196 protein-coding genes, 1 tRNA gene, 3 pseudogenes, 1 CRISPR repeat array and 1 riboswitch (2 of these 202 cut by a window edge) are annotated in these 226,081 nt (G+C 69.5%); of the genes and pseudogenes, 104 read left to right on the forward strand and 96 right to left on the reverse strand.

Annotated features, from left to right (window positions below; translation table 11 throughout):
- Both KGA65_RS04565 and KGA65_RS04570 read right to left on the reverse strand, forming a co-directional pair.
- A protein-coding gene (locus KGA65_RS04565; protein WP_225861954.1) for an HD-GYP domain-containing protein crosses the window boundary here: on the reverse strand, positions 1–313 show its beginning. Its footprint begins 542 nt before the window's first position; only the first 313 of its 855 coding nucleotides appear in the window; the start codon lies at positions 311–313; its stop codon lies off the left edge, out of view.
- A gap of 2 nt (positions 314–315) precedes the next feature.
- Positions 316–690 (reverse strand): response regulator transcription factor, encoded by a 375-nt coding sequence (locus tag KGA65_RS04570; RefSeq protein WP_225861955.1) that lies wholly within the window; start codon positions 688–690, stop codon positions 316–318.
- Positions 691–800: 110 nt separating this feature from the next.
- On the opposite strand from KGA65_RS04570, the gene KGA65_RS04575 reads away from it, so the two are divergent.
- Both KGA65_RS04575 and KGA65_RS04580 read left to right on the forward strand, forming a co-directional pair.
- A complete protein-coding gene (locus KGA65_RS04575) occupies positions 801–1,433 on the forward strand; it encodes a helix-turn-helix domain-containing protein (RefSeq protein WP_225861956.1) in 633 nt (210 codons plus the stop codon).
- The gene (locus tag KGA65_RS04580) at positions 1,430–2,194 is read left to right on the forward strand and encodes a response regulator (protein WP_225861957.1); all 765 of its coding nucleotides are present in this window, start codon (positions 1,430–1,432) and stop codon (positions 2,192–2,194) included. Before KGA65_RS04575 ends, KGA65_RS04580 begins: the two co-directional genes overlap by 4 nt.
- Positions 2,195–2,201: 7 nt before the next feature.
- Here the strand turns inward: KGA65_RS04580 and KGA65_RS04585 are convergent, their stop codons facing one another.
- From KGA65_RS04585 to KGA65_RS04610, 6 genes are all read right to left on the reverse strand, one after another.
- Positions 2,202–2,966 carry a polyprenyl synthetase family protein gene (locus KGA65_RS04585; protein ID WP_225861958.1) on the reverse strand — a complete coding sequence of 255 codons (765 nt, stop codon included), beginning with the start codon at positions 2,964–2,966 and terminating at the stop codon, positions 2,202–2,204.
- A gap of 114 nt (positions 2,967–3,080) precedes the next feature.
- A complete protein-coding gene (gene mepK / locus KGA65_RS04590; RefSeq protein WP_225861959.1) occupies positions 3,081–3,641 on the reverse strand; it encodes a peptidoglycan L,D-endopeptidase MepK in 561 nt (186 codons plus the stop codon).
- A gap of 44 nt (positions 3,642–3,685) precedes the next feature.
- Entirely contained in the window at positions 3,686–5,272 is a 1,587-nt protein-coding gene (locus tag KGA65_RS04595; RefSeq protein WP_255650429.1) for a L,D-transpeptidase family protein, read from the reverse strand.
- A gap of 55 nt (positions 5,273–5,327) precedes the next feature.
- On the reverse strand, positions 5,328–5,690 hold the full coding sequence (arsC, locus tag KGA65_RS04600; protein ID WP_225861960.1) for an arsenate reductase (glutaredoxin): 363 nt from the start codon (positions 5,688–5,690) through the stop codon (positions 5,328–5,330).
- A gap of 33 nt (positions 5,691–5,723) precedes the next feature.
- Entirely contained in the window at positions 5,724–7,034 is a 1,311-nt protein-coding gene (locus KGA65_RS04605; RefSeq protein WP_225861961.1) for an ABC transporter ATP-binding protein, read from the reverse strand.
- 5 nt (positions 7,035–7,039) lie between these two features.
- Positions 7,040–8,773 carry an ABC transporter permease gene (locus KGA65_RS04610; RefSeq protein WP_225861962.1) on the reverse strand — a complete coding sequence of 578 codons (1,734 nt, stop codon included), beginning with the start codon at positions 8,771–8,773 and terminating at the stop codon, positions 7,040–7,042.
- 125 nt (positions 8,774–8,898) lie between these two features.
- Here KGA65_RS04610 and KGA65_RS04615 point away from each other — a divergent pair, with 125 nt between their 5' ends.
- A complete protein-coding gene (locus KGA65_RS04615; RefSeq protein WP_225861963.1) occupies positions 8,899–9,216 on the forward strand; it encodes a hypothetical protein in 318 nt (105 codons plus the stop codon).
- On the opposite strand, the gene KGA65_RS04620 is transcribed toward KGA65_RS04615, so the two are convergent.
- Positions 9,213–11,516 (reverse strand): putative bifunctional diguanylate cyclase/phosphodiesterase, encoded by a 2,304-nt coding sequence (locus tag KGA65_RS04620; protein WP_225861964.1) that lies wholly within the window; start codon positions 11,514–11,516, stop codon positions 9,213–9,215. The two genes, KGA65_RS04615 and KGA65_RS04620, sit on opposite strands and share 4 nt — an antisense overlap.
- A 182-nt stretch (positions 11,517–11,698) precedes the next feature.
- On the opposite strand from KGA65_RS04620, the gene KGA65_RS04625 reads away from it, so the two are divergent.
- Positions 11,699–11,783 (forward strand) — tRNA-Leu (locus KGA65_RS04625).
- An 82-nt stretch (positions 11,784–11,865) separates the two neighbouring features.
- Here KGA65_RS04625 and KGA65_RS04630 read toward each other — a convergent pair.
- Positions 11,866–13,032, reverse strand: a complete 1,167-nt coding sequence (locus KGA65_RS04630; protein ID WP_225861965.1) for a nucleotide sugar dehydrogenase — start codon at positions 13,030–13,032, stop codon at positions 11,866–11,868.
- Positions 13,033–13,111: 79 nt separating this feature from the next.
- On the reverse strand, positions 13,112–14,866 hold the full coding sequence (locus KGA65_RS04635) for an EAL domain-containing protein (protein ID WP_225861966.1): 1,755 nt from the start codon (positions 14,864–14,866) through the stop codon (positions 13,112–13,114).
- 17 nt (positions 14,867–14,883) lie between these two features.
- On the opposite strand from KGA65_RS04635, the gene KGA65_RS04640 reads away from it, so the two are divergent.
- The gene (locus KGA65_RS04640) at positions 14,884–15,951 is read left to right on the forward strand and encodes a sodium:calcium antiporter (protein ID WP_225861967.1); all 1,068 of its coding nucleotides are present in this window, start codon (positions 14,884–14,886) and stop codon (positions 15,949–15,951) included.
- Positions 15,952–15,972: 21 nt separating this feature from the next.
- Here KGA65_RS04640 and KGA65_RS04645 read toward each other — a convergent pair whose 3' ends face one another.
- On the reverse strand, positions 15,973–16,734 hold the full coding sequence (locus KGA65_RS04645) for an SDR family oxidoreductase (RefSeq protein ID WP_225861968.1): 762 nt from the start codon (positions 16,732–16,734) through the stop codon (positions 15,973–15,975).
- 149 nt (positions 16,735–16,883) lie between these two features.
- Here KGA65_RS04645 and KGA65_RS04650 point away from each other — a divergent pair, with 149 nt between their 5' ends.
- Positions 16,884–18,230 carry a ferredoxin reductase family protein gene (locus tag KGA65_RS04650; RefSeq protein WP_225861969.1) on the forward strand — a complete coding sequence of 449 codons (1,347 nt, stop codon included), beginning with the start codon at positions 16,884–16,886 and terminating at the stop codon, positions 18,228–18,230.
- 34 nt (positions 18,231–18,264) lie between these two features.
- Here KGA65_RS04650 and KGA65_RS04655 read toward each other — a convergent pair whose 3' ends face one another.
- Positions 18,265–19,704, reverse strand: a complete 1,440-nt coding sequence (locus KGA65_RS04655; RefSeq protein ID WP_225861970.1) for an aminotransferase-like domain-containing protein — start codon at positions 19,702–19,704, stop codon at positions 18,265–18,267.
- Between the two features lie 59 nt (positions 19,705–19,763).
- On the opposite strand from KGA65_RS04655, the gene KGA65_RS04660 reads away from it, so the two are divergent.
- Positions 19,764–20,450, forward strand: coding sequence for an acyl-CoA dehydrogenase family protein (locus KGA65_RS04660; protein ID WP_225861971.1), 687 nt, complete (start codon positions 19,764–19,766; stop codon positions 20,448–20,450).
- An 8-nt stretch (positions 20,451–20,458) separates the two neighbouring features.
- A complete protein-coding gene (gene ccoG, locus KGA65_RS04665) occupies positions 20,459–21,904 on the forward strand; it encodes a cytochrome c oxidase accessory protein CcoG (RefSeq protein ID WP_225861972.1) in 1,446 nt (481 codons plus the stop codon).
- A gap of 16 nt (positions 21,905–21,920) precedes the next feature.
- On the opposite strand, the gene KGA65_RS04670 is transcribed toward ccoG, so the two are convergent.
- The 3 genes from KGA65_RS04670 to KGA65_RS04680 all read right to left on the reverse strand — a co-directional run bounded on the left by KGA65_RS04670 (position 21,921) and on the right by KGA65_RS04680 (position 28,085).
- Positions 21,921–22,793, reverse strand: a complete 873-nt coding sequence (locus tag KGA65_RS04670) for a Pnap_2097 family protein (protein WP_225861973.1) — start codon at positions 22,791–22,793, stop codon at positions 21,921–21,923.
- A complete protein-coding gene (locus KGA65_RS04675; RefSeq protein ID WP_225861974.1) occupies positions 22,790–24,094 on the reverse strand; it encodes an MSMEG_0569 family flavin-dependent oxidoreductase in 1,305 nt (434 codons plus the stop codon). Before KGA65_RS04675 ends, KGA65_RS04670 begins: the two co-directional genes overlap by 4 nt.
- A gap of 265 nt (positions 24,095–24,359) precedes the next feature.
- Positions 24,360–28,085 carry a PAS domain-containing hybrid sensor histidine kinase/response regulator family protein gene (locus tag KGA65_RS04680; protein WP_225861975.1) on the reverse strand — a complete coding sequence of 1,242 codons (3,726 nt, stop codon included), beginning with the start codon at positions 28,083–28,085 and terminating at the stop codon, positions 24,360–24,362.
- 424 nt (positions 28,086–28,509) lie between these two features.
- On the opposite strand from KGA65_RS04680, the gene KGA65_RS04685 reads away from it, so the two are divergent.
- Both KGA65_RS04685 and KGA65_RS04690 read left to right on the forward strand, forming a co-directional pair.
- Complete coding sequence (locus KGA65_RS04685) at positions 28,510–29,595, forward strand: hypothetical protein (RefSeq protein ID WP_225861976.1); 1,086 nt, start codon at positions 28,510–28,512, stop codon at positions 29,593–29,595.
- 11 nt (positions 29,596–29,606) lie between these two features.
- Positions 29,607–30,605, forward strand: a complete 999-nt coding sequence (locus KGA65_RS04690; RefSeq protein WP_225861977.1) for a DUF6976 family protein — start codon at positions 29,607–29,609, stop codon at positions 30,603–30,605.
- Positions 30,606–30,626: 21 nt separating this feature from the next.
- On the opposite strand, the gene KGA65_RS04695 is transcribed toward KGA65_RS04690, so the two are convergent.
- Positions 30,627–31,538, reverse strand: coding sequence for a LysR family transcriptional regulator (locus KGA65_RS04695; protein WP_225861978.1), 912 nt, complete (start codon positions 31,536–31,538; stop codon positions 30,627–30,629).
- A gap of 107 nt (positions 31,539–31,645) precedes the next feature.
- Between KGA65_RS04695 and KGA65_RS04700 the strand changes: the two genes are divergently transcribed.
- The 3 genes from KGA65_RS04700 (at position 31,646) to KGA65_RS04710 (ending at position 35,806) form a co-directional block, all read left to right on the forward strand.
- Positions 31,646–32,671 (forward strand): NADP-dependent oxidoreductase, encoded by a 1,026-nt coding sequence (locus KGA65_RS04700; RefSeq protein WP_225861979.1) that lies wholly within the window; start codon positions 31,646–31,648, stop codon positions 32,669–32,671.
- Between the two features lies 1 nt (position 32,672).
- Positions 32,673–33,059 carry a nuclear transport factor 2 family protein gene (locus KGA65_RS04705; RefSeq protein ID WP_225861980.1) on the forward strand — a complete coding sequence of 129 codons (387 nt, stop codon included), beginning with the start codon at positions 32,673–32,675 and terminating at the stop codon, positions 33,057–33,059.
- A gap of 92 nt (positions 33,060–33,151) precedes the next feature.
- Positions 33,152–35,806 carry a sensor domain-containing protein gene (locus KGA65_RS04710; protein WP_225861981.1) on the forward strand — a complete coding sequence of 885 codons (2,655 nt, stop codon included), beginning with the start codon at positions 33,152–33,154 and terminating at the stop codon, positions 35,804–35,806.
- A gap of 27 nt (positions 35,807–35,833) precedes the next feature.
- Here the strand turns inward: KGA65_RS04710 and KGA65_RS04715 are convergent, their stop codons facing one another.
- The 7 genes from KGA65_RS04715 to KGA65_RS04745 are packed head-to-tail and all read right to left on the reverse strand — an operon-like array spanning position 35,834 to position 41,684.
- Positions 35,834–36,127 (reverse strand): MSMEG_0570 family nitrogen starvation response protein, encoded by a 294-nt coding sequence (locus KGA65_RS04715; protein WP_225861982.1) that lies wholly within the window; start codon positions 36,125–36,127, stop codon positions 35,834–35,836.
- A 9-nt stretch (positions 36,128–36,136) separates the two neighbouring features.
- Positions 36,137–37,366 (reverse strand): MSMEG_0565 family glycosyltransferase, encoded by a 1,230-nt coding sequence (locus KGA65_RS04720; RefSeq protein WP_225861983.1) that lies wholly within the window; start codon positions 37,364–37,366, stop codon positions 36,137–36,139.
- On the reverse strand, positions 37,363–38,454 hold the full coding sequence (locus KGA65_RS04725; RefSeq protein WP_225862185.1) for a sll0787 family AIR synthase-like protein: 1,092 nt from the start codon (positions 38,452–38,454) through the stop codon (positions 37,363–37,365). The genes KGA65_RS04720 and KGA65_RS04725 overlap by 4 nt, the downstream gene beginning before the upstream one ends.
- A 5-nt stretch (positions 38,455–38,459) precedes the next feature.
- The gene (locus tag KGA65_RS04730; protein ID WP_225861984.1) at positions 38,460–39,053 is read right to left on the reverse strand and encodes an MSMEG_0567/Sll0786 family nitrogen starvation N-acetyltransferase; all 594 of its coding nucleotides are present in this window, start codon (positions 39,051–39,053) and stop codon (positions 38,460–38,462) included.
- A gap of 10 nt (positions 39,054–39,063) precedes the next feature.
- On the reverse strand, positions 39,064–40,161 hold the full coding sequence (locus KGA65_RS04735; protein ID WP_225862186.1) for an MSMEG_0568 family radical SAM protein: 1,098 nt from the start codon (positions 40,159–40,161) through the stop codon (positions 39,064–39,066).
- Positions 40,162–40,178: 17 nt separating this feature from the next.
- Positions 40,179–41,186, reverse strand: a complete 1,008-nt coding sequence (locus KGA65_RS04740) for a Nit6803 family nitrilase (protein WP_225861985.1) — start codon at positions 41,184–41,186, stop codon at positions 40,179–40,181.
- Between the two features lie 15 nt (positions 41,187–41,201).
- Positions 41,202–41,684: an MSMEG_0572/Sll0783 family nitrogen starvation response protein gene (locus KGA65_RS04745; protein ID WP_022980187.1), complete on the reverse strand. Its 483-nt coding sequence runs from the start codon at positions 41,682–41,684 to the stop codon at positions 41,202–41,204.
- 351 nt (positions 41,685–42,035) lie between these two features.
- Here KGA65_RS04745 and KGA65_RS04750 point away from each other — a divergent pair, with 351 nt between their 5' ends.
- Positions 42,036–43,430, forward strand: coding sequence for an aminotransferase-like domain-containing protein (locus tag KGA65_RS04750; RefSeq protein WP_225861986.1), 1,395 nt, complete (start codon positions 42,036–42,038; stop codon positions 43,428–43,430).
- 131 nt (positions 43,431–43,561) lie between these two features.
- Here the strand turns inward: KGA65_RS04750 and dmeF are convergent, their stop codons facing one another.
- Positions 43,562–44,527, reverse strand: coding sequence for a CDF family Co(II)/Ni(II) efflux transporter DmeF (gene dmeF / locus KGA65_RS04755; RefSeq protein ID WP_225861987.1), 966 nt, complete (start codon positions 44,525–44,527; stop codon positions 43,562–43,564).
- 16 nt (positions 44,528–44,543) lie between these two features.
- Positions 44,544–44,822 carry a metal/formaldehyde-sensitive transcriptional repressor gene (locus tag KGA65_RS04760; RefSeq protein WP_225861988.1) on the reverse strand — a complete coding sequence of 93 codons (279 nt, stop codon included), beginning with the start codon at positions 44,820–44,822 and terminating at the stop codon, positions 44,544–44,546.
- Between the two features lie 91 nt (positions 44,823–44,913).
- Positions 44,914–44,990: riboswitch (Fluoride riboswitch) on the forward strand.
- A gap of 60 nt (positions 44,991–45,050) precedes the next feature.
- On the opposite strand from KGA65_RS04760, the gene crcB reads away from it, so the two are divergent.
- The 3 genes from crcB (at position 45,051) to KGA65_RS04775 (ending at position 46,188) form a co-directional block, all read left to right on the forward strand.
- Positions 45,051–45,446: a fluoride efflux transporter CrcB gene (crcB, locus tag KGA65_RS04765; protein ID WP_225861989.1), complete on the forward strand. Its 396-nt coding sequence runs from the start codon at positions 45,051–45,053 to the stop codon at positions 45,444–45,446.
- Between the two features lie 2 nt (positions 45,447–45,448).
- On the forward strand, positions 45,449–45,784 hold the full coding sequence (locus KGA65_RS04770) for a DUF190 domain-containing protein (protein WP_225861990.1): 336 nt from the start codon (positions 45,449–45,451) through the stop codon (positions 45,782–45,784).
- A gap of 200 nt (positions 45,785–45,984) precedes the next feature.
- Entirely contained in the window at positions 45,985–46,188 is a 204-nt protein-coding gene (locus KGA65_RS04775) for a hypothetical protein (protein ID WP_151122366.1), read from the forward strand.
- 58 nt (positions 46,189–46,246) lie between these two features.
- On the opposite strand, the gene KGA65_RS04780 is transcribed toward KGA65_RS04775, so the two are convergent.
- Entirely contained in the window at positions 46,247–49,318 is a 3,072-nt protein-coding gene (locus KGA65_RS04780) for an SMI1/KNR4 family protein (protein ID WP_225861991.1), read from the reverse strand.
- Positions 49,319–49,564: 246 nt separating this feature from the next.
- Between KGA65_RS04780 and KGA65_RS04785 the strand changes: the two genes are divergently transcribed.
- The gene (locus tag KGA65_RS04785) at positions 49,565–50,344 is read left to right on the forward strand and encodes a hypothetical protein (RefSeq protein ID WP_225861992.1); all 780 of its coding nucleotides are present in this window, start codon (positions 49,565–49,567) and stop codon (positions 50,342–50,344) included.
- Between the two features lie 9 nt (positions 50,345–50,353).
- Here KGA65_RS04785 and acuI read toward each other — a convergent pair whose 3' ends face one another.
- The 5 genes from acuI to icmF all read right to left on the reverse strand — a co-directional run bounded on the left by acuI (position 50,354) and on the right by icmF (position 58,284).
- Complete coding sequence (gene acuI / locus KGA65_RS04790) at positions 50,354–51,343, reverse strand: acrylyl-CoA reductase (NADPH) (protein ID WP_225861993.1); 990 nt, start codon at positions 51,341–51,343, stop codon at positions 50,354–50,356.
- A gap of 27 nt (positions 51,344–51,370) precedes the next feature.
- Complete coding sequence (locus tag KGA65_RS04795) at positions 51,371–52,192, reverse strand: cobalamin-binding protein (protein WP_225861994.1); 822 nt, start codon at positions 52,190–52,192, stop codon at positions 51,371–51,373.
- A gap of 10 nt (positions 52,193–52,202) precedes the next feature.
- Positions 52,203–53,999 carry an acyl-CoA dehydrogenase gene (locus KGA65_RS04800; protein ID WP_225861995.1) on the reverse strand — a complete coding sequence of 599 codons (1,797 nt, stop codon included), beginning with the start codon at positions 53,997–53,999 and terminating at the stop codon, positions 52,203–52,205.
- A gap of 45 nt (positions 54,000–54,044) precedes the next feature.
- The gene (locus KGA65_RS04805) at positions 54,045–54,896 is read right to left on the reverse strand and encodes a 3-hydroxybutyryl-CoA dehydrogenase (RefSeq protein WP_225861996.1); all 852 of its coding nucleotides are present in this window, start codon (positions 54,894–54,896) and stop codon (positions 54,045–54,047) included.
- A gap of 97 nt (positions 54,897–54,993) precedes the next feature.
- Positions 54,994–58,284: a fused isobutyryl-CoA mutase/GTPase IcmF gene (gene icmF / locus KGA65_RS04810; RefSeq protein ID WP_225861997.1), complete on the reverse strand. Its 3,291-nt coding sequence runs from the start codon at positions 58,282–58,284 to the stop codon at positions 54,994–54,996.
- Between the two features lie 134 nt (positions 58,285–58,418).
- On the opposite strand from icmF, the gene KGA65_RS04815 reads away from it, so the two are divergent.
- Genes KGA65_RS04815 through KGA65_RS04825 form a run of 3 tightly spaced genes read left to right on the forward strand, consistent with a single transcriptional unit; the run spans position 58,419 to position 61,038 of the window.
- Positions 58,419–59,489, forward strand: a complete 1,071-nt coding sequence (locus KGA65_RS04815) for an AraC family transcriptional regulator (RefSeq protein ID WP_225861998.1) — start codon at positions 58,419–58,421, stop codon at positions 59,487–59,489.
- Positions 59,486–60,253: an ABC transporter ATP-binding protein gene (locus tag KGA65_RS04820; RefSeq protein ID WP_225861999.1), complete on the forward strand. Its 768-nt coding sequence runs from the start codon at positions 59,486–59,488 to the stop codon at positions 60,251–60,253. The genes KGA65_RS04815 and KGA65_RS04820 overlap by 4 nt, the downstream gene beginning before the upstream one ends.
- On the forward strand, positions 60,250–61,038 hold the full coding sequence (locus KGA65_RS04825; protein WP_225862000.1) for an ABC transporter permease: 789 nt from the start codon (positions 60,250–60,252) through the stop codon (positions 61,036–61,038). The genes KGA65_RS04820 and KGA65_RS04825 overlap by 4 nt, the downstream gene beginning before the upstream one ends.
- A 112-nt stretch (positions 61,039–61,150) precedes the next feature.
- Here KGA65_RS04825 and KGA65_RS04830 read toward each other — a convergent pair whose 3' ends face one another.
- The 9 genes from KGA65_RS04830 to KGA65_RS04870 form a co-directional block, all read right to left on the reverse strand.
- Positions 61,151–62,356 carry an ABC transporter permease gene (locus KGA65_RS04830; RefSeq protein WP_225862001.1) on the reverse strand — a complete coding sequence of 402 codons (1,206 nt, stop codon included), beginning with the start codon at positions 62,354–62,356 and terminating at the stop codon, positions 61,151–61,153.
- On the reverse strand, positions 62,356–63,105 hold the full coding sequence (locus tag KGA65_RS04835) for an ABC transporter ATP-binding protein (RefSeq protein WP_375142605.1): 750 nt from the start codon (positions 63,103–63,105) through the stop codon (positions 62,356–62,358). The genes KGA65_RS04830 and KGA65_RS04835 overlap by 1 nt, the downstream gene beginning before the upstream one ends.
- On the reverse strand, positions 63,102–64,421 hold the full coding sequence (locus KGA65_RS04840) for an efflux RND transporter periplasmic adaptor subunit (protein ID WP_225862002.1): 1,320 nt from the start codon (positions 64,419–64,421) through the stop codon (positions 63,102–63,104). The genes KGA65_RS04835 and KGA65_RS04840 overlap by 4 nt, the downstream gene beginning before the upstream one ends.
- The gene (locus KGA65_RS04845) at positions 64,418–65,482 is read right to left on the reverse strand and encodes a HAMP domain-containing sensor histidine kinase (protein WP_225862003.1); all 1,065 of its coding nucleotides are present in this window, start codon (positions 65,480–65,482) and stop codon (positions 64,418–64,420) included. The genes KGA65_RS04840 and KGA65_RS04845 overlap by 4 nt, the downstream gene beginning before the upstream one ends.
- Before the next feature lie 2 nt (positions 65,483–65,484).
- A complete protein-coding gene (locus KGA65_RS04850) occupies positions 65,485–66,180 on the reverse strand; it encodes a response regulator (RefSeq protein ID WP_225862004.1) in 696 nt (231 codons plus the stop codon).
- A 21-nt stretch (positions 66,181–66,201) separates the two neighbouring features.
- On the reverse strand, positions 66,202–69,300 hold the full coding sequence (locus KGA65_RS04855) for an efflux RND transporter permease subunit (RefSeq protein ID WP_225862005.1): 3,099 nt from the start codon (positions 69,298–69,300) through the stop codon (positions 66,202–66,204).
- Positions 69,297–70,463: an efflux RND transporter periplasmic adaptor subunit gene (locus tag KGA65_RS04860; RefSeq protein WP_225862006.1), complete on the reverse strand. Its 1,167-nt coding sequence runs from the start codon at positions 70,461–70,463 to the stop codon at positions 69,297–69,299. The genes KGA65_RS04855 and KGA65_RS04860 overlap by 4 nt, the downstream gene beginning before the upstream one ends.
- A 13-nt stretch (positions 70,464–70,476) precedes the next feature.
- Positions 70,477–71,883: an efflux transporter outer membrane subunit gene (locus tag KGA65_RS04865; RefSeq protein ID WP_225862007.1), complete on the reverse strand. Its 1,407-nt coding sequence runs from the start codon at positions 71,881–71,883 to the stop codon at positions 70,477–70,479.
- A gap of 484 nt (positions 71,884–72,367) precedes the next feature.
- Positions 72,368–73,060 (reverse strand): response regulator transcription factor, encoded by a 693-nt coding sequence (locus KGA65_RS04870; protein ID WP_225862008.1) that lies wholly within the window; start codon positions 73,058–73,060, stop codon positions 72,368–72,370.
- A 216-nt stretch (positions 73,061–73,276) separates the two neighbouring features.
- Between KGA65_RS04870 and KGA65_RS04875 the strand changes: the two genes are divergently transcribed.
- The 4 genes from KGA65_RS04875 (at position 73,277) to KGA65_RS04890 (ending at position 75,501) form a co-directional block, all read left to right on the forward strand.
- On the forward strand, positions 73,277–73,972 hold the full coding sequence (locus KGA65_RS04875; RefSeq protein ID WP_225862009.1) for a hypothetical protein: 696 nt from the start codon (positions 73,277–73,279) through the stop codon (positions 73,970–73,972).
- A gap of 215 nt (positions 73,973–74,187) precedes the next feature.
- Positions 74,188–74,574, forward strand: coding sequence for an antitoxin Xre/MbcA/ParS toxin-binding domain-containing protein (locus KGA65_RS04880; protein WP_225862010.1), 387 nt, complete (start codon positions 74,188–74,190; stop codon positions 74,572–74,574).
- A 22-nt stretch (positions 74,575–74,596) separates the two neighbouring features.
- Positions 74,597–75,301, forward strand: a complete 705-nt coding sequence (locus KGA65_RS04885; protein WP_225862011.1) for an RES family NAD+ phosphorylase — start codon at positions 74,597–74,599, stop codon at positions 75,299–75,301.
- 59 nt (positions 75,302–75,360) lie between these two features.
- Positions 75,361–75,501, forward strand: coding sequence for a hypothetical protein (locus tag KGA65_RS04890; protein WP_022980176.1), 141 nt, complete (start codon positions 75,361–75,363; stop codon positions 75,499–75,501).
- Positions 75,502–75,585: 84 nt separating this feature from the next.
- Here KGA65_RS04890 and KGA65_RS04895 read toward each other — a convergent pair whose 3' ends face one another.
- On the reverse strand, positions 75,586–76,566 hold the full coding sequence (locus tag KGA65_RS04895; protein ID WP_225862012.1) for a TerC family protein: 981 nt from the start codon (positions 76,564–76,566) through the stop codon (positions 75,586–75,588).
- Positions 76,567–76,702: 136 nt separating this feature from the next.
- On the opposite strand from KGA65_RS04895, the gene KGA65_RS04900 reads away from it, so the two are divergent.
- The 3 genes from KGA65_RS04900 (at position 76,703) to KGA65_RS04910 (ending at position 78,842) form a co-directional block, all read left to right on the forward strand.
- Positions 76,703–77,605 carry a LysR family transcriptional regulator gene (locus KGA65_RS04900; RefSeq protein WP_225862013.1) on the forward strand — a complete coding sequence of 301 codons (903 nt, stop codon included), beginning with the start codon at positions 76,703–76,705 and terminating at the stop codon, positions 77,603–77,605.
- A gap of 164 nt (positions 77,606–77,769) precedes the next feature.
- Positions 77,770–78,108 (forward strand): HPF/RaiA family ribosome-associated protein, encoded by a 339-nt coding sequence (locus KGA65_RS04905; RefSeq protein ID WP_225862014.1) that lies wholly within the window; start codon positions 77,770–77,772, stop codon positions 78,106–78,108.
- 80 nt (positions 78,109–78,188) lie between these two features.
- Positions 78,189–78,842 (forward strand): Bax inhibitor-1/YccA family protein, encoded by a 654-nt coding sequence (locus KGA65_RS04910; protein ID WP_225862015.1) that lies wholly within the window; start codon positions 78,189–78,191, stop codon positions 78,840–78,842.
- 27 nt (positions 78,843–78,869) lie between these two features.
- Here the strand turns inward: KGA65_RS04910 and KGA65_RS04915 are convergent, their stop codons facing one another.
- Positions 78,870–79,853 (reverse strand): NAD(P)H-dependent flavin oxidoreductase, encoded by a 984-nt coding sequence (locus tag KGA65_RS04915; RefSeq protein WP_225862016.1) that lies wholly within the window; start codon positions 79,851–79,853, stop codon positions 78,870–78,872.
- Between the two features lie 84 nt (positions 79,854–79,937).
- On the opposite strand from KGA65_RS04915, the gene KGA65_RS04920 reads away from it, so the two are divergent.
- Together KGA65_RS04920 and KGA65_RS04925 are read left to right on the forward strand one after the other, a co-directional pair.
- A complete protein-coding gene (locus tag KGA65_RS04920; RefSeq protein WP_225862017.1) occupies positions 79,938–80,558 on the forward strand; it encodes a TetR/AcrR family transcriptional regulator in 621 nt (206 codons plus the stop codon).
- Positions 80,559–80,568: 10 nt separating this feature from the next.
- Complete coding sequence (locus KGA65_RS04925; protein WP_225862018.1) at positions 80,569–80,778, forward strand: hypothetical protein; 210 nt, start codon at positions 80,569–80,571, stop codon at positions 80,776–80,778.
- Here the strand turns inward: KGA65_RS04925 and KGA65_RS04930 are convergent.
- Positions 80,761–82,086 (reverse strand): ATP-binding protein, encoded by a 1,326-nt coding sequence (locus KGA65_RS04930; RefSeq protein WP_225862019.1) that lies wholly within the window; start codon positions 82,084–82,086, stop codon positions 80,761–80,763. The two genes, KGA65_RS04925 and KGA65_RS04930, sit on opposite strands and share 18 nt — an antisense overlap.
- Positions 82,083–82,808 carry an osmolarity response regulator transcription factor OmpR gene (gene ompR / locus KGA65_RS04935; protein ID WP_225862020.1) on the reverse strand — a complete coding sequence of 242 codons (726 nt, stop codon included), beginning with the start codon at positions 82,806–82,808 and terminating at the stop codon, positions 82,083–82,085. Before ompR ends, KGA65_RS04930 begins: the two co-directional genes overlap by 4 nt.
- 214 nt (positions 82,809–83,022) lie before the next feature.
- On the opposite strand from ompR, the gene KGA65_RS04940 reads away from it, so the two are divergent.
- The 6 genes from KGA65_RS04940 (at position 83,023) to KGA65_RS04965 (ending at position 87,962) form a co-directional block, all read left to right on the forward strand.
- Positions 83,023–83,307, forward strand: a complete 285-nt coding sequence (locus KGA65_RS04940; protein WP_225862021.1) for an EF-hand domain-containing protein — start codon at positions 83,023–83,025, stop codon at positions 83,305–83,307.
- 67 nt (positions 83,308–83,374) lie between these two features.
- A complete protein-coding gene (locus KGA65_RS04945) occupies positions 83,375–84,325 on the forward strand; it encodes an efflux RND transporter periplasmic adaptor subunit (protein WP_225862022.1) in 951 nt (316 codons plus the stop codon).
- A 20-nt stretch (positions 84,326–84,345) separates the two neighbouring features.
- The gene (locus KGA65_RS04950; protein WP_225862023.1) at positions 84,346–84,582 is read left to right on the forward strand and encodes a hypothetical protein; all 237 of its coding nucleotides are present in this window, start codon (positions 84,346–84,348) and stop codon (positions 84,580–84,582) included.
- Positions 84,579–85,718 carry an ABC transporter permease gene (locus KGA65_RS04955; protein ID WP_225862024.1) on the forward strand — a complete coding sequence of 380 codons (1,140 nt, stop codon included), beginning with the start codon at positions 84,579–84,581 and terminating at the stop codon, positions 85,716–85,718. Before KGA65_RS04950 ends, KGA65_RS04955 begins: the two co-directional genes overlap by 4 nt.
- Positions 85,715–86,455: an ABC transporter ATP-binding protein gene (locus tag KGA65_RS04960; RefSeq protein ID WP_225862025.1), complete on the forward strand. Its 741-nt coding sequence runs from the start codon at positions 85,715–85,717 to the stop codon at positions 86,453–86,455. Before KGA65_RS04955 ends, KGA65_RS04960 begins: the two co-directional genes overlap by 4 nt.
- A gap of 4 nt (positions 86,456–86,459) precedes the next feature.
- Positions 86,460–87,962, forward strand: a complete 1,503-nt coding sequence (locus KGA65_RS04965) for an efflux transporter outer membrane subunit (protein WP_225862026.1) — start codon at positions 86,460–86,462, stop codon at positions 87,960–87,962.
- Between the two features lie 6 nt (positions 87,963–87,968).
- On the opposite strand, the gene KGA65_RS04970 is transcribed toward KGA65_RS04965, so the two are convergent.
- Complete coding sequence (locus tag KGA65_RS04970) at positions 87,969–88,736, reverse strand: 3-hydroxyacyl-CoA dehydrogenase (protein WP_225862027.1); 768 nt, start codon at positions 88,734–88,736, stop codon at positions 87,969–87,971.
- 194 nt (positions 88,737–88,930) lie between these two features.
- Here KGA65_RS04970 and KGA65_RS04975 point away from each other — a divergent pair, with 194 nt between their 5' ends.
- The 7 genes and pseudogenes from KGA65_RS04975 to KGA65_RS21165 form a co-directional block, all read left to right on the forward strand.
- The gene (locus KGA65_RS04975) at positions 88,931–90,670 is read left to right on the forward strand and encodes a GGDEF domain-containing protein (protein WP_225862028.1); all 1,740 of its coding nucleotides are present in this window, start codon (positions 88,931–88,933) and stop codon (positions 90,668–90,670) included.
- Between the two features lie 64 nt (positions 90,671–90,734).
- Positions 90,735–91,139 (forward strand): aspartate 1-decarboxylase, encoded by a 405-nt coding sequence (panD, locus tag KGA65_RS04980; protein WP_225862029.1) that lies wholly within the window; start codon positions 90,735–90,737, stop codon positions 91,137–91,139.
- A 5-nt stretch (positions 91,140–91,144) separates the two neighbouring features.
- On the forward strand, positions 91,145–92,083 hold the full coding sequence (locus KGA65_RS04985) for a M14 family metallopeptidase (protein WP_225862030.1): 939 nt from the start codon (positions 91,145–91,147) through the stop codon (positions 92,081–92,083).
- Positions 92,084–92,146: 63 nt separating this feature from the next.
- The gene (locus KGA65_RS04990) at positions 92,147–92,932 is read left to right on the forward strand and encodes an SDR family oxidoreductase (RefSeq protein WP_225862031.1); all 786 of its coding nucleotides are present in this window, start codon (positions 92,147–92,149) and stop codon (positions 92,930–92,932) included.
- Positions 92,933–93,547: 615 nt separating this feature from the next.
- Entirely contained in the window at positions 93,548–96,244 is a 2,697-nt protein-coding gene (locus tag KGA65_RS04995; RefSeq protein ID WP_225862032.1) for a di-heme oxidoredictase family protein, read from the forward strand.
- A 5-nt stretch (positions 96,245–96,249) separates the two neighbouring features.
- On the forward strand, positions 96,250–97,227 hold the full coding sequence (locus tag KGA65_RS05000; RefSeq protein ID WP_225862033.1) for a glycosyl hydrolase: 978 nt from the start codon (positions 96,250–96,252) through the stop codon (positions 97,225–97,227).
- Between the two features lie 21 nt (positions 97,228–97,248).
- Positions 97,249–97,638, forward strand: a pseudogene (locus tag KGA65_RS21165) (FAD-dependent monooxygenase); the annotation flags it as partial.
- A gap of 258 nt (positions 97,639–97,896) precedes the next feature.
- Here KGA65_RS21165 and KGA65_RS05010 read toward each other — a convergent pair.
- The 3 genes from KGA65_RS05010 to KGA65_RS05020 all read right to left on the reverse strand — a co-directional run bounded on the left by KGA65_RS05010 (position 97,897) and on the right by KGA65_RS05020 (position 100,598).
- On the reverse strand, positions 97,897–98,628 hold the full coding sequence (locus KGA65_RS05010) for a DUF2071 domain-containing protein (RefSeq protein WP_225862034.1): 732 nt from the start codon (positions 98,626–98,628) through the stop codon (positions 97,897–97,899).
- Between the two features lie 164 nt (positions 98,629–98,792).
- Positions 98,793–99,794, reverse strand: coding sequence for an acyl-CoA thioesterase (locus KGA65_RS05015; protein ID WP_225862035.1), 1,002 nt, complete (start codon positions 99,792–99,794; stop codon positions 98,793–98,795).
- Between the two features lie 246 nt (positions 99,795–100,040).
- Complete coding sequence (locus KGA65_RS05020; RefSeq protein ID WP_225862036.1) at positions 100,041–100,598, reverse strand: hemerythrin domain-containing protein; 558 nt, start codon at positions 100,596–100,598, stop codon at positions 100,041–100,043.
- A 274-nt stretch (positions 100,599–100,872) separates the two neighbouring features.
- Here KGA65_RS05020 and cas1f point away from each other — a divergent pair, with 274 nt between their 5' ends.
- The 7 genes from cas1f to KGA65_RS05055 all read left to right on the forward strand — a co-directional run bounded on the left by cas1f (position 100,873) and on the right by KGA65_RS05055 (position 119,184).
- Positions 100,873–101,886: a type I-F CRISPR-associated endonuclease Cas1f gene (gene cas1f, locus KGA65_RS05025; protein ID WP_225862037.1), complete on the forward strand. Its 1,014-nt coding sequence runs from the start codon at positions 100,873–100,875 to the stop codon at positions 101,884–101,886.
- Complete coding sequence (cas3f, locus tag KGA65_RS05030) at positions 101,883–105,299, forward strand: type I-F CRISPR-associated helicase Cas3f (RefSeq protein ID WP_225862038.1); 3,417 nt, start codon at positions 101,883–101,885, stop codon at positions 105,297–105,299. The genes cas1f and cas3f overlap by 4 nt, the downstream gene beginning before the upstream one ends.
- A 491-nt stretch (positions 105,300–105,790) precedes the next feature.
- A complete protein-coding gene (gene csy1, locus KGA65_RS05035; RefSeq protein ID WP_225862039.1) occupies positions 105,791–107,014 on the forward strand; it encodes a type I-F CRISPR-associated protein Csy1 in 1,224 nt (407 codons plus the stop codon).
- Positions 107,011–108,036 carry a type I-F CRISPR-associated protein Csy2 gene (csy2, locus tag KGA65_RS05040; protein WP_225862040.1) on the forward strand — a complete coding sequence of 342 codons (1,026 nt, stop codon included), beginning with the start codon at positions 107,011–107,013 and terminating at the stop codon, positions 108,034–108,036. Before csy1 ends, csy2 begins: the two co-directional genes overlap by 4 nt.
- Before the next feature lie 17 nt (positions 108,037–108,053).
- Positions 108,054–109,094 (forward strand): type I-F CRISPR-associated protein Csy3, encoded by a 1,041-nt coding sequence (gene csy3 / locus KGA65_RS05045; protein ID WP_225862041.1) that lies wholly within the window; start codon positions 108,054–108,056, stop codon positions 109,092–109,094.
- Between the two features lie 7 nt (positions 109,095–109,101).
- The gene (gene cas6f / locus KGA65_RS05050; RefSeq protein ID WP_225862042.1) at positions 109,102–109,665 is read left to right on the forward strand and encodes a type I-F CRISPR-associated endoribonuclease Cas6/Csy4; all 564 of its coding nucleotides are present in this window, start codon (positions 109,102–109,104) and stop codon (positions 109,663–109,665) included.
- 131 nt (positions 109,666–109,796) lie between these two features.
- Positions 109,797–118,897: a CRISPR direct-repeat array (repeat unit 28 nt; unit sequence GTTCACTGCCGCACAGGCAGCTCAGAAA).
- A 59-nt stretch (positions 118,898–118,956) separates the two neighbouring features.
- A complete protein-coding gene (locus tag KGA65_RS05055; RefSeq protein WP_225862043.1) occupies positions 118,957–119,184 on the forward strand; it encodes a CYTH domain-containing protein in 228 nt (75 codons plus the stop codon).
- Positions 119,185–119,218: 34 nt separating this feature from the next.
- Here the strand turns inward: KGA65_RS05055 and KGA65_RS05060 are convergent, their stop codons facing one another.
- Together KGA65_RS05060 and KGA65_RS05065 are read right to left on the reverse strand one after the other, a co-directional pair.
- Complete coding sequence (locus KGA65_RS05060; protein WP_225862044.1) at positions 119,219–121,864, reverse strand: winged helix-turn-helix domain-containing protein; 2,646 nt, start codon at positions 121,862–121,864, stop codon at positions 119,219–119,221.
- A 67-nt stretch (positions 121,865–121,931) separates the two neighbouring features.
- Positions 121,932–122,474 (reverse strand): c-type cytochrome, encoded by a 543-nt coding sequence (locus KGA65_RS05065; RefSeq protein WP_225862045.1) that lies wholly within the window; start codon positions 122,472–122,474, stop codon positions 121,932–121,934.
- Between the two features lie 192 nt (positions 122,475–122,666).
- Between KGA65_RS05065 and KGA65_RS05070 the strand changes: the two genes are divergently transcribed.
- Together KGA65_RS05070 and KGA65_RS05075 are read left to right on the forward strand one after the other, a co-directional pair.
- The gene (locus KGA65_RS05070) at positions 122,667–123,344 is read left to right on the forward strand and encodes a hemerythrin domain-containing protein (RefSeq protein WP_225862046.1); all 678 of its coding nucleotides are present in this window, start codon (positions 122,667–122,669) and stop codon (positions 123,342–123,344) included.
- A 47-nt stretch (positions 123,345–123,391) separates the two neighbouring features.
- Positions 123,392–124,453 (forward strand): GNAT family N-acetyltransferase, encoded by a 1,062-nt coding sequence (locus KGA65_RS05075; protein WP_225862047.1) that lies wholly within the window; start codon positions 123,392–123,394, stop codon positions 124,451–124,453.
- Here the strand turns inward: KGA65_RS05075 and KGA65_RS05080 are convergent.
- The 5 genes from KGA65_RS05080 to KGA65_RS05100 all read right to left on the reverse strand — a co-directional run bounded on the left by KGA65_RS05080 (position 124,443) and on the right by KGA65_RS05100 (position 129,074).
- Positions 124,443–125,885: a DHA2 family efflux MFS transporter permease subunit gene (locus tag KGA65_RS05080; protein ID WP_225862048.1), complete on the reverse strand. Its 1,443-nt coding sequence runs from the start codon at positions 125,883–125,885 to the stop codon at positions 124,443–124,445. The two genes, KGA65_RS05075 and KGA65_RS05080, sit on opposite strands and share 11 nt — an antisense overlap.
- The gene (locus tag KGA65_RS05085; RefSeq protein ID WP_225862049.1) at positions 125,882–126,370 is read right to left on the reverse strand and encodes a MerR family transcriptional regulator; all 489 of its coding nucleotides are present in this window, start codon (positions 126,368–126,370) and stop codon (positions 125,882–125,884) included. The genes KGA65_RS05080 and KGA65_RS05085 overlap by 4 nt, the downstream gene beginning before the upstream one ends.
- An 89-nt stretch (positions 126,371–126,459) precedes the next feature.
- Complete coding sequence (locus tag KGA65_RS05090) at positions 126,460–127,158, reverse strand: alpha/beta fold hydrolase (RefSeq protein WP_225862050.1); 699 nt, start codon at positions 127,156–127,158, stop codon at positions 126,460–126,462.
- Positions 127,151–128,395 carry an MFS transporter gene (locus tag KGA65_RS05095; protein WP_225862051.1) on the reverse strand — a complete coding sequence of 415 codons (1,245 nt, stop codon included), beginning with the start codon at positions 128,393–128,395 and terminating at the stop codon, positions 127,151–127,153. The genes KGA65_RS05090 and KGA65_RS05095 overlap by 8 nt, the downstream gene beginning before the upstream one ends.
- Before the next feature lie 85 nt (positions 128,396–128,480).
- A complete protein-coding gene (locus KGA65_RS05100; protein WP_225862052.1) occupies positions 128,481–129,074 on the reverse strand; it encodes a TetR/AcrR family transcriptional regulator in 594 nt (197 codons plus the stop codon).
- Between the two features lie 190 nt (positions 129,075–129,264).
- Here KGA65_RS05100 and KGA65_RS05105 point away from each other — a divergent pair, with 190 nt between their 5' ends.
- Genes KGA65_RS05105 through KGA65_RS05120 form a run of 4 tightly spaced genes read left to right on the forward strand, consistent with a single transcriptional unit; the run spans position 129,265 to position 135,713 of the window.
- On the forward strand, positions 129,265–130,728 hold the full coding sequence (locus KGA65_RS05105; RefSeq protein ID WP_225862053.1) for an efflux transporter outer membrane subunit: 1,464 nt from the start codon (positions 129,265–129,267) through the stop codon (positions 130,726–130,728).
- The gene (locus tag KGA65_RS05110; protein WP_225862054.1) at positions 130,725–131,807 is read left to right on the forward strand and encodes an HlyD family secretion protein; all 1,083 of its coding nucleotides are present in this window, start codon (positions 130,725–130,727) and stop codon (positions 131,805–131,807) included. Before KGA65_RS05105 ends, KGA65_RS05110 begins: the two co-directional genes overlap by 4 nt.
- Positions 131,804–134,560 carry a ribosome-associated ATPase/putative transporter RbbA gene (gene rbbA, locus KGA65_RS05115; RefSeq protein ID WP_225862055.1) on the forward strand — a complete coding sequence of 919 codons (2,757 nt, stop codon included), beginning with the start codon at positions 131,804–131,806 and terminating at the stop codon, positions 134,558–134,560. The genes KGA65_RS05110 and rbbA overlap by 4 nt, the downstream gene beginning before the upstream one ends.
- Position 134,561: 1 nt before the next feature.
- A complete protein-coding gene (locus tag KGA65_RS05120; RefSeq protein ID WP_225862056.1) occupies positions 134,562–135,713 on the forward strand; it encodes an ABC transporter permease in 1,152 nt (383 codons plus the stop codon).
- Positions 135,714–135,717: 4 nt separating this feature from the next.
- Here the strand turns inward: KGA65_RS05120 and KGA65_RS05125 are convergent, their stop codons facing one another.
- On the reverse strand, positions 135,718–136,233 hold the full coding sequence (locus KGA65_RS05125) for a MarR family winged helix-turn-helix transcriptional regulator (RefSeq protein WP_225862057.1): 516 nt from the start codon (positions 136,231–136,233) through the stop codon (positions 135,718–135,720).
- Between the two features lie 180 nt (positions 136,234–136,413).
- Here KGA65_RS05125 and KGA65_RS05130 point away from each other — a divergent pair, with 180 nt between their 5' ends.
- Both KGA65_RS05130 and KGA65_RS21035 read left to right on the forward strand, forming a co-directional pair.
- A complete protein-coding gene (locus KGA65_RS05130) occupies positions 136,414–136,557 on the forward strand; it encodes a hypothetical protein (RefSeq protein ID WP_225862058.1) in 144 nt (47 codons plus the stop codon).
- Positions 136,554–136,658, forward strand: coding sequence for a hypothetical protein (locus tag KGA65_RS21035; protein WP_225862059.1), 105 nt, complete (start codon positions 136,554–136,556; stop codon positions 136,656–136,658). Before KGA65_RS05130 ends, KGA65_RS21035 begins: the two co-directional genes overlap by 4 nt.
- On the opposite strand, the gene KGA65_RS05140 is transcribed toward KGA65_RS21035, so the two are convergent.
- Positions 136,616–137,560, reverse strand: a complete 945-nt coding sequence (locus KGA65_RS05140) for a LysR family transcriptional regulator (RefSeq protein ID WP_225862060.1) — start codon at positions 137,558–137,560, stop codon at positions 136,616–136,618. The two genes, KGA65_RS21035 and KGA65_RS05140, sit on opposite strands and share 43 nt — an antisense overlap.
- 105 nt (positions 137,561–137,665) lie before the next feature.
- On the opposite strand from KGA65_RS05140, the gene KGA65_RS05145 reads away from it, so the two are divergent.
- The 9 genes from KGA65_RS05145 to KGA65_RS05185 all read left to right on the forward strand — a co-directional run bounded on the left by KGA65_RS05145 (position 137,666) and on the right by KGA65_RS05185 (position 149,243).
- Positions 137,666–139,717 (forward strand): 3-hydroxyacyl-CoA dehydrogenase NAD-binding domain-containing protein, encoded by a 2,052-nt coding sequence (locus tag KGA65_RS05145; RefSeq protein ID WP_225862061.1) that lies wholly within the window; start codon positions 137,666–137,668, stop codon positions 139,715–139,717.
- Positions 139,718–139,827: 110 nt separating this feature from the next.
- The gene (gene pcaF / locus KGA65_RS05150; RefSeq protein WP_225862062.1) at positions 139,828–141,030 is read left to right on the forward strand and encodes a 3-oxoadipyl-CoA thiolase; all 1,203 of its coding nucleotides are present in this window, start codon (positions 139,828–139,830) and stop codon (positions 141,028–141,030) included.
- A gap of 283 nt (positions 141,031–141,313) precedes the next feature.
- Positions 141,314–142,081 (forward strand): 2-hydroxycyclohexanecarboxyl-CoA dehydrogenase, encoded by a 768-nt coding sequence (badH, locus tag KGA65_RS05155; protein WP_225862063.1) that lies wholly within the window; start codon positions 141,314–141,316, stop codon positions 142,079–142,081.
- Between the two features lie 41 nt (positions 142,082–142,122).
- Positions 142,123–142,905, forward strand: a complete 783-nt coding sequence (badI, locus tag KGA65_RS05160) for a 2-ketocyclohexanecarboxyl-CoA hydrolase (RefSeq protein WP_225862064.1) — start codon at positions 142,123–142,125, stop codon at positions 142,903–142,905.
- A gap of 22 nt (positions 142,906–142,927) precedes the next feature.
- Positions 142,928–144,085, forward strand: a complete 1,158-nt coding sequence (gene aliB, locus KGA65_RS05165; RefSeq protein WP_225862065.1) for a cyclohexanecarboxyl-CoA dehydrogenase — start codon at positions 142,928–142,930, stop codon at positions 144,083–144,085.
- 77 nt (positions 144,086–144,162) lie between these two features.
- On the forward strand, positions 144,163–145,812 hold the full coding sequence (gene aliA, locus KGA65_RS05170; RefSeq protein ID WP_225862066.1) for a cyclohexanecarboxylate-CoA ligase: 1,650 nt from the start codon (positions 144,163–144,165) through the stop codon (positions 145,810–145,812).
- A gap of 19 nt (positions 145,813–145,831) precedes the next feature.
- Positions 145,832–146,611 (forward strand): enoyl-CoA hydratase-related protein, encoded by a 780-nt coding sequence (locus tag KGA65_RS05175; protein ID WP_225862067.1) that lies wholly within the window; start codon positions 145,832–145,834, stop codon positions 146,609–146,611.
- A 39-nt stretch (positions 146,612–146,650) separates the two neighbouring features.
- Positions 146,651–147,811 (forward strand): acyl-CoA dehydrogenase family protein, encoded by a 1,161-nt coding sequence (locus KGA65_RS05180; protein ID WP_225862068.1) that lies wholly within the window; start codon positions 146,651–146,653, stop codon positions 147,809–147,811.
- A gap of 88 nt (positions 147,812–147,899) precedes the next feature.
- On the forward strand, positions 147,900–149,243 hold the full coding sequence (locus KGA65_RS05185; protein WP_225862069.1) for a porin: 1,344 nt from the start codon (positions 147,900–147,902) through the stop codon (positions 149,241–149,243).
- Here the strand turns inward: KGA65_RS05185 and KGA65_RS05190 are convergent.
- Positions 149,233–150,186 carry an AraC family transcriptional regulator gene (locus tag KGA65_RS05190; RefSeq protein ID WP_225862070.1) on the reverse strand — a complete coding sequence of 318 codons (954 nt, stop codon included), beginning with the start codon at positions 150,184–150,186 and terminating at the stop codon, positions 149,233–149,235. The two genes, KGA65_RS05185 and KGA65_RS05190, sit on opposite strands and share 11 nt — an antisense overlap.
- 104 nt (positions 150,187–150,290) lie before the next feature.
- Between KGA65_RS05190 and KGA65_RS05195 the strand changes: the two genes are divergently transcribed.
- Both KGA65_RS05195 and gstA read left to right on the forward strand, forming a co-directional pair.
- On the forward strand, positions 150,291–151,076 hold the full coding sequence (locus KGA65_RS05195) for an SDR family oxidoreductase (protein ID WP_225862071.1): 786 nt from the start codon (positions 150,291–150,293) through the stop codon (positions 151,074–151,076).
- Positions 151,077–151,166: 90 nt separating this feature from the next.
- Complete coding sequence (gstA, locus tag KGA65_RS05200) at positions 151,167–151,772, forward strand: glutathione transferase GstA (RefSeq protein ID WP_225862072.1); 606 nt, start codon at positions 151,167–151,169, stop codon at positions 151,770–151,772.
- Between the two features lie 18 nt (positions 151,773–151,790).
- On the opposite strand, the gene KGA65_RS05205 is transcribed toward gstA, so the two are convergent.
- From KGA65_RS05205 to KGA65_RS05225, 5 genes are all read right to left on the reverse strand, one after another.
- Positions 151,791–153,230 carry a hypothetical protein gene (locus KGA65_RS05205; protein WP_225862073.1) on the reverse strand — a complete coding sequence of 480 codons (1,440 nt, stop codon included), beginning with the start codon at positions 153,228–153,230 and terminating at the stop codon, positions 151,791–151,793.
- Between the two features lie 28 nt (positions 153,231–153,258).
- The gene (locus KGA65_RS05210) at positions 153,259–155,508 is read right to left on the reverse strand and encodes a TonB-dependent receptor (protein ID WP_225862074.1); all 2,250 of its coding nucleotides are present in this window, start codon (positions 155,506–155,508) and stop codon (positions 153,259–153,261) included.
- Positions 155,505–156,731: a methanobactin export MATE transporter MbnM gene (locus tag KGA65_RS05215; protein ID WP_225862075.1), complete on the reverse strand. Its 1,227-nt coding sequence runs from the start codon at positions 156,729–156,731 to the stop codon at positions 155,505–155,507. Before KGA65_RS05215 ends, KGA65_RS05210 begins: the two co-directional genes overlap by 4 nt.
- A gap of 7 nt (positions 156,732–156,738) precedes the next feature.
- Complete coding sequence (locus KGA65_RS05220) at positions 156,739–157,653, reverse strand: MbnP family copper-binding protein (RefSeq protein WP_225862076.1); 915 nt, start codon at positions 157,651–157,653, stop codon at positions 156,739–156,741.
- Positions 157,654–157,799: 146 nt separating this feature from the next.
- Entirely contained in the window at positions 157,800–158,168 is a 369-nt protein-coding gene (locus tag KGA65_RS05225) for a DUF2946 family protein (protein WP_225862077.1), read from the reverse strand.
- Between the two features lie 223 nt (positions 158,169–158,391).
- Here KGA65_RS05225 and KGA65_RS05230 point away from each other — a divergent pair, with 223 nt between their 5' ends.
- Both KGA65_RS05230 and KGA65_RS05235 read left to right on the forward strand, forming a co-directional pair.
- The gene (locus tag KGA65_RS05230; RefSeq protein WP_225862078.1) at positions 158,392–159,114 is read left to right on the forward strand and encodes an aldolase; all 723 of its coding nucleotides are present in this window, start codon (positions 158,392–158,394) and stop codon (positions 159,112–159,114) included.
- Between the two features lie 91 nt (positions 159,115–159,205).
- Positions 159,206–160,225, forward strand: a complete 1,020-nt coding sequence (locus KGA65_RS05235; RefSeq protein WP_225862079.1) for a sensor domain-containing diguanylate cyclase — start codon at positions 159,206–159,208, stop codon at positions 160,223–160,225.
- Between the two features lie 7 nt (positions 160,226–160,232).
- On the opposite strand, the gene KGA65_RS05240 is transcribed toward KGA65_RS05235, so the two are convergent.
- Genes KGA65_RS05240 through KGA65_RS05250 form a run of 3 tightly spaced genes read right to left on the reverse strand, consistent with a single transcriptional unit; the run spans position 160,233 to position 162,183 of the window.
- The gene (locus KGA65_RS05240) at positions 160,233–160,562 is read right to left on the reverse strand and encodes a branched-chain amino acid transport AzlD family protein (protein WP_225862080.1); all 330 of its coding nucleotides are present in this window, start codon (positions 160,560–160,562) and stop codon (positions 160,233–160,235) included.
- Positions 160,559–161,260: an AzlC family ABC transporter permease gene (locus KGA65_RS05245; protein ID WP_225862081.1), complete on the reverse strand. Its 702-nt coding sequence runs from the start codon at positions 161,258–161,260 to the stop codon at positions 160,559–160,561. The genes KGA65_RS05240 and KGA65_RS05245 overlap by 4 nt, the downstream gene beginning before the upstream one ends.
- Before the next feature lie 38 nt (positions 161,261–161,298).
- Positions 161,299–162,183 carry an EamA family transporter gene (locus KGA65_RS05250; protein ID WP_225862082.1) on the reverse strand — a complete coding sequence of 295 codons (885 nt, stop codon included), beginning with the start codon at positions 162,181–162,183 and terminating at the stop codon, positions 161,299–161,301.
- 72 nt (positions 162,184–162,255) lie between these two features.
- Between KGA65_RS05250 and KGA65_RS05255 the strand changes: the two genes are divergently transcribed.
- Complete coding sequence (locus KGA65_RS05255; RefSeq protein ID WP_225862083.1) at positions 162,256–162,792, forward strand: MarR family winged helix-turn-helix transcriptional regulator; 537 nt, start codon at positions 162,256–162,258, stop codon at positions 162,790–162,792.
- Here KGA65_RS05255 and KGA65_RS05260 read toward each other — a convergent pair.
- Positions 162,759–163,358, reverse strand: coding sequence for a TetR/AcrR family transcriptional regulator (locus tag KGA65_RS05260; RefSeq protein ID WP_225862084.1), 600 nt, complete (start codon positions 163,356–163,358; stop codon positions 162,759–162,761). The two genes, KGA65_RS05255 and KGA65_RS05260, sit on opposite strands and share 34 nt — an antisense overlap.
- A gap of 92 nt (positions 163,359–163,450) precedes the next feature.
- Here KGA65_RS05260 and KGA65_RS05265 point away from each other — a divergent pair, with 92 nt between their 5' ends.
- On the forward strand, positions 163,451–163,918 hold the full coding sequence (locus KGA65_RS05265; protein WP_225862085.1) for a nuclear transport factor 2 family protein: 468 nt from the start codon (positions 163,451–163,453) through the stop codon (positions 163,916–163,918).
- A 25-nt stretch (positions 163,919–163,943) separates the two neighbouring features.
- Positions 163,944–164,852: a LysR family transcriptional regulator gene (locus tag KGA65_RS05270; RefSeq protein WP_225862086.1), complete on the forward strand. Its 909-nt coding sequence runs from the start codon at positions 163,944–163,946 to the stop codon at positions 164,850–164,852.
- Between the two features lie 15 nt (positions 164,853–164,867).
- On the opposite strand, the gene KGA65_RS05275 is transcribed toward KGA65_RS05270, so the two are convergent.
- The gene (locus tag KGA65_RS05275; protein WP_225862087.1) at positions 164,868–165,728 is read right to left on the reverse strand and encodes a DUF4922 domain-containing protein; all 861 of its coding nucleotides are present in this window, start codon (positions 165,726–165,728) and stop codon (positions 164,868–164,870) included.
- 202 nt (positions 165,729–165,930) lie between these two features.
- Between KGA65_RS05275 and fdxA the strand changes: the two genes are divergently transcribed.
- Complete coding sequence (fdxA, locus tag KGA65_RS05280; RefSeq protein WP_225862088.1) at positions 165,931–166,260, forward strand: ferredoxin FdxA; 330 nt, start codon at positions 165,931–165,933, stop codon at positions 166,258–166,260.
- Between the two features lie 24 nt (positions 166,261–166,284).
- On the opposite strand, the gene KGA65_RS05285 is transcribed toward fdxA, so the two are convergent.
- Positions 166,285–166,701, reverse strand: a complete 417-nt coding sequence (locus KGA65_RS05285; protein WP_225862089.1) for a hypothetical protein — start codon at positions 166,699–166,701, stop codon at positions 166,285–166,287.
- Between the two features lie 167 nt (positions 166,702–166,868).
- Here KGA65_RS05285 and KGA65_RS05290 point away from each other — a divergent pair, with 167 nt between their 5' ends.
- The gene (locus KGA65_RS05290) at positions 166,869–168,164 is read left to right on the forward strand and encodes an acetylornithine deacetylase/succinyl-diaminopimelate desuccinylase family protein (RefSeq protein WP_225862090.1); all 1,296 of its coding nucleotides are present in this window, start codon (positions 166,869–166,871) and stop codon (positions 168,162–168,164) included.
- Between the two features lie 309 nt (positions 168,165–168,473).
- A complete protein-coding gene (locus KGA65_RS05295; protein ID WP_225862091.1) occupies positions 168,474–168,623 on the forward strand; it encodes a hypothetical protein in 150 nt (49 codons plus the stop codon).
- On the opposite strand, the gene KGA65_RS05300 is transcribed toward KGA65_RS05295, so the two are convergent.
- Positions 168,602–168,916 (reverse strand): hypothetical protein, encoded by a 315-nt coding sequence (locus KGA65_RS05300; protein WP_225862194.1) that lies wholly within the window; start codon positions 168,914–168,916, stop codon positions 168,602–168,604. The genes KGA65_RS05295 and KGA65_RS05300 overlap by 22 nt on opposite strands.
- Positions 168,913–169,797, reverse strand: a complete 885-nt coding sequence (locus tag KGA65_RS05305; RefSeq protein WP_225862092.1) for a LysR family transcriptional regulator — start codon at positions 169,795–169,797, stop codon at positions 168,913–168,915. Before KGA65_RS05305 ends, KGA65_RS05300 begins: the two co-directional genes overlap by 4 nt.
- 98 nt (positions 169,798–169,895) lie before the next feature.
- Here KGA65_RS05305 and KGA65_RS05310 point away from each other — a divergent pair, with 98 nt between their 5' ends.
- From KGA65_RS05310 to proA, 3 genes are all read left to right on the forward strand, one after another.
- Complete coding sequence (locus KGA65_RS05310) at positions 169,896–171,464, forward strand: NADH-quinone oxidoreductase subunit L (RefSeq protein WP_225862093.1); 1,569 nt, start codon at positions 169,896–169,898, stop codon at positions 171,462–171,464.
- Between the two features lie 18 nt (positions 171,465–171,482).
- Positions 171,483–174,002: a YbcC family protein gene (locus KGA65_RS05315; RefSeq protein ID WP_225862094.1), complete on the forward strand. Its 2,520-nt coding sequence runs from the start codon at positions 171,483–171,485 to the stop codon at positions 174,000–174,002.
- 181 nt (positions 174,003–174,183) lie between these two features.
- Positions 174,184–180,867 (forward strand): anti-phage protein ProA, encoded by a 6,684-nt coding sequence (proA, locus tag KGA65_RS05320; protein WP_225862095.1) that lies wholly within the window; start codon positions 174,184–174,186, stop codon positions 180,865–180,867.
- A gap of 21 nt (positions 180,868–180,888) precedes the next feature.
- Here the strand turns inward: proA and KGA65_RS05325 are convergent, their stop codons facing one another.
- From KGA65_RS05325 to KGA65_RS05380, 12 genes are read right to left on the reverse strand one after another with little or no spacing between them, the layout of a single operon-like run.
- On the reverse strand, positions 180,889–182,187 hold the full coding sequence (locus KGA65_RS05325; protein WP_225862096.1) for an amidase: 1,299 nt from the start codon (positions 182,185–182,187) through the stop codon (positions 180,889–180,891).
- Between the two features lie 24 nt (positions 182,188–182,211).
- Positions 182,212–182,976, reverse strand: coding sequence for a class II aldolase/adducin family protein (locus KGA65_RS05330; protein ID WP_225862097.1), 765 nt, complete (start codon positions 182,974–182,976; stop codon positions 182,212–182,214).
- 37 nt (positions 182,977–183,013) lie between these two features.
- A complete protein-coding gene (locus KGA65_RS05335) occupies positions 183,014–184,057 on the reverse strand; it encodes a ketopantoate reductase family protein (RefSeq protein ID WP_225862098.1) in 1,044 nt (347 codons plus the stop codon).
- A gap of 15 nt (positions 184,058–184,072) precedes the next feature.
- Positions 184,073–184,603, reverse strand: coding sequence for a flavin reductase (locus KGA65_RS05340; protein WP_225862099.1), 531 nt, complete (start codon positions 184,601–184,603; stop codon positions 184,073–184,075).
- A 20-nt stretch (positions 184,604–184,623) separates the two neighbouring features.
- Positions 184,624–185,625: a PDR/VanB family oxidoreductase gene (locus tag KGA65_RS05345; RefSeq protein ID WP_225862100.1), complete on the reverse strand. Its 1,002-nt coding sequence runs from the start codon at positions 185,623–185,625 to the stop codon at positions 184,624–184,626.
- A gap of 56 nt (positions 185,626–185,681) precedes the next feature.
- Entirely contained in the window at positions 185,682–186,449 is a 768-nt protein-coding gene (locus KGA65_RS05350; RefSeq protein ID WP_225862101.1) for an SDR family NAD(P)-dependent oxidoreductase, read from the reverse strand.
- Between the two features lie 13 nt (positions 186,450–186,462).
- Positions 186,463–186,939 carry an aromatic-ring-hydroxylating dioxygenase subunit beta gene (locus KGA65_RS05355; RefSeq protein WP_225862102.1) on the reverse strand — a complete coding sequence of 159 codons (477 nt, stop codon included), beginning with the start codon at positions 186,937–186,939 and terminating at the stop codon, positions 186,463–186,465.
- A 52-nt stretch (positions 186,940–186,991) separates the two neighbouring features.
- On the reverse strand, positions 186,992–188,278 hold the full coding sequence (locus tag KGA65_RS05360) for an aromatic ring-hydroxylating oxygenase subunit alpha (RefSeq protein ID WP_225862103.1): 1,287 nt from the start codon (positions 188,276–188,278) through the stop codon (positions 186,992–186,994).
- A 28-nt stretch (positions 188,279–188,306) separates the two neighbouring features.
- Positions 188,307–188,891, reverse strand: coding sequence for a nuclear transport factor 2 family protein (locus KGA65_RS05365; RefSeq protein ID WP_225862104.1), 585 nt, complete (start codon positions 188,889–188,891; stop codon positions 188,307–188,309).
- Positions 188,892–188,905: 14 nt separating this feature from the next.
- Positions 188,906–189,286, reverse strand: coding sequence for an IacB protein (locus tag KGA65_RS05370; protein ID WP_225862105.1), 381 nt, complete (start codon positions 189,284–189,286; stop codon positions 188,906–188,908).
- A gap of 38 nt (positions 189,287–189,324) precedes the next feature.
- Complete coding sequence (locus KGA65_RS05375) at positions 189,325–190,500, reverse strand: acyl-CoA dehydrogenase family protein (RefSeq protein ID WP_225862106.1); 1,176 nt, start codon at positions 190,498–190,500, stop codon at positions 189,325–189,327.
- Complete coding sequence (locus KGA65_RS05380) at positions 190,497–191,645, reverse strand: amidase (RefSeq protein ID WP_225862107.1); 1,149 nt, start codon at positions 191,643–191,645, stop codon at positions 190,497–190,499. The genes KGA65_RS05375 and KGA65_RS05380 overlap by 4 nt, the downstream gene beginning before the upstream one ends.
- A gap of 543 nt (positions 191,646–192,188) precedes the next feature.
- Between KGA65_RS05380 and KGA65_RS05385 the strand changes: the two genes are divergently transcribed.
- The 6 genes from KGA65_RS05385 to KGA65_RS05410 all read left to right on the forward strand — a co-directional run bounded on the left by KGA65_RS05385 (position 192,189) and on the right by KGA65_RS05410 (position 198,745).
- Entirely contained in the window at positions 192,189–193,343 is a 1,155-nt protein-coding gene (locus KGA65_RS05385; RefSeq protein WP_225862108.1) for an ABC transporter substrate-binding protein, read from the forward strand.
- A gap of 17 nt (positions 193,344–193,360) precedes the next feature.
- Positions 193,361–194,410, forward strand: coding sequence for a branched-chain amino acid ABC transporter permease (locus KGA65_RS05390; protein WP_225862109.1), 1,050 nt, complete (start codon positions 193,361–193,363; stop codon positions 194,408–194,410).
- On the forward strand, positions 194,407–196,278 hold the full coding sequence (locus tag KGA65_RS05395; protein WP_225862110.1) for a branched-chain amino acid ABC transporter ATP-binding protein/permease: 1,872 nt from the start codon (positions 194,407–194,409) through the stop codon (positions 196,276–196,278). The genes KGA65_RS05390 and KGA65_RS05395 overlap by 4 nt, the downstream gene beginning before the upstream one ends.
- Positions 196,279–196,286: 8 nt before the next feature.
- Positions 196,287–197,060 carry an ABC transporter ATP-binding protein gene (locus tag KGA65_RS05400; protein ID WP_225862111.1) on the forward strand — a complete coding sequence of 258 codons (774 nt, stop codon included), beginning with the start codon at positions 196,287–196,289 and terminating at the stop codon, positions 197,058–197,060.
- A 59-nt stretch (positions 197,061–197,119) separates the two neighbouring features.
- Positions 197,120–198,109, forward strand: coding sequence for a TauD/TfdA family dioxygenase (locus tag KGA65_RS05405; RefSeq protein WP_225862112.1), 990 nt, complete (start codon positions 197,120–197,122; stop codon positions 198,107–198,109).
- Between the two features lie 81 nt (positions 198,110–198,190).
- On the forward strand, positions 198,191–198,745 hold the full coding sequence (locus tag KGA65_RS05410; protein ID WP_225862113.1) for a MarR family winged helix-turn-helix transcriptional regulator: 555 nt from the start codon (positions 198,191–198,193) through the stop codon (positions 198,743–198,745).
- A 72-nt stretch (positions 198,746–198,817) separates the two neighbouring features.
- On the opposite strand, the gene KGA65_RS05415 is transcribed toward KGA65_RS05410, so the two are convergent.
- Entirely contained in the window at positions 198,818–199,876 is a 1,059-nt protein-coding gene (locus KGA65_RS05415) for a porin (RefSeq protein WP_225862114.1), read from the reverse strand.
- A gap of 330 nt (positions 199,877–200,206) precedes the next feature.
- The gene (locus KGA65_RS05420) at positions 200,207–200,665 is read right to left on the reverse strand and encodes a MarR family winged helix-turn-helix transcriptional regulator (protein ID WP_225862115.1); all 459 of its coding nucleotides are present in this window, start codon (positions 200,663–200,665) and stop codon (positions 200,207–200,209) included.
- Positions 200,666–200,732: 67 nt separating this feature from the next.
- Between KGA65_RS05420 and KGA65_RS05425 the strand changes: the two genes are divergently transcribed.
- Entirely contained in the window at positions 200,733–201,464 is a 732-nt protein-coding gene (locus tag KGA65_RS05425) for a siderophore-interacting protein (protein WP_375142606.1), read from the forward strand.
- 25 nt (positions 201,465–201,489) lie between these two features.
- On the opposite strand, the gene KGA65_RS05430 is transcribed toward KGA65_RS05425, so the two are convergent.
- Both KGA65_RS05430 and KGA65_RS05435 read right to left on the reverse strand, forming a co-directional pair.
- Positions 201,490–202,599: an S-(hydroxymethyl)glutathione dehydrogenase/class III alcohol dehydrogenase gene (locus tag KGA65_RS05430; RefSeq protein WP_225862116.1), complete on the reverse strand. Its 1,110-nt coding sequence runs from the start codon at positions 202,597–202,599 to the stop codon at positions 201,490–201,492.
- A gap of 24 nt (positions 202,600–202,623) precedes the next feature.
- Positions 202,624–202,908 carry a metal/formaldehyde-sensitive transcriptional repressor gene (locus tag KGA65_RS05435; protein ID WP_225862117.1) on the reverse strand — a complete coding sequence of 95 codons (285 nt, stop codon included), beginning with the start codon at positions 202,906–202,908 and terminating at the stop codon, positions 202,624–202,626.
- 437 nt (positions 202,909–203,345) lie between these two features.
- Here KGA65_RS05435 and KGA65_RS05440 point away from each other — a divergent pair, with 437 nt between their 5' ends.
- The 7 genes and pseudogenes from KGA65_RS05440 to KGA65_RS05470 all read left to right on the forward strand — a co-directional run bounded on the left by KGA65_RS05440 (position 203,346) and on the right by KGA65_RS05470 (position 207,644).
- Entirely contained in the window at positions 203,346–203,528 is a 183-nt protein-coding gene (locus KGA65_RS05440; protein WP_225862118.1) for a hypothetical protein, read from the forward strand.
- Positions 203,529–203,561: 33 nt separating this feature from the next.
- The gene (gene infA, locus KGA65_RS05445) at positions 203,562–203,831 is read left to right on the forward strand and encodes a translation initiation factor IF-1 (RefSeq protein WP_225862190.1); all 270 of its coding nucleotides are present in this window, start codon (positions 203,562–203,564) and stop codon (positions 203,829–203,831) included.
- A 90-nt stretch (positions 203,832–203,921) separates the two neighbouring features.
- Positions 203,922–204,197, forward strand: a pseudogene (gene rbp, locus KGA65_RS05450) (RNA-binding regulator); the annotation flags it as partial.
- Between the two features lie 175 nt (positions 204,198–204,372).
- Positions 204,373–204,912 (forward strand): NADPH-dependent FMN reductase, encoded by a 540-nt coding sequence (ssuE, locus tag KGA65_RS05455; protein WP_225862120.1) that lies wholly within the window; start codon positions 204,373–204,375, stop codon positions 204,910–204,912.
- Positions 204,913–204,963: 51 nt separating this feature from the next.
- On the forward strand, positions 204,964–205,944 hold the full coding sequence (locus KGA65_RS05460; protein WP_225862121.1) for a sulfonate ABC transporter substrate-binding protein: 981 nt from the start codon (positions 204,964–204,966) through the stop codon (positions 205,942–205,944).
- An 18-nt stretch (positions 205,945–205,962) separates the two neighbouring features.
- Positions 205,963–206,757: an aliphatic sulfonate ABC transporter permease SsuC gene (gene ssuC / locus KGA65_RS05465; RefSeq protein WP_225862122.1), complete on the forward strand. Its 795-nt coding sequence runs from the start codon at positions 205,963–205,965 to the stop codon at positions 206,755–206,757.
- A 35-nt stretch (positions 206,758–206,792) separates the two neighbouring features.
- A complete protein-coding gene (locus KGA65_RS05470) occupies positions 206,793–207,644 on the forward strand; it encodes an ATP-binding cassette domain-containing protein (protein ID WP_225862123.1) in 852 nt (283 codons plus the stop codon).
- On the opposite strand, the gene KGA65_RS05475 is transcribed toward KGA65_RS05470, so the two are convergent.
- A complete protein-coding gene (locus KGA65_RS05475) occupies positions 207,632–208,276 on the reverse strand; it encodes a TetR/AcrR family transcriptional regulator (protein WP_225862124.1) in 645 nt (214 codons plus the stop codon). The two genes, KGA65_RS05470 and KGA65_RS05475, sit on opposite strands and share 13 nt — an antisense overlap.
- Positions 208,277–208,416: 140 nt before the next feature.
- On the opposite strand from KGA65_RS05475, the gene KGA65_RS05480 reads away from it, so the two are divergent.
- From KGA65_RS05480 to KGA65_RS05510, 7 genes are all read left to right on the forward strand, one after another.
- Complete coding sequence (locus KGA65_RS05480) at positions 208,417–209,292, forward strand: alpha/beta fold hydrolase (protein ID WP_225862125.1); 876 nt, start codon at positions 208,417–208,419, stop codon at positions 209,290–209,292.
- Positions 209,289–210,299, forward strand: a complete 1,011-nt coding sequence (locus tag KGA65_RS05485) for a VOC family protein (RefSeq protein WP_225862126.1) — start codon at positions 209,289–209,291, stop codon at positions 210,297–210,299. Before KGA65_RS05480 ends, KGA65_RS05485 begins: the two co-directional genes overlap by 4 nt.
- Positions 210,296–212,050 carry a bifunctional 3-(3-hydroxy-phenyl)propionate/3-hydroxycinnamic acid hydroxylase MhpA gene (gene mhpA, locus KGA65_RS05490; protein ID WP_225862127.1) on the forward strand — a complete coding sequence of 585 codons (1,755 nt, stop codon included), beginning with the start codon at positions 210,296–210,298 and terminating at the stop codon, positions 212,048–212,050. Before KGA65_RS05485 ends, mhpA begins: the two co-directional genes overlap by 4 nt.
- 50 nt (positions 212,051–212,100) lie before the next feature.
- Positions 212,101–212,886, forward strand: a complete 786-nt coding sequence (locus tag KGA65_RS05495; protein WP_225862128.1) for a 2-keto-4-pentenoate hydratase — start codon at positions 212,101–212,103, stop codon at positions 212,884–212,886.
- Between the two features lie 11 nt (positions 212,887–212,897).
- Positions 212,898–213,833: an acetaldehyde dehydrogenase (acetylating) gene (locus KGA65_RS05500; RefSeq protein ID WP_225862129.1), complete on the forward strand. Its 936-nt coding sequence runs from the start codon at positions 212,898–212,900 to the stop codon at positions 213,831–213,833.
- A gap of 10 nt (positions 213,834–213,843) precedes the next feature.
- A complete protein-coding gene (gene dmpG / locus KGA65_RS05505; protein ID WP_225862130.1) occupies positions 213,844–214,902 on the forward strand; it encodes a 4-hydroxy-2-oxovalerate aldolase in 1,059 nt (352 codons plus the stop codon).
- Positions 214,903–214,972: 70 nt separating this feature from the next.
- Positions 214,973–216,157, forward strand: a complete 1,185-nt coding sequence (locus KGA65_RS05510; protein ID WP_225862131.1) for an OmpP1/FadL family transporter — start codon at positions 214,973–214,975, stop codon at positions 216,155–216,157.
- Here KGA65_RS05510 and KGA65_RS05515 read toward each other — a convergent pair.
- The 7 genes from KGA65_RS05515 to KGA65_RS05545 are packed head-to-tail and all read right to left on the reverse strand — an operon-like array spanning position 216,126 to position 223,570.
- Positions 216,126–217,538, reverse strand: a complete 1,413-nt coding sequence (locus KGA65_RS05515; RefSeq protein ID WP_225862132.1) for an LLM class flavin-dependent oxidoreductase — start codon at positions 217,536–217,538, stop codon at positions 216,126–216,128. The two genes, KGA65_RS05510 and KGA65_RS05515, sit on opposite strands and share 32 nt — an antisense overlap.
- A 3-nt stretch (positions 217,539–217,541) precedes the next feature.
- Positions 217,542–218,792, reverse strand: a complete 1,251-nt coding sequence (locus KGA65_RS05520; RefSeq protein WP_225862133.1) for an SfnB family sulfur acquisition oxidoreductase — start codon at positions 218,790–218,792, stop codon at positions 217,542–217,544.
- A gap of 10 nt (positions 218,793–218,802) precedes the next feature.
- Entirely contained in the window at positions 218,803–220,074 is a 1,272-nt protein-coding gene (locus KGA65_RS05525; RefSeq protein ID WP_225862134.1) for an SfnB family sulfur acquisition oxidoreductase, read from the reverse strand.
- 27 nt (positions 220,075–220,101) lie between these two features.
- Entirely contained in the window at positions 220,102–220,764 is a 663-nt protein-coding gene (locus tag KGA65_RS05530; RefSeq protein WP_225862135.1) for a methionine ABC transporter permease, read from the reverse strand.
- Complete coding sequence (locus KGA65_RS05535) at positions 220,754–221,914, reverse strand: methionine ABC transporter ATP-binding protein (protein WP_375142607.1); 1,161 nt, start codon at positions 221,912–221,914, stop codon at positions 220,754–220,756. The genes KGA65_RS05530 and KGA65_RS05535 overlap by 11 nt, the downstream gene beginning before the upstream one ends.
- Positions 221,911–222,744: a MetQ/NlpA family ABC transporter substrate-binding protein gene (locus tag KGA65_RS05540; protein ID WP_225862136.1), complete on the reverse strand. Its 834-nt coding sequence runs from the start codon at positions 222,742–222,744 to the stop codon at positions 221,911–221,913. The genes KGA65_RS05535 and KGA65_RS05540 overlap by 4 nt, the downstream gene beginning before the upstream one ends.
- A gap of 10 nt (positions 222,745–222,754) precedes the next feature.
- The gene (locus KGA65_RS05545) at positions 222,755–223,570 is read right to left on the reverse strand and encodes a MetQ/NlpA family ABC transporter substrate-binding protein (RefSeq protein WP_225862137.1); all 816 of its coding nucleotides are present in this window, start codon (positions 223,568–223,570) and stop codon (positions 222,755–222,757) included.
- A 226-nt stretch (positions 223,571–223,796) separates the two neighbouring features.
- Here KGA65_RS05545 and ssuD point away from each other — a divergent pair.
- The 3 genes and pseudogenes from ssuD to KGA65_RS05560 all read left to right on the forward strand — a co-directional run.
- Positions 223,797–224,938: pseudogene (ssuD, locus tag KGA65_RS05550) on the forward strand (FMNH2-dependent alkanesulfonate monooxygenase).
- Complete coding sequence (locus KGA65_RS05555; protein WP_225862138.1) at positions 224,935–225,804, forward strand: amidohydrolase family protein; 870 nt, start codon at positions 224,935–224,937, stop codon at positions 225,802–225,804. The pseudogene ssuD and the gene KGA65_RS05555 overlap by 4 nt, the downstream one beginning before the upstream one ends.
- Before the next feature lie 3 nt (positions 225,805–225,807).
- Positions 225,808–226,081, forward strand: partial view of an acyl-CoA dehydrogenase family protein gene (locus KGA65_RS05560; RefSeq protein WP_225862139.1) — the 5' portion only. 905 nt of this gene lie beyond the right edge of the window; 274 of the gene's 1,179 nt are visible here — the first part of the coding sequence; the start codon lies at positions 225,808–225,810; the stop codon falls past the right edge of the window.

Below are 226,081 nucleotides of genomic sequence, written 5' to 3' on the forward strand. Positions count from 1 at the left end.
CGATGTCGTGCATGGGCGCGGCCTTGCGCAACAGGGTCGCGGTCTCGGCGCTCAGTCCCAGCAGCAGGGCCAGGGCCTCGGAGAGGTAGCCGATGCGGATGATGTGCACGCCGGTGTCGGTGTCGCGGTAGTCCGCCGCCAGGGCCAGCCGCAGCAGGGCCTCATGGTGGGCGCCCGCCACTTCCTCCAGGGCCGCATTGCGCTCGTGGTACATCTGGCGCAGGTCCATCACCAGCCGTTCCATCTGTGCGGCCGAGGCCGTGTCGAAGCGGTTGGCATCGCCCGGCAAGGGGGTGTGCAGCGGGGCGTCCATGCTCAGCCCGCCAAGGTGCTGACGTCGTCGATCACCCGGATCAGCTGCAGCGGGCTGAAGGGCTTGATCATGTAGGCATCGGCGCCGGCCTGCTGGCCGCGTTCCACGTCGGCGGCGGTGCCCCGCGCCGACAGCATCACCACCCGGGTGTGGGCCAGGGCCGGGTCGGCCTTCACCCGCCGGCAGACGTCCAGGCCGTCGAGTTCGCCCGGCATCATCACGTCCAGCAGGATCACGTCCGGCCGCAGGGTCTGGGCCTCGGCCCAGCCACTGGCCCCGTTGTTGGCCTCGTGCACCTCGCAGGCCTCGAACTCCAGCGTCATGCGGATCAGGCGGCGGATGTCGGCATGGTCTTCGACGACGAGTACTTTTTTCATGGAGATCGAATCCGGCGGAGAGATTGAATGATGAGTATCATATTTACAGAATTTGCAGAATCAAGATCGCTACAATAGGTGGAATCGCCAGGTGCGGCAATAGTGCACACATGACTTCTGCTTCCGAATCCCCGGGCGTTTCCGCCTACACCACCCAGGAGGCGGCGCGTCTGCTCGGTCTGGCGGTGCGCTCTGTCCAGCTGATGGTGGACCGGGGTGAGTTGCAGGCCTGGAAAACCCCGGGCGGACACCGGCGCATCGATCCGGCCTCCGTGGCGGCGTGGCAGGCGCGGCAGCAGGGCACGCTGCCCGCGGCGGCCGGGCCCCGGGGGACGGCAGAGGCAGTACCCCGGGCCTTGCGCATCCTGCTGATCGAAGACTCTGTGCATTACCAGAACCTGATCGGGCTGCTGGTGCGGCGCGCGTTGCCCGAGGCCGAGTTCCAGGTCGCCAGCGATGGCATCGTGGGCCTGGCCCAGGTGGGGCAGTGGCAACCCGACCTCCTGATCGTGGACCTGCTGCTGCCCGGCATCGATGGGGCGGCGCTGATCGCCAGCCTGCGCTCCCAGCCCATGTTTGGCGCCTTGCGCCTGGTGGTGGTCACCTCGCTGGAAGAGGCGGAGCGCGCATCCTTCGCCCTGGCGCTGGAGGGCTTGCCAGTGGTGCACAAGACCGCCCTCGTGGCCCGGCTGCCGGACCTGTTGGCCCGGGAAGCCCGGGCGGTGATGGCCTCACGCGCATGAGACCGCTGCCGCGCCTGCTGCTGGTCGAGGACGATGCGTCCATCCGCCAGTTCGTCGCGATGGCCCTGGACGACCTGGCGGTCACCGTGGTGCCCTGTGCGACGGTGGCGCAGGCCCTGGCCGCCCTGGCCGAGGGGCCGGTCGCCTTGGTGCTGACGGATCTGAACCTGGGCGGCGAAGCCTCAGGCTGGACGCTGCTGGAACGCCTGGCGGCGGATCCCGCCTTGGCGGGGTGGGCCCGACGGGTCGTGTTCAGTGCCACCGAGGCCGCCGCCCTGGCCGATCGGCCGGGGTGGTCGGCGTTGCAGGTGGCGCAGGTGTTGTCCAAGCCAGTCTCGGTGGGGGCCTTGCGGCAGTGCGTGCAGACGGCCTTGGCTGCAGTGGGCGGCGATCCGGCGCCGGCCGACAGGGAGACCAGCGGCGCGGCCCCGGCGCCGCAGGGGCGGGCCGCCGCCGTGGCGTCGCACTTCGAGGGGGACGTGCTGCTCTACGAGGCCTTCCGGGCGGGCAGTCTGGCCCAGTTCGCGCAGGATCTGGCTGTCGGAGAGGCGGCCTGTGCGGCCGTGGATGGGGCCACCCTGCGCCACCTGGGCCACAGCCTGCGCACCGTGCTGGGCCTGCTGGGCGAACCGGCGGCCGGCGCGCTGGCGGGGCGGTTGCAGCAGGTGGCCGAAGCGGGGGCCTCGCGCGAAGACCTGGCCGCGGCCTGGCAGGCCTTGCGGCAGGCGCTGCAGCGGGTGATCCAGACGCCCGCGCCCTGAGCGGCGTTCAGGCCAGCGTGGCGGGGAGTTCCGGCCGGGCCTGGGCCAGGGCGTGGGTCACGAAGGCCACCAGCTGGGTGGCGCGCTCGGTCCCGCTGCGCTGGTCGAGCAGGGCGGCGCAGCGGCCGGCACCGGTCAAGGCGCGCTGGCTGCGCTGTCCATAGGCCTGGGCCTCGGCCCCGTTGCTGTGTTCACGCAGGCTGTTGAGGGCCTGCCCGGCCTGCAGCTGACGGCCCAGGCGGCGGGCCAGGGGCGCCCACTCGGGGCGGCCCGCCAGGCGGGCTCCGGCCTCGGCGGCGGCCCCGGCCAGGGCCATGTCCAAGGCGGCCCGGCGGCGGGCCCGGCTGCGGCCGCGGGGATCGTCGGCCAGCGTGCGGTTGTCGGCCTCACAGGTGCGGGTGATGGTGCGGGCCACCTGGTCGAGCACGGCCAGGTCATTGCAGCGGATCAGCACCTTGAAGGCCGCGCTGGTCAGGTAGTCACCGGCCAGCACACAGGCGCCGGTGCCCAGCAGGGCGGGAATGCCGTCGCCATCCTCCAGCCGCAGATGCAGGCGCTGCAGGCTCACATGGATCAGGTCCAGCGCCACGCCCACATTCCGTGCGGCGTCGCTTTCCGCCAGGCAGCAGGCCAGCAGGCCGCGCAAGGCGCCCAGGCGCTGGGCGAAGTGCATCTCCAGGGCCAACTGGACGGTGTCGGCCTGACAGGTGAGCGAGTCCTGTACCGAGGCACGCAGGCGGGGCAGCAGGGAGTGCGGAAATGCAGCGGTCACGGGTGGGGCGCGAAGGAGCGGGCGGCCAGAAGGCGGCGCAGGCAGGAACCCTGCGCCGGGCGCGCATTTTACGGTTGAACACAGGTGCCCGCGCGGGACGCCCTGGCGCAAGGGTCACCAGCGGCGCACGCGGCCGGTGTCGATGTGGACGAACTGCTCGCTGGGGTAGAAGCCCACGCCACCCGCCTGCAGCGACAGCGCCGCATCGCGCAGCGCCGGCAGCGGCACGCCGGGCAGCCGCACGTCGATGGCCTTGCCCACCATGTGCAGGCTGTGGGTGGCCACGCCGCCGCTCCGGGTGGATTTGAGCGTTGCGTTGGTGGTCGGGCAGCGGTAGCCGGAGATGACCTCGAATTCGCCCGTGCAGCCCAGGCGGCTGCGCACCTGGAAAAGCAGATCGAACAAGTTCGGATCCATCACCCCCACCTGGCCGCTGTAGTGGTCGCGCAGGAAGTGGTTGAGCGAACTCAGCGAATCGTCCAGGAACTGGTTGCCGACGGCATAAACCAGATCCAGCCGTTCGCGGGTGTGGGTGTTGTAGAAGGCGAGCTCCCGCCGCTCGGCCACATTGGCCAGGGCCACCCGCGGGGCCACCAGGGCAGGCACCGCCCCGGCAGCCAGGCCGGCCGTGCGGTGCAGGAAACGACGTCGATCAGGAAGATGTTGCTTGCTCATAGGATCAACATGGATCGCGGCGGGCCGGCAGAGTGTGCCTTGGATCAAGGAAGACGCCGGTTGCGCAATGCGGCATCCAGCGCCTTGTCCTGCCCGTAGAGATCGGGGAAGAAATACGGTCGACCGTGTTTGACCAGCGCAGTTCCGTAGGCGATCAGCACTGGAATGGGGTGAGTCAGCTTCAAGGTGCTGGATTCCCCCTTGGTCATGGCCTGAACAATACGCTCTTCCGTCCAGTCGGGCATGTCCTGCAGCACGAACTTGGCCAGCTCGACGGGTTTTTCGACCCGGATGCAGCCGTGGCTGAAGTCCCGGCGTTCGCGTTCGAACAGCGCGGTGGCCGGGGTGTGGTGCAGGTAGATGTTGTCGTTGTTCGGGAACACGAACTTGATGTCGCCCAGCGCGTTCTCCGGCCCCGGGCGCTGGCGGATGCGCATCCGGCCGGCCAGCACCGCGTCCAGGTTGGCGCCGCTGACCGAGCGCAGCACCTGGCCGTCGCCCGCGACGAATTCCATGCCCTGGCGCGCCAGGTAACCCGGGTCCCTGCGCAGCTTGGGCACCGTTTCCTTGCGGGCGATGCTGGGTGGGATGTTCCAGTAGGGGCTGAATTCGATGAAGCGCATGTCCTCGTCGAAGATCGGCGTGCGGGTGTTGAGCGCCTTGCCGACGATGACCTTCATCTCGGTCTTCACCGTGATCTGGCCGTCCTTCACCTCGTAGCCGCGCAGCACGAACTCGGGGAGGTTGATGGCGATCATCCGCGCGCCTTCGGTGAACGGCGTCCAGCGCAGCCGCTCCATCGTCAGTGCGATCTGCCGCACCCGTGCCGCGGGCGGCACGTTCAGTGCGGCCAGGGTGCCGGTGCCGATCACGCCATCGTCGTTCAGGCCGTGGCGCTGCTGGAAGGCCTGTACCGCCTCGACCAGCGGGCTCTGGTAGTGCGCCGGCGTGGTGGCCTGGGCGTCCAGGTCGCCCAGCAGTTGCAGGCGCTGGCGCAGCAGGTCCAGCCCGGCCCAGTCCTGGCCTGGCTCAAGCTTGGCCGGGCGGCCCTTCTGCCGGCTGGCTGGCAGCGGGGGCAGGGGGGTCTGCCAGGCGGACGGGTGGCCCAGCGCGCGGTAATCGGCCAGGGTCTGGCGCAGCGCTGCGTAGATGGCGGCCCGGGGCTCGGCGGTCTGCACGGCATCGGCCAGCCGCCCGCTGGCGGCGGCCTGTTGCAGGGCGGCCGCGGCATCGAAGTGGCTGCGGGCGGGCAGGTCGTAGTTCTGCTGCAGCTGCCGGGGGTCGATCCGGCCACGGTGCAGGTCGTCCAGGTAACGGCGCATCGCCGTGGACAGCCGGCCCGACAGCGCGGCAGCGGCCTCGGGGGCCAGCGCGGTCCGCTCGGCCCGGGTGACGGCATTGCCCAGCGCCTGTGCCTGGTAATCCTGCGGGTCCAACCCTTCGCGGTCGGCATCGGCCAACAGGGCCACGGCCTGACGGGCCAGGGTGCCGGCGCGGCCATCTGGCAACCAGGCCATGGCCGGCCCCGCGGCTGCATCCACACCAGTCGTCTGAGCCCAGGCCAGCGGGCCGGACCACCAAGTCAGGGCACCGCCGCCGAGCGCGCGGGCCATCAGGTCACGTCGGTTCATGCCCCGATTGTGGAAGATGCGAGACCGGACAGGCCGCGTCGACGCTTGATTTGCCTCAAGCCGCCGGGGGCAGCAGCGTCTGCACGAGCTCTGCCGGCCGGCACAGGCGGCTGCCACGCTCGGTGACGACGATGGGGCGGTTGATCAGTTCCGGATGGGCCAGCATGGCGTCGAGCAACTGGTCGTCGCTGAGCGCCGGGTCGGCCAGCCCGAGGGCCTCATAGCGCTCGCCCTTGGCGCGCAGCAGGCCGCGCACGCCCACGCCGCAGTTCTGGGCCAGCCGGGTCAGCGTGGCGCGGTCGGGCGGGGTCTTCAGGTACTGGATGATGGTGGGCTCGATGCCGGCCTCGCGGATCGCGGCCAGCACGTTGCGCGACGTGCCGCACTGCGGGTTGTGGTAGATGGTCACGGTGCTCATGCCGGCGATTGTCCCGCGCCGGGGCGCTCTTGCTCAGCGTGGGGCTTCGTCCGGTTCCGGCAGGTGGATCATGCCGGTGGTGTAGTTGTACTCGTAGGCTTCGCCGTGACGGCCCCATTCGATGGCCACGCGCAGCACCTGTTCGGCCTCCTCGGCTTCGAGGTTCTCTCGCAGCAGGCGCAGGAAGGGTTCCTCCGGCAACTCGCCATCGGGCTCCTGCTCCAGGCTGTGGCGGATGTGCGCGGCCAGCGGGACGCGGGCCAGCAACTGGCGGCCGAACATGGCCTGCCGCTCGGCGTGTTCGGCGGCGACATAGGCCTGCCCCACGGGCGTGAGCAGCAGGTCGCCATGCGCCACGCGGGCCAGATCGAGCAAGGCCAGGGCCTCGACCAGCGGCAGCAGCTGCTCGTCGGTGAGTTCGGACTCCTCGCCCAGCGCAGGCAGGTCGGCCCGTCCGCCGAAAGGCTCGGCGGACAGCATTTCCAGCAGGCCTTCCATGCGGCTGAGGTCGGCCTCGGGCAGGCGGGCGTCCAGGGCCAGCGGTGCCGGTTCTTCCTGGGGCCTGCTGGTCGGACGGATGCGGCCGGCGGTCATCACGGCGTAGATCTCGTCCACCAGGGCGCGCACCTCGGGGCTGTCGGCATCGCGCGGGCGGGGCAGCTGCACGCCCATCTGGAACTTCACGCGGCCAGGGTCGCTGTCGAAAATCAGCACCCGGTCGGCCATCATCACCGCCTCCTCGATGTTGTGGGAGACGACCAGGATGGCCCGCGTCGGGATGCGGCGCTCCTCCCACAGTTCCAGGATGTCGTCGCGCAGGCGCTCGCCGGTCAGCACGTCCAGCGCCGAGAAGGCTTCGTCCATCAGCAGCACGTCGGGTTCCATCACCAAGGCCCGGGCGATGCCCACCCGCTGGCGCATGCCGCCGGAGAGTTCACGCGGCAGGGCGCCTTCGAAGCCGCTCAGGCCGATCATCTCGATCGCCTCTTGCGCCCGACGCTCGCGCTCGGCCGTGGGCATGCCACGGGCCTCCAGGCCGAGGGCCACGTTCTGCTGCACGGTCAGCCAGGGGAACAGGGCGAAGGACTGGAACACCATGCTGATGCCCCGCGCGGGGCCATACAGCGGCTGGCCGCGGTAGCGCACGTCGCCGCGGTCGGCTTCGATCAGCCCGGCCATGATGCGCAGCAGGGTGGACTTGCCCGAGCCCGACTGGCCCAGCAGGGCGACGACCTCACGCTCGCGCAGCGTGAAGTCCACCTCGGCCAGCACCTCGCGGGGGGCGCCGTCCGGCGAGCGGAAGGACTTGCCGACCGACTGGAGTTCAAGAATGACGTTCGACATGGGGCTCAGAGGTAGATGCGGTCCTCGGCCAGCCGGTACAGGCGGCGCCAGACGAAGTGGTTGAGCGTCATCACGTAGACGCACATCACACCGATGCCCAGTGCGATGCGGGGGAAGTCGCCCGTGGCGGTCATCTGGGCGATGTAGCTGCCAATGCCGTGCGCCTGCACGGTGGTGTCGCCCCAGGTGACGTATTCCGAGACGATGCTGGCGTTCCAGGAGCCGCCGCTGGCGGTGATGGCGCCGGTCACCAAGCTGGGGAACACCGCGGGCAGCAGGTAGCGCCGCCACTTCAGCGCGCCCTTGAGCTGCAGGTTGGCCGCGGCCCAGCGCAGCTCGGTGGGCACGGTGGAGGCGCCGGCGATCACATTGAACAGCAGGTACCACTGGGTGCCGAACACCATCAACACGGACAGCCACAGGTCCGGGTTGAGGTGAAAGCGCACGATCAGCAGCACGAACACCGGGAACATCAGGTTGGCCGGGAACGCTGCCAGGAACTGCGCCACGGCCTGCATGCGCTGCGACAGACGCGGATGCAGCCCCAGCCCGATGCCCACCGGCACCCACAGCAGGGCGGCCAGCGTCAGCATGACGAGCACACGCAGCAGGGTGTAGAAGCCCAGCACGAAGACATGCAGCACTTCGGCCCAGCCCACCTCCTGGTGCACGAAGGTGACCAGACGCCAGAGCGCCAGCATGGCGGCGGCGGCAATCACCGCATCCCAGGCGCGGGTCCAGTGCGGGGATGTGGCGGCCCGGCGGGCCCGGATCGAGGTGCCGTCGTGCCGCTTGCGCAACAGCACGATGCTGTGGCCCAGCATGTGGCCGATGGCATCGCCCAGGCGCCGGACCCGGTCGGTGCGACGCACCCAGGTCAGCAGCCAGGAACGCGGGGCGTCGCCGCCGCCGGATTCCTCGAACCGGAAGCGGTCGGCCCAGGCGAGCAGCGGGCGGAAGAACAGCTGGTCGTACAGCAGGATGCCGATCAGCATGGCCAGGATGGCCCAGCCGATGGCCGGCAGGTCGCGGGCCTCGATGGCCAGGGCGATGTAGGAGCCAATGCCCGGCAGCTTGATGCTCTGGTGCGATACCGAGATGGCTTCGGAGGCCACGACGAAGAACCAACCGCCGGACATGGACATCATCATGTTCCACAGCAGCGCCGGGATGGCATAGGGCAGCTCCAGCCGCAGGAAGCGCTGCCAGCCCGAGAGCTGGAACACCGCGGCGGCTTCGCTCAGTTCGGCGGGCACGTTCTTCATCGACTGGTAGAGGCTGAACGCCATGTTCCAGGCCTGCGAGGTGAAGATGGCGAAGATCGCCGCGCATTCGACGCCCAGCAGCGAGCCCGGGAACAAGGCGATGAAGCCGGTGACCGTGATCGACAGGAAGCCGAGGATGGGGATGGACTGGAGGATGTCCAGCAAGGGCACCAGCACTTTCTCCGCTGCCGGCGATTTGGCGGCCGTGACGGCGAAGACCATGCTGAACAGCAGCGAGGCGGCCAGTGCGGCAAACATGCGCAAGGTGGTGCGCAGCAGGTCGTAGGGCAGGCTCCACGGGTCCAGCGACAGCGGCAGCGGGGTGCCCACCTGGTAGGGCGTGGCCATCTGCCGGGCGCCGTAGGCCAGCAGCACCAGCACCGCCAGCAGGATGGGCAACAGGGCCCAGTCCCAGCGGTTGCCGCCGGCATCCGTCACCACGCGGGGGAAGAAGGTTGGGGCAGTCCACTTCATGGGGTGGCGAGGCAGGCAAAGTCCTGCAGTATCTGGATTGTGGCTGTCTGACCCATGACACGCGGCTGACCGGGACCTGTCTTCGTCCAGACCCGGCGCGCAACAGTGGCAGACTGGCCGTCACGATGAGCGACGATCAACTGACGCCCCTGCCCGAGAGCTTTCTGGCGCTCCAGGCACCCTCCCGCCGGCGCGGCGCGGCCGAACTGGCGGAATTGCGGGCCCGCTATGAGCTGTGCGAGGACCTGGCCAACCACCTGGTGTCCAGTGCGCAGGCCTTGCTGCACGACGATGGCCTGGCCGAGGAGGATGTGCTGTGGCGCTGCCACCTGGGTCTGGCCCAGCCCGCCTCGGGCCTGCAGCCGGGGGAGGCTGGCTGGGTGGTGCGGCGGCTGGCCGAGCTGCTGCACTGGTCCTGCCCTCCGTTGGATGACGCGCCCTAGGTGTTGTTGAGCGGGATCGCCCGGCGCTCGGCCAGCCAGGCATCCATGGCTTCGGCCGGCATGGGGCGGGCGAACAGGTAGCCCTGGCCGAAGTCGCAGCCGGCCTGCAGCAGCAGGTCACGCTGGGTGAGGGTCTCCACGCCTTCGGCCACCACCTGCATGCCCAGCTCGTGGGCCATGCGGATGATGGCCTTGCACAGCGCCAAGGTGGGGCTGCCCGGCCCCAGGTCGCGCACGAAGGCCTGGTCGATCTTCAGCTGGTCGATGGGGTAGCGGTGCAGATAGGACAGGGATGAGTAGCCGGTGCCGAAGTCATCCATCGCCAGTCCCATGCCGGCGGCCTTCATCTGGGTCAGCTGGGTGCTGACCTGCGGCGTGGCCTCCAGCAGCAGGCCTTCGGTGATCTCCACCGTCACGCAGTTGCCCGGCAGGTGCTGGGACTGCAGGGCCTCGGCCCAGGTGGGGATGCCATGCCCGTGCGAGCGGAACTGCACTGGCGATTTGTTGACGCTCACGTTGAAGCGGGGGTCGTGCTCGGCACGCCATCGCACCACCTGGTGGAGGGCTTGCTGGAAGACCCATTCGCCGATCTCGCGGATCAGGCCCGTGGATTCGGCGATCGGCACGAACAGGGCCGGACTGACCGGCCCACGCACGGGGTGGTGCCAGCGCAGCAGCGCCTCGGCCTTGCGCACGGCGCCGGTGGCCAGGTGCACGATGGGTTGGTAGTGCACCTCGAATTCGTGCCGGGTCAGGGCGTCGTGCAGGTCGTTGGCCAGGCGCATCCGGGTCTGGGCCGCCTCCTGCAGCGCCGGCGTGAAGTAGCGGTAGGCATTGCGGCCACCATCCTTGGCCAGGTAGAGCGCCTGGTCGGCATGCTTGAGCAAGTCCTCGACGGTCTGGGCATGCGCGGGGGCGAGGGCGATGCCGATGCTGGCGGTGACGTGCACCCGTTCGTTGCCCAGGGAGAAGGGCTCGCTCAGCCGGGCCAGGATGCGGCGCGCCAGCTCGTCGGCCCGGGGGCTGCTGCCCTGCGGGCGCAGCAGCACGGTGAACTCGTCGCCGCCCATGCGGGCCACGGTGTCGGTCTGGCGCACGCATTGACGCAGGCGGCGCGCTGTCTCCACCAGCAGCAGGTCGCCGTGCGCATGGCCCAGGGTGTCGTTGACTTCCTTGAACCGGTCCAGATCCAGCAGCATCAAGGCCAGCGGGGCCTCCTCGTGCAGGGGCTGGTCGAGGTCCTGCTGCAACTGCTGCAGCAGCATGTTCCGGTTGGGCAGCCCGGTCAGCGCGTCGAAATGGGCCTGCTGCCAGATCACCGTCTCCGCCTCCTTGCGCAGGGTGATGTCGGTGATCAGCCCGGTGCGCACCCAGCCTTGTTCCGCGGGTTCGGGCGCCGAGGCGGTCAGCTCCACCCACTTGACCTGGCCATCGCGGGCCACGATGCGGAACGCCGTGGCGATGGGCCGCCCCTGCGCACGGGACGCCAGGATCAGGGCCTCAAGATTGGCCCGGTCGTCCGGGTGGCGATGTTGCTCCAGGGCCTGAGGGTCGGCGATCACCTCTTCGGGGCTCAGGCCGTAGAGTGTCTGCACGCCCGGGCTGACATAGGTGAACTGGCGCTGCCCCTCGCGCTGGGTCAGCCGAAAGATGACGCCGGGGACCTGGGCGGTCAGTTGCCGGAGGTTGGCCTCGCTGGCCCGCAGGGTGGACTCGCTCCGGCGATGGGCATCCAGGACATTGTGCAGGCCGTACAGCAGGGCTCCGGCGGCGAACACCATCAGCCCGTCGGCGACCAGGGCGTTGACCGCCATCACCCCGAACACGCCGTCGCCAGCCAGGCTGCGGTCCAGGGCCCCCAGCCCGGCATGGGCCGCCAGCCCCAGGAGCAGCCAGGTGAACACATTGGCGGCCAGGGCCAACCAGGCGGCCCGCATGCCCAGCAGCAGCACGGCCAGCACGGGCACCGCCATCAGATAGGCCTGCCCGACCAATCCCACCCACCAGAGCAGGGCGGTTCCCACCCCTTGCAGCACGACCAGCAGGCTGGTGGCCCGCAGGTCGTGGCGCAGGCTGGGGGCGTGGCCGAGACCGGTGATGAAGGCTGGGGCCAGCACATTCAGCACCACGATCGGCCAGAGGCCCCGGTTCCAGGCCAGGGCGCCGCTGGGCAGGGCCACCAGCCAGGCCACCCACTGCAGCGGCGACAGCAGGTCGCGCAGCACCTGGGCCCGCCAGGACTTCAGGTCCTGGGGCGGGCGCGCGTCGTTCGGCGGTGACGGATGCGGATGATCGGGCACGGACGGGCGCCCTCCTGGGTGAGTCGCATGGGGGTTATCGACGGGGCGGGCCGTGGCTTGAGGTGGGTAGGGCTCGGCGGCCCCGCCCTCATCGCCGAATGTCTTGCGTTCCTTTCAAAACCTGTGCTATAGTTCAAGGCTTACCGGGGCAACACGCCAAACACGTGAAGCTTCAGTCACCTGCCCAGGTGGCGGAATTGGTAGACGCACTAGTTTCAGGTACTAGCGGGTAACTCCGTGGAGGTTCGAGTCCTCTCCTGGGCACCAAACAAGCCGACGGCCTGCACAGCAATGTGCAGGCCGTTTTGCTTTGTGGCCCGCCCTGGGGGCGGGGCCAAGGGGGTGGGGGTCAATCCTGGCCGAACAGGTCGCGCGTGTAGACCCGGTCCTGCACCCCCTGCAGTTCGGGCACCAGCCGGTTGGCCACGATCACATCGGCCTGCGCCAAAAAGGCAGGGAGGTCGTGGAAGACCTTCGAGCCGAAGAAGCTCTCATCCTTCAGGGCCGGTTCGTAGACGATCACCTCCACGCCCTTGGCCTTGATGCGCTTCATGATGCCCTGCACGCTGCTGGCGCGGAAGTTGTCGGAACCCGCCTTCATGATCAGCCGGTGGATGCCCACCACCTTGGGGTGGCGGCGCAGGATGTCGTCGGCCACGAAGTCCTTGCGGGTGGTGTTGGAGTCGACGATGGCGCGGATCAGCGTCTGCGGCACCTGGCTGTAGTTGGCCAGCAGCTGCTTGGTGTCCTTGGGCAGGCAGTAGCCGCCGTAGCCAAAGCTCGGGTTGTTGTAGTGGTCGCCGATGCGCGGGTCCAGGCACACGCCGTCGATGATCTGGCGCGTGTCCAGACCGTGGGTGGCGGCGTAGGTGTCGAGCTCGTTGAAGTAGGCCACCCGCATCGCCAGATAGGTGTTGGCGAACAGCTTGATGGCCTCGGCCTCGGTGCTGTCGGTCAGCAGCACCGGCACCTCGGGCTTCTGGGAGCCTCCGCGCAGCAGGTCGGCAAAGCGGCGGGCCCGCTCGCTGCGCTCGCCCACGACGATGCGCGAGGGGTGCAGGTTGTCGTAGAGCGCCTTGCCTTCGCGCAGGAATTCCGGCGAGAAGATCAGCTGGGTGCAGCCCAGCTCGGCGCTGAGCGTCTTCGTGTAGCCCACCGGCACGGTGGACTTGATGACCATCACCGCCTCGGGGGCCAGGGCCATCACGTCGCGCACCACGGCTTCCACCGAGCGGGTGTTGAAGTAGTTGGTGACGGGGTCGTAGTCGGTGGGGGTGGCGATCACCACGTAGTCGGCGCCGGCATAGGCCTGGGCCTTGTCCAGCGTGAACGTCAGGTTCAGTTCGCGGTGGGCCAGGTAGTCCTCAATCTCGCGGTCGGCGATCGGGCTTTGGCGGGCGTTGAGCATCGCCACCTTCTCGGCGTCGATGTCCAGGCCCACCACCTCGTGATGCTGGGCCAGCAGCACGGCATTGGACAGGCCGACATAGCCTGTGCCGGCAACGGCAATTTTCATGGCGCTCCCTTCACCGGTTGGAATGTCCGGCGTCGCGTTATTGTGACCTTTGTGCCGCAGGGGTTGGGGCTGCCCCCCCTCATGTGGCATCGGTGTGCAGGCCCAGGCCCTGCATCTTGGCCCGCCGCTTGGCGCGTGCCGCGGCATTCGCCACATCCTCGGGGCGCAGCGAGGGGTTGGCCGACACCCGCACGGCCCCCACGCTCAGGGTGGTCAGCGGATGAAAGCGCAGGTTGCCATGGCGGTCCTCGGCCATCACACCGCCGGCCTGCCGCTCGGGTTCGTCATAGAGCTGCGCCGCTGCGGCGTTGAAGCTGGCCAGGATCGCCCGACAGCGGGGCTCCCAGTCGTCGCTCTGGAACAGCACGACGAAGTCGTCGCCGCCGACATGGCCGACGAAGTCGCGCCGAGGGTCGGTCTGACCGGTGAGGGTGCGGGCGGTCAGCAGGATCATCTCGTCGCCGCGCCAGTAGCCATAGAGGTCGTTGAAGGGCTTGAACTGGTTGAGGTCGAAGTAGCAGGCGACGAAGTCGCGGCCCGCGTCCAGCAGCCGCTCGATGTGCTGGGTGATGGGGATGTTGCCGGGCAGCAGCGTGAGGGGGTTGGCATGCCGCGCGGCCTCGATGCGCGCCTCGGTCACGGCCCGCACCAGATCCTCCCCCGCCCCCAGTCCGCGGTAGCGGCCGTGCTCGACGATGATCACGCCCTCGGACAGATAGCGCTGGTCCTCCGAGGTCAGCACGCCGGTGAGGGTGTCGATGTCGGCGGCAATGTCCAGCAGGCGCGGGGTGAGGTTGGCCGACACCGTGCAGGACTGGCGGCCGTAGAGCTCCCGGAAGTAGGGCTTGGCGTACTGGGTGATGAAGCGGGTGCGGCTGACCAGGCCCAGCGGGCGGCCCTGGTCGTCGATGATGGCGATGGCGTGGCTGGCGTCGTCGACCGAGAAGCGCTGGAACAGCTCGTCGTTGGACACCGCGGGCGTCACCGGGGCGACCTCGCGCAGCACCTGGGGCACGGCGGCGCGCCGCTGCAGGGTGCGGCGGCGTTCCGGGAACACCGCCAGGTCCTTGCGCTCAATCACCGCCAGCGCGGCCGGCAGCGCACGTGGCACGGGGACTGGCGCCGGCCGTCCCAGCAGCCAGCCCTGGCCCAGACGGATGCCCAGGTCGCGCACCAGGTGCAGCTCGTCCTCGGTCTCGATGCCCTCGGCGATCAGGGTCGAGCCGAACACCTGGGCAATCTGGATCAGCGCGCGCAGCGTCTGCAGCTTTTCCGGGTGCTGCGGCAGCTGGTGCACGAAGTAGCGGTCGATCTTGACGAACTCGGGCTTGAGCTCGGACCACAGGCGCAGGCTGGAGCGGCCATCGCCGAAATCGTCCAGCGCGATGGCCACCTGGTGGCGGCGCAGCCGCTGCACGGCGGCCTCCAGGGCGGCGATGTCGCGCACGCGCTCATGTTCGGTCAGCTCGATCACCACCCCGCTGGCGCCCAGCGCCTCGTCTTCGGTTCGGGTCAGCAGCAGGTCCAGATCGGCCTGGCCCAGCGCGGTCACCAGCGCCTGGGCGCTGAGGTTGACGAAGAGGCGTCCCGGCGGACGGTGCCGCAGCCAGGCCTGCAACGCCAGGCGCACGCATTCGATCTCCAGCGCGACCAGACAACCCTCGTCCCGCGCCGCGGCGAACAAGGCATCCGGATGGGGCCAGGGGCAGCCGGCGGGCGTGCGGATCAGGGCCTCGTGCGCGGCACTGCGGCCCTCCGCCAGATCGGCAATGGGCTGGAAATGCGGTTGCAGACCACCCTGGGCCAGAAGGGCCTCGACCGTTTCCAACTGCACCACTCAAGTTTGGGGAAATGACCCCTACCATAGCCCGCCAAGATGTCGCCCCGATGAACGGTGGCGGGGAGGTCTCGATGGCGGTGTGGGGTGTGTGGCTGCAGTTTCTGGGATGCATGGCGCTCATCGGCGTGGCCGGTGTGCAGCTGAGCCGTCAGGGGGAGGCCATCGCCAGCCTGACGGGCCTGTCCCGCGGCTGGATCGGCCTGGTGCTGGTGGCCACCGTGACCTCGCTGCCCGAGCTGGTCACGGGGCTGGGCGCGGTGCGGGTGGCACAGGCGCCCGATCTGGCGGCCGGGGACGCCCTGGGCAGCTGCGTCTTCAACCTGTTGATCGTCGGGCTGGTGGATGGCCTGTACCGGCGCGGCCGCCTGTTCGTGCTGGCCTCGGCGGACCACGTGCTGTCGGCCGCCTTCGGGGTGGGGGCGCTTGCGCTGGTGATGCTGGCCCTGTGGCTGGAGCCCCAGGGGCGGCTGCCCGCGCTGGGGTCGGTCAGCCCGGTCAGCGTGGTGCTGGTGTTGCTCTATTTCGTGGCGGTGCGCACGCTGTTCCGTGCTCAGGCGCGCAGCGACCGTCCCCCGGAGCCCGGTCTGCGGGCCGACCGCCAGGGCCTGCGGCGGGCGCTGCTGGCCTATGGCCTGGCGGCGCTCATCATCGTGGCCGCAGGTCTCTGGCTGCCGATGGTGGGGGCCGAACTGGCCCGCCAGATGGGCTGGACGGACTCCTTGGTGGGCACCTTGCTGATGGCCATGGCCACCTCGGTGCCCGAGCTGGCGGCCACGCTGGGGGCGCTGCGGGTGGGGGCCGTGGACCTGGCGCTGGGCAACCTGCTGGGCAGCAACCTGTTCGATCTGCTGATCCTGGCCATCGACGACTTCGCCTATGCGCCCGGTAGCCTGTTCGCCCACCTGTCACCGGTGCATGGCGCCAGTGTCCTGGTCGCCATCCTGATGAATGCGGTGGTGGTGGGGGCGCTGACCTTCCGGCCGGACCGGCGGGTCTGGGGCACCGCCAGCACGGCCGGGGTGGTGCTGGTGCTGCTGTACGGGCTCAACGGACTGCTGCAGGCCCAGGCCCTGCCCTGAGGGGCGGGCCGGGCGGGCGCTTCAAAGCCGGATGCCGCCATCCACCTCAATGCAGCGGCCGGTGAAGTAGTCGTTCTCGAAGATGAACTGCGCGGCCTGGGCGATTTCCTCGGGCTGGCCGGTGCGGCGCAGCGGCACGGCCGACAGCAGCTTGTCCATCGTCTCGGCCGGGATGGTGTGCAGGATGTCGGTGGCCGTGAAGCCGGGGGCGATGGCGCCGACGCGGATGCCGTGCCGGGCCAGCTCACGGGCCCACACGGTGGTCAGGGCCACCACGCCGGCCTTGGCCGCGCTGTAGTTGCTCTGCCCGAGGTTGCCGGCGCGTGACACGCTCGACAGGTTCACGATCACGCCGCCTTGCCCGGCGCGGATCATCTGCTCGGCACCCGCGCGGGTGCACAGGAACACGCCGGTCAGGTTCACGTCCAGCACGGCCTGCCAGGCCGACAGGCTCAGGCGGTCGACCACCTGGCCGTCGCGCACCTTCAGCAGCATGCCGTCACGGGTGATGCCGGCGTTGTTGATCAGCCCGTCGAAACGGCCGAAGTCCTCGGCGATGCGGGCCATCACGGCCTCGACGCTGGCCTCGTCGGCCACGTTGGCGGTGTAGGCGCGTGCGCGCACGCCCAACGCGGCACATTCGGCCACGGCGGTGGCCAGCGCCTCGGGATCAAGGTCGATCAGGGCCAGATCCGCCCCTTGGCGGCCCAGGGCCAGGGCGATGGCGCGGCCGATGCCGCGGGCGCCACCGGTGATGGCGATGGTCTTCTCGGTCAACTTCATGGGGTCTCCTGCCCAAGGTCAAAACGGGGATACGCGGGTGATTGAACCATTGATGCCGCTGGCCTGCCTCCATCTTTCCTGCAACTTGTGCCGCTATCCTCTCCGCCATCGCTTCCAGAGACGGGCTGTGACCGGACAGCTTGATTGAGATGAACACCACCCCCATCCAGCGCTTCTTCCTGGGCAGCCTGCTGCTCATCACGCTCCTGTGGCTGTGGGCCGATCCCCGCTGGCTGCAGCCGCAGAACTACTTCGGTTTCCGCACCGTGGCGATGCAGTACAGCGGCGTGCTGGCGATCGGGGTGATGAGTCTGGCGATGCTGCTGGCCACCCGCCCGCGCTGGCTGGAACCGCGGCTGGGCGGGCTGGACAAGCTGTACCGCCTGCACAAGTGGCTGGGCATCAGCGCTCTGGTGCTGTCGGTGCTGCACTGGTGGCTGGGCCAGGGCACCAAGTGGATGGTGCAATGGGGTTGGCTGGTGCGGCCGGCCCGCGGCCCACGCCCGGCCACCACGGACCAAGGGGGGCTGGAGGCTTGGTTCGGCACGCAGCGGCATCTGGCGGAGACCGTGGGCGAATGGGCCTTCTACGCGGTGGCCGTGATGCTGGTGCTGGCCCTGGTCAAGCGCTTTCCCTACCGGCTGTTTGCCAAAACGCACACGCTGATGGCGGTGCTGTACCTGACCCTGGTGTTCCACTCGGTGGTGCTGACGCAGTTCAGCTACTGGAACCAGCCCCTGGGGGCGTTGATGCTGCCGCTGATGGTGGCTGGCACCCTGGCCGCGGTCTGGGTGCTGGCGCGCCAGGTGGGGCGCAGCCGTCAGGTGCCTGGGCGGGTCGAATCGCTGCAGCATTACCCGGCCCTGGATGTGCTGGAGACCACGCTGGTGTTGGAACCCGGTTGGCCCGGCCATGCCGCCGGTCAGTTTGCCTTCGTCGTCTCGGACCGCCATGAGGGCGCCCATCCCTACACCATGGCCTCGGCCTGGGATCCCCAGACCCGGCGCATCACCTTTGTCACCAAGGCGTTGGGGGACCACACGCGGCGTCTGCCTCACCAACTGAAGGTGGGGCAGGCCGTCACGGTGGAAGGCCCTTACGGCTGCTTCAACTTCCTGGATGGGCGACTGCACCAGATCTGGGTGGGGGCGGGCATCGGCATCACGCCGTTCATCGCCCGGCTCAAGTCGCTGGCGGCGCAGCCGGTGGCCGGGCTGCAGGTGACGCTGTTCCATCCGACGGCCGTGTTGGAACCCGAGGCCCTGGCCAAGCTGGAGGCGGACGCCCAGGCGGCGGGCGTGCAGCTGCATGTGCTGGTGGATGGACGCGATGAGCGCCTGACCGGTGAACGCATCCGCCAGCGGGTGCCCCAGTGGGCGCAGGCCAGCGTGTGGTTCTGTGGCCCGGCCGGGTTCGGCCGCAGCCTGGCGGCGGACTTCGCCGCCCAGGGCCTGCCGGCCAACGCCTTCCACCAGGAACTGTTCGAGATGCGCTGACGCGCACCGGCGGCGGGTCGACTTCCCCTGTGTCCTATGACGCCTTCGCAGACAGGCGGTTCCTGGCCAGGCCGCCCAGGGTGCGCAGGGCCTCGTCCACCCGCACGTCGTCGGGCCGGCCGATGTTCAGCCGCAGCTGGTGCACAAAGCGCTGGTCGGCCGAGAACAGCACGCCCGGTGCGGTGCTGATGCCCTGGGCCAGGGCGTCCTGGCTCAGGGCCATGGCGTCCACCCCGGCCGGCAGCTCCAGCCAGAGGAAGTAGCCGCCCTCGGGGTGGGTCACCCGCGTGCCGGCCGGAAAGTGCCGGGCGATCTGCCGGGCCGCCCGCTGCCGCTGGGCCGAGAGCGCCTGGCGCAGCTGACGCAGGTGGCGGTCGTAGCCGCCGTGGGCCAGGTAGTCGGCCACGGCCCGCTGCGCGGGCAGCGAGGTGGCCAGGGTGCTCATCATCTTCAGGCGCTGCACCTGGGCGGTGTAGCGGCCGGCCGCGGCCCAGCCCACTCGGTAGCCCGGGGACAGGCATTTGGAAAACGAGCTGCAGTGCAGCACCAGGCCGGCCTGGTCGAAGGCCTTGGCCGGCAGCGGGCGGTGGGCGCCGCCGTGCAACTCGCCGTACACATCGTCCTCCACCAGCGGAATGCCGTGGCGGGCCAGCAGGGCCACCAGGGCCTTCTTCTTGGCCAGCGGCATCAGCGCGCCCAGCGGGTTCTGGAAGTTGGGCATGAACCAGCAGGCCGCCACCCGCCGCTGCTGGAGCAGCGCCTCCAGCGCCGCCAGGTCCACACCCTCCTGCGGGTCGGTGGCCACCTCCAGCGCGCGCAGGTTCAGCCGTTCGATGGTCTGCAGCGCGGCATAGAAGGTGGGCGACTCCACCACCACCACATCGCCCGGTCGCGTGCAGGCCTGCAGGCAGAGGTTGAGCGCCTCCATGGCGCCGTGGGTGATGACGAGCTCGCCCGGGTCCAGCGCCACGCCCTGCTGGGCATGGCGGCGGTGCAGCAGCTCGCGCAGCGGCTCGTCGCCACGCACCAGCGCGCCGGTGATCTGCGCGGGCTTGAGCTGGCGCATGGCCCGCGCGCCCGAGCGGGCCAAGGCCTCGAAGGGGAAGAGCTCGGGCGGCGGGAAGGCCGAGCCCAGGGGCACGACGGCGGCGTCCTGCACGCTGCCCAGCAGTTCGAAGATCAGCTCGCTGACGCTGACCTTCTGCGCCCCGGGGCGCGGCCGGGCCACGGATGGTGGCAACGGCCGCGAGGCCTGGCGCGTGCGCACGTAGTAGCCCGAGCGGGGGCGCACCTCCACCAGGCCGCGGGCCTCCAGCGTGGCGTAGGTCTGGAAGGCGGTGGCGGGGCTGATGCCGTGGTCGGCGCAGAGCTGGCGGATGGAGGGCAGACGGGCGCCATCGGGCAGCCGGCCCGCCGCGATGGCGGACACCAGCTCCTCGGCCAGGCGCTCGTAGAGGAAGGGGGTGCCGGTCATCTGATCCGGTCGAAATGCGGCATGTCTGGATCTTACGGCTCAGATGCCGGCGCCGCACCATGCCGGTCATGCACAGCAGCCCCTTCGATCTGGCGCCGGAACCCCTGGCGACCTCCCGTTCCGCGGCTCACACCCTGCGGCGCCTGGGCCAGGCTGGCCTGTTCCGCCTGAGCCTGCCCAGCGAGTACGGTGGCCTGGATGCGCCCCTGCGCGATCTGGCCGTGGCCTTGGCGCAGCTGCGCGCTGCGCACCCCGCCGCAGCCCGCCTGGCCCTGGCGCAGCTGGGCGCCATCCAGGCCCTGCTGCTGGGCGACAACGTGGCCCTGCGCGAATTCCGCTTGCCGGGCCTGGTGGCGGGCGAGCGCGCGGCGGTGGTGGCCGGCGGCCCGCCCGGCCCCGCGCTGGAAGGCCTGCCCAGCCCGCCGGTCTGGCGCATCAGCGGCTTGCTGCCTGGCCTGGCCAACCTCTCGGCCGATGGCTTCAGCCTGATCGCCCGCGCCCGCCTGGGCGACACCCTGGGCTGGGTCTGCCTGGACAGCGAGACCGACGGCCTGGACGTGCTGCCGCCCCATCCGCCGGGCAATGCCGCGCTGGCGCGTCAGGCCGGCCTGGGCGATGTGCGCTGCCGCCGCGTGCTCTTCCGCGTGGACGAGTGGCTGGGCGAGGACAGCCTCAGCCCCGCGCTGCAGGCCTTCCAGGCGCAGATCGCCGCCAGCGCATCCACCACTTGTTCTTCACCCGTCTGAGCAGGGTCATGTCATACCTTCCCAATCCCTTTGCCCCCGGCCATCTGCTGGAGATGGAGCCCTGGCAGAAGATCCAGGCCCGCAGCGTCAGCGGCCGCTACACCCGGCTGCGCTGGGCCTTCGTCTGGCTCACCCAGCTGGCCTTCTACGGCCTGCCCTGGTTGAGCTGGGCCGGGCGGCCCGCGCTGCTGTTCGACCTGGAGCATCGGCGCTTCTTCGTCTTCGGCGCGGTGTTCTTCCCGCAGGACATGATCTGGCTGACGGCGCTGCTGATCGCCAGCGCGCTGCTGCTGTTCTTCGTCACCACGCTGGTGGGCCGGGTGTGGTGCGGCTTTGCCTGCCCGCAGACGGTTTACACCGAGCTCTTCAGCTGGATCGAGCGGCGCTGCGAGGGCGACCGCCTGGCCCGCCAGCGCCTGGACGCCGCGCCCTGGGGCGCACGCAAGCTGCTGCGGCGCGGCGGCAAGCACCTGGCCTGGGGCCTGCTGGGCCTGTGGACCGGCCTGAGCCTGGTGGGCTATTTCACGCCGGTGCGCGAGCTGCTGGCGGCCTTGCCGGCCGGTGCGCTGGGCGCCTGGGAGCTGTTCTGGATCCTCTTCTACGGCGCGGCCACCTACCTGCACGCCGGCTGGCTGCGCGAGAAGGTCTGCCAGCACGCCTGCCCCTACGGCCGCTTCCAGGGCGCGATGCTGGACAAGCGCACGCTCAACGTGGCCTACGACGCGGCGCGCGGCGAGCCCCGCGGCAGCCGTGCCCGCCAGGCCGATGCCCGCGCCCTGGGCCTGGGCTCCTGCGTGGACTGCACGTTGTGCGTGCAGGTCTGCCCGGTGGGCATCGACATCCGCGCCGGCTTCCAGGCCGCTTGCATCAACTGCGGCGCCTGCATCGACGCCTGCGACACGGTGATGGACAAGACCGGCCAGCGGCGCGGGCTGATCCGCTTCGCCTCGCTGGAGGGGCTGGCGCAAGCGCGTCCGCAGCCGGCCGCGCAGCCCGTGAAGGCCCCGCCGCGCGCCGGCCTGTGGCGGCCCCGGGCGCTGGTCTACGGCACGCTGCTGGTGGCCACGGTGGTGGCGCTGGGGGTGGGCCTGCTGCAGCGCCCGACCCTGCGCATGGACGCGATGCGCGACCGCGCGGTGTTCGCGCGCGAGGTGGAGGACGGCGCCATCGAGAACACCTACCAGGTGCTGCTGCTCAATGCCCGTGACGGCGAGCGCGCTGCCGCGCTGCAGGTGGTGGCGGACCCGGCCCTGCCGGGTCTGACGGTGGTGTCCGACCCGCGCGTGATGCTGCCGGCGGCCGACAGCCAGACGGTGCTGCTGCGCCTGCGTCTGCCGGCCGAGGCGGCGCAGCGCCTGCGCGGCCGCATCCTGCCGGTGACCCTGCAGGCCCGCACGCTGGAGCCGGATCCTGAGGCCGCCCGCACCCGCACCACCTTCGTGCTGCCGCGCTGAGCGGGCCGCGGCGGCATCACACCCGCAGCGTGGCCAGGTCGGCCACGCACCGGCCGTCGCTCTGGCGCTGCACCTGGGTCCAGCTCCAGTGGCCCAGGCCGGTGTGGCGCAGCGCGCGCAGCCGAAAGCGCAGGGCCTCGCCCGGGTTGACGTTGCCGTGGAAGACCATCTGCCGCTCGCGCACCACGCCGTGCGCGGCCCGTTCGGTGGCGTGCAGGCCCCAGTGGCCGTGCGCGCGATCGGCCAGGGCCTGGAAGCTGGCGAAGTAGAGCAGGCCGGCGCCGTTGAAGTCGTTGTAGGGGCAGGGCGTCACGGCCCAGTCGGCCAGTTCAGGCAGCTCGACCAGAGGGGCCTGCGTCGGCAGCGCGAAGCGCTCCCGCCAGCCCTGGGCCCGCACCGCGCGCACGCTGGCATCGGCCGCCTGCGCGGCGCTGGCCAGGGCGGCGTCGGCCGCCGTCGGCAAGGTGGGCAGCGGCACCCGCGCGACGGTGTGGTTGTCACCCGCCCGTTCGCGCACCACCGCGGCGGTGAGCAGGCTCAGCTGCGCCACCTCGCCCTGCGGCCCCTGGGCCCACTGCTGGCTGAAGTGCCGCGAGCGGCCCAGCGGCTGGTGGGCGATGCGCAGGTCCAGGGTCTGGTCCTCGTCCACCTCGCGCAGGCGGGCGCCGCGCAGGTGCACCAGCGTGAAGGCGGCGTACACGCGCCGGCCCTGCGCATCCTGCAGCGCCGAGGGCCGGCAGCCGTGGGTGGCCACCAGCGCCTGCCAGTGCAGGTCGCCCGCGGTCTTGAGCAGCCAGTGTTCGGACAGGCCCTGGCCGCACAGCTGGGGCATGCCCAGGCGGATGCGCTGCGCCAGCGGCTCGGCCTGCGCGCGCGGCTGCCCGCTCATGCTGTCTCGGCCTGGCGGGGCGCTGGGGCCGGCGCCCGCGCGGCCTGGCGCTGGGCGATCACCTCCACCAGGTGCTGCGCGTCCTCGGCCACGCCCAGGAAGCGGCCCGAGCCCCAGGTGTTCAGCCAGGGCAGTCCCAGGAAGTACAGGCCCTCCACCGGCGAGACGCCGCGGCGGAAGCTGGGGTGGCCGCGGCCGTCGAAGGTGGGCAGGTCGATCCAGCGGTAGTCCGGCCGGAAGCCGATGGCCCAGACGATGCTGGTGATGCCCTGGGCGGCCAGGTCCAGCGTCAGCGGGTCGGCCTCGGGCGCCCAGATCTTCTCGAAGGGCGGCTCCTCCGGGGCCTGGATGCCGTGGGCGGCGATGTACTTGTCGATGTCGCGCCGGATGGCGCAGTAGACCTCGTCGGCCTCGTCCAGGTTGCGGCTCAGGTCGGGGCGGAAGTGCACCGTGCCGCCCTGGATGTCGTCCAGCGTGCCGTAGAGCTTCACGCCCTGCAGGGCGAAGCGGCGCAGGTCGATCTCGTGGCCGCCGTCGCGGCCGGTCATGTAGTGGTTGGTCTTGTGGCGGGCCTCGTCGCCCAGCGGGTGCCGGTCCACCGTGAGCTGGTAGAAGCCCAGGTCGAACAGCCACTCGGTGGCCTCGCGGCCGCGGTAGACCCGCGGCGAGCGCGGCGCCGAGCCCACGGCCAGGTGCACCTGGCGTCCGGCCAGGTGCAGGTCTTCCATGATCTGCACGCCCGACTGGCCCGAGCCCACCACCAGCACCCCGCCCGGGGGCAGCTGGTCCGGGTTGCGGTAGTCCACCGAATGCACCTGGCGGATGCCGGCTGGCAGGCTGTGGGCACAGGGTGGCACGATGGGCAGGTCGTAGCCGCCGGTGGCCACCACCACATGGTCGGCCAGGCAGCTGCCCATCGTCGTCTCCACCTGGAAGGCGCCGCTGGCGTGGCGGCTCACCCGGGTGACGCCCACGCCTTCGTGGATGGGCGGGCGCACCTGGCGGGCAAAGGCCTCCAGGTAGGCCACGATCTCGTCCTTGACCATGAAGCCCTTGGGGTCCGGGCCGGCGTAGGGGAAGTCGGGCAGGCGGCACTGCCAGTTGGGCGTGACCAGGCAGAAGGTGTCCCAGCGGTCCAGCCGCCAGGAGTCGAAGGAGCGGCGCTTCTCGAACACCACGTGGTCGATGCCCCGGGCCTGCAGGTAGTGGCTGGTGGACAGGCCGGCCTGTCCGCCGCCGACGACGACGACGGGGTAGCGGGGGGCGAGGGTGGCGGTGGGGGTGGCGGGGGTGTTGGGCATGGCGGCGTGTGGAGCTGTCGAGACGGAGGACCCGCCGGAGGCCGGCGGTGCTGGGTTCTTCCGAATGCGATCTCCATGCCGCGCGCCACCCGCGTGACGCGATCAAGGTGCGATCAGCGGCGGTGGGCCCGGGCAGGGGCTCGCCGAGGGGCCGCGCCATGGCGTGCGCCGCCGGGGCCGGTGCGCGGCCCAGCGCACCGACTTGCCCCGCCCGCCGTGCAATCAATGCATCCGATCAGGGGCGGGCATGCACCGGGACGGGCGTTCAGGCCGCGGGGCCCTCGGCCGCCAGCACCGGCTCCAGCGCCTGCACCAGGGCCATGAGCCGCTGCTGCAGGGCCTGCGCGGTGTCGGCCCACTGCGGCAGGGGGGCCGGCGTGTCGGCGCGCCCCAGGGCCAGCTCGAAGGCCTGGATCTCCCGCGCCAGCGCCTCGGCGCCGATGGATGCGCAGGCCCCGCGCAGCGAGTGGGCGGTGCTGCGCCAGCGCGCGGGGGCGTCCGGGGTGGGCTCGGGGGCGAAGCCCCGGGCCGGATCGCGGTAGGTGCGCACGAAGACCCGCAGCAGGCGCTCCAGCCGGGCCTCGTCACCGCCCATGTGGTGCAGGGCAGCGGGCAGGGACAGCTCGGTCACCTCGGCCAGACGCTGCTCCAGCGGGGGCCGGGTCGGCGCGGCGTCGCCGGGCGCGGCCGGGGCGGCCGGTCCGTCCGCGGCCACCGGTGGCAGCCACTGCAGCAGCTTGGCGTACAGCAGGGCCGGGTCGACCGGCTTGCCGATGTGGTCGTTCATGCCCGCGGCCAGACAGGCGGCGCGGTCGTCGTCGAAGGCGTTGGCCGTCATGGCCAGGATGGCCAGGATGGGCAGGATGGGCAGGGCCTGGCCGAGCCGGGCGCGCAGCTCGTGCGTGGCGGTGAGCCCGTCCATCTCGGGCATCTGCATGTCCATCAGCACCAGGGCCGGCGGCCGGGCCAGGGCGGCCTGCAGGGCCTGCCGGCCATCGGCCGCCACCTCGACCTGCAGGCCCACCCGCTGCAGCAGCTCGCGGGCCACCTCCTGGTTGATGGGGTTGTCTTCGGCCAGCAGGATGCGCCGGCCGGCATGGTGCTGCCGCAGCGCCTGTTCCAGGCCGGCGCCATCGCTGGGGGTGGGGGCGGGCGCGCCCGGCCGCGCCGAGGGGTGGAATAGCTGGGCCAGGGCGTCCATCAGGTCCGAGGGGGTGATGGGTTTGGTGAGCACCTGGGCGAAGCCGGCCGCCTCGGCCTGCTGGCGCAGGCCGGGCTCGTTGAAGGCCGTCACCAGCAGGGCCGGCGGGGTGGTGCCGCCCAGCGCGGCACGCATGGCCCGCAGCGTGGCCGGGCCGTCCAGCGAGGGCATCTGCCAGTCCAGCACCAGCAGGTCGAAGGCGCGCCCCGCGGCGGCCTCGGCCTGCACCCGGTGCAGGGCCGCCTGCGGGTCGTCCATGGCCTGCACCTGCAGGCCCAGCACGGACAGGGTGTCCGACAGGGCGCTCAGCGACACCGGCAGGTCGTCGACCACCAGGGCCCGGCGGGTCCGGACCTCGGCCAGCAGCTTGTCGGCGGGCGCGGCCACGGCGGCCGGGCAGCGTTCCACCCAGGCGGTGAACCAGAAGCAGCTGCCCTCCCCGGGACGGCTGCTCATGCCGGCTTCACCGCCCATCAGGCCGGCGATCTTCCGCGTCAGGGCCAGCCCCAGGCCGGTGCCGCCGTAGCGGCGGGTGGTCGAGGCGTCCGCCTGCTCGAAGGCCTCGAACAGGGTGCCCTGCTGTTCCGGCGCAATGCCCACGCCCGAGTCGCTGACCTCGAACCGGAGCTGCAAGCGCTGGCCCTCCTCGGCCAGCAGGCTGCCGGCCAGGCGCACCCAGCCCCGTTCGGTGAACTTGACGGCATTGGCCAGCAGGTTGATGAGCGCCTGGGCCAGGTGCTTGGGGTCGCCGCGCATGCGGCCGGGCAGGTGGTCGGTGTCCAGCACCAGCTCCAGGCCCTTGGCCCGGGCCTGCTCGCTGATCATGGCCAGGACGCCCGACAGCAGCGCGTCCCGCGAGAACTCGATGTGCTCGAGCTGCATCTTGCCGGCCTCGATCTTGGAGAGGTCGAGGATGTCGTTGATCACCTGCAGCAGGTGCTGGGCGGCCTGGTCTACCTTATGCAGGCGATCACGCTGGACACCCTCGGAGAGATCGCGGGCGATCAGGTGGGTCAGGCCGATGATGGCGTTCATCGGGGTGCGGATCTCGTGGCTCATGTTGGCCAGGAAGGCGCTCTTGGCCCGGTTGGCCACTTCGGCCGCCTCCTTGGCCACGGCCAGTGCCGCGGTGCGCTCGGACACCAGCTCCTCCAGCCGGTCCCGGTGCAGGCGCAGTTGTTCGGTGGCCTGATGGCGTTCCACCTCGGCACGGGCCACCCGGATGCCCAGCGCCAGATCGTGAGAGGCCTCGACCAGCACATCGATCACCCCGGGGTCGAAGAAGTCGGCCTCGGCCGCGCCGATGGTCAGCACGGCCATCACCTGCTCATCCAGGCGCACGGGCAGGGTGATGCTGGCGTGGCAGCCCCGCAGCAGCGCGTCCCGGGCCCAGAGGGCGTCGTCCTCGCCGGTGCCCGGGTCGGTCCAGACCTGCCGCTGGCCGTCGCGCAGGGCGCGGCTCACCGGGCCACGGCCCTCGTCGGCGTGGTCCCAGCTCAGCGGCAGGCCGTCGGGTTGGCCGGCTTCGTCGCCGCAGCTGGCCATGGTGCGGATCCGGCCGTCGGCCTCGGCATAGCCGATCCAGGCCAGGCGAAAGCCGCCGGCCTCGACGATGGCGCGGCACATCTGGTCCAGCAGCGAGGCCTCGTCGTGCCAGCCCAGCAGGGTGCGGTTGCCGGCCGACAGCACGCGCAGGGCCCGGTTGGCGTAGTCCAGCCGGGTTTCCCGGTCGGCGATGGCGGCGGCGGACTGGTCCAGCGCCGCGGCCAGGCCGCCCACCTCGTCGGGGCTGTGGGGCAGGCCGCTGCGGGCCTCGCGCTCGCCCGCCCGCAGGCGATCGGCCATGTCCGACAGCCGGCGCAGGGGCGCCAGGAACCAGCGGTCCAGGGCTCTTTGAACCACCAGCAGGGTCAGGGCCAGCACCAGCAGCAGGGAGGCCAGGGCCACCAGGGACTGGCGACGCACCGGCCCCTCGATGGTGTGCTGAGAGATGGCCAGCAGCACCTGGTACTGGTTGCCGGTGTGGGTGCGCAGAAAGGGCACGTGGGCGATCAGGCGCGGCTGTCCCAGGCGGTTGATCACGGCCAGGGTGCCCGGCTGCCCGGCCGCCAGCGAGCGGCGGATCTCGGTGTTCTGCACCGTGCTGCCGGCCCAGTGCTCGGCGTCCGGGTAGCGGGCGATGAACACGCCCTTGTCGTCCAGCAGGGACACATTCAGGTCGTTCTGCTGGGTGACGGCCAGGGTGCGTCCCAGCCAGTTCAGGTTCAGGCCCAGGTAATAGACCGCCAGCACCTCGCCCGTGCGGCTTCGCAGGGCCTTGGCGAAGGTGATCGTGGGCCGCCCCAGCGTGCGGCTGATGGTCATGTCGCCGATCACCATCTCCTGGCTGGCCAGCGCGCCGCGAAACCAGCCGCGGTCCGCGAAGTTGATGGCCCGCGAGGACGCGACGGCCGCGCAGGCCTTGTCGCCGTTGGGCAAGGCCAGGCCGATCTGGTCGTAATCGGGTTCGAGCTTGAGCAGGTGGGCCAGCAGCGCCTGGCAGGTGGCCAGTGGGGCGGTGGGGGCCAGCGTGGGGTTGGCCATCAGGCTGTTCAGCAGGACGTCGGCCCGGCCCACCAGTGTGTCGCCGCGGGTGGCGATCAGCCGCGCCTGCACCGTCAGGTCGGCCTCGGCCGACTGCAGACGCTGGCGCTGGTCCAGCCAGAGATGCCAGCCCAACAAGGCGCCCGCCAACAGGAACACGCCCAACAGCAGCAGAAAGATCCGGGTTCGCAGACGAAGTCGGTGCATGGATGGAAGCGCTCGCGGGTTTCGGACGCAAACCTCTCAAGAATGGGCGATCCGTCCTGCCGTGGCAATGGACTGCACAGGGTGCCCTTCCCTCAAACGAATCATGCGAGGTGTTTTCCCTCGGGGCGGGGGTGCTGTCTTGCCCCATGTCAACGCCACGCCACGGATTGGCCCTTCGGGTTCGGGTTGCCCCGATCGGGGCTATCCCGTATCGGCGCCGAGTGACTGCCAGGCTGGCACATCCGGTCCGGGCGCGGGCGCCCCAGCTTGTCACACCGTCCTCGGGTTGACCCTGGGGCCGGAGCCGCCGGAGGGTGGTTTCGGGCATGGCCCACGGTTTGCAAAGTGGGGTGGTGGGGGGACGCCGACAGGCCCCGGCCCCTTGCAATTCGGGATGGGAGTGCGGGATGGGAGAGGAGACACGATGACGCCCCAGGAGCGCCAATGGCTGGAGACTTTGCTGGAGGTGCGTGCGCCCTGGCAGGTGCAGGGCTTCAAATGGAGTGACGGCTCGCGGCAGCTCTCGGTTCAGGTGGGCACGGCCACGGAAAGCGCCGGCCCCTTCTGGGCACCGCGCAAGCCGGCGGCGGGTGGCCAGCGCCTGCACTGGGCCCACCTGCCGATGGCCGGGCGCCGCTGCGAGGTGGTGCTGACCCTGCGCGAGGGCCAACCCCTGCCCGACGCGCCCTGGGCTGGCGAGCATGAGCTGCCGTTCTCGCATGCGCTCTCGCGCCTGGTGCTCGACCTGATGCTCGACGGCGCCACCATGTCCCAGCTCTGCCGCATGCTGGACCTGCCGCTGTCGGACCTGTGGAAGTACAAGTTCCGGCTGGACCATGGCAGCGCCCGGCCGCCCCAGGCCCGCGATGCACGGGAGGCCCGCGAGACGGCACGGCCGGCGGCGCCCATGCCGGTCCCCCCGCCGGTGGCCGCCCGCCCCATCGAGCTGGCCCCGGCCCAGCCCCGTGTGGCCGACGACGACGAGGCCATTCCGCCCGAGGACGCGCCGGTCTGGCTGGCCCTGCTCACCGGGCGGCAGACCCTCGAGGTGCGGGCCCTGGGGCTCAAGCTGCTGCTGTCCAAGCTCACCCGCGAGGCCGCCACCCACCGTGACGCCGACCTGCATCGCCAGGCCTCGCGCGGCCTGTACCGCTACTTCGTGCGCAGCCAGCCCCTGCTGGCCAGCGAGATCGCCCAGCTGCGCACCGCCGATGCCGCGGCCCGGGCCGCCTTGCAGGCCTCGCTCAGCCGGGCCATGGCCGGTGAGGACGATGAGGTGCCCGATGTCAGCGACCCGTTGTGGCAGGCCCTGCTCAGCGGCGACTGCGACATCGAGGTGCGCACGCTGAGCCTGCGCCTCTTGCTGACCAAGCTGCGTCAGCAGGCCCGCGGCCTGCAGGACGACGAGCTGCGCATGCTCAAGCTGGTCGAGCTGCACCGCTTCTTCGCCCGCCACCGCGCGGTGCTGCGCCACGAGCTGGAGCAGCTGCGCCGCTGGCCCCTGAACTGAACGCCGTTCCCATGAATGCACTGACCCACCGCCTGGTCTCGCTCGACGAGGCCGCCCGTCTGATCCAGGCCCGCAAGCCCTGCTGCATCGCCGGCGACGAGGCCCTGCTGCGCCAGCTGCCGCGGGGCGACTGGATCGGCGGCACCATCCCCTACTTCATGGCCGACAGCGGTGGCACCTGCAGCCGCCAGCAGGTCTTCGTGACCGAACTGCCCGCCGGCCCGCTGCCGCCCAGCGTGCGCCTGTACCCGCGCACCCAGCTCTCGCGTGTGTGCATCGACGGGCCGGAGCACGGCTTCTCGGTGATGGTGCTGCCGGCCTTCAGCGAGGTGCACGAGGCCTTCGCCCAGGAGGCCCCCGGCTACGAGGACATGTACATGAAGCCGCTGGTGGGCTGGATCGCCGGCATGCACCTGGACGAGCCCGGCACCCGGGCCCGGGTGGTCGACGGCCAGACCGGTTTGCTGCACGACAACGCAGCGGTGGTGATCCACCTGCCGCTGCCGGAGACTGCGCTGGTCCATGTGGACATCCTCAACCTCTTCACCCCGGGCGACGGGCCGGTGATCGAGTTCGCGCGCAGCGGCTTCACCGGGGGCGACTGCCTGATCGACGGCCAGCCGGCCAACCTGCACGACTGGTGGGTGCGCCAGGGTGCCGACACCCGCTGGCCCCTGGTGGCCGATTACCACGGTGCGCTGATCAACGTCAGCATCAAGGCCCTGGACGCGGCCCACCGTCGGGTGGAGTTCTACGCCCCGGTCTTCCCGGGCGTGGGTTATCGCCTGGCCCGGCCGCTGCCCGACTATTCGGCCGCCTTCGCCCGTGCCACGGCCGGCCAGGCCCTGGCCAGCGACCCGGTGTTCTGCTGCAACTGCATCCTCAACTACCTGCATGGCCAGCTGCAGGGCCGCCGCACCGGGCGCTTCCAGGGCCCGATGACCTTTGGCGAGATCGGCTACCAACTGCTCAACCAGACCCTGGTGCACCTGAGCGTGGAGGGCCTGTGAGGCCCGCCCGTGCGACGGCCATCAGGGCGCCGGAAACAGCTCGCCCAGGTAGGCCACGAAGGCCTTGACGGCCGGATTGGCGCGCCGGCTCTCGGGCCACACGGCGGTGATGACCGAGCTCTCGACCGCACAGTCGGCCAGCAGGGGCACCAACCGCCCCTGCCGCACGTAGGGCGCGGCCACCCATGAGGCCGCCATGCCGATGCCGCCGCCGGCGGCCAGCACCTCCATCACCGCATCGCTCACATCCACCACGATGGCCGCATCGGGGATGAACTCCACCGTGCGTTGGCCGGCCCGCAAGCGCCATTGCAGCAGCTGCCCGGAAGTCTGGTAGCGGAAGTTCACGCAGTCGTGCAAGGCCAGATCCTCCGGCCGGGTGGGCGTTCCGCGCGCGGCCAGGTAGGCGGGGGAGGCATAGGCGCCCAGGCGGATGGGCGCCAGCCCGCGCGACACCAGGCGTGAATCGGGCAGGTGGCCGATGCGGATCGCCACGTCGATGCCCTCCTCGACGAGGTTGACGAAGTGGTCGCTCAGCCGCAGGTCGATGCGCAGCTGGGGATGGCGGCGGCGGAACTCCGGCAGCGCGGGCGCCAGCACCCGCGTGCCGATGGGCAGCGGGGCGGCAATCTTCAGCGTGCCTGCCGGCTCGGACTGCGCCGCTGCTGCCGACTGCACCACGTCCTCCACCGCCTGCAACAGGTGCAGGGCGCGCGCGTGCAGATCACGCCCTTCCGGCGTCAGCACCAGCGAGCGGGTGCTGCGCGTGAACAGGCGCAGTCCCAGCTGCTGCTCCAGCCGCTGGATCGTCTTGCTGACCGCCGATGGCGACACCGACAGCGAGCGGGCGGCCGCCGTGAAGCTGCCCAGGGAGGCGGCCCGCGCAAACGCGACGATGCCGGTCAGACGCTCCAGGCTGATTTGTTCCGTCATGGCACTTTATAAGTGAACTATCGATGGATTATCAAACTGAGATTGAATGTTCACACTGCTTGCCCATGACAACTGGGTCCGGATGCGGGCCTGCAAGGAGCACAGAGATGGCAGCGGTTGACCAGACGATGAAGGCAATTCGGATCCACGCATTTGGCGGCCCCGAGGTGCTGCGCTATGAAGATGCCCCCCGGCCGCAGCCCCTGCCGGGCGAGGTGCTGATCCAGGTCCATGCGGTGGGCCTGAACCCGCCGGATTGGTACTTGCGCGAGGGCTACAAGATGCTGCCGCCCGAATGGCAGCCGCAGGTGAGCTTTCCGATCATCCCGGGCACCGATGTGTCCGGGGTTGTCCAGGCGGTGGGAGGGGGGGTGCAGGGCTGGGCCGTCGGCGACGAGGTCTATGCCATGGTTCGCTTCCCCGATGGCCTGGCCGGACAGAGCCAGGCCTGTGCGGAATATGTCAGCGTGCCGGCGACGGAGTTGGCGCGCAAGCCGCGTGGCATCGACCATGCGCATGCCGCCGCCGCGCCCATGTCGCTGCTCACCGCCTGGCAGTTCCTGATCGAGCAGGGCCACGAGGTGCCCAATCCCTTGCAGCCACGGCAGCATGTGCCGGTGCCGCTGGCGGGGCGCACCGTGCTGGTCAACGGCGCAGCAGGCGGTGTGGGGCACTTTGCGCTGCAACTGGCCAAATGGCAAGGCGCGCGGGTGATCGCCGTGGCCTCGGGTCGCCATGAGGCCCTGGTGCGGGACCTGGGGGCCGACGCCTTCATCGACTACACCCAGGCGCCGGCCGAGGCGCAGGTGCACGATGTGGACCTGGTGGTCGATGCGGTGGGGGGCCCTGGCAGTGCGCGCTTTCTGCGCACCCTGCGGCGCGGTGGCGCGCTGTTCCCCATCTTTCCCCTGGGCTTCGCCGGCCACGAGGAGGCCTTGCAGCGGGGCGTGACGGTCTCGACCACGCAGGTTCGCTCCAGCGGCGCCCAGCTCTCGGTGCTGGCGGAGCTGCTGGAGGCAGGGACGGTGCGGGCCGTCATCGACAGCCGCTTTCCGCTGGCGCAGGCGCGCCAGGCCCATGAGCGCGCCGCGGCCGGGCACATCGCCGGCAAGATCGTGCTCACGGTTCGCTGACATGGACATGCCCTCCGCGACCCCGCCCGAGGGCCAGGCCCTCCGACACGCGATCGAGGATCTGCTCGCGCCGCAGATGCCTCTGGACGAGGCCCTGGACCGGCACTTTGCCCCCGGTTTCCGCCAGCGCGCCCATGGACAGTGGCATGACAGGGCCGCCTTTCGCGTTCGCATGGCGCAACTGCGGGCGCGGCTGGTCCGGGCCAGCATCACTGTGCTGGACGAGCATGTCGATGGCCTGCGCTATGCCGAGCGCCATGGCATCGACATGCTCCTGCATGACGGGGACCGGCTCGTTCTGGAGGTCTTCGTGTTTGCCCGGCGGGACGCGCAGGGGCGCTTTCTGTGCATTGAGGAAGTGACTCAACCCTGGATCGCGAGCCCGTGAAAACACGGGTCTGGATAGGGCAGATCGGGCATTGGAGGGGCGCCGGGGCCGCTTAAGATCCTCGCCACATCCCTTCGGACCGGCGAGCCCCCATGAGCGCTCAGCGCATCGTCCTTTCCTTTCTGGCGTTCGGCGTCCTCTGGATCCTGGGGTCGGACCGGCTGCTGGCGATGCTCGTCAGCGACGTGGACACCCTGTCGACCCTGCAGTCGATCAAGGGTTTGGTCTTTGTCGGGCTGAGCGCGCTGCTGATCGGGGTGCTCGGGCGCATCGCTGAACGGCGCCACCAGCGCCTGCAGGACGAGACCAGCCGCCAGCGCGAGCGTCTGGCCCACATCCTGGACGTCACGCCAGCGGTCCTCTACACACTCAAACCCCATCCCATGGACCCCGCCCAATGGCAGGTGGACTTCGTGAGCCAGAACGTCGAGGGGATGACCGGCCACCCGGTCAATGCCTGGCTGAGCAACCCTGACTTCTGGCGCCAGCACCTGCACCCTGAGGATCTGCCACGGGCCATGGCGGCCCAGGCCCAGCTGGCCGATCAGGACACGTTGCACCACGAATACCGCTTCCGGCACGCCGACGGCAGCTACCGCTGGGTGGACGACCGGCTGCGGATTCTGCGGGACGTGTCGGGCCGCCCGGTGATGCTCACCGGCGCCTGGCTGGACATCACCGACCGCAAGTGCGCCGAACTGGCCATCCAGGTGTCGGAGAGCCGCTACCACGAGCTGTTCGAGGTCAATCCGCTGCCGATGTGGGTGTTCGATCTGGAAACCCTGCGCTTCATGGCCGTCAACCAGGCGGCCATTGCCAAGTACGGCTACTCGCGCGAGGAGTTTTTAGCGATGTCCATCGAGGACATCCGTCCGGTCGAGGACGTGGCGCGGTTGCGGCGCACGATCCTCAGTCACCGGCAGATCGGGGGCTATGGCAGTTCGGGCGAGTGGCAGCACATCCGCAAGGATGGTTCGCGCTTCTGGGTTGAGGTCACCGGCCACACCCTGCTGCGCGACGGGCGGCCCGCCCGCCTGGTGCTGGCGCAGGACATCACCGATCGGCGCCAGTCGGAGGAGCGCTCCCGTCTGATCAGCCAGGTCTTCGAGTCGACCGAGGAAGGCATCTTCATCACCGATGCGCAGAACCGCTTCGTCTCGATCAACCGGGCCTTCTCGCGCATCACCGGCTACAGCCCCGAGGAAGTGCTGGGCCAGACGCCGGTCCTGCTGAAGTCCGGGCGCCAGAACCGCGCCTTCTACGTCGAGCTTTGGAAGCAGCTCAACACCGAAGGCCGCTGGGAAGGCGAGATCTGGAACCGCAACAAGTCGGGCGAGGTCTATCCCGAATGGCTGGCCATCAACGCCATCAAGGACGAGCAAGGGCAGCTGCAGCAATACCTGGGCATCTTCACCGAGACCTCCAGTCGCAAGTCGGCCGAGGAGCGCATCCTGCGCCTGGCCAACCACGACAGCCTGACCGATCTGCCCAACCGCGCCTTGCTGGTGGACCGGGCGCGGGTGGTGCTGGCCACGGCCCGCCACCAGCACACGCCGGTGGTGCTGATGCACCTGAACCTGGACCATTTCAGCGCCATCAATGAATCCCTGGGGCACGAGGCCGGCGACCAGGTGCTGCGCGAGCTGGCCCTGCGTCTGACCCGCTGTCTGGAGCCCGAGGACACGCTGTGCCGCCTGGGGGGTGACGATTTCATCCTGCTGCTGCCCGACACCGGGGTGGGCGACGTGGCCCAGATCAGCGTGCGGCTGATGGATGCGGTGGCCCGGCCCTTCGCCGTTGCCGGCCAGGACCTGCGTCTGAGCGCCAGCATCGGTGCGGCCGAGTTCCCCGAGAACGGCGCCGACCTGACCGAGCTGAGCCGGGCCGCGGAATCGGCCGTGCACCAGGCCAAGCGCGAAGGCCGCAACACCGTGCGGGTGGCCTCGCGGCGCCTGCAGGAGCAGGTGCAGGAGACGTTGGCGCTGGCGCGGGAGTTGCGCTGGGCGGTGGAGCGCCAGGAACTGGTGCTGCACTACCAGGCGCAGATGGATGCGCGCAGCGAGCGCGTGGTGGGGCTGGAAGCACTGGTGCGCTGGCAGCACCCGCAGCGCGGCCTGGTGCCGCCCGGGCGCTTCATTCCCATTGCGGAGGAGACCGGGCTGATCCGGGAGATCGGCCGCTGGGTGCTGGACGAGGCCCTGCGCCAGACGGCCACCTGGCGCGCCGCCGGGCTGTGCGTGGTGCCGGTGGCCATCAACCTCTCGGTCAGCCAGTTCCGTGACCCGGGCCTGCAGGAGGACGTGGCCGAGGCCCTGCGGCGCCACGACCTGCCCGCGCACCTGCTGGAACTGGAGCTCACCGAGAGCGTGGCCATGGAGGACTCCGACTTCACCATCGCCCGCATCGCCTCGCTCAAGCAGCTGGGGGTGACCTTGTCCATCGACGACTTCGGCACCGGCTACTCCTCGCTCAGCTACCTCAAGCGCTTCACGGTGGACAAGCTCAAGATCGACCAGTCCTTCGTGCGCGGCCTGGCGCAGAGCCCGCAGGACGAGGCCATCGTGGCCACGGTCATCAACCTGGCCCGCAGCCTGGGCCTGCACACGGTGGCCGAAGGGGTGGAAACGGCCGAGCAGCTGAACTTCCTGCGCCGCCACGGCTGCAACGAGATCCAGGGCTACCACTTCCACCGGCCGGCGCCGGCCGAGGCGGTGGCCGGGCTGCTGCGGGCCGCGGCCGTGCGCTGAGGCGGCCGCGCCTTGTCTCTGTAGCGCTCAGTCTGCCGGGCCGAAGGCCAGCACCGTCACCTCGGCCTGGGGCTGCTGGGCGAACTGCGCGATGCGCGCCAGCAGCGTGGCCTGCTGGTCGTTGGCCCGCGAGCAGACGAAACCGAACTTGGCCTGCACCCGATCGTTGGCGATGGCGGTGGCCGCCTGCAGGCGCTGGGCGAAGTCGTCCAGCCGGTAGGCCCGGCCGGGCTCGAAGTAGTCCTGGATGATGAGCGAGGGCGAGTAGGCGGTGGTTTCGCTGGCATCGGGCCAGCGCAGGGTGTAGTGCATGGCGGGCATGTGAGGGCCTCAGGCAAGGGTGGTGGACAGGGAAGTTTCCGGGTCGCAGGGGGACGGGCGGCTGGCCAGCACTTGGGCATGGATCGTCTGGTGAGCCAGTGCGCTGCGGCGCCAGGCCAGGCGCTGGCAGACCGGCGGCGCGACGCTCAGGCGTGGCGCATGCCAGGCGCTGGCCAGGCCTTGGCTCAGACTGGCCAGGTCTTCGGGCTCGCACCAGGACACGCCGGGGCTGCCGGCCAGGTGCTCGGTGAAGGGCGCGCGCCGCGACACCAGCACCGGCGTGCCACAGGCCAGGGCCTCCAGCGCCACCAGGCCGAAGCCCTCGTTCAGCGAGGGCATGGCCAGCAGCCGGGCCCGGCGCATCAGCGCGGGCAGCAGCGCGTCGGGCAGCGGGCCGGTGCGCCAGACGGGCTGCTGCGGGCCCTCGGCCAGCCCAGCCTCGTCCAGGGCGGCCCGCCAGCGGGCCTGCTCGGCGCCGTGTGAGAGCAGGCTGGCGCCGCCGGCCAGCACCAGACGGGCGCGGTGGAAGCGGGGCTGCTGGCGCAGCCGGGCGAAGGCCTGCAGCAGCCGGGTGCTGTTCTTGCGCGCCTCCACCCCACCCACGGCCAGGATGAAGGGGGCCTCGTCCACCCAGCGCCCCTCGGGCAGGTGCTGGCGCAGCAGCGCCGCGTCGCCGGCCACCGGGCCGGGGTGGAAACGGTCCAGGGCCACGCCATTGAAGACGCGGTGCACCGGCGGGCCCTCCGGCCCGGCCAGGGCGCGCAGCTGCCGGGCCCACAGATCGCTGACACAGCACACGGCGCTGGCGGCGCGCCAGGCGCCGTCCTGCCAGGCGGCCAGGCGCGGGTCGCTGAAGTCGTCCAGATGGTGCACCGTGCGCAGCCAGGGTTGCGCCGGGGCCAGACGGGCCAGGGCCTGGCCGTTCAGGCTGTCCTGCGCATGCAGCAGAGCGTAGCCACCCCGCTGCAGGGCGCCGGGCAGGGCCTGCACCAGCGCGTCGATGCGCTGGCCCACCTGTTCGGCCAGCCCCGCGGCGCTGGGTGCGGGCACGGCCAGGGGCACCCAGCCCACGCCGGGTGGCAGCGGGCGGAACAGCGCCTGCCCGGGCTCCACCGGGGCCAGCACGTCCACCGCCGTGCCGGCGGCCGCCAGCGCGCCGGCCAGTTCCAGCGTGTGGACCACGCCGCCGCGCGGCAGCACCGAGTGCATCAGCAGGGCGATGCGCGGGGACACGCTCATGGCGCGCTTCCCGCCCCCGCGGAGCGGGGCTGCGGCTGCAGAAAGCCTTCGCTGGCGAAGTCCCACAGGCGGGCGTGCTCGGCCTGGGCGCCCTCGCCCAGGGTGACGTCCACCGCCGTGCCGGCCCGCACCTGACCGATGTCGGCGCAGGCCAGCTCGCGGGCCTGGAAGCGGGCGATGACCTCGGCCGCCTGTTCGGGCGCCACCGCCAGCACGAAGCCATGGCTGGGAAAGGCGCTCAGCCAGCGCAGCTGGGCGGCCTGGGCCTCGGGGCCGGTGGCGGCCCAGCCCGGCCAGCCGGCCTCGGCGGGCGGGTGGGGCAGGGCGTCGAGCTGCAGCTGCGCGCCCTGGCGGGAGCATTCCAGCAGCATCAGCAGCGTGCCCAGCACGCCGGCCATGCTGATGTCCTTGCCGGCCTGGCACAGCCCGGCCTCGGCCAGCTCGGCCAGCAGGGCCAGGTCGGCCTGCAGCCGTGCCGGCGGGGCCTCGGTGCTGGCGTTCCAGAAGGGCTGGTCCCCCATCCAGTGGCCGCGCAGGTCCACCGCCATCAGCAGGCGGTCGCCCGGCCGGGCCGCGAAGCTGGAGATCAGGCGCTGGGCCCGCCCCAGCACCGCCACCGCCAGCTGGGCGCTGGGCGCGCGCAGGTTGCTGTGGCCGCCCAGCAGCGGCACGCCGTAGCGTTGACAGGCCGCGCGCATGCCGTCGAGCAGGGCCTCGGCGGTGGCCGGCTCGGCGCTCCACAGCGCGTCCACCACCGCCAATGGGCGCCCGCCCATGGCGGCCACGTCGCTCAGGTTGACCAGCACCGCGCTGTAGCCGGCGAACCAGGGCTGCCGCTGCACGAAGTCGGGCATCAGGCCCTCGATGGCCAGCAGCAGGTGGCTGCCGTCGGCCTGGGGCAGGACGGCGCAGTCGTCGCCGTTGGGCACACTCGTCGACAGCCCGGTCGGCCCGCTGCCGGTCCAGGCCGGGGCCAGGCTCTCCGGCAGCCGGGCCAGCACCTGGGCGATGTCGCGCTTGTGGGCAAAGCCACGGCCTTGGCGCAGGGCCTGCAGCAGGGGCGCCAGCCGGGGGCTTGGGGCGCGCATGTCGTTCACGGCCAGCTCCGCTGCGCCAGCACCAGGCCGGCCCAGGGGGTGTGGCAGGGTGGGTAGTGGGCCAGGTTGGCCTGCATCAGCCGGTGCGGGAGGCCGTGGATCTGCACCTCGTCCAGGGTCTGCCAGTGCAGGCGGCGGAACAGGGCCTCGTTCTGCGGCTGCACATGGGCCAGAAAGCGGGTGCAGCCCAGGGCATGGGCACTGCCCACGGCCAGGCGGATCAGCCCGCTGCCCAACTGGCCATGGCGGCGCCAGGCCGCGGCCACCGCCAGGCGCGAGCCCCACCACAGCCCTTCGCCCTCGGGGTGGATGCGCACCGTGCCCACCACCTCGTCGGGCAGGCCGGCCAGGTCGGCGCAGGCCACCAGCAGCCGGGTGCCGGGCCGCGCGTCGATGGCGTCGAGGTCGTCACCCTGGAACACGCCCTGCTCGGTGCAGAAGACCTCGCGGCGCAGGCGCAGGGCCTGGGCCTGCATCCAGGGGTTGCTGGCCCACTGGACGCGGACCTCGGTGGGGCGGTAGTCCAGCGGCAGCTCGCACCAGATCGGCAATGGGGCGGGCGCGGGGCGGTGATCGGCGGCGATGAACATGGGCGGTCCCTCAGCAGGCCAGGGGAGCGGGGCTGGGTGTGTCCTCGAACACGGCCAGCGTGGAGCAGGCCGCGCAGCGCCCGCAGCCGGCCTTGATGTCGCCCGCGCGCAGCCCGGCGGTGCGCACCATGGCGCCCAGCGGGGCCAGCACCGCGCGCATGAAGTCGGCGCTGGGGGCGGGGTGGTCCTCCAGCGGGGTGCCGCTGATGGGCACGAAGGGCACGACGAAGGGGTAGACGCCCAGGGCCAGCAGGCGCTCGCTGGTGGCCAGCAGGGTGTCCACGCTGTCGCCCAGGCCGGCCAGCAGGTAGGTGCTGACCTGGCCCCGCCCGAACACGTCCACCGCGGCGGCGAAGGCGTCCCAGTAGCGGGCCAGCGGCACCTCGGCCTTGCCGGGCAGCAGCTGCTGGCGCAGGGCCTCGCCCACCACCTCCAGGTGCATGCCCAGGGTGTCCACGCCGGCATCCTTCAGGCGTTGGAACCAGGCGTCGGTGTCGGGCGGCTCGCACTGGGCCTGCAGCGGCAGGTCCACCGCGGCCTTGACCGCCTGGGCGCTTTCGCACAGCAGCAGGGCGCCGCGGTCGGGCGTGGGCGGCGTGCCGGTGGTCATCACCATGTGGCGTACGCCGTCCAATGCCACCGCGGCACGCGCCACCTCGGCCAGCTGGGCCGGGGTCTTGCGGGCGATGGTGCGGCCGGCCGCCAGCGACTGGCCGATGGCGCAGAAGCGGCAGGCCTTGCGCCGGCTTTCGTAGCGGATGCAGGTCTGCAGCACGGTGGTGGCCAGCACGTCGCGCCCGTGCAGCGTGGCGATGTGGCTGTAGGGAATGCCGTCGGCCGTCTGGCCGCTGTAGAAGCGCGGCGTGCGGGCGAACTCGATCTGCGTGATGGGGATGCTGCCGTGGCGCAGCTGGCTGCGGCCATCGGGCCCGGGCGCCTCGGCCACGAAGGGCGAGTCGAAGGCGCCGTGGGTGTGCACCGGCACCATCAGGGTCACGCCGTCCACCACCACGGCCTTGTGGTCGGACGGCCCGGCGCCGCCGCGGCGGCTGGCGGCGCCGGCGCCCGGGTCCTGCAGGCGCAGACCGCGGGTCTGCAGCTCGGTCATCAGCTGGGTATTCGTGTTCACAGGGCCTCCGGGGCGGTGGCGGCAAGAGGGGGGAAGGCGTCGAGGGGATCGGCGGCCCCGGCCGTGGTGTCGTAGCCGCGCAGGGGATGGGCCGCGTCGCGGCGGATGGCCAGGCTCAGCAGCTCGGGCCGGGCGTAGTGGCCCACCGAATCCATCATCCGCTTGCGCTTGTCGATCAGCGCGAAGTCCAGTTCGGCCACCACCAGGCCCTCGCCCTCGGTCAGCGGTTCGGCCAGGTACTTGCCCTCGGGCGAGACGATGGCGGTGTGGCAGCCGCCGCGCAAGGCGCCCTGCAGGGCCTCGTCGGGCATGATCTGGCGGATCTGGGCGTCGTGCAGCCAGCCGGTGGCGTTGACAACGAAGCAGCCCGATTCCAGCGCGTGGTGGCGGAGGGTGACGCCCATCTGCTCGGCGAAGATCGGCCCCACCAGCGAGCCGGGGAACTGCGCGCAGTGGATCTGCTCGTGCTGGGCCATCAGCGCGTAGCGGGCCAGCGGGTTGTAGTGCTCCCAGCAGGCCAGCGCGCCCACCCGGCCCACGCGGGTGTCCACCGGGGCCAGGCCGCTGCCGTCGCCCTGGCCCCAGACCATGCGCTCATGGTAGGTGGGGGTGATCTTGCGGCGCTTCTGCAGCAGCCGGCCATCGGCGTCGAAGATCAGCTGGGTGTTGTAGAGGCTGCCGTGGTCGCGCTCGTTGACGCCCAGCACCACCACCATGCCGGCGGCCCGGGCCGCGGCGGCCACCGCGTCGGTCAGCGGACCGGGCACGGTGGGCGCGCGCTGCATCAGCAGCAGGTGGTCGGCCCCCTGCCGCACCGGCGGCTGCACGAAGGAGAAGTAGGGGTAGTAGGGCACGAAGGTCTCGGGAAAGACGATCAGCTCCACCCCCTGGCGAGCCGCCTGCTCGATGGTTTCGAGCACGCGCGCCAGGGTGCCGTCGGCGCTGTCCAGATCGGGGGCGATCTGGGCGGCGGCGGCCCGGACCGTGGTGTGGGATGCCGGCATGGGGGCTCCGGGGTGTCAGAGGGTCCAGGTGTCCAGGATGAAGGCGTTCTGCTGGCGGTGCAGCAGCACCACGTCCAGCACGTCCAGCGGGTTGATCGGGCGGATGCCCTCGATCAGCGCGCCTTCGCCGTGGCCGTACAGGGCCTGCAGCGCGAAGCGGCAGGCGTAGACCTTGCCGCCCTCGGCCATGAAGCGTTCGAGCTGCTTGTTGAAGTTCTGGTGGCCGGGGAAGGCCTCGTCGCCCAGCTTGGGAAAGCCGCGCTTGACACCCAGGGTCACGCCCGGGCCATAGAGCAGGATGGAGGTCTCGAAGCCCTTGCGCTGCAGCCGCAGGGCCTGCAGCAGGTTGACCAGGCCGATCGAGCCTTCGAAGGCCACGGTGTGGAAGGTGACCAGTGCCTTCTCGCCCGGCGCGGCCTTGACGTCCTCGAAGACCTTCTCTTCGTAGTCGACCAGGAAGTCGCCGATCTGGTGGGCCGGGTAGGTGACGGTGGGCATGGGAATCCTTTCAGGGGAGGGAGGGCAGGAAGGGCGCTGCGGTGGCGGGCCACGCGGCAACGGACCCTGTCTTGCGAGGCCTGTGCCGCCGGGCGGCGCGGCGGCGCGATCAATGGCCGATCAACCGGGCGGGGGCCGGGTGCGGCCGGGGCCGGGCCGCGGCCCGGTTTGCGCGGGCGCAAGGCGGCGCCGCACCAAGCCGGGCAGGCGCCCATGCGATCAATGCACCCGATCAATGGCCGGCGCGCACCGCGCGGGGTCGCGGTCGGGCTGGGGTGAAGGCCCCGCAAGGCGTTGACATTGGGCAAACTGGCGGGGCGCGTCCGGACCTGACGTACCGCCCGCGATGGCATGCCGTTTTCCCACTGGATTCCCCGCCTGCGCAGCAGCGAGCTGCCCGCCTACCAACTGATCCCGGAGCTGTTGTCCGAGGACTTGCGCAACGGCCGCCTGGCCCCGCGCGAGCGCCTGCCGCCCCTGCGCGACCTGGCCCAGGTGCTGGGCCTGAACTACACGACGGTGGTGCGCGGCTTCGCCCAGGCGCGCGAGCGCGGCCTGATCGCCTCGCGCCCGGGCCTGGGCTCCTACGCCCGCGGCTCCTTCATCGGCCTGCCGCTGCGCGGCGGCACCGGCGCCGAGATGACGATGAACATGCCGCCGGAGCTGGTGGGCCACCCGGCCGAGCAGCGCCTGCAGGAGGCCGCGGCGCAGTGGATGGCGCAGATGCCGCTGCACGACGTGATGCGCTACCAGGACTTCGGCGGCTCCACCCAGGACCGCGAGGTGGCGGCCCACTGGCTGCGCCAGTGGCTGCAGGAGGCCAGCGCCGAGCGGGTGCTGGTCTGCCCCGGCATCCACAGCGCGCTGACGGCCCTGGTCAGCCTGCTGATCCGCCCGGGCCAGAGCCTGTGCGTGGAGGCCCTGGCCTACCCCGGGCTGAAGGCCATCGCGGCCCAGCTGGGCACGCAGCTGCACCCGCTGCCGATGGACGAACAGGGCGTGCTGCCCGAGGCCTTCGAGGCCGCCTGCAAGACCACGCCGGTGGGGGCGCTGTATGTGTGCCCCAACCAGCACAACCCCACCGTGGTGTCGCTGCCGATGCGCCGGCGCGAGCAGCTGGCCGACATCGCGCTGCGCTACAGCATCCCGATCATCGAGGACGACGCCTACGGCATGCTGCCGGTGGCCGTGCCGCCGCCGCTGGCCGACTTCGCGCCCGGCCTGACCTACTACATCACCGGCATGTCCAAGTGGCTGGGCGCCGGCCTGCGCCACGCCTATGTGCTGGCCCCCACCGCCGCGGCCACCCAGCGCCTGGCCGGCGCCCTGCGGGCGATGACGGTCATGGCCTCCACCGTCAGCATGGGCCTGGTGACCCACTGGCTGGAGAGCGGCCTGGGCCAGACCTGGCTGGAGGCCATCCGCGCCGAATGCGAGTGGCGCAGCGCGTTCGCGCGCAGCCAGCTCGAAGGGCTGGGCGCACGCACCCATCCCCAGGGCTTCCATGTGTGGCTGCCGCTGCAGGACCGCGACGACGGCCGCTGCCCCAGCGCCGACCTGGCCGCAGCCCTGCGCCCGCTGGGCGTGGCGGCGGTGGCCAGCCAGGCCTTCTCCACCGACCGTGTGCCGCCCGAGGGCATCCGCCTGTGCCTGGGCGGCGCGCTCACCCGTGACGACTGCGGCCGGGCCCTCCAGGCGGTGGTGGACGCCCTGGCCCGCTGCCGCGAGGGATTGGTCCCACCTTGACGTCAAAGGAAAGAGGCTTCCAGTCGCCTTACTTCGCCTCACCCAGAACCAGTATCAGCACCACTTCTGCTGTTGGCGTGCCTGTCGAGTTTGGGGACAGGTCATGGGTGCGTGCAGCTGAAAGAAGCTTGTCAGCCCGGGCAGCGGTGGATCTCGATCGTGGCGTGCACCACTTCCTCGTGCACCGAGAGGCGTTCCCGGATCTGGTCGGCTGTCAACAGTGGGTCGTGCGTCACGACGGTGACGGCACAGGCATAGACGTTCTGACCCACCCGCCAGACATGCAGGTCGGTGATCTTGGTGTCGCCGGCCCCGGCGTCCGCCTCGATCACCTCGCGGATCTCATCCACCACCGGGTGGTCCATCTCGCGGTCCAGCAGGATCTTGCCGGTGTCCGTCACCAGGCCCTTGGCCCAGACGCCCACCAGCACCGCACCGACCAGGCCCATCACCGGGTCCAGCCAGGACCAGCCCCAGAGCCAGCCTCCCACCAGGGCGGCGATGGCCAGCACCGAGGTGGCGGTGTCGGCCAGCACGTGCACATAGGCGGACTTCAGGTTCAGGTCGTGGTGGTGCCCGTGGGCAGAACCGTGGTCGTGCGCGTGCCCATGGCCGTGGGCATGACCGTGTTCATGCGGATGCCCGGCCCGGCCCAGGATCAACGCGCACACCACGTTCACCAGCAGACCGAGGATGGCCACCACGATGGCCTCGCGGTAGTGGATGGGCTGCGGGCTCAGGAGGCGCTCCACCGAGCCGACGATCATTAGCGCGGCCACCCCCAGCAGGAAGATGGCGCTGGCAAAGCCGCCCAGGATCTCGATCTTCCAGGTGCCGAAGGCGAAGCGCGGGTCCCGCGCATGGCGCCGGGCCAGGGCGTAGGCCGCGGCGGAGAGGCCGATCGCGACCGCATGGGAGCTCATGTGCCAGCCGTCGGCCAGCAGGGCCATCGAGTTGAACCACCCGCCGGCGGCGATCTCCACCACCATGGTGGCCGCGGTGATCCACATCACCACCCGCGTGCTGCGCTCGGCCGCCGCATTGCCGGAGTCGAAGACGTGGTCGTGGGTCCAGGGCGAGAGGTTGTCGGTGTGCATGGGTCTTCCTGGGGGCTCAGCGCAGGTAGCTGCGCAGCACGTCGATCAGCTCATCGGCGCCCTGGGTGCGTTCGGCGTCGCTGGTGATGGCCGGATCGGCGATGTGGGAGCGCACATGGTCTTCCAGCACCTCGGCCATCAGGCCGTTCATCGCGCCGCGCACCGCCGCGATCTGGTGCAGCACCTCGGCGCAGCCCTTCTCGGCCTCCAGCGCGCGCTCCAGCGCCTCCACCTGGCCCCGGATGCGGCGCACCCGCCCCAGCAGCTTGGACTTCTCGCGAACGGTGTGGCTCATGGGTGGCTTCTGATGGAATAGGGGGGTATGGTATCAGTCTGCGGCGCAGAACCGATGCACACAGGGATCATCCGCTGCGATCTGCTAAGCTTTCCACAGAGGAGATGGCATGCCTCCTTGAACTGCCGCTCTCTGGCCGGAGGGCGTGCTGATGATGCCTACGCGATCTCCGGGGCGGGGTGCGTGGCGGCGTCCTTCCCTTCACTGGATGAAAGGACGTGACCGAATATGCTTGCTGTGATCGCCATCAGCCTGGGGGCGGCGCTGGGCGCCTTGCTGCGCTGGGTGCTGGGCAATCAACTCAACGCGCTGTTTCCGATGCTGCCGCCGGGCACGCTGACGGCCAATCTGCTGGGCGGCTACCTGATCGGCCTGGCGGTGGCCTTCTTCGCCAGTCACCCCACCTTGCCGCCGGAATGGCGGCTGCTGGTGGTCACCGGTTTCCTGGGCGGGCTGACCACGTTCTCCACCTTTTCCGCTGAGGTGGTGACCCAGCTGATGGCCGGGCGTCTGGGCTGGTCCCTGATGACCGTGCTGGTGCATGTGGCGGGCAGCATCACGATGACCTTGCTGGGCATTGGGACCGTGGGCCTGATCCGGCACCTCCGTTTCGCGGGAGCATGAACATGAGCACGCTCGGTTTCCAGATCACGTTTTTCACCGGCGAGGGTCGTCGGCACGGCCACCAGCCCATGGCCCGTTGGCTGATGGACACCGCACAGCGCTTGGGCATCGGCGGTGCCACGCTGGCCACGGCGGTGGACGGCATCGGGCGGGGTGGCCGCGTGCACTCGGCCCACTTCTTTGAACTCGCGGACCAGCCTGTGGAGGTCACGCTGCTGGTGACCCCGGTGCAGTGGGAGGCCCTGGCCCGCGAGCTGACCGAGGCGCAGGCCAACGTCTTCTACGCCAAGACCCCGGTTGAGTTCGGCGTGCTGGGCGCCCCGCCGGCCGCGTCGTGAGTCTGCCCACCTTGGGGACCTTGGCCTGCCGGGAGGAGTCCCGGTCCGTCGCCGGCAGGGCAGCAGGGACCGTGTGAGTGCAGGCTGTCCCCCCAAGTGCGCCGTCCGTCGCAGCGGACTGGACGGGGCGCTGGCGCCACGCCATCCTGCGGCATCGGTCGTCTGGAACGTTCCAGCGCCCCGCTGCCCAAGGAGCCACCATGAAAGCCCTGACCCTCTTCGTCGCCTGGTGCATCCTGTTCGTGCTGGCCTGGCCCGTGGCCCTGCTGGCCTTGTTCCTCATGCCGCTGGTGTGGCTCATCACCCTGCCGCTGCGCCTGGTGGGCATCACCTTCGAGGCCCTGTTCGCGCTGATCCGCGCCCTGCTGTTCCTGCCGGCGCGGGTGCTGGGGTGGCGGGGGTGAGCGCCGTGGCTTCGCCATGTGGGAAGTGCCTTTGCGCAGGGCCTCCGTAACCCTTCTCTCATTCACAGGGCGGGTGCTCATGTGTGGCCGGTGTCGCACCGTCCGTGGTGATGCAGTCCACGAATTGCGCACCCGACCAGCGCTGATTCCATTGCAGCTGCCGCAGGTCGCATCGCTCGGCCAGCAAACCTTCGGCGGAGGCATCGGTGAAGTTGGCACCTCTCCAACACCCGTCCGAGGCCAGAACGCCGTCCAGCCTGGCGCGGTGGAGCAGGGCACCTTCCAGCCGGGTGGCACGCATCGACGCGCCATCCAGCCGTGCATCTTGCAGATGGGCTCCTGCCAAGTCGGCCCCGTCCAGGCAAGCCCCTCTCAGGTCGACGCCCGGCAAGTGCAGGCGCAGCAGATCTTGCCCCGACAAATCAGCCCCGGCGGTGCGCGCCAGGGGCAGGGGGTAGGGCAGGGTCTGGCGCAGCTGCGCCGCCACCGCTTCATCATCCGGCCAGGCTCCCTGACTTGAGCTTGCCGCCATAGCAGATGCCATGGCGGCGCCGAGTGCCAGCAGAAACCCTGCCACCTCGGGGGGCTGTTCGTGGCGCAGCAGGGATGCGGCGCCCGTCCATGCCGTCGTGTGGCCGCGCGCGCGCCAGGTCTCGCTCAGCGTGTGAGCGCACGGGCGGTTCCCTGTGTCCGCATCGGCCATGATGTGCATCAGCAGGTCGACGACGGTTCCATCATCCCCCTGCTCCATGGCCAGCAGCAGAGGGAGGTTGCTGAGCGCTCTTGCAAAGTGGACTTCGTCTTCCTGCATCGGAATACCCAGTGCCGCGCAGAGCCACGGCCGCAGGGCCGCAGGGTATTCGGGCGGCAGTGGTTCGCCGCCCCGCCAGCGACTGGCCACCGCATGCGTGACGAGCTGTTTGAATTGCTGTTCCTCACAGAGGCGTTGTCGTTGGGCGAGATACCCCCACCAAGTTTCCAGGGAATTCGCACGGTTGGCATCCCCTCCCTGGCGCGCTGCGCTGGACCAAGGCGCGCTCAAGACGAGGTAACCCAGGCGTTGGGGGAGATCACCTGTTCCCTCGACCAGCAAGGACGCCGCAGGATCGATGCGATGGCCCAGGCGGCGACATGTTCGGGCGACTGTCCCTTGCGAGAATGGCTGCATCTCGGGCGCAGCCAGCCACCCATGGAAGGCGCCGCGGTGGTCCGCGGTGAGAAAGGCGTTGGAGGCCCGTTGCAACTCGCGCATGGAGACAAAGGCCTCGCTGGCGCATGCCAGCAGCAGGCGAGAGGAAGGACCTTCCTGGTCGAACGCCGTCCACAGCAACGGCCACGCATCGAGCAAGGCCTCGACGTGGTCGAGGATCAACGCGCATTGGCCTGCTGCCGCCGCCCGCATCAGTCCGGTGGCATCGGCTCCGCGCCGCTGGGCTTCGGCCTGCCATAACGTGGACAGGTCCGTGATGCCGGCATGGTCCTGCGCGTCGATGTAGATGGGCAGGGGCAGACAGGGGTCCAGGCGCTGCGCTTCCCGCATCTCCGCCACCAGGGCCTTCAAGAGGCTGCTTGTTCCGCTGCCGATCGGTGCCACGACCAGGCCACGGGCGTTGGCACCGCCACGTGCCCATCGGCGGGCACAGGTGATGGCGTGCGATGACGCATGGCAGGGGTCGGTCAGGTGGGCGAAACAGCGCAGTGCATTCAGCGCGGTGGTCGAACGATGCACATGCCAGCGCCTGGGAAGCAAGGGCTGGGGGCCACGCATCTCCGGGTCCGGTTGCCAGCCCTCCGGTGACCAGGCGCGCTGCCTTTTCCGTCTCGCGACGGGCGCAGGTCCACACAAGCTGTGCCACAGCAACGCCGAGGCCGTGTTCTCAAAGCCTTCGGGGCTGGATGCGCCCGTGGTCACCTGCCACAGCCACGGCATCAAGCCCGCGGCGATCCACCGGGGGGCCTCAGGCGGACGGCCCGCCCATTCGGCGTCGCCGGGCCGCTCAACCACGATCAGTTGTCCCAGCGTGCCCGCAGGCCCTGGGTCAAAGTCCAGGCACACGATGTGGCGCAGCTGCTGACCCACGGGCAACCAGTCCGCGCGCCACGGTCCGGGCTGGAGGCGATCATCTCCAGCCGGCGGGCGTGGGTGCTCATTGGCCGGCGCCTGGAGCACCAGCCACGATCGCCAGTACCGGAGTTGCTGCAACACCTCGTGCAGACTCTTCCATTCGAGGTGCTGAAAGCGTCTCGCACCATCGAGCACGCTCCAGCAGACACGGGCCTCCAGTGGCAGGTGGTGACCCAGCTCTGTTTCGACGTGCTCGATCAGGGCGGAGGAGGCACCGATCAGAGGCAGCCCCTTGCCGTCGACCGGCAAAGGGCCGGCCCAGGCCTGCATCTGCGCTCGCGCGGTAGGAAAGGTGTCGGGCAGGGCCACGGGCATCAGCCGTGGTCTTGCTGGCGGCTTCGGCCGCCGCCGAACGCCCCGCCGCGGAGTGGCTGTCGTGGGTGGCCAGGGTCCGGTGGCCTCGTCCAGGCGCCGTACCGTGGCGCCACTGCGATCCACCCAGTTTGCCTTCTCCTCATCCCAGCGCATCCGACCATCATCCAACGCGTCGAGCAGGCGCTCCAGACTGGCGGACAGGCTGGGTGCCACCACACGCCCTGCACCGTCGAAGTCGTCGTCCAGGAGCTGGCCCACCTGCCCACTGCCTGCAGGGTCCACATCCGCATACACGCAGTGATCGGTGCTGCCAACACCAATGGGCAGCCAGCCAGGATGTCGCCAAAATGGCCGGTAGGGCTGACGCCACGGAGCGTCTTCGTCCTCGTCGCACCGAACATCGGCGGCCATCTGACGATCGGCACTCCACCGCAGAGCCAAGGCATCCAGGTCGGCCCAGTCCACCACCAGCAACAGCGGCGGGCACCGTTCAGCCGCTGACAAACCGCGTCCGGTGGAGCCGTTGAAATGGCGATAGGCCTCGCGCAGATCGTCCGGAAACCGGTAGCCCACCAGGGCCTCCACAGTGCGGATCTGTGCTTCAGGGGCCGGCGGGTTCAGGCCCCCTCGCGGCACATCGGGCCGCAGGCGTTCACAGGCCTGCTGCAGCCTGTACCAAACATCGTGCATGGAGTCACTTCTTCCCTGGTTGGCGGGCGCATGCACACCACGCCGGGGGAAGCCCGCCATCTGGGTTCCACACGGAGCAGGCAGCCGGCCGCATCTGCAGGCATCTTGGCATGCTGCCCCAGGGCCTTCCGCCGGCATTGCCTGCCAACGTCCGCCTGATTCAGGATGACGAGACGGATGCGCCGAACTCGACCAGCATGTACGCTAGGGGCCGACCGGCACCTGCCGGTGCTGCATCCTCCTGCCATGTCCCCGCTGAACACCGAATTCCACCGCCTCTTCCTGTTCCCCCCTGGCCCGGCGTTGCCCGGCACCTTGCTGGATGCCCAGGGTCGCACCCGGGCCCTGGTGCTGGAGCTCATCGCACCGGTGGACACGGCAGCCCTGGGGGCGCTGTGGCAGGGGCTGCAGACCGAGCTGGGCATGCCCGCGCCGGCGGTGGCGGTGAACGGGCGCGACGCGCTGCAGCTCTGGTGCTCACTGGCCCAGCCGGTGAGCCTGGGGCAGGCGCGGGCCTTTCTGGAGGGGCTGGTCGCCCGCTACCTGCCGGACGGGCCGGCCCGCCAGTGGCGGGCCTGGCCGGTGGCCGATGCGGCCGCGCCCGGGGGCGTGGCGCATGTCTCGCCCATCCCGGCCGAACAGCCGGGCGGCGAGTGCTGGTCGGCCTTCGTCTCACCCGATCTGGCGCCGGTCTTTGCCGAGACGCCCTGGCTGGACATCCCGCCGCGTGACGAGGCCCAGGCGGGCCTGTTGCGGGGACTGAGTGCCATCAGTCCCGCGGCCTGGGCGGAGGCGATGGCACAGCTGGCCCCGGCGGCGCCGGCCGGGCAGGCGGACACCGTGGAACCGTTCCCTGTGCAGGCCAGCGCAACGCCTCCCGGCGTGGGGCCTGCGGCGGAGATCACCGACCCGCGCGCCTTCCTGCAGGCGGTGATGTGCGACGCGCGGGTGCCGCTGGCCCTGCGCATCGAGGCGGCCAAGGCCTTGTTGCCGGGAACCCCTGGAGCCCCCGCGGCGGACCGCTGAGCGCCGAGTTCAGCGGTTGACGTCCACCACCACGCGGTTGGCCGTCAGGCGGCCGTCCAGCAGCTCGGCCGAGGCAGTGATGGTTTCGGACAGGCCGATGGTGTGCACCATGCCGGCCAGCCGCTCGGGCGAGAGATGGCGCGCCAGCAGGGCCCAGGCCTCGGCCCGTCGTTCGTTGGGCACATAGACGCAGTTGATGCCGTAGAGAGTGACACCGCGCAGGATGAAGGGCATCACGGTGGCGGGGAAGTCCGCGCCACCGGCCAGCCCGCAGGCGGCCACGGCGCCATTCCACTTCGTGGCCGCGCAGGCGTTGGCCAGCGTGTGGCTGCCGACGGTGTCCACCACGCCGGCCCAGCGCTCGCTCTGCAGCGGCTTGCCGGGAGCGGCCAGGGTGGCGCGGTCGATCACCTCGGCCGCGCCCAGCGCCTTCAGGCCCTCGGCCAGTGCCGGGCGGCCGCTGGAGGTGTGCACCTCGAAGCCCAGGCCGGCCAGCAGCACGATGGCGACCGAGCCCACGCCACCGCTGCCGCCGGTCACCAGCACCGGGCCCTGCCCGGGCGTCAGGCCGTGGCGCAGCAGGGCCTGCACGCACAAGGCGGCGGTGTAGCCGGCCGTGCCGATGGCCATGGTGTCGCGCAGGCTGTAGGGGGCGGGCACCTTCAGCAGCCAGTCGGCCGCCACGCGGGCCTTTTGCGCCAGGCCGCCCCAGTGGGTCTCGCTCAGGCCCCAGCTGTTGACCACCACCGCGTCGCCGGGCTGCCAGGCCGGGTCGCTGCTCTGTTCCACCGTGCCGGCCAGATCGATGCCGGCCACCATCGGCCAGCTCTTGACGATGGCGCCGCGGCCGGTGATGGCCAGCGCGTCCTTGTAGTTCAGCGTGGACCAGGCCACGCGCACGGTGACATCGCCCGGGGGCAGGGCGTCGTCCGCCAGGTCCGCCAGCGTGGCGGTGGTGCTCTTGTCCGCGTTGCGGGTCAGCAGCAGGGCCTTGAACATGGTTGTCTCCTCTTCTCGGGGGTGGATTCAGGCCAGGGTGCCGGCGGCGTGCCGCGCGGCCCAGGCGGTGATGAAACGGTGCAGGGCGTCCAGCCCGTCGGTCAGCGCGGCGGGGCCGGGCTGCAGGATCAGCGGCGATTTGATCTCGTGCAGCGCGCCGTGGCGCACCGCCGGGATCGTGTCCCAGCCGGGCCGGGCGGTCACTTGCTCGGGGCGGAACTTCTTGCCGCACCAGGAGCCGATGATCAGATCCGGCGCGGCGCGGATCACCTCGTTGCGGTCGGCCACGATGCGGTCGCGGCCCAGCGGGGCGCGGGCCCGCTCGGGGAAGATGTCGTCGCCGCCGGCGATGCCGATCAGCTCGCTGACCCAGCGGATGGCCGAGATCGAGGGCTCGTCCCATTCCTCGAAATAGACCTTGGGTCGGCGGGGCAGGCGGGCCGCGTCGGCGGCCACCGCGTCCAGCCGGGCCTGCAGCGTGGCCGCGTAGGCGTCGGCCTTCTCGGCCGTGCCCACCATGGCGCCCAGGCGGCGGATGTAGGCCAGGATCTGCGGCACCGAGCGGTGGTTGCTGATCCAGACCTCGACACCGGCTTGGATGAGCGCCTGTGCGATGTCGGCCTGCAGGTCGGAAAAACCGATCGCCAGGTCCGGCTGCAGGGCCAGGATGGCATCCAGCTTGGCGCTGGTGAAGGCCGAGACGCGCGGCTTGTCCTGCCGCGCGCGGGGCGGACGCACCGTGAAGCCGGAAATGCCCACGATGCGTCCTTCTTCACCGAGGGCATAGAGCACCTCGGTCGGCTCCTCGGTCAGGCAGACGATGCGCTGCGGGAAGCCGTCGTTCCTCACGGCAAGCCGATCAGAACTGCTCGTCGGCCATGGCCAGGGCGGCGTCCGCACCGTTCAGCACGGTGTAGGCCAGGCCCGAGGCGCCGCTCAGCACATGGTCGGCGTAGAAGCGCGCGGTCAGCAGCTTGGACTGCAGGAACGGCGCGTCGCCTTCACCCGCGGCCAGCTGACGCTTAGCCACCAGGGCGGCGCGGGCCATCTGCCAGCCACCGGTGACGATGCCGAACAGCTCCAGCATCGGCACGGCGGCCATCGCGGCCTGGCGGATGGCTTCGCCCTGGTGGGCCAGGATGAAGGCCACGCCCGACTTCAGCGCGGCAATGCCAGCTTCCAGCGAGGTGCCGATGGCTGCCAGCGATGCGTCGTCGCTGGCAGCCAGCTCGGCGCGCACGGCTTCCATCTGGGCGATCACCAAGCCGATGGTGGCGCCGCCATCGCGGGCGATCTTGCGGCCGATCAGGTCGGCGGCCTGGATGCCGGTGGTGCCCTCGTAGATGGTGGTGATGCGGGCATCACGCATGTGCTGCGCCGCGCCGGTCTCTTCGATGAAGCCCATGCCGCCGTGCACCTGCACGCCCAGCGAGGTCACCAGCAGCGAGGTCTCGGTGCTCCAGCCCTTGACGATGGGGATCATCAGTTCGACGAAGGCCTGCTGCGCCTTGCGCACTTCGGCGTCCGGGTGGGCGTGGGCGATGTCCATCGCCGCGGCGGTCACGCCGGCGACGGCGCGCAGCGCTTCGGTGCGCGACTTCATCTGCATCAGCATGCGGCGCACGTCCGGGTGGCGGATGATGGCCACCTTGTCACGGCTCTTGGCGCCTTGTTCCACGCCCTGGACGCGGGTGCGGGCATATTCGACCGCGCGTTGCGTGGCGCGTTCGCACAGGCCCACGCCCTGCAGGCCCACGCCGTAGCGGGCGGCGTTCATCATGATGAACATGTACTCCAGGCCGCGGTTCTCTTCACCGACCAGCCAGCCGATGGCGCCATCGTTGTCACCGAAGGCCAACACGCAGGTCGGGCTGGCGTGGATGCCCAGCTTGTGCTCGATCGAGACACAGCGCACGTCGTTGCGCGCGCCCAGGCTGCCGTCGGCGTTGACCAGGAACTTCGGCACCACGAACAGCGAGATGCCCTTCACGCCTTCGGGCGCGGTGGGCGTGCGGGCCAGCACCAGGTGGACGATGTTGTCGGTGAGGTCGTGCTCGCCGTAGGTGATGAAGATCTTCTGGCCGTGGATGCGGAAGCTGCCGTCGCCCTGCGGGATGGCCTTGGTGCGCACGGCCGCCAGGTCGGAGCCGGCCTGCGGCTCGGTCAGGTTCATCGAGCCGGTCCACTCGCCCGTCACCATCTTGGGCAGGTACATGGCCTTCTGCTCGGGCGTGCCGCACAGCTGCAGCGACTCGATGGCGCCGCGCGTCAGCATCGGGCACAGCGTGAACGAGGTGTTGGAGGCGTTCCACATTTCCTCGACCATGGCCGAGATGATGTGGGGCAGGCCCTGGCCGCCGAAGTCGGTGGGGCAGGACAGGGCGTTCCAGCCGCCGTCCACGAACTGGCTGTAGGCCTGCTTCCAGCCCGGGGCGGTGCTCACCTCGCCGTCCTTCCAGGTCGCGCCTTCACGGTCGCCGGGCACGTTGATGGGCGAGAGCACGCCGTTGGCGAATTTGCCGGCCTCCTCCAGGATGGCGTCGGCCAGCTCGGCATTGACCTCCTCGTTGCCGGGCAGGGCTGCCACAGCGTCGAGGTCGGCCAGCTCGCGCAGCACGAACTGCATGTCCTTCAGGGGGGCGATGTATTCACTCATGGTTATTCGCTTGTCGTTGCGGTGAAAAGAAAGGGGTGGGGTGGCTCAGGCGTACAGGTAGAAGCCGTGGCCGGTCTTGCGGCCCAGGCGGCCGGCGGCGACCATTTCCTTGAGCAGCGGGGCCGGGCGGTACTTCGGGTCGTTGAAGCCGTCATAGAAGACGTTCATGATCGCCAGCATGGTGTCCAGCCCGATCATGTCGGCCAGCGCCAAGGGGCCGATCGGGTGGTTGCAGCCCAGCTTCATGCCAGCGTCGATGTCCTCGGCGGTGGCCGCGCCTTCGGCCAGCACGAAGATGGCTTCGTTGATCATCGGGCACAGGATGCGGTTGACCACGAAGCCCGGCTGGTTCTTGACCGTGATCGGGCTCTTGCCCAGTTGCTGGGCGAAGGCCACGGCCAGGGCGTGGGTGGCGTCGTTGGTCTGCAGGCCGCGGATCACTTCCACCAGGGCCATCATCGGCACCGGGTTGAAGAAGTGCAGGCCGATGGCGCGCTCGGGCTTGGCCAGCACGGCGGCCATCTGGGTGATGGAGATGGACGAGGTGTTGGAGGCGATGACGGTGCTGTCACCCACCAGGCCTTCGACCTGGCGCAGGATGCGCAGCTTGAGCTCCAGGTTCTCGGTGGCGGCCTCGATCACCAGGTCGGCGCCCTTGAGGTCGTCGTAGCTGGTGCTGCCCTTGACCAGGGCCAGCGCGGCGTCGCGCTGGGCTTCGGTCAGCTTTTCCTTCTTGATCAGGCGGTCCAGGCTCTTGGTGATGGTGGCGATGCCGTGCTGCACGGCCGCGTCCGAGATGTCCACCATCGTGACCGGCACGCCCGCCACGGCGCAGGCCTGCGCGATGCCGTTGCCCATGGTGCCGGCGCCGATCACGCCAATGTGCTGAATGCTCATGTTGAGTCCTCGGGTTGATGAAACGGATGTGGGGCGCCTGAGCGCCCCGATGCGAAAAAACCGTCTGTGATGATGCGCCGGCCAGATGCCGGCGGTGTTACATGCTGCGCCGGTACTGTCCTCCGACCTCGAACAGGGCCGAGGTGATCTGACCCAGCGAACAACAGCGTACCGCGTCCATCAACACACTGAACACATTGGTGTTGTCGATGACCGCCTGCTGCAGCCGGGCCAGCAGGGCCGGGGCCTCGTCGGCATGGCGGGCCTGGAAGTCGGCCAGGCGCTGCAGCTGGGATTGCTTTTCCTCCTCGGTGGAGCGGGCCAACTCGATGTGATCCGGCACCGGGTCGCCCTTGGGGTGGCGGAAGGTGTTGACGCCGATGATGGGGTACTCGCCGGTGTGCTTGAGCATCTCGTAGTGCATGCTCTCTTCCTGGATCTTGCTGCGCTGGTAGCCCGTCTCCATCGCGCCCAGCACGCCGCCGCGCTCGGCGATCTTCTCGAACTCGGCCAGCACCGCCTCTTCCACCAGCTCGGTCAGTTCGTCGATGATGAAGGCGCCCTGGCTGGGGTTCTCGTTCTTGGCCAGGCCCCACTCGCGGTTGATGATCAGCTGGATGGCCATGGCGCGGCGCACGCTGTCCTCGGTCGGTGTGGTGATGGCCTCGTCGAAGGCGTTGGTGTGCAGCGAGTTGCAGTTGTCGTAGATGGCGATCAGCGCCTGCAGCGTGGTGCGGATGTCGTTGAACTGGATCTCCTGCGCGTGCAGGCTGCGACCGCTGGTCTGGATGTGGTACTTGAGCTTCTGGCTGCGCTCGTTGGCGCCGTACTTCTCCTTCATCGCCACCGCCCAGATGCGGCGGGCGACGCGGCCCAGCACGGTGTACTCCGGGTCCATGCCGTTGCTGAAGAAGAAGCTCAGGTTGGGCGCGAAGTCGTCGATGTGCATGCCGCGGGCCAGGTACGCCTCGACATAGGTGAAGCCATTGGCCAGCGTGAAGGCCAGCTGGCTGATCGGGTTCGCGCCGGCCTCGGCGATGTGGTAGCCGCTGATGGACACCGAGTAGAAGTTGCGCACGTCGTGGTGCACGAAGTGCTCGGCGATGTCGCCCATCACCTTCAGGCTGAATTCGGTCGAGAAAATGCAGGTGTTCTGCCCCTGGTCTTCCTTCAGGATGTCGGCCTGCACGGTGCCGCGCACGTTGGCCAGCACCCATTCGCGGATCTTCTCGGCCTCGGTGGGCGTGGGCTCGCGGCCGTTGTCGGCGCGGAACTTGGCCAGCTGCTGGTCGATGGCGGTGTTCATGAACATCGCCAGGAGGGTGGGCGCCGGGCCGTTGATGGTCATCGACACCGAGGTGGTCGGGCAGCACAGGTCGAAGCCGTCGTACAGCACCCTCATGTCGTCCAGCGTGGCGATGCTGACGCCGGAGTTGCCGATCTTGCCGTAGATGTCGGGCCGCCGATCCGGGTCGTTGCCGTAGAGCGTGACCGAATCGAAGGCGGTGGACAGGCGGTGCGCGGGCATGCCCTCGCTGACCAGCTTGAAGCGCCGGTTGGTGCGGAAGGCGTCGCCCTCGCCGGCGAACATGCGGGTCGGGTCCTCGCCCTCGCGCTTGAAGGCGAAGGTGCCGGCGGTGTAGGGGTAGCTGCCGGGCACGTTCTCCAGCATCAGCCACTTCAGCAGCTCGCCGTGGTCCTCGTAGCCGGGCAGGGCGACCTTGCGGATGGTGTTGCCCGACAGCGTGGTGTGGGTCAGCGCGGTGCGGATCTCCTTGTCACGGATCTTCACCACGTACTCGGCGCCGGCATAGGCCTTCTGCATGTCCGGCCACTGGGCCAGCAACTGGCGGGCCTCGGGCTGCAGGCGGGCCTCGCGGGCCTCGGCCAGGGCGGCCAGGCGCTCGGCGTCGGTGGCCTCGGGGGCGCCGGCCAACAGCATCTGGCGGGCGGCGCGCAGCTGCTGCACCTCGCGGGCCAGGCGGGCCTGCTCGCGGGCGGTCTGCTTGTAGCCGCGCACGCCGCCGGCGATCTCGGCCAGGTAGCGGGTGCGGGCCGGCGGCACGATGGGCACCTGGTGGGTGCTGTGGCGGGTGGCCACGCGGGGCAGGCGGCCCTCGCTCACCGGCAGGCCCAGGCCGGCCAGGCGGGCCTTGAGGGCCTGGTACAGCGCGGTCACGCCGTCGTCGTTGAAGCGGCTGGCCATGGTGCCGAAGACCGGCATGGCGTCGGTGGATTCGGTGAAGGCCTCGCGGTTGCGCTGCACCTGCTTGGCCACGTCGCGCAGCGCGTCCAGCGCGCCCTTGCGGTCGAACTTGTTGATCGCCACGAACTCGGCGAAGTCCAGCATGTCGATCTTCTCGAGCTGGCTGGCGGCGCCGAACTCCGGCGTCATGACGTACATGGGCACACTGACATGCGGCACGATGGCAGCGTCACCCTGGCCGATGCCGGAGGTTTCGACGATGATGAGATCAAAACCGGCCAGCTTGGTGGCGGCCAGCACATCGGGCAGGGCGGCGGAGATCTCGCTGCCGGTGTCGCGGGTGGCCAGCGAACGCATGTAGACGCGCGGGCCCTGGGACCACGGTCCGATGGCGTTCATGCGGATGCGGTCACCCAGCAGGGCGCCGCCGCTCTTGCGGCGCGAGGGGTCGATGCTGATGACGGCGATGCGCAGCGCATCGTCCTGGTCCAGCCGGAAACGGCGCACCAGCTCGTCGGTCAGGCTGGACTTGCCGGCGCCGCCGGTGCCGGTGATGCCCAGCACGGGCGTCTTCACCTGGGCGGCGCGCTGGTGCAGCTCGGCCACCAGGGCCGCATCGGCCTGGTGGTTCTCCAGCGCGGTGATGAGCTGGGCCAGGGCGCGCCAGGCGGCTGGGCCGTGGCCGGTGAGGGCGTCCAGCGAGCGCGGGGCCAGGGAGGACAGCTCCCGGTCGCAGCGCATCACCATCTCGCCGATCATGCCCTGCAGGCCCATGCGCTGGCCGTCCTCGGGGCTGAAGATGCGGGCCACGCCATAGGCCTGCAGCTCGCGGATCTCGGCCGGCACGATCACGCCGCCGCCGCCGCCGAAGACCTGGATGTGCTCGCCGCCCTGGGCCTTGAGCAGGTCCACCGCGTACTTGAAGTACTCGACATGGCCGCCTTGGTAGGAGCTGATGGCGATGCCCTGGGCGTCCTCCTGCAGCGCGGCAGTGACGATCTCCTCCACCGAGCGGTTGTGGCCCAGGTGGATCACCTCGGCGCCCATGCCCTGCAGGATGCGCCGCATGATGTTGATGGATGCATCGTGGCCATCGAACAGCGACGCAGCGGTGACGAAACGCACCTTGTGCTGCGGGCGGTAGTTGGCCAGGGCCTTGAACTCTGCGGTCAGCTCGGTCATGGTCTTGTGTCTCCTGGTGGGCGACTTTAGGCAGCCGAGGGGGTGGGCACCATGACCTCACCGACCAGCCCGTTGGCGTTTTTGGACACCCTCGGGGCCGCCCGCCTGAGGGGCACGGCGATAATTCCGCCCAAATGACGGCCCCCGGTAGCGCAGACGACGGTTTCCCCATCGAGAAGGACACGGTCTCGATGTATTTCGTCCGCGCCGCGGTGGCCAAGCTGGGGCCGGCGGCCCGGGGCCGCGCCCTGGCGACGGCGGGCATCCCGGCCGAATGGCTGGGGATGGCCCATGTGCGGGTGCCGGCCGCGGCTTTTTCCACCCTCTGGCTGGCCGTGGGCCGCGAGCTGGACGATGAGTTCTTCGGGCTGGACCGCCGCACCATGAAGGTGGGCAGCTATGCCCTGCTGTGCCAGGCGGTCATCAGCTGCACGACGATGGAGCGGGCGCTCAAGCGCATTCTGCGCGGGTTCGTGGTCTTTCTGGACCAGGTGGCCGGCGAGCTGCAGGTCCAGGGAGACCGGGCCGAGCTGCGCCTGAGCAACCGCATCGCCGACCCGGCCGACCGCCGTTTTGCCGACGAGACCTTTCTGGTGCTGACCCATGGCCTGCTGTGCTGGCTGATTGGCCGGCGCCTGGCGCTGCGTCGGGTGGCGTTTGCCCACCCCCGTCCCGACCACGCCGACGAGTACACGCGCATGTTCTGCGAGCACCTGGCCTTCGACCAGGCCGTGACCGCGATCCAGTTCGATGCCGAGCTGCTCAAGGCGCCCATCGTGCAGAACGCTGACAGCCTGAAGGCCTTTCTGGCCACGGCGCCGCAGTCGGTCTTTCTGCGCTTCAAGAACGACGACAGCTGGACGGCGCGTCTGCGCCGCCGCCTGCGCCAGGCCTCCACCCAGGCCGGGGAGACCCATTGGCCGCTGCTGGAAGAGCTGGCGGCCGAGCTGGGCACCAACCCGACCACGCTGCGGCGCCGGCTGGAGGCCGAGGGCACCAGCTACCAGCAGTTGAAGGACCGCTTGCGCAGCGACCTGGCCATCGACCGGCTGGTCAGCAGCCAGGCCAGCATCGACGAACTGGCGCTGGAACTGGGTTTCCACGATGCCAGCGCCTTCCACCGCGCCTTCCGCCGCTGGACCGGCCTGCCGCCGGGCGCCTACCGGCGGCGCGAGCAGGCCGAGCTGGAACGGGAGGGGCGATGAGCCCGCCCTTGATCGCGGTCCACCACCTGGCGGTCAGCCAGCCCGCCGGGCCCCAGCAGCCGGTCCGCCCGGTGCTGCAGGACATCTGCTTCGAGGTCGAGCGCGGCGGCGTGCTGACCCTGGTCGGACCCTCCGGCTCCGGCAAGTCCACCCTGCTGCGCTGCCTGAACCGGCTGTCGGAGCCCAGCAGCGGCACGATCCGCCTGGGCGGCGAGGACATCTGCCGCCTGGACCCCCGCCAGCTGCGCCGCCGCGCCGCCATGGTGATGCAGACACCGGTGCTGTTCGAGGGCACGGTGCGCGACAACCTGCGCCTGCGCCCGGCCGGCGTGGCCTGTGACCTGAGCGACAGCCGCCTGGCCGCGGCGCTGGATGAGGTGGGCCTGGCCGCCGCGCTGCTGGACCGCGACGCCGCCCAGCTTTCCGGCGGTGAGAAGCAGCGCGTCACCATCGCCCGTGCCCTGCTGGGCGACCCGGAGGTGCTGCTGCTGGACGAGCCCACCTCGGCGCTGGACCCGCCCAACGCGGCCCGGGTGGTGGAAGTGATCACCGACCTGCGCACGCGCCGGGGCCTGACCGTGGTGGCGGTCACCCACCTGCCCGAGTTCGTTCGAGCCCTGGGCGGCTGGGTGCTGTACCTGGTGCAGGGCCGCGTGCGGGCCTATGTGCCGGTGACGGTGCTGGACGCCTCGGACGCCCAGGCCGACGATGGACTGCGGGCCTTCCTGGCCGGTGTCGTGCCCTGCGAGGCGGTGCAGCCATGAGCGGCGGGGTGATCGAGCTGTCGCTCTGGCAGCTGGGGCTGGCCCTGCTGTTTGTCGCGGTGCTGGTGGCCTTGTCGCTGCGCCAGGCCTTGGGGCTGGAGCGCGACCTGCTCGTCGGCGCGGTGCGCACCGTGGCCCAGCTCTACGGGGTGGGCTTTGTGCTGGCGGCGGTGTTTGCGGCTGCGCATTGGTATGCGGTGGCGCTGATCCTGGTCGGCATGACCGCCGTGGCCACGTACGCGGCGGTGGGCCGCCTCAAAACCCCGCTGCCGCGGGCCCACGGCATCGCCGCGGTGGCCCTCACCCTGTCGACCGTGCTGACGCTGGGCTATGTGATCGGCGTGGTGGTACAGGTGCACCCCTGGTATTCGCCGCAGTACGTCATTCCGCTGGCGGGCATGATCCTGGGCAACGCGATGAGCAGCGTGGCCCTGGCCGGCGACCGGCTGCAGAGCGACCTGCGCCTGCGCGCCGGCGAGGTCGAGACCCGGCTGGTCCTGGGTTTCTCCGGCGCGCAGGCCGTGCAGCCGCTGGTGCGCGCCGCGCTGCGGGCGGCCCTGACCCCCACCCTCAACGGCATGATGACCGTGGGGCTGGTGCAGCTGCCCGGCATGATGACCGGCCAGATCCTGGCCGGCACCTCGCCGCTGGTGGCCGTGCGCTACCAGATCATGGTGGTGCTGATGCTGGCGGTGGCCACCGCCATCGGCGCCTGGATCTTCCTGCGCTTGGCGGTGGGCCAGTACCTCACGCCGGCGCAGCAGCTGCGGCGCGAGCTGCTGTGACATCACCCTCGGTTGGCGGACTCTGAATGTTGATCATGCACCAACCGGCGCCCACATGCCGCGGCCGTTGCAGGGTTTCCCACGCCGCCAGGTTTGGCGTGACACAGGGGGCTCACTCATGGCGAAGCGCCTCGATGGGGTTGAGCCGCGCGGCCCGTTTTGCTGGGGTGTAGCCGAACACGATGCCAATGGCGGCAGAGAAGGCAAAGGCCAGTAGGTTGATCTGGACGTCGAAGCTGTAGGTCAGGCCTATCAGCGAGGACAACCCGATCGAGGCAATGGCAGCCAGGATCAGGCCCACCAACCCGCCCACGGCGGACAGAGAGACCGCCTCGACCAGGAACTGCATCAGCACCTCGCTGGCCATCGCGCCGATGGCCAGCCGGATGCCGATCTCGCGCGTGCGCTCCGTCACGCTCACCAGCATGATGTTCATGATGCCGATGCCCCCCACCAGCAGACTGACGGCGGCGACGGCCCCCAGCAGCAAGGTGAGGATGCGGGTGGTGCCGGAGAGCGTGTCCGAGATCTGCTTGGTGTCGATGACGTTGAAGTTGTTGTCCTCACCTTCCGTCAGGTGTCGGCGGTCCCGCATCAGGCGTTCAATGCGTGTCTTGACTGTGTCGGTTGAGAAGCCCTGCCGCGCCGAGATCAGGATGGCGCCCACGTCGGTGTTGCCGGTGACCCGACGCTGGAGCGTGGCGATGGGCACCAGGATGAAGTCGTCCTGATCGGTGCCGGTGGAGCTCTGCCCCTTGGGGCTGAAGAAGCCGATGATCTGGCAGCTGAAGTTCTGCAGCCTCAGGTCGCTTCCCACCGGGCGCTGCTCGCCGTACAACTCCTTGCGCACACGGTCGCCGACGATGCAGACGGACTTGCCCGCCCGCAGCTCGACGTCGGTGAAGGTCCGTCCGTCCCGGACCGTCCAGTTGCTCACCGCGAGGTAGTTCTCATTGGAGCCCGTGACCGAGGTCTTCCAGTTCCTGGCGCTCGAGATCGCGGTGAGCGAGGCGGTCACTATTGGCGCCACCCGGTCGACCCCCGTCACCTGGGTGGCGATGGCCTCGGCATCCGCCTGCTTGAACTTGGGTGGCGAGGTGCTCGTTCCCAGTTCCATGCGCTGGCCTGGCATCACGATGATCAGATTGCTGCCCAGGCTGGAGATCTGGCTGGAGACAGAAGCCGTGGCGCCATTGCCCAGGGTCACCATCGTCACCACCGCGGCCACACCGATCACGATGCCCAGCATGGTCAGGATCGAGCGCATCAGGTTGCGCCGTATCTCACGAAGTGCCAGCAGAAAGGTGTTGCCCCACATCAATGGTCTCCTGCGCCCTGAACGGAACGAGTGGCCCGGTCCTGGGCGGTGTCGCTGACCAGCCGTCCATCGACGAAGCGCAGGATGCGATCGGCATAGACGGCCATGTCGGGTTCGTGGGTGACCATCACCACGGTGATGCCCCGGTCCTGGTTCAGGCGCACCAGCAACTGCATGATCTCCTGGCTGCGGTGGCTGTCGAGGTTTCCGGTCGGCTCGTCCGCCAGCAGCAGCGTGGGCTCCGTGACGATCGCTCGCGCGATGGCCACACGCTGCTGCTGTCCGCCGGAGAGTTCCGCCGAGGTATGGTGTTCCCAGCCTTTCAAGCCCACCTCTTCCAGCGCGGCTCTGGCCCGCGCAGCACGCTCGGCGGGACGCTCCCCGCGGTAGATCAGCGGCAGTTCAACGTTTTCCTGTGCCGATGTCCGGCGAAGCAGGTTGAATCCCTGAAAGACAAAGCCGATGTAGCTGCGCCTTAGGATGGCGCATTGGTCTTGGCTGAGGGATTCGACGGGCGTGCCGCAGAAGCGGTAGCTGCCGGAAGTCAGTGTGTCCAGGCAGCCCATGATGTTCATCACCGTGGATTTGCCGGATCCGCTGGGGCCCATGATGGCCACGAACTCGCCTTGGCGGATCTGCAGGTTCACATCCGTGAGTGCCTGAAAGCGCGTGGCGCCTTCGCCATAGGTCTTGCACACCCTCTCATAGGCGATCACCGGCACCTCGGCTGCCGTGTTCAGCGAGGTCACTTCGATGACTCCCGGCTGTCCACGATCAGGCGGTCGCCTTCTTTCAGCGTACCCGAAAGAATCTTGCTCACCTCGGTCATGCGGCCATCGCTGGCGCCCACCTGCAGCCTGACGGCCACGGCGCGGTCGTTCTCCAGCTTCCAGACCGTCTGCTCGCTGCCGCTGGCGATCGTGGTGCTGGACTGGGCCGACTTCTGCTGCTTGGGCACTGCGATCAGGAGGCTGGTCACACTGCTGCCGGACTTCGCCTCGGTTTGCGGTGGGGCATAGCGCAGCGCCGCGTTGGGCACCTGCAGCACCCGCTCGTGTCGGAGGGTCACGATGCGGGCATTGGCCGTCATCCCGGGGCGCAGGCTCAGGTCCTTGTTGCTGACCTCGAGCACGGCCTGGTAGGTCACCACATTGTTGGTGGTGTCGGAGCCATAGCGCAGCCGCACGATGCGCGCCGGGAAGGTCCGCTCCGGATAGGCGTCCACGGTGAACTCCGCCGACTGGCCCTCTTTGACCTGGCCGACATCGGCCTCGTCCACATTGACCTCGAGCTTCATCTGGGTGAGGTCCTGGGCCAGTGTGAAGAGGGTGGTGACCTGGTAGCTGGCGGCCACGGTCTGCCCCGGTTCTACCGAGCGCTTGAGCACGACCCCGTTGATGGGGGAGCGCAGCGATGCCTTGTGGAGGTTGGTCCGGTTGGTGTTCAGCGTGGCCTGGACTTCGTCCACGGCCGCTGCCGCGTTGGCTTCACTGGCACGTGCCTTCTCAAGCGCGATCTGCGATGTCTCCACCTCGCTCTGCGAGGGGACCATCCCTGCTGAGAGCTTCCAGGCCTCCTCGTTGCGCCGCATGGTCGCCTGCGCATCGCGCGTGGCAGCTTTGTACTGCAGCAGCGAGGCCTTTGCCTTTCGCAGTGAGCTCTCGGATTCCTGGACCTGATCCTGCAGATTACTGGTCTGGAGAATGGCCAGCACCTGTCCCTGCGAGACCTTGTCGTTGTCCTTGACCAGGACCTTGTCGATGGTGCCCGAGAGCTCGCTCCCCACATCGACCTTGGTCAGGGGTTGAAGATTGCCTGTGGCCGTGACCCTCACGACCAGGTTCCCGGCGGTGACCTTCTCGGTTTCGTACTGCGCACCGGTGGAATGGCTCTGCCATTTCCAGAGGAGCAGAGCAGCCAGGGCCCCCAGCCCCAACAGCGCAATCACCACCCAGGTGCTTCGCCGCAGGGAGAGGACAGTTCCCGACTTTTCCACGCCGAGCTGGGTGGCGACGGTATCGGCATTCAATGGCCGCTTTGGGGGTTCAGAGAGGACCTGGGTCATGGGGCGAAAGCTGGTGTGGTGTCGGAAAGTAAGTGGGGCAGCCGCAGGGTCACGATCAGGCCGCCGCCGGGTCTGGGGCTGGCGATGATCTCGCCGCCATGGGCCAGCAGGGCCCGTTGGGCGATCGCCAACCCCAGCCCGAAGCCGGTGATGGCATTCCCCTTTTCTGCCGGACCGCGCACGAAGGGATCGAAGATGGAACTGAGCATCTCGTCGGGGACGCCGGGGCCACGGTCCGCAACCGTGATTTCCAGCAGACCGGTGTCTCCGATCCGGTCAGCCTGGACCTCGACGATGGTCCCCACCTCGGTGTACTTGACTGCATTGCGGATCACGTTCTCCAGGGCGCGGTAGATCAGGTCACCATCCACGGCTGCGATGAACATGCCTTGGGCCTGAACCGTCAGACTCCGGTCTGCGGCCTTGGCCTCGAATTCAGCGTCGGTGCAGATGGCCTGCAACAGTTCGAGAAGGTCGACCCGGTCGTGACGCAGCCCATGGGAGCCGACCTCAATGCGGCTGAGCGTGAGCAGGTCGTCCAGCAGGCCATTGAGACGATCGGCCTCAAGATCGACGCGGGCCAGCATGGCCTGCACATCCGAAGGGTCGGAGCGTGCCAGGCCGATGGCGGCCCGCAGGCGGCTCAAGGGCGAGCGTAGCTCGTGCGAGATGTCGTACAGCAGTTGCTGGCGCGAGGCCTCCAGCCGTTCCAGGCGTTCCGCGGTGGCGTCCAGATAGCCGCCCAGATCGGCGATCTCGTCGCGGCGGGTTCCGATCTGCGGTTTGACCCGGGTTTCGAAGTGGCCTCCCGCCAGTTGGTCCAGCGCCCACCGGACATGCCGCAGGGGACGGGTCAGATACCAGGCCAGCGCCAAGCTCGCAAAGAGACTGGTCACCACGCCTGAGCCCAGGGGAATGAGGAGATGCCATGGCACGTTGCCGCTCGGTGGGGGAGGCGCAATGCCGGTCGTCATGACGAGGCCGACCGCCCCTCCGAACGAGAGCATCATCGCGGCCCAGAAGGCGAAGAAGAGCTTCCAGAAGAGACGGTACGGTTTCATGCTCACCCCGCCAGGAACTGATAGCCGCTGTCGCGCACGCGCTGGATCCAGGGTTGGCCGTCCGGACGCAGTCCCAGCTTCCGACGGACATTGGCCAGGCACACGTCGATGTGCCGGTCATAGGGCGCCAGGGGTTTGCCAAAGGCACGCCGGGACATTTCGTCCTTGGTGATCAGGTCCCCCGCTGATCGGGCCAGTTCGGTCAACAGCGAGAGTTCGACGCCGGTGAGTTCAAGTCGCTGCCCGTTCCAAATGGCTTCGCCTCTGGCGATCCGCAGCTCCAGGCGCCCCACTTGGAGCAGGTCGGGGCCGCTGGGGGGGGCAACAGAGGGGCCAGGTGCTTGGCGGCCGAGGATGGCGTGGATGCGTCTCGCCAGCTCGGCGGGTTCACATGGCTTGGGCATGCACGCCTCCGTGCCCATCTCGGGGGCCATGAGCTGCTTGAAATCGTCGCACCCTGTGCTCAGCATCAGCACCGGTATCTGGCTCGACGCCCGGATGTGGCGCAGTACCTCGATGCCGGAGTGACGGGGCAGCATCAGGTCCAAGACGACCAGTGCATAACGACCACTCAGGGCGGCCTGCACGCCGGCCTGCCCATCGAAGATCGCATCCACTTCCAGCCGCTCGCGACCCAGGTACTGCGCCAGCATGCCGGTCAGTTCGGTGTCTCCGTCAAGAAACAGAATCCTTGTCATGGATGGCTCTCCGAAGGGGGCTCAGGATTGCGCTGGCGCCGCACCTGTGCCGTGGAACAGCTTCCGGGCCAACACGCGGCGGCCCCAGACCAGCACGTCGTCTACATAGGTGAACACCACTGGAACCACCAGCAGGCTCAGCACCGTGGAGGTGAGCAGGCCGCCGATGACGACGATCGCCATCGGCTGGCGGAAGCTCGGCTCCGCACCCAGCCCCAGCGCGTTGGGCAGCATCCCGGCGCCCATGGCGATGGTGGTCATCACGATGGGGCGGGCCCGCTTGTGGCAGGCATCCATCACCGCCTCCAGCCGTGACATGCCCAGGGTCCTGCGCGCCATGATGGCGTACTCCACCTGCAGGATGGAATTCTTGGTCACGATGCCCATCAGCATCAGGACCCCGATCACCACCGGCATGGAGAACGGTCGTCCGGTGAGCCACAGCGCGACGATGGCGCCGCCCAGGGCCAGGGGCAGGGCGCAGAGGATGGTGCCAGGCTGCATGAAGTCGTGGAACAGCAGCACCAGCACGGCGTAGATGCAGAAAACGCCAATGGCCATGGCCAGACCGAAGCTCTGGAAGAGCTCGGACATGCGTTGCAGTTCACCCTGGTTGACCAGATGCACGCCCGGGGGCAGTTGCTGGAATGCCGGGAGGGACATCGCCTCGCGCTGGACCGCGCCGATCGGGCGGCCGTTGAGTTCGACGGTCAGCGTGATGTTGCGCGCGCGGTCGATCCGGTCGATCTGGGAGGGACCGCTGCCCAGCGACAGGGTCCCCACCGAGGCCAGGCTGACCATGCCGCTGCTGCCCTGGACGCGCAGCATGCCGATGGCATCCAGGTCGGTCCGCAGGGCCGGGTCCATCCGGACCCGCACGGCGATCTGCCGCTGCGGCAGGTTGAGCTTGGGCAGGGCCGTGGCGTAGCTGCCGTAGGTGGCCACGCGCAGGGCTTCGGACAGCGCGTCGGTGGTGACACCGAGGGCCGCCGCCCGGTTGGCGTCCGGCCGCAGCTGGATTTCCGGCCGCTGCAGCGCGGCGCTGGAGCTGACGTTGCCAATGCCCTGCAGGCCGCGCAGCTGCCCTTCCGCCTTGGCGGCCACATCGGCCAGGGCCTGCGGATCGTCGCTGGCCAGGGTGATCTCCAGCGATTCGCCGCTGTTGCCGCCGCCCACCGAGACGCGCACACCCGGCAGGCTGCGCAGCAGCGCGCGCATCCGGGCCTCGACCTCGGACTGCTTGAGCGCGCGTTCGCCGCGGGCGACCAGGTCCACGGTCAAGGTGGCGCTGGTGACGTCGGCGCTGGACGATGCGTCCAGCCCGCCACCGCTGCTGGCGGTTCCCGCGGAGACGAAGATGCCGCGCACCTGCGGCAGGCTGCGCAGCAGCTCGCAGGCGCGTTCGGCCGCGGCCACCGTGTCTTCGAGCCGGCTGCCTGGAGGCAACGTGAGGGAGACGCTGGACTGCGCCTTGTCCTGGGCGGGCATGAAGGATGTCGCGATGAACGGCGTCACGCCCAGGGCCAGTAGCAGGAAGGCCAGGCTGAGGGCGACCGTGGCCTTGCGGCGCGTCAGGGCCGTCCGGGCCCACTTCAGATAGCGGTCCATCGTGGGACCATCGGTGGAGACCTCGTGGTGCCCGGGCCGCTTGGGGCGCAGCAGGTAGGCGGCCATCATCGGGGTCAGCAGACGGGCCACGAGCAGGGAGGCCAGCACCGCGACCGACGCTGTCACGCCAAACTGGCGGAAGATCTTGCCGGGAATGCCGCCCATGAACGCCGTGGGCAGGAACACCGCAACCAGCGTGAAGGTGGTCGCGATCACCGCCAGCCCGATCTCGTCGGCCGCCTCCATCGCAGCCTGGTAGGGCGACTTGCCCATCAGCAGGTGCCGCTCGATGTTTTCGATCTCCACGATCGCATCGTCGACGAGGATGCCCACCACCAGGGAAAGTGCCAGCAGGGTGACGGTGCTGAGCGAGTAGCCCAGCAGCGCCATGGCGGCGAAGGCCGGCAGGATGGACAGGGGCAGGGCCACCGCGGCGACGAAGGTGGCCCGCCAGTCGCGCAGGAACCACCAGACGACGACCACGGCCAGCAGCGCGCCTTCGATCAGCAGGTGCATCGACCCGTTGTAGTTGTCCCGGATGGGATCGACCGTGTTGCTGGCCTCCGAGAGGCGGACCTCCGGGTGGGCCTGGGCAAACTGCCGGAGGGCGGCCCGGACGTCCTCCGCCACCCCGACGTCCGAATACCCGCGTGAGCGGGTGACCTGGAACCCGAGCCCCTGCTTGCCATCGCGCAGGGCGATGGTGGTGCGATCGGCGTGGCTGTCGGTGACGCGTGCGATCTGGTCCAGGCGGACCCAGCGCCCGTCGGACAGCGGAATCGCCAGGGCGGCCACTTCGGCGGGCGAGGCCGCGGTGCCGAGGGTGCGGGTGGACTGACGCTGGCTGCCGATGCGCCCCTGGCCCCCCGAGCTGTCCTGCTGAACGGCCTTGATCTGCGTGGAGACGTCTGCGGCGGTGACCCCCAGGCCCGCCATCAGCGCCGGGTCGAGGTCCACATGGACCTCGCGGTCGATGCCGCCGACACGGGCCACCGACGCCACCCCCCTGACCGCCAGCAGTGCCTTGGTCAGGTCGTTGTCCACGAACCAGGACAGATCCTGCTCGTCCAGGTGATCGGATGCGATGCTGTAGGTGAGCAGTGCCGAGCCGGCGGCGGTGAGCTTGGACACCGTGGGCGAGGACATCGCGGAGGGCAGGTCGGAGCGTGCGCTGTCGACAGCGTTGCGCACCTCGCTCAGAGCAGCCTCGACATCCTTGTCGATCTCGAAGGAGACACTGATGGCCACCGCGCCATCGGTGACGGTGGTGGTGATGTGGTCGAGCTTGCTCAGCGAGGCCAGCTTGTCCTCGATCTTGCGCGCCACCTCCGTCTCCAGCTGGGAGGGGGCCGCCCCCTCCAGGCTGGCGGAGATGTTGATCGTCGGCAGATCCATGTCGGGAAAGTCCTGGACCTGCAGGGCATGGAAGCCCAGCACGCCGAAGACCGACAGGAGCATGAAGGCCAGCAGGGCCGGGACCGGATTGCGAATCGACCAGGACGAGACGTTCACGGCGCCACCCCGGATGCGGCCGCCTTGTTCGCGCGATCGGACAGCACCGCCACCTTTGCGCCCTCGGACAGGAAGGCGCCACCGCCGCTCACCACCTGTGCGTCGGCCGCCAGGCCGGACACCACCTCGATCCGGTCGCCTTCACGTCGCCCCGTGACCACCGGAACCGAATGCGCCAGGCTGGCGGCATCGACCGTGTACACGTACGAGCGTCCGTCGCGCATCACCAAGGCCGACTGCGGCAGGGTCAGCGCCGGCTGGGTGCCGGTCTGCAGCACGCCCGAGGCGAACATGCCTGCCCGCGCCGGGCTGTCCGGGGGCAGCTCGACGTAGAGCGTGGCCCGCCCGGTGGTGGCGCTCAAGGTCGGCCCGACGGTGCGCAGCCGCCCCCTCACCTGGTGTCCTGTGGGGAGCGTGACGCTGGCCGGCTGGTCCGGTGCAAGCAGCTTCAACTGGCTCGCGTCGATCTCGGGCCGCCACTCGACCCGTCCTTGGCGGACCAGGCGAAAGAGCTCTGCCCCCGCGCTGACCACATTGCCCAGCACCCCGCTCTTGGACGACACGATGCCGTCGTCGGGTGCGGTGACCCGGGTCTGCGCGAGCTTGAGCTCGATGCTGGCGAGGTCGGCCCGGGCGGACGCGAGCGAAGCCCTGGCCGTGGCTTCGGTCAGGCGGTATTCCTCGATCTTCTGATCGGGCAGGGCGCCGCTGCCCTCGGTCATGCGGCTGCGCTGCAGGTTGGAGGCGGCCTGCTCCAGGCTGATGCGGGCCTGCTGGACGACCGCCGTCTGCTTCTGGCGATCAATCTGCAGGCTGTCATCGGCGAGCAGGGCCAGCACCTGGCCGCGCCTGACCCTGGCGCCGACGTCGACCTTGAGTTCCTTCAGGCGCAGGCCGCCCGTCTCGGGGCTGATCACCACCTCCTGCCAGGCGACGATCTGCCCCGTGCCTTTCAGCTGCTGGGGCCACACCTCGGTCCGCGGGTGCAGCAGGGTGACGCTCAGCGCGGAAGGTGTTGAGGCCGCTGCTGCCGCGCTGGCGGCGTCTGGCGATCCTTTCTGGCACCCGGTCAGGCTTGCGGCCATGGCGACCATGGCCAGGGATCGGATGGCCGTGGCGCAGGTGTGTCGCTGGACGGGAAGGGAGGGCGTGTCGCGCGTCATCGCTCGGGCTTCGTCATGGAGAGGGGGTGCTTGCGGGGGCTGTGGCCACTTGGCCGGGCTCCCAGCCGCCACCCACGGCCTTGTAGAGGGCGATCCAGTACTGGACGCGGTCGCGCTGCAGCGTGATGCGCTGGATCTGGGCCGACAGCGCAGAGCGACGCGCCTCCTCGAGCGTCAGCAGGCTGACATTTCCTGCCCGCCAGTTGCTCTGCGTCGCCAGGAAGTACACCCGGTACTGCGACTCCGCGATCGCGGCCTGCTGGGGGCGGTGGACAGCGCTGTCCAGGTGGACCATGGCTTCCTCGACGTCCCGGATGATCTGGCGCACCCCCTGCCGATAGGCCGCATAGGCCGAGCGATAGGCGGCCTCTGCGCTGGACACCGCGGCCTGCCTTTCCCCGCCGTCGAAGATCGGCAGCGAGATCGAGGGGCCGAACGACCAGACCGACGACGGTGACCCGGTGGTCGCGGAAACGCCCACCGATCCGCTCAGGGACAGGCTGGGGTACTGCGCGGCCTGGGCCGCCCCGATCTCCGCGCTGGCCGCCGCCAATTCCCGTTCGAGCGAACCCAGATCGGGCCGCTGCCGGATCACCTCGGCGGGCACGGCGTTGATGGCCACCTGCTGGGGCTCTGGCAGCCCGTGCGGTGCGCTCGACAGCAGCGTCCGCAGGGGACGCTCGTCTGTCCCCGTCAGGTACACCAGGGCCTTGACGAGGAGATCGCACTGGGCCCGTTGATCCAGCAGCGTGTTGCGGGCACTGGCCAGGCTGGCACGGGCCAGGGCGCCATCGGCCGACGCCGTCAGGCCGGCGCGCACGGCGGCCTGCGTCGCGGTCTCGGTCTGGGCATTGGACTCGAGCTCCAGCTCGTAGGCCTCGACCAGCAGGCCGCAGGCCTTCCACTGCACATAGGTGTCGGCCACCTCGGCGGCCAGCGAGACACGGGCGTCATACCAGTCGCCGGTCCGGGCCTCGACCCGGGCCGCGGCGGCTTCCTCGTTGCGACGCAACTTGCCGAAGAGATCGATCTCCCAGGAGGCATCAAAGCCCGCGTTGCGCGCGGTCTGGGTCAGATCGGCCGTTCGCTCCCGGCTGGCTGAAGCCGAGGCTGTGACCGAGGGGAAGCCGCCCGAGTGGGTGGACTGGAGCGTCGCGCGAGCCTTCTCGATGCTGGCCCAGGCCTTCGCGAGGCTGGGGCTGTCCTCCTCGGCCATGGCCACCAGCCGGCCCACCGTGGGATCGTTGAACTGGTTCCACCAATGGGTCATCTCCGACGTCTTGCCACCATGGGGCAGCGGCGCCGCCCAGGTGCTTGGCGCGGCGGGCTCTGCCGGCCGATAGTCGGGCCCAACGGTCGTGCAAGCGACTGAGCCGAATGCAACAGCCAGAGAAAGTGAGGCCGTCCAGAGCAGTTTCATAGAGACAGGCTGGGTTGGAAAATCGAGACCCGACCTATCGTAGGGCGGGGGATGGGAGAGCAGCTTCGGTGGGCGTTAAGGGGAGTAAAACCGGCTGGTGCACCGGGTTCCCCTGGACGGGTTCCTGCTGGGCAGGCGGCGGGGGCGGAAGGGGTTCCCAGTCCAGCGGGGAGCAGGCCGATGTGGACGGTTGGTGCAGCCGTGCTTCCGGGCAGGGATCAAAGACAGGCGGGGGCGGCAACAGGATCTTCACCGCGAAGGTGATCAGCCCCGCGAGCAGGACAAGGCCGATGACCAGATTGAGGAAGATGTGAAGCGACACAGCGAGCCACGTGCGCCAGAACTGCGGCTGTGCTGTGAACGGATCTCTCATCGAACGGGGGCGTGCTGCATCGGGTGAGCCCATCCTAGGGGGGCCACCCCGCCGCATGCCGCCCGGCAGTGTTAGGCAGCGTAAAAGTGCCGTTGCCGCCGGGATGGCTGTTCAGTCTTCCAGCAGCTGGTAGCCTCTTCCGCGCACGCTCTGGATCCAGGATTGACCGTCACTGCGCAGCCCCAGCTTCTGCCGGATGCTGCTGATGTGGACATCGATCCGCCGGTCATAGGGCGCCAGGGGCTTGCCGAAGGCCTGCTGGGAAATTTCCTGCTTGCTGACCAACTGGCCCGCGTGCCGGGCCAGCACCTCCAGCAGGCCGAACTCGGTTCCTGTCAGCTCCAGATCCTGGCCTTGCCAACTGGCCCGCCGCGTGCCGGGCCACAGCACCAGACCGCCGGCCTGCAGGACCTTCGGCCCCGGAGAGGAGGGCAGGTCGCGCCCTTCGACCCGCCGCAGAATCGCCCGGATCCGCGCCACGAGTTCGCCAGGGGTGCAGGGCTTGGGCACGTAATCGTCAGCGCCCATGTCGAGGCCGACGATCCGGTCCACGTTGTCGCCACGGGCGGTCAGCATCAGTACGGGGATGCGACTGTTGGCACGGATGCGTCTCAAGGCTTCGGTGCCGGGCAGGCCCGGCATCATGATGTCCATCACGACGATGCTGTACTGCCTCGTCAGTGCTTCGGCAACGCCGGTTTCGCCGCTGTGCACGGCATGCGCGTCGAAGCCTTCGTGGCGCAGGTAGCGGGAGAGCATCGCCGTGAGGTCGACATCGTCATCGACGATCAGTACCTTGTGCATGCGAGGGTGTCGGTGAAATCCCGCGAGTATCAGCCGTTGATCCACGCCGGCCAAGAACCCCTGCGGGCTTTACTGAGCTTAACCCCGTGACGGGCATCTGCGGCGAGGGAGCTGCTTAGCATTTGCCGACTCCCGTTTTGGCGAAGCTTCTCCAGTGCCTTCTCTTGCAGCCTCTCTGTCGCGCTTCCGGTTCCCGCTGCGGGTGAGAACGGTCGCGTGAGCTCGCGCCGGGCACGCTGGCGTGTCACCGTCCTGCTGGCGGTGCTGGCTGTGCACATCGGGCTCGTGTACTTCGGCTGGACCCTGAAGGTGGCGGTGTCCGTCACGCGGGACACGCCGATCGTCACGCAGTTGCGTCTGATCCCCTTGCAGCCGCTGGCCTTGGCGCCGACGCAGGCGCGTCGATCCCCCGAGGGGGGGCCAGGCGCCGGGCGCGACGGGCTTCGTCCTGTCCCGCGCGTGCCATCCCGCGATCAGCTCGATCAGCTGTCTGCGCCCGCCGCACCGGTGCCTGTGGAGCCGAAGGCGGTGGCGCACGGTGTCGTTCCCGCAGGCCGCGGGCAGGTGGGCCTAGATGGCTCGGAGAATGCGGCGGCCGTGGAGGCTCCGGCCAGCCATCCGGCGTCCTCCCACATCTTCCAGGTCAGGAGCGCCAGTGGCCTGGCGTTGACCCCCGAGGACAAGGTGATGCAGGGCACACCGAAGAACCCGGCGCTGACGGACCCGCGCAGCAACACACCCAAGCCAACGTTCGAGGAGCGCTTCGCGATAGGAATGAACCCCGATCTGTGCGTCAAGGTTGAGCGCTTGCCGGATGGGTCCACCCGTCGCAGCCTGGTTCAGCGGGTGCGCGTGCCCACGCTCGCGGCCACCCGGGGCGTGGGGGCTGCGTCGGTGGGGGTGTGTCCTTGATGCGGTGGTGGCGAGGGGGCGGGTGCAGGTCATTGGCGCCTTTGGGGTCGCCGTTGAGGCGGTGCATACCGGGCGTTCTGCCAGCCTTGAGCGTGGGGCGCTTTTGGCCTGGAAGGCCCCATCCACGTGAGTGGCAGCAGATTTTGAAAATTCACTGAGAGAGTCATAATATTTCTGAAGAAAGAAATTTCCCTTGGATTTGGAGGCCCTCCGTCATGACCCCAGCCACTGCCGCCCTGGCCATCACCCCGCCCGATGCCGCCGCCGTGCTGGCCAAGGCCACCGCGCGGGCCAGCGCCTTGCTGGGCCTCAAGGGCGTGACCCTGGCCCGCACCCTGGGCCTGAGCGAGCCCACCGTGTCGCGGGTGCTCAAGGGCCAGAAGGGCCTGGCGCCCGATTCCAAGGAGGGCGAGCTGGCCCTGCTGCTGGTGCGGGTGTACCGCTCGCTGGACGCCCTGGTGGGCACCGACGACCAGAAGCGCCTGGCCTGGATGAGTTCCTACAACCAGGCCCTGGGTGGCGAGCCGCTGCAGCTGATCCAGAAGGCCGAGGGCCTGGTGGCCACGCTGAACTACCTGGACGCGATGCGGGCCCCGGCCTGAGCCGCGGCCGCGCGGACCCGCCATGGACTGGCAGCCCGACTGGTTCGAGGGCAACATCCGTCCCCAGGCCACGCTCGCCTGGCGCGGGGTGGAGGCGCAGCATGTGGTCTCCACCATGCGCCTGGTGGACAGCGCCGCCGAGCAGGACCTGCTGGAGCAACTGCTCGAAGGCAGCAAGCCCGCCCTGCCGCCGGCCGCCCGGCCGCTGCACTACCTGCTGGCCACGCCGTTTCGCTACCGCCCGCCGCACGCGAGCCGCTTTCGGGCGCCGCACAGCCCGGGCCAGTGGTACGGCGCGCAGACGCTCTACGCCGCCTGTGCCGAGGTGGCCTACTGGCGCCACCGCTTCATCCTGGACAGCGCCGGCCTGTCCGGGCGCGAGCTGCTGACCGAGCACACCTTCTTCCAGGGCGCCGTCCGGGGCCTGGCCATCGACCTGACCCAGCCGCCCTGGGACCAGGCCCAGGCCCTGTGGACCCACGACAGCGACTACCGCGCGCCCCAGACCGTGGCCCGCTCGGCCCAGATCCGCGGCGTGCAGTGGCTGGCCTATGCCTCGGTGCGGGCGCCGGGCCACCGCTGCGCCGTGGTCTTCGACCCGGCCTGCCTGGCCGAGCCGCCCGGCGGCCTGGACGCCACCCAGCAGACCTGGCACTGCAAGGCCACCGCGCAGCGGGTGATGTTTGCGCGCGGGCCGGAACGGCATGAGTGGGCGTGGGAGAGGTGAGGGTTCTGGGCCAGCGCGGTCGCTGTATGCTTCGTTTCTTTACTCCAAAGGATCTCGACATGGCACTGGCCAAGAAGAAGCGCATCGGCAAGCGGACCGTTTCCGCCAAGCAAGTCCGCAAGGTGGCCAGCGGTCGCAAGCGCCGCAAGTCGGACGGCACCCAGCCCTCCAAGGTGGTGTTCCCCACCCCGGCGGCCTGACGTCTCAGGCCCGCAGATCGCACCCAGGCGGCTTTGCCGGGCGCGATCTGCGTTTTTTGCGGGCCGTGACGGCCCGTCCCCGCGTCAGCCTGCCACGGCCTTGCGGGTCTTCCACAGCGACACCAGCACGCCGCCGGCGATCAGGCCGAAGGTCACGCTCAGCGAGAGCGTTGCCGGGATCTTGCCGATCAGGCCCACCAGGAAGATCTTGCCGCCGATGAACACCAGCACCAGGGCCAGCGCGTACTTGAGGTATTGGAAGCGGTGGATCATGGCCGCCAGCGCGAAGTACAGCGCCCGCAGGCCCAGGATGGCGAAGATGTTGCTGGTGTAGACGATGAAGGGGTCGGTGGTGATGGCGAAGATGGCCGGCACCGAGTCGACCGCGAACACCAGGTCCACGCACTCCACCAGCACCAGAGCCAGCAGCAGCGGCGTGGCAAAGCGCTCGACCCGACCGGTGGCCGCGTCGCGTTCGCGCACCCAGAAGGCGTTGCCGCGCAGGCCGTCGGTCACCCGCATGTGCCGCTTCAGGAACTTCAGCACCGGGTTGTTGGCGATGTCGGGCGTGTGGTCGGCGAGGAACCACATCTTCACGCCGGTGATGACCAGGAAGGCGCCGAACAGGTAGAGCACCCAGCCGAACTGGCTGACCAGCGTGGCGCCCAGGCCGATCATCAGGGCCCGCAGCACGATCACCCCCAGGATGCCCCAGAACAGCACGCGGTGCTGGTACCGCCGCGGGATGGCGAAGAAGGTGAAGATCAGCGCGATGACGAAGACGTTGTCCATGGACAGCGACTTCTCGATCAGGAAGCCGGTGTAGTAGTCCATGCCACTTTGCGCGCCCAGGTACCACCAGACCCAGGCACCGAACAGCAGGGCCACGCTGATGTAGCCGGCCGACAGCAGCAGGCTCTCGCGCACGCCGATCTCGCGGTCGTCCTGGTGCAGCACGCCCAGGTCGAAGGCCAGCAGGGCGATGACGATGGCGATGAAGAGCAGCCAGATCCAGGCCGGCTTGCCCATGAAGTCCACGGAGAGGAGGGGGAGCAGGAGGTCCATGCGAGGCTCTCAGGAATGGCTGTGGAGGCGGCGGCGACGTGGCCTAGTTTGCGCAGAGACAGGGTGCGAACAAATCAGCGTTTTGCGCAATTAAGATTCGGATTTCCCGCACCGAACGTCCGCCAGCGAGGCCCGCATGCTGAACTACCGCCATCTGCACTACTTCTGGGTGGTCACGAAGGAGGGCGGCTTTGCCCGGGCGGCCGAGCGCCTGGGCATGGCGGTGCAGACCATCAGCGCCCAGGTGCGTGAGCTGGAGAAGGCGCTGGGCCATCAGCTGCTCAAACCCGCCGGACGCGGCGTGGCACTCACCGAGGCGGGCCAGGCCGCCTTCGCCCGGGCCGAGGAGATCTTCCAGATCGGCCAGATCATTCCCGATGAGGTGCGGCAGGCCGCCAGCGGCCCCGTGGTGCGCCTGGCGGTGGGCTTTTCGGACGGCATCTCCAAGCTGGCCGCCCATGCCTTGCTGGCGCCGGTGCTGGCCACCCCGAACCTGCGCCTGGTCTGCCATGACGGCGAGTTCGAGCAGTTGCTGGGCGAGCTGGCGCTGCACCACCTGGATCTGGTGCTGGCGGGCCAGGCGGCGCCGCGCAACCCCAATCTGCGCCTGGCCAGCGAACGCCTGGTGAATGCACCGGTGGACTGGTACGGGCCGGCCCCCCTGGTCGGCAAGGCCCAGCGCGACCGCTTCCCCGACTGCCTGAACGAGTTGCCCGTGCTGCTGCCCACCGGCCATTCGGTCCTGCGGGTGACGCTGGACCATTGGTTCGAGGCGCAGGGCCTGCGGCCGCGCATCGTCGGCGAGTTCGAGGACAGCGCGCTGCTGGCGGTGTTCGCCGCGCGCGGGTTGGGGGTCTTCCCGGTCAGCCGGCTGGGGGCGGGCGACATGGGCCTGCTGCGCGGCCTGCGTCTGCTGGGCAGCGGCGAGGGCGTGCAGGAGGAGATCCACGCCATCCTGTCCCGCCGTGGGCGCCACCACCCGCTGGTGCAGCAGGTGATGGAAGCCGCCCTGGCCGGCGCGGGCGGCGCGGGCGGCTGATCCGGCACCCGCGCCCGTGAGGGCCCGGGGCACGTCATGCCGGTCGGCCCTCGACGGCGGAGAACATTCCTGTTTTTCCGAAGTGAATGTTCTCAAAACCCTGCTTTTTCCGGCGGGCGAATGGGCCGACAGTGCGGGGACCCCGTCATTCACTGGAGACCCCGATGCAAGTGCTCTTCAAACCCCGTCATCCGGGCGCGGCCGAGCTGCGCGAACTGACCGAGCGGCGCGTGCGCTTCGTGCTGCGGCGCCTGGGCGCACGGGTGCCCCGTGCCGAGGTGCAGATGTGGGACGAGAACGGCCCGCGTGGTGGCGTCGACAAACGCTGCCAGGTGGCCTTGCATGCCGAGGGTGCCGGTGCCGTGGTCGTCACCGCCGTGGCGAGCAACTGGCACGCGGCACTCAACGATGCGCTGGCGCGTGCCGCGCGCTTCCTGCTGCGCCAGTGGCGCCGCGGCACCGACACCCGTCGCATGCGCCAGCGCCTGCCCGAACCGGCTTGAAACCCGACCGAAACACCAACGAGGATCCCATCATGAACCCCCTGTCATCCAATGCTTCGACCGTCCGTTCTGCACCGGCCGTGGCAGTCCCCCTGCGCGGCCTGCGCAGTGCCAGCGCCGACCGCGTGCTGCGCAACACCTATGCCCTGCTGGCCATGACCCTGTTGTTCAGCGCGGCCGTGGCCGCTGCCGGCGTGGTCTGGCAGTTGCCGGCCCCGGGGCTGCTGCTGACGCTGGTCGGCTACTTCGGCCTGCTGTTCGGCATCCGCCGGCTGCAGAACAGCGGCTGGGCGCTGCCCCTGGTGTTCGCCCTGACCGGCTTCATGGGCTACACGCTGGGCCCGGTGCTCGCCCGCATGCTGGCCCTGCCGGGCGGTGCGCAGGTGGTGACGCTGGCGCTGGCGGCCACGGGCGTCACCTTCCTGGCCCTGTCCGCCTGGGTGCTGACGACCCGGCGTGACTTCAGCTTCATGGGCGGCTTCCTGTTCGCCGGCATGGTCATTGCCCTGCTCGCCGGCCTGGGCGCGGTCTTCCTGCAGATGCCGGCCCTGGGCCTGGCGGTGTCGGCCATGGTGGCGCTGCTGTCGGCCGGGATGATCCTGTTCGAGACCAGCCGCATCGTGAACGGCGGTGAGACCAACTATGTGCTGGCCACCGTCAGCCTCTATGTCTCGCTGTTCAACCTGTTCACCAGCCTGCTGAGCCTGTTCGGCATCGGCGGCAGCGACGAGTGAGGGCCTGAGCCCGCCGGGGACCGCCTGTCAGGCGCCGAAGCGTGCGGCCCGGCGGACGATGTCCTCGCGCGCCTCGCGGTACTCGGCCTTGAGCTGGTCCACCAGTTCGGCCACGCTGGGCACGCTGTCGATGGAGCCCACGCCCTGGCCGGCGCCCCAGATGTCGCGCCAGGCCTTGGCCGCGCTGTTGCCGCCCGAGCCGAAATCCATCTTGCTCTTGTCGGCGCTGGGCAGGTGGTCCGGGTCCATGCCGGCCGCGGCGATGCTGGGCTTGAGGTAGTTGCCCGGCACGCCGGTGAACAGCGAGGAATAGACGATGTCCTCGGCGCGGGTGTCCACCAGCATCTGCTTGTAGGCGTCCACTGCGTTGGCCTCCTGCGTGGCGATGAAGCGGGTGCCCATGTAGGCGAAGTCGGCCCCCAGGGCCTGGGCCGCCAGGATGGACTGGCCGTTGGCGATGGCGCCGGCCAGGGCGATCGGGCCCTGGAAGATGCGGCGGATCTCGGGCAGCAGGGCGAAGGGGCTCAGCGTGCCGGCATGGCCACCGGCGCCCGCGCACACCAGGATCAGGCCGTCCACGCCGGCCTCGATGGCTTTCTCGGCATGGCGGATGGAGATCACGTCATGGAAGACCACGCCGCCGTAGCTGTGCGCTGCGGCCACCAGCTCGGCCGACACCTGCAGGCTGGTGATGATGATGGGCACCTGGTGCTTGACGCAGGTCTCCATGTCGCGCATCAGCCGGTCGTTGCTGCGGTGGCAGATCTGGTTGACGGCAAAGGGCGCGGCCGGGCGCTCGGGGTGGGCCGCGTCGTGGGTGGCCAGCTCGGCCTTGAGCTGGGAGAGCCACTCATCCAGCAGCTCGGCCGGGCGGGCGTTGAGCGCCGGGAAGGAGCCGACAATGCCGGCCTTGCACTCGGCTGCCACCAGGCGCGGGTTCGAGACGATGAACATCGGCGAGGCGATGACCGGCAGGCTGAGCCGGGATTGCACGCTGTCGAGCCAGGACATGGACGGTCTCCTTCGGGTGCCACGCTTGCGTGGTTAACACTGTTATTGATGCGATGAGTTTACAGCGTTAAGTAAGATGGCGCCATGCCCCCCTCGTTGTCATCCGAACAGGTCCTGGAAGCCCGCGCGCGCATCCGCGCCGTGGCCGAGCAGCAGTTTGCCGAGCGCGGCATCGAACAGACCTCGATGCGCAGCATCGCCCAGGCGCTGGGCTGGACGGCCACTGCGCTGTACCGCTACTACGACAGCAAGGAAGCCCTGCTGGCCGCCACCCGTGCCGCCGCGCTGGACCGGTTGTCGGCCGCGCTGGAAGCGGCCCAGCAGGGCCCGGGCGATGTGTGGGACCGCTCGCGTGCGGTGGGCCAGGCCTATGTGGACTTCGCCTTTGCCGAGCCGGCGGCCTATGGGCTGATCTTTGCCTACACCCAGCCGCAGGAAGACGCCTACCCCGATCTGGCCGCGGCCAACGCCCGCTCGCGCCGCACCATGGTGGCCTATGTGGAGGACCTGGTGCGGGCCGGGCAACTGGAGGGTGACCCCGACCTGCTGGGCCATGTGTACTGGGCGGCCATGCACGGCGCGGTGGTGCTGCAGATGTCGGGCAAGCTGGCCGCCGATGGGCCGGGCTTCGACGCCATCCGGCGCGAGGGGGCGCGGTTGATCACCAAGGGCGCGCTAGGATCACGCGCCAAACCGCGTGAATGAAAGGTCTCCCATGCGCGTTGCTCTGATCGGCGGGGTCACCCTGCTGTGTGCCGTGTTCGCGGGCTGTGGCGCCGATGTGGCTGGCGCGGCGGCCACCACGGCCACCCTGGAAGCCCAGGCCGCCAGCCAGGCCCAGGCTCAGGAGGCGAAGATCCAGAAGGACCTGAACGCCGCCATGCAGGCCGGCCAGCAGGCCACGGCCTCAGCCGTCGACCCCTGAGGCTGGCGCGGCCGGCAACCAGAGCCGGGCGCACAGCCCGCCCTGCGGGCCTGGCCGCAGCTCCAGCCGGCCCCCATGCAACTGGGCGATGCGCTCGACGATGGCCAGGCCCAGCCCGGTGCCGGGCGCACCGCTGCGCGCCGCTTCGCCCCGCACAAAGGGCTGGCGCAGGCGCTGGGCATCGGCTGCCGCAATGCCCGGCCCCCGGTCGCGCACCTCGATCCACACGCCCCCATCGGCCTGCCCGGTGTGCAGTGACACCGGCGCCCGCCCATGCCGCCAGGCGTTGCCCAGCAGATTGCTGAGCACGCGCCGCAGGGCCCGGGGCCGGCCCCGCACCGGCGGCACGGGTTGCAGGTCCAGCGTGACCGGGTGCTGCGGGTCGGCCAGGTCTCGGGCCACCTCCCGACCCAGTTCGTGCAGGCACAGCGGCTGATCCGGCTCGGCACCTTCGGGGCGGGCGAAATCCAGGAACTGGCCCACGGCCTCGTCGATCTGGTCGATGCCGCGCACCATGCCCTCGCGCAGCGCGGCCTCGGTGTCGCGGGGCAGCAGCTCCACGTACAGGCGCAGCTTGGTCAGGGGGGTGCGCAGGTCGTGCGAGATGCCGGCCAGCATCACGCCGCGTTCCTGCTCGGCGGCGGACAGGCTGCTGACCAACTGGTTGAAGCTGCGTCCCAGGGTGGCGATCTCCAGCGGCCCGTCCTCCGGCAGCGCGGGCGGCCGTTCATCGCGGGCCACCGCTTCGGCCGCGGCCACCACCCGCGCCAGCGGCCGGTGCAGTCGCCGTTGCAGCCACAGCGCGCTGGCCAGGGCCAGCAGCACGCCCACAGCGGCCATGGTCACCAGCGCGCCCGGCAGGCTGCGGTCGGGCACCACCTCGGGCAGCACGATCTGATAGAGCTGGCCCTCCAGCGGCAGGGTGATCAGCAGGCTGCCGGGGTGCTCGGGTTCGGGTTGCACGCGCATCTGTTGGCCCGCCAGGCGTTCGCTCAGGGCGGCGACGATCTCGTCGTCCAGACGCAGACGCAGCACCATCCAGGGCGCGCGGGGCGAGGCCGCCGGGGGGGGCGCGGCCAGGGCATTGCGGTTGAAGCGTGCCACAAAGGCCTGGCGTTGGGCCACCGGCAGCCCGGCCAGGCCGGCCTGCACTGCCTCAATCTGGCGCGCGGCCAGTTCGGCCAGGTGTTCCACCCGAGGCTGAAACACCAGCCGGCTCACCAGGCCCACGCCCAGCAGCTGGCCCAGGAGCAGCAGGCCCACCAGCAGCAGCGCATGGCGGCCCACCAGGGTGCGGGGCCAGTTCATCCGGGCCGCCGCTCGCCATCGGGGGTGAAGACATAGCCCACGCCCCAGACGGTCTGGATGAAGCGCGGCGCCGAGGGCTGCGTCTCGATGAGTTTGCGCAGCCGCATGATCTGCGAGTCGACCGCGCGATCGGTCACCTCGTGTTCGCGGCCGTGGGCCAGTTCGATCAGCCGGTCGCGCCCCAGGGGCCGCCGCGGGTTCAGCGCCAGGGCCTGCAGCAGCTGGAACTCGCCCGTCGTCAGCGCCACGGCCTGCCCGTCGCGGGTCAGGCTGCGGGCCTCCAGGTTCAGGGCGTAAGGGCCGAAGCGCAGCACCGTGTCCAGCGCCGGGCCCCGGTGGGCGCCCAGCACCTGCTGGCGGCGCACCAGGGCCTGGATGCGGGCCAGCAACTCGCGCGGGTGGAAGGGCTTGGCCAGGTAGTCGTCGGCCCCCATCTCCAGGCCCACCACCCGGTCCACCGGGTCGCCGCGGGCGGTCAGCATCAGGATGGGGATGGTCTCGCCCTGGTGGCGCAGGCGCCGGCACAGGCTCAGCCCGTCTTCGCCGGGCATCATCAGGTCCAGCACCAGCACGTCGAAGCGCTCACGCGCCAGCAAGGGCGCCACCGTTCCGGCATGGGGTTCGGTGCGCACCTGGCAGCCCTGGTCGCCGAGGTAGCGCTGCAGCAGGCTGCGCAGCTCCGCCTCGTCGTCCACCACCAGCACCTTGACCATCTCTGACATGCCGTGATGGTAGGGGCGTCTTCCGGCGCAGGCCGGCGCCAGATGTGGCAAACGATGGCAGAACTGTCACCTCCGCCACATCCTGCCACGAGCGCCCTGCCGGCTGCCATGGTTGCACCACAGAGCCTGTCCACCATGGCGTCATGGGCTGGTGGCCTCGGGTCGATGGGCGATCCGCAAGGCCACGGGCCAGCCCCATGCAAGGAGAGCGCTGATGTCCCGAACCTTCCACTCACTGATCCTGGGCCTGTTGTTGGCCGTGGGCACCGCTGGGGCGCAGGCCCAAGGGGATGCCCGCATGCAGCGTCTGCAGGAGGAACTGCAGCAGCGCTTTGCCAAGGCCGACGCCAACCACGATGGCCTGCTGAGCCGTGAAGAGGCCCAGGCCGGGATGCCCCGGGTCTACCAACAGTACGACGCGATCGACACCGGCCACAGCGGGGCCCTGCGCCTGGAGGACATCACCCGCTTCATCGCGCAGCAGCGCGCCGGTCGTTGAGCAGGGGTCTGTGTTGACGGCTGTTGGTGACGGCGGCGTGAAGCCGCCAGGGCGTGCCCGGTGGCGGATGGCTGGGGGACGGCTGGCCGCGGTGCTGTTCGCCGGGCTGCTGGTGGCTTGGGGAACCGAATGGTGGGCCCACCGGTCGGCGCCGGACCCCGTGTCCGGGGGACCGGGCCCGGTGGCGACGGTGCCGCCAGCCCGTGGGTCGGGCGAGTTGGTGGCCAGGGACCAGACCAGCCTGGTCAGCCGCAGTGCCCTGCGGGTGGTGGCCCTGGCCGTCGATGTGGGCGACCGGGTGGTCCGCGGGCAGATCCTGGTGCAGCTGGACGCTGATGAACTGCAGGCCGACGTGGCAGGGGCCCGCGCCGCCTGGGACAGCGCCCGCCAGGCCCGCGAGGCGGCGCTGCGGGCGCTGGAGCGGGCCCAGGTGCTGCGCCAGCAGGCGCAGGCCGATGGCGAGCGGGCGGACCAGCTCTCGGTGCTGTCGGCCGACGCGCTGGCGCCCACCGAGCTGGACGCGCGCCGGGCGGCGGCGCGCACCAGCGCACTCGATGTCCAGGCCGCCCAGGCGCAGTTGCAGGCCACCGAGGCCGCGCAGGTGCAGGCGCGGGCCGCCTGGGAGGCCACCCGGGCCCGCCTGGCGGAGGCCAGCTTGCGTGCGCCCTTCGCCGGGGTGGTGACCGCGCGCACCTGCAGCGTGGGGGATGTGGTCTCGCCGGGGCAGCCCTGCCTGACCGTGGTGGCCCTGGAGTCGCTGCGGGTGCAGGCCCGGTTCGACGAGTCGCTGTTGAGCCGCATGCGGCTGGGCGATGCGGCCCAGGTGTGGCTGAAGTCGCAACCGGACACCCCCGTGACGGCGCAGGTGGTGCGCCTGAACCGGGCGGTGGATGCCGACACCCGCGAGTTTTCGGTGGACCTGCGCCTGAGCACCCTGCCGCCCAACTGGGCGCTGGGGGAACGGGCCCTGGTGGTGCTGCCCCATGAGGCTGCGGTCCTGCCGCCGGGAGGCCGCTGATGCGCGCACCCTCATTGGCCATGAGCGGCCTCATCGCGGCGGTGATCTCGGCCCTGATCAGTCTGCTGGCCGGGTTGTGGTGGCAGAGCGTGCGGGTCGATCTGCGGGCGCGAGTGGATCAGATCGCGGGGCAGGCCTACCTGGCCGGGGTGATGACGGTGCATGCCACCTCGGCCCCGGCGTCGGGGGGCTGTCCTGCGCATTCTTGTCTCGACGCGGCGAAGCCGCCGCGGGCGCTGGTCAAGGAGGGGCCATGAACCTGGCCGTGAAGGACATCCGCGCCAACCTGGCGCGCTTTCTGCTGACCGGCCTGGGGGTGGGGCTGACCCTGCTGGCGGCCATGTCGATGACGGGCCTGTACCACGGCATCGTGGCCGATGCGCTGGCCATCATCGACGACTCGGGGGCCGACCTGTGGGTGATCCAGGCGGGCACCGAAGGCCCCTTCGCCGAGGGCTCCTCCATCGACCGCCGCACCCTGGCGCGCACGCTGGCGGTACCCGGCGTGCGCGCGGCGCGCCAGTTCACGCTGCAGTCGCGGCGCTTCGAGATCCGCGGCGCCACGGTGCGCGGCTCGCTGATCGGGCTGGACTACCCCGCCGACCGGGGCGACTGGATTCCGCTGCAGGCCGGGCGCTCCCTGGCGGCCGGCCGCGGCGAGGCCATCGCCGATGAATCCACTGGCCTGCGCCTGGGTGACGTGCTGGACCTGGATGGCACCCTCGTCACGGTGGTGGGCCTGGCGCGCCACTACCTGGACTCCAGCGGTAATCCGGTGGTGGCGCTGGGCATCAACGACGCGCTGGACGTGCAGACCCGCCGACCCCCGGATGCCGTGGCCATTGCCCGCGAGGCCGGGCGGCCGGTGCTGACGGGCCGCGGGGCCAATGTGGCGGCCATCATGGTGGACTTGGCGAGCCCGGCGGATGCCGCCGCGGTGCGTCGCACCATCGACCGCTGGGGCGACGTGGTGGTGATGAGTGCCGAAGAGCAGCGCACCGTGTTCCTCTACGGCCGGCTGGGCCGCCTGCGCGGGCAGATCCTGATGTTCACCGCGGTGCTGCTGCTGGTGAGCGCGGTGGTGATCGCGGTGACCATTTACACGATGACGCTGGAGAAGCGCCACGAGATCGCCCTGCTCAAGCTGATCGGCAGCCCCAACGGGCCCATCGTCTCGATGATCCTGCAGCAGGCCCTGGCCCTGGGCGTGCTGGGCTATGGCGTGGCGTTGCTGTTGGGGCCGCTGATCTGGCCCTGGTTCCCCCGTCGCCTGGTGCAGCCGCCGCAGGACTTCCTGATGTTCGCCGCCATCGTGCTGGCGCTGTGCGGGCTGGGTGCGCTGTTGGGCATCTGGAAGGCCCTGCAGGTCGAGGCGCGGGAGGTGCTGTCATGAGCACCATGCCCGTCACCGCGGTGCCGGCGCTGGAGCTGCGCGGGGTGAGCAAGGTCTACGGCCGGGGCGATACCGCGGTGGCGGCGTTGTCGCAGGTCAGCGTGCAACTGCAGACGGGCCAGATGGCCGGCCTGCTGGGGCCCAGCGGGGCGGGCAAGTCCACGCTGCTGATGATGGCCGGGCTGCTGGAGGAACCCACCGAGGGCGAGGTCTGGCTGCAGGGCCGCCTGGCCAGCGGGGCGCAGCGCGCCATCGGGGACCCCCGGGCCTTTCGCCGCGCCTGCATCGGCTTTGTCTTCCAAAAGCCCAACCTGGTGTCCTTCCTCACCGGCCTGGAGAACGTGCTGCTGGCGCTGGAGATCAACGGCCTGCGCGGTGCCCCCGCCGAGGCCCGCGCGATGGAGCTGCTGAGCTACCTGGACGTGGCCCACCGGCGCGACAACCTGCCCAGCCAGCTCTCCGGTGGCGAGCAGCAGCGCGTGGCCATCGCCCGCGCCCTGGCCAACCGCCCGCCGCTGCTGCTGGCCGACGAGCCCACCGCGGCCCTGGACAGCCAGCGCGGCCGGCAGGTGATGACCCTGTTCCACCGCGTGGCCCGCGACACCGGGGCCGCCGTGCTGGTGGTCACGCACGACCACCGCAGCCTGGACCTCTTCGACCGCATCCTGGACATGGACGACGGTCACTTGAAGGAGCGCTTGCTTGACTCTTCCCCTTCATCCTCCGCGACGGCCTGACGCCGTGCTCCGGGGCCTTCCCCGCAGGGCATGGGGGGCCGGCTGGGGGCTGGCCTCCCTGGTCTGCGGGGCCCTGGCTGGCTGTGCCCACGCGCCCGAGCCCCCCACGTTGGCCACGTTGACCGCCTTCACTGCGCCAGCGCAGTTCTTGCAGGCCGCCGTGCCTGTGAGCGCCTCCGCACCTGCAGCTTCGCCTGCATCGGCCACTGCCCCCGAGGCCCCGCCCTGGTGGCAGGCCCAGGGCGACCCGCTGCTGGACCGGCTGATGGCTCTGGCCCTGGCCCACAACGCGGACCTGGGGGCGGCCAAGGCCCGCATCGACGAGGCCCGGGCCGCCGCCGGCCTGGACGAGGCCGCGCGTCGCCTGCAGCTCAGCGCCGGACCCAGCGTGGGGCGCAGCCGCAGCTCCGAACACCTGGACCCAGCATGGCAGATCCGCAGCACCACGGGTGGCGTAGCACCCCCCGTGACGGTGGAGACCGAGCCGGCCAGCACGCGCCTGCGGCTGGGCCTGGATGCCTCCTACGAGGTGGACCTGTGGGGCCGGTTGAGCGAAACCGCCCGCGCCTCCGCCCATGAGGCCCAGGCCACGGTGCTGGACCTGGAAGCGGCCCGTCGGGCGCTGACCCTGTCGGTGGCCAGCACCTACGAAGCCCTGCGCGTGCACCAGGGCCAGCTGCTGTTGCGGGACGAGCTGGCGCAGCTGGCGCTGCAGCGCTGGCATCTGGCCCAGGCCAGCGCGCAGGCCGGCCTGGGCGATGCCGGCGAGGCCGATGCGCTGGAGGCGGCCCTGCGCGATGCCCAGCTGCAGGCCAGCCAGATCCGCCAGCAGTACGCCCAGGACTTCCATGCCCTGTCCGTGCTGTGCGGGGTGGCCGTGGACCAGCTGCCGGCCGTGAACGACACGCAGGGGACGCCGGTGCCGCTGCCGCCGCTGTCCGATGTGCCCTCGCGCGTGCTACAGCGCCGCCCCGACGTGCAGGCCGCTGAGCTGCGCCTGCAGGCGGCGCTGGACCGGTTGGGCGCGGCGCGGGCGGCCAACTTCCCGAGCCTGCTGCTGACCACCTCGCTGGGCCGCGAGTCCAGCGCCCTGTCCACGCTGCTGGACCCGGGCAGCCTGGTCTGGTCGCTGGGGCTGCAGATCAGCCAGTCGGTGTTGGACGGCGGGCGGCGGACGGCGCAGGCCGATGCGGCCCGGGCCCGGCTGGACGAGGCCGCCCAGGCCTACCAGGGCACGCTGCTGCAGGCCCTGCGGGAGGTGGAGGACGCCCTGGTGGCCGAACAGGCCGTGCAGGACCAGCTGCGCCAACAACAGGCCGCCGCCGAGGCGGCCCACCGCCAAGCCCTGCGCCAACTGCAGCGGGTGGACGTGGGCCTGGGCCGGCGCACCGACGCGCTGGCCGCCCAGCAGACCGCCTTGCAGCGCGAACTCACGCTGCTGGACCTGCGTCAGCAGCTCTTCCTGGCCCAGGCCACCTTGCGCAAGGTGATGGCCTGGCCGGCATGAGCCGCCTCACTTGGCCGCCATGCGGATGGCGCCGTCCAGGCGGATCACCTCGCCGTTGAGGTAGGTGTTGTCGATGATGTGGGCCACCAGGCGGGCGTACTCGTCGGGCTCGCCCATGCGCGCGGGGAAGGGCACCATCTTGCCCAGCGCGTCCTGCACCTCGGTGGGCATGCCCTTCATCATCGGCGTGCCCATGATGCCCGGGGCGATGGTCATCACGCGGATGCCGTGGCGCGCCAGCTCGCGGGCCACCGGCAGCGTCAGCGCCACCACGCCGCCCTTGGAGGCCGCATAGCCGGCCTGGCCGATCTGGCCATCGAAGGCCGCCACCGAGGCGGTGTTGACGATCACGCCGCGCTCGCCCTGGGCATCGGGCTGGCCCTTGGCCATCGCGTCGGCCGCCAGGCGCAGCATGTTGAAGGTGCCGATCAGGTTGATCTGCACCGTGCGGGCAAAGCTTTCCAGCTTATGCGGGCCCTCGCGGCCCAGCACCTTCTCGGCCGGGGCCACGCCGGCACAGTTGATCAGGCCGTTGAGCTGGCCGAAGGCCGACAGCGCGGTGTCCACCGCGGCCTGGGCGCTGGCGGGGTCGGACACATCGGCCTGCACGAAGCGGGTCGCCGGACCCAGGGCCTCGGCCTGGGCCTGGCCGGCGGCGGCGTTCATGTCCACCAGCACCACGCGGGCACCCTGGCCCACCAGGCGCTGCGCGGTGGCCGCGCCCAGGCCGGAGCCGGCGCCGGTGACGATGAACACGCCGTGTTCGATTTGCATCGCTTGTCTCCTGTTTTGTGATGGATGACGGCCCACACCGGACGGGGGCCGGGTGAGGAGCCGCGGGCTGCATGATCCCTGGCGGGCCAGCCTATCACGCCGTCGGGACAGGGTGCCCGCATAAGATGCACGGCTTGCCCATGGCCCCTTCCCGATCCACCGCCTCTGACCCGCAGGGCCCTCCGTTCCTGCCGATGAGCCTGCCTTTGCGCAGGCTGATGCCTTTGCTGGCGCTGTTGTTGACGGTGTCCTCGATTGCGGTGGCGGGGCGGGCCACCTGGGCCGAATGGGTGCGTCTGCAGGCGGCGGACCAGGCCAGCCAGGCTTTGCAGGATTTCCGCCTGGCCCTGGTGGCGGCCGAGATGGCCTCGCGCGAGCGGGGGCCCGCGAACGCGGTGATGGGCCAGGGGGCGGCTGCGGGGGCGGCGCTGCGCCAGCACCTGGCCCTGGCGCGCGGGCGCACCGACGAGGCCTTTGCCGCGTTGCAGGCCGCGCTGCTGGTGCGCACCGCAGACCCGCGCCATGCCGCGGCGCTGTCGCATTTCGGCCATGCCCAGCGGCAGTTGCAGGAAGGACGCGCCCGCGTGGATGGGGTGGCCAGGTTGCCCCAGCCGCAGGCCAATGCCGAGGTGATTCGGGCAGCGGTGGCCGCCATGGCCGCGGTGATCCCGGAGCTGATGCCGGCGGTGGAGGCCGCGGCCGATGGGCTGCAGCGGGCCGCCCCCGCCATCGGTGGCGAAGTCCAGGCGGCCAAGATGGCCGCCGACCTGCGGGAACAGGCCGGCCTGCTGGGCTCGCACCTGACGGCCGCGCTGGCCTTGCAGCGGCCGCTGACGCACGACGAACAGCTGACGTTGGCACGCACCCGGGGGCGCATCGACCAGCTGCGCGAGCAACTGGCCCTGCGCCAGGAGGGCCAGGTGGCCGACGAGCCGACGCTGCACAGCGCCTGGAGCCAGGTGCAGACGCGCTACTTCCAGACGGGGCTGGCCATGGTCGAGGCGGTGATCCGCCAGGGTGAGCAGCGGGGCGACTATGGCCTGCGGCCCGCCCGCTTCGCCGAGGTCTATGTGCCGCAGATGGACGCCATCGTCGTGCTGCGCGATCGGTTGCTGGGCGACATCTCCGCCAACGTGGCCGGTGAGGCGCAGGCGGCCCGTCAGGCCCTGGCACTGACCGCCGGGGTCACGGCGGTCAGCCTGCTGCTGCTGATCCTGATGGTGGCGACCCTGCAGCGCCGCCTGTTGCAGCCGCTGGGCGCCACCATCCGGGTGCTGCACGGCATGGCCCGTGGCGACTACACCCGCACGCTGCCCGAGGTGCGGCACCGCGACGAGATGGCCGAGGTGGTGCAGGCGGTGAAGACGCTGCGCCAGCATGCCTTGCTGCAGGAGGCGAGGGAGGAGGAGCGCAGCGCGCTGATCGCCCGGCTGAACTTGCGCTCCAACACCGATTTCCTGACGGGCTTGGCCAACCGCCGCTGCTTCGTCCACACGGCGCAGCAGGCCCTGGAGTCGGCCAGCCTGGCGGGCCGGCCGGTGGCGCTGGTGCTGCTGGACATCGACCATTTCAAGTCGGTCAACGACCGCTTCGGCCATGAAACCGGTGACCAGGCCCTGGTGCATGTGGCCCGCGGCATCCGCGCGGTCACCCGGCCCTCGGACCTGGCAGCCCGCCTGGGGGGCGAGGAGTTCGTCGTGCTGCTGGAGGGGGCCGACGGCGAGCAGGCCCGGCAGTTCGCCGAACGCCTGCGCGAACACCTGTGCACCCAGCGGCTGCCCCTGGCGGACGGTGTTGAACTGGCCGTGACGGCCAGCCTGGGGGTGGCCCTGCAGGACGGCGGCATCGGCGACCTGGATGGCCTGATGAAGGCGGCCGATGCGGCCATGTACCGGGCCAAGGCCGCCGGGCGCAACTGCGTGGTCGTGGGCTAGACGGCAGGGTGGCCGGGGGCGGGGACGGGCGACAATACCCGCTTCGTTCTGAACCGGTGTTCCCATGTTCCGTACCCTGCTCAAGTCCAAGATCCACCGCGCCGTTGTCACCCACTGCGAGCTGCATTACGAAGGGTCCTGCGGCATCCCCGAAGACCTCATGGAAGCCGCCAACCTGTGCGAGAACGAGCAGATCCACATCTGGAACGTGGACAACGGTGAGCGCATCGTCACCTACGTGATCAAGGCGCCGCGCGGCAGCGGCATCATTTCGCTCAACGGTTCGGCCGCGCGCCGGGCCGCCACCGGGGATCTGGTGATCATCGCGGCCTTTGCCCAGGTGCATGAGGACCAGGTGGCCGCCCACCAGCCCCGGCTGGTGTTCGTCGACGGGCAGAACCGCATCAAGGAGCTGCGCGCCGAGGCTCAGAACCCGCCACAGGTCTCGCCCTGGGCAGACCGAGGCTGAGCGACATGCGCAGCGTCGCGATGCCCTATCCGATCGGCACGCCGGGCACGCCCTGGGGCGAGGCCGAGACCGCCGCCTGGCGCGCCCGCCAGGCAGTGCGGCGCAGCTACCGCGACGAGGTGCTGACGCCGCTGCAGGCCGGGCTGCCGTCCGCGCTGGAGGTGTTCTCCTACGGCACGCTGGACTACGACCGCCTGGGCCTGGGGCGTTACCCGCTGCAGGCAGTACGCAGCCGCCACTGGCAGGCCGACCGCCCGGTGGTGCTGGTCACCGGCGGCGTGCATGGCTACGAGACCAGCGGCGTGCAAGGGGCGCTGCAATGGCTGCGGCAGGATGGCGCGCGCCACGCGGCGGCGGTCAACCTGCTGGTCCTGCCCTGCGTCAGCCCCTGGGGTTACGAAACCATCAACCGCTGGAACCCCGACGCACTGGACCCGAACCGCCAGTTCAAACCGGGCAGCCCGGCCGCCGAAGCCGCGCTGGCCATGGCCTGCGTGGCGGCCCAGGCGCCGCAGGTGGCCCTGCACATCGACCTGCACGAGACCACCGACACCGACAACAGCGAGTTCGGCCCGGCCAAGGCCGCACGCGACGGGCGCCCGGCCGAGGCGCTGCCGCCGATCCCGGACGGCTTCTATCTGGTGGGCGACACCGAGCGCCCCGAGCCCGCGTTCCAGCAGGCCCTGGTCGAGGCGGTGCGGCGCGTGACCCACATCGCCGCGCCCGACGCGCAGGGGCAGATCCTGGGCGAGCCGCAACTGGTGCCGGGGGTGATCCTTTACGCCAAGCGCACGCTGGGCCTGTGCGGCGCCATGACCACGGCCCGCTACGTGACCACCACCGAGGTCTACCCCGACAGCGCCACCGCCACGCCGGCCCAGTGCTGCGCGGCGCAGCAGGCTGCCGTCAACGCGGCGATCGACTTTCTGCAGCGGCAGGGCTGAGCGCGGCCGCCGTAAGCTTCGCTCCACGGGCTGCGCGGGTGCGCGGCGACAAGGATGAATGCGATGGATCTGGGACTGACGGGCAAACGGGCCCTGGTGTTGGCGGCGGGCAGCGGTCTGGGGCGGGCCATCGCCCTGGCCTTGGCCCGCGAAGGAGCCCAGGTGTGCGTGACCGGCCGGCGCCCGGAACCGGTGGAAGAAACCGTGGCCATGATCCGCGCCTTCGGCGGACAGGCGCTGCCCTTCCACTGGGACCTGGGCCGGGCCGAGGAATGGTCCGCCGGCGTGGAGGCCGTGCTGGCCCAGGTGGGCGGCATCGACATCCTGGTCAACAACACCGGCGGCCCCGCGCCCGGGCCGGCGCACGGCCAGGCCACCGAGGTCTGGCGCCAGACCTTTGAATCTCTGGTGCTGCCGGTGTTCGGCATCACCGACCGGCTGTTGCCCGGCATGCGCGAGCGCGGCTGGGGCCGCATCATCACCAGCACTTCGTCTGGCGTGATCGCCCCCATCCCCAACCTGGCGCTGTCCAACACAGCGCGGGCCTCGCTGCTGGGCTGGTCCAAGACGCTGGCACGCGAGGTGGCGGCGCAGGGCATCACGGTCAACGTGGTGGTGCCAGGGCGCATCGCCACCGCACGCACCCAGTTCCTGGATGCCGCCAAGGCCCAGCGCGACGGGCGGGATGCGACCGCCGTGCAGGCCGAGAGCGCCGCCACCATCCCGATGCAGCGCTACGGTCGGCCGGAGGAATACGCGGATGCGGTGGCCTTCCTCGCCAGCGAGCGGGCCTCCTACATCACCGGCACCACACTGCGCATCGACGGTGGGCTGATCCCCTCGCTCTGAGCCGGGGGGCGAACCCCAAACTGGGGCACTCCACCGGGGCAGCCCCTGGGGTTGCCAAAAATTGTCAGCGGCGTCGCGGTGCGGGACGTGATGGGGCGACATTTTTCGGCCCATCGGTTTGGGCTGGGCATTCCTTTCCATGGAACCCCACACAGAAAGTCCCCGTAGTTGGCGGGCAATTTGCAAATGGTTGCAATGGATTCCGATGGATCCAGGTCTTGGCACACAGGTTGCACTCCAGCGGCTTTGTGTCCATTCGGTTTCCGGCGACCTCTGCCCGGTAGGGGAGATTGGGGCGGATGCGCAATGGGCTGAATGGTCATGCCCATTGGGTCAAACCGGATGGGGCCTCTGGAATGGATCGGGAAAATCATGCAGTACGGAAAAGCAGGGCAGAATGCCGCCCCCACGCGGTCCCATCGCGTCGGCACCATTGGTTCTCTGCTGGCGGTGGCGCAGCTGCTGGCGGCCTGCGGCGGCGGTGGTGCTTCCACAGATCCGGCGCCCGTGACCCCCGCGCCGGCACCTGCACCGGCCCCCGCGCAGGATCCCGTTCTTGAGCTGCCCCCTGCAGCGCCTGCACCCTCGCTGCCCAGCACACCCGACTCGCAGCGCTTGCCGTCCCCACCTGCCCAGTTGCAGCTGCCCGTGGGCGTCGACACCAGCCAGCCGGGCGTGGCCGTGCGGCCACTGGCTGCGACCTCGTCGGCCACCGCCAACGCCACCAACACGGCGTCGAAGGCGGTTGATGGTGACGGCGCGACCCGCTGGGAAAGTGCCTACACCGACGATGCCTGGATCCAATTCGACTTCGGTGCCAAGACACAGCTCGGCGCCATGAAGCTGGTCTGGGAAAACGCATACGGCAAGGAGTATGTGATCGAGGTTTCCGACGACGGTGCGACCTGGTATCAGCTGCGCTATGTCATCGGCGGGCAGGGCGGCACGCAGGAGTTTTTCAATCTCAATGCCAATGTCCGTTATGTGCGTCTGCAGGGCGTGGCCCGCGGCACCCAATATGGGTATTCGCTGTTCGAGGTGAGCTTCGCCTCTCCGGGCAGCGACAACTCGATCGGCCGGGCGGTCACCTCGGCCGCGCCATTTCCACCCAACGGCGGCGCACTGGCGTCGCCCGCCCCTGCGCCCGCGCTGGAAACCACCCAGTTCCAGTTGGCCGATGGCACGCTGGTGACCCGCTTCGGCTTCGTGGGCCGCTCGCGCCATGGGCGCGAACGCGGCGAAGACTGGAACGAGATCGGCTTCGGCCCCAACGACACCGTGGACAGCGCGGGCCGCCCCCAGGACAAGGGACCTGGCGCCTACCTCAACTTCGTCGCCAACTACTTCAAGAACCGCACCTGGGGCGTGGAGATCATCGACAACAGCCAGGTGGCTGGCGTCACGGCACCCCGCCTGATCGTCAACCAGTACTACCAGCAGGCGCAAAGAGGGGGCGGGCAGTCCTTCGTCCGCCGCTTCGACGATCCGCACGTCACCGGCTACGGCTGGATGAGCCCGGGCACCTTGCTGGACAACAGCACCTACACGGCGGGCTTCAACGACATCGCGGCCTGCCCCGTGGTGCCCAAGCCGCCCGACGGTGCCCTGCTCAAGCCCAGCAGCGGCTACAACGGCATCGTGGGGGCCAACGATGGCTGCAGCGTCGTGTTCGACACCTACCCGGGGCATGCGGACCTGTCGCCTAACGGCGATGGCGTGATGGTGCCCAACGGCAGCACCGTGCCGGCGCGTTCGCTGCGCCAGGGCGATGTCATCGAGTTCACCGGCTCCTTCTTCTCCACCCGCGCCGCCATGGACGCCATCGGCGACAGCGGCGCCTTCCGCTACTACACCAACGAGCTGACCTACGTCGTCGGCGCGGGCCTGCGGCCCTCGTATGGCGTGCAGCCTCGGCTGATGAACGCGCCCCTGCCGCCCGAGACCCTGCAGGGCGGCCTGGGCTCGGTGTCCTACGACTACGCCGACAACGCCACCTTCATGTTCCAGCAGCCGTACAACAACATCGGCATGCAGAACATGCAGCGCTTCGTCGAAGGCCGCCGCTGGGTTCACACCAACATGTGGACAGGCGACCACAACGAACCTGGCAACGACCGCAACGAGGCCGCCGTCCGGCTGCAGGGGCCACGCTTCAACCAGTCCTCCTGCTTCGGCTGCCACATCAACAATGGGCGCAGCGCGGCCCCCAGCGTCGTCAACCAGCTGCTGGACACCATGGCCGTGCGCACTGCCATGGTCGGCACCGATGGCCAGCAGCGGCCCGACCCGGTCTACGGCCTGGCCGTGCAGATGCACGCCCGCTCGGCCACCACCGGCGCGCTGCAGGACTGGGGCACCGGCGTGCGCGTGGCCGGCTTCGACACCCGGACCGTCACGCTGGCCGATGGCACCGTGGTCGAGCTTTCCAAGCCACGGATCGCCTTCGACGGCGTGACGCCCGAGGTGTATTCGCTGCGCAGCGCGCAGCCGATGATCGGCATGGGCCTGCTCGAGGCCGTGCCCGATGCCGACATCCTGGCCCGGGTCCGCAGCACGCCGGATGCCGACGGCGTGATGGGCCGCGCCAACTTCGCCTACGACCCCGAAACCGGCGCGGTGCGCCTGGGCCGCTATGGCTGGAAGGCCGCCAAGGTGAGCCTGCGCCACCAGGCGGCCAACGCCCTGCTGCTGGACATGTCGGTCACCTCGCCCGTCTACCCCAGCCGGTCCTGCCTGACCGATGCCGCCAACTGCCACAGCGGCCCGGCCGCCAACGGCATCCCGGAGGACGCGCTGACCCTGGTCACCCGCTACCTGGGGCTGCTGGGCGTGCCGGCCCAGCGCAGCCTGAGCAGCGGCTTCCCCAAAGGGGTGACGCCGCTGCCCTATCTGCAGGTGGACCCGGCCCAGGTGACCCGGGGCGGCCAGCTGTTCGCCCAGGCGCGCTGCACGGCCTGTCACATCAGCGAGATGAAGACCGGCCTGGGCACCGAGCTGACCGAAGCCCGCAACCAGACCATCAAGCCCTACACCGACCTGCTGCTGCACGACATGGGCGGCGACCTGGCCGACGGCCTGGTGGAAGGGCAGGCCAGCGGCAACATGTGGCGCACCTCGGCCCTGTGGGGCATCGGCTACAGCCAGCGCGTGGCCGGCAGCACCCCCATCGGCTACCTGCACGACGGCCGTGCCCGCAACCTGACCGAGGCCATCGTCTGGCACGGGGGCGAAGCGGCCGCCAGCCGGCAGCGCTTCGTGGGCTTCTCCAAGGCGGACCGCGACGCTTTGCTGGCTTTCCTCAACTCCCTGTGAAGCCGATGACCCCCATCACCCGTCCCGCGCCGGCCCCTGGCCAGGCGCAGCGCCGCCAGTTCGTCACCCTGCTGGCCGCGGGGGCCGTCGGTGCCACCACGGCCGCCTTGACCGCCTGCGGTGGCGGCGGCTCAACACCGTCGCCATCGCCTTCACCCTCGCCGACTCCCACGCCGCCCGCGCCCCCGCCCGCCGGGCCCGCCCGCAGCGCCAAGCGTGGCATCGCCTATGACCTGAGCGCCGGAGACGACTACGCGGCGCTGGCGCCCGGCGTGGGCTGGTGGTACGACTGGGGCCTGCAGCCCAGCGGGGGCGACAGCGCCACCCTGCGCGGCCGCTACGGCATGGATTTCGTGCCCATGCTGTGGAACGGGGCGTTCGACGATGCGCAGGTGCTGCAGGTCCTGCGCGACGACCCCGGCATCCGCCAGCTGCTGGTGCTCAACGAGCCCAACCTGACGGACCAGGCCAACCTCACGCCCGATCAGGCGGCCGCGCTGTGGCCGCGCTTCGAGGCCCTGGCCCAGGCGACCGGCGTGCAACTCATCGGGCCGCAGATCACCTGGGGCACGCTGGCCGGTTATGCCGATCCGGTCGTCTGGCTGGATGCCTTCTACGCCGCCTACCGCGGCGCCAACGCCGGACGCGACCCCCACATCGACGCCCTGGGCTTCCACTGGTACGACCACGGCCTGGCCGACCAGCTGGACCGCCTGGCCAAGTACGGCAAGCCCTTCTGGGTGACCGAGATGGCCAACTGGCACAGCGGCGACGGCGACGCACAGATCGATTCCAGCGCCAAGCAGCAGGCGCAGATGAGCGACATGGTGGCCACCTGCGAGGCCCGCGCCGACGTGCTGCGCTACGCCTGGTTCACCGGCCGGTGGAGCCCGGACCCGCACTTCACCAGCCTGCTGGCCGGCGCAGGCGTGCCGACCGAGCTGGGCCAGCACTACCTGTCGCTGCCGTTCACGGCCGCCTGAGCGGCGGCCGGCGCGGGAGCTGTGCGCAGCGAAGCTTTTTCCTCGCGCCCGGCTCCAAAAATCATATTTCCCCTGCGGGGCGCTTCTCAACAGAATGGCTCTCACAGCAACCCCGGCGGCCAGCGCGGGGCATGGGTGAGAGTGACGGCAGACCGCCGGGGCCTGCCGAGGGCCACGCCATGTCCAACGACGCGCGAGCCGCCCCAGAGGAACGACATGTCCCTCGATTTGACGGAAACAGACACGCTGGTGGTCGGCGCCGGCCAGGCTGGCGTGGCCATGAGCGAGCACCTGGGCAAGCTTGGCATTCCCCACCTGGTGTTGGAGCGCCACCGCATTGCCGAGCGCTGGCGTTCCGAGCGCTGGGATTCCCTGGTGGCCAACGGCCCGGCCTGGCACGACCGCTTCCCCAGGCATGTAATTCCCCGGCTGCGGGCCGGATGACTTCGTGATGTTGACGAGCCCTTCGGCGCGCTGGACAGCCAGACCCGCCGCCCGGCCGCATCCGCCAGGTCATCGACGTGCCGCTGGCCCGCCCGCGGCCCGAAGACGTGGAGCTGGCGCCGGAGTTCATCGCGCTCAAGCGGCAGATCGTGGACCTGCTGCACGACGACCTGCACCGCATCGACCCCTGAAGTGAGCGCCCCGCACCCGCTGGCGGCACAAGGCTCAGTGCGTGGCGCCGGTGGGCAGCAGTCGCTCCGACCAGACCCTGAACGACACACGCGGCACGACAAAGCACAGCGGTGGCCCCACGGGGTGCCAGGCGTCCACCAGCGGGCAGTCCACCTGGACCCCCTGTGCGCAGAGCACCTCGTCCATCGGGATGGGCAGATCGATCTCCGCATGGGCCAGCCGTGGCGTGCCTGGCACACTCACCACGGCCGCATCCTGCAGCGCCAGAAATGCCACGGCCTCGCGCCAGCCGGCGAACAGGCGGGCGAACGCGGGCGGCAGATCGGTGGATCTGCTGCGGCGGACACAGGCGCTGAGCGCCGGGGCGCTGCCCACGCCCGGCGCGATGTCCGTCGTGTAGGTGCCGTCGTCTGTCTTCTGGTGAACGAACCTGGCCGGGAGGTCTGCCGGCAGGGCATCGCTCATCGACCGGGCCCCCAGGACGTAGAGCAGGTTGCTCAGCGCGTTGTGCGTGAACAGGACCGTTCGGCCCCCCGGCGCGCCGGCCGGTGCCTCGCGCAGGTAGAGGCGCCAGTTGCTTTGCAGGGGCGAGGCAAACAGTTTGCGAAGGGGGCCGAGCAGCGCCGGCCCGAAGTGCCGGTGTCGATAGGTGAGGATGGTGAACGGCGTCAGGCCATCGCGTTGCCACAGGTCAACGCCATCCGGCACGTGGCTTCGGACGTGCGCAACGGGCACCAGCCAGGTGAGGTAGACGATGTCGACCACATCGCTTCGCAATGGCAGGAACGGCAGACGCGAGAGAACCCGCCTTCTCCAGCGTGCGAATCGCGGGGCGTTGGCCACCCATTCGATGAGGGGCGCGGCCAAGCTTCGGCGGGGATGCCGGTACGGACTGGGCGGCATGGGGCAGCGGCGTGTTGGCGGGCGCGTCAGCGCGCCGGCATGCCCGGCACCCGGAAGCCGCCCTGGCCGTCCTCGACCCAGCCGCGGAACAGGCATTCCTGCGTGGCGGTGGCCAGCAGCGTGCCGTCGCGCTGGTAGAAGTGGCCGGTGGTCAGGCCGCGGGCATTGCCGCTGAACGGGCTTTGCGCGTCCACCAGCAGCCAGTCGTCCACCTGCGGCGCGCGGTGCAGCCACAGCGTGTGGTTCAGGCTGGCCAGGTACAGGCCGGTGCCGATCTTGGCCTCCAGGTGGGCCATCAGCGGGGTCAGCGGCATCCAGTAGTCCGACAGGTAGCCGATGGCCGCGCGCTGCAGCACCGGGTCGGCCGGCAGGTCGCGCTGCAGCCGAACCCAGAAGCGCAGCCGGGCTTCGGGGTCGCGCCGGAACAGGAAGGCTTCGGGGTCGATCAGCCGCAACTCGGCGGCACGGGACAGGCCCAGGCGTTGCGCCGCGGCCGCCGGGATGCGGTCGGCGTAGGCGGCACCCACCTCGTGCAGCGAGCGCAGGCTTTCCGGCGGCGGCACCTCGGGCATCGGTCGCTGGTGGCCAGGGCTGGGCTCGTCGGTCTGGAAGGACACGGTGGCGCTGATGACGGTGCGCGTGCCCTGCGTGCCCAGCACCTGCTGGACCTGGAAGCTGCGGCCCTGCATCAGCGTGCGGACCTCGTAGTGCATGGTCTCGCCTGGCTTGCCCGGGGCCAGAAAGCTGACCTGCACGCTGTGCGCCCAGCGGTCGCTGATGCCGTGGCTGGCGGCGGCAATCGCCTGGCCGATCAACTGGCCGCCAAACAGCGCGCCGTTGATGTTCACATCCGCATGCGGGCTGTAGAGCGCGCCGCTGGTGTCAAAGCGCAGGCGCATCAACTCGACCAGCCCCTGGCGGTCCCAGCCCTCGGCACTGCCCAGGTCGGGCGCGACGGTGTTGAATTTCTCGGTGCCGGCCGCGCCGGCAAGGGCGGGGCGCGGGTCGGTCGGCGTGGGGGTGGACATCCGGATCTGCGGCTCAAAAAAAGGACGGTCGTTCGTCAGATCATAGCGAGGAAGCGTCATCCGCCGGGGCGGTGCTTGCACAGAACACTGTATTTCCATACAGTACCACCAGACAACGCAACCCCTGTTGGGAGACACCATGAAGTACCAGTACTGCGACTTCTACAGCGCCAAGCCCCACCGCGCCGCCGAATGGCTGCGCCGCCTGATGCTCTGGTTCTGAAAGCCCCGGGGCCGCCCAGGTTTTCAGCCGGGCGCGCCACGGCGCTGGCGCATGGCCCGGCCGATGTCGGCCTGCACCGTATCGGCCAACAGGCGCTGGGCCAGCGGCAGCAATTCGCCTTCCTCGCGGGCGATGTGCTCGGCATAGAGCGTGCCGAAGGCTGCCACGGCGGGCGCATCCAGCGGGGCCGCCCGGCCCGCGGCGATCTCGGCCAGCGGGCCACGCAGGGCCGCCCAGCGCCACTCGAACTCGCGGTGCTGGGCCTTCAGGGCCTCGGTCAGTTCGCGCAGGCAGACCGCGTCCGAACCCGCCACTGATTCGAACAGGGCCGGGAACAGGTCCTCTTCCTCGTCGGCATGGTGCTTGGGGCCGGCCAGGTCGAAGTAGCGCAGCACCGCGGCCGCGGCCTCGGCGGCGGCGCGGTCCACGCCATGGGCCGCCAGGTGCGGCACGAGGCGCTGCAGCGTGGCGCACTGGTCCTCCACCCGGCGGTGGCATTCGGCCAGCATGGCCAGCGGGGTTTCGAAACCCACCGCCGCCGGTTCCGTGCCCGGCAGGGCGATGTTCATCAGACGGGCCATGGGAACTCCTGGTCGGGCGGGCGCTGGGTCCGCCGGGGCGGCCATCCACCCCGCGAGTCGGTCAGGATGCCAGCATAACGGGCCAGGCAGACCCCGAAAACAAGCACCCACAGTGTGGCCGACAGATGCGCGGCCGCCATCAGCCCGGGCCGGGGCAGGCCTGGCTGGCCCACCCGCTGCTGCGTCCGTCCTATCAGGAGACTATGGACTTCCATCCAGTTCGCCCTGTGAGCCCTTGCGCCCCTAGGATGCATTGGAAGCAACAGGGTGTTTCATGGAACAGATCGCCTCCTCCGAACTCAAGACCATCCTGCATTCCAAGCGGGCCAATCTCTACTACCTCGAACACTGCCGGGTGCTGGTCAATGGCGGGCGTGTCGAGTACGTGACGGAGCAGGGATCACAGTCGCTCTACTGGAACATTCCCATCGCCAACACCACCACAGTGCTGCTGGGGACCGGCACCTCCATCACGCAGGCCGCGGTGCGCGAGCTGGCCAAGGCGGGTGTGATGCTGGGCTTCTGCGGTGGCGGCGGGACACCGCTGTTTGCCGGCACGGAGTCTTCGTTGGAGGTGGCCTGGATGTCGCCCCAAAGCGAGTACCGGCCCACGGACTACCTGCAGCATTGGGTGCGCTTCTGGTTTGACGACGCCCTGCGGCTCGGCGCCGCCAAGGCGTTTCAGAAGGCCCGGCTGATGCGCCTTCAGCAGCATTGGTCTGGCAGCCAGAGCTTGAAGGCGCAGCGATTCCAGCCCGACCTGGATGCCTTGGCATCGGCCATCCAGGCCACGCTGCCCGCCATCGCTGCAGCACCGGACACCATGACCTTGCTCACTGAGGAGGCCCGGATGAGCAAGCAGCTCTACCGTCTGGCCAGCCATGCCACCGGCTACGGCGAGTTCACCCGCGCCAAGCGCGGCGACAGTACCGACGCCGCCAACCGGTTTCTGGACCATGGCAATTACCTGGCCTACGGCCTGGGCGCGACGGCCACCTGGGTCCTGGGTCTGCCCCATGGTCTGGCCGTGCTGCACGGCAAGACCCGGCGCGGGGGGCTGGTTTTCGACGTGGCCGACCTGGTCAAGGATGCGGTGATCCTGCCGCAGGCCTTTGTCTCCGCCATGCAAGGGCACAGCGAGCAGGAGTTCCGCCAGGCCTGCATCGAAGCCCTGACCCGCAGCGAGGCGCTGGATTTCATGATCGACACGGTCAAGGCCACGGCAGAGGCCTTTGGGCGGCTGGCGCAAGGCCCTGCGGCAGCCACCCACGAGGGGCCCGCGGCATGAACGTCCTGCTGATTTCCCAGTGTGACAAGCGCGCCCTGACCGAGACCCGCCGCATCCTGGATCAGTTTGCCGAGCGGCGCGGTGACCGCACCTGGCAGACCCCCATCACCCAGGACGGCCTGGACACCCTGCGGCGCCTGCTGCGCAAGACCGCACGGAAGAACACCGCCGTCGCCTGCCACTGGATCCGCGGCATCGATCACTCGGAATTGCTGTGGGTGGTCGGCGACCGACGCCGTTTCAACGAGCAAGGTGCGGTCCCCACCAACAGCACCCGACGCAACGTGCTGCGCAGCGCCGACGAAGACCAGTGGCACAGCGGCGAGCTGATCCGCCTGCTGACCGACATGGCGGGCCTGCTGCACGACCTGGGCAAGGCCATCGACGCCTTCCAGGCCCGCCTGAAGGGCCAGCTGGAAGGCACCAACCTCATCCGCCACGAGTGGGTCTCACTGCGCCTGCTGGAGGCCTTCGTCGGCAGGGACGACGATGCGACCTGGCTGGCCCGGCTGGCCACCCCCGGCCCCGAGGACGATGCCCGCTGGCTGCGGGAATTGCGCTGCGATGGCCTTCAGGGCGGCTTCGATTCGCCCTTCAAGACCCTGCAGAACGCGCCTCTGGCGATGGCCCTGGGCTGGTTGGTGGTCACCCACCACCGCCTGCCGGTGCTGCCCCAGGGCAAGGGCCAGGGCGACGGGTTTCAGATGTCGCGTCTGCGTGGCCTGCTCACGCAGGTGCAGCCGGCCTGGAATGAACAGGCCTTTGACCGCGCTGAACCTGCCGACTTCGCCCCCTACTGGCGCTTCCCACATGGCCTGCCGGTCCGCAGCGAGGCCTGGCGCCGCCGGGCCAGCCGCATCGCGCGCCGACTGCTGGAGTGGCGGGGCCGACAGCCCACCGGCCCGACTGCGGAGGCACTGCTGAACAACCCCTTCGTGATGCATCTGAGCCGGCTCAGCCTGATGCTGGCCGATCACCACTACTCCCGCCTCCAGGGCGACAGCGCCGAGCGGGTGAGCGGGGACGCCCACCATCCCTTGTGGGCCAACACCTTGGCCGGCGGTGGCCCCAACCAACGGCTCGACGAGCACCTGCTGGGCGTGGCCCAGCATGGCGCAGAGGTGGCGCGCTTTCTGCCTCGGCTGGCTCAGCACCTGCCCCGTCTGGGGGCCCACAAAACGCTCAGACAGCGCACACGCGATGAACGCTATCGCTGGCAGGACAAGTCGGCCGAGCTGGCGGCCGGCCTGCGCGAGCGTGCGGAGCAGCAGGGCGCCTTCCTCGTCAACATGGCCTCCACCGGTTGCGGCAAGACCCTGGCCAACGCCCGCATCATGTATGCACTGGCCGATCCCTCCCAGGGCCTGCGCTGTGCCTTTGCGCTGGGCCTGCGCACGCTGACACTGCAAACCGGCCAGTCCTTTCGCGCCCTGCTCGGTCTGGGGGACGACGACCTGGCCATCCGCGTCGGGGGCTCGGCCAGTCGGGCCCTGTTCGAGTTTCACGAGGCGCAAGCCGAGGCGCTGGGGTCGGCCTCGGGGCAGGCGCTGTTGGAGGAAGACGGCCACGTGCTGTACGAGGGCGCCACCGATCAGCACCCGCTGCTGCGTCGGGCTGTGGCCGACCCGGAGGTCAGCAAGCTGCTGTTGGCACCGCTGTTGGTCTGCACCATCGACCATCTCACCCCGGCCACCGAGAGCCAGCGGGGTGGGCGGCAGATCGCCCCCATGCTGCGCCTGATGAGCGGGGACCTGGTGCTGGACGAGCCCGACGACTTCGACCTGGACGACTTGCCGGCCCTCACGCGCCTGGTTCATTGGGCGGGTCTGTTGGGGGCCCGGGTGCTGCTGTCTTCGGCCACGCTGCCGCCAGCGTTGATCCAGGGCCTGTTCGAGGCCTACCGCGCTGGCCGCCACCATTTCCAGCGCAATTGCAGCGCCCGCCCTGGAGGCGCCGATGCCCCACCGGTGGTTTGCTGCGCCTGGGTGGACGAGTTCGACCAGCAAGCCCTGGACTGCCCAGACCCGGCCCAGTTTGCCCAGGCCCATGCCCAATTCGCCCTGCGCCGCCAGGCCGCGTTGGCCAAGCTGGCTGCCCAGCCCCGCCGCCGTGCCGCACTGCTGCCGGCCCCCGTTCCGTCCCCACCGGGCGCCAAAGACCTGCCCGCCTTGGCGGCCGCCTGGGCCCCGGCGCTGCTGGCCGCCGCGGTCAGCCTGCACCAGAAGCACCACAGCGTGGACCCCGTCAGTGGGCATCGGGTCAGCTTCGGCCTGATTCGGATGGCCAACATCGAGCCCCTGTTCGAGGTGGCTCTGGCCCTGTTCCGCCAACCGGTACCGCCAGGCTGCCGGGTGCATTTGTGCGTCTACCACTCGCGCCACCCGCTGCTGGTGCGCTCGGCCATCGAACGGCAACTTGACCGCACCCTGGCTCGGCAGGACCCATCGGCCGTGTTCTCGCTGCCGGACATCCGCCAGCGGCTGGATGCGGCGCCCGAGCCCGACCAGCTCTTCATCGTGCTCGGCTCACCGGTGACCGAAGTGGGCCGGGACCACGACTACGACTGGGCGTTGGTGGAACCCTCGTCCATGCGCTCGCTGATCCAGTTGGCCGGCCGCGTGCGTCGGCACCGCCCTGAGCCGGTGGACAGCGCCAACGTGCTCGTTTTTGACCACAACCTGCGCCACTTCCGCGAACCCGGCCGGGCGGCCTTCTGCAAGCCCGGGTTTGAGACCGACGAGCCGGCCTTCCACCTGACCACCCACGATCTGCACACCTTGCTCCGCCCCGAGGAACTGGCTGCCATCGATGCCCGTCCCCGCATCGTGCCGCCCGCAGAACTGCAGGTCCAGCAGCGCCTGGTGGATCTGGAGCATGCCCGGTTGCGCCAGCGCATGCTGCCCAGCACCGTGCCCACGTCTGCGCCTGCCCGAGGCTTGATGAGCCGTGCCCGCAGCCAGGCAGCGGCCACGCCCCCGATGCCCGAACTCAACGCCAGCACCTGGTGGCACGCTGCCCCGCAGGACGCCACGCTCACCGCTGTGCTGCAACGCGCGCAACCCTTTCGTCAGGAGCCATACCCGCCTGACGTGACCTTGGCGCTGCTGCCGGACGAAGACGCAGACGATGTCTTGCTGCACCGGGTGATGGAGGGCGCCAAGCGCGGGCAGAGCCTCTATGTGCCCATCGACCGCTCGCTGCACCATCGCGTGCCGAACGAAGCTGTGCGAGGCGACCGCATCGAGGCCTGGGGTACGACCGACTACCTCAGTGCACTGGCTGAGTTGGCCCGTGCGTTGGATCAGCCCCTCGATCGGTGCGCCAAACGGTTTGGCACGGTAGCCGTGCCTGACAGCACCGATGGGTGGCGCTACCACCCTGCACTTGGCTTTGCAAAGAAGCGCTCCGAGTGAAGAGGGCCGACACCTAAGGTGCCGGCCCGCTGCCTGTACGGCAGTGAAGTGCGACTTCGGTAGACCAATGGTCGCTTTTCTGAGCTGCCTAGCGGCAGTGGGCTGAGCTTACCGTATGATCTGACGCAATGACTCCTGCTGCAAAACTTCTGAAGATCTATGTTCGCTGGTTGATAAATGAATCTATCGGCGATACATTGGTGAACGCGCAGGGTGTTCCACCACCCTGCGCGTTCGGAGCAACGCCATCGGTTTGAAGAGCCAGGCACCAATGGTCGCAAGGATGTCGACCAAGGAGGGTATGAACGTGAGTAGCACTCACCAGACCATAAGAGTCTGAGTGCAGCTTCCGCTGCACTTCCAAAGCATCCCCGGGGCATTGCCCTGGGGATTTTAGGCACGGTCTTGTGCCATCAATTAACTCAGGGAAATTCATGTCTACGCACCTCAACGGGCGTCAGGCAGAGCTTCGTTCGCTGGTTCAGGGCTTCTTGTCCGAACGACTGAACTCCAAGCTGGAAAAGCTCGCTGAAGACGACCCCAAGCGCGCCGAGTTGCAGGCGCAGTACCAACCCGCCGTTTGGCTGGAAGACGCGGCCCGCCGCGTCGGGCAGATCCAGGCGGTCACCCACTCGCTCAAGCCCATCCACCCGGACGCCAAGGGCAGCAGCCTGTACCGTGAGCCCAGCGCGCTGCCGCCGCTGGATGAAATGGGCAGTCACGCCTTGGGAGACGCGTTTGACGCTGACGTGGTGGGCAATGCCGCCGCGTTGGATGTCTACAAGTTCCTGAAGCTGATGCACCAGGGCCAAAGCCTGTTGAGCCTGGCGACACAAGGCGACGCGGATCTGGGCGCGGCGCTCAGTGAGGACACCGCCCAAGCCGCGGGTTGGATGGCGGCGTTTGCAGGCCTGTCCGAAGCACGGGGCCGCCTCAGCTCGCACACGCTGGCCAAGCAGCTCTATTGGCCTGTGGGCGACGATCCGCATGACGATGCGGGCTACCACCTGCTGGCGCCGCTGTACCCCACCTCGCTGGTGCAACGGGTCTACCAGACGCTGCAAGACGACCGCTTCGGCGAGGAAGCCAAGGCCGCCCGCGAGGCCCGCAAAGCGGGGCATTGGCACGCGCGGCCTGTGCGCGAGTACCCCCACCTGGCCATTCAGAAGCTGGGCGGCACCAAACCCCAGAACATCAGCCAGCTCAACAGCGAGCGCCGAGGCGACAACCTGCTGCTGGCCTCGCTGCCGCCGGTGTGGCGTTCGGCAGAGGTCCGCCCCGTGTTGGGCACGGTCTCGCTGTTCAAGGTCTTTCGCCACCGGCCAGAAGCCCGCCGGCTGACCCAACTGCTGCGCCGCTTCCTGGAGGGCGATCCTGCGAGCAACCTGGCCACGCGCACCCAACGCGACGAGTGGGTGGAGGCGCTGCTGGAAGAGCTGATGCTGTTCACCGCCGAGCAGCAGACCTTGGAGCCTGGTTGGACGGCAGAGCCGCGGTGCGAGCTGCCCGCCTCTCACCGCGCCTGGTTGGACCCCGAGGGCGTGGCCACGGCCGATCCCGTGCCTGATCTGATGGATGCCCTGGCACAGGACTTTGCCAACTGGCTCAACCACGAGCTGCGTGACCCGCTGCCCATGGGTGACCCCGAGTATCTGCATTGGCGCAAGCAGGCCCGCGAGCTGTTCACGGCCATGGAGCGGGAGGGCGTGCTGTGAGCCAACCCCATCTGCCCCACCGCGGCATGCTGCTGCTGCCGCGCATCCGGGTGCAAAACGCCAATGCCATTTCCAGCCCGCTCACCTGGGGTTTCCCGGCCATCACCGCCTTCACCGGCCTGATGACCGCGCTGGAGCGCCGGCTGGGCCCGCAAGCGGGCATCAACCTGCTGGGCGTCGGCGTGGTGTGCCATGGCTTCGAGGCCCAGGTGACGACGGACGGCTACACGCGGGCCTTCCGTCTCACCCGCAACCCCGTGCTTCAGGACGGCAGCACCGCGGCCATCGTGGAGGAAGGGCGCGTCCATCTGGACATCAGCCTCGTCTTCGAGGTGCGACTGGGGGATGCGCTGCTGGGCGATGCCGAGCGCGAGGCCCTGGCCGGGCACATTGCGCAGACGTTGGGCAGCATGCGCCTGGCAGGTGGCAGCGTGATGCCGCCGCTGCCCTCCAGCCCGCGTCGCCCGCAGCGAGCCCTGCTGGCCCTGGTGCCCGACGACCCCCAGGAACAGCGCGAACAGTTCCGCCGCCTGGCACGGCGTCTGATGCCGGGCTTTGCATTGATCTCGCGCGACGACCTGCTGCAGCAGAGGTTGGCCGAGCTGCGCACCCACGATGCCCGGGCCGGCACGCTGGACGCCTGGCTGGATCTGGCCCGCTGGACCAGCCGGGCCGTTGCGGCCCCCACCGCGGACGCCCAGGCAGGGGACACGCCGGACGACCACGCTGCCTGGGTGACCGACCCGCGCCCTGGTTGGATCGTGCCCATCCCCGTGGGCTTCACTGCGCTCTCGCCGCTGTTGCCGGCCGGCAGCGTGGCCAATGCGCGGGACATGGTCACGCCTTTTCGATTCGTCGAGACCGTGTGGTCCATCGGCCAATGGATCAGCCCGCACAGGCTGCAGCGCCTCAGCGAACTGATCTGGCAAAGCGGACACGACCACGACCCGGCGCAGCCTAGTGACCAGGGCTTGTACCGCTGCTTTATTGACCCCCAGGCCACCGCGGCCACCCCCTACTGACTTTCAGGGAGAACACCATGGCAACCAAGGAAACCACCCTCAAGACCGCTTCCGTGCTCGCCTTCGAGCGCAAGCTGGACCCCTCTGACGCACAGTTCTTCGCGGGCCCCTGGGACACCCGCCAGACCAGCGCGGACTGGGGCCCCGTCACGATCAACGAGAAGTCCGTGCGCGGCACCATCTCCAACCGGCTCAAGACCAAGGACCAGGACCCGGCCAAGCTGGATGCCGCCATCGAGAACCCCAACCTGCAAACGGTGGATGTGGCGGCTCTGCCCGCCAATGCCGACACGCTGAAGGTCAGCTTCACCTTGCGTGTGCTGGGCGGCACGGGCACACCGTCTGCCTGCAACAACGCCGATTACCAGGCCAAGCTATTGAGCACGGTGAAGGGCTATGTCGATGCACAGGGTTTCACCGAGCTGGCCCGTCGCTACGCCTGCAACCTGGCCAACGCGCGCTTCCTGTGGCGCAACCGTGTGGGGGCGGAGCAGGTGGAGGTCCACATCGCCCATCTGGTGCAAGGCCAGGCGGCCCGCACCTGGGTGTTCGATGCCCTGAGCCTGCCGCTGCGCGACTTCACGGCACCGGCAACAGCTGAATCGGAGCTGGGCGCCTTGGCCGCGCTGATCGCCCAGGGGCTGGCTGGCAGCAGCCATGTGCTGCTGCAGGTCACTGCCTTTGCCCGCCTGGGGGCCGCGCAGGAGGTCTACCCCTCGCAGGAACTCATTCTGGACAAGGGCAACAGCAAGAAGAGCAAGACGCTGTACCACGTGCTGGGCGTGGCCGGCATCCACTCCCAGAAGCTGGGCAATGCGCTGCGCACCATCGACACCTGGCACCCCGACGTGGCCGAACTGGGGCCGATTGCCGTCGAACCCTATGGTTCGGTGACCACGTTGGGCAAGGCCTGCCGCAAGCCGACCGACAAGCTGGACTTCTACAACCTGCTGGACGGCTGGCTGCTCAAGGACAAGGTGCCGCCAATGGAACAGCAGCACTTCGTGATGGCCACGCTGATCCGCGGCGGTGTGTTCGGCGACGCGGGCAAGGAGTGAGCCGGCCATGCACCACTACATCGACATCCATCTGCGGCCAGACCCGGAGTTTGCGCCGCACCAGTTGATGGCCGCGCTCTTTGCCAAGCTGCACCGTTGGCTGGCGCTGACGCAGAGCCAACACATCGCGGTGAGCTTTCCCGGCTATGGGGAGTCGCCCGCCACCCTGGGCTCCACCCTGCGGATGATGGGCCCGACGACTGAGCTGACGCGGCTGATGGAACACGACTGGCTTCAAGGCATGCACGACCACGTGGATGTGCGGCCCCTGGCCCCCGTGCCTGCGCAAGCCCTCCAACGCACCCTGCGCCGTGTGCAGGCCAAGAGCAGCCCTGAGCGCCTGCGGCGGCGCCAGATGCGCCGACACCACCTGACGCCGGAACAGGCCCAGGAACGGGTGCCTGACAGCTGCGCAGAGACCTTGAGGTTGCCCTTCCTGACCTTGGCCAGCGCCAGCACCGGCCAGCGCTTCAAGCTCTTCCTGCGGCTGGGGCCACCCTGCGACGCCACACAGGCCGGCAACTTCAACAGCTACGGCCTGAGCAGCACCGCAACCATTCCGTGGTTCTGACCCTTTTTTCTGAAGAGGAGTGCAAGTCATTGGAAATCAGTCACTTGCACGACGATCCACCACAAGGGTCAGGGAGCCTCTTGGGGTAGAAAGGCTTTGCACGATAGTCACTTAGGCCCAGGGGCGGCCTAGTTCACTGCCGCACAGGCAGCTCAGAAATAAAGATCAACCGGACTACCCTGCAATGGCCTGTTCACTGCCGCACAGGCAGCTCAGAAAGTGAGGCCGTGGTGGTGCAGGCTGTCGGCTGGGTTCACTGCCGCACAGGCAGCTCAGAAAGCCCAAGGTCCGGTGTTCCAAGGTCAGCTCACGTTCACTGCCGCACAGGCAGCTCAGAAATGGTTGTTTGGCGCCGCAGGCAGGGAGACGTGGTTCACTGCCGCACAGGCAGCTCAGAAATCAGTGCTGAGCACGTAGACGGTGACGTAGCCGTTCACTGCCGCACAGGCAGCTCAGAAAAAATTCTCCATCTATGCCGGTGCCCCCATGGCGTTCACTGCCGCACAGGCAGCTCAGAAATGATTGATACGCCCCGACGGGGACATGCTGTCGTTCACTGCCGCACAGGCAGCTCAGAAACGAGACGCAGCGCACCAGGGGCCGGGCATGGAGTTCACTGCCGCACAGGCAGCTCAGAAATGTTGATTGAGGTTTGCCCTACATCGCAAACCGTTCACTGCCGCACAGGCAGCTCAGAAAACTGTGGGAAGGCGGTACGGACGACGATGACAGTTCACTGCCGCACAGGCAGCTCAGAAATCATTAGGACCTTGATCGGAATGGGACTCTCTGTTCACTGCCGCACAGGCAGCTCAGAAAAGCCCCCAGTGTGGCCGTCCAGGTGCTGCCGCGTTCACTGCCGCACAGGCAGCTCAGAAAGTGTTGAACCGGAGCACATTGCCCACCGACCAGTTCACTGCCGCACAGGCAGCTCAGAAATCAAGAGCGTCGACTCGCTGGTCATCTCTGGCGTTCACTGCCGCACAGGCAGCTCAGAAATGGACGGCAAGGCCTGGCTGGACGAAACGGTCGTTCACTGCCGCACAGGCAGCTCAGAAACGAGGCCCTCGTAGTTGGCCGTCTTCTCCGGCGTTCACTGCCGCACAGGCAGCTCAGAAATTCCAGAACTACTGGGACGGCCTGCTGGCCAGGTTCACTGCCGCACAGGCAGCTCAGAAATTCGCGGCATCCAGGCGCGGCCAGTCCGTGGCGTTCACTGCCGCACAGGCAGCTCAGAAATCCAGGGTCTGCGCAGCATGATCACGCCGGTCGGTTCACTGCCGCACAGGCAGCTCAGAAAAAGGTGCTCGCCCAGCAACTTCAGCGCGCCGAGTTCACTGCCGCACAGGCAGCTCAGAAACCTGGGTCCAAGCGCTGCGCAGCTCGTAGAGGGGTTCACTGCCGCACAGGCAGCTCAGAAAATGTCGAACCGCACGGGCACATGGAACTCGCCGTTCACTGCCGCACAGGCAGCTCAGAAATGCACGACCTGGCCGGCGAAAACCAGCTGGTGGTTCACTGCCGCACAGGCAGCTCAGAAATTCAGGTCGCTCAGGCGCTGGCCGTCCACCCGGTTCACTGCCGCACAGGCAGCTCAGAAATGTGGCGTCCGACACGTCGTTGAGCGCGTCGAGTTCACTGCCGCACAGGCAGCTCAGAAAAGGCCCTGGAGGCCATCGGCCTCAGTGCCAAAGTTCACTGCCGCACAGGCAGCTCAGAAAATCTCCAGCGCGCTGATGTTTTCGATGGTGCTGTTCACTGCCGCACAGGCAGCTCAGAAATACGTCATCGGCCACCCGCGCGTGGCGGGGGATGTTCACTGCCGCACAGGCAGCTCAGAAATGCTCACCGGCTGCGTGGCCGCCATCGCTGTGGTTCACTGCCGCACAGGCAGCTCAGAAACTGGTAGGCGGGATTCAGCGCCGCGACCACATCGTTCACTGCCGCACAGGCAGCTCAGAAAGCTGGATGTTCCTCCAGCGCAAGGGCTACACCGTTCACTGCCGCACAGGCAGCTCAGAAAACCAGCCAGTGGCTCAACACCGTGTTTCTGTTGTTCACTGCCGCACAGGCAGCTCAGAAATGCAGGCGCTCCTGCCCCCTCTTCTCCAGAGCGTTCACTGCCGCACAGGCAGCTCAGAAAGGCCGGGCCGCCGCAGGACGGCGATGCAGGGCAGTTCACTGCCGCACAGGCAGCTCAGAAAGGCGGGTACAACAAGTGGGATGGATGGTTGATGTTCACTGCCGCACAGGCAGCTCAGAAAAGGCGCGGGAGAAGTTGCCCCGATCGTCGGGCGTTCACTGCCGCACAGGCAGCTCAGAAATTCCCCCCCAACAGATCAATCCCGAATGGATCGTTCACTGCCGCACAGGCAGCTCAGAAATTGAGGCCCAGGTGACCGCCCTTGAGGCCCAGGTTCACTGCCGCACAGGCAGCTCAGAAAGTACCGCAGCAGCGTTTTGCACATCAAGCAAAGTTCACTGCCGCACAGGCAGCTCAGAAAAGCGACCACCGCGGCGCACATGGCCGGCCGGTGTTCACTGCCGCACAGGCAGCTCAGAAATTGTCCACGCTGAGATCGGAGGCCAGCTGCTTGTTCACTGCCGCACAGGCAGCTCAGAAAAGCCCGTGAACGACCGCGGGGAAACGTGGGACGTTCACTGCCGCACAGGCAGCTCAGAAACAGGGCGAGCTGCTGGCCCTGGAACAGCAGTTGTTCACTGCCGCACAGGCAGCTCAGAAATCGTCGTAGCCGGTCCAGTAGTCGGTGGCGAAGTTCACTGCCGCACAGGCAGCTCAGAAACGCTGGAATACAACCAGTTCATGCCGGCCCTGGTTCACTGCCGCACAGGCAGCTCAGAAATCGGCCAGTGCGGGCGGCGTGGAATCGTCGTCGTTCACTGCCGCACAGGCAGCTCAGAAATTCCACGCGGGTGAACTTGTCGGCCACCTTGTGTTCACTGCCGCACAGGCAGCTCAGAAAGCGTCGGCGGCGGCGTTCTGAACTTCGAAGCCGTTCACTGCCGCACAGGCAGCTCAGAAAAGCACGCTGTGGTTCGCCGCCCAACAGGAACAGGTTCACTGCCGCACAGGCAGCTCAGAAAAGAGCCAGGCCAATGCCGGCGGCCATGGCCGCGTTCACTGCCGCACAGGCAGCTCAGAAAGGATGAGTCCTTTCGCTTGAGGTACTGGACATGTTCACTGCCGCACAGGCAGCTCAGAAAAAGCTCAGGAAGTTGGTACTTGTAGACCCGTTGTTCACTGCCGCACAGGCAGCTCAGAAAGTTCTTGCGGCTTACGACCTCGCGCTGGTGGGGTTCACTGCCGCACAGGCAGCTCAGAAATTGGTGATGACCTCGCGGCGCAGCTGCCAAGTGTTCACTGCCGCACAGGCAGCTCAGAAAAGTCGATCGTCTATCACGTCACCGGCCTGGATGGTTCACTGCCGCACAGGCAGCTCAGAAATGATGACCTGACCACCGGGCGGCGCTGAAAGCGTTCACTGCCGCACAGGCAGCTCAGAAAGGCGAGGCCGATGCCGGCTGGGTGGGTGAAACGTTCACTGCCGCACAGGCAGCTCAGAAAGGACCTGCAACTGGCCCCGCGCGAGCCGAACTGTTCACTGCCGCACAGGCAGCTCAGAAAGCTCGCGGCATCACCGTCGAAATGCTGCCGGCGTTCACTGCCGCACAGGCAGCTCAGAAATCGAAGTTTTCGAGCTTGATCTTCTCTGCGCCGTTCACTGCCGCACAGGCAGCTCAGAAATTGCGTCCAGCAGCCTGCCAGCTCAGGCACATGTTCACTGCCGCACAGGCAGCTCAGAAAAGGCACACGAGAAAACATCTCCGGGCCTTCGGGTTCACTGCCGCACAGGCAGCTCAGAAAACGCCCAGCACGCCGGCGGGCGTGCTCCAGGCGTTCACTGCCGCACAGGCAGCTCAGAAATTGCGGGGTCGGCCACGGCGCTTGGGCGCATCGTTCACTGCCGCACAGGCAGCTCAGAAAATCGCCGCCGACTTGGCCAAGCTGCGCGGGGCGTTCACTGCCGCACAGGCAGCTCAGAAAGACCAGTACCGCGCCCAGGTCGACCAGCTGAAGTTCACTGCCGCACAGGCAGCTCAGAAAATGTTGACCATGTCGATCTCGACCAGGTCGACGTTCACTGCCGCACAGGCAGCTCAGAAAGATGGAGATGGCGTGGTTGTGGCCGCCGGCGGGGTTCACTGCCGCACAGGCAGCTCAGAAAAGGCGAGGACGCACCAGGCGCAGAGGCACCAGGTTCACTGCCGCACAGGCAGCTCAGAAAACCTGCTGGCCGCCGGGCAGCTCAACCGCGGAGTTCACTGCCGCACAGGCAGCTCAGAAATGGGCATGGGCAACAGCCACGCCGGACATCGAGTTCACTGCCGCACAGGCAGCTCAGAAATCCGAGGACCGGCTGCTGGTGCTGCCGCGCTAGTTCACTGCCGCACAGGCAGCTCAGAAAAGCGGCTGGACACCGCGCCGTGCCGGCGCACCGTTCACTGCCGCACAGGCAGCTCAGAAAGCGCTGGTGTTCTGGGACACGACGCACGGACCGTTCACTGCCGCACAGGCAGCTCAGAAAACCATGAAACCCGCTGGGCATGCAGCCGGCGAGTTCACTGCCGCACAGGCAGCTCAGAAATTTCGGGGTGGGGGTCGTGGTGGGGGGATAGGGTTCACTGCCGCACAGGCAGCTCAGAAATTTGATGGAGCTATGCCGGTGCGGATTCCATCGTTCACTGCCGCACAGGCAGCTCAGAAATACCTGGACCTGGGCCAGGTGATGCGCAAAGCGTTCACTGCCGCACAGGCAGCTCAGAAAAGCAGGCTATAGACCAAGTCCATCGGGTTGGAGTTCACTGCCGCACAGGCAGCTCAGAAAATGAACGACACCGCCACCGTCACCCTCGACACGTTCACTGCCGCACAGGCAGCTCAGAAAAATTGGCGCCGTCCCACACGGGCACCAGCCGCGTTCACTGCCGCACAGGCAGCTCAGAAATTCGCTGCCTCCTCCTGGGCCTTCCTCGCCTCGTTCACTGCCGCACAGGCAGCTCAGAAAACCAAGACCACCGATGAGGCCGCGCAGACCGTGTTCACTGCCGCACAGGCAGCTCAGAAATGGAATCTCTCTATGCCTGCGCCCAGACCTGGGTTCACTGCCGCACAGGCAGCTCAGAAAAGCACACGCCGGTCAAAGTCGATGCGGATGTTGTTCACTGCCGCACAGGCAGCTCAGAAAACATGCAGCAGCGCGGGCACCTCGCGGGCCCAGTTCACTGCCGCACAGGCAGCTCAGAAAACCACCTGGATGTTCTCCAACGTGGAGGTGGCGTTCACTGCCGCACAGGCAGCTCAGAAATGCCAGCAGCCGGCGATCTGGTCCGGCCAGGTGTTCACTGCCGCACAGGCAGCTCAGAAAGCTGGACCTCAAGCAGCCCACCGGCCGGTGGCGTTCACTGCCGCACAGGCAGCTCAGAAAACGCAGATGACCAGGCCAGCGCAATCCACCGCGTTCACTGCCGCACAGGCAGCTCAGAAAAGTTCCCAGGCGTGTAACTCGTGACTGACCTGAGTTCACTGCCGCACAGGCAGCTCAGAAAAGGCACGCCAGGCGAAGCAGGCGCAGGGGCTGAGTTCACTGCCGCACAGGCAGCTCAGAAACACACCCTGGCCACGACCCGCACAGCGCTGCAGTTCACTGCCGCACAGGCAGCTCAGAAAGTCGACCGCGCAGCGCGGCCGCAGCATCTCCTGTTCACTGCCGCACAGGCAGCTCAGAAAAGGGCGACCCCTTCGATCAGCTCTGCCAGGTCGTTCACTGCCGCACAGGCAGCTCAGAAAATGTGCGCTGCGGTTGTTGCCGGCGACCTTGAGTTCACTGCCGCACAGGCAGCTCAGAAAAGCGGGGGAAGCGGCGTGTAGTCGTAGTCGATGTTCACTGCCGCACAGGCAGCTCAGAAAACCTATGACTGCATTGCGTCCCACGCCTACAAGTTCACTGCCGCACAGGCAGCTCAGAAAGCTCAGGTTGGCGTCGCGCAGGTTGGCGCCGCGTTCACTGCCGCACAGGCAGCTCAGAAACAACCAGGGCATCGAAACGGACGTGGCGTTGGGTTCACTGCCGCACAGGCAGCTCAGAAAGACATGGGCGTGGAGACCGGCACGGTGCTGCGGTTCACTGCCGCACAGGCAGCTCAGAAAGGCGCGCTCCAGGGCTACATCGACCCGAATGGGTTCACTGCCGCACAGGCAGCTCAGAAAAGGTACATCTTGGCGCCGACTGCCGCTCGGTAGTTCACTGCCGCACAGGCAGCTCAGAAAACCATGACAAGGTGACCCCAGGCAGCGGCAACGTTCACTGCCGCACAGGCAGCTCAGAAATGCGCGCTGGCACTGTCCGCGTGTCAGTCCCCGTTCACTGCCGCACAGGCAGCTCAGAAAAGTGCGGTCAGGCCAGCATCGGCCGTCAGCACGTTCACTGCCGCACAGGCAGCTCAGAAAACCGGCTGGCGGGCTCGGACGCTGCCGGTACTGTTCACTGCCGCACAGGCAGCTCAGAAAATACCCAGAATGCGGGCCTCCCGCGGCTGGTCGTTCACTGCCGCACAGGCAGCTCAGAAAAGAATGACGATTCGACAACCAGCGCACTGAGCGTTCACTGCCGCACAGGCAGCTCAGAAAAGCTGTGCGGCCATCATGGCGACCTGTTCAGGGTTCACTGCCGCACAGGCAGCTCAGAAAAAGTAAAAGTCGTTCAAGCCGTTTCCTGTTTTGTTCACTGCCGCACAGGCAGCTCAGAAAATCGACGCCCGGTAGAGCTTCTGCCCGTCGCAGTTCACTGCCGCACAGGCAGCTCAGAAATCCAGCGCCAGGGTGCCGCCGGAGATCGTGACGTTCACTGCCGCACAGGCAGCTCAGAAATTGTAGCGAACGGCGGCGAGGTCTTGGAACAGGTTCACTGCCGCACAGGCAGCTCAGAAAGCTGGACCTCAAGCAGCCCACCGGCCGGTGGCGTTCACTGCCGCACAGGCAGCTCAGAAAACGTGATCGTCAGGTCCTGCACCGTGCCGTCGGTTCACTGCCGCACAGGCAGCTCAGAAAGTCTTGCCGTCGCGCTGGTTCTGCAGCAGCACGTTCACTGCCGCACAGGCAGCTCAGAAAGTTTTTCCATTCCGAGATGCGCGATTTCGGAACGTTCACTGCCGCACAGGCAGCTCAGAAATCTTTCAAAGACCCAATACAACTTCTAGCCTTGTTCACTGCCGCACAGGCAGCTCAGAAAATGAACGACACCGCCACCGTCACCCTCGACACGTTCACTGCCGCACAGGCAGCTCAGAAATTCCAGACCGACAGCCGCAGCACCTCCCAGTCGTTCACTGCCGCACAGGCAGCTCAGAAATTGTTGATGTCGCCGCGAGGCAGCAGGGTGAAGTTCACTGCCGCACAGGCAGCTCAGAAATGAGTGCCGGACCAATTCGCCAAAGAACGGGCGTTCACTGCCGCACAGGCAGCTCAGAAAGCTGACGCCGGCAGACCAAGCAGGCCGAATTCGTTCACTGCCGCACAGGCAGCTCAGAAAGAAGAAGAACATCAAGAGCACCCACATAGCGAGTTCACTGCCGCACAGGCAGCTCAGAAATTTCTGGGCGCGGCTGTGGCGTTCAGGCTCGCGTTCACTGCCGCACAGGCAGCTCAGAAAACGAGAGGCCAAGGCGCCGTAGGTTCGCTGAAGTTCACTGCCGCACAGGCAGCTCAGAAAACCGAGTGAAGGCGCAGGGCCTCGGACCGATGGTTCACTGCCGCACAGGCAGCTCAGAAAACAGGCGAGGTGCGCGAGGCCGACCGCTGGCTGTTCACTGCCGCACAGGCAGCTCAGAAAGCGTCTCAATCTCAGACCGGGACTCTTTACAAGTTCACTGCCGCACAGGCAGCTCAGAAAACGTCGATGTCGGCCGTGGGCTGGGCCATTTCGTTCACTGCCGCACAGGCAGCTCAGAAAAGCCCAGCAGGTCGGGGGACTTGAAAACCTTATGTTCACTGCCGCACAGGCAGCTCAGAAATGTACGACTGGCTGAAGCATCTCGACGGCTTCGTTCACTGCCGCACAGGCAGCTCAGAAAATGTTCATGTGTCCTCAGTGCTCTGCATCGGTGTTCACTGCCGCACAGGCAGCTCAGAAATCACGGTTCACGAGCTCGGGAACGGCCACCGTGTTCACTGCCGCACAGGCAGCTCAGAAAGGTGACGTAGTCGAGCTGGCGCCCGGCCACGCCGTTCACTGCCGCACAGGCAGCTCAGAAATCCCACAGGTTGGTGGGCATGGCCACCACGGCGTTCACTGCCGCACAGGCAGCTCAGAAAACCACGGCACTCGCGTCCAAGAGATCAACACCGTTCACTGCCGCACAGGCAGCTCAGAAAAAGTGTGGGCGCATCGTGAAGCCGTCGTTGCCGTTCACTGCCGCACAGGCAGCTCAGAAATAACGCGAGCCGCCCATGATCCAGCCCAAAGAGTTCACTGCCGCACAGGCAGCTCAGAAATAACGCGAGCCGCCCATGATCCAGCCCAAAGAGTTCACTGCCGCACAGGCAGCTCAGAAAGCAGCGCGTAGCCAGGCAGCAGGCTTACCCACGTTCACTGCCGCACAGGCAGCTCAGAAACGCCTGGTGATCCTGCAACCTCTGCAGGTCAGGTTCACTGCCGCACAGGCAGCTCAGAAATACAACGTGCAGCACATCGCCATCGACGCGACGTTCACTGCCGCACAGGCAGCTCAGAAAAGCGATTGCAACGCGCGGGCCCTCAGTTCGGGGTTCACTGCCGCACAGGCAGCTCAGAAAAGTCAAAGCTCGCGCGTGAAAAATGGGAACGTGTTCACTGCCGCACAGGCAGCTCAGAAATTTCGCGCTCAGGGCGTTACCGAAGGCCGCAAGTTCACTGCCGCACAGGCAGCTCAGAAATCGCTCCCGTGGAGGCCGACGCGCGCCGATGGGTTCACTGCCGCACAGGCAGCTCAGAAAAAGTCCTTCGACATTGCAACTGCGAGGGCCAGGTTCACTGCCGCACAGGCAGCTCAGAAAGTCCATTCCAGACGGGTTCGCATCTCGTTCATGTTCACTGCCGCACAGGCAGCTCAGAAAATCGAGATCACCGGGCGCAAGTCGACGGGCAGGTTCACTGCCGCACAGGCAGCTCAGAAAATGCCGATGAGCTTGAGCATGCCCAACACGATGAATCGCCCCGGGGTCAGACACGTTCCATGCCCCGCAACATCGAAATCAAGGCCCGGGTCGATGATCTGAAGACCCTGGCCGCGCGAACGGCCGCCATCGCTACCAGCGGTTCCACCGCCATTGCGCAGGACGACACCTTTCCCCGCTGCGAAGCCGGGCGGCTCAAGCTGCGCGAGTTCGCCGATGGGACGGGCCCAAGATGTCCTTCTACCTGTTGTCGCCCACCAATGCGTCGGCGTCCCTGCGTGCGGTGATGACCCAGGCCCACGCGCTGATGGCGCAGCCCGCTCAGCGCCGATGCCAATAGGCCGCCGCCTGGGTTCGGCTGTCCAGGGCCAGCTTGGTCAGGATGTTGGCCACATGGCGTTTGACGGTGTGCAGGCTGAGGCCCAGCGCGCGGGCGATGAGCTTGTTGCTCTGGCCCTCGGCCAGCAGGGCCAGCACCTCGCGTTCGCGGCTGGAGAGCGGGTCGTCCGGCGGCGCGGCCTGGGCCGGCAGGTCGCCGTTCTGCCAGGCGGCCAGGCGGCGGCGCAGTTGTATCTGTGCCGCTGGGGGGCAGCGCAGGCGGGGCTCCAGCGTCTGCCACAGCGCCTGCAGCCGGCCGGGGGGCTCCAACAGCAGGCCCAGGCCCTGGTCCTGGATGCTCTCGGCCAGCACTTCGTCCAGCGCGGCGGCGGCGGCGTCCAGCTCGCCTTGTCCGGCACGGCAGGTGGCCAGGGCAAAGCGCGCGTCGCCCATGAAGGCCGGCAGGCGTCCGCTGCGCTGCAACAGGGCCGCGCGCTCCAGCAGCACCCGCGCCGTTGTCAGATCGCCGCGCAGTAGCGCGTGTTGCCCCTGCACCAGGGCCGCTCCGGTGTCCAGCAGCGGCCATTCGCGGGCGGAGCGCGGCTGGGCCAGTTCGGGCAGCAGCGCCGCCAGCCCTTCGGCATCCTCGGCCCGCCAGTGGATGCGGGCCTGGGCGTGGGCATAGGTGCGCCGCCAGCCACGGCTGTAGCCGGGGGTCATGAGACCGGGCACCTGGGCGATGACCGCCAGCGCCTCGGCGCAGTGGTCCTGCGCGGCCAGGTGCAGGCTGTGCAGGTGCAGCGCGCTGATGCCCAGCATCACGTCGCCGGGCAGGTGGCGTTGCCGCTGCAGCAGGGCCTGCAAGGCCTCGCGGGCAGGTTCGGGCTCACCGTGCCAGAAGGCCAGCCAGGCGTCCAGGGCCGGCACCTGCACCTCGCCGAACTGCGGGTTGTGGCACAGCTGGCGCAGCCGCTCCATCAGCGGCCGCGTGCCGGGCAGGCCGGTGAAGTGGCCATAGCTCATGTCCACGATGTTGGGATAGCGGGTCCCCGGCGCCTGCGCGGCGTTGTCCGCCATCGCGGCCAGGCCGGCCAGCACGGCGGTGGGGTCGCCCCGGGCCATGCCGTTCCAGGCGCGCAGCGAGTCGAAGGCCACCTGCAGCGCCGGTGGCAAGTCCGCATCGGCGGCGGCGCAGAGCACGGCCTCGGCCCGCTCCAGCTCGCCCAGGGCGTTGTGGCAAGCGCCCAGCAGGCCCAGCGCGACCAGGCGGTCGCGTTCCTGGCCCCGCTGTGCAAAGACGTCGTGGCTGCGCTGGAATTCGTCGCGGGCGTGCACCCAGTCCCAGCGCGACCAGGCGCACAGGGCGCGCAGAAAGGCCGCGTCGGCCTGCGATTCGCGCCAGTCCGGCGGCAGCTGTTCCAGCCAGCGTTCCAGGCGGTGGGTGCCGCCGACGGCCAGCAGCCCGTCGGCCATCTGGCGCAGCGCGGTCAGCGCGTCGGCCCAGCGCCCGGCGGCCAGCCAGTGGGGCACGGCCCGCTCGGCGCGTGTCTCGGCCGCGGCGGCGCGGGCATGCAATGACGCCGCCAGCCCGGGTTCGCGGCGTTCCAGCTCGCCGCGCAGAAAGTCCCGGAACAGGTCGTGGAAGCGCAGCACCGGCACGGCCTCGTCCAGCGCGCTCAGAAAGAGCTGACGGCCAAAGAGGTCGTCCAGCACGGTCGTGGCATCGGTCCGCCCGGTGATGGCCTGGCACAGCGCCGGGCTGAGCTCGGGCAGCACGCTGCTGTGCAGCACGAACTGCTGCAGCGGCGCTGGCAGCTCGGCCAGTACCTCCTGGGCAAAATAGTCGAACAGATGGCGGTGGGCGGCCGGCCCGAGCTGGGCGGGCAGTCCGGCGCGGCGCTGCGCGCTGCCCAGCATCAGGTGCAGGCCGGCCACCCAGCCGTGGGTGCGTGCGAGCGCGGCTTGCAGCGCGTCGTCGGGGGGGGCTTCCAGCCCGCGCAGCCGGCACAGCGCCTGGGCCGCGTCCAGGTCGAACTGCAGGTCCTCGAAGCCCAGCTCCACCAGCTCGCCGCCGGCCCGCCAGCGGGCCAGGGACAGCGGCGGCGTGACGCGGCTGCCGATGTAGAGGCACAGCTCCGGCGGCGCGCGGGCGATCAGGGTGTCCAGCAGCTGCAGCGCGGCCGCATCGGTGATGTGGTGGAGATCGTCCAGCACCAGGGTGATGCGGGCCTCGGGCCGCGCCCCCAGGGCGTCGATCAGCGGGCCCAGCGCGGTGCGCGAGGCCGGGCTGGCGTCCTGCAGCTGGGCCAGCACCGTGGCGGGCGGCACCGCCCAGGGCAGGTCCAGCGCCGCCAGGGCGCCCAGCAGCGCGGCGAACAGGCGGTTGGCGTCGTTGTCCTCGGCGTCGAGGGACACCCAGACCACCTCAGCCCCGGGGGCGGCGGCCAGGGCGGCGCTGAGCTGCACCAGCAGCGTCGTCTTGCCAAAGCCGGCCGGCGCCTGTACCAGCACCAAGCGGGCGTCGTCGGCCTGCGTCAGCACACGGGCCAACAGGGCGGGGCGGGACACCGCGTCCCGCCGTGCGCGCGGGATGCGGTATTTGCCGGAGTGCGCTGACGGGCTGCGGATGTCCATGGGCAGGGTTGGCAATCTGCCCGATTCTAGGAATGGCAGCGCGCCCAGGTCCAGGCCCGGGCCCGCACCCGCGCCGCCGGCCTCAGGGGGTGGCGGACGTGGGGGGCAGCGGCGTGGGCACGCGGTTGCGGATGGGCGCCAGCGTCTTCAGGTAGGCGAACACCGCTTTGAGATCCGCATCGGTCATTTGGCTGTAGGCGGTGGGCATGGGGGGCAGCAGCGGCCGGCCCAGGCCCAGGTGGCGGCTGGTGCGTAGCGTGCGCACGAAGTCCTGCTCGGACCAATGGCCCAGGCCCGTCTCGGGGTCGGGGGTCAGGTTGGCGGTGAAGCTGACCCCCCAGGGGCCGGCCCAGGCCGTGTTCGTCGCCGACGACACGACCCGCCAGGGCCCTGGCGGCAGGGCCGGCACCGGCGGCATCACCAGGCTTTCCGGGTGGCCGGAGAAGCTGCGGGCGAGGTCCGGCACGGGACCCTGCGGCCCCATCTTCAGCGGGGTGTGGCAATCCGCGCAGCCGTTGGTGCTGACCAGGTAGCGGCCACGGTCGATGCGATCGCGTGGCGCCGGCTCGGTGGCCTGGGCGGCCAGGGCAGCCCACAGGGGCCACAGGAGGGTGAGGTGTTTCATGGACGGGGTTCCAGTGGACAGGTGACGGCACTGTGCCGGTCCGTCCGGCGGCCGACATCCGCCCGACAGGCCAGGGTCCCGGCCGGCGAGGAGCCATGCCAGGACGGGCGCCGATGGCCCATCGGAGCGATGCCGGCGCGGTGTGGGCTCGGAACACTGGCGTCTCCTGTTTCCACTTCCGAGACCGCACCCATGAACACCTCGTCCCGCTACAACATCTATGCCCCCGTCCACAAGGCCCTGCGCCTGTTCATGACCGACACGCTGGCGGGCCTGAGCCGGCTCGACCTGGACGACCCGCAGGACCTGGCCGCTGGGCTGGACCAGCTCGAAGCGCTGCTGGATGCCGCCAGCCGCCATCTGCAGCATGAAAACCACTTCATCCACCCGGCCATCGAGGAGCGCTGTCCGGGCCTGAGCGGCCGGATCGCGACGGAACACCAGGAACACCTGGACGCCATCGCCACGCTGCGTGCCGCCGCGGCCGCCCTGCGCGCCGAGCCCGAGGCGGCCGCGGCGCATCGGCTGTACCGGCAGCTGGCGACCTTCATGGCCGAGAACTTCGAGCACATGGATGTGGAGGAGACGCGCCACAACCAGGCGCTGTGGGCGGCCTACGACGACGCTTCGCTGCAGGCCATCGAGGACCACATCCTGGCCAGCCTTGGCCCGCAGGAGATGAGCCAGTGGCTGCGCTGGATGTTGCCGGCCTTCAACCCGACCGAGCGCGCGCGGCTGATCGCCGGCCTGCCTGCCCAGGCCCAGTCGTCGGTGCTGGCCTCGGCCCGCGCCCTGCTCAACGACGTGGCCTGGGCCAAGCTGTGCCGGGCGCTGGGCCACGCGCCGGTGCCCGGGCTGATCCACATCTGATTGCGTCGTATGCTGGCGGGCCCTGCCACTTCCGTCTCGCCCGCGCCGTGCTCACCCTCGCCAAGCTGACCGCCCGGGACGCACCGGCCTACCGCGCGCTGCTGCTGGAGGCCTATGCCCAGCCGGGCGATGCCTTCACCTCCACGGCCGAGGAGCGCGCGGCGCTGCCGCTGTCCTGGTGGGCGCAGCGGGCCGCGGCGGCCGATGGGTCGGGGCTGGCCCTGGGGGCGTTTGTGGACAACGCCCTGGTGGGCAGTGTGACGCTGGAGTTCTCGTCGCGCCTCAAGACCCGCCACAAGGCCCATCTGGTGGGCCTGTACGTGCAGCCTGCGCACCAGCACCAGGGCATTGGCCGGGCCTTGCTGCAGGCCGCCTTGGCCGAAGCCGTGGCCCAGCCGGGGGTGCGTTGGGTGACGCTGACCGTGACCGAGGGCAACACCTCGGCCCAGCGTCTGTACGAGAGCCTGGGCTTCCGGGTCTGGGGGTTGGAACCCGAGGCCATCCGCACGCCCACAGGGTACCGCGGCAAGGTGCAGATGGGCTACCCGCTGGACCTGCCACCGCCCGCGCCGCGTCCGCCACAGCCGCCCGTGACGCTGCGCGAGGCCACCCCGGCCGACGCCGAAGCGCTGTCGGCCCTGGCGGCCCGCTGTTTCCACGACACCTATGCGGCCGACAACCAGCCCGAGGATCTGTGGGCCTACATCACCCATCACTTTCACCCGGCGCAGCAGCAGGCCGAGCTGGCCGACCCGGCCCTGCGGACCTGGGTGGCGGTGGAGGGCACCCGCCTGGTCGGCTTTGCCCAGTTGGCCCGAGGCGACAGCCTGCCCGCGTCGGTGACCCAGGCGGCGCCGGTGGCCCTGCGGCGCTTCTACGTCGTGCGCGACCAGCAGGGCCGCGGGCTGGCGGTGCGGCTGATGGCCCGCATCCGCGCGGTGGCCGCGCAGGACGGGGCGCAGCACCTGTGGCTGAGCGTGTGGGAACGCAACCCGCGGGCGCTGGCCTTCTACCGCAAGTGCGGCTTCGAGGCGGTGGGCCACACCACCTTTGACGTGGGGGCCGACCGCCAGCGCGACTGGGTGATGGTGGGCGCCACTACGGCCTGACCGGCGTGGCGGGCTGGGCCGGCGGGCGGCCCTGCATCAGCAGTGCAGCCAGCACGGCGGCCAGCACCACCGCCCCCAGCAGGAAGAAGCCCTGACCGTAGGCCGTGAAGACGCCCTCGGCCAGCCCGTGGTAGGTGCCTTCGCGCCATTCCACGAACACCGCCGTCATGGCGATGCCGAACACCCCACCCAGCTGCCGCGCATAGGTGACGATCACCGAAGACTGCGCCAACTGGTGCGGCGCCAGGTGGCGCAGCGTGGCCAGGTTCAGCGCCGGCAGGATCATGCCCAGGCCGATGCGGCCGACGATGGTGGCGGCCAGCAGTTCGGCATAGCCGATGTGCTGGCCCAGCACGTAGAACGCGAAGAACGAACCACCGAACAGCAGCAGGCCGGCGATGGTCACCGCCTTGGGCGGAAAGTGGTCGGCCATGCGGCCGGCCAGCGGGGTGGCCAGCACCAGCGCGATGCCCCCGGGGATCAGCGCGCTGCCCGCGGCGGTGGCCGAGTAGCCCAGCGCACTCTGCAGGAACACCGGGATCAGGTAGGTGGAGCCGTACAGCCCGAAGCCGTAGGTGAAGGACACCACCGAGCCCATGCTGAAGGTGCGGCTGCCGAACAGGGCCAGCTGGATCAGCGGGGTCGGACTGCGCCGGGCATGGCGCAGGAAGGCGGCCAGGGTCAGCAGGGTGAGCGCCACGTGCGCGGCCGTCCAGGCCGACAGGGCACCGTCGCGTCGCAGGCTGCTGACGCCATCCACGATCGCCAGCGTGGCCAGGGACAGCATCAGCGCGCCGGTCCAGTCGAACGGGTGCTGGGCGTGCGCGCCCGGGGCGGGCAGCAGCCACACCCCCAGGGCCAGGGCCAGCAGGCAGAAGGGCGTGTTGAGCAGGAAGATGGCGGCCCAGCCGAGATGGTCCACCAGCACGCCGCCGAAGGCCGGCGCCACCGCCGGGGTCAGCACCAGCCCGAGCGTCAGCAGCCCCGAGGCGCGGCCCTGCATGGGCGGCGGGAAGCGGCGCAGCACCACCAGCGTGCCCAGTGGCTGCAGGATGCCGGCGGCCGCGCCCTGCAGCACCCGCGCCAGCACCACCTGGCCAAAGCTCTGGGCCAGGCTGCCGGCCACGCTGGCGGCGGTCAGCACCAGCACGGCGCCCAGGAACAGCCGCCGAAAGCCGATGCGGTCCAGCAGCCAGGAGGTGGGCAGCATCGACAGCGTCATTGCCGCCATGAAGCCGGTGACGGCCCACTGCACCTGCTCATGGCCCAGGCCGAACTGCTGGCTGAGCACCGCCACCGCGACGTTGAAGGCCGAGGTGGCCAGCACCCCGGCGATGGTGCCGGTGGCCACGGTGATCAGCAGCAGCCACTTGTAGCGGGGGCCGTGGCGCTCGGTCAGCGCCTCGAAGGACAGGGCCTGGGGCAGGATCATGACTGGGCGGGGCGGCGCTGGCGGGCGGCCAGGCGCTGCGGCAACACGGTGTCGACGGTTTCGCCGGCGATGCGGCGCTGCAGGTAGGCCAGGTCATCGCCCAGCTCGGCGCGCAGCCGGCGGGCTTCGCGCAGCTCGCGGCTGACGGCGTCGATGCGGGCGTCCAGTGTCTCGACCTGGCGGGTCAGGGCATCGTGGATCTCCACCAGCGCGGTCTGCGAATGCACTTTGCGGCCATCGGCCAGGGCCTCCACCGGCCGCTTGAGCATCTCGGCGATCGCTTGCAGCGAGAAACCCAGCGAGCGCAAGCGCAGCACCCGTGCGAAGCGCTCCAGGTCCTGCGGGCTGTAGAGCCGGTAGCGGCCCTCGCTGCGGCTGGGGGAGACCAGCCCGCGCTCCTCGTAGTACTTGAGGGTGCGGGGCGTGACCGCGAGCCGTTCGGCGGCCTGCCGGATGGTCAGCAAATCGGTGGCAGGGGTGGACATGGGCGCGGTGGTGGAGACGGGCCGTGACTATAACCTGTACGTTCACGTACAGGTTGGGTGGGCCGGCAAACCGCCTGGCCGGGGTCCGGTCAGCCCTGCAGCCAGGTGCGCAGCAGGGCGGTGGTGGTGTCGGGTTGCTCCAGCGTGGGCAGGTGGCCGCAGTCCGGCAGGCGGTGCAGCCGGGCGTGGGGGAGGCCTTCGGCCATGGCCTGCACCACGGCCGGCGGGGTCACCGCATCATCCTCGCCGACGATGAGCAGCGTGGGTTGCTGCACCGTGGGCAGCAGGGGCCGCGAGTCCGGCCGGTTCAGGATGGCGGTCTGCTGGCGCCGGTAGGCTTCGGCCCCGACCCGCTGGGCCATGGCCTGCACCGTGTGGCCCACCGGGCCGTGCACATGGCGGGCGTGCACCAGGGTGGGCAGCAGCTGGCGGGTGACGCCCAGGAAGCGGCCCCGCCCCAGCAGGGCCAGGCTGCGCCGGCGCAGCGCCGCCCGGGCTGGGGCATCCGGGGCGGCGCTGGTGTCCAGCAGGGCCAGCCGGCTGACCCGCTGCGGCTGCTGGCGCAGGATCTCGAAGGCCACATAGCCGCCCATTGACAGCCCGGCCAGCGCAAAGCGCGCCGGCGCCTGGGCCAGCACGCGCGCAGCCATGGCCTGCACGCTGTCGTCCTGGGTCAGATCCGCCACCTCGGGCTGCGCCACATCGGCCAGGCCCGCGACCTGCGCCGCCCACAGGTCGGCGTCGCACAGCAGGCCGGGCAGCAGGATCAGCGGGGTGCGCTCAGCCACGGTCGGCCTCCCGCATCCGTGCGGCCAGCACCAGGCCGACCACGGCCAGCAGCGCGGTCAGGGCCACCTCACCGGGCCAGCCGCCATGCAGCCAGAACCAGCCGCCGGCCACGCCGATGCTGCTGGAGCCCAGGTAATAGAACAGCAGGTACAGCGAGGCGGCATGGCTCTTGTGCGGGCCGGCCAGCCGGCCCACCCAGGCGCTGGCCACCGCGTGGGCGATGAAGAAGCCGATCGTGACCAGGGCCACCCCCACGGCGATCACCGCCAGCGATGCGGCCAGCGTGAACAGCACCCCCAGGCCCATGGCCGTCAGCCCGATCAGCAGGGCGCGGCGCCGGCCCAGGCGCTGGCTCAGCGCGCCGGAGCTGCCCGAGGCGAAGATGCCCAGGGTGTAGCTGAGGAACACCAGGCTGATTTCGGTCGGGCTGAAGCCATAGGGCGCCGCCGCCAGCCGAAAGCCCAGGTAGTTGAACAGCGCGACGAACACGCTGGTCAACACAAAGCCGATGCCGAACAGACGTTGCAGGTCCGGGCGCGTCAGCTGGTGGCGCCAGGCCGCCACATGCTGCTGCCAGTGCACGCCGTGCTTGGGCACGAAGCGGCGTGAGGCTGGCAGCAGCCAGAAGAAGCCGATCGCGGCGACCAGGTCGATCACCGCCAGGGTGGCCATGGCGCCCCGCCAGGAGGCCCATTCCACCAGCATGCCCATGCCCACCCGGCCCATCATGCCGCCGAAGGCGGTGCCGCCCACGTACAGGCCCATCGCGCTGCCCAGGCGGCGCGGTTCCATCTCCTCGGCCAGGTAGGCCATGGCCACCGCCGGCACGCCGCCCAGCAGCAGGCCTTCCAGCAGGCGGCAGGCCAGCAGCACCGGCCAGCTGGGGGCCACGGCGGCCGCCAGGTTCAAGACGGCCGCCAGCACCATCGAGGTGGCCATCAGCCCGCGCCGGGGCAGGGACTGGGACACCGCTCCCATCGTGAAGATGGCCAGGGCCAGGGCGCCGGTGGTCAGCGACAGCGCCCAGGAGCTTTGCGCCGGGCTGAGCCCGAAATGCGCGGCGAACTCGGGCAGCAGGGGCTGCACGCAGTACAGCAGCGAGAAGGTGGAGAAGCCGGCGAGGAACAGCGCGAAGCTGATGCGGGCGAAGGGCACCGGGGTTTCCGCGGTGGCCACCGGCGACGCGGGGGCCGGTGCGGGGGCGGAGACCGGCTCCGCCAAGGGCACAGAACTCATGGCTGCAAGGATGACGGTTTTGCGACCATTCGTCCAATAGATGGCAAGCGTGGTGGCTATCTGTGGAACAGATAACGGCCGGTGCTCAAGGCGTGAGCAGGTCGGTCAGCAGCTGCACATGGATGCTGTAAGCCTGTTCCGCGTCGACCCATTCCTCAGGCCCCGCCGAGATGTGCTGGACCATCCAGTGGACCAGGGGGCTGAGGACCAGCCCGGGCACGGCCGTGAGCACGGTGGGGCGCAGCAGCCCTTGCGCCACGCCGCGCTGCAGCACCAGGGTCAGCTGGGCGCAGAGGGTGGCATGGACGCGGTGCCGCCAGTCCTGCACCTGCGGGGGCAGGCGATGTCCCTCGGTCAGCAGGACGCGGGCCAGGGCCACCAGGGAGGGCTCCTGCGCGGCCTCGTACATCGGCCGCAGCAGGCGCTGGGCCAGTGCCTGTGCTGTGTCCGCCCCCGCCAGCACCGCGTCCACGTCCAGCGCGGGCAGCTGCATGGAGCGCTGGAGCAGGGCATGGAAGATCGCCTCCTTGCTGTCGAAATGGGCGTACAACCCGCCCTTGGACAGGCCGGCCCGCTGGGCGATGTCGTCGATGCGGGTGTCGGCGTAGCCCTGGGCGGAGAAGGCCGCCAGCGCCGCATCAAGGATCAGCGGGATGCGGGTTTCCGGGGGGAGGCGCAACCGGGGGCGGCGCGCGCGCGCTGGCGTGGCGAGAGAAGGAGCGTGGACTGTCATGACTCGGAAAACAGGACTCTGCCACAGTTGGGCACCGGCCCATTGCACGGCAAGAAACACAGGATCTGCGCTAGGATAACTACCGACTGGTCGGTATGTAACGGCAACCTCCTTTTGTGGGCAAAAGTTCGATCGCATGACTTCAGCACCTCGTTCCTGGACTGCCTGCCGCCGATGGTCGGGAGGGCTGGCCTTGCTGACGCTGGCGGGCTGCCAGTTGGCGCCGGTCACGCCGCCTTCGGCGTCACTGCCGGACCACTACCCCGCCGATGCGGCCGACCCGGCGGTTCAGGCGGCCGGGCCACGGGCGGCGGTGCTGGGCTGGGCGCAGTACTTTCAGGATGAGACCCTGCGCGGCCTGATCCGCCAGGCCCTGGCCAACAACCATGACCTGCGCCTGGCGGTGCTGAAGGTGGCCGAGGCCCGGGCCGGCTACGACATCCAGCGGGCCGACCAATGGCCCTCGCTGGCCGGCACTGCGCAGGCCGCGCGCGGCCGCACGCCGGCCGACCTCAGCCCGATCGGGCGGGCCGTCACCGGCAACCAGTTCTCCGTCGGCCTGGCGGCCAGCAGCTGGGAGCTGGACTTCTGGGGCCGGGTGCGCAACCTCAGCGATGCGGCCCTGGAGAACTACCTCAGCACCGAGGAGGCCCGCCGGGCCGCCACGCTGGGCCTGATCGCCCAGGTGGCCAACAGCTACCTGGCCCTGGGTGAGCTGGACGAGCGGCTGGACCTGGCCCGCCGCACGGCCAGCAGCCGGGCCGAGTCGCTGCGCATCTTTCGCCGTCGCACCGAGGTGGGCGCCACCTCGCGGCTGGAGCTGACCCAGGTGGAGCTGCTGTCGCAGCAGGCCGAGGTGCTGGTGGCACAGTTGATGCAAGCCCGGGCCCAGCAGGCCCATGCGCTGGCCTTGCTGGAGGGCGCCAGCGGCAGCGTGCCGACCACCGCCGGGCGGCTGGACGACGGGGCGGTGATGGCCGGCCTGGCGCCGGGTCTGCCCTCGGACCTGCTGCTGGCTCGCCCGGACATCCTGGCCGCCGAACACGGCCTGCGGGCGGCCAACGCCAACATTGGCGCCGCCCGCGCCGCCTACTTCCCGCGCATTGCGCTGACCGGGTCCTACGCCACGGCCAGCAGCCAACTCGACGGGCTGTTCAAGTCCGGCAGTGGCGACTGGTCCTTCGGCCCCGGGCTGAGCCTGCCGCTGTTCGACGGCGGTCGGCGCGCCAGTGCGCTGGCCCTGGCCGAGGTGCGGCAGCAGCAGGCACTGGTGGCCTATGACCAGGCGGTGCAGGGTGCCTTCCGCGACGTGGCCGACGCCCTGGCGGCCCAGCGTGGCCTGAGCAACCAGGTGCAGACGCTGACCCGCATGCTGGCCGTGCAGAACGAACGCGCGCGGCTGGCCCAGTTGCGCTACGACGCCGGGGCGGTGCGCTACCTGGAGGTGCTGGACGCCGAGCGCGACCGCCTCAGCGCCGAACAAAGCCTGGTGCAGGCGCGCCGGGCCCTGCTGAGCGCGCGGGTGGCGCTCTACACCGCCCTGGGCGGCGGCACCCAGCTCGCCGCTTCCTCCGAATCCTCTCCCTCGCCGCAGCCATGAACCCCAAGCTCGCCAAGTTCCTTCCCCTGCTCGCCGTGGCCGCCCTGGCGGGGGCGGGCTACTTTGCCTGGTCCCGGCTGCACGACACCGGCCCAGGCCCCGGCTTTGTCAGCGGCAACGGCCGGTTGGAGGGCACCGAGATCGACGTGGCCGCCAAGCTGGGCGGCCGGGTCGAGGACATCCTGGTCAACGAAGGCGACTTCGTGAAGGCCGGCCAGCCGCTGGCCAGCATGCAGATCCAGAGCCTGCAGGCCCAGCGCGACGAGGCCGAGGCCCGGGTGCAGCAGGCCGTGCAGTCGGTGGCCTCGGCCCAGGCCCAGGTGGCGCTGCGCGACAGCGACGTGCAGGCCGTGGTGGCCCAGGTCGCCCAGCGTGAGGCCGAGCTGGACGCGGCGCGCCGCAAGCTGGCGCGCTCGGAGGAGCTGTCGCACGACGGGGCCTCCTCCGGCCAGGAACTGGACGACGACCGGGCCCGCATGCGCGGCGCCCAGGCGGCGCTGGTGGCCACCCAGGCCCAGGTGCGCTCGGCCCAGGCGGGCGTCGTGGCGGCCAAGGCCCAGGTCACCGCGGCCCAGGCCAGCGCCTCGGCGGCCCAGGCCAGCGTGGACCGCATCGACGTCGACCTGGCCGACAGCATCCTGAAGTCGCCCCGCGACGGCCGGGTGCAGTACCGCATCGCCCAGCCCGGCGAGGTGGTGGGCGCGGGTGGCAAGGTGCTGAACCTGGTCGACCTGACCGATGTGACGATGACCTTCTTCCTGCCGGAGGCGGTGGCCGGCCGGGTGGCCCTGGGCAGCGAGGTGCGGCTGGTGCTGGACGCCGCCTCGCAGTACGTGATCCCGGCCAAGGTGTCCTTCGTGGCCAGCATCGCCCAGTTCACGCCCAAGACGGTGGAGACCGCCACCGAGCGGCAGAAGCTGATGTTCAAGGTCAAGGCCCGCATCGACCCCGAGCTGCTGCGCCGCCACCTGCAGCAGGTCAAGACCGGCCTGCCAGGCGTGGCCTGGGTGCGGCTGGATCCCCAGCAGCCCTGGCCGGCGGCGCTGAACAAGAACGTGGTCGAGGCCAGCCACCCATGAGCCTGGCCCAGGGCACCCCGGTGGCCCGGCTGCAGGGCGTGCGGCAGGTGTACGGCCGCAGCGTGGCGCTGGACGGCGTGACGCTGGACCTGCCGGCGGGTGTCATGGTCGGTCTGATCGGCCCCGACGGCGTGGGCAAGTCCAGCCTGCTGGCGCTGGTGGCCGGGGCGCGGGCGATCCAGCAGGGCCAGGTGCAGGCCCTGGGCGGCGACATGGCCAGCGTGGCCCACCGCGACGCCGTCTGCCCGCGCATTGCCTACATGCCCCAGGGCCTGGGGCGCAACCTCTACCCCACACTGTCGGTGGAGGAGAACCTGCAGTTCTTCGCCAAGCTGTTCGGCCATGACGCGGCCGAGCGGCGCCGGCGCATCGACGCGCTGACCCGCAGCACGGGCCTCCACCCCTTCCTGGACCGCCCGGCCGGCAAGCTCTCCGGCGGCATGAAGCAGAAGCTGGGCCTGTGCTGCGCGCTGATCCACGACCCCGACCTGCTGATCCTGGACGAGCCCACCACCGGCGTGGACCCGCTGGCCCGGGCCCAGTTCTGGGAGCTGATCGGGCGCATCCGCCAGCAGCGCCCGGGCATGAGCGTGCTGGTGGCCACCGCCTACATGGACGAGGCCCAGCGCTTCGACTGGCTGGTGGCGCTGGACGATGGCCGGGTGCTGGCCACCGGCACACCCGCCGAGCTGTTGGCCCAGACCGGCTCCCATTCCCTGGAGCAGGCCTTCATCCGCCTGCTGCCCGAGGACAAGCGGCGCGATTACCGGCCGGTGGAGATTCCGCCACTGGACGATGGCCACGAGGACATCGCCATCGAGGCGCGCGACCTGACGATGCGCTTTGGCGACTTCGTCGCGGTGGACCATGTGAGCTTTCGCATCCGGCGCGGGGAGATCTTCGGCTTCCTGGGCTCCAACGGCTGCGGCAAGTCCACCACAATGAAGATGCTGACCGGCCTGCTGCCGGCCAGCGAGGGCGAGGCCTTGCTGTTCGGCCAGCCGGTGGACGCCAGCCGCATGGACACCCGCCGCCGGGTGGGCTACATGTCGCAGGCCTTCTCGCTCTATGGCGAGCTGACGGTGGTGCAGAACCTGGTGCTGCACGCCCAGCTGTTCCATGTGCCGCAGGCCGAGGTGGCGGCGCGGGTGGAGGAGATGATTGCCCGCTTCGACCTGGCCGAGGTGCGCGACACCCTGCCGGAGAAGCTGCCGCTGGGGCTGCGCCAGCGCTTGTCGCTGGCGGTGGCCGTGGTGCACAAGCCGGACCTGCTGATCCTCGATGAGCCCACCTCCGGCGTGGACCCGGTGGCGCGCGATGCCTTCTGGCGGCTGATGGTGGAGCTGTCGCGGCGCGACAAGGTCACGATCTTCATCTCGACCCACTTCATGAACGAGGCCGAGCGCTGTGACCGCATGTCCATGATGGATGCGGGCCGGGTGCTGGACAGCGACACGCCGGCCGCGCTGATCGCCAAGCGCGGCGCTGCGACGCTGGAGGAGGCCTTCATCGGCTACCTGCGCGACAGCGCGGCAGGCGACGCTCAGGCGGCGCAGGACGAGGCGGCCGAGACCGTTTGGTCGGCGCCGGCCGCCGCGGCCGCTCAACCCTCGCGCTGGCGGAGGCTGCGGGCCAGTCTGGTCCGCATGGCCAGCTACATGTGGCGCGAATCGCTGGAGCTGCGGCGCGACCCGGTGCGCGCGGCCATGGCCCTGGGCGGCTCGGTGCTGCTGATGTTCGTGATCGGCTTCGGCATCAGCCTGGATGTGGAGGACCTGCGCTACGCGGTGCTGGACCGTGACGACAGCCCGCTCAGCCAGAGCTACGCGCTGGAGCTCAGCGGCTCGCGCTACTTCACCGAGCATGCGCCGGTGCAGGACTACCGCGAGCTGGACCGGCGCATGCGCAGCGGTGAGCTGTCGCTGGTGATCGAGATCCCGCCCGGCTTCGAGCGCAGCGTGCTGCGCGGGCAGGTGGTGCAGGTGGGCGCCTGGGTCGATGGCGCGATGCCGCAGCGGGCCGAGACCATCCAGGGCTATGTGCAGGCCATGCACCAGCTCTGGGTGGTGGACCGCATCCGGGCCCGCACCGGCCAGACGCTGGCGGGCGCGGCCTCGGTCGAGACCCGCTACCGCTACAACCCCGATGTGCGCAGCCTGCCGGCCATGGTGCCGGCGGTGATGCCGCTGCTGCTGCTGATGCTGCCGGCCATGCTGACCGCGCTGGCGGTGGTGCGCGAGAAGGAGCTGGGCTCCATCCTGAACCTCTACGTCACGCCGGTCACCCGCACCGAGTTCCTGCTGGGCAAGCAGATGCCCTATGTGGGCCTGGCGCTGCTGAACTTCGCGTTGATGAGCCTGTTGGCCGTCACCGTCTTCGGCGTGCCCGTCACCGGCAGCTTCGCCACGCTGGCGCTGGCCTCGGCGCTGTTTTGCCTCAGTTCCACGGCGCTGGGCCTGCTGGCCTCCACCGTCACCCGCAGCCAGATCGCCGCCATGTTCTTCACGATGATCGGCACCATGCTGCCGGCGGTGCAGTTCTCCGGCCTGCTCAACCCGGTCAGCTCGCTGGAAGGGGCCGGCCACCTGATCGGCACGCTGTACCCGGCCACCTACATGTTCACCATCAGCCGCGGCGTGTTCAGCAAGGGCCTGTCGCTGGCCGATCTGCAGGGGGCGATCTGGCCGCTGCTGCTGAGCTACCCGGTGATCCTCGGCGGCGCCATCGTGCTGCTGAAGAAGCAGGAGCGCTGAGATGGTCACCCCGCACCGGCCCGCCTGGCGGCGCCACCTGGCCAATGTCTACCGCCTGGGCGTCAAGGAGCTGTGGAGCCTGTGGCGCGACCCGACGATGCTGGTGCTGATCGTCTACACCTTCACGGTGTCGGTCTACATCGCCGCCACGGCCGTGCCGGAGACCCTGCACCAGGCGCCCATCGCCATCCTGGACGAGGACCGGTCCGCGCTGTCCGGGCAGATCGTCGCGGCCTTCTACCCGCCGCACTTCCGCCCCCCGGCCATGATCACCCGTGACCAGGTGGACCCGGGCATGGACGCCGGCATCTACACCTTCGTGCTGGACATCCCGCCCAACTTCCAGCGTGACGTGCTGGCCGGCCGCGCGCCGGCTGTGCAGCTCAACATCGACGCCACCCGCATGAGCCAGGCCTTCACCGGCAATGGCGCGGTGCAGCAGATCGTGCAGGACGAGGTCAACGAGTTCGTGCAGCGCGCCCGCGGCGGTGGCACGCTGCCGGTGGAGCTGGCGCTGCGCATGCGCTTCAACCCCGCGCTGGAGGGCAGCTGGTTCGGTGCGTTGATGGAGGTGGTGAACAACGTCACCATGCTGTCCATCATCCTGACCGGCGCAGCGCTGATCCGCGAGCGCGAGCACGGCACCGTGGAGCATCTGCTGGTGATGCCGGTGACACCTGCCGAGATCATGCTGTCCAAGGTGTGGTCGATGGCGCTGGTGGTGGTCGTGGCGTCCACGCTGTCGCTCAACCTGGTGATCCAGGGGGCGCTGAAGGTGCCGATCGAGGGCTCGCTGGTGCTGTTCTTCTTCGGCACCCTGCTGCACCTGTTCGCCACCACCTCCATGGGCATCTTCCTGGCCACCGTGGCGCGCAGCATGCCGCAGTTCGGCCTGCTGCTGATCCTGACGCTGATCCCGCTGCAGATGCTCTCGGGCGGCACCACCCCGCGCGAGAGCATGCCCGTCTTCGTGCAGGACCTGATGCTGGCCGCGCCCACCACCCACTTCACCGAGCTGAGCCAGGCCATCCTCTACCGCGGCGCCGGGCTGGAGGTGGTGTGGGTGCAGTTCCTGGCACTGGCGGTGATCGGCAGCGTGCTGTTCGGCCTGTCGCTGGCGCGCTTTCGGCGCACCATCAGCCAGATGGCCTGAGCGCTCAGGCGCCCCCGTCGTCCGGCTCGTCCTCGCCACTGCCCTGATCGAGCTGCTGCATGTTCTCCAGCAGCTTCATCAGGTAGTGGGTGGTGTGGATCAGGTCGCCGAACGAGAAGTCCGTCGTGGCCGCCTCGTAGAAGGCGTGGATCTTGGGCTGGGCCTGCTGGTGCCAGACCGCCTGGCCCGCCTCGGTGAGGCGGATCAGCCGCGCGCGGCGGTCGTTCGGGTCCGGGTCGATGCGGATGCGGCCATCGCGTTCCAGCCGCCCGATCACGCCGGCCAGGTTCTGCCGGCTCACCAGCAGGTAGCGCGCCAGGTCACCCACGCTGCGGCCCTGGGCCGACTCCGGCAGCGACAGCGCGCCCAGCACCGCCCACTGCTGCGTGGTCAGCCCTTCGCTTTCCACCGCGCGGGTGCCGGTCTTGTGCAGCAGGTTGGCGCATTGGTAGAGCTTGAAGAACAGCCGGTTGGCGAGTTCGTCGCGCGCCTCATCTCTCTTGCTTTCAGCGGTTGGCATGGTGTCGGGGCTGGCCGGGGAAGTCGGGTAAATATAACAATGTATTGACTGAAACAAGCCGCCACGCGGAGGAGACGCGCATGCAGGCAGCCTACATCATCGGGCACGGGGGCAACGAGGTGGTGCGGGTGGGCGAGCGCCCCCGGCCCGGGCGGCGGCCGGGCGAGGCGGTCTGGGGCGGTGCCCTCCAGTCGCTGGTGCGCGGCGGCCGGCCTGTGTCGCCTGTTCGTGCGCCAGTTGCAGGTCATCGGCTCGACCTACGGCACGGTGCAGGAATTCGATGAGCTGCTGCGCTTTGTCGCCCGCACCGGCCTGCGCCGGTGATCGACAGCCAGTACCCGCTGGAGGCCATCCACGCGGCGCTGGACCGCCTGGCCTCGGGTCAGCAGTTCGGCAAGGTGGCGCTGGCGCTGCCGCCCGCCTGAGGCGTAGCTTCGGCCCAGGCCTTGGCCTGGGCCAGCACGAAGTCGATCAGCGTGCGGGTGGCCAGGGTCTCGTAGCGGTCGGGCATGCGCAGCAGGAACAGGCGCGAGCCGAAGATGCTCAGGCGCCAGTCGTCCAGACCGGTGACCACCGTGCCTGCCGCCAGCTCGCGGGCCACCACATAGTCCGGCACCAGCCCCACGCCCAGCCCGGCCAGGATGGCCTCGTGCAGGAACTGGAAGTTCTCGGAGGCCAGCGTGGGCTGCAGCGCGATCTCGTGCCGCTCCTCGCCCCGGTAGGCCGACACGCGCAGCGCGCGCCCCACCACGTTGGAGGTGATCAGCGGCACCTGGGCCAGGTCCTCCAGCCGGGTGGGCAGCGGGTGCGCCTGCGCGTACTGGCGGGAGGCGCAAACGATGTGACGCATGCGGCTCAGCTCGCGGGCGATCAGCTGTGGGGGCGGCTCGGACAGCACGCGGATCGCCAGGTCCACCTCGTCGCGCAGCAGGTCGTCCACCCGGTTGTCGAACAGCAGCTCCAGCCGGATGCTGGGGTGCAGGCGCTTGAATTCGATCAGCCAGTGCGACATCACCAGCTGCCCGAAGCCGGTGGGCACGGCCAGGCGCACGCTGCCGTGCAGGCCTTCACGCAGGCTGGCCACCGACTCTTGCGCGGCCTGTAGCTCATCGCGGATCACGCAGCCATGCCGGTACAGGCGCAGCCCGGCCTCGGTCGGGTCGATGCGGCGGGTGGTGCGGCGCACCAGCTGCTGGCCCAGCGACTTCTCCAGCTGGGTCAGGTGGTAGCTGATGTTGGCCCGGCTCATCTTGCGCTTGCGGGCCGCCTGGCTCAGGTTGCCGGCCTCGACGATGTCCACCAGCAGCAGCAGGGCGTTGACGTCCATGGCGCTTGAATGTCAAAGAGGATTTGACAGTTTGTCTATTGGCTTTCCAATTGTCAAAGGAGATTCGCTCCCGAAGAATGGCGCATCGTCTTCGGAGGCCTGTCCGTGTCCCTCTACACCCTGCAAGGCGCAGTCGCCGTCATCACACTGGACCACCCGCCAGTCCAGGCCCTGGGCCATGCCCTGCGGGCCTTTTTGCTGCAGGCGCTGACGGCGGCCCAGGCCGATGCCGCGGTGCGGGCCATTGTGCTGACCGGCGATGCGCGGGCCTTCTCGGCCGGCGCCGATGTGAGCGAGATGGGCACCCCGCTGCAAACGGCCGAGCCCCGGCTGGACCAGCTGCTGGCGGCCCTGGAGGGGGCATCCAAACCGGTGGTGGCTGCCCTGGCCGGTGTGGCCCTGGGCGGCGGCCTGGAGCTGGCGCTGGCCTGTCACGCCCGGGTGGCGCTGGAAGGCGCCCGCGTGGGCCTGCCCGAGATCCTGATCGGCCTGATCCCCGGCGGTGGCGGCACCCAGCGCCTGCCCCGGCTGGTGGGGCTGCCGACCGCGCTGGAGATGATGCAGTCCGGCCAGGCCCGCACCGCGCGGCAGCTGGCCGACACGGGGCTGTTCGACCGCGTGGTGGCCGACGACCTGGTGCCGGCCGCCGCCGCGGTGGCGCTGCGCCTGGCCGAGGCCGGCGCGCCCTGGCCGCTGGCGCGGGACCGGCAGCCCGAGGCGGCCGCCGTGCAGGCCCAGGTGGCCGCGGCCCGCGCCCGGCTGCAGCCCCGCCAACGCCTGCAGCCGGCCCACACCGCGTTGCTCGACGCCCTGGCCGCGGTGGCCGAACCCTTCGAGGCGGGTCTGGCGCGGGAGCGGGCGCTGTTCCTGGGCCTGGTGGCCAGCCCGCAGGCGCGGGCCTTGCGCCATCAGTTCAAGGCCGAACGCGAGGCGGTGAAACTGCCCGCCGCCCTGCAGATGCCGCCGCGGCCGGTGGACCGGGTGGCGGTGATCGGCGCCGGCACCATGGGCACCGGCATCGCGATCAGCGCGCTGGACGCCGGCCTGGGCGTGCTGTTGCTGGAGCAGGCGCAGGAGGCGCTGCAAGCCGGCGTGCAGCGCATCCACGCGCACTACAACGGGCGGGTGGCGGCGGGCAAGCTCACGGCGGCCCGGGCCGGCGAGGCCCTGGCACGGCTGACCGCCACGCTGGACTGGGCTGCGCTGGCCCAGGCCGATCTGGTGGTGGAAGCCGTGTTCGAGGATCTCGCGGTCAAGCAGGCGGTGTTCCGGCGCATCGATGCCCATGCCCGCCCGGGCGCGGTGCTGGCCACCAACACCTCCTACCTGGACATCGACGGGATGGCCGCCGCCACCGGCCGGCCGGCGGATGTGCTGGGCCTGCACTTCTTCAGCCCGGCCCAGGTGATGAAGCTGCTGGAGGTGGTGCAGGGCCGGGCCACCGCCCCGGAGGTGCTGGCCACCGGCATGGCCCTGGGTCAGCGCCTGGGCAAGCTGCCGGTGCGCTGCGGCAATGCCTTCGGCTTCATCGGCAACCGCATCTACAACGCCTACCGGCGCCAATGCGAGTTCATGCTGGAAGACGGCGCCTGGCCCGAAGAGGTGGACCAAGCCCTGACCGGCATGGGCTTCGCCATGGGCCCGTTCGCGGTGGCGGACCTGTCCGGCCTGGACATCGCCTGGCGCATGCGCCAGGCCCAGGCCGCCAGCCGCGACCCGCGCGAGCGCTACGTGCCCATCCTGGACGGCCTGTGCGAACGCGGCCGGCTGGGCCGCAAGACCGGGGCCGGCTACTACGTCTACACCGAGGGCCAGGCCGCGCCCGGCACCGATGCGACCGTGCGCGACCTGATCGAGCAGGCCCGCGCTGCCCGCGGCGGCACGCCGCAGACCTTGACGGCCGAGACGATCCGGCGCCGCGCGCTGCTGGCCATGGTCAACGAAGCGGCGCTGCTGCTGGCCGAAGGCGTGGCCGCCCGCGCCAGCGACATCGACGTGGTGCTGGTCCAGGGCTATGGCTTCCCGCGCTGGGAAGGTGGCCCCGTGTTCTGGGCACGCCAGCAGGACCCGGCGGCGTTGGCGGACGAGCTGGCGACGCTGGTCGCGGCCGCCGGCTTGGGCGTCCGCCAGGGGGACCTGCGCGTGCTGCTGGACTGAGCCGGCGCCCCCAGCCCCTCGCTTTCCGCTGATTCCTTCGCTCCCCGGCGTGCTGCGGCAGGCCGGTGGGACCTCTGTTGCCGGCAACGGCGCTGCACCTGCGCACCACCATGCACCACGCCTACATCTGCGATGCCATCCGCACCCCCATCGGCCGCTACGGCGGCGCCCTGGCCAGCGTCCGGACCGACGACCTGGCGGCGATTCCGATCCAGGCCCTGATGGCCCGTCACCCCGGGGTGGACTGGGCCGCGCTGGACGACCTGAGCCTGGGCTGCGCCAACCAGGCCGGCGAGGACAACCGCAACGTTGCCCGCATGGCCAGCCTGCTGGCCGGCTTGCCGCCCGAGGTGCCCGCGGCCACCGTCAACCGGCTGTGCGGCTCCAGCCTGGATGCGGTGGGCAGCGCGGCCCGCGCCATCCGGGCTGGCGAGGCCCAGCTGATGATCGCCGGCGGGGTGGAGAGCATGAGTCGCGCGCCCTTTGTGATGCCCAAGGCCGAGAGCGCCTTCAGCCGCAGCAGCGCCGTGCACGACACCACCATCGGCTGGCGCTTCGTCAACCCACGGATGAAGGCCCGCTACGGCGTGGACAGCATGCCCGAGACCGCCGAGCACGTGGCCCGCGAGCACGCCATCGAGCGCGAGGCGCAGGACCGCTTCGCGCTGCGCAGCCAGCAGCGCGCCCTGGCGGCCCAGCAGGCCGGCCACCTCGCCCGCGAGATCACGCCCGTGCCGGTGCCGCAGCGCCAGGGCGAGCTGCTGCAGGTGACGCAGGACGAGCATCCGCGCGACACCACCCTGGCGGCGCTGGCCCGTCTGAAGGGCGTGGTGACGCCGGACGGCACGGTGACCGCCGGCAATGCCAGCGGCGTCAACGACGGGGCCTGCGCCCTGTTGCTGGCCAGCGAGGCCGCGGCTGCGCGGCAGGGGCTGACACCGCGCGCCCGCGTGCTGGGCATGGCCGTGGCCGGGGTGGCGCCGCGGGTGATGGGCATCGGCCCGGTGCCGGCCACGCAAAAGGTGCTGGCGCTGACCGGCCTGGGCCTGGACCAGATGGAGGTGATCGAGCTCAACGAGGCCTTTGCCGCCCAGGGCCTGGCGGTGCTGCGCGGGCTGGGCCTGGCCGACGACGATGCGCGGGTGAATGCCTGGGGCGGCGCCATCGCGCTGGGCCACCCGCTGGGGGCCACCGGCGCGCGCCTGGCCACCACGGCGGTCAACCGCCTGCATGCGACGGGCGGGCGCTACGCGCTGTGCACGATGTGCATCGGCGTAGGCCAGGGCATTGCCGTGGTGCTGGAACGGGTCTGAGCCAGGGTCACCTGCGGCGCAGGGCCGGCGGCGGCGAGCACTGCGCGGGCCCGTGAGTGCGCGGCCATCGGTCTGTCAATAAGCAATCAGTTGCATGAATTCGTTCCTGCGGGACGACAGATGACTGCCCTTGCCACGCCGGAATCTTGGGAAAACACCTAGAAAAAAGATATCGACAACAGGTTGTCGTATCTCACTTCGATTCCTAATATAGGCAAATATATTGACGTAAATGACCGCCGGAGCCGGCTGTGCGCCGGGCGGTTCCAACCCAGGAGAAACCATGAGCCAGTTGAAGGACAAGACCGCCATCGTGACCGGTGGTGCGGGGGGCATCGGCAGCGCCACCTGCCGGCGTTTGGCTGCTGACGGGGCCAAGGTGGCCGTGTTCGACATGAACCTGGACGCGGCGGAAAAAGTGGCCGCCGACATCCGCGCCGCAGGGGGTCAGGCCGCGGCCTTCCGCTGCGACATCACCGACCGCGCCGCGGTGGATGCGGCGGTGGCCGCGACCGAGGCCCAGCTGGGCCCCGTCAATGTGCTGGTGAACAACGCCGGCTGGGATGTCTTCAAGCCCTTCGTGAAGACGGCGCCGGCCGAGTGGGACAAGCTCATCGCCATCAACCTGGTGGGCGCGCTGCACATGCTGCATGCGGTGCTGCCGGGCATGGCAGAGCGTCAGTCGGGCCACATCGTCAACGTGGCCTCCGACGCCGCGCGCGGTGGCTCATCCGGTGAGGCGGTCTATTCCGCCTGCAAGGGCGGCCTGGTCGCCTTGTCCAAGACCCTGGCCCGCGAGCACGCCCGCCACCACATCAATGTGAACGTGGTCTGCCCCGGGCCGACCGACACCGCCCTGCTGGCCGGTGTGGCCGAGGGCGCGCGGGACCCGGCCAAGCTGATCGAGGCCTTCAAGAGCGCCATTCCGATGGGGCGGCTGGGCCAGCCCGAGGACCTGGCTCAGGCCATCGCCTTCTTCGCCAGCGACGACGCGGCCTTCATCACCGGCCAGGTCCTCAGCGTGTCGGGCGGCCTGACCATGCACGGCTGAGCGCCGTGATCCCGACGAACCGAACCCCTCTGGAGACGAGCATGCAATTCGAAGACATCCTGTACGAAGTCCGCAACGGCGTGGCCTGGATCACCATCAACCGGCCCGACAAGATGAACGCATTTCGCGGGACCACCTGCGACGAGATCATCAAGGCCATGAACAAGGCCGGCTACGACCGCAGCGTCGGCGCCATCGTGCTGACGGGGGCCGGTGACCGGGCCTTTTGCACCGGCGGCGACCAGTCGGCCCACGACGGCAATTACGACGGCCGCGGCACCATCGGCCTGCCGATGGAGGAACTGCACGCCGCGATCCGCGACGTGCCCAAGCCGGTGATCGCCCGCGTGCAGGGCTTCGCGATCGGTGGCGGCAATGTGCTGGCCACCATCTGCGACCTGACCATCTGTTCGGACAAGGCCATCTTCGGCCAGGTGGGCCCGAAGATGGGTTCGGTGGACCCCGGGTACGGCACCGCCTTCCTGGCCCGTGTGGTGGGCGAGAAGAAGGCGCGCGAGATCTGGTACCTGTGCCGCCGTTATTCCGGCGCCGAGGCGGTGGCCATGGGCCTGGCCAATGTCTGCGTGCCGCACGAGCAGCTCGACGCCGAGGTGCAGAAGTGGGGCGAGGAACTGTGCGAGCGCAGCCCGACCGCGCTGGCCATCGCCAAGCGCAGCTTCAACATGGACACCGCCCACCAGGCGGGCATCGCCGGCCTGGGCATGTACGCGCTCAAGCTCTATTACGACACCGACGAATCCCGCGAGGGCGTGGCGGCGCTGAAGGACAAGCGCAAGCCCGACTTCCGCAAGTTCGCCAAGTGAGCACGGGCGCGAGGAGGCTGTCATGACCCCCAACCCCTACCTCGACGAGGACCTGGTGGCCCTGGCCGACTCGGCGCGGCGCTTCGCTGAGGCGCGCGTCAAGCCGGACTTCCAGGCCCGCGACACCACTCGGGTGCTGGACCGCGCGCTGCTGCGCGAGATGGGCGAACTGGGCTTCATCTGCCCGGAGCTGCCCGAGGCCTTTGGTGGCCTGGGCCTGGGCACGCTGGCCGCCGGTGTGATCCACGAGGAGATCGCCCGCGCCGACCTGAGCTTCTCCTACCTCAACCTGCTGGCCTCGCTGAACGCGCAGATCCTTTCGCGCTATGGCCAGCCCGAGGTGGTGGCGCCCTGGTTGAAGAAGATGGTGCGCGGTGAGGCCATCTGCTGCATCGCGCTAACCGAGCCGCGCGGGGGCTCGGACGCCGGCAACCTGCGCCTGCGTGTGGAGCGCGACGGTGACCACTATGTGCTCAACGGCGAGAAGACCTCGATCTCGGCCGCCGATCAGGCGGACATCGCGGTGGTCTTCGGCCGCACCGGCACGGCGGAATCCAAGGCCCACGGCGTGACGGCGATGCTGGTGCCGATGGACGCGCCCGGCGTCAGCACCAGCCGCTTCGACTGCCATGGCCAGCGCGCCATCGGCCGTGGCTCGATCTTCTTCGAGAACGTGCGGGTGCCGGTGAGCCACCGCCTGGGCGAGGAGAACAAGGGCTTCGTGCAGGTGATGCACGGCTTCGACTTCTCGCGCGCCCTGATCGGCCTGCAGGTGCTGGCGGTGGCACGGGTGGCCTTGGAGGAGACCTGGGCCTACATCACCCAGCGCGAGGCCTTCGGCCAACCGCTGTCGGCCTTCCAGGGTGTGACGCATCCGCTCGCGCAGTTCGACACCGAGGTCGAGGGCGCGCGCCTGCTGTGTCTGCAGGCCCTGTGGCTCAAGGACCAGGGCCAGCCGCACAGCGCCGAGGCGGCGATGGCCAAGTGGTGGGGCCCCAAGCTGGCCTACGACGCCATCCACCAGTGCCTGCTGTGCTTCGGCCACGGCGGCTACGACCGCGGCCCGATGGAGCAGCGGCTGCGCGACGTGCTGGGCTTCCAGATCGGCGACGGCACGGCCCAGATCATGAAAACCATCATCGCCCGCACCCGGGCCGGGCGGCAGTTCGTCCCGGCCTGAGGACGACGCCCCCGCCAACAGAAAACGGAGGTCGCCGGCACAGGCGGCCCCATTTCCACCCCACGAGGAGACACCGCATGGAGTTCGATGCCGTACTGCTGCCGCCGCGCCGTGCGCGGATGATGGCGCAGGGCTGGTGGCTGGACCGCACCATCAACGACGAGCTGGATGCCTGCGCCGCGGCCTGCCCGGACAAGGTCGCCCTGACCGCCTGCCGGATGGAGACCGGCGAAGTGACCCGCTTCACCTACGGCGAGCTGGCCCGCATGGCCGACCGCATCGCCGTGGGCCTGCACCGCCTGGGCGTGCGCCGCCAGGACGTGGTGGCCTGCCAGCTGCCCAACTGGTGGCAGTTCACGCTGGTGTACCTGGCCTGCTCGCGCATCGGGGCGGTGATGAACCCGCTGATGCACATCTTCCGCGAGCACGAGCTGGGTTTCATGCTGCGCCATGGCGAAGCCAAGGTGATGATCGCGCCGCGGGTCTTCCGCGGTTTCGACCACGAGGCCATGGTGCGCGGCCTGCAGCCGCAGTTGCCGGCCCTGCAGCAGCTGGTCATTGTCGACGGCCAGGGGGCCGACAGCTTTGAGGCGCTGCTGAGTGGCCCGGCCTGGGAGGAGGCGAGCGATGCGCGCGACATCCTGCACGCCAGCCGGCCCGGGCCGGACGACATCACCCAGCTGATCTACACCTCGGGCACCACTGGCGAGCCCAAGGGGGTGATGCACTCGGCCAACACGACCTTCTCCAACATCGTGCCCTATGCCCAGCGGCTGGACCTGGATGCGCAGGATGTCGTGCTGATGGCCTCGCCGATGGCCCACCAGACCGGCTTCATGTACGGGCTGATGATGCCCATCCTGCTGAAGGCCAGCGTGGTGCTGCAGGACATCTGGGAGGCGCGCCAGGGCATTGCGCTGATCCAGCGCGAGCAGGTCAGCTTCACGATGGCTTCCACGCCCTTCCTGACCGACCTGACCAACACGGTGGCGGCCCAGGGCACGCCGGTGCCGTCGCTGAAGACCTTTCTGTGCGCCGGCGCGCCCATCCCCAGCGCGCTGGTGGAGCAGGCCCGCGCGGTGCTGGGCAGCAAGATCGTGTCCGCCTGGGGCATGAGCGAGAACGGCGCGGTGACGCTGATCCGGCTGGACGACCCGGACGAGCGGGCCTTCAACACCGACGGCCTGCCGCTGCCGGGGGTGGAGATCCGGGTGATGGGCACCGATGGTCAGCCGGCACCGGCCGGGGTGGCGGGGGAGCTGCATGTGCGCTCCTGCTCCAACTTCGGTGGCTACCTGAAGCGGCCGCAGTGGAACCACACCGATGCCGAGGGCTGGTTCGACACCGGCGACCTGGCCCGCATCGACGCCCAGGGCTATCTGCGCATCACCGGCCGCAGCAAGGACGTGATCATCCGCGGCGGCGAGAACATCCCGGTGGTGGAGATCGAGAACCTGCTCTACCGCCACCCGGCGGTGCAGCAGGTGGCGCTGGTGGCCTACCCCGACGAGCGCCTGGGGGAGCGGGCCTGCGCGGTGGTGGTCTGCAAGCCGGGCCAGAGCCTGGACCTGCCGGGCCTGGTGGCCTACCTCAAGGGCCACAAGGTGGCGATGCAGTACCTGCCCGAGCGGCTGGAGCTGCTGGACGCCATGCCAGCCACCCCCACCGGCAAGTTCCAAAAATTCAAGCTGCGCGACCTGCTCAAGGCCAGGCTGGCGGCGTCCTGAGCCGCGTCCGGGAGACCCCATGACAGACACCTCTTTGGTGCGGGTGGAGACCCGCGCGCGCGTCGGTTGGCTGACCCTGAACCGGCCCGCCCAGCGCAATGCCTTGAACGATGCGCTGATGGATGCGCTGGGCGCGGCGCTGCTGGCCCTGGACGAGGACCCGGCCATCGGTGCCATCGTCATCACCGGCAGCGACCAGGCCTTTGCCGCCGGGGCCGACATCGCCGCGATGGCCGACTGGAGCCAGCACGAGGCCAGCGAGCGCAACTTCATCACCCGCAACTGGGAGACGCTGCGCAGCGTGCGCAAGCCGGTGCTGGCTGCGGTGGCGGGCTTTGCGCTGGGCGGCGGCTGTGAGCTGGCGCTGGCCTGCGACATCATCGTTGCCGCCGAGTCGGCCCGCTTCGGCCTGCCGGAGGTGAAGCTGGCGATGATTCCCGGCGCAGGCGGCACCCAGCGCCTGCCGCGCGCCATCGGCAAGGCCAAGGCCATGGACCTGTGCCTGTCGGCCCGCCTGCTGAATGCCCAGGAGGCCGACCGCTGCGGTCTGGTGTCACGGGTGGTGCCCGATGCCGAACTGCAGAGCCAGACCGAGGTGCTGGCCCGGCAGATCGCCGGCTTCTCGGTGCCGGCGCTGCGGGCCATCAAGGCCTCGATCAACCGCAGCTGGGAGAGCTCGCTGGCCGAGGGCCTGCTGTTCGAGCGCCAGCAGCTCTACGCCCGCTTCGCCAGCGAGGACGCCCACGAGGGCATGCATGCCTTCCTGGACAAGCGCCCGCCGGATTTCCGGCACCGCTGACCTCTCGACCCCCGCTGACCTTTCCGGGAGCACCCGACCATGGCCCTTGACGCCGAAAGCTTTGACCTCCTGCTGTCCACCGTTCAGCGCTTCGTGCGCGAGCGCCTGATGCCCATGGAGAACCACCTGGAGGAGCACGACGAGGTTCCGGCCGACCTCATCGAGGACATGAAGGAGATGGGCCTGTTCGGGCTGACGATCCCCGAGGCCTACGGCGGCATCGGTCTGTCGGTCAGCCAGGAGGTGCAGGTCAACTACGAGCTGGGCCGCACCGCGCCGGCCTTCCGCTCGGTGTTCGGCACCAACATCGGCATCGGCTCGCAGGGCATCCTGATGGACGGCACGCCCGAGCAGAAGGCCAATTACCTGCCGCGCGTGGCCAGTGGCGAGCTGGTCATGTCCTTCGCGTTGACCGAGCCCGACGCCGGCACCGACGCCGCCTCGCTCAAGACCCGGGCCGAGCGCGACGGCGACCACTATGTGCTCAACGGCACCAAGCGCTTCATCACCAACGCGCCGCGGGCGGGGGCCTTCACGCTGATGGCGCGCACCGGCGGGCCGGGGGCGGGCGGGGTCTCCGCCTTCATCGTGCCGGCCGACACACCGGGCCTGAAGCTGGGCAAGACCGACAAGAAGATGGGCCAGCGCGGCACCAAGACCTGTGACGTGATCCTGGAGAACGCGCGCGTGCCGGCCAGCCACATCATCGGTGGCGAACCCGGCCAGGGCTTCAAGACGGCGATGAAGGTGCTGGACCGCGGGCGGCTGAACATCTCGGCCGTGGCCTGCGGCATGGCCGCGCGGGTGCTGGAGGAGTCCGCACGCTATGCGCACGACCGCAAGCAGTTCGGCAAGCCCATCGGCGAGTTCCAGCTGGTGGCGGCGATGCTGGCCGACAGCCAGGCCGAGCTGCTGGCTGGCTGGTCCCTGGTGCAGGCGGTGGCCCAGCGCTTCGATGGCAAGCCGGCCGAGGTCTCGGACCCGGACATCTCGATGCGGGTGTCCTGCGCCAAGCTGTTCGCCACCGAGATGCTGGGCCGCGTGGCCGACCGCGGCGTGCAGGTGCATGGCGGGGCGGGCTACATCAACGAGTACCCGGTCGAGCGCTTCTACCGCGATGCCCGGCTGCTGCGCCTGTACGAAGGCACCTCGCAGGTACAGCAACTGATCATCGGCCGCGAGCTGCTGCGCACGGCCTGAGATCCCCGTCCCGCCAGGAGGTGCCCATGCCCTGAACGCACCCGATGACCGCACACAAGACCCACAGAGAACCAGGAGACACCTTCCCATGACCCCCTCGATTCGCCGCGTCCGCCGGCTGTCTTTTCATTGCATCATGGTGGCCGTGCTGGTCAGTCTCTACACCGTTCCCGCCTTGGCCGATGCCGAGGTGGAGGCCCTCAAGAAAGAGCTGGCCGAACAGCGCAAGCTGATCGAGCAGCTGCTGGCGGCGCAGGGCCAGGCGCCCGCGCCGGCCGCCGCGGCCAGCGCCGCCCCGGTGGCAGGCACGCCGCCGGTGGCCGGGGTCAGCCAACCGTCGATCAGCGCCTACGGCGTGGCCGATGTGGGCTTCAACTCGACCAGCGCCGGCCAGGGGCGAAAGACCCAGTTCAGCTCGGGCGGCTTCTCCTCCTCGCGCCTGGGCGTGCGGGTGGACCATCCGCTGGCCGCGGCCCTGCAGGCCGTCGCCCTGGCCGAGGCCGGCGTGCTCTATGACAACGGCGTGGTGGGCAACGCCAGCATGTCGCCGGGCATCAACACCACCCCCTCGTCGGGCGGTCAGCTGGGCACGGGCACGCAGCTGTTCTCGCGCCAGATCTTCGCGGGCCTGAAGGGCGACTTCGGCAGCTTGACCCTGGGCCGGCAATACACGGGGTCTTACATCGAAGCCACCGGGATCGGCAGCGTCAAAGGGGATGGCCTGCTGGGGTACTCGGGCGGCGTGATCCCGCTGGTGGGCGGCATGCCCACACGTCTGGACAACTCCCTGGCCTACGTCACCCCGAGCTGGCAGGGCCTGTCGGCCCAGCTGATCTACACCACCGGCAGCGAGAACAATGTCAGCGAGCCCACGACCTCGGGCAGCAACCTGACCACCGACCGTGCCGGCCGGGGCCACGACATCGCGGTGTTCTACCGCCAGGGGCCGCTGACCGCCGCCGCCTCCACCTGGGGCGTGAATGCCACGAGCTACAAGACCACTGAGACCGGCCTGGCCCGCAAGCGCGGCTTCCAGTTGGCGGCCAACTACGACTTCGGGCTGCTGAAGCTGGCGGGCAACGTGGCCTCCGGCAAGATCAAGGGGGGCGGCTACGAGAACGTCACCCAGACCCTGTCGGATGCGAATGCCTATGGTCTGAGCGTGCTGGTGCCCTACGGCCCGCATCGCTTCGTGGTGGCCTACAGCCACCTCAACGACAAGTCGGCCCTGAACAAGGATGCGAGCATCTACGGCCTGGGCTACTGGTACGAGCTGAGCACCAGCACCAAGTTCTACGCCGCCTGGGGCCGCATCCAGAACAATGCCCAGGCCAGCTACAGCCTGGTCGACGGCGGCAGCCTGGTGGATGCCACCAAGGAAGCCGGGGTGAGCCCCTCGGGCTTTGCCGGGGGCATCAACTTCACGTTCTGACCGGGCCGTCTCGCGTGGCGCCGCCGGTGGCCGGGTCCCGGGCGTAGCGCCCCGGGGGCAGGCCCACATGGCGGGTGAAAGCCACGCCGAAGGCACTGACCGAGCGGTAGCCCACCTGTTCGGCAACCTCGGCCATCGGCAGCGTCTGCTGCCGCAGCAGCTGTTTGGCCCGGGCCATGCGCCAGCCCAGCAGATAGGCCATGGGCGGCTGGCCCACGGCCCGGCTGAAGCGCTCGAAGAAGGCCGAGCGCGACAGGGCGGCCTCCCGCGCCAGCCGGGCCACCGTCCAGGAGGCCTGCGGTGCCTCGTGCAGGCGGCGCAGGGCCTGGGCCAGCTGCGGGTCTGTCAGGGCACGCACCAGCCCGGGGGAGGCGGCCTCGCGCTGGCCTGCGGCGCGCAAGGCCTCGATCAGCAGCACCTCCAGCAGCCGGGCCAGCACGATCTCGCGGGCCGGGCGCTCGGCGCGGGATTCATCACCCACCAGCTGCATCAGCGTGGCCAGGCGGGGCTCGCCCCGCACATGGATCCACCGCGGCAGCAACGACACCAGCAGGGCCGCGTCGGGTGAACTGAAGACGCAGTGCCCGACCAGCAGACAGGTGTCCACCGGACGGGATGGGTCGCCCACCCGGGCGCCGCCCGGCATGGCCTGGATGGGGGTGTCGACGGGCTCGTCCCCGCGCGGGGGTGGGCGGTCCAGGCTGGCGGTGGCAAAGCTGTGCGCCGCGGGGATCAGCACGAAGTCCCCGGCCTGCAGGACCAAGGTGTTTCCTCCGGATGGGCTGTCGATGTGCAGCTGGCAGCCCCCCTCCAGCACGGCGAGATAGAAGGGCTGGCCGAGCTCGGTCCGGCGCACCGCCCAGGGGGCCGAGGCCAGGACCCGCTTGGCAAACGGCGCCTGCGGCTGGAGCAAAGCCACGACTTCGGCCAGGGGATCGGTCATTCCGGACGATGGCGACAAAACAATGGACTATCAAGTCTAGTCCGTCCGGTCTGGTCTGCCTATCGTGCGGCTCTTCCTCTTCTTCCCCTTCACCGGAACTGACCATGACCGCCTCCCTGAACGCCCCTGCGACCACTCCTTCGACCGTCCTCATCACCGGCTGCTCTTCCGGCTTCGGCCTGGAGACGGCGCGCCTCTTCCTCGCCCGCGGCTGGCAGGTGGTCGCCACCCTGCGCCAGCCGCGCGAGGGGCTGTTGCCGGCGTCCGAACGCCTGCGCCTGCTGCCCCTGGATGTGACCGATCCCGACAGCATCCGGGCCTGTGTGGCCGAGGCCGGGCCGATCGACGCGCTGGTCAACAACGCCGGCATCGGCCTGCTGGCGCCCCTGGAGGGCATGACGATGGCCCAGGCGCGAGAGCTCTTCGAGACCAACACCCTGGGCACGCTGGCGATGACGCAGGCGGTGCTGCCCCAGTTCCGGAAGCAGGGCCGGGGCGTGGTGGTGAACGTGAGCTCGAGCGTCACGCTCCAGCCCTTGCCCCTGCTCTCGGTCTACACCGCCAGCAAGGCGGCGGTGAATGCGTTCACCGAATCGGTGGCGCTGGAACTGGCCCCGTTTGGCGTGCGCATGCACCTGGTGCTGCCGGGCCGTGCGCCGGCCACTTCCTTTGGCGACAACGCGCGTGGGCGCATGGGGGCCGAGCCCCACCCGGCCTACGCTGCCTTCCAGGCGGAGGTCTTCGCCAGCCTGCGCGACACCCAGACGCCCGTGACGGAGGTGGCCGATGTGACCGAGGCCGTGTGGCGCGCCGTGACCGACCCGGGCGCGCCCATGCGGCTGCCGGCGGGGGCCGATGCCTTGGCGCTGGCCGCGGCGCCGTCCGCCTGAGCCGGGCCAGCGGCCCCCGTCCACGGGTCTGCAAGGGGATGTGGAAGGGGCTATCCTGCGACGCCTCAGCGACTTCCTGAACGATTTGCCATGAAGCTCTACTACAAGCCCGGTGCCTGCTCGCTCGCCTCCCACATCGCCTTGGAAGAGGCGGGTCTGCCCTATCAGACCGAGGCTGTGGACCTGAAGACCAAGGTGACCGCCAGCGGCCAGGACTACTGGCAGATCAACCCCAAGGGCTATGTGCCGGCCCTGCGGCTGGACAGCGGCGAGCTGTTGACCGAAGGCCCGGCCATCCTGCAGTACGTGGCCGATCAGGCGCCCGCCGCGGCCCTGGCGCCTGCCGCCGGCACGGTGGCGCGTTACCAGCTGCAGGCCTGGCTGACCTTCATCGGCACCGAGCTGCACCGCTCCTGCACGGCCTTCTTCCACCCGCAGGCCGGGGACGACTGGAAGGCCATCGCCCGCGCCACCTTGGAGCGCCGCCTGTCCTACGTGGACGGGCAACTGCAGGGCCGCTCCTTCCTGATGGGAGAAGACTTCACCGTGGCCGATGCCTACCTGTTCACCGTGCTGAGCTGGATGAAGCCGATCGGCATGGACCTCTCCGGCTGGCCGCAGATCGTGGCCTTCCAGACCCGTGTGGCGGCCCGCCCGGCCGTGCAGGCGGCGTTGAAGGCCGAGGGCCTGGCCTGAGTCGGGGCCGCGCGGCGTTCAGCGCCGCGTGATCAGCTGCGACACCGGGTAGCCGCCCATGCTGCCCACGCTGCCGTGGGCCACCACCGTGGTGCCGGTCATGCAGATGGCGCCCATCATGCCCAGCGCGGTGCAGTCGGCATAGGCCGTCTGCTGTAGCTGGGCGGCGGTGGGGGTGGCCGTGGGGTCGTTGGGGTTCACGAAGATCAGCGCGTAGGCATTGCCGGTGCCGCCAGAGGCCGGGTTGGTGGCGCTGGGGTAGCCCGCGTAGAGCGCATCGCTGGCCGGCCCGGGCTTCCAGCCGGCGTTGCCGTTGGCCACCACGAAGGTGTCGGTGGTGGCCAGCGCGAAGATGCCCACCAGCAGGCCGGTGCCGGTGCTGTCGCTCAGCGAGGCCAGTGGGTGGCTCAAGGCCACGGTGCGCATCGGCGTGTCGGTCATCGACTCGGTCAGGCTGCCGCTCAGGCTCGAGACGCTGCGGGTGGTCGAATCCAGCGTGAAGCTGCCGGTGAAGATGCTGTTGTTGGGCTGGGTCTGCGGCTCGTAGAAGGTCAGCACCACGCTGTAGGCGCTGATGACGTGGACGGCACTGGCGCTGGCGCCCGTGCCCTGGGCGTTGCTGGCGCTGACGGTGAAGGCATGGCCCGCGCAGCTGCCGCCGCAGGCCACCGTGGCCGGCAGACTGCTGACCGTGGCCGTGATGCCGGCGGGCACCGAGGTGATGGTGTAGCCGGTGATGGCGCTGCCGCCGTCGTCCACACTGCCCACCGACACCACCACGCTCTGTGCGGTGCTGCCCAGCGTGGCGCTGACCCCGCTGGGCTGGCCGGGCACCGTCAGGGCATCGGCCGCCAGCACGGTGATGGCCCAGCTGGCTTCGGTGGCCGCAGCGTAGCGGTCATCGCCGGCCTGGTCGGCGGCGATCACGCAGTCGCCCACCGCCAGGGCCTGCACCGTGCCATCGCTGGCGCCCACGCTGCACAGGCTGGGGGTGAGGCTGCGGTAGGCCACCGCCAGGCCCGAGCTGGCCGTGGCCACCACGCTGGCGCTGCGGCCCACCCGCAGCGTCTGGGCCGAGCTGCCTTCGTCAAAGGCCAAGGTCTGGGCCAGTGGCGTGTTCACCTGCACCGCCAGGGTCTGGGTGACCTGGGCGGCCGAGCGGTGGGTGGCGTCCCCCGCCTGATCGGCGGCCACCACGCAGTCGCCCAGGGCCAGGGCCGTCACCAGCCCGGTGCTGCTGACGCTGCAGACCGTGCTGCTGAGGCTGCTGAAGCTGACCGCCAGGCCCGAGCTGGCGCTGGCACTGACCTGAGCCGTGCCGCCCAGGGTGAGGGTGGGTGCGGTGTCGAAGGTGATGGCCTGTGTCTGCGCCAGATCGGCGCCGGACAGGCCGCCGCCGCAGGCGGTCAGGCCTGCGGCCAGCAGCAGGGCCGGGACGGTGCGGGGAATGCGGAGCATGAGCGGTCCTTGTGCGAAGGGGCGTCGTTCAGAAGGCGACGCGGGCGCCGACCAGCCAGGAGCGGGCCTTGCCCGGCACGGCCACGCCCCAGGGGATGCCGGTGATGGCCATGGACGAGCCCTGGCCCAGGTAGGCGCCGCCGGTGGGCTGGCGGTAGCGGCGGTCAAGCAGGTTGTCCACGCCCAGGTCCAGCCGCACGCGGTCGTTCAGCTGCCAGCTGGCGCGCCAGTTCAGCAGGGCATAGGCGGGGGTGCGCATCTCGTTGCGCACGGCCGAGACATTCGTCTTGGCCCGCACCACCTGCCACTCCAGCGTCTGCTGCCAGCCGCCCAGGGTGTGGCTCAGGCCCAGGCGCAGGTTCAGCGGCATCTGGTTGTACAGGCCGTCGTGCGTCTGCAGGTTGCGGCCGTGCACCCAGTTCAGCACGCCGTTCAGGCCCCAGCGGCCCCAGGCGCCGTCGTCCCACAGCCGGGCCTGGCCGGACAGGTCCAGCCCCTGTAGCTGCGCGCGCTGGTTGGCGTATTGCAGCAGCACGAAGCTGTCGGTGGCGCTCAGGTTGTCGCTGCCGCACTGGCCGAAGCCGCAGCGCTGGGCGTCGATGTAGTGCGCGATGCGGGTGAGGTAGATATTGGCGCGCAGCGACCAGACGGGGTCGGCGGGCACGCTGTCGGTGGCGGTGGCCGCCTGCCACTGGCCGCTCAGGCTCAGGGTGTGCGCCACCTCGGGTTTCAGATCGGGCTGGCCGATGTAGCCGTTGCCGTCGCCCACGAAGTTGTTCATCAGCGCGGCCATGCCCTGGGTGGACCAGGCGTAGCGCTGGTACAGATTGGGCGCACGCGACTTGCGGGCGTAGCCGAACTCATAGAGCGTCTGGCCGTCGGGCCGGTAGCGGGCCAGGGCGGTCAGGTCGGCGTTCAGGTCGCTGCGCTCGCGGTCGGCGGCATTGAAGGCGGCGGCGTCCACACCCCACAGCGAGGACAAAGCGTCGTTGTAGCCCTGCACCTCGCCGGCGGCGGTGTGCACCCGGCTCAGGCGCAGGCCGATCTGGTGGCTCCACTGCGGGCTCCAGCGCTGCTCCTGCTCGGCGTAGACGTCCACCTTGTCGCGCTGGCCCAGGTTCAGGTTCCAGAAGGTGTTGGGGCCCATGGTGCCGCCCACCGGCGGCCACCAGTCGTTCAGGCGGTAGCGCTGATATTCGGCGCCCAGGCGGATCAGTTCGTCCGGCGTGCTCATCAGGCTGGCCTGCACCGAGGCCCCCAGCGTGCGGCCGGCCGTGTCCATGGGCATGCCGGTGCCGTAGGTGTCGCGGTCGGGGCCCATGTCCATGCGGTGGTCGGTGCGCTGGCTGTAGGCCTGGGCCTGCAGCTCGCCCCAGTCGTACTGGCCGCGGTAGCGGGCATTGAGCTGGGTGCTGCGGTTGGACGTCATGTCCATGCGCTGGTTGGGGTAGCCTTCGAAGGGGATGTCCTGATAGGCGGCGCTCAACTGCAGCAGATGGCTGTCCTGCCGCAGCGCCAGGCTCAGGGCCTGGTTGTGCGCCCGGTAGGCCGAGGAGCCCACCTCGTCGGCCGGCAGGGTGCTGCCGGCGCCGGTGTGGCTGGCCGGGTCCTTGAAGGCCCAGGCCGCCCGGACGTTGTCCGAACGGGTGCTGGCGCCGCTGTAGCGCAGGCTCAGCGCGTCGGTCGCCAGGGTGAGGTTGGTGTCGGCGCTCCAGGCCTGGCCGTTGCTGCGGTAGGCGCCGCCCAGCTCGCCCTGGTGCACCCAGGTGCCGGGCTGGGCCGCGAACAGCGGCGCCGCCGATTCGACCTGCACCGTGCCGCCCAGGCTGTCGCCGCCCACGCTGACCGGCGTGATGCCGGCGTAGACCTTCACCTGCCCCACCGCCGAGGCGTCGATGTAGGACAGCGGCGAGTTCATGTGGTTGGGGCAGGCGGCCATCAGGTCCATGCCGTCCACCTGCACCCGCAGCCGGTCGTCGGCCAGGCCGTGCACCGCAGGCAGGGCCGACACCCCGCCTGCGCCGTTCAGGCTCACGCCGGGCTGGCCATCCAGCAGGGCGGCGGCGTCGCTGCTGCCCAGCCTGCGGCGGGCCAGGGTGGCGGCGTCCACCGCCTGGGCCTGGGGCAGGTGGTCCTGCTCGCCCAGCGGCGCCGGGGCGGTGATGGTGACCGTCTGCACCGGGGGCCGCGGTGCCTCCGGCGCGGTCTGCGCCCTCAAGGGGCCGTGGGCCAGGGCGCAGGCGGCCGCCAGGGCCAGGGGATGGGGACGCAGGGTCATGACTTCTTGGGCGCGGCGGGGAAGGGGTCGCTGTAGCGGGGGTCGCGGATGAACTGGGGGTCCGTCAGCGTCTTCAGGAAGGCGATCAGGTCGGCGCGGTCCTGGGCGCTGAAGTGACGCGGGCGCAGCAGCGGGCTCTTGAGCGGGTTGTCCTTGCCGGCGCCCCGGCCGCCAGCGGCGTACAGGTCGATCACCTCGCCCAGCGTGGCCACCGAGCCGTCGTGCATGTAGGGCGCGGTCAGTTCGATGTTGCGCAAGGTGGGTGCCCGGTACATGCCCATGTCGCTGGCCTTGCCGGTGATCTCGATCACGCCGGGGCTGGCGGCGGGGTAGGCGCCCTGGCCGTCCAGGTTGTAGAGCCCCTTGTTGTGGAAGGAGACATCGGGTTTGACCGTGGCCACGCTCAGGAACTGCCCGCCGAAGTTGGGCTCCTGGTGGCACTGGATGCAGTCGGCCGACTTGAACAGGGCGTAGCCTCGGGCCTCCGCGGCCGTGTAGCGGGCCCGGCCCTGGCGCACCTGGTCGTACTTGCTGTTCGTCGTGATCAGCGCGCGCTCGAAAGAAGACACTGCCTTGACGATGTGGTCCCAGGTCGGCCGGCCGGTCGGGTCCTGCGGGAAGGCGGCGGCAAAGCGTGGTGCATAGGCCGGGTCGTCGGCCAGGCGCTGCAGCACCTGCTGGACGTTGCTGTCGTTGACACCCATCTCCACCGGCGTCTCGCCGAAGATGGGGTTGGTCATCTGTCGCTCCAGCGTGATCAGCGCCGGGTTGGCCCAGGTGTAGGTGGCGTTCCAGCTCACATTGCCCAGGGCCATGGGGCTGCGCGGGTGGGCCTGGCCGGTGGAGCCCAGGCCGTGGGCGCGGCCATCGGTGAAGGCCAGCTTCTGCAGATGGCAGGTGGCGCAGGCCTGGGTGCCGTTGCCCGACAGGCGCTTGTCGTAGAACAGGTAGCGGCCCAAGGCCACCTTGGCCTGGGTCATCGGGTTGTCGGCCGGCACGCGCGGCGGCGGCAGGTAGTCGGGCAGGTCCCAGGTCCAATCGCTGGCGGCCTGCACGGCCGAGGAGGGCAAAGAAGGCGAGGCGGGGGCGGCGGTGGGGGCTGTGGAGGTGGCGGGTGCCACCTCCGACGTGGCAGCGGGCTGCCGCTGGCAGCCCGTCACCACGATCGCCGCGACCGCCAGGACCAGCAGCCACACAGGCTGCAGACGGGGCAGAGCGGTCATGTCGGCCTCACCGGCTCATGGCCTTGAAGACCGTCTGGGTCTGGCCCGCGATGGCGGTGCCCGTGCCGGTGCCGTCCGGGTTGAAGTTCAGGGCCAGTGCGGCGAAGTCGCTGACGCAGCCAGCGTCCGTCGGGCTGGACATGCAGCTGTTGGTCACGCTGAAGTTCTGCTGGGCGAACAGGCTTTGCACGTCCAGGGCGATCTGCTGCTTGGCCGGGTCGAAGTTGGCGAAGGTCAGCGTCAGGCGGTTGGGGGCGGTGCAACCGGTGATGGCCACGCCGTTGGCGGGGTCGCCCACGCAGCCGGTCGAGCCCAGGTGCAGCAGCGTGACCGGGTTGCCGGTCTCGGTGCTCTGCAGCTCGATCTTGGTGAACTTGCGGCCGCCGCGCCAGTTCCAGGACATGCTGGGATTGACGTCCGAGCGCAGCACGGCGGGCGTGGCGGCATCGGTGGAGCTCAGGTGGTTCAGGCTCATCGGCACCCCCAGCGTCATCGTCACGCCCACATAGCGGCCCGCGGGCGCGGTGCCCTGGATGGTGCTGTTGAGCGTGCCGGTGGTGCAGGCGCCGGTGCCGGCCTGGGACAGGGTGATCAGGCTGACGTTGTGGGTGCCGTCCGTGTAGTTGTTGTTGTCGTTGGTCGCGAGCGTCAGCGGGGTCGTGCTGCCGTCTTCCTTGAGCAGCTGCACATCGGAGATGTAGAAGCGCAGGTCCTGCACCTGGGCGCTCTGGCTGCCGGTGCCGAGGCTGGTGATGGTGGTGCCGCAGGACACGGGCGTGGTGCCGGCCACGGCGGCGAACTGCAGGCTGACGCTGCTGTCGGTGGTCCAGCCGGTGCTGTCGTCACTGCTGCCGCCGCAGGCGCTGAGCAGGCTGGCGACGGTCAGAAGGGCGCAGGGATAGAAAAGAGACTTGGCGATCATGGGAGGTCTTCCTCGGGCGCAAGGGCGCCGGGGTGGGATGGGTACAGGCGTGCCGCGGCCGGCTCTGCGGTCAGACGCCGGCAGGGTCAAAAGAGGACACGCGCTGAGAGACGAGGCCACGGGGTGGCGGCCGGGGCTGGCCAGGGTCAGCCGAGGACGGCGGCAGGCGGCCCGCGGGCGGGCAGGTGCTCCGGCACGGTGCTGACCCAGACCGGGTCGCGGGCGGGCCGTGGCGCCGCGGCTGGCGGCAGCGCCCCGGGCAGGGCGGACCAGCGGGCCAGGGGCGGGGCCAGCAGCGGCAGGCACAGCGGGCAGTTGACCGCGTGGTGATGGCCGGCCGGTGCCGGGGTGTCGCCAGCCTCGCCGGCGTCGGCGCCAGGCGTGCTCGCCGCGCTGCAGATGGCTTGCAGGTCCATCGGCTGGAAGACCGGCGAGAGCACCGCCACCCCCAGGAACGCCGCGTACCACACCAGCAGGTAGCGGGTGATGCGGTGCAGGGTCGTCCGGTGAGCCATGGGGGCTGGATTATGAAGAAATACCCCTTGGCTGCAAGGGAATTTGAAGCAGGGTGAGGGGGCTGCTTGCGAACGATCAAGCGGGCGGTTCCGGGCCGCTGCGGCGACCCGACGGGCGGGCATGACATCGATCATGCGGCCTGCGGCGCGCACGCCACAGCGCGGGGCGCATCTCCCGGGTCCAGAATGTGCTTCGAGGATCGGGTCTCACTCACTGAACACCATGACACTGCCACTGGATTTCGATGCCCCCGAGGTGATGACCCTGCGGGAAGACCTGGCCCTGGCGTTGCGCGCCGCGGCCCACCACGGCCTGGCCGAGGGCGTGTGCAACCACTTCAGCACCGAGCTGCCGGATGGCTCCGGGCGCTTTTTGCTGAACCCGCGAGGCTTGCTCTGGCGCGAGGTGCAGGCCGCCGACATCGTGCTGGTCGACGGCCAGGGGCGCCGGCTGGCCGGCCGCCATGAGGTGGAGCCCACGGCGATGTTCATCCACGCCGCGGTGCACCGGCGCTGCGCCAAGGCCTGCGTGCTGCACACCCACATGCCCTATGCCACCGCGCTCACGCTGACGCAGTCGCGCGGGCTGGACACCACGCTGTCCCAGAACGCGATGCGCTTTCATGGCCGCACGGCGGTGGATGCGGCCTACAACGGCCTGGCCCTGGACGACTCCGAGGGAGAACGCCTGGCCGGCGTGATCGGCCGCGCGGACGTGGTGTTCCTGGGCAACCACGGCGTGGTCGTCTGTGGCGAGCGCATGGCCGACGCCTACGACGACCTGTACTACCTGGAGCGGGCCTGCCAGGCCCAGGTGCTGGCCGCCTCCACCGGCTTGCCGCTGGCGCCGGTCGATGCGGCGCTGGCGGCCCGGGTGGCGGCCCAGACCCTGGGCGAACGGCTGCAGTCCGCGTTGTTTTTCGAGGCGCTGCGACGCACCGTCTGAGCCGGGCTGGAGTACGCTCTCCGGTATCGACAAGACATCCACCGCCAGAGTGGATGCCGACAGGGAGTTGGCTGTCGCGGAGGGCGTGGTCATGCCGACCACCGAGGAGTTGCTGGCCATCATCGATCTGCAGGTCGAGGTGGCCGAGCTGGGGTTGGACCTGTCCGGCGTGATGGACCTGGTGGTGCGCCGCGTGCTGGACTTGGCGCATGCCGAGGGCGCCGCCATCGAGCTGGCCGAAGAGGCGGTGATGGTCTACCGGGCGGTTGCCGGCCGGGCCCTCACGCAGCTGGGTCTGCGGGTGGATGTGGCGCGCAGCCTGTCGGGCCTGTGCATCGCGACGGGCACCAGCCTGGTGTGCGAGGACTCGGAGACGGACACCCGCGTCGACCAGGCCGCCTGCCGCAGGGTGGGCCTGCGCTCGATGATCGTCGTGCCGCTGATGCACCACGGCCGTTGCGTTGGCGTGCTGAAGGCCTTGTCCAGCCGGCCCCAGGCCTTCACGCAGGAGCAGCTGACCTTGCTGTCGCTGCTGTCCCGCGTGGTGGGCACCGCGATGTACTGGGCCACCCGCTATGGCGAGAGCGACCTGTTTCACCGCGCCACCCACGACGCCCTGACCGGGCTGGCCAACCGCGCCCTGTTCATGGACCGCCTGCGCGCCGCGCTGGCCGCCCGGCAGCGCCAGGGCGGGGCGGTGGTGCTGGTGCTGCTGGACATGGACGGGCTCAAGCAGATCAACGACCGGCACGGCCATGCCGCGGGCGATGCGGCGCTGATGGAGCTGGGTGCCCGCCTGCGGCAGATCACCCGCGCCAGCGACACCGTGGCCCGCCTGGGCGGCGACGAGTTCGCCATCGTGCTGCCCCAGGCGCGCGGGGAGGACGACGGGGCGTCCTGGTCGCAGCGGCTGGCGCAGGCCCTGGCGCCGCCGCTGCACCTGGCAGGGCTGTCGCTGCCGCTGTCGGCCAGTTGGGGCTGTGCGGTGTGTCCGCCCGAGGGCGGGTCTATCGAGGCGCTGATGGCGCTGGCGGATCAGCGCATGTATGCCGCCAAGCGGGCCCGCAAGTCGCCGGGGATGGATGCGGCCGAGGGCGGCTTGTACATCTGAGTTGCGTTCAGAGCGGCAGCAGGTTGCGCATCAGCACATAGGCCGTGGTGCCCAGCGCGATGCTCAGCAGGGCCTGGCTGCGCCACCATTGCAGACCGACCACCAGGCCGATCGCCACCGCCTCCGGCCAGGGCAGGCTGGTGTGGGTGCCGGCCGCGCCCACCACCGCATGCAGCAGCAGCAACGTCATGATGGCCAGCGGCAGGAACTGGCCCAGGCGCTGAACAAAGCGGTGCCGTTGCAGCCACTGCGCGGCGACGAAGGGCAGGGCCCGGATGCCGAAGGTCACCGCGCCCATCGCGACGATGACGCTGACGACGTAGAGCGTGTCCTTCATGCCTGGCCTTCGCGGTTGTTGGAGGGGGTGGGCCACAGCAGCCCGGCCACCACGCTCAGGGCGATGCCGATCAGCAGGGCCTGGCTGGACACCCACCAATGGCCCAGCGCATAGCCGCCCAGCGCGACCCACAGCGGCGCGGCACTGCTGCGGCGGCGCCATTGCTCCACCAGCAGCACGGCGAACAGCGCGGCCAGCACGAAGTCCAGCCCGGCCAGCTGGAGCTGGGCCTGCGCGCCAATGGCCGCTCCCACCGCGGTGCCCAGCACCCACCAGCCCTGGTTGAGCAGGGCCAGCAGCGCCATCTGGCGCGGCGGGGTGTGCGGTGGCAGCGCGGTCAGCACCGAATAGGTCTCGTCGGTCAGACAGAACACCAGCGTCCAGCGCAGCCACGGCTGGGTGGGCACGCGCTCCAGCAGCGACAGGCCATAGAACGCATGGCGCAGGTTCAGGATCAGCGTGGCCAGCGCGATGGCGCCCACGGGCAGGCCGGCGGCCACCATCGGCACCATCATGTACTGCGCCGCGCCGGCGTAGACCACGATGCTGGCCAGCACCGCCAACCAGCCGGCCCCACCGGCCTGGACGAACAGAAAGCCGAACACCGCGCCCAGCGGGATGTAGCCCATGGCCACCGGGGTGGTCAGGCTCAGCAGCGACAGGGAAGCGGGGCGCGGGGCGGTGGCGGCGGGCGGCATGCAGCAAGCGGGGCGGGCGACGGGGCGTGAATTGTCCCTCAGCGGCCCGTGGCGGCCTGGCTGAGCCGCTGCACCAGCACCACGCTGCCCAGGGCCAGCGCAAAGCCGCTCCAGCCCACCGGCCCCAGCGATTGACCCAGCACACCCCAGCCCAGCATGGCGGCGGTCAGCGGGCTCAACAGGCCCAGCGAGGCCACCGTCACCGCCGGCAGGCGCAGGCTGCCGCGAAACCACAGCACATAGGCCAGCAGGGCGCCGACCAGGCTCAGGTAGGCCGAGGCCGCCGCCTGCGACAGGGTGGGCGCCTGCCAGGGGCCTTCCAGCCACAGGCTGGCTGGCAGCAGCATCAGGCCCCCCAGCAGCAGCTGCCAGCCGGTCAGCGCCAGGGGGCTCAGGCCCATGTCCTGGCGGCGGGCCAGGAAGGTGCCGCAGGCCATGGAGCCGGCGCTGAGGGCTGCGGCCAGCACGCCCCACAGGTCCCAGCGGCTGGTCGGGGCCAGCAGCATCATCGCCATGCCCAGCACCCCCAGGCCGGCCGCCAGCAGGCGGGGCCCGCCCGGCCGCGTGCCGTCCACCCACCGGGCCAGCAGCAGCACGACCAGCGGCTGCATGGCGCCGAAGATGGCCGCCAGCCCGCCGGGCAGGCGCACCGCGGCCACAAACAGAAAGCCCTGGAACACGCCGATGTTGAGCGCCGCCAGCACCAGCAGGCGGCCGAGCACCGCCGTGGCTGGCCGCTGGAAGCGCCACAGGAGCAGCAGCAGCCCCGCCGGCAGCACCCGCCAGCAGGCCTGGGTGAAGGGGCGGTCCAGCGGCAGCCACTGGGTTGTCACCAGGTAGGTGCTGCCCCAGACCATGGGCGCCAGGGCCGTGAGCAGGACGTCGCGCAGCGGCCCGTGGCCCGGGCGGTAAGATGCGGTCATGATTTGTCTTGATGTCGAGATAAATGCATTGTCGAGCTATTTGTCTTGACGTCAAGATAACTGGAGATACCCATGCCCCGAGCACGTGATGCGGCGACCGATGCCGTGGACCTGATCCTGGACCAATGGCGGCGGGAGCGGCCGGACCTGGACACCCGCAGCATGGGCCCGCTGGGGCGGCTGGGGCGCTGTTACCAGCACCTGGGCCAACGGATGGAGGCGGCCTTCGCGCAGTTCGGTCTGAGCCGCTGGGAGTTCGATGTGCTGGCCACCCTGCGCCGGGCCGGGGCGCCGTACTGCCTGGCGCCAACGGCCCTGTTCCAGTCGATGATGATCAGCTCCGGCACCCTGACCCACCGCTTGAAGGGGCTGGAGGCCCGCGGGTGGGTGGAGCGGCTTCCCCATCCGGACGACGCCCGCAGCCTGCTGGTGCAGCTCAGCCCGGCCGGGCTGGCCTTGATCGACCGCGCGGTGGAGGCCCATGTGCAGACCCAGCAGGCAGCGCTGGCACTGCTGTCGCCGGCCCAGCAGGCGGCCCTGGACGCCACCTTGACGGCTTGGCTGGCCGCGCTGGATCAGCCCTCAGCCGTGTCGCCCAGCAGTGCCTGAGCCAGCAGCTGCAGGGCGGCCAGGCTGGCCGCGATGTCCTGCGGCGCCCCGGCCTGGATCTGGGCCTGCACGATGGCGCCATCCACGGCCAGGGCCAGCGCCCGGGCCAACGTGTCGCGCCGGGGTCCTTCGGGCAGGTGCGCGGCGATGGCCGCGGCCATCGCCTGCGTGTGGGCTGCGGCGTGCTGTAACACGGCGGGGTCACTGCCCCCCCACTCGACCGCGGCATTGATGAACGCACAGCCGCGAAAGCCCGCGCTGCTCAGCCATTCGCGCAGCGTGGCCACCAGGGCCTGCGGCAGGGGCTGGCGGCGGGCGTGGCGTTGCAGGGCCTGGGTGAACCACGCCATCCAGCGGTCATGGCGCAAGGTCAGCACCGCGTTGACCAGCTCCGACTTGCTGGGGAAGTGCCGGTAGAAGGTGACCTTGGTCACCCCGGCGGCGGCGATCACCGCGTCCACCCCGGTGGCCCGGATGCCCTCCCGGTAGAACAGCCGGTGCGCCGTTTCCAGGATGCGCTCGCGGGGGGGCAGGGCGGCCACGTCGTCGTGTTCAAGCGGGAGCATGGTGGGGGCAATGTAGACAGGTCTGTCTATTTTGCCTAGACTGAGCATGTAGACAGATCTGTCTACATCACGACCCACTGACAGGAGCCCTCATGAGCGCACGTCCGCCGCTGCCACCGTTCACCCGCGACACCGCGGTCCAGAAGATCCGTCTGGCCGAAGATGCCTGGAACACCCGCGACCCGGCCCGCGTGGTGCTGGCCTACAGCCCCGACACCCGGTGGCGCAACCGGGTGGAATTCCTGAGCGGACGGGATGAGGCACAGGCCCTGCTGACCCGCAAGTGGGCGCGCGAACTGGACTACCGGCTGATCAAAGAGCTGTGGGCCTTCGACAGCCACCGCATCGCGGTGCGCTTCGTCTACGAGTGGCATGACGATGCCGGCCAGTGGTACCGCAGCCATGGCAACGAGAACTGGGCCTTCGACGACCAGGGGCTGATGGTGCGCCGCCACGCCAGCATCAACGACCAGCCCATCGCCGCCTCGGAGCGCCGCTTCCATTGGCCCCTGGGCCGCCGGCCCGACGATCACCCCGGTCTGAGTGAGCTGGGGCTGTGACCCCAGCCACGCCACAATCATCCGCATGGAACTGCGCCACATCCGCTACTTTCTGGCCGTGGCCCGGGAGGGCAACTTCACCCGCGCGGCCGAGGGCCTGGGCATCGGCCAGCCACCACTGAGCCAGCAGATCCGCGACCTGGAGCGGGAGGTGGGCGCCCCGCTGTTCCACCGGGTGCCGCAAGGCGCGGTGCTGACCGAGGCCGGTCAGGCCTTTCTGGAGAAGGTGGCCGAGCTGCCCGAGCAGGCCGCCACCGCGGTGCGCCATGCGCGCCAGGCGGCCCGGGGCGAGACCGGCTCGCTGCGGCTGGGGTTCACCGCCTCGGCCATCCTGACCCCGCGGGTGACGCAGGCCATCCGCGCCTTCCGCCGGGCCTACCCGCAGGTGGAACTGGTGCTGGAGGAGAACAACAGCGCGCTGCTGGCCCAGCGCCTGCGCGATGGGCGGCTGGACCTGGCCTTTCTGCGGCCCGACGGCGCCGAGGCGCGAGACCTGACGCTGCACGCGCTGCCTGACGAGGCGATGGTGGCGGCCCTGCCGGCCGGCCATTCGCTGGCCGGCGAGCGCCGGTCCACCTTGCGCCTGACCGACCTGCGCGAGGCCTGGTTCATCCTGACCCCGCGCCCGATCGGCGCCACGCTGCACGATGCGGTGGTGGAGGCCTGCCGCCGCGCCGGTTTTGAGCCCCGGCTGGGACCGCACGCGCCGCAGCTGGCCTCGGCGCTGGCCCTGGTGGCCGGTGAGATGGGGGTGACGGTGGTGCCGGTCTCGATGCGGCAGTTCGCCCTGCCGGGGGTGGTCTACAAGGCGCTGCGCGGCATCCAGCCCATTGCGCGGCTGGCCCTGGCCCACCGGCGCAAGCTGGCGCTGCCGCAGTTGCAGAACTTCCTGGCGCTGACGCAGGCGGGCGAGTCGTCCACCGCCGCCGGGTGAGGGGTCAGGCCGCGCTCAGTCCAGGGGCTGGGTCACGGCCTCCCAGGTGGCCCGCAGTCCGGCCCGGCACACCGGCTCGATCTGCTCGGGCCCCCGCACCCCCACCCAGCCGCCGAAGTTCAGCGCATTGACCGAGATGCTGTGCGTGCCGTCGCTCCAGTGCTCGCGCCGGCGCGGCACCAGCAGCACGCCGTCGCGCCGGCCCAGCAGGTTGTACGGCGGCATCTCGCCCATGTGCGGCTCCAGTCCGCAGTGGGTGCTGGCGGCCTGCACCGCGGCGGCCAGTTGCGCTGCCCAGGCCGGGCCGGGCAGGCTCGGGTCCAGTGCGACATGGGCGTGCAGGAAGCCGAAGAACGGCAGCGACCGCACCTGGCCGACAGGCTGGTCCGCAGGCAGGCGGGCCAGCAGCGGCAGCTGGTGCGTGGGCAGAATGTGCAGATGCCGGTGCGGCTGGCTGGCGCCGGCCGTCTTGCCGCCGTTGAACATGAAGACCGCGTCGGGGATGCCCTCCATCAGCACCGCCAGGGCGGCGAAGTCGGCCTCTTCCAGCGGGCCGGTCTGGGGCTGGAACTGCCGCGTCACCACCATCGCATGGTCGGGAAAGATCGGGAACTTGTTGAGCAGCAGCACATGCGTGTCCGACAGGTTGGCCACGAACATCGCCGCCTCGTAGGGCAGGAAAGGGTTCGCGCCCGAGTTCTGCTGCAGGATCTTGGCCAGGTCCTTCAGGCTCAGCGAGGACAGGTGGGCGACCAGGAAATCCAGTCCCTCCTGCTGCACGGCACGGGTTTCGCTGACCAGCGGCACCATCGCCCCCTGGGCCTGCGCACGCTGGGCGGCGGCCCGGATCTCTGTGGTCCAGTCGGTGTTTTTCATGTCTGTCTCCCTGGTGTTAGATGTCCAGGGCGGCAGTGTCGCTCAGCAGGCCGGGGGTACCTTCGACCCAGTCGATGGTGCAGGCCGACGGCAAGGTGATTCCGCCCACCGGCAAGGCCTACCGCTTTCCGATGGCCACGAAACTGGCCGTGCTTTGGGCCAACCGATCTGAAGGGCATTCGAGTCGACCGACAATCCGCCCATGCCTTTCATCGTCACCGAGCCCTGCGTCCAGTGCAAGTACACCGACTGTGTCGAAGTCTGTCCCATGGACTGCTTCGTCGAGGGCCCCAACTTCCTGGCCATCGACCCGGCCGGTTGCATCGACTGTTCCGTCTGCGTGCCGCAATGCCCGGTGGATGCCATCGTCAATGCCAGCGAGGCCACCGCAGCCCAGCAGCCCTACATCGCGATCAACGCCCAGGCGGCGGGGGTGTGGCCGTCCATCACCCGCCGCAAGGAGCCATTGCCCGAGCACGCCCAGTGGGCGGGCGTGTCGGACAAGTCACACCTGCTGGTCAGCCCGTCCTGAAGACGGACGGACCCGCTTCCCGGGTCAGGGTTTCAGATTGGCGCAGGGATCACGCCGGGGCTGCGCCAGCGGCTGCCCGCCTTGCTGCTTCATCCGCTCGGCCATCTGCGCGTGGTGCTCCGTCACATAGGCCTGGCAATCGGCCTTGTGCGTGAAGGACTGCATTCGCGTCCGGTGTTCGGCACGTTCGGCGTCCGTCATCATGGACCAGCCCGGGGTGTACTTCGAGCCATACATGCCACCACGTCGGGCACCGGGGCCCATGCCAGTACCCTTGCCCGGCCCCATGCCGGCCCCTTTGCCAGGGCCCATGCCCAGCCCCGCACCCGGAACAGAAGCTGCCGGTGCCGATGCCATCGGCGCAGGCTGTGCCCAGGTGGTGAGCGAAGCACCCAGCCCCATCAGAGCCAGCGTCACCGCAGCCATCGTGTGCAATTTCATCTTCGATCCTCCTGTGGTTGGGATGTGTGCATCGCACAGAAAAGATACGCCGGCCTGTCTCTGCGCCTGTGCGCTGGATCAATCGGTTTCTCGGTGATTTCCCCAGGGCACTGCCCGTTTGCCGGACGGCGGGATACTGGGGCTCCGCCCGTTTCGGAGCCCCCGCCATGAGCCTGCCCGCCCGCGATGATCCCCGCCGTTTGGTCCTGCTGGAAACCATCGAGGCCCGCGAGGACGAGCTGGTGGACCTGGCCCGCGCCCTGGTGCGCATCCCCACCGTCAACCCGCCGGGGGAGGATTACCGCCGCTGCGCCGAGCTGATCGGCGACCGCCTCGCGCGGCGCGGCTTTGAGGTGACATACGTGCGCGGCGAGGGCACACCCGGCGACACCGACCGCCACCCACGCTGGAACGTCATTGCCCGCAAGACCTTCGGCCCCGGCCCCTGCGTGCACTTTAACGGCCACATCGACGTGGTGCTGCCCGGCGACGGTTGGACGGTGGACCCGTTTGAGGGCGTGGTGAAGGACGGTCGCCTCTACGGCCGCGGCAGCAGCGACATGAAGGGGGGCATCGCTGCGGCCATCATCGCGGCCGAGGCCCTGATCGACGCCGGCCTGGGCCTGCCCGGGGCGATCGAGATCAGCGGCACGGTGGACGAGGAATCGGGCGGCTATGGCGGCGTGGCCTATCTGGCCGAGCGCGGGTGGTTCAGCAAGCCCAGGGTGGACCATGTCATCATCCCCGAGCCGCTGGAAGTGGACCAGGTCTGCATCGGCCACCGCGGCGTCTGGTGGGCGGAGATCGAGACCCGTGGCCGCATCGCCCACGGCTCCATGCCCTTCCTGGGCGATTGCGCGGTGCGTCACATGGGCGCGGTGCTGGAGCGCTTCGAGCGCGACCTCATCCCCGCGCTGGCGGCGCGCCACACCACCATGCCGGTGGTGCCCGAGATGGCGCGCCAGTCCACGCTCAATCTCAACTCCATCCACGGCGGCCAGGCCGAGCCCGAAGGCGACCAACTGCCCGCGCCCTGCGTGCCCGACAGCTGCCGGCTGGTGATCGACCGCCGCTTCCTGGCCGAGGAGAGCCTGGAGAGCGTGCGCGGGGAGGTGGTGGATCTGCTCGACGGCCTGAAGGCCGAGCGGTCGAACTTCGACTACGGCCTGCGTGAACTCTTCTCGGTGGCACCGGTGCTGACCGAGCGCGAACGCCCGGTGGCGCGCGACACCGCCCGCGCGGTGCAGGAGGTGCTGGGCCGCGAGGCCCGCTTCGTCTGCTCGCCCGGCACCTACGACCAGAAGCACATCGACCGCATCGGCCGCCTGCGCGACTGCATCGCCTACGGCCCCGGCCTGCTGGCGCTGGCGCACCAGCCCGACGAGTACATCGGCATCGGGGACATGGTGCTCTCAGCGCAGGTCATGGCGCTGGCGGCGTGGGGGTTGTTGGCGGGGGCGTGAGGGCGCCTCGCCACCCGGGGGGGCGATGTCTCCCGCTCGCCCGGCCTTCCTTGGCAACACCTCGCGGGCCCCGACGGAATGAACCGGCCAAGCGCCGCTCTGGCGGTCCATGGGGGTTGGACGAAAGCCAGTCCATCCGGGAGAAGACCCGCCAGAACAAGGACTTGGCGCGATCGTGGACCGGCTTGTGAAGCGGTATGGTCCGGGGCTGTCGGTCATGGCGCGATGTCTACAGCGCGCCAAGCCTACAAAAGGTGAACGTGCCTGCTCTGATGGTAAGGTGACCCCAAACCCTTCAGAAAGCAAGTCATGGCAAAGCCCAATTACCAGTTCGAGAAGCGTCAGCGCGAGCAGCAGAAAAAGCAGAAGAAGCTTGAGAAGGCTCAGCGCAAGACCCAGCCAGCACAGACGGAGCAATCAAGCGCTTCGTCTCCAATTCAGTCCCCCTCCACCGACTGAGTCCTGACCAAGAACGCGTTTTCAAAACGCCGGACGTTTGACAAGGAGTGCGTCATGCCCAAAGGTGAACAGCGCGGCAACAAGATGGTGAAGAAACCTAAAAAGGACACCAGTCCTCCAAAGGAATCCCCCTCCAGCTCTACCCGTCCCATTCCGCCAACCACTTCGGTCTTGCCCAAAGGCAAGTTGAAGAACAAATAGCGTTCAGCGCAATCTGCAATCGCATCAATGCGCCTCCACGCCGCCCCATGGGTCTGCAGGGATTGACCTGCTCCCCCTTTGTCGTTTCTCACCGTCCCGGCGCCAGCAGCGCATCCAGCAACTCCGGCCTGAGCCGGTGCGGCGGCGTCACCGCATAGAAGTTCTCCCGCAGCCGGTCGCTCTGGCCGACCACGCACAGCACGCCGCCGCGCAACTCGTCCTGCACCACCACCTCGGGCAGCAGGGCCAGCCAGCCGCTGTCGCGGGCCAGCAGACGCAGCATGGCCATGTCGTCCACCTCGGCGCGCACCCGCGGGCGCACCGTGGCCGTGTCGCACAGCGCGTCGAACTGGGCACGCAGTGCATGGCGCGGGCCGGGCAGCACCATGTCCAGACCGTCCAGGTCTTCGGGCAGGCGCAGGGTGCGGCCGGCCCAGGCGGCCGCGGGCCCCACCAGCGAGACGGACTGGCTGCCCACCAGCCGGCAGTGCAGCGGGTGGTCAGGGTCGGCCGGCACGGCCTCGTTGGCCAGCACCACGTCCAGGTGGTGGCCTTTCAGGCGTTGCACCAGGCCGTCCAGCGTGCCGGATTCCAGCGAGAGCATCACCTTCGGGTTGGCCAGGGCGGGCCGCAGCCAGTTCTCCTGGAAGTTGCGCGACAGCGTGGCCACGCTGCCGATGCGCAGGCGCTGAACGCCCTCGCCATCGCCCTGCAAGCGCCCCAGCATCTCCTGCCCCAGGCCGAAGATGTTGTCGGCATAGGCCTGTACCAGCTGGCCGGAGCTGGTCAGCGTCAGCCGCCGGCCCTGGCGGTCGAACAGGCGCTCGCCCAGGCGTTCCTCCAGTTGCCGGATCTGTGCCGACAAGGCCGATTGCGAGGTGTGCAGCGCCTCGGCCGCCCGGGTCAGGTGGCCCAGGCGCGCCACCTGCCAGAAGTAGAACAGGTGGCGGAAGTTGAGCTGTTCCAGGTTCATTTGTTCTGTAAAAAAGAACAAAACGTTCTTTAGCTTGTATTTTACAGAACGATGGCTTGTCCGCATGATGACGGCTGTTCTGGCTGACCTGCTGCGCGATGTCCTTGCTGTCTCTTGTGTTGACCCTGTGCACCCTGCTGCCTGCACTGTGGATGGCGGCTGCGGCCGGGGCGGCGGATGGGTTGGACAGGCAAGGGCGGGCCTCGGTGGCCTGGTCGGTGTTCCGCTGGGGCACGGTGTTTGGCGTGGCGGCGGCGCTGGCCGCGCTGGTCTTGCAGGCCCTGGGCGTGCCGGCCCGGCTGCTGCCGGGCCTGGCGACGAGTCTGCCGGTGGCCTGGCTGGCACTGCTGGTGCAGTTCCTGGGCATGGTCATCGGCGCGTTCGCCCAGCGTTACCTGCAGGGGGAAGCGGGCCAGGGCCGCGCGGTGCGCGGCTTCGCCGGCGTGCTGGGCGCGGTGCAGCTGCTGCTGCTGGCCGACCACTGGTTGATTCTGCTGCCGGCCTGGGCGCTGGTGGGGCGGGCCTTGCACGGCCTGTTGTGCTTCTACCCCGAGCGGCCCTTCGCCCAGCTGGCGGCCCACAAGAAGCGCGTCAGCGACCGGCTGGCCGATGGGCTGCTGCTGCTGGCGGCCGGCGCCGCGTGGACCACGGTGGACAGCGGCTCCATTTCGGCGGCGCTGGCCCATGCGCCCACCCCGGGCTTGAGCCTGGCGGCGGTGGCGCTGGCGCTGGCGGTCATCGTGCGCATGGCGCTGGTGCCGCTGCACGGCTGGCTGCTGCAGGTGATGGAGGCCCCCACGCCGGTGTCGGCGCTCTTGCATGCCGGCGTGGTGAACCTCGGGGGCTTTGTGCTGATCCGTTTCGCGCCCTGGCTGGAGGCCTCGCCGCTGGCCCGCGGCCTGCTGGTCGTGGCCGGCCTGGGCAGTGCCTTGCTGGCGGCCTTCGGCATGCTGACCCGTATCAGCATCAAGGTGCGGCTGGCCTGGTCCACCGTGGCGCAGATGGGCTTTCTGGTGCTGGAGTGCGGGCTGGGTCTGTACCACATGGCCGCGCTGCACCTGATCGGCCATTCGCTCTACAAGGCCCACCATTTCCTGGCCGCGGCCGACGTGGTGCGTGAAACGCGCGAGCAGATGCTGGGCACGCCCGCGCCGGTGGCGCGCTGGAGCCTGTGGCTGGCGCCTTGGGTGGCCGGCGCCGCGGTGCTGCTGGTGCTGCAGCTGCCGGGGGCCGGCTGGCCGGGGTGGTGGACGGTGGCGCTGGCCCTGGCCTGGGCGCCGCTGCTGTGGCAGCCGGCTGCCGCTGGCGAGCCGACCCGGGCGCGTGTGGCGGCCTGGGGCACCGGGCTGGGCTGGGTGCTGGGCCTGACGCTGGCTGCCTGGGTCGGCCACCAGGTGCCGCTGGGGGTGACGGACCAAGCGCACCCCTGGCTGGGCCTGCTGGCCGTGCTGGGGCTGGGGGGCTTGTACCTGGGCCTGGCCGCGCTGCAGTGGCAGCGCGGGGTGTGGTCGGCCGCGCGGCGCTGGACCTATGCCGGCTATTACGTGGACGACGGGGTCACCCGCCTGGCCTGCCGGCTGTGGCCCAGCCGCTGGGCGGCGGGGGCCTGGCGCGGCCGGGCGCCGGTGGGGGCGGTGTCGGCCCTGCGGCCCGTGCCGCTGAAGTGAATGAAGGGGAGTGGGATCATGCGTGAGCTGTCTTGGGCGGAGCCCCCGGTGCGTGAGGACATCGCCCCCCGCGTGGAGGCCGCCTGCGCGCAGGCCTGTCGCGTGTTCGCGCCCACCTGGCCGCTGGACCAATCGATCGCCGTCAACCCGCACTGGCAGCGCGTTGGCCAGCCGGTGCGCCAGGTGGCGGCCCGTCTGGCCGTGCTGGCCGGGGTGCAGGTGCTGCCTTCCCGGGCTTGGGTGGCCCAGGCGTGGAACGAAGGACGCATCCAGCCGGCCGACCTGCGGGCCGCCCTGGCGCAACTGGGCCATCCGGCCGAGCTGGAAGCCGATTGCCTGCAAGCGCTGGCGCAGCCGGCCGACATCGCGCCGCTGCCGCTGCTGATCGACACGCTGGACGACGACCCGCGCCGGCAGGAGCGCCTGAGCTGGCGCCAAGCCATCACCCACCAGGTGAGCCAGACCTGCGCGGCCTACTTCGACCGCCACCAGGCCGACTGGCAGCCCGCGCGCGGCAGTGGCCTGTTTGCCTTCTGGCGCGACAGCCTGGTGAACGACCACGGCATCGGCTGGCTGATGGGCCTGCCGGCGCTGCACGAGGGCCTGCATGCGCTGCCCGAAACCCGCCAGCAGGCCGAGCGCTGGGCCCTGGAGCGCCAGGGCCTGGACCCGGTCGTGTGGGCCGATTACCTGGAAGCGGTGCTGTGGACGGTGCAGGGTTGGGCCGGCTGGTGTGCCTACCTGGGCTGGCAGGCCCAGCAGCAGGGCGGCCACGACGACCACCTGCGTGACCTGCTGGCCATCCGCCTGGCCTGGGGCGCGCTGCTGGTTGAGTGCAAGACCGACCGCGCGGCCCATCAGGCCCTGGCCGCGCTGCAACAGGCCTGGCAGCACGCCCCGCAGCGCCTGGCCCGGGCCGAGGCGACGCTGTGGATCGACGAGGTCTGGCAGGTGGCGCTGGAGCAGGGTTACCAGCGTGGCCTGGCGCAGGCGCTGCGGCAGGCGCCGCAGGCCGGGCAACCCGCTCCGTCGCCCGCCGAGGTGCAGGCCGTGTTCTGCATCGACGTGCGCAGCGAACGCCTGCGCCGCGCGGTGGAGGCCACCTGGCCGGCGGTGCAGACCGTGGGCTTTGCCGGCTTCTTCGGCGTGCCGGCGGCCTATGCGCCGCTGGGCACGCCGCTGCACCGGCCGCAGCTGCCGGGCCTGCTGGTCCCGTCGATGACGATCACCGACACCCTGGTCGGCGCCGATGGCCAGGCACTGCCGGCGGCGGAGACGGCCCAGGTGGCCGCGGCCCGCCGGCAGGCGCTGGCGCGGGCCCACCAGCAGGGCGCCACCAGCCGCTGGCCGGGCACGGCGTTCTCCTATGTCGAGGCGGCCGGGTTGGGCTACCTGGGTGGCCTGTTCGGCTGGCTGCGTCCCTCCACCGCGCCGCGCGCCCGAGCCGATCTGACGGGCGTGTCGGCGCGCTACCGGCCGCTGTGTCGGCCCACGCTCACCGGCTTGTCCGTCGACGAACAGGTGGCCTTGGCGGCGCGGGTGTTGCGGTCCATGAGCCTGGTGGGCACGCCACAGGGCTTGGCGCCGCTGGTGCTGCTGGTGGGCCACGGCAGCCAGACCGCCAACAACGCGCACAGCGCCGGCCTGGACTGCGGCGCCTGCGGCGGGCAGACGGGCGAGGCCAATGTGCGGGCGCTGGCGCAGCTGCTGAACCGCCCGGCGGTGCGGGCCGGGCTGGCCGCCCAGGGGGTGACGGTGCCGGCGCAGACCGTGTTCGCCGCCGCCCTGCACAACACCACCACCGACGAGCTGGAGTGGTTCGACACCGATCTTCTGCCGGCCGAGGCCGCACCGCGCCTGGCGCAGGCCCAGGCGGCCTTTGCCCGGGCGGGCGAGCAGGTGCGGCGCGAGCGTGCGCCCAGCCTGGGCCTGGACCCGGCCCTGCCGTCAGCGGCCTTGTTCACCGCGCTGCGTCGGCGCGCCAACGACGGGGCGCAGACCCGCCCGGAATGGGGCCTGAGCGGCAACGCAGCGATGGTCATCGCGCCGCGCGCCCGCACCCGCGGGCTGGCGTTGGACGGCCGGGTCTTTCTGCACGACTACGACCCCGCGCTGGACCCCGCGGGCCGGCTGCTGGCGCAGCTGATGACCGCGCCGATGCTGGTCGCGCACTGGATCAACTGGCAGTACCACGCGGCGGTCTGTGACCCCGAGCGGCTGGGCAGCGGCAACAAGCTGCTGCACAACGTGGTGGGCGGCCACATCGGCGTGTTCGAGGGCAATGGCGGCGACCTGCGGGTCGGCCTGGCCCGCCAGTCGGTGCACGACGGCCGGCGCTGGGTGCACGAACCGCTGCGGCTGACCGTGGTCATCGACGCGCCGGCAGCGGCGATCGAACAGGTGATCGCCGAGCACGCGGTGGTGCGCCAGCTGGTGGAGAACGGCTGGCTGCACCTGTGGCGCTTTGACGGGCCGGGCCTGGTGCGGCGCCATGCAGGGCAGTGGCGCGCCCTGGCGGAAGAGGCCCGCCGGGCCTGAGGGATGGACCTCTGGAACCCTCTGTCGCCGCAGTCCGGCTGGACTGGGAACGCTCCGATGGATGGATATCCAGCACAGGCTGTCGTGGCAATATACAGAACGTTACGCGTACGGGGGGATCCCTGACGCCAGGGGAGGGCCATCGAATGCCCTGAGTCGAACGAGATCGAAAGGGCGACGGATGTCCGACGAGAAAGAGCTCCTGCGGGGACTGCAGGCCGCGGATGGTGTGCTTCCGCAAAACGCTTCTGTGCCTGCTGAAGGCAAGGAGACTGCCGCTCCTCCCCAGCCGGCGCTTGCCATTGAAGTCACGGTGGCGCCGAAGCTGAGTCTGGCCGATTTTCAGAACGCCGTTCCCTTGATCAGAGAGCTGGCGCTGGAAAGCACGCTTGCCGAAGACACAGGACCGCTTGAGCTCTCGTTGAGCTCCATTCCCCCATTTTTCCGACCGAAGACCTGGCGTCTCGAGGCCGTCCAGGCGAGCGAGCGGTATCGCATTCGCGACCTCGATGTGCAGCTCGACGGTCAGCTGCTGACCCGACTCACGGAAGCTGAAGCGGCGACGCTCACCCTCTCTGTCCACGCAGCAGGTGGTGACGGCGAGCCGCTCGCGGAAACGTCCCGAGCTGTCGAGTTGCTCCCCCGCAATCAGTGGGGTGGCCTAGCGCATCTGCCGGACATGGTGGCGGCATTTGTTCAGCCGAACGACCCTGCGGTGGATCGCTTGCTGAAGAAGACGGCCGAATTGCTGCGCGAGCATGGGAAGGACCCGGCGTTGGATGGGTACAAGCAGGGCAAAGCCAAGCGCGCCTGGGAGTTCGCCAGTGCCGTCTGGAGTGCAGTGGCTTCCATGAAGCTGGATTACGCCCTGCCGCCTGCCAGTTTCGAGCACCGTGGGCAGAAGATCCGTGGCGCCACCCAGATCGCTGATTCGGGGCTGGGAACGTGCATGGATCTGGCGCTGCTGTTTTGTTCAACGCTGGAGCAGATCGGGTTGAATCCGATTGTGGTGTTCACGCGGGGACACGCGTTTGCCGGGTTGTGGCTCAAGCCGGAGGAATTCTCGACGACGGTGGTCGATGACGTCACAGCGCTGCGGAAGCGGCTGAAGCTCAACGAGCTGGTCTTGTTCGAGACCACCTTGGCAACTCAGCGGCCGTCCGTGCCTTTCAGCCGGGCCGCCGAAGTCGGGGCAGCACACATTGCCGAGGAGAAGGAGGACACCTTCGAGTTGGCCGTCGACATCCGACGTGCCCGATTGCAGCGCATCAAGCCCTTGTCGAGCCCAGAGTCGCTTCAGACTCAAGTGCTGGCCGACATGGGCGTCGACGACAAGGTGACTTGGGAGGAGGCGCCCGACCTTCCCGAGGACGATGTTCTGGACGGTAGCGAGACGACGCTCGACCCCAAGGACAGACTCGCGCGGTGGCAGCGCAAGCTCCTGGACCTGTCGTTGCGCAACAACCTGCTGAACTTTCGCGCTTCGAAGAGGGCCGTCAAACTGGATGCGCCCGATCCCGGATTGCTCGAAGACCTGATGTCCGACGGCAAGGAGATCAAACTCCTTCCGAAACCAGAGCTGATGGATGGGCGTGACCCGCGCAGCCAGGACATCCACGAAGGTCGGAGCAGGGAAGACCTGCGCCGGCAGTTCGCACTCGATGCACTGAATCGCAGAGAGGCGTTCATCGACCTCGCCCCGGAAGAGCTCGAGGCGCGGATGGTCGAGCTGTACCGGTCTGCCCGTTCGACGCTGCAGGAGGGTGGGGCCAACACCTTGTTCCTGGCCCTTGGTTTCCTGAGTTGGAATCGGGCGGACAAGGAGGATACGAAGTACAAGGCGCCGCTGGTCTTGATCCCTGTGGCGTTGAATCGGCGCAGTGTCAGGTCAGGCTTCTCGATGACCCTGCACGACGATGAGCCGCGGTTCAACCCGACGCTCATCGAGATGCTCCGGCAGGATTTTCAGCTGAACATCGGCATCGCAGACGGCGAGCTGCCCCGGGACGACGCCGGGCTGGACATCGCGAGGATCTGGAAGACCGTGTCGCTCGCTGTCAAGGACATCAAGGGTTGGGAGGTTTCTGAGGAAGTCGTCCTGTCGTCGTTCTCCTTTGCCAAATACCTGATGTGGGTGGACTTGGTCCAGCGCACCGATCAGCTTCGCTTGAACCCCGTGGTCAAGCACCTGATCGACACCCCGCGCGATCCCTATCCTCAAGCGGCGGGCTTTCCCAACCCGCGGGCCCTGGACCGGGACTTCGAGCCAGGACAGACCTTCTGTCCGTTGCCGGCCGATTCGTCCCAGTTGGCGGCCGTGATGGCCGCCGCCAGAGGCAAGGACTTCGTGCTGATCGGGCCGCCTGGAACAGGCAAGAGTCAGACGATCTCGAACCTCATTGCGCAATGCCTGGCAGAAGGTAAGCGTGTGCTGTTCGTCTCGGAGAAGATCGCGGCCCTGGATGTGGTCTACCGGCGCCTGCGAGAGGTGGGACTGGGTGAGTTCTGCCTGGAGCTGCATTCCAGCAAGGCACGCAAGACGGATGTTCTTGCTCAGCTCAAGAGCGCCTGGGATGCCCGAGGTGAGGTGGATACAGCGGTCTGGCACGAGGAAGCCACGCGATTGAAGAAGACGCGTGATGCGCTCAACACCTATGTCGATCGCCTTCATCACCGGCACGCGAATGGCTACTCCATCTACGACGCCATTGGCGTGGTGGTCGATGGGGCGGATGTCCCGGTATTGCCTTTCTCGTGGGCTTCGCATTCCGCCCATTCGGTGAAAGACATGGAGCTGCTCAGGGAGGTCGTGGCCAAGCTGGAGGTGAATGCGTCCACCGTCGGAGCTCCCGCCTTGGCGAACGGGCCTTTGTCCGACGTGGGACAAACCGATTGGTCTCCCTCTTGGCAGCGAAGTCTCATGGAGGCTGCCCGGAAACTGTTGGTCGAGTGTGATGTCGTGTGGGTGGCCTGCGACCGCTTCCGATCGACGATTCGGCTTTCAGAGGTGCCCCTGACGCGCCGTGTGCGGGTGGCCCTCGGCTCCTTGGCCAGGTGCTTGCCTCTTGCTGCAGGGCGTGACTGGCGATTTGCGTTCGCACCCGAGGCGCGGATGTTGGCGGAACGCCTGCTGGCGGGGAAGGACCTTCTGACCACTCACGCTGCACTGTGCCAGCAGCTGTCGAGTGGTTGGGAGCCTTCCGTGAGGGAGCAGGCCTCGAGAGCGGCGGCTCTGTTGCAGGCACGCCGTGACCTGCTTGCAAGCTTGGCAGCGCCATGGCCACCGTTCGTTCTTGAGATCCTGAGCAAAGGCCTCGGGCTGCTGGAAGGCATTCAGGCACTCCAACGATCGCTCTCGGTTCGATATTCCGATGCCGTCGAGGAATTGAACGTCTATCAGCTCAGCCGCGACCAGGCCAAGGCCAGCAAGGCCGTTTGGCCGCTGTCTTGGCTGGGCAGTCGCAAGGTACGGCAAGCGCTGGAGGCGGTGGTTGCCGGGCAGGGCGAACCCAAGGTCGCAGAGGACCTGAAGGTCCTGGTGGCTATTCGGGACCGGCGGTCGGAGGTGGCGAAGCTTGAGGTCGCCGACGAACTGAAGGGCATCTGGCATGGCCTGAAGTCCCGTGTGGATGTGTTGAAGGCCGCAGTCGCCCTGCAGAGCGCCTTGACGGCTGCTCGGGCGGAAGGGCGCTGGACGATGGATGGCTTGGAGCCACTGGTGGCGGGACGGGGGGGAGAAGCCCTCTCGGCCGAAGTCCGCAAGCTCGAGCAGCTCCGGCAACTGGACATCCAGCTGGGTGACTGGGTGGCTCTCGAAGGGAGTACGGATCACCTCTGGGCGGGATTGGAAACGGACCTGCCGGCACTGGAGGCGGCCATCGCATTCACTGGTGCGCTCTCTCAGCTGCGTGCGTCGGGCGCGTTGGCCCCCAACTTCAGCCTGGTGGCCCAGGGTGTATGTGGAGAGCGTTTGGCGAGAGATCACGCCGTGCTCAAGGAGCGCGAGGGCATTGAAGGGAAGCTGTCCGGTCTGGCGGACTTGCAGGTCTCATGTCCTGGACTCTGGAAGGGGCTGGAGACCGATCTGGAGGCGCTTCAGAAAGCCATATCCTTCCAGCGCTCCATCGCGGCGGCGGTGGCCAATCTGGCAGCCAGCCCGGAGGAAGTCACGGAGGTGTGTCATCGCCTCGAGGCACTGGTGACCGATGGCAATGCACTTCTCGATGCCGCAGGGCCGGTTGCCGAGACGGGGCGAGGCTATCTGGCGGCACTGGAACGTCTACAGCCCTTCGTCGATCGCATCGGCAGTCTTGGGGCCTTCACGACGGAGGGCCTGGCCTTCTATCACGATGCGGATCTGCATGAGATCCAACGCCGCTGCAAAGAGATCATCGCTTCGGAACACAAGCTCAATGCGTGGTGTGCGTGGCGCAAGGCCAGCCAGCAGGCGATGGCCGTCGGATTGAGTCCGCTCGTGGGCGGGCTTGTCAGCGGTGCGGTGTCGCCTGCGGATGTGCGTCGGGTCTTTGAGACCAACTACTGCCGATGGTGGCTGAATGCCGTGGTGGACAGCGAACCGGTGATCCGGTCGTTTGTCTCTGCGGAACACGAGCGACGCATTCTCGATTTCAAGATGCTGGATGGTCGTTTCACGGATCTGACCAAGGCCTGGTTGAGGGCTAATCTCTGCAAGGCCTTGCCAGCGCAGGATGACGTGACCCGAAGCTCTGAGTGGGGCTTCCTCCGGCACGAGATCACCAAGAAACGGGCGCACAAGCCGCTGCGCGAGTTGATGAGCAACATCCCGAACGCTTTGACGCAGCTCACCCCATGTCTGCTGATGAGTCCTCTGTCCATTGCGCAGTATCTGGCTGCAGATGCTGCACCCTTTGATGTGGTCGTGTTCGATGAAGCATCTCAGATCCCGGTATGGGATGCGATTGGTGCCATCGCTCGTGGCAAGCAGGTGGTGATGGTGGGGGACCCGAAGCAGTTGCCGCCGACGAACTTCTTTGATCGAGCGGAATCCTCGGTGGACGACGAGGACGTCGAAGGCGACATGGAGAGCATTCTGGACGAGTGCATGGGGGCCAGCCTGCCCACACTCGATCTTTCCTGGCACTACCGCAGCCGCAACGAGAGTCTGATTGCGTTCTCGAATCACCGCTATTACGGCGGCAGACTGGTGACCTTCCCATCACCCGTGACAGAGGATGGTGCAGTCAGCTTTCACCATGTGCAGGGCCTCTACGAGAAGGGCGGTGCGCGGGTCAACAAGCCTGAGGCAAGGGCACTGGTCGCCGACATCGTCAGTCGCCTGAGCGCACCAGGCTTCAGGGACTCGAAGCTGACGATTGGCGTGGTCACTTTCAATACTGAGCAGCAGAAGCTCATTGAAGACCTGCTCGATGAGGAGCGCCGTCGAGACCCCCGCTTGGAGTCGTATTTCTCCGAGTCTGAGCTCGAGCCTGTGTTTGTCAAGAATCTGGAGAGTGTCCAGGGTGATGAGCGCGACATCATGTATTTCTCCATCACCTATGGGCCCGACGACGCAGGCCATGTGTCCATGAACTTCGGTCCGATGAACCGAACCGGCGGCGAGCGTCGTCTCAATGTCGCCATCACGCGTGCGCGGCGGGAGTTGAGGGTCTTCTCGACGCTCAAGGGAGAGCAGATCGATCTGTCGAGGACGCAGGCCTTGGGTGTCCGCGATTTGAAGCACTTCTTGGAGTTCGCCGAGCGTGGCACTCGCGCGCTCTTCGAGGTGACGGCTGGCAGTCTTGGCGGATTCGAGAGTCCGTTTGAGGAGGCTGTCGCGGGCGCTCTGGCTCAGAAGGGGTGGACGTTGCACACCCAAGTCGGTGCCTCTGCGTTTCGTGTGGACCTCGCTGTCGTACACCCCGATGCCCCTGGCCGCTATCTGGCCGGGATCGAGTGCGATGGGGCCACCTACCACCGGTCAGCGACGGCGCGTGACCGGGACCTGCTCCGGGAGCAGGTGTTACGTGGACTGGGTTGGGAGATCTTGCGCATCTGGTCGACCGATTGGTGGGTGGACCCGAGCGGCACACTGGATCGTGTCTGTCGGCAGTTGGATGACCTTCTGGCCATCAGCCGCACGCGGCGTGCAGTGGAAGCCGAACGGGCTGCGGCAGAGACTGTGGCGCGAGAGATGATCGAAAAGGCCAGGGCGCAGATCCCGAATGGGCTTGCACCAACACCTGCTCATCTTCCTCCCGTGGACGCTGGCCATGATCCGTTGTCGGTGAAGCCGGAGGCTGGTGCTGAGGTTCCGGAGGTCTATGCTCGGCGGGTGTCTGCCGGTGAGTCGGTTGAAGCCATTGGGAGACCGGTTTACGTCGAGTGCAACCCGGCCGAGGCTGTCGAGGATGTCGACCCCAATGCCTTCTTTGACAAGGATTACGACCAACGGCTGATGGCGATGATCGCGTATGTCGTGGGGAAGGAGGGGCCTGTGCTTGATCTGGTGCTGGCCCGACGCATCTCGCGTGCCCACGGTTGGCAGCGCACCGGCAGCCGGATTCAGGAACGGGTGGAGGACGTCGCTCGGCGGATCTGCCAGAGCACCCGAGAAGGGGTGGGGACGTTCTATTGGCCAGAGACCATGGCGATGGGCAGTCAGGTGGCCTTTAGATTCCCCGAGTCAGATGCTCAGCGCTTGATGGATGAAGTGTGCATGGAGGAGCTCGTGGCCCTGGCCGCATGCGTCGTCGATCCGCTGGTCAGCGATGACGAGAATCTGGTGGCGATGGCCCGGGAAATGGGCATCTTGCGGCTGAGGGCCGCGAGCCGAGGCCGGCTGGAGGAGGCACTGCGGCGATTCCGCGAATCGCCGCCCTCCTGATGGCGGTTGGACTCGGGCCGCTCAGGCGCCCATCACCTCACCCACCCGCTTGGCCACGGCCAGCAGGTCGCGTTCGCGTTGCGGGTGGCCCACCAGTTGCAGGCCAATGGGCATGCGGTGCGGGCTGAACAGGCCGGGCACGTTGACGCAGGGGTTGCCCAGCAGGTTCCAGACGCGGCTGAAGGCCGGGTCGCCGGTGGCCGCCAGGCCCAGCGGGGCTTCGCCCGGGGCGGCCGGCACCAGCAGCGCGTCCACCCCCTGCAGTCGGGTGGCCAGCCAGCTGCGGCCCTGGCGGGCCAGGGCCTGGGCGTCGTCATAGGCGGCCTGGGTCACGGTCTGGCCGTGGTCCAGCAGCTGCACCAGCGCGGCGCCCATGCGGTCGCGGTGGGCCGCCAGCTCAGCGGCCAGGCTGCGGCTGGCCTCCCAGGCCATGATGGTCTTCTGCGCTTCGAACAGCGTGGTCAGCAGCGGCGGCAGCGCGGCATCCTCCAGCGGGATGCCGGCCTGGCCCAGGCGCTGCAGGCCTTCGGCCCAGGCGGCGGCGCCCCCGGCGTCCAGCATCGGCGCCAGGTGGGTGGGGCTGAACAGCAGGCGCGGGCGGGCCACGGCGGGCAGCGGGGCGAAGTCTTCCTGGTCCAGCGCGGCGCGCAGCAGCTCCAGGTCGTCGGCGCTGCGCGCCATCCAGCCCAGCGTGTCCAGCGAGGGCGACAGGCCCTTGATGCCGTCGAGCGGATAGCGGTCGTGCGTGGCCTTCAGAGCCCAGACGCCGCAGTAGGAGGCTGGCCGGATCAGCGAGCCGGCGGTCTGGGTGCCGAAGGCCAGCGGCACCATGCCGGCGGCCACCGCCGCGGCCGAGCCGCTGGAGGAGCCGCCGGGCGTGCGCGCGGTGTCCCAGGGGTTGGCGGTGGGGCCGGGCTGGAAGTAGCCGAACTCGGTCGTGACCAGCTTGCCCATCGGCACGCCGCCCTGGGCCTGCACGGCGCGCACCACCCAGGCATCGCGGTCGGGCTGGTGGCCCTCGTAAATGGGTGAACCGTAGCCGGTGGGCCAGGCGCGGGTGTCGATCAGGTCCTTCAGGCCGATGGCGATGCCCTGCAGCAGGCCGTTGGCCGGGCGCTCCGCCTGGGCCAGGGGCACCGCGGGGTCGAACGACTGCCAGGCCCGGACGGCCGGTTCCTGCTGCTGAACGCGGTGGATGCAGTCCTGCACCGCCTGGCGGGCGCTGAGCTGGCCGGCGCGGATCTGCTGGCGGGTGTCGCAGGCGCTGCGGCAGTGGGCGTCGGCCACGTGGGGTGGCAGAGGGGCGGTGTCCTGGGGCATGGCAATTGCTTTCGTGGCGGTGGCTCAGTGGGCGCGCTTGGCGTGCATCTGGCGCACCATCGCGTTGAAGAACTTCTCCGCGAAGCCACTGTCGCGGATCAGCTCGGCCGTCAGGTGGGCGCAGCGCTCGCCAATGCTGTCCGGCAGGGCCACGTTGTCGCCCGGGATGCTGCCGGCGGCCACCTGGATCTCGGCGGCGCGCTGCACCGTCCAGAGCAGGAAGAAGGCGCGCGGGATGTCCATCTCGCCGACGGCGATGCCGTGGTTGCGCAGCACCAGGATGTGCTTCTCACCCAGGCTGGCCAGCATGCGCGGCTTCTCGTCGGCGAACAGCGTGATGCCTTCGAAGGTGTGGTAGCCCACGCGGCCGTAGAGCTGGGCGCCGTAGAAGTCGTCGTGGCTGAAGCCGGCCCGCTTCAACGCGATGGCCGAGATCGGCGTGGTGTGGGTGTGGATCAGGCAGTGGATGTCCTCGCGCGCGCCGTGGATGGCGCCGTGCAGCGCGAAGCCGGCCGGGTTGGCGTCGTAGGGCGAGGGCTCGATCTTGTGGCCGTCGATGTCCACCTTGAGCAGGTTGGCCGGCGTGACCTCGTCGTAGTTCAGACCGAAGGGGTTGACCAGGTAATGGTCGGTGCCGGGCAGGCGGGCCGAGATGTGGTTGAAGATGGTCTCGGTCCAGCCGAAGAAGTCGACCAGGTGGTAGCAGTGGGCCAGTTGCACGCGCAGGGCCCATTCGGCATCGCTGATGTGGGCGGGCTTGAGTTCGGCGGCGTTGGGGGTGAGGTCCATGGGGCGTTCCGGGGTGGGGTGAAGCAGGAGGGCGGCCTCAGGCCGCGACGGGGGGAGCGGCCTGAGGCTGGGGCGCCTCGGCCTGGAGACGGGGTTGGCGCCAGCGCGCCAGGTCGATCAGTGCCCGGGTGGCGGGCATGGGCAGGCCGTAGTGCGCGCCCAGCTCCACCATCGCGTCGCCGATGGCGGCCAGCTCCAGCGGGCGGCCGCGCTCCAGGTCCTGCAGCATGGAGGTGCGCACCGGGCCCATCGCCGCACCCAGCTGGATGAATTCGATGGGGTCGATCTCCAGCCGCGCGCCATAGGCGCTGGCGGCCAGCATCACCTCGTGCATCACCGCGCGCACGGTGGGCAGCAGCGAGTCGCGGGTGTAGATCTCTTCGAGCGTGGCGCCGGTGACGACCGACAGCGGGTTGGAGGTGAGGTTGGCGATCAGCTTGGTCCAGAGCTTGTCGCGGATGCGCTCCAGCGGCCGGCCTTCGATGCCGGCGCTGCTCAGCAGCTGGCACACCGCCTGCAGCCGCGGCGCCAGACCGCCGCCCAGTTCACCCAGCATGATCAGGTGCGGGGTGCGTGAGACACACCAGCCCGGTTCGGGCGACTCGGCGGTGACGAAGACCACCGCGCCCAGCACCCGGTCCATCGGCAGCTGCCGCAGCAGCTGGCCGTCCGGGTCCACGGCCTGCACGGCCTGGCCCTCGAAGCGCTGGCCGCAGCGGTGGAAGTACCAGAAGGGCACGCCGTTGACCAGCGGCACGACCAGGGCGCCGGGCGCCAGGACCGGCAGCACCTGCGCGCTCAGCGCGGGCAGGTCCTGGGCCTTGCTGCACAGAAAGACCAGGTCCTGCGGGCCGAGGTCCGCGGCCCGGCTGGCGACGGGCACGCGCACCTCGGTGCGGCCGTTCAGGTCATCGAGCCGCAGGCCCTGTTCGCGCACGGTCTGCAAGGTGTGACCGCGGGCCAGCAGGCTCACGGTGTGGCCGGCGGCCGCCAGGCGGGTGGCCAGCGTGCAGCCAATGGCCCCGGCGCCGGCCACCAGGATGCGGGGCCGCTCGGGCAAGTCGGGAGAGAGCGAAGGCATGGGCGGGCGCGGTGTTCAGGCGGCAGCCTGGCCGAGGGCGTGGTAGCCGCGGTTGAAATAGGCCAGTCCTGGCAGGGCCGTTGCCCCGTCGGGCACCTGGATACGCTGCAGTTCGACGATGAAGACGCTGTGCGTGCCCACCTCGTGGGTGGCGACGATGCGGCCATCGAGGTTGACCAGGGCGCCGGCCAGCGCCGGGGCGCCGGTGGCCAGGGTCTGGGTGGGGCAGCGCGCAAAGCGCTCGGCCATCGCCACCTCGCGGTTGGCGAACAGGCCGGAGACATCCTGCTGCGCGGCGCTCAGCACGTTCACGCACAGCACGCCATTGGCGGCGAAGAAGCGGTGCGCAAAGGACGAGCGGTTCATGCACACCAGCACGGTGGGCGGGCTGTCGGTGACGCTGCAGACGGCCGAGGCGGTGAAGCCCGCCGGACCCTCGGGGCCATCGGTGGTGATGACGGTGACGGCACCGGGCAGCAGGGCCATGCCGTTGCGGAACTCGCCGACCGAAACCGGCGAAGAGACAGAGGGGGCGCTCGCGTCCATGGAAGCTCCGGGCGTAGGGTTCAGAGGTCCAGCACCAGGCGGGCCGAGCGCGAGCGCGAGCAGCACACCATGATCTGGTCGTTGGCGGCGCGCTCCTCGTCGGTGAGGTAGGCGTCGCGGTGGTCGGGCTCGCCTTCGAGCACCGTGCAGGCGCAGGTGCCGCACACGCCCTGCTCGCAGGAGACGGGCACTTCGATGCCGATGCGCTGGAGTGCGCTCAGCAGGCTCTCGGTGGGGGCCACGTGCACGGTCTTGCCGCTGCGTTGGGCCACCACGTCGAAGGCCTGGTTGGGGTTGTCGGCGGCGACCACCGGGGCGCTGAAGTACTCGCGGTGGATCTGCGGCGCGGCCAGGCCAGCGCTGGCGGCCTCGGCCATCACCCAGTCCATGAAGCCCGCCGGGCCGCAGACGTACAAGTGGCTGCCGGCGGGGGCGGCCTTGACCACCGCGGCGGGCAGCAGCTTGTCGGCCCCACCGGGCTCCTCGGCCTCGTCGAAGTGCAGCGTGACGCGATCGGCCCAGGGGACCTGGGCCAGCTCGTCGAGGAAGGCGGCCTGGGCCCGGCTGCGAGCGCAGTAGTGCAGCTCGAAGGAGGCGCCCAGCGCGTGCAGGCGGTGGGCCATCGCCAGCATGGGCGTGATGCCGATGCCGCCACCCACCAGCACGCTGTGCGGCGCGCGTTCATCGAGCGGGAAGTGGTTGCGCGGGGCGCTGATGGTCAGGCGGGTGCCGGCCTGCAGGGCGGCGTGCACCGCCACCGAGCCGCCGCGCGAGGCGGGGTCCTTGAGCACGCCCAGGCGGTAGGTCTGAGTGTCGGCCGGGTCGCTGCACAGCGAGTAGGGGCGCACCAGCCCGCCGGGCAGGTGCAGGTCCACATGGGCGCCGGCGGTGAAGGCGGGCAGGGCGCTGCCGTCGGCGGCGGCCAGGGCCAGCACGGCCACGGCCTGACCTTGCAGGCTGCGGTCGCGCACCACCACGTCCAGCGTGGCGGCGGTGGGGGAGGAGAGGGTGGCGGTGCTCATCGGCAGGTTCCTGGGCAGGGCTTGTGGGGCAAGGGTGAGAAGGCGGCGCGGGGCGGTCAGCGCATGAAGATGCCGCCGTTGAAGTCCCAGGCGGCGCCGGTGGCGAAGTCGGCCTCGGCCGAGGCCAGCAGCACCACCATGCGGGCGACGAAGTGCGGGTTGCCCAGGCGCTGCACGGGGATGGTCTTGACGATCTGGGCCAGGCGCTCGGCCGGCACCGCGGCATGCACCGAGGGCAGGTCCATCGGCCCCGGGGCCACCGCATTGACGGTGACGCCCTTGGCGCCCAGCTCGCGGGCAAAGATCTTGGTCAGCGTCAGGATGCCGGCCTTGGACGAGGCGTAATGCGCGCCCGAGGCCGTGCCACCGTTCTGCCCGGCCAGCGAGGCCAGGTTGACGATGCGGCCGTAGCCGGCCTCGCCCATCGCCGCGCCAAACACCTGGCAGCCCAGGAAGCAGCCGCGCAGGTTGATGTCCAGCACGCGGGAGAACTCCTCCGGGCTGATCTGCATCACCGGGGTGGTCAGCGTCAGCGCGGCGTTGTTCACCAGCACCTGCGGCAGGCCCCAGCCGGCCTTCAGGTGGGCCAGGGCGGCCTCGAAGTCGGCCTTGTTCAGCACGTTCAGGGCCAGGCCCTGCGCGGTGGTGCCGCTGGCGTCCAGGGCCTGGGCGGCGGCCTGGGCCCCCGCCGCATCCACGTCGGTCAGCAGCACGCGGTAGCCAGCGCCATGCAGTTCGCTGGCGATCACCTGGCCCAGGCCGGCGGCCGCGCCAGTGACGACCGCAATGGGCTGGCCAGCCGTCTCGGAAGGCATGTTCGTCATAGCGGGGCGGCCTTCAGAAGATGTAGCCGACGGCGCTGAGCGTGTCGACGGAGTTGATCATGCGCACGACCTTGCGCTGGATGCGCCAGCTGTCGCCGTGGGCGACCAGGGTCCAGGTGACGTCGGCGGTGTGCTGGTGGAACCGGTCCTTGCGGAAGTCCCGCAGGTCCTGGGCGCCGCGCAGGGTGACGGTGTCGCCGTCCTGGCTGATGACGCGCAGGCGCGAGACGCTGCGCACGGTGCGCGCGGGCGGCTGGGTGGAGACCGATTCGCCGCTGGTCAGGCGCTCCACGCGCAGACGGCGCATGGTGGCGTTGTCGTTGGCGTAGTTGAGGGTGTTGTCGAAGTCGGTGGTGTCCGGGTCGATCGGCACGATGTACTGGCCGGCGGGGACCCACAGGTCCAGCCAGGCGGCGAATTCGCCGTGGTCGAGCATGTCGGCCTCGGCCCAGACAAAGGCGGTGACGCTGTTCAGCAGGGGCAGGTTCATGGTGTGAGGGGATGTGTTGCGATGTGAAGAGGACGGTCAGCGGGCGCGGGCCTCACTCGGCGGTCATCAGCTTCTTCCACTGGCGGTAGGCGGCGCGCATGCCGGTCTCGGCGCTGACATCGCTGGCGCGGCCGTCCTCGGTCACGCGCTCGCCAGGCAGGCCGCGGTTGACCATGACCCAGAGGTTCTTGCCGGCCTGTGCGCCCTTCTGCACCCGCTCCCAGGCTTCCGAGTCATCGGGCGTGCCGAAGCCCATCGGGCCCTGGAAGTGCTCGTGCAGGCGCAGCCGGGCCTGGTTGCACACCGCCGGTCCGCCGTCCATCACGATGGCCGCGTGGTGGATCTCGGTCTCGGTCACCGAGACCGGCTGCAGCACGCGGAAGAAGGCCATCGAGCAGGCGATGTTGGGGAACAGGTTCAGGTTGAAGCCGGTGCCACCGACGGCACGCACCAGGCGGCGCACCTTGGCCTCGTCATGCCCTTCGTCACGCAGCGCCTGGGCGAGCTCTTCGAAGCGTTCGGGGATGGGGGCGTCCAGGTTGGCCTCCAGGTCCACCAGCGAGGGGATCATCACCATCACGCTGTGGCCGTTGCCCAGGTCCTCCACATAGCCCGGGCCCTTGACGAAGTCGAAGACCTGCTTGGTCTCTTCGTCGATCGAGCTCAGGAAACTCTTGTGCACCAGCGGGAAGTGGTAGGCATCGGTGGTGTTCTCCAGCTGGATCTTCCAGTTGCCGGGGAAGCGGAAGCGGTGCTCGCCGGCCACCTTGACCGGGTAGCCGCCGGCCTGCTTCATGAACAGGTCGATCCACTTCTTGGCCGGGCCCAGCCAGTCCACCAGCGGGGCGATGTCGTCGCGGAAGGTGGCGAAGACCATGCCGTTGTAGGTCTCCACGCGCAGGCTCACCAGCGGGAACTCGCCCTTGTCCAGGCAGTCACCGTAGCTCTCGGGGAAGGGCACGCCGCGCAGCGAGCCGTCCAGGGCGTAGGCCCAGCCGTGGTAAGGGCAGACGAAGCTGGCGGTCTTGCCCTTCTTGTGCTCGCAGACGGTGGCGGCGCGGTGGCGGCAGCGGTTGAGCAGCACATGGATGGCGTTCTTGCGGTCGCGCACCACGATCACCGGCTCCATGCCGACCCAGTGGGTCTTGAAGCTGCCGGGCTCGGGCAGCTCGCTCTCGTGGGCGACCCAGACCCAGCAGTTGCGGAAGATCTTGTCCATCTCCTGGTCGAAGATGGCCGGGTCGTTGTAGAGCGAGGTGTGGACGCGGTCCTCGCGGACCAGCTCGCCCAACTCGCGGGCGGAGCGCTGAATCTGGATCGGGGCAGTGGGGGCGTTCATGGTGTGCGTGGGCAAAGAGGAAAAGGGATCAGCGGGCGGGCACCGGCAGCGGCGCATCGCTGCGCCAGTGCGTCACCGGGCGGCTGAGCAGGTTCTCGGTCTCGAAGTGGGCGATGCGCCACTGGCCGTCGGTGTCGCGGCGCATCTGCAGCGTGAGCTGCGCGGCGTTCAGGTGCGAGGCGCCGCTGGCGAAGGTGGAGGTCTGCAGCATCGTCCACTCGGCGCGGGCGGTGTCCGGCCCGGTGGGGGTGATGAGCTCCGAGCAGAGGAAGTGGGCGTTGAAGGCGAAGTGGGGCGGGCGTTGCGGGCCCTCCTCGCCGGGCAGGGTGCCGCGGTAGGCGCCGAGCATGGCGCCGATGGCGGCGCGGCCGCGGTGACCCCCGAAGCTCTGGCCGTAGCGGGCGCCCTTGCCGGCCCAGATGGCGTCCTCGGTGAAGCAGTCCCGCAGAGCGTCCATCGGGGTCGAGGCATCAAGCCGGTCGCACAAGGCCATGTAGCGGTGCACGCAGGCGCGGATGGCGGCGGCGTCCTCGAAGCGCTCCAGACGGTCTTCCAGTTCAACCAGCCGCTGGGCCAGGCCGGCCAGCTCGACAGGGAGGGGAGCAGGGGTCACAGCGGGCTCCGTGCTCAGGCCGGCTTCTTCAGGCTGGGCGGCACCACCAGCTCGCGGCCGACGCGGGCCTCGATCTTGGCGTACTTCCACAGCTTGTACGGGCCCTCGCCGACCACGACGGTGCGCAGCAGGTTGCAGGCCGCGTGCACAGTTTGGATGTCGGGCACATCGGCCAGGATGTAGCAGGTCCAGGGCCAGCTGGTCGAGGGGCCGACCATGGACAGATCGTCGTCGATGTTGCCCAGCACGGTCACGCCGGGCAGCTCGGCGATGCCATTGAAGAGTTCGCCGCAGGCCAGCCAGACGGCCTTGGCCTCATCCGGGGCTGCATCGAAGAAGTTCTGGTTGATGCCAATGCAGAACAGCGCGCGCATCTGGGGGGTGGGGGTGCTCATGGAAGTCCTTTCAGGTCAGCAAAAGAGGGGGCGCGGGCTCACAGGTAGCCGGGCAGCGGCGGCAGGCCGAACAGCATCGCGCCCGCGTTCTGGTAGGTGATGTCGCCCATGAAGGCGTGCTGGGTCAGCACCTGTGCGTCGCGCACCTGCTGCGACAGCGGGCTGCTGTGGTAGACGCCGGTCATGCCGGCCTGCATCTGGATGGCACGGGTCACTTCGGCGCTGGTGCGGGCGGCGTGGGTGGAGGACAGGCGCAGCAGGCTGGTCTGTTCCGGCGTCACCTCGTCGCCCTTCTCCAGCGTGGCCCAGGCGTCGTCGATGGCCTCGTAGAAGAAGGCGCGGGCGGCCCGCAGCTGGGCCTCGGCGCGGGCGATCTCGATCTGCACCTGCGGCCGGTCGGCCAGGCGCGGCGCACCGGTGACCGAGATGCGGCCGGTGGCCAGGCCGCGCAGTTCCTCGATGGCGGCGCGGGCGATGCCCAGCCCCACCACCGTCAGCACCTGGGTGGCGAAGGACAGCGAGGGGTAGCGGAACATCGGCTCCTCGCGCTGTGACTTGCTGCCGCGCACGAAGGTCCATTCCTCCGGCACGATCACCTTGTCGACCACCAGGTCATGGCTGCCGGTGCCGGCCAGGCCGCTGACGTCCCAGGCCATCTCGATGCGGGCCTGGCTGCGCGGCATCACCGCCATGCGCGGCAGGCCGCCCTTGTCGCCTTCGAACGGCGCGATGCCCACGCCGATCACGTCGGCGCCCATGCAGCCGCTGGAAAAGCTCCAGCGCCCCGACACCTCGTAGCCGCCGGCCACCTTGGGCGCGCGCTGCGGGGGGAAGATGCCACCGGCAAAGGTCACGTCGGGGCCGCCGGCATAGACCTGGGCCAGGGTGGCGGGCGGCAGCGCGGCCAGGTAGGTCACACCCATGCCGAAGCTGGCCACCCAGCCGGCCGAGCCGTCGGCCTGGGAAATCGTCTCGATCAGCTCGCAGAATTCGTGCGCCGACTTCTGCTCACCGCCCAGCGCGGTCGGCACCAGCGCGCGGTAGACGCCGACCTCCTTGAAGCGCTGGATGATGTCCGGCGAGATGAAGCGTTGTTGCTCGAACTCCTGCCGGCGGCGGCGGATGTCGCTCAACAGCAGGTCCAGCGTGGTGCCGGAATCAGGCCCCGTGGGGGCGGTGGACGCACCGGGGTGCGTGGCGGTGAGGGAGGTCATGCGGGTTCTCCAAGGGAGGCGTGCAGGTCGAGCTGCTGGCTCAGCGAACGAGCCACGGAACACAGCCATTCGTCGGCGCCGTGGCGGGCCACCAGCTGCAGGCCCACGGGCAGGCCGTCGGCGTTGTCCAGCGGCAGCGTGATGGCCGGGTGGCCGGAAAGATTGAAGGGCCGCACCAGCGCCGTCATCGACACGGCGGCACTGGTGTCGGCAGCGTCCTCCAGCCGCGGCGGGGGCGAGGCCAGCGTGGGCAGGGCCAGCACGTCGCACTGCGACAGGGCGGCATCCACCTCGGCGCGGAAGGCGCGTCGCACGGCTTCGGCCTCGGCCAGCTGGGCATCGGTGGTCTGGCCGGCCCGCTGCAGCCGGGTGGCCACGTCCTGGCCCATGCGGCCATCGGCCAGCAGCGGGGACAGGGCGATCCAGTTCTCGCGGTTGATCACCGCCAGGCCGGCGCGGTAGGCGTCCTCGAACAGCGGCAGCGTGACCGGGTGCAGGCGGTGGCGGGCCCGGGCCAGGGCTTCGTGCACCGCGTTGCGGGCCTGGGCGTCGCAGGCCACGTCCACCAGGCCGATGTGCAGCGAGGGCGGCACCACCGGCAAGGCGTGGAAGTTCGGCACCATGGCCTGCATGGCCGCGATCAGGCTGTCCATGTCACGGGCGATCGGGCCCACGCAGTCCAGCGAGCTGCGTTCGGGCATCACGCCGCGCCGGCTCACCCGGCCGAAGCTGGGCTTGAGCCCGAACACGCCGCAGCAGGCGGCTGGCGTGCGCACCGAGCCCCCGGTGTCGGTGCCCAGGGCCATCGGCACCAGGCCCTGGGCGACGGCCACCGCCGAGCCGCAGGAAGAGCCCCCGGGCACCCGGTCGGGCCAGCGCGGGTTGCGTGGGGTGCCGGTCCAGTGGTTGATGCCCGTGGTGCCGTAGGCCAGCTCATGCAGGTTGGTCTTGCCGGTCAGCCGCCAGCCGGCGGCCAGCAGGCGGGCCACCACCTCGGCATGGGCTGTTGCGGGTGCGGCCTCGGTCAGGGTGCGGCTGCCGGCCCGGGTGGGGGCGCCCGCCACGTCCAGCGTGTCTTTGACCATGAAGCACGGGCCCTCGGCGGGGCCGAGTTGGAGCGGGAGGACGACGATGTCGGTGGACATGGGCAGGAGGGGGCGGGTGCCGGGCTGGCGTGCCGTCACCCGTGGGTGGCAAGCGGTTGGAATGGCTGCAGACGATAGGAGTGAATACGTGAATCGTCAACTAAATAACCCATGTTTGAGCCCGAGCAAATGCGGTGCGACAAGGCGGTGATAACGCCACGCATTGGGGCGCGATGCCCTGATTTGGTGGATTTTTCAAGCAATGGTCGGCGCGGCCTCCGGCGCCGGCAGGACGCTCGGTTTCCCTCGTGCGGCGCGGTGATCCGGGGCGGCGGATGCTGTGCGCTCAGCGGGATTTCATGTGTCGCGCGCGTGAGGGGGCCGGCGGTCGGGGCCCGTCTGCCAGGCGGGTGGCCCCGACGCAAGTGGCCCGCATCAGAAAAACATGAAAAGTGGCATGAAAGATGCTGATGCAGGTCAAGCTCGCTGCAGCGGTGGCGGGCCGGCTCCCCAGAATTTTTTTGGGGGCCGGCAGTGCCTCCCGCGGTGTGCGGCCTACCGTGTCCTTCCACCCCTTGGCGCCCAGAGCGCACGGAGTTCCCGATGTCCCTTCCCCGTTTCGTCCGTCCCCTGCTGCAGGGCTGTCTGCTGGCCTCGTTCGCCCTGGCCGCGCAAGCCCAGATCAAGGTGGGGGTGGTGACCTCGTCCACCGGCCCGGTGGCCCTGGTCGGCCTGCCGCAGAAGAAGACCGTGCCGCTGCTGCCGACCAAGGTGGCGGGCCAGACGGTCCAGTACATCTCGTTGGACGATGGGAGCGACCCGACCGCCTCGGTGTCGGCCTTCAAGAAGCTGATCAACGAAGACAAGGTCGACGCCATCATCGGCCCGAGCGGCTCGCCGGCCGCGATGGGCGTGATCCAGTTCGCCGCGGAAGCCGGTGTGCCCATGCTGGCCCCGGTGGGCACGGCCGCCGTGGTGGTGCCGATGAGCGAGCAGAAGAAGTGGGTCTTCAAGACCACGCAGAACGACGAGATCATCGCCCGCGCCCTGGTTCAGCACATGAGCGCCACCAAGATCAAGACGGTGGGCTTCATCGGCACGGCCGATCCCTACGGCGACAACTGGATGCGGGTCTTCTCCGCGCTGGCCGGCAAGGCGGGCATCAAGGTGGTGGGCTCCGAGCGCTTCCAGCGCCAGGACACCTCGCTGACCGCCCAGGCGCTCAAGCTGATGGGCGCCTCGCCCGATGCGATCCTGGTGGCGGCCCCGGGCAGCTCGTCCGTCCTGCCCAGCACCACGCTGCACGACGTGGGCTACAAGGGCAAGGTCTACCAGACCCACGGCGCGGCGCTGGACGACTTCCTGCGCCTGGGGGGCAAGAAGGTGGAAGGCACGATCCTGGCCGCCAGCGCGATGCTGGTGCTCGACCAGGTGCCGGCCAGCAACCCGACCAAGAAGGTGGCCACCGAGTATGTGAAGGCCTACGAGAAGCTCAACGGCAGCAAGCCGGCGACCTTTGGTGCCAATGTGTATGACGCGGGCCTGCTGCTGCAGGCGGCCATTCCGGTGGCGCTGAAGTCCGGCAAGCCGGGCACCGCCGCCTTCCGCACTGCGCTGCGCGATGCGCTGGAGCAGATCAAGGAGCTGCCGGCCACCCAGGGCGTCTACACGATGACGCCGGCCGACCACAGTGGCTTCGACGACCGCGGCCGCGAGATGATCGTGGTGAAGAACGGTCGCTGGACGCTGCTGAAGTGAGCGGGATGGACTGAGGCATGAACGCGCAGATCGCATTGCTGCTGGGACAAGATGGCGTGACCAACGGCGCGATCTACGCGCTGCTGGCCCTGTCCATCGTCCTGGTCTTCACCGTCACCCGGGTGCTGCTGGTGCCGCAGGGGGAGTTCGTCACCTTCGGCGCCATGACCATGGCCGGCCTGCAGGCCGGCCAGCCGGTGCGCCTGGCCTGGCTGCTGCTGGCCCTGGCCGTGCTGCGCCTGGTCTGGCGGCTGTGGGCGCTGCGCCCGGGCCTGCGCGCCGATCCTCAGCCCCCGCTGTCGGTCTGGGATGCCGCGGGCCCGGTCTATGCCCTGGTCCTCTGGGGCATCGCCGACCGGGTGCCCGGCCAGAACTGGCCGATGGCGCTGCAGGTGCTGTTCACGCTGGCGCTGGTGGTGCCACTGGGGCCCTGGCTGTATGACCTGTGCTTCCGGCCCATCGCCGCCGCGCATGGCCTGGTGCTGCTGATCGTCTCGATCGCGCTGCATGTGGTGCTGGTCGGGCTGGCGCTCTGGATGTTCGGCGCCGAAGGCGCGCGCACCCTGCCGTTTTCCGAGGAGGGCCTGGACCTGGGGCTGCTCAACGTCAACGCCCAGTCGCTGTGGGTGCTGGCCGCCACGCTGGCGCTGATGGTCGGGCTGTTCGTGTTCTTCGAGCGCACGCTGCGGGGCAAGGCCTTGCGGGCCACCGCGGTGAGCCGCCTGGGGGCGCAGCTGATGGGCATCTCGCCCACCGCCGCCGGCCGCACCTGCTTTGCCCTGGCGGCCTTCATCGGCGGCCTGTCGGGCACGCTGATCGCGCCGCTCACCACGCTGTACTACGACTCCGGCTTCCTGATCAGCCTGAAGGGCTTCGTCGGGGCCGTGGTTGGCGGTCTGGTCAGCTTCCCCGTGGGCGCGCTGGGCGCGCTGTCGGTGGGGCTGGTCGAGGCCTATTCGACCTTCTGGGCCAGTTCCTACAAAGAGGTCATCGTGTTCACCTTGATCCTGCCCTTCCTGCTGTGGCGCTCGCTGACCAGCAAGCACCATGAGGAGGACCGCGCATGAGCACCGCCCTGCCCATGAATTCCTCTGCTGAGACCTCCAAGACCGCGCGCCGCCCGCTGGGCCTCACGGCCCGGCGCACGGTCGGCCCGGTGTTGCTGCTGGCCTTGTTGCTGGCCGTGCCCTGGCTGCCCACCTTCTGGGTCAACCTGCTCAACAACATCGGTCTGGCGGCCATGGCCACCCTGGGCCTGGTGCTGCTGACCGGCGTGGCCGGCATGACCAGCTTCGGCCAGGCCGCCTTCATCGGCCTGGGGGCCTACACCTGTGCCTGGCTGACTGTCGGGGCCGACGTGCCGGGCTGGCTGGCACCCATCGCCGGCTCGCCCTGGCTGGCCCTGCCCGCCGGCCTGCTGGTGACCCTGGCGGTGGCGGCCGGCCTGGGCGCGGTGACGCTGCGCCTGTCGGGCCACTACCTGCCGCTGGGCACCATCTGCTGGGCCCTGGCGCTGTTCTACCTGTTCGGCACGCTGGAGTCGCTGGGGGCCCACTCCGGTCTGACCAACCTGCCGGCCCTGCAGATCGGCACCTGGAGCCTGGACCAGCCGGCCGACATGGCCTGGCCGATCTGGCTGCTGCTGGGGCTGGCGCTGGTGCTCTCGCGTCACCTGCTGGATTCGCGCAGCGGCCGCGCGCTGCGTGCCCTCAACGGCGGCCAGGCGATGGCCGAGTCGATGGGCGTGCCGGTGTTCCGCACCAAGATGGCGGCCTTCATCCTCTCGGCGCTGCTGGCCGGCGTCTCGGGCTGGCTGTATGCCTGCAACCAGCGCTTCGTCAGCCCGGCGCCGTTCAGTGTGACCGCGGGCATCGACGTGATGTTCATGGCCCTCATCGGCGGCGTGGGCCACCTGTGGGGCGCGGTGGCCGGCGCGGTGGTGGTCACGCTGGGCCGCAATGGGCTGCAGGACTGGCTGCCCAGCCTGCTGGGCCAGAGCGGCAACTACGAGTCCGTCGTCTTCGGCCTGCTGATCATCGCCTTGATGCACCGCGCCCCCAACGGCCTGTGGGGCGCCATCCACCGCCGCTGGAGCCGGCGCGTCGATCCGCGGCGGGCCCAGCCTGCGGCCTTGCCGGCCGCCGCCCCCTTGCCGCGCCGGGTTCAGCCCACCCGCGGCCAGCCGGTGCTGGAGGTGCGCGGCCTGACCCGGCGCTTTGGCGGCCTGGTGGCCAACAAGGAGATCGACCTGACGCTGCACGCCGGCGAGATCCTGGCCGTCATCGGCCCGAACGGTGCGGGCAAGAGCACGCTGTTCAACCAGCTCTCCTGCGTGGACCATCCCACCTCGGGCGAGGTGAAGTTCCTGGGGCAGAGCGTGCTGGGCTGGCAGCCCCGGCGCATGGCCGCTGCTGGCCTGTCGCGCACCTTCCAGCACGTCAAGCTGCTGCCCAGCATGAGCGTGCTGGACAACGTGGCCATCGGTGCCCACCTGCGCGGCCGCGCCGGCCTGTTGCGCAGTGCGCTGCGGCTGGACCGGGCGGAGGAGGCCCGCCTGCTGGGCGAAGCCCAGCGCCAGCTGGAGCGCGTGGGCCTGGGCGCGCTCTCGCATGTGGAAGCCGGCAGCCTGGCCCTGGGTCAGCAGCGCCTGGTGGAGATCGCCCGCGCGCTGTGCGCCGACCCCTCGGTGCTGCTGCTTGACGAGCCGGCCGCCGGCCTGCGCCTGCAGGAGAAGCAGGCCCTGGCCGAGCTGCTGCGCAAGCTGCGCACCGAGGGCATGGCCGTGCTGCTGGTGGAGCACGACATGGACTTCGTGATGAACCTGGTGGACCGCGTGGCGGTGATGGTGTTCGGCGAGAAGATCACCGAGGGCCTGCCCGCCGAGGTGCAAAGCCATCCCAAGGTGCTGGAAGCCTACCTGGGAGTTGACCTGTGAGCGCCGAGATGACCGCTGAAACCGCTGCCGAGCACCCGCTGCTGCTGGAGGTCGAGAACCTCTCGGTGGCCTACGGCAAGATCGAGGCCCTGTCCGGCGTGAGCCTGCGGGTGCGCCAGGGCGAGATCGTCACCGTGATCGGCCCCAACGGTGCCGGCAAGAGCACGTTGCTGGGCGCCCTGATGGGGGCGCTGCCGGCGCGCGACGGCCGCATCACGCTGGCCGGCCGGGTGCAGGGCGCACTGCAGGTGGAAGCCCGGGCTGAGCAAGGCCTGGCCCTGGTGCCCGAAACCCGTGCGCTGTTCGCCAGCATGACGGTGGAGGACAACCTGCGCCTGGGGGCCTACCGCTTCCGCGGCGAGGGTGCGGCCCGCCACGCGCAGGCCTTGGACGAGGTCTATGCGCTGTTCCCGCGCCTGCAGGAACGCCGCCGCCAGGAGGCCGCGACGCTGTCGGGTGGCGAGCGCCAGATGCTGGCGCTGGGCCGTGCCCTGATGGGCCGGCCGCAGTTGCTGATGCTCGACGAGCCCAGCCTGGGCCTGGCACCGCTGATCGTGCGTGACATCTTCCGCATCATCGTGCAGTTGCGCGCGCAGGGCGTGTCCATTCTGCTGGTCGAGCAGAACGCCCGCGCGGCCCTGCATGTGGCCGACCACGCCTATGTGCTGGAGCTGGGCCGCGTGGCCATGGAAGGGCCGGCCGCCGCGCTGGCCCACGACCCGCGCGTGATCGAGGCCTATCTGGGGGCCCAGGCCAAGCACCAGGAACTGCTGACCACCTGAGGCCGTTCGAGGGGCCGATCGGCCCTCCCTCCGTTTCCCCACCGTTGGAGAGTTTGAGCATGAGCGTGATCCTGAAAGAGAAGATTGCCAGCCGCGTGGCCTGGAAGGGCAGCGAGCTGGCCCGGCACGAGGACTGGATCTACCGGTTGTCCGAAGCTTCGGTGAACGCGCTGGACCAGGCCCTGAAGGCGGTCCAGCAGCGCGGCCTGGCCTTCCCGGGCTTCACCCAGGCCGATTTCCCGATCCCCGACTTCCTGGCCGAGGAGATCCGCGGCTTTGCCGAAGAGCTGGAGAACGGCCGGGGCTTCATCGTGATCCGCGGCCTGCCGGCCGAGCGTTACACCGAGGACGAGCTGTCCATCCTCTACTACGGCCTGGGCCTGCACATGGGCACGCCGGTGACGCAAAACGAGCGCGGCGACCTGCTGGGCCGGGTCACCAACGTGGGGGACCTCAACAAGAAGACCACCCGGGTCTACGAGACCAATGCCTACCTGCCGTACCACACCGACCTGTCGGACGTGGTGGGCCTGCTGAGCATCCGCAAGGCCAAGAGCGGGGGCCTGAGCAGCCTGGTCAGCGCCGCCGCCATCTACAACGAGATCCTGGAGAAGTACCCCGAGTACATGGGCCTGTTCTACCGGCCGATCTACTTCGCCCACCTGGGCGAGGCCCTGCCCAGCCTGTCACCCATCTTCAGCCAGTACGAGGGCAAGCTGGCCTGCCGCTACCTGCGCAAGTACATCGAGCTGGGCCAGGAACTGCGCGGCCTGCAGCTCTCGCGCGTGGAGGTCGAGGCCCTGAACCTGTTCGACACCCTGATCCACGACCAGGAGTTCCGCCTGGACATGATGATGGAGCCGGGCGACATGCAGTTCTGCAACAACTACGTGGTGATGCATTCGCGCACGCATTTCGAGGACCATGAAGACTTGGCTCAGCGCCGCAAGCTGCTGCGTCTGTGGCTGAAGATGCCCAACGCGCGCACCCTGGCGCCCGAATTCCCGGGCCGCAACGGCATCCCGGCGCGCGACATGGCGGGCGCCTGAGGCCCCGGCCTGGGCAGGGGCCGCGCACCGCTCTGGGCGCATGCCCCCGCTGCATGCCTGCGATGCGGGTCTGGCGCTAAGATGCCGGATTCCTTCTGCGCGACCATCCCGCATCGCATCGTGAGCCTCTACGACCCCGCCAGTCCCGACTTCGTCAAGGAAGAGTTTCCGTTCTACTGGTTGGCCCGGGTCCACGGTGTCTACCAGATGGACATGGAGCGGGCCTTGAAGACGGTGGGCCTGGACATCCCCACCTGGCGCACGCTCTACATCCTCAACGAGAACGGCAGCAGCAGCATGTCGGAGATCTCGTTGCATGCCATCGCCAAGCTCTCCACGGTCACCAAGATCGTCTACCGCATGAAGGGCGAGGGCCTGGTCGAGACCCACACCTCGCCACTGGACGCACGGGTCACCATCGTCACCCTGACCGAGTCCGGGCGTGAGGCGATTGCCCGCAGCAAGCTGGCCATCCAGCACATCTTCGGCCGGGCCTTCGAGGGCCTGACCCCGTCCCAGATCCGCAAGCTCAACGAAGTGTTGCACCTGATCCTGGACAACCTGTCGCCCCGCCACGCCGAGCTGGCCGCGGCCGGTCGCTCCAGCCACGCGGCCCCCAACGCAGACGCCGCCTGAACCAGGTGGGTCCTGGCGCAGGCGGCGCGGGATCTGTGCCGGCCCGCAGAAGCGGCGGGCCGGGGATGTCACTCAGAACTTGTGGCGCATGCCGACGGCCAGGCCCGTCTGGGCGGTGGACGAGGACTTGCCACCCAGCGCGCCTTCGATCTGCGCACCGTATTCACGGTCGCGCCCGTTGGACAGCACCAGGTAGGCATCGGTGCGCTTGGAGAACAGGTAGTCGGCGGTCAGCGTGATCTGGTCGGCGCTGGCCAGGTCACGCCGCTTCTGGGCCTGCAGACCGGCGCCCAGCACCACCGTCGGCAGCACCTTGTAGGTCAGGCCGATTTCCCCGGTGGTCACGCGGTCCTTGGCGCCGCTGCTGTAGCCCACCTGCGAGACCATGCCGAACAGGCGCATCTTCTCCATCTGGTAGGCCGCGCCCAGCGCGTATTCCTTCAGGTTGCCTTCGGTGGGGCTGGCGTCGTGCTTGAAGTAGGTGGCGGCCGAGGTCGAGAAGGCGCCAACGGCATAGCTGGCGACCAGGCTGTAGGCGCTCTGGTAGGCGGTCGGCTTGCCAGACACCTCGCCCAGCGAATAGGTGCCGCCGAACGAGAAGCCTGCCCACTTGGGCGAGTAGTACTTGACGCTGTTGTTGACGGCCATGCCCGAGACCCGGTTCGTCAGGCCCAGGCCCCCGGCCGAGTTCATCGGCAGCGACCAGGCCATCAGGCCGGCGGGTGTGTTGGTGGCCACGGCATAGGCGGGGAAGACATCGCCCGTCACATCGAAGGTGCGGCCCAAGGAGAGGCTGCCGTAGCGGTCGCTGGACAGGCCGACCGTGGCATTGCGGCCCCACATCACGCCGCCCTGGGCGGTGGTGCCGGCATCGGTGTTGAAACCGTGCTCGATCCGGAAGTCGGCCTTGAGGCCACCGCCGAGGTCTTCGGTGCCCTTGAAGCCGAGGCGGTTGCCTTGCGAGACGCCAGAGTCTTCGTTGAGGGTGCGCTTGCCGGCGACGTCATTGGTCCAGACGAGACTGGCATCGATCAGGCCATAGACGGTGACCGAGGACTGCGCATGGGCGGCACCGACGGACAGGAGGGCGGCCAGGGCGACCGGCAGCATGGGGCGGAAAGCTTGCTTCATGGAGGGTGTCATGCAATGAACTTGGGAAACCCGCGGGGCCGCGGGCAGTTCGCCCCTGGTGCGCTGAGTCAGCACGCCAGGGCTTGATCCTCGTCAGCAAAACTGGTGCCTATTTCACGTAAATGTGCGGCGACCCTCAACTCTGGGAAAAGCTTTCGGGAAATCGGGTTTGGACCGAATGATTGACGGTCAATAGCGCATTGATCCTGGATAAATCTGGTGGGGCCATCGGAGTTCCCGCAATGGGTCCCCGAGGTGGTGGCGATTTATTGGTGCGATTTCACGTGAAAAAGGTAGTAAATGCACAGTCGCGGTGCCCACCTGGCCCACTCAGTCTTTCGCGCTGTCTTCGGGGGTGAGGTTGGTCTGCATCTGCAGCAGGCCCCGGCGCAGTTGCTGTTGGGCCTCCCGGCCCAGCCCGGTCACGGCGCGCTGCTCCAGGGCCTGGGCCTGTTGCTGCAGCGCCTGCTGTGCGCGCTCGCCGGCGGCGGTCAGGCCCAGGCGGACCTGTCGCCGGTCGCGGCAGGTTTCCTGGGCCTGCAGCAGTTCCCGTTCGCGCAGCGATTTGATCAGGCGGGCCAGTTGGGCCTTGTCGCGCCCACTGTGTTGCACCAGGTCGCGCAGGGTGGCCCCGGGATGCCGGGCGAAGAAGCCCAGCACCCGGCCTTCCATCGGGGTCAGCCCCTGCAGCGCCGGTTCGTCCGGCCCCTGCGACTGCAGGCTGCGCACGCTGTGCATCACCGCATGGATCAGGTCGAGCAGGGAGGTCTCGGCGTCGGTGCGGGGCATGCCCTTGATGTTGACAGTGTCAACCTTTTTGGGAATCATGGTTGACATTATCAACAAAACAGCACGCATGACCATGAACGACACCGCCTTGCCGCGTGTGCAGCGGGTGCGGCACGAACTGAAGAAACGCGCGCTGCAGGTGCTGCGGGTGGAGCGGGTGAGCCCGCTGTTCCAGCGCATCACGCTGACGGACGAATCGCTGGGCGATTTCGTCTCAGCCGCCTTCGACGACCATGTGAAGATCCTCCTGCCCGATGGGGTGGGCGAGACGCTGATGCGCGAGTACACCCCGCGCGCCTTCGACACCACGGCGCACACGCTGGTGCTGGATTTCGCGCTGCATGGGGAAGGGCCGGCGGCGGCCTGGGCCGCCCAGGCCCAGCCCGGCCAGACGCTGACGGTGGCCGGGCCGCGGGGCTCGTTCGTCGTTGCCGAGGATTTCGACTGGCACCTGTTGATCGGTGACGAGACGGCCTTGCCGGCCATCGCCCGGCGGCTGGAGGAACTGCCGGCGGGCCGGCGCGCCATCGTGCGCCTGGCCCTGGCCGATCCGGCCGACCGGGCCCTGTTGCCGCCCACCGCCGCCACGCTGGACCTGGCCTGGGTGGACCGGCCGGAGACGCTGGTGGACGCGGCCCGCGCGCTGCGTCTGCCCGCCGGCGAAGGCTACGCCTGGTGCGCCACCGAGGCGTCGGTGGCCGCCGCGCTGCGCGACGTGCTGGTGGACGAGAAGGGCCACGACCCCAAGCTCATCCGCTCTGCCGCCTACTGGAAGCGCGGCGCAGCGGCCCACGGCTGAGGCCGCGGGCTGCTGCCGGTGGGGCTCAGTAGTGCACCACCGAGCGGATCGACTCGCCGTCGTGCATCAGCGTGAAGGCCTCGTTGATGTCGGCCAGCGGCATGGTGTGGGTCACGAAGGGGGCGAGCTGGATCTCCTCCTTCATGGCCTGCTCGACCATGCCCGGCAGCTCGCTGCGGCCCTTGACGCCGCCAAACGCCGTGCCCAGCCAGCGCCGGCCGGTGACCAGCTGGAAGGGGCGGGTGGAGATTTCCTGACCCGCGCCGGCCACGCCGATGATGACCGACTGGCCCCAGCCGCGGTGGGCGCACTCCAGCGCCGCGCGCATCACGTTGACGTTGCCGATGCACTCGAAGCTGTGATCGACGCCCCAGCCCGTCATCTCGACGATGACCTGCTGGATGGGCTTGTCGAAGTCCTTGGGGTTGACGCAGTCGGTGGCGCCGAAGGTTTTGGCCAGCGCGAACTTGTCGGGGTTGGTGTCCACCGCGATGATGCGGCCGGCGCCGGCCATCTGCGCGCCATGCACCACCGCCAAGCCAATGCCGCCCAGGCCGAACACGGCCACCGAGTCACCCGGCTGCACCTTGGCGGTGTTCTTCACCGCGCCCAGGCCGGTGGTCACGCCGCAGCCCAGCAGGCAGACCTGTTCGGGGTTGGCGTCGGGGTTGATCTTGGCCAGCGAGACCTCGGCCACCACGGTGTACTCGCTGAAGGTCGAGCAGCCCATGTAGTGGTAGATCGGCTGGCCCTGGTACGAGAAGCGGGTCGTGCCGTCGGGCATCACGCCCTTGCCCTGGGTGGCGCGCACGGCCACGCACAGATTGGTCTTGCCGCTCTTGCAGAACAGGCACTCGCCGCACTCGGCGGTGTAGAGCGGGATCACATGGTCGCCCGGCTTGACGCTGGTGACGCCTTCGCCCACCTCCACGACGATGCCGGCGCCCTCATGGCCCAGCACCACCGGGAACAGGCCCTCGGGATCGTCGCCGCTGAGGGTGAAGGCGTCGGTGTGGCAGACGCCGGTGTGGGTGATCTTGATCAGCACCTCGCCCTTCTGGGGCGGGGCGACGTCGATCTCGACGACCTGCAGGGGCTGGCCAGCGGCAAAGGCAACGGCGGCACGGGATTTCATGGTCGGGGTCCTTGGGTTGAAGGGTCAGCGGAGGAAGGAGCGCAGCATGCGGACCATGTGGTCCACCTCGGCGTCCTGGGTGGGGGCGTCGGTGGGCTGGGCCACGGCGGAGCCGAAGGTCTCCCGCATGTGGCTTTCCAGCACATCGGCCATCAGGCCGTAGGTGGCGCCGCGCAGCGCGGCCAGCTGCTGGAGCAGGTCGCCGCACTCGGTGCCCGCCTCGACCGCGCGTTCCAGCGCCTCGGCCTGGCCCTTGATGCGGCGCAGCCGGGTGACGACGCGTTTGCGCTCGGCGGGCGAGTGGGGCACGGCGGACTCCTGGATACTGGGGGTCAGTATACAGAGGCCCTCCCTGCGGCGGGGCGCTCCAATACTTCTTCCTGCCCCGCAAAAATCTGGTACACTCACCGAGTTAGCTGCAGTTTCGCTTACCTCCGCAGCTTTGAGCCCGCCGTACGCCATGTGTTTCGCACACCGCGTGCAAGGCGGCTCCCCCAGGTTGGATCCATCTCACGCGGTCACTTGGCAACCCAGGCAAGCTTCGTCTGGTTCAAAGGTCCTGACGCCCCGCACTTGGCGGTTCATCCAGGCTTCAGGATCCTGATCTTCTTTCTCTTTCGGCGCTGGCGCGATCCCCGATCCCTGCCAGGCCTTTCGCGCCGCGCCTCGCTGGCCGGTGCCATGAAAACCCATTGATCTCTGCTTCTCCCCACATCCGCACCGTGGGCAGGTATGTCCTGTCCTCGATGACCCAACGGACCGACACCGGTCACTTTGCGGCGTCCCTGTCGATCCGCAGCGGCACAGGCTCTGCCTCCCATGACCGGGTCTTCCGGTTCATTCCCCTGTTTTCCACGCCCCGTGCAGCCTCGCGTTACGCGATGGCGCAGGGTCTGGAATACCTGCGTCAACCCGCGTTGCCGGCCTGAGCGGCAGCCCGGCACGTTCTTGCACAAGGATCACTGATGACCAAAGAAGAACTCATCGAAATGCGTGGCCAGGTGGACGAAGTCCTGCCGGACTCGCGCTTTCGCGTGACGCTGGAAAACGGCCACAGCCTGGTGGCCTACACCGGCGGCAAGATGCGCAAGCACCACATCCGCATCCTGGCCGGCGACAAGGTCTCGCTGGAACTCTCTCCTTATGACCTCAACAAGGGTCGTATCACCTTCCGTCACCTCGAACCTCGCAGCGGTGGGGCGCCTTCGGCGCCGCGACGCAGGAAGTTCTGATGACATCGGCCCATCCCGGGCCACAACTGATTGCCATGTGCTGCCGCAGCCGGTGATCCAGAGAACGCGGCATTTCTGAAAGGGTCCATCATGGACAACAAGCTCTACGTCGGCAATCTGCCTTATTCCATGGGCGACGACGATCTTCAACGCCACTTCGCGGCTTATGGCCAGGTCGGTTCGGCCAAGGTCATGATGGACCGTGACAGCGGCCGCTCCAAGGGCTTCGGCTTCGTGGAGATGGGTTCTTCTGAAGAAGCCCAGGCGGCCATCCGTGGTCTGAACGGCCAGTCCTTCGACGGTCGTGACATGGTCGTTAACGTGGCCCGCCCGCGCGAAGAGCGCCCGTCGGGCTTCGGCGGCGGTCGTCGCAGCTACTGATCGTGGCTGATCCATCCGGCCTCCTGGCCGGATGAAGGGTTCACGCACGCACGGTTGCTGCGTGCGTGAACCGGATATCCAAGACGGATTTCCTTCGTTGTTCCTGGCCAGCCCGCTGGCTAAGGTGAAGCCCTGTTGATCTCAACACACGGACTTCACCATGAACATCGTCGGCATTGCGGGCAGTCCCACCCGCCCCTCCCGTTCCACGGCGCTGCTGCGCCAGGCCCTGACCCAGTTGGAAGCGGCCGGCGGACACACCCGGTTGATTGAAATCTCGGAACTGCCCCCGCAGGCGATCCTGCGCGCCGAGTTCCGTGATCCTTCGGTCGTCGCTGCCGTTGAGCAGGTCCAGGCGGCCGATCTCGTGGTCGTCGCCACCCCCATCTACAAGGCCGCTTACAGCGGCGTGCTCAAAGCCTTCCTGGATCTGCTGCCGCAAGACGGCCTGCAGGGCAAGCAGGTGCTGGTGCTGGGCACCGGCGGCAGCATCGCCCATCTGCTGGCGCTGGACTACGCCCTCAAGCCCGTGCTGTCGGCGCTGGGGGCGCGGCACATCCTGGACGTGGTCTACGCCGAGGACACCCAGTTCGTGCGCAATGAACAGGGCCATCAACCGGTCGACGCGGTGCTGCACCGGCTGGAACGGGCCCTGGCCCCCTGGACCGCGGACCACGTGGCGCTGGCCCTGGCGGCCTGACGGCCCCCTCCGCGCTTTCATCTCCTGTCTCTCGTCTGCGTTCGGGGTGCCATGTTTTCCGCAGTCCATGTTTCTTTCTCTTCCCCCCGTCGGGCCTGGCTGCAGGCGCTGGCCGTCGGTGCCGGTGTCCTGGCTGGCGGGGCCGCCTGGGCGCAGGCCGCCGACAAGCGGTTGCGCATCGGCTTTCAGAAGTCCGCCAGCCTGCTGACCCTGCAGAAGTCGCTGGGCTCGCTGGAAAAGCGCCTGGCGCCGCAAGGCATCACGGTGCAGTGGGTGGAGTTTCCGGCCGGTCCCCAGTTGCTGGAGGGCCTGAACGTGGGCGCCATCGACATCGGCTTCGTCGGTGAGGCGCCGCCGATCTTCGCGCAGGCGGCCGGGGCACAGTTCGTCTACGTGGGCTTCGATCCCGCGGCGCCGGAGGCCGAGGCCCTGATCGTGCCGAAGAACTCCCCGCTGAAGCGCGTGGCCGAGCTCAAGGGCAGGAAGGTGGCCCTCAACCGCGGCTCGAACGTCCACTACCTGCTGGTCAAGCTGCTGGAGAAGGCGGGCCTGGCCTACACCGACATTCAGCCCATCTTCCTGCCGCCGGCTGACGCCCGCGCCGCCTTCGAGCGCGGCGCGGTGGATGCCTGGGTCATCTGGGACCCCTTCCTGGCGGCGGCCGAGCAACAGATCGGCGCCCGGCAGCTGGCGGATGGCCGTGGCGTGGTCAACGACTACAACTTCTATCTGGCCGAGCGGCGCTATGCGGCGCGCAACCCCCAGGTCATCCAGGCCCTGTTCGAGGACACGGTGCAGCAGGGGCGTTGGATCAAGACCCACCTGGACGAGGCCGCCAAGCTGATCGCGCCGCTGCAGGGGCTGGACGCGGCCATCGTGCGGGCCAGCCTGCACCGCTACCAGTTCAACGTCCAGCCGGTCACCGCCGCCGTGGCAGCGGATCAGCAGCGCGTGGCCGACACCTTTGCGGCGCTGAAACTCATCCCCAAACCCATCCGCGTGGCGGACGCGCTGCCGCGCGGCACCCGCTGACCGGCCGGAGATCCTGACATGGCCCAGACCCCTGTGTCCTTCTGGCGCCGCTGGGGGGGCCGCGGGCTGCCCTGGCTGCTGCCGGCCCTGTTGATGCTGGTTTGGGAACTGGCCTCCCGCGAGGGTTGGCTGGCCAGCCGGGTGCTGCCGGCGCCGGATGCCGTGGTGACGGCCTTCTGGGGCCTGCTGAGCTCCGGCGAGCTGGGCCACCATGTGGCGGTCAGCACCGGACGGGCGCTGGGCGGGCTGGCGCTGGGCGGCGGCGCCGGCCTCCTGCTGGGGCTGCTGACCGGCACCCTGCGGCCGGCCGAGACGCTGCTCGACACCAGCCTGCAGATGCTGCGCAACATCCCGGCCCTGGCGCTGATCCCGCTGGTCATCCTCTGGTTCGGCATCGACGAGAGCGCCAAGTTGTTCCTGGTGGCCGTGGGGGTCTTCTTTCCCATCTACCTCAACACCTTTCACGGCATCCGGGCCGTCGACCCTGGCCTGATCGAGATGGCCCGCAGCTATGGCCTGTCGGGCGGAGCCCTGTACCGGCAGGTCATCCTGCCCGGGGCGCTGCCCTCCATCCTGGTGGGCCTGCGCTTTTCGCTGGGGCTGACCTGGGTGCTGCTGATCGTGGCCGAGACCATCTCGGCCCAGGCCGGCATCGGCTACATGACGATGAATGCCCGCGAGTTCCTGCAGACCGACGTGGTGCTGGTGGGCATCCTGCTCTATGCGCTGCTGGGCAAGGGGGCGGACCTGCTGGCCCGCGGCCTGGAAGCCTGGTGGCTGCCCTGGCACCCCTCGCGTCGTCCGCAGGCCTGAGCCCGGCCGCCTGAAACTTTCACAAGGAGCCCCCGATGGCCTACTTCGAATCCAGTCTGGCGGCGGCCAGCCTGGGCCAGACCTGGAACGACTGGCTCGGCGCCGAGGCCCATGTGAACGTGCCGGTGCCCGTGGAGCGGCAGGTCGCCCCCGGCCTGTCCGTCAGCCTGCGGGGGCTCGGCAAGCGCTATGGCGAGCGGGTGGTGCTGTCGGAACTGGACCTGGACATCGTCCCCGGCGAATTCGTCGCCATCGTGGGGCGCAGTGGCTGTGGCAAGAGCACCTTGCTGCGCCAGGTGGCCGGGCTGGAATCGGTGGACCAAGGCAGTCTGACCTTGGATGGCCAAGCCCACCATGGGCAGACCCATGCGGCGGTCCGCCTGATGTACCAGGATGCGCGCCTGCTGCCCTGGAAGCGAGTGCTGGACAACGTGGCGCTGGGCCTGTCCGGGGCCGACGCCAGGGCCCGCGCGCAGGCCGCCCTGGCGGCGGTGGGCCTGGCCGATCGGGCGCAGGAATGGCCCGCCGTGCTGTCGGGCGGGCAACGCCAACGGGTGGCCCTGGCACGGGCCCTGGTGCACCGGCCTCGGCTGCTGTTGCTGGATGAGCCGCTGGGTGCGCTGGATGCGTTGACCCGCATCGAGATGCACCAGCTGATCGAACGGCTCTGGCGCAGCCAGGGCTTCACCGCCATCCTGGTGACCCATGACGTGGGCGAGGCCGTGGCGCTGGCCGACCGCGTGGTGCTGATCGAAGGGCAGCGGGTGGCCGCGGACACGGCGGTGGACCTGGCGCGACCGCGCGCGCGGGGCACGGCGGCCTTTGCCGCGCTGGAAGACCAGGTGCTCGCCCGGGTCCTGAACACGGACTCCCGTCAGAGCGCCTGACTGGGCGGCGGCCCCAGGGGCGGGAGCTCGCAGCGGGCCAGCTGTCTGGCTTCGGCGCGGTCCACGCCCAGTCCCACGAGCAGCAGCTCGGCGACGTCCGTACCGGCTTCCCGCCAGGTGACATGCCCCTCGAGCACCGGCAGCATCGCCGCCAAGGTGCTGCCGCTGAGCATGGCAACGGCCGTCACCAGCTGATCGAGGCCAATGGCATAGCGCCCGGCCTCAATGCCCGCTTGAAGATCGCGTTGCGGCTGGCTGCCCATGACGTCCTCGATCACCAAGGGGCTGAAGCCAAACCGGCTCACGAACCGTCCCCACAAGGGGTCCTCGTGCGCGCGGCGAATGTACTGGCGCACCCCGATCGACAGCCGCTGTGCCGGGTCGCTGACGCCCGTGAACCCGGCGATGACCCGTGCGGTCATCTCGCGCGACAGCGCGGCCGCGACATCTCCGAACAGGTTCTCCACATCGGGGACGTGACTGTAGATGGTGCCTCGGGCCATCCCTGCGGCATTCGCCAAGTCGCTGACGCTGACCTTGGTGATGCCGCGTTCCGTGAAGAGCTTCAGCGCCGCGGCGTGGATCCGTTGTCGAGCCTGGTTCGGCGGGAGGAGGGCTGCTTTGACAGTCATGTCCAAAAATTTCCAAGTTGCGCGATTTTAGACATCGATAGGGAAAACGAGGATGCGCATACACGTCTCGTATTGAACACTTATGTTCAGTTAAGAACGGTTATGTAGTTGTTCCATCCCCTTCCCATCCCGAGAGCCTCATGCCAGACCTTCACACCCCCTCCACCTCCCGCATCGTCACCGTGGGCACGCGACAGCTGTGGTTGACGGAACTGGGTTCAGGTCCGCCCGTGCTGATGCTGCACGGCGGAGGTCCTGGCGCCTCGGGTCTGTCCAACTACGCGCGCAATGTCGAGGCCCTGGCGCAGCACTTCCGGGTGCTTGTGCCGGACATGCCCGGCTATGGCCGCTCGAGCAAGGACATTCAGGCAGCGGACCCTTTCGGGGACATCGCCTCGAGCATGAGCGCCCTGTTGGATGTTCTGGACATTCCACGCGCCCATGTGGTGGGCAACTCGCTCGGCGGCGCGGTGGCCCTGCGACTCGCGCTGGAGCAACCGGAGCGGGTGGACCGGCTGGTCCTGATGGGGCCCGGTGGCATCGGCATGGCCGAGGGCAATCCCACGCCCGGGCTGCTGCGGCTGCTGACCTACTACGCCGGCGAGGGACCCACCTACGAGAAGCTCAGCAGCTTCATCCAGCAAGACCTGGTCTACGACGCCAGCAGCATCAGCGAGGACATGCTGCGCGAGCGTTTCGCGTCGAGTGTCGATCCAGCGGTGGTGGCCAACCCGCCGCTGCGCCTGCCGAAGGACCCCGAGGCCTTCAAGCGCATGGATTTCCTGCTGAATCCCCATTTGTCGAGCTTCGACCACCCGACGCTCATCCTGTGGGGCCTGGAGGACCGCGTCAACCCGAGCTCCGCCGGTCCCGCGCTGCAAGCCAGGCTGCCGGCGGCCGACCTGTTCCTCTTCAGTCGCACCGGCCATTGGGTGCAATGGGAGCGTGCGGACGAGTTCAACGCGTCGGTCTCGGCCTTCCTGAGGGCGGGTCACCTGGCACGGAGCGGCACATGAGGGCCGCCGCCACGCCCTCGGTCGGAAGCCTGTTCGGACGCATCAGCCTCGGGTACCTGGTGGTCGAGTCGCGCAAGCTCGCCGAATGGCAGCGCTTTGCGGGGGAGGGGCTCGGCGTCCACTCCGACATGACCTCGGATGGCGTGCTCGCGCTGCGCATCGACTCGCATCAGCGCCGCATCGTGCTTCGCGACGGTGCGGCCGAAGATGTTGTGGCGATGGGCTGGCAGCTGCACGATGAAGCGGCGCTGCAGCTCATGCTCCGCCGGCTGCGCGAGGCGCGGATCGCGGTGCACGAGGTCCATGGGGAGGAAGCGAGCCAGCGGGGGGTCGAACGCTTCTGGGCCTTTGTGGGCCCCAAGCGTGTGGGCTACGAGCTCTTCACCACTCCGCTGCTCGCCAGCGACCCGTTGAACATGAAGGCCCGTGGCTTTGTCACGGGGGACATGGGGCTGGGCCACGTCGCCATGACCACGCGGGAGCCCGAGGCCACGCTGCGCTTCTTTCAAACGCTGTTCGATGCGCGTGTGTCGGACACGATCGAGGATCGGCTCAATGGCGTGACGCTGGAGCTGACGTTCCTGCGCATCAACGGCCGCCACCACTCCATGGCCCTGGCGGCAACGCGGGGTCGGCGCATGAACCCGTTGCGCACGGCCATTCACCACATGAACCTGCAGGCCATGAGCCTGGACGACGTGACCGAGGCGTACCGACGCCTGCGCGCCATGGGGGCTCCGATTGCCAATGCGATCGGACAACACCCCAACGACAAGGAGCTGTCCTTCTACGTGCAGACACCCTCCGGCTTCGAGATCGAGTTCGGTTGGAACCCGGTCATCGTCGATGCCGCCGCTGAGGCTGGCTGGCAACCCGCTCACTACCACGGCATCAGCCTCTGGGGCCATTTCCCGGAAAGCCTGACCTTGGGCGCCAAGGTCGGGCAGATGGGGCGCGGCCTGGCCTCGCTGACCCACCCCGAATTCACCGTGAGACTTCCCGCATGAGCTCTACTCCTTGCGACTACGACGTCGTCATCGCCGGTCTCGGCCCCACAGGACTGACCCTGGCGCATGCGCTGGGCATGCGCGGCCACCAGGTGCTGGTGCTTGAGCGCGAACCCCAGTTCTACGGCAACGCGCGTGCCGTCTTCACGGATGCCGAGTGCATGCGCATCTTCCAGTCACTGGGCATGGCGGATCGCCTGGCGGCCGACATGCTGCAGGACGCACCGGTTCAGATGATGCTGCCCAACGGATCGGTTCTGTTCCAGCTCAAGAACACCCGCCGGGAACACGACTGGTCATGGAGCAACTTCTTCTACCAGCCCTTTCTTGAGACCGCGCTGGCCGAGGGGCTGGATCGGTACCCGAACGTGACCGTGCGGCGGGGGCGGGAAGTCACCCGCCTGGCGCAGGACGCCGATGGCGTGGCGGTGTTCCACGCGCCCAGCGACGGCACCCACTATGGCGGGACGACGGCCCCAGCCCGTGCGACACCCGGTGGCGACGAGGCGTGCGTGCGCGCCCGGTGGCTGGTCGGCGCCGATGGGGGGCGGAGCACGATCCGGACCCAGCTGGGCATCGGCATGACCGGGCAGAACTTCCCGAATCCGTGGCTGGTGGTGGACATCCAGGTGAAGGACCCGAACGACGGCCTGCGGCACCTTCCCTACTTCAACTTCATCTGTGACCCGGATTGCCCGACCGTCTGCTGCGTGCAGCCGAATGGCCATCATCGCTTCGAGTTCATGCTGATGCCCGGGCAGACCCGCGAACAGATGACGGCCCCGGACAATGTTCAGCGCTACCTGTCGAAGTACATCGACGTCAGCAAGTTCGAGATCCTGCGCACCCTGGTCTACACCTTCAACGCGCTGATGGCCGAGAAGTGGCGGGACGGACGTGTGCTGCTGGCCGGCGATGCCGCGCACATGACGCCCCAGTTCATCGGGCAGGGCATGAACGCCGGGGTCCGTGACGCCTTCAACCTCGCATGGAAGCTCGACGCCGTGCTGCGCGGTCAGGCGGGTCCGGGGTTCCTCGACAGCTACGCTGCGGAGCGGGCACCGCATGCCAGCGCCATGATCCGCGAAGCCATTCGCATGAAGAGCTTCGTGTCCATGACCCATCCGGTGGGCACTGCTCTGCGCAATGTGCTGACCCGGCTGGTCGTCCGTCTGCCCAAGATCGGGCCCTTTGTCCGCCAAGGGGATTTCATTCCCAAGCCGATCTATCGGGCCGGGAGCTACTTCGGCCTGCCGCGCCGGGGCTGGCGGGGGGCGGAAGGTCGGTTGATGCCGCAGCCGATCCTGCGCGGTCCTGATGGCAGGCGCCAGCGGCTGGACGATCTGCTGGGCCCGGGCTTCGCGCTGATCGGCGCCGGTGTCGACCCGCGCAGCACCCTGGATGAACCGTCGCGCAGGCTGTGGCAGACGCTGGGGGCGCGCTACATCACCGTGTATCCCTTGGGCGGCCGCCCCAACGGGGCCGGTGTCGAACGGGCCGTGCCCCCTGAACTGGTGGAGTGCGAAGACCTTGGCGGCGACTTCTTCCGCTGGTGGCAAACCGCCGGCGGGCGCCACGGGGCGGTGGCGATCGTGCGCCCTGACAAGTTCGTGTTCGCCCTGAGGCCGGGTCAGGAACTGAGCGTGGCGACGCGCGAGTTTGCCCGGCAGATGCACCGAGACACAGCCTTGGACGAGCGCGTTTCCGCGCCCATCGCAATGGATGGCGAGCGCTGGCGTGAGGCCGCATGAGCGCCCCATCGAACGCGATGCCCTGTTGTCCCCCTGTCACGGAAAGACCCATGCAAGCAGAACACCAAGCGGCGCAGGCCATCTTGCGTGCGCGCGCCGCCCGTCGCCCGATCCCGCGGATCTCGGAGACCCACGGCATCGCCGGCCTGGACCAGGCCTATGCGGTGGCCGAGATCAACACGAAGGTCCGTCTGGCCGAGCCGGGGCGCCGCGTCGTCGGCCTCAAGGTGGGCCTGACCTCGCCGGCCGTGCAGCAGCAACTGGGCGTGGACCAGCCCGACTTCGGGGTGCTGTTCGACGACATGGAGTACCTGGACGGTGACGCCATTCCCATGAGCCGCCTGATCCAGCCCAAGGTCGAGGCCGAGGTGGCGTTCGTCGTCGGGCGGGATCTGGGCGGTTCCCACCCGCCCACCTGGGGTGAGTTCCTGAACGCGCTGGCCTGTGCACTGCCCGCGCTGGAGATCGTCGACAGCGTGATGCAGGACTGGCGGCTCACGCTGGTCGACACCGTGTCCGACAACGCGTCCTCGGGGCTTTACGTGCTGGGGCTGCAGCCGGTGACGCTGGGGGTATTGGACCTGGGCCGCATGGGCATGCAGATGTCGGTCAACGGCACGGTGCGCAGTGAGGGCACCGGGGCCGCCTGCCTCGGGCATCCGCTGCGCGCAGCCCACTGGTTGGCCTGCACCATGGCCGCGCGCGGGCAGCCGTTGCGCGCCGGGCAGGTGATCCTCTCGGGCGCGCTGGGCCCCATGGTGCCCTTGGCGGCGGGCGACGAGGTCACGGCCACGCTGGGCGCATTGGGCCGCGTGGGCTGCCGCATGACCGCATGACAGGACGAGCCATGCAACACAAGCTCAAAGCTGCCATCCTTGGCAGCGGCAACATCGGCACGGATCTGATGATCAAGATCCTGCGCCACGGCCAGCACATCGACCTGGGGGCGATGGTGGGCATCGACGCGGCTTCCGATGGCCTGGCCCGCGCCCGGCGCCTGGGTGTGGGCACCACGCACGAGGGCGTGGAAGGCCTGACGCGCCTGCCCGAGTTCGCCGACATCGAGGTGGTGTTCGACGCCACCAGCGCCGGCGCGCACGTTGTCAACGACCAGTTCCTGCGTTCGATCAAGCCCGGCATCCGCATGATCGACCTGACCCCGGCGGCCATCGGTCCCTACTGCGTCCCGGTCGTCAATGGAGAGGCTCACCTGGGCGCCATGAATGTGAACATGGTCACCTGCGGAGGCCAGGCCACCATTCCCATGGTGGCGGCGGTCTCGCGCGTGGCCAAGGTGCACTACGGGGAGATCGTCGCCTCCATCTCCAGCAAGAGCGCCGGTCCCGGCACCCGGGCCAACATTGACGAGTTCACCGAAACGACCTCCAAGGCGATCGAGGTGGTCGGTGGTGCGGCCAAGGGCAAGGCCATCATCGTGCTGAACCCGGCCGAGCCGCCGCTGATCATGCGCGACACGGTCTACACCCTGAGCGACCTGGCGGATGAAGACGCCATCGCCGACTCGATCGCGCGCATGGCCGCCGATGTCCAGGCCTATGTGCCGGGCTATCGCCTCAAGCAAAAGGTGCAGTTCGACCGGCTCGACGGTTTGAACATCCCGGGGATCGGCCGGAACCTGAGCGGGCTCAAGACCTCGGTGTTCCTGGAGGTCGAAGGCGCCGCCCACTACCTGCCCGCCTACGCTGGCAACCTCGACATCATGACCAGCGCCGCGCTGCGCACCGCCGAGCAGGTGGCCGCCCGCCTGCTGGCGGCCAGCTGAAGGAGACCGCATGACCCGCAAGAAGATCTACCTCTCCGACGTGACCCTGCGCGACGGCAGCCACGCCATCCGCCACCAGTACAGCCTGGCCCAGGCCATGCAGATCGCCAAGGCGCTGGACGACGCCAAGGTCGACTCCATCGAGGTCGCGCACGGTGACGGCCTGCAGGGCGGCAGCTTCAACTACGGCTTCGGCGCGCACACCGACATCGAGTGGATCGAGGCCGTGTCCAGCGTGGTGAAGCACGCCAAGATCGCCACGCTGCTGCTGCCGGGCATCGGGACCGTGCACGACCTCAAGGCGGCCTATGACGCAGGCGCCCGCATCGTGCGCGTGGCCACCCACTGCACCGAGGCGGACATTTCGCGCCAACACCTCGAATACGCCCGCCACCTTGGCATGGAGGCCGTGGGCTTCCTGATGATGAGCCACATGCAGTCGCCCGAGGGCCTGGCCCAGCAGGCCAAGCGGATGGAGAGCTACGGCGCCACCGTCTGCTACGTGGTCGACTCCGGCGGCGCGCTGGGCATGAACGACGTGCGTGACCGCGTGCGGGCCTTCAAGGCGGTGCTCAAGCCCGAGACGATGATCGGCATTCACGCCCACCACAACCTGAGTCTGGGCGTGGCCAACAGCATCGTCGCAGTGGAAGAAGGTGCCGACCGTGTCGACGCCAGCCTGGCGGGCATGGGCGCGGGAGCGGGCAACGCGCCGCTGGAAGTGTTCGTCGCGGCGGCCTCGCGGCTGGGGTGGCACCACGGCTGCGACCTGTACACGCTGATGGATGCCGCGGACGACATCGTGCGGCCGCTGCAGGACCGGCCGGTGCGGGTGGACCGAGAGACGCTGGCGCTGGGCTATGCCGGGGTCTACAGCAGCTTCCTGCGTCACGCGGAGCTTGCGGCGCAGAAGTACGGGCTCAAGACGGTGGACATCCTCGTCGAGCTGGGCCGGCGCCGCATGGTGGGAGGGCAGGAGGACATGATCGTGGACGTCGCCCTGGACCTGCTCAAGGCACAAGAGCACGAGCGCCTCCACGCACCGCCGGTGATGAGCGAAGCCGCCTGACATCGCGCTGCGCGGCACCCGTCGCCACGCCTGTGGCCACCCATCCCACGACAACCCCACGGTTCATCGCATGATCACGAAACGCCCACGCGGGGGCTTCCGCTCCCTTTGCCTCTCGGCCCTGCTCGTCAGCGCGCCCGCCTTCGCCGTCAACGGCATCCAGATGGGCGGCTATGGGGTCAAGAGCTCGGCCATGGGAGGCGCTTCCATGGCGCTGCCACAGGATGCGCAAGCCGCTGCCAACAACCCGGCCGGACTGGCGCTGCTGCCGGCCTCCTACAGCCTGGATCTGTTCGTCTTCAACGGCGAGTCGACCACCGACTTCCTGGTCCCGGGCAACCGCCTGCAGAACAAGACCACGATCGTCATCCCCAGCGGGGGCATCGTCTGGAAACACGGTGAGCAGCTGAGCTTGGGGCTGTCCGTCGCCGCCCAGGGCACCGGGGCCGACTATGGGCAGGCGCTGTTGCCGGTGCCGGGCGCTTCCCAGGGCCGGTCCTCGCTCAAGGTGGCGGAGATCCTCCCGACCTTGGCCTGGCAGCCCACCCCTGACTGGTCGCTGGGCGCGTCCTTGAACCTGGCCTACTCGATGCTGGATGTGAGCGGCGTCATCGTGTCCGCCCCGGTGCCGGGGGGCCTGGCGCCCTTGCCGAGCCACGGGTCTCAGTCTGCCCTGGGCGCCGGGATACGTCTGGGCGCCCTGTGGCAGGCGACGCCGGGCCTGGACCTGGGGGTGAGCTACAAGTCGCGCACCCGGATGGGGGCGTTCTCGGGCTACAAGGACGATCTCCTGGCCTACAGCGCGGGCCGGCTGGACCTGCCCGAGCAATACGGCGTCGGCCTGGCGTGGCATGTCGGCCAGAAGGTCACCGTTGCAGCCGACTGGCTGCGCATCCGCTACGGCGAACTCAAGGTCATGCAGGATCCTCAAGGCTTCGGTTGGCGGGACCAGACGGTGCTCCGGCTCGGTGCGTCCTGGGCGGTGGATCCGGAGTGGACCGTGCGTGTCGGTGCCAGCAAGAGCCACAGTCCGATCCGCAGCGCCCGGGTCGCCCAGAACGTCCTGACCCCGTCCTTGTTCGACCGAGCGTTCACCCTGGGGGGATCCTGGCGCGCAGACAAGAGCTCGGAGATCAATGCGGCCCTGGAGGTCAACCCGCGCAGGTCTGAAGCGGGCACGGGCGCCAGCACCGGCGCCAACCTGAGGGCCCAGGCCTACATCCTCATGCTGGGCTACCAGCACAGCTTCGATTGATGGGCGGGGCGCTGGCCGCCGTGGGCCAGCGGGCCTGCTGGGCCGGATGCCGTGCGGGCAGGTGGTCGCCGGCGCCGAACAGCTTCTGGCGCAGCGTGCCCTCGTCATAGGCGGTGCGGTAGCGGCCGCGGGCCTGCAGCTCGGGCACCACGTGGTCGATGAAGTCGGCCCAGGTTTCGGGCACGACGATGCGGCTGAGGTTGATGCCGTCGATGTCGCCTTCGTCCAGCCAGCGCACCAGCTCGTCGGCGATCTGGCTGCCACTGCCCACCAGCGTGGGGTAACGGCTCCCCAGGGTGAACTGCCGCAGCAGTTGGCGGCGGGTGGTCCAGCCGCGCTGCTGGGCGGTCTGGCCGGCCGACTGGATCGCGTTGGAGCCGCTGTAGTCGATGGGGTCGTCCAGGCCGTAGCGAGCGAAGTCCACGCCGGTGCTGGCGGCGAAGTGGGCCAGGCCGGCCTCCGGGTTCGCATACCGCTGGTACTCGGCATGGCGGTCCCGGGCTTCGGCCTCGGTGGCGCCGGCCACCACGGACAGGGCGACGAAGATCTTCACGTCCTCGGGCCGGCGGCCGGCGGCCACCAGGCTCTGGCGCAACCGGCCGGCGGTGGCGCGGGCCGCGGCCGGGTCGTTGGCCGCGATGAACACGCACTCGGCATGCTCGCCGGCAAAGCGCTGGCCGCGCCCCGAGGTGCCGGCCTGGTAAAGCACCGGCGTGCGCTGCGGCGAGGGCTCGCACATGTGCACGCCCTGCGAGCGGTAGAAGGGGCCGTCGTGGGCGATGGCATGCACCTGGGCCGGGTCGGCATAGATGCGGCGCGCGCGGTCCTTGCGCACGGCGCCGTCCTCCCAGCTGCCTTCCCACAGCCGGTAGCACAGGGCCAGGAAGTCGTCGGCCTGGTCGTAGCGCAGGTCGTGCGCCACCAGGCGCTCATGGCCCAGGGCGCGGGCGCCGCTGTCGATGTAGCCGGTGACGATGTTCCAGCCCAGGCGCCCGCCGGTCAGTTGGTCCAGGGTGCTGGCCTTGCGGGCGAAGGTGAAGGGCGTCTCCGCGCTGGTGCTGGCCGTCAGGCCGAAGCCCAGGTGCCGGGTGACGGCGGCCATGGCCGACACCAGCATCCACGGGTCGTTGGCCGGCAGCTGGATGGCCTCCTGCAGGGTCAGGTCCAGGCCGCCCTGGTAGACGTCGTAGCTGCCCACGATGTCGGCGATGAACAGCCCGTCGAACAGGCCGCGCTCCAGCAGCTGCGCGATGTCGGTCCAGTAGCCGATCGTGTTGTAGTCGGTCGAGCGGTCGCGCGGGTGCGTCCACAGGCCGTGGTGGATGTGGCCGACGCAGTTCATGGTGAAGGCGTTGACCCGCAGGGGTTTGAGAGCGGTCATGGGTCAGAGTGCGCCGTGACGCGGCGGAATGCGGTCGTTGAGGAAGAAGTTGCCGATGGCGTGGTACTTCCAGCGCACCGGGTCGTGCAGGGTGTGGGTGCGGCCGTTGCGCCAGAAGCGGTCCAGGCCGCGGTGGTCCAGCGTGGCGGCGGTGCCGCCCAGCTCGAACAGGCGGGTGGACGCATCCAGCGCGGCGGTGGTGGTGAGGGCCCGGGCCTCGGCCACCGCGATGGAGGCCTCGGCCACGCTGCGCTCGCCGGGCGCGGCCTGGGCCGCATCGACGAAACGCGCGGCCCGGCGCACCAGGGCCTCGGCCGCACGCAGCTTCACGGTGGTCTCGCCGACCTGCTGGATCAAGAGCGGGTCCTCGGCCGCCCGGCTGACCTTGGCGTCGATCCAGGGCCGGGCATGCTCCCGCACGAAGGGCAGGGTGGCGGCCAGCGCCCCGCGGGCCACGCCCATGTCGATGGCTGCATGCAGCAGCTGAGCCACCGGGCCGATGGTGGTGGGCCGTTCGAAGGAGGTCTGGAAGGGCACCACCCAGTCGGCCTCGACCCGCACCTGGTCGAAGGTCACCGAGCCGCTGCCCGTCACCCGCTGGCCGAAGCCGTCCCAGTCGTCGGTGATGTCCACGCCCGCGGCGTCACGGGGCACGAAGGCCAGGTACTGCACCGGCTGCCCTTGTTCCTCGGCCACCACCAGGGTCGGGATCCAGTGCGCGTAGACCGCGCCGGTGCAGTAGAACTTGCGGCCCTGGATGCGCCAGCCGTCGCCATCGGGGATCAGGCGGGTGCGGCGCTGGAAGTCCTTGTGGCCGATTTCGGCCAGGGCGTTGCCCAGGCGCCGGCCGGCCAGCACCTCGCCGTAGAAGAAGCGCTGCTGGGCTTCGCTGCCGCCCACGCGCAGCACCTCCAGCGCGTAGAAGTGGTTCTGCGGGATCTGGGCCAGCGAGCTGTCCCCCTCGGCCACGCGGGCGACCACTTCGGCCAGCGTGCCGGCGGAAACCCCCGGCCCGCCAAACGCCTTGGGCACGGTGATGGCCCAGAGGCCGCTGGCGACGAAGGTGTCCAACTCGGTCCAGGGCAGCAGGCGTTCGCGATCGCGCCGGGCCGCGTCGGGCGCGAATTCGGCAGCGAGGCGCCGCGCGGTCTCCAGCGCCTCGGCGTCGTTGCGGATGCGGTGGGGAACCTGCCGGGGCGCGGCGGCAGGGGTGGGGTGGCTGTCCACCGGGACAGGGGCGTAAAGCAGGGTCATGGCAAGGGTCTCAGTTCCAGGAATGGCGGGCCGGCAGCACGCCATTGAGCCGGTGGTTGCCGATCAGGTGCAGCTTCCAGCGCACCGGGTCGTGCAGGGTGTGCACGCGGGCATTGCGCCAGTGGCGGTCCAGGTTGTGGGTCGCGCGGGTGGCGGCCGAGCCGGCCAGCTCAAACAGCTTTTCACTGGCTTCCAGGGCGATGCGGGTGGTCAGCACCTTGGCTTCGGCCAGCGCCACCGAGGCGCGGGCACTGGACTCGGCCGTGACCGGCGCGGCCGCCACCTCGTCGAGCGTGCGGGCCGCTTCCAGCAGCACTTCGCGGGCCGCGTGCAGGTCGATCTGCAGCCGGCCCACGTCGGCGATCAGGTAGGGGTCGTCGGTGGCGTGCTGCAGACCCGAGTCGACCCAGGGCCGGGCGCGTTCGCGCACGAAGGTGATGGCGTCGGCCACCGCCGCTTCGGCAATGCCCTGGTCGATGGCGGCCTGGATCAGCTGCGAGCTGGGGCCGGCCAGGCCCGGCCGGTCGGCCAGCGGCCACAGCGGCAGCACGTCTTCCGCCGGGATGGGCACGTTGTCGAACACCACGCTGCCGCTGGCGGTGGTGCGCTGCCCGAAGGCGGACCAGTCGTCGATGATCTGCACGCCCGGGGCCTGCCGCGGCACCCACACATGCACCGGACGGCCCTGTTCATCCACCGCCCGGGTGGGGATGCGGTGGGCAAAGATGGCGCCCGTGGAGTAGTAGCGGTGACCGCTCAGGCGCAGGCCCTGCGGCGTCCGGCGCAGCGTGGTGGCGCCCTGCAGGATGGTGGGGCTGTCCTTGGACTTGCGCTCCGGGCCGGCGTTGCCCATGCGCCAGCCGGCCAGCACCTCACCATAAAAGCGCTGCTTCTGGGCTTCGCTGCCGGCTTCCTTCAGGATGCCCAGCACGCCGAAGTGGTTCTGCGGGATCTGGCCCAGGGCCGGGTCGGCGGCGCAGAGGGTGACGAAGACCTCGGCCAAGGTGGTGAACGGCAGCTCCGGGCCGCCATAGGCGCGTGGCACGGTGATCGTGCCCAGGCCGCTGGCGGTGTAGCGCTCGATCTCGTCCCAGGGCAGCTGTCGCTCACGGTCGCGCTCGGCGGCGCCGGGGCGGAAGGCATCGGCCAGCGCCTGCGCGGCCTCCAGCGCTTCTTCACTGCTGCGCAGGCGGCGTGGTTCGGCAGGCGGGCGGGGGCGCCGGGTTTCGGCGGCTGGGGGAAGGGTGGCCTCGCGGGGCGGTTGCAGGGTGTCGGTGCTCATGGGGGACTCGGTGGAAAGAGAGGGACATCAGCGGTGGCGCAGCCACTGCACCAGCCGGTCACCGCTGAACTGCACCAGCGTGACCAAGCCAATCAGGATCGCGATCACGATCAACATCACCTGGGTGTCAAAGCGCTGGTAGCCGTAGCGGATGGCCAGGTCGCCCAGGCCGCCGGCGCCCACGGCACCGGCCATGGCCGAAGAACTGATCAGCGCCACCAGGGTGATCGTGAAGCCGCCGACGATGCCGGGCAGGGCCTCGGGCAGCAGCACATGGCGCACGATGTGCCAGCGCTGGCAGCCCATGGCCTGGGCGGCCTCGATCAGGCCATGGTCCACCTCGCGCAGGCTCACCTCGGCAATGCGGGCGAAGAAGGGCGTGGCGCTGATGGCCAGCGGCACGATGGCCGCCCACACGCCGATGGTGGTGCCCGCGACCAGGCGGGTGAAGGGCAGCAGGGCGACCAGCAGCACGATGAAGGGCGTGGCCCGGAAGCCGTTGACCACGCTGCCCACCGCCTGGTTCAGGCGCGGCGAGGGGCGGAAGCCGTCCGGCGCGGTGGCGATCAGCAGCACGGCCAGCGGAATGCCGGCCAGCAGCGCGAAGCCGCCGGAGATGGCGACCATCTGCAGGGTGTCCAGCAGCGCGTCGACGTAGGTCTGGGCATCCAAGGACAGTTCAAGCGACATAGCCCAGCTCCTCGATGTGGTGGGCGATCGGGTGCGCGCCCCGGGTCAGGGTGTCGAACGCGGGCAGGGGGGCCGCGCCATCCACGGCGATCAGCAAGCGGCCCTGGGCATGGCCCTGGATGCGGTCCACCCCGCCATGCACCAGCCGCACGGGGCCTTGCAGGGCCTGGGCGATGGCGGCGAAGTCCGGCTCCAGCCCCTGGGCGCCGGTGTAGCTGAGTTGCAGCACCCGCTGCACGGCCGGGGCACCGGCCGGCGGGTGGCGGTGCAGGCGGGCCTTCAGGTCCTCCGGCAGCTCGTGTTGCAGCGGGGCCAGCAGCGCCCGCGTGGCGTCGTGGGTGGGTTGACCGAACACCTGCCAGACCGGGCCGGTCTCTGCGATGCGACCCTGCTCCAGCACCAGCACCCGGTCGGCGATCTCGCGGATCACGCTCATCTCGTGCGTGATCAGGATGATGGTGATCCCCAGGCGCTGGTTGATGTCCTTGAGCAGGCCCAGGATGGACTGGGTGGTTTCCGGGTCCAGCGCGGAGGTGGCCTCGTCGCAGAGCAGGATTTCCGGCCGGGTGACCAGGGCGCGGGCAATGCCCACGCGCTGCTTCTGGCCGCCCGAGAGACGTTGTGGGTAGGCGCGGTGCTTGCCCTCCAGCCCCACAAGGGCCAGGGCTTCGTTGACGCGGCGGGTGATGTCCGCGCCCGGCACGCCGGCCACGCGCAGCGGCAGCGCCACGTTGTCCCAGACGGTCTTGGCCGACAGCAGGTTGAAGTGCTGGAAGATCATGCCGACCCGGCGGCGCAGCTCGACCAGCGCCTTGGCGTCCAGCGTGGCGATGTCGACCCCGTCGATCAGGATCCGACCTTCCGTGGGCTGTTCCAGCCGGTTGATGGTGCGCAGCAGGCTGGACTTGCCCGCGCCGCTGCGGCCGATGATGCCGAAGATGCTGCCAGGGGCGATGTCCAGCGAGATGCCTTGCAGCGCCTGCACCGGGCCGGCGGCGCTGCGGTAGGTTTTCCCCAGATCCTCGAAGCGGACCGCGCCGCGAGGTGCCTGTGGCGTCGTGGGCGCCGGGGCGGCGGTGGTCACGCCGGCTTGCAGGGCGGCGCCCTCGGGCGGCACCAGCGGGGCGCGTTGCAGCACGGAGAAGTTCACAGGGCGCCTCCTTGAGCGTTGGCCGGCAGCCAGGCGAGTCGGTAGAGCCGCTTGTCACCGCCGTAGAACTGGTCGATGTAGCGGCGCACGGCCGGGGACTGTTGGTAGATGGCGATGAAGCGCTGGATGTCCGGGCTGGCCACCTTGTCGGCCCGGGCGACGAAGTGGATGGCAAAGCGATCGCTTTCGCCGTGCGAAAGCACCAGGGCGCTGGAGGGGTCGAAGGCCTTGGCCGCGATGATGAAATAGGGGTAGCCCTGGGCCAGGTCCACGTCCTGGGTGGCCTGGGCCAGGTGCGGGCCGTCGACTTCCTTGAACTTCAGCTGTCGCGGGTTGGCCGCGATGTCGCTGAGCTTGGCCAGCAGCCCGGCCTGCGGCTTGAGCTGCAGCAGCCCCACCTTCTCCAGCAGGCGCAGGCCGCGGCCCTGGTTCACCGGATCGCTGGCGATCGCCACCGTGGCGCCGACGGGCAGATCGGCAGCCCGCTGGTACTTCTTCGAGTACAGACCGATGTAGGACAGGATGCCGGCATCCACCGCCTTGAGATGGAACTTCTGCGCGGCGTTGGCCTCCTGGTTCTGAAAGTAGTTGAGGTCGATGTCGCCCGCATTCAGCGCGATGTTGGGCGTGGTCCAGTCGGTGAACTCGATGAGCTTCACCGCCAGGCCTTCCTTCTGCGCTTCCTGGGCGGCGATCTTCACCGTGTCGGCGAACACGCCGGGCACGACGCCGATCTTCAGCGTGCCGGCCTGGGCTGCCAGCAGGGGCGCGCTCAGCGCCACCCACCAGCCCCATTTGCGCAGGGTCGTGGAGAGGGTCGAGAAGGTCATGCTGGTCTCCTCACTTGGTGTTCAGCCAGGCCAGCGCGTACAGCCGGTGGTCGTTGTTGAAGGCCTTGTGGATCACGGCGCGGACCTCCGGCGACTGCTGGTAGATCTGGATGAACTTCTTCAGGTCGGGGTTGTCGGCCTTGTCGGTGCGGGCCACGAAGCTGACGGCGAACTGCGCGTCCTCGATGCCCGAATAGGCCAGACCGCTGGAAGCGTCGAAGGCCTTGGCGGCCACGATGAAGTGCGGATAGCCCAGCGCGAGGTCAACATCCCCGGTGATGCGGGTGAGCTGCGGGCCTTCCACTTCGACGAATTGCAGCTTCTTGGGGTTCTCGGTGATGTCGCGCAGCGAGCCGAGGTAGCCCACGCCAGGCTTGAGCTTGAGGAGCCCGGCCTTTTGCAGCAGCAGCAGGCCACGCCCCTGGTTCACCGGGTCATTGGCAATGCCCACCTTGCCACCCACGGGCACCTCCGAGATCGACTTGTGCTTGAGTGAATACAAGCCCATGTTGGACAGGATGCCCGGAGCCACCTTCTTGAGCTTGAAGCCCTGCTTGGCGATGGCGTTGTTCAGGAAAGGCTGGTGTTGGAAGTAGTTGGCATCGATGTCGCCGGCATTGAGGGCGACGTTCGGCGTGGTCCAGTCGGTGAACTCGACGACCTGGACATCGATCCCTTGTTTCTTGGCTTCCTTCGCGGCGGTGGCCACGGAATCGGCATAGGCGCCGGGCACGACACCGATCTTCAGGGAGCCCGCGAGCGCGGAGGACCACAGGCCGGCGAGCAGCGTGGTGACGGACAGGAGACGGAAGGTGAGGGACTGCATGGTGAGCGGTGTTCGGGTTGGACTCGATGGCCAAATTCCAGCCCATCACGCAGCGCAGCGCCACGTCGAATTGCGTGCTTGGTAGCGCGGAAAGCGCATGTCCCGCGCGGCGGTGCGCCTTGCTCGGGAAGCGGATATGCAAGCGCCGATTTGTTCGTGGTCGGCCTGGACGGGCTGCGCTGCAATGACGTCTTCGATGCCACTCGGGCATTGACAGGATCCCTCCATGAGCCTCGACATCTTCTGGTTTCTGCCCACCTCGGGCGACACGCGCTACCTGGGCAAATCTGATTCCGGCCGACCGGCCACCAATGCCTACATGCGGCAGATCGCGGTCACGGCGGAGCAACTGGGCTATGACGGCCTGCTGATTCCGACCGGGGCCAGCTGCCTGGACCCGTGGGTCACCGCCGCCAGCCTGGTTCCCGTCACCCAGCGCATCAAGCTGCTGGTGGCCTTGCGCACTTCCTTGTCCGGCCCCACGGCCTCGGCCCGCCAGGCCGCCACCCTGGATCAGGCCCTGAATGGCCGCCTGCTGCTGAACGTGGTGCCGGGCGGCGATGCCACCGAGCTGGCTGCCGATGGCGTGTTTCTGGACCATGACGCGCGCTACAGCGCCGCCGACGAATTTCTGACCGTCTGGCGCCGGGTGCTGCAGGGCGAGCGTGTGGACTTCGATGGCGCGCATGTGCAGGTCAAGGGCGCGCAGAACTTCTTCCCGCCGGTGTCGCAGCCCTACCCGCCGCTGTACTTTGGCGGCTCGTCGCCGGCCGCGCATGCGCTGGCGGCCAAGCATGTGGACGCCTACCTCACCTGGGGCGAGCCGCCGGCCGCCGTGGCCGAGAAGATCGCCGATGTGCGGGCCCGGGCGGCCCAGCACGGGCGCACCGTGCGCTTTGGGGTGCGGCTGCACGTGATCGTGCGCGAGACCAATGAAGAGGCCTGGGCCGCCGCCGACAAGCTGATCAGCAAGCTCAGCGACGAGGACATTGCCGCGGCCCAGCGCAACTACGCCACGATGGACAGCGTGGGTCAGGCCCGCATGGCGGCCTTGCACGGGGGACGGCGCGACCAGCTGGAGGTGGCGCCCAATCTGTGGGCCGGGGTGGGCCTGGTGCGCGGCGGCGCGGGCACGGCGCTGGTGGGCGACCCCGAAACGGTGGCCCAGCGCCTGAAGGAAATGTGGACCTGGGCGTGGACAGCTTCGTGCTGTCGGGCTATCCGCACCTGGAAGAGGCCATCCGCTTCGCGGAACTCGTCTTCCCGCTGCTGCCGGGCAAGCAGCCGGTCACCTTGCGGGAGGCCGCCATCACCGGCGGTGCCTTTGACATCCGCGCCGCAGCGGCGCCGGAGGCGGTGAAGGCATGAAGGGAGCGACCGCCTGGCCGCGCGTGATCGACATGCGCTGCCGTCCTGCCTATCTGCATGACTTCTTCGGCAAGACCCCGGCCTCCGAAGGCGAGGCCGTGGCCCGCTGGCTGAACCGCCGGGTTGGCACCCGGGGGGACGATGGGCACTTCATCCGGTCCCGCACGCCGGCCGGCTTTCTCAGCGAGGTCCACGAAGGCGGCCTCTCTCGCGCGGTGGTGGTGGGCCGTCACACCCCCAGCCAGCACCTGCCCAACGACACGATCCACGCCATCGTGCGCGGCCACCGCGACCTGATCGGCATTGGTTCGGTGGACCCGGTGCTGCAGGGGCGTGACGCGGCCCTGGCCGAGGCCGAGCGGGCCGTGCGCACGCTGGGGCTGGCGGGCATCGACATCGAGCCGGGGTTCGGGGATCCGCCCCGCCACTGCGACGACCGGGTGTACTTCCCGGTCTATGAACTGTGCGCGGCGCTGCAGGTGCCGGTGTTCCTGATGACCGGGCCGACCACGCCGGACTTGCGCTACAACGACCCGGCGCCCTTGGCCCGCGTCGCGCAGGCGTTTCCCAGCCTGCCCATCGTCTGCTACCACGGCTGGTGGCCCAACGTGCAGCAGGCCCTGGGCGTGGCCTTCCGCTACGAGAACGTGCACCTGGTGCCGGACATGTACCTCTTCCAGCCGGGGCGTGAGGCCTGGGTCCAGGCGGCCAACAGCTTCCTGGGCGACCAGCTGCTGTTCGGTTCGTCCTACCCCTTCCGGCCCATCCGCCAGTCGGTCGAGGATTTCCTGGCCCTGGGGTTCGCCGAATCGACGCTGGACCGTCTGCTCTACGAGAACGCCGCCCGGCTGTTCAACCTGTCTTGAACCATGTCTCACGATCTTGACGTGCAGGCCGTCACGGCCCAGTTGGCCGAGCGGCTGGCGGCCACGGCCGTGGCGCGTGACCGGCGTGGCGGGCATGCCGCTGCGGAACGGGATGCCATCCGCAACAGCGGGCTGCTGGGGCTGGTGATCCCGAAGGACGCGGGCGGGCTGGGCGCGGCCTGGTCGACGCAGTACCAGGTGCTGCGCCGGCTGGCCCAGGTGGACAGCGCCCTGACCCACGTCTATGCCTTCCACAACCTGCAGATCGCGACCATCC

The sequence above is a fragment of the Ideonella benzenivorans genome (assembly GCF_020387415.1).
Taxonomy (GTDB): domain Bacteria; phylum Pseudomonadota; class Gammaproteobacteria; order Burkholderiales; family Burkholderiaceae_C; genus Ideonella; species Ideonella benzenivorans.

Coding starts and splice junctions, on each gene's coding strand:
- KGA65_RS04760 (WP_225861988.1), bottom strand. CDS start 44,822: ATGAGCCACACCGTTCGCGAGAAGTCCAAGCTGCTGGGGCGGGTGCGC.
- KGA65_RS04785 (WP_225861992.1), top strand. CDS start 49,565: ATGTCCCCGCTGAACACCGAATTCCACCGCCTCTTCCTGTTCCCCCCT.
- dmpG (WP_225862130.1), top strand. CDS start 213,844: ATGACCCGCAAGAAGATCTACCTCTCCGACGTGACCCTGCGCGACGGC.
- KGA65_RS05515 (WP_225862132.1), bottom strand. CDS start 217,538: ATGACCGCTCTCAAACCCCTGCGGGTCAACGCCTTCACCATGAACTGC.
- KGA65_RS05370 (WP_225862105.1), bottom strand. CDS start 189,286: ATGAGCACCCCCACCCCCCAGATGCGCGCGCTGTTCTGCATTGGCATC.
- KGA65_RS05250 (WP_225862082.1), bottom strand. CDS start 162,183: ATGACCGCATCTTACCGCCCGGGCCACGGGCCGCTGCGCGACGTCCTG.
- KGA65_RS04685 (WP_225861976.1), top strand. CDS start 28,510: ATGACGCCCCAGGAGCGCCAATGGCTGGAGACTTTGCTGGAGGTGCGT.
- KGA65_RS04770 (WP_225861990.1), top strand. CDS start 45,449: ATGAGCACGCTCGGTTTCCAGATCACGTTTTTCACCGGCGAGGGTCGT.
- KGA65_RS05295 (WP_225862091.1), top strand. CDS start 168,474: ATGGCAAAGCCCAATTACCAGTTCGAGAAGCGTCAGCGCGAGCAGCAG.
- KGA65_RS05485 (WP_225862126.1), top strand. CDS start 209,289: ATGAGGGCCGCCGCCACGCCCTCGGTCGGAAGCCTGTTCGGACGCATC.
- ccoG (WP_225861972.1), top strand. CDS start 20,459: ATGTCATACCTTCCCAATCCCTTTGCCCCCGGCCATCTGCTGGAGATG.
- KGA65_RS04630 (WP_225861965.1), bottom strand. CDS start 13,032: ATGAAAATTGCCGTTGCCGGCACAGGCTATGTCGGCCTGTCCAATGCC.
- KGA65_RS05555 (WP_225862138.1), top strand. CDS start 224,935: ATGAAGGGAGCGACCGCCTGGCCGCGCGTGATCGACATGCGCTGCCGT.
- KGA65_RS05480 (WP_225862125.1), top strand. CDS start 208,417: ATGCCAGACCTTCACACCCCCTCCACCTCCCGCATCGTCACCGTGGGC.
- KGA65_RS04775 (WP_151122366.1), top strand. CDS start 45,985: ATGAAAGCCCTGACCCTCTTCGTCGCCTGGTGCATCCTGTTCGTGCTG.
- KGA65_RS04595 (WP_255650429.1), bottom strand. CDS start 5,272: ATGAACCGACGTGACCTGATGGCCCGCGCGCTCGGCGGCGGTGCCCTG.
- KGA65_RS04880 (WP_225862010.1), top strand. CDS start 74,188: ATGACCCCAGCCACTGCCGCCCTGGCCATCACCCCGCCCGATGCCGCC.
- KGA65_RS05185 (WP_225862069.1), top strand. CDS start 147,900: ATGACCCCCTCGATTCGCCGCGTCCGCCGGCTGTCTTTTCATTGCATC.
- KGA65_RS05275 (WP_225862087.1), bottom strand. CDS start 165,728: ATGAAAAACACCGACTGGACCACAGAGATCCGGGCCGCCGCCCAGCGT.
- KGA65_RS05315 (WP_225862094.1), top strand. CDS start 171,483: ATGCGTGAGCTGTCTTGGGCGGAGCCCCCGGTGCGTGAGGACATCGCC.
- KGA65_RS05180 (WP_225862068.1), top strand. CDS start 146,651: ATGGCCCTTGACGCCGAAAGCTTTGACCTCCTGCTGTCCACCGTTCAG.
- KGA65_RS05415 (WP_225862114.1), bottom strand. CDS start 199,876: ATGAAGCAAGCTTTCCGCCCCATGCTGCCGGTCGCCCTGGCCGCCCTC.
- KGA65_RS04615 (WP_225861963.1), top strand. CDS start 8,899: ATGAGCGACGATCAACTGACGCCCCTGCCCGAGAGCTTTCTGGCGCTC.
- KGA65_RS04580 (WP_225861957.1), top strand. CDS start 1,430: ATGAGACCGCTGCCGCGCCTGCTGCTGGTCGAGGACGATGCGTCCATC.
- KGA65_RS04745 (WP_022980187.1), bottom strand. CDS start 41,684: ATGCCCACCGTCACCTACCCGGCCCACCAGATCGGCGACTTCCTGGTC.
- acuI (WP_225861993.1), bottom strand. CDS start 51,343: ATGTTCAAGGCCCTGCTGCTGACCCGCAACGCGGACAAGAGCACCACC.
- KGA65_RS04610 (WP_225861962.1), bottom strand. CDS start 8,773: ATGAAGTGGACTGCCCCAACCTTCTTCCCCCGCGTGGTGACGGATGCC.
- KGA65_RS05375 (WP_225862106.1), bottom strand. CDS start 190,500: ATGACCTCCCTCACCGCCACGCACCCCGGTGCGTCCACCGCCCCCACG.
- KGA65_RS04695 (WP_225861978.1), bottom strand. CDS start 31,538: ATGACGGAACAAATCAGCCTGGAGCGTCTGACCGGCATCGTCGCGTTT.
- KGA65_RS04840 (WP_225862002.1), bottom strand. CDS start 64,421: ATGACCCAGGTCCTCTCTGAACCCCCAAAGCGGCCATTGAATGCCGAT.
- KGA65_RS04985 (WP_225862030.1), top strand. CDS start 91,145: ATGCGCAGCGTCGCGATGCCCTATCCGATCGGCACGCCGGGCACGCCC.
- KGA65_RS04960 (WP_225862025.1), top strand. CDS start 85,715: ATGAGCACCATGCCCGTCACCGCGGTGCCGGCGCTGGAGCTGCGCGGG.
- KGA65_RS04860 (WP_225862006.1), bottom strand. CDS start 70,463: ATGACGCGCGACACGCCCTCCCTTCCCGTCCAGCGACACACCTGCGCC.
- KGA65_RS05430 (WP_225862116.1), bottom strand. CDS start 202,599: ATGAAATCCCGTGCCGCCGTTGCCTTTGCCGCTGGCCAGCCCCTGCAG.
- ssuE (WP_225862120.1), top strand. CDS start 204,373: ATGAACATCGTCGGCATTGCGGGCAGTCCCACCCGCCCCTCCCGTTCC.
- KGA65_RS05020 (WP_225862036.1), bottom strand. CDS start 100,598: ATGGCCCGTCTGATGAACATCGCCCTGCCGGGCACGGAACCGGCGGCG.
- KGA65_RS05460 (WP_225862121.1), top strand. CDS start 204,964: ATGTTTTCCGCAGTCCATGTTTCTTTCTCTTCCCCCCGTCGGGCCTGG.
- KGA65_RS04575 (WP_225861956.1), top strand. CDS start 801: ATGACTTCTGCTTCCGAATCCCCGGGCGTTTCCGCCTACACCACCCAG.
- KGA65_RS04920 (WP_225862017.1), top strand. CDS start 79,938: ATGCCCCCCTCGTTGTCATCCGAACAGGTCCTGGAAGCCCGCGCGCGC.
- KGA65_RS05520 (WP_225862133.1), bottom strand. CDS start 218,792: ATGACCCTGCTTTACGCCCCTGTCCCGGTGGACAGCCACCCCACCCCT.
- KGA65_RS05325 (WP_225862096.1), bottom strand. CDS start 182,187: ATGCCCCAGGACACCGCCCCTCTGCCACCCCACGTGGCCGACGCCCAC.
- KGA65_RS05400 (WP_225862111.1), top strand. CDS start 196,287: ATGACCGCTGAAACCGCTGCCGAGCACCCGCTGCTGCTGGAGGTCGAG.
- KGA65_RS04680 (WP_225861975.1), bottom strand. CDS start 28,085: ATGCACCGACTTCGTCTGCGAACCCGGATCTTTCTGCTGCTGTTGGGC.
- KGA65_RS05405 (WP_225862112.1), top strand. CDS start 197,120: ATGAGCGTGATCCTGAAAGAGAAGATTGCCAGCCGCGTGGCCTGGAAG.
- KGA65_RS04725 (WP_225862185.1), bottom strand. CDS start 38,454: ATGCGCGCCCCAAGCCCCCGGCTGGCGCCCCTGCTGCAGGCCCTGCGC.
- KGA65_RS05355 (WP_225862102.1), bottom strand. CDS start 186,939: ATGAACCTGCCCCTGCTGAACAGCGTCACCGCCTTTGTCTGGGCCGAG.
- KGA65_RS05215 (WP_225862075.1), bottom strand. CDS start 156,731: ATGACCGCTCTGCCCCGTCTGCAGCCTGTGTGGCTGCTGGTCCTGGCG.
- KGA65_RS04750 (WP_225861986.1), top strand. CDS start 42,036: ATGCCGTTTTCCCACTGGATTCCCCGCCTGCGCAGCAGCGAGCTGCCC.
- KGA65_RS05105 (WP_225862053.1), top strand. CDS start 129,265: ATGACTTCAGCACCTCGTTCCTGGACTGCCTGCCGCCGATGGTCGGGA.
- KGA65_RS04950 (WP_225862023.1), top strand. CDS start 84,346: ATGAGCGGCCTCATCGCGGCGGTGATCTCGGCCCTGATCAGTCTGCTG.
- KGA65_RS04720 (WP_225861983.1), bottom strand. CDS start 37,366: ATGAGCGTGTCCCCGCGCATCGCCCTGCTGATGCACTCGGTGCTGCCG.
- KGA65_RS05015 (WP_225862035.1), bottom strand. CDS start 99,794: ATGTCCACCCCCACGCCGACCGACCCGCGCCCCGCCCTTGCCGGCGCG.
- KGA65_RS04970 (WP_225862027.1), bottom strand. CDS start 88,736: ATGCAAATCGAACACGGCGTGTTCATCGTCACCGGCGCCGGCTCCGGC.
- KGA65_RS04845 (WP_225862003.1), bottom strand. CDS start 65,482: ATGAAACCGTACCGTCTCTTCTGGAAGCTCTTCTTCGCCTTCTGGGCC.
- KGA65_RS05095 (WP_225862051.1), bottom strand. CDS start 128,395: ATGAGTTCTGTGCCCTTGGCGGAGCCGGTCTCCGCCCCCGCACCGGCC.
- KGA65_RS05360 (WP_225862103.1), bottom strand. CDS start 188,278: ATGAACGCCCCCACTGCCCCGATCCAGATTCAGCGCTCCGCCCGCGAG.
- KGA65_RS04925 (WP_225862018.1), top strand. CDS start 80,569: ATGCGCGTTGCTCTGATCGGCGGGGTCACCCTGCTGTGTGCCGTGTTC.
- KGA65_RS05530 (WP_225862135.1), bottom strand. CDS start 220,764: ATGTCGCTTGAACTGTCCTTGGATGCCCAGACCTACGTCGACGCGCTG.
- KGA65_RS05175 (WP_225862067.1), top strand. CDS start 145,832: ATGACAGACACCTCTTTGGTGCGGGTGGAGACCCGCGCGCGCGTCGGT.
- KGA65_RS04715 (WP_225861982.1), bottom strand. CDS start 36,127: ATGCCCGCCATGCACTACACCCTGCGCTGGCCCGATGCCAGCGAAACC.
- proA (WP_225862095.1), top strand. CDS start 174,184: ATGTCCGACGAGAAAGAGCTCCTGCGGGGACTGCAGGCCGCGGATGGT.
- KGA65_RS04780 (WP_225861991.1), bottom strand. CDS start 49,318: ATGCACGATGTTTGGTACAGGCTGCAGCAGGCCTGTGAACGCCTGCGG.
- panD (WP_225862029.1), top strand. CDS start 90,735: ATGTTCCGTACCCTGCTCAAGTCCAAGATCCACCGCGCCGTTGTCACC.
- KGA65_RS04890 (WP_022980176.1), top strand. CDS start 75,361: ATGGCACTGGCCAAGAAGAAGCGCATCGGCAAGCGGACCGTTTCCGCC.
- crcB (WP_225861989.1), top strand. CDS start 45,051: ATGCTTGCTGTGATCGCCATCAGCCTGGGGGCGGCGCTGGGCGCCTTG.
- KGA65_RS04740 (WP_225861985.1), bottom strand. CDS start 41,186: ATGCCGGCATCCCACACCACGGTCCGGGCCGCCGCCGCCCAGATCGCC.
- KGA65_RS05270 (WP_225862086.1), top strand. CDS start 163,944: ATGGAACTGCGCCACATCCGCTACTTTCTGGCCGTGGCCCGGGAGGGC.
- dmeF (WP_225861987.1), bottom strand. CDS start 44,527: ATGCACACCGACAACCTCTCGCCCTGGACCCACGACCACGTCTTCGAC.
- KGA65_RS05340 (WP_225862099.1), bottom strand. CDS start 184,603: ATGGACGCGAGCGCCCCCTCTGTCTCTTCGCCGGTTTCGGTCGGCGAG.
- KGA65_RS04930 (WP_225862019.1), bottom strand. CDS start 82,086: ATGAACTGGCCCCGCACCCTGGTGGGCCGCCATGCGCTGCTGCTGGTG.
- KGA65_RS05205 (WP_225862073.1), bottom strand. CDS start 153,230: ATGCTCCGCATTCCCCGCACCGTCCCGGCCCTGCTGCTGGCCGCAGGC.
- KGA65_RS04670 (WP_225861973.1), bottom strand. CDS start 22,793: ATGAGCGGGCAGCCGCGCGCGCAGGCCGAGCCGCTGGCGCAGCGCATC.
- KGA65_RS05410 (WP_225862113.1), top strand. CDS start 198,191: ATGCCGGATTCCTTCTGCGCGACCATCCCGCATCGCATCGTGAGCCTC.
- KGA65_RS04655 (WP_225861970.1), bottom strand. CDS start 19,704: ATGACCGGCACCCCCTTCCTCTACGAGCGCCTGGCCGAGGAGCTGGTG.
- ompR (WP_225862020.1), bottom strand. CDS start 82,808: ATGTCAGAGATGGTCAAGGTGCTGGTGGTGGACGACGAGGCGGAGCTG.
- KGA65_RS05330 (WP_225862097.1), bottom strand. CDS start 182,976: ATGGACCTCACCCCCAACGCCGCCGAACTCAAGCCCGCCCACATCAGC.
- KGA65_RS04945 (WP_225862022.1), top strand. CDS start 83,375: ATGGCTGGGGGACGGCTGGCCGCGGTGCTGTTCGCCGGGCTGCTGGTG.
- KGA65_RS05420 (WP_225862115.1), bottom strand. CDS start 200,665: ATGCCCCGCACCGACGCCGAGACCTCCCTGCTCGACCTGATCCATGCG.
- KGA65_RS05255 (WP_225862083.1), top strand. CDS start 162,256: ATGCCCCGAGCACGTGATGCGGCGACCGATGCCGTGGACCTGATCCTG.
- mhpA (WP_225862127.1), top strand. CDS start 210,296: ATGAGCTCTACTCCTTGCGACTACGACGTCGTCATCGCCGGTCTCGGC.
- KGA65_RS04900 (WP_225862013.1), top strand. CDS start 76,703: ATGCTGAACTACCGCCATCTGCACTACTTCTGGGTGGTCACGAAGGAG.
- KGA65_RS05245 (WP_225862081.1), bottom strand. CDS start 161,260: ATGCCGCCCGCCGCCACCGCCCCGCGCCCCGCTTCCCTGTCGCTGCTG.
- KGA65_RS05385 (WP_225862108.1), top strand. CDS start 192,189: ATGTCCCTTCCCCGTTTCGTCCGTCCCCTGCTGCAGGGCTGTCTGCTG.
- KGA65_RS04990 (WP_225862031.1), top strand. CDS start 92,147: ATGGATCTGGGACTGACGGGCAAACGGGCCCTGGTGTTGGCGGCGGGC.
- KGA65_RS04640 (WP_225861967.1), top strand. CDS start 14,884: ATGACCCCTACCATAGCCCGCCAAGATGTCGCCCCGATGAACGGTGGC.
- cas6f (WP_225862042.1), top strand. CDS start 109,102: ATGCACCACTACATCGACATCCATCTGCGGCCAGACCCGGAGTTTGCG.
- KGA65_RS05190 (WP_225862070.1), bottom strand. CDS start 150,186: ATGACCGATCCCCTGGCCGAAGTCGTGGCTTTGCTCCAGCCGCAGGCG.
- KGA65_RS05120 (WP_225862056.1), top strand. CDS start 134,562: ATGGTCACCCCGCACCGGCCCGCCTGGCGGCGCCACCTGGCCAATGTC.
- KGA65_RS05390 (WP_225862109.1), top strand. CDS start 193,361: ATGAACGCGCAGATCGCATTGCTGCTGGGACAAGATGGCGTGACCAAC.
- KGA65_RS05225 (WP_225862077.1), bottom strand. CDS start 158,168: ATGGCTCACCGGACGACCCTGCACCGCATCACCCGCTACCTGCTGGTG.
- KGA65_RS05220 (WP_225862076.1), bottom strand. CDS start 157,653: ATGATCGCCAAGTCTCTTTTCTATCCCTGCGCCCTTCTGACCGTCGCC.
- badI (WP_225862064.1), top strand. CDS start 142,123: ATGCAATTCGAAGACATCCTGTACGAAGTCCGCAACGGCGTGGCCTGG.
- KGA65_RS05310 (WP_225862093.1), top strand. CDS start 169,896: ATGTCCTTGCTGTCTCTTGTGTTGACCCTGTGCACCCTGCTGCCTGCA.
- KGA65_RS04940 (WP_225862021.1), top strand. CDS start 83,023: ATGTCCCGAACCTTCCACTCACTGATCCTGGGCCTGTTGTTGGCCGTG.
- cas3f (WP_225862038.1), top strand. CDS start 101,883: ATGAACGTCCTGCTGATTTCCCAGTGTGACAAGCGCGCCCTGACCGAG.
- KGA65_RS04605 (WP_225861961.1), bottom strand. CDS start 7,034: ATGTCGAACGTCATTCTTGAACTCCAGTCGGTCGGCAAGTCCTTCCGC.
- KGA65_RS05080 (WP_225862048.1), bottom strand. CDS start 125,885: ATGATCCTGCCCCAGGCCCTGTCCTTCGAGGCGCTGACCGAGCGCCAC.
- KGA65_RS05540 (WP_225862136.1), bottom strand. CDS start 222,744: ATGACCTTCTCGACCCTCTCCACGACCCTGCGCAAATGGGGCTGGTGG.
- KGA65_RS05055 (WP_225862043.1), top strand. CDS start 118,957: ATGCCCCGCAACATCGAAATCAAGGCCCGGGTCGATGATCTGAAGACC.
- KGA65_RS05110 (WP_225862054.1), top strand. CDS start 130,725: ATGAACCCCAAGCTCGCCAAGTTCCTTCCCCTGCTCGCCGTGGCCGCC.
- KGA65_RS04865 (WP_225862007.1), bottom strand. CDS start 71,883: ATGAAACTGCTCTGGACGGCCTCACTTTCTCTGGCTGTTGCATTCGGC.
- KGA65_RS05235 (WP_225862079.1), top strand. CDS start 159,206: ATGCCGACCACCGAGGAGTTGCTGGCCATCATCGATCTGCAGGTCGAG.
- KGA65_RS04955 (WP_225862024.1), top strand. CDS start 84,579: ATGAACCTGGCCGTGAAGGACATCCGCGCCAACCTGGCGCGCTTTCTG.
- aliA (WP_225862066.1), top strand. CDS start 144,163: ATGGAGTTCGATGCCGTACTGCTGCCGCCGCGCCGTGCGCGGATGATG.
- KGA65_RS04690 (WP_225861977.1), top strand. CDS start 29,607: ATGAATGCACTGACCCACCGCCTGGTCTCGCTCGACGAGGCCGCCCGT.
- KGA65_RS05000 (WP_225862033.1), top strand. CDS start 96,250: ATGACCCCCATCACCCGTCCCGCGCCGGCCCCTGGCCAGGCGCAGCGC.
- KGA65_RS04650 (WP_225861969.1), top strand. CDS start 16,884: ATGAACACCACCCCCATCCAGCGCTTCTTCCTGGGCAGCCTGCTGCTC.
- KGA65_RS05350 (WP_225862101.1), bottom strand. CDS start 186,449: ATGACGAACATGCCTTCCGAGACGGCTGGCCAGCCCATTGCGGTCGTC.
- KGA65_RS05195 (WP_225862071.1), top strand. CDS start 150,291: ATGACCGCCTCCCTGAACGCCCCTGCGACCACTCCTTCGACCGTCCTC.
- KGA65_RS04735 (WP_225862186.1), bottom strand. CDS start 40,161: ATGACCGAGCTGCAGACCCGCGGTCTGCGCCTGCAGGACCCGGGCGCC.
- fdxA (WP_225862088.1), top strand. CDS start 165,931: ATGCCTTTCATCGTCACCGAGCCCTGCGTCCAGTGCAAGTACACCGAC.
- KGA65_RS05305 (WP_225862092.1), bottom strand. CDS start 169,797: ATGAACCTGGAACAGCTCAACTTCCGCCACCTGTTCTACTTCTGGCAG.
- KGA65_RS05470 (WP_225862123.1), top strand. CDS start 206,793: ATGGCCTACTTCGAATCCAGTCTGGCGGCGGCCAGCCTGGGCCAGACC.
- KGA65_RS05125 (WP_225862057.1), bottom strand. CDS start 136,233: ATGCCAACCGCTGAAAGCAAGAGAGATGAGGCGCGCGACGAACTCGCC.
- KGA65_RS04675 (WP_225861974.1), bottom strand. CDS start 24,094: ATGCCCAACACCCCCGCCACCCCCACCGCCACCCTCGCCCCCCGCTAC.
- KGA65_RS05500 (WP_225862129.1), top strand. CDS start 212,898: ATGCAACACAAGCTCAAAGCTGCCATCCTTGGCAGCGGCAACATCGGC.
- KGA65_RS05440 (WP_225862118.1), top strand. CDS start 203,346: ATGACCCAACGGACCGACACCGGTCACTTTGCGGCGTCCCTGTCGATC.
- ssuC (WP_225862122.1), top strand. CDS start 205,963: ATGGCCCAGACCCCTGTGTCCTTCTGGCGCCGCTGGGGGGGCCGCGGG.
- KGA65_RS05265 (WP_225862085.1), top strand. CDS start 163,451: ATGAGCGCACGTCCGCCGCTGCCACCGTTCACCCGCGACACCGCGGTC.
- KGA65_RS05065 (WP_225862045.1), bottom strand. CDS start 122,474: ATGAAACACCTCACCCTCCTGTGGCCCCTGTGGGCTGCCCTGGCCGCC.
- KGA65_RS05085 (WP_225862049.1), bottom strand. CDS start 126,370: ATGTCCACCCCTGCCACCGATTTGCTGACCATCCGGCAGGCCGCCGAA.
- KGA65_RS04905 (WP_225862014.1), top strand. CDS start 77,770: ATGCAAGTGCTCTTCAAACCCCGTCATCCGGGCGCGGCCGAGCTGCGC.
- csy3 (WP_225862041.1), top strand. CDS start 108,054: ATGGCAACCAAGGAAACCACCCTCAAGACCGCTTCCGTGCTCGCCTTC.
- KGA65_RS05260 (WP_225862084.1), bottom strand. CDS start 163,358: ATGCTCCCGCTTGAACACGACGACGTGGCCGCCCTGCCCCCCCGCGAG.
- KGA65_RS05290 (WP_225862090.1), top strand. CDS start 166,869: ATGAGCCTGCCCGCCCGCGATGATCCCCGCCGTTTGGTCCTGCTGGAA.
- KGA65_RS04975 (WP_225862028.1), top strand. CDS start 88,931: ATGAGCCTGCCTTTGCGCAGGCTGATGCCTTTGCTGGCGCTGTTGTTG.
- rbbA (WP_225862055.1), top strand. CDS start 131,804: ATGAGCCTGGCCCAGGGCACCCCGGTGGCCCGGCTGCAGGGCGTGCGG.
- KGA65_RS04850 (WP_225862004.1), bottom strand. CDS start 66,180: ATGACAAGGATTCTGTTTCTTGACGGAGACACCGAACTGACCGGCATG.
- KGA65_RS05335 (WP_225862098.1), bottom strand. CDS start 184,057: ATGCCTTCGCTCTCTCCCGACTTGCCCGAGCGGCCCCGCATCCTGGTG.
- KGA65_RS05285 (WP_225862089.1), bottom strand. CDS start 166,701: ATGAAATTGCACACGATGGCTGCGGTGACGCTGGCTCTGATGGGGCTG.
- KGA65_RS05495 (WP_225862128.1), top strand. CDS start 212,101: ATGCAAGCAGAACACCAAGCGGCGCAGGCCATCTTGCGTGCGCGCGCC.
- icmF (WP_225861997.1), bottom strand. CDS start 58,284: ATGACCGAGCTGACCGCAGAGTTCAAGGCCCTGGCCAACTACCGCCCG.
- KGA65_RS04660 (WP_225861971.1), top strand. CDS start 19,764: ATGCCGGTCATGCACAGCAGCCCCTTCGATCTGGCGCCGGAACCCCTG.
- KGA65_RS05525 (WP_225862134.1), bottom strand. CDS start 220,074: ATGAGCACCGACACCCTGCAACCGCCCCGCGAGGCCACCCTTCCCCCA.
- KGA65_RS05240 (WP_225862080.1), bottom strand. CDS start 160,562: ATGAAGGACACGCTCTACGTCGTCAGCGTCATCGTCGCGATGGGCGCG.
- pcaF (WP_225862062.1), top strand. CDS start 139,828: ATGCACCACGCCTACATCTGCGATGCCATCCGCACCCCCATCGGCCGC.
- KGA65_RS05140 (WP_225862060.1), bottom strand. CDS start 137,560: ATGGACGTCAACGCCCTGCTGCTGCTGGTGGACATCGTCGAGGCCGGC.
- KGA65_RS04805 (WP_225861996.1), bottom strand. CDS start 54,896: ATGAGCATTCAGCACATTGGCGTGATCGGCGCCGGCACCATGGGCAAC.
- KGA65_RS04730 (WP_225861984.1), bottom strand. CDS start 39,053: ATGTTCATCGCCGCCGATCACCGCCCCGCGCCCGCCCCATTGCCGATC.
- KGA65_RS04705 (WP_225861980.1), top strand. CDS start 32,673: ATGGACATGCCCTCCGCGACCCCGCCCGAGGGCCAGGCCCTCCGACAC.
- KGA65_RS04700 (WP_225861979.1), top strand. CDS start 31,646: ATGGCAGCGGTTGACCAGACGATGAAGGCAATTCGGATCCACGCATTT.
- KGA65_RS04820 (WP_225861999.1), top strand. CDS start 59,486: ATGAGCCCGCCCTTGATCGCGGTCCACCACCTGGCGGTCAGCCAGCCC.
- KGA65_RS04570 (WP_225861955.1), bottom strand. CDS start 690: ATGAAAAAAGTACTCGTCGTCGAAGACCATGCCGACATCCGCCGCCTG.
- KGA65_RS05425 (WP_375142606.1), top strand. CDS start 200,733: ATGACCATGAACGACACCGCCTTGCCGCGTGTGCAGCGGGTGCGGCAC.
- KGA65_RS05510 (WP_225862131.1), top strand. CDS start 214,973: ATGATCACGAAACGCCCACGCGGGGGCTTCCGCTCCCTTTGCCTCTCG.
- arsC (WP_225861960.1), bottom strand. CDS start 5,690: ATGAGCACCGTGACCATCTACCACAACCCGCAGTGCGGCACGTCGCGC.
- cas1f (WP_225862037.1), top strand. CDS start 100,873: ATGGAACAGATCGCCTCCTCCGAACTCAAGACCATCCTGCATTCCAAG.
- KGA65_RS05545 (WP_225862137.1), bottom strand. CDS start 223,570: ATGCAGTCCCTCACCTTCCGTCTCCTGTCCGTCACCACGCTGCTCGCC.
- KGA65_RS04915 (WP_225862016.1), bottom strand. CDS start 79,853: ATGTCCTGGCTCGACAGCGTGCAATCCCGGCTCAGCCTGCCGGTCATC.
- gstA (WP_225862072.1), top strand. CDS start 151,167: ATGAAGCTCTACTACAAGCCCGGTGCCTGCTCGCTCGCCTCCCACATC.
- KGA65_RS05345 (WP_225862100.1), bottom strand. CDS start 185,625: ATGAGCACCGCCACCCTCTCCTCCCCCACCGCCGCCACGCTGGACGTG.
- KGA65_RS04800 (WP_225861995.1), bottom strand. CDS start 53,999: ATGAGTGAATACATCGCCCCCCTGAAGGACATGCAGTTCGTGCTGCGC.
- KGA65_RS05395 (WP_225862110.1), top strand. CDS start 194,407: ATGAGCACCGCCCTGCCCATGAATTCCTCTGCTGAGACCTCCAAGACC.
- KGA65_RS04645 (WP_225861968.1), bottom strand. CDS start 16,734: ATGAAGTTGACCGAGAAGACCATCGCCATCACCGGTGGCGCCCGCGGC.
- badH (WP_225862063.1), top strand. CDS start 141,314: ATGAGCCAGTTGAAGGACAAGACCGCCATCGTGACCGGTGGTGCGGGG.
- KGA65_RS04815 (WP_225861998.1), top strand. CDS start 58,419: ATGACGGCCCCCGGTAGCGCAGACGACGGTTTCCCCATCGAGAAGGAC.
- KGA65_RS05070 (WP_225862046.1), top strand. CDS start 122,667: ATGAACACCTCGTCCCGCTACAACATCTATGCCCCCGTCCACAAGGCC.
- KGA65_RS04830 (WP_225862001.1), bottom strand. CDS start 62,356: ATGTGGGGCAACACCTTTCTGCTGGCACTTCGTGAGATACGGCGCAAC.
- KGA65_RS05380 (WP_225862107.1), bottom strand. CDS start 191,645: ATGTCCACCGACATCGTCGTCCTCCCGCTCCAACTCGGCCCCGCCGAG.
- mepK (WP_225861959.1), bottom strand. CDS start 3,641: ATGAGCAAGCAACATCTTCCTGATCGACGTCGTTTCCTGCACCGCACG.
- aliB (WP_225862065.1), top strand. CDS start 142,928: ATGACCCCCAACCCCTACCTCGACGAGGACCTGGTGGCCCTGGCCGAC.
- KGA65_RS05210 (WP_225862074.1), bottom strand. CDS start 155,508: ATGACCCTGCGTCCCCATCCCCTGGCCCTGGCGGCCGCCTGCGCCCTG.
- KGA65_RS04710 (WP_225861981.1), top strand. CDS start 33,152: ATGAGCGCTCAGCGCATCGTCCTTTCCTTTCTGGCGTTCGGCGTCCTC.
- KGA65_RS05475 (WP_225862124.1), bottom strand. CDS start 208,276: ATGACTGTCAAAGCAGCCCTCCTCCCGCCGAACCAGGCTCGACAACGG.
- KGA65_RS04825 (WP_225862000.1), top strand. CDS start 60,250: ATGAGCGGCGGGGTGATCGAGCTGTCGCTCTGGCAGCTGGGGCTGGCC.
- KGA65_RS04885 (WP_225862011.1), top strand. CDS start 74,597: ATGGACTGGCAGCCCGACTGGTTCGAGGGCAACATCCGTCCCCAGGCC.
- KGA65_RS04870 (WP_225862008.1), bottom strand. CDS start 73,060: ATGCACAAGGTACTGATCGTCGATGACGATGTCGACCTCACGGCGATG.
- KGA65_RS05230 (WP_225862078.1), top strand. CDS start 158,392: ATGACACTGCCACTGGATTTCGATGCCCCCGAGGTGATGACCCTGCGG.
- KGA65_RS04895 (WP_225862012.1), bottom strand. CDS start 76,566: ATGGACCTCCTGCTCCCCCTCCTCTCCGTGGACTTCATGGGCAAGCCG.